247 protein-coding genes, 1 tRNA gene and 1 pseudogene (1 of these 249 running past the window's edge) are annotated in these 221348 nt (G+C 58.7%); 165 read left to right on the top strand and 84 right to left on the bottom strand.

The window, feature by feature from the left end:
• The 36 genes from flhB to preA form a co-directional block, all read left to right on the top strand.
• Nucleotides 1–780, top strand: partial view of a flagellar biosynthesis protein FlhB gene (flhB, locus tag F8B91_RS12790; RefSeq protein ID WP_196504219.1) — the 3' portion only. 303 nt of this gene lie to the left of the window's left edge; only the last 780 of its 1083 coding nucleotides appear in the window; its start codon lies off the left edge, out of view; the stop codon is at nucleotides 778–780.
• Nucleotides 781–868: 88 nt separating this feature from the next.
• A complete protein-coding gene (locus tag F8B91_RS12785; RefSeq protein WP_196504218.1) occupies nucleotides 869–1249 on the top strand; it encodes a hypothetical protein in 381 nt (126 codons plus the stop codon).
• Nucleotides 1250–1254: 5 nt separating this feature from the next.
• Nucleotides 1255–1671 carry a flagellar basal body rod protein FlgC gene (flgC, locus tag F8B91_RS12780; RefSeq protein WP_196504217.1) on the top strand — a complete coding sequence of 139 codons (417 nt, stop codon included), beginning with the start codon at nucleotides 1255–1257 and terminating at the stop codon, nucleotides 1669–1671.
• Nucleotides 1672–1674: 3 nt separating this feature from the next.
• Entirely contained in the window at nucleotides 1675–1962 is a 288-nt protein-coding gene (locus tag F8B91_RS12775) for a flagellar hook-basal body complex protein FliE (RefSeq protein ID WP_196504216.1), read from the top strand.
• A gap of 8 nt (nucleotides 1963–1970) precedes the next feature.
• Entirely contained in the window at nucleotides 1971–2759 is a 789-nt protein-coding gene (flgG, locus tag F8B91_RS12770) for a flagellar basal-body rod protein FlgG (RefSeq protein ID WP_196504215.1), read from the top strand.
• Nucleotides 2760–3221: a flagellar basal body P-ring formation chaperone FlgA gene (flgA, locus tag F8B91_RS12765; protein WP_196504214.1), complete on the top strand. Its 462-nt coding sequence runs from the start codon at nucleotides 2760–2762 to the stop codon at nucleotides 3219–3221.
• Nucleotides 3218–4321, top strand: a complete 1104-nt coding sequence (locus F8B91_RS12760; protein ID WP_196504213.1) for a flagellar basal body P-ring protein FlgI — start codon at nucleotides 3218–3220, stop codon at nucleotides 4319–4321. Before flgA ends, F8B91_RS12760 begins: the two co-directional genes overlap by 4 nt.
• Nucleotides 4318–4884: a MotE family protein gene (locus F8B91_RS12755; protein ID WP_196504212.1), complete on the top strand. Its 567-nt coding sequence runs from the start codon at nucleotides 4318–4320 to the stop codon at nucleotides 4882–4884. Before F8B91_RS12760 ends, F8B91_RS12755 begins: the two co-directional genes overlap by 4 nt.
• Nucleotides 4881–5585, top strand: coding sequence for a flagellar basal body L-ring protein FlgH (locus F8B91_RS12750; protein ID WP_196504211.1), 705 nt, complete (start codon nucleotides 4881–4883; stop codon nucleotides 5583–5585). Before F8B91_RS12755 ends, F8B91_RS12750 begins: the two co-directional genes overlap by 4 nt.
• Nucleotides 5586–5592: 7 nt before the next feature.
• Nucleotides 5593–6192, top strand: coding sequence for a flagellar basal body-associated FliL family protein (locus F8B91_RS12745; protein ID WP_196504210.1), 600 nt, complete (start codon nucleotides 5593–5595; stop codon nucleotides 6190–6192).
• Entirely contained in the window at nucleotides 6189–6938 is a 750-nt protein-coding gene (gene fliP / locus F8B91_RS12740; RefSeq protein WP_196504209.1) for a flagellar type III secretion system pore protein FliP, read from the top strand. The genes F8B91_RS12745 and fliP overlap by 4 nt, the downstream gene beginning before the upstream one ends.
• A gap of 234 nt (nucleotides 6939–7172) precedes the next feature.
• A complete protein-coding gene (locus F8B91_RS12735) occupies nucleotides 7173–8084 on the top strand; it encodes a flagellin (RefSeq protein WP_196504208.1) in 912 nt (303 codons plus the stop codon).
• A 210-nt stretch (nucleotides 8085–8294) separates the two neighbouring features.
• Nucleotides 8295–9221: a flagellin gene (locus F8B91_RS12730; protein ID WP_196504207.1), complete on the top strand. Its 927-nt coding sequence runs from the start codon at nucleotides 8295–8297 to the stop codon at nucleotides 9219–9221.
• Between the two features lie 100 nt (nucleotides 9222–9321).
• On the top strand, nucleotides 9322–10947 hold the full coding sequence (fliF, locus tag F8B91_RS12725; protein ID WP_196504206.1) for a flagellar basal-body MS-ring/collar protein FliF: 1626 nt from the start codon (nucleotides 9322–9324) through the stop codon (nucleotides 10945–10947).
• Nucleotides 10944–11507 (top strand): hypothetical protein, encoded by a 564-nt coding sequence (locus tag F8B91_RS12720; RefSeq protein ID WP_196504205.1) that lies wholly within the window; start codon nucleotides 10944–10946, stop codon nucleotides 11505–11507. The genes fliF and F8B91_RS12720 overlap by 4 nt, the downstream gene beginning before the upstream one ends.
• Nucleotides 11504–12916, top strand: a complete 1413-nt coding sequence (locus tag F8B91_RS12715) for a MotB family protein (RefSeq protein ID WP_196504204.1) — start codon at nucleotides 11504–11506, stop codon at nucleotides 12914–12916. The genes F8B91_RS12720 and F8B91_RS12715 overlap by 4 nt, the downstream gene beginning before the upstream one ends.
• Before the next feature lie 9 nt (nucleotides 12917–12925).
• A complete protein-coding gene (locus F8B91_RS12710; protein WP_196504203.1) occupies nucleotides 12926–14263 on the top strand; it encodes a hypothetical protein in 1338 nt (445 codons plus the stop codon).
• Nucleotides 14264–14463: 200 nt separating this feature from the next.
• The gene (locus tag F8B91_RS17080; protein WP_196504202.1) at nucleotides 14464–15906 is read left to right on the top strand and encodes a flagellar hook-length control protein FliK; all 1443 of its coding nucleotides are present in this window, start codon (nucleotides 14464–14466) and stop codon (nucleotides 15904–15906) included.
• Complete coding sequence (locus F8B91_RS12700) at nucleotides 15866–16426, top strand: transglycosylase SLT domain-containing protein (protein WP_196504201.1); 561 nt, start codon at nucleotides 15866–15868, stop codon at nucleotides 16424–16426. Before F8B91_RS17080 ends, F8B91_RS12700 begins: the two co-directional genes overlap by 41 nt.
• Nucleotides 16427–16590: 164 nt before the next feature.
• Nucleotides 16591–17835 carry a flagellar hook protein FlgE gene (locus F8B91_RS12695; RefSeq protein WP_348641796.1) on the top strand — a complete coding sequence of 415 codons (1245 nt, stop codon included), beginning with the start codon at nucleotides 16591–16593 and terminating at the stop codon, nucleotides 17833–17835.
• Nucleotides 17836–17851: 16 nt separating this feature from the next.
• Nucleotides 17852–19321, top strand: coding sequence for a flagellar hook-associated protein FlgK (gene flgK / locus F8B91_RS12690; RefSeq protein ID WP_196504199.1), 1470 nt, complete (start codon nucleotides 17852–17854; stop codon nucleotides 19319–19321).
• A 4-nt stretch (nucleotides 19322–19325) separates the two neighbouring features.
• Complete coding sequence (locus F8B91_RS12685; RefSeq protein WP_196504198.1) at nucleotides 19326–20366, top strand: flagellar hook-associated family protein; 1041 nt, start codon at nucleotides 19326–19328, stop codon at nucleotides 20364–20366.
• A 16-nt stretch (nucleotides 20367–20382) separates the two neighbouring features.
• Nucleotides 20383–20739, top strand: coding sequence for a flagellar biosynthesis regulator FlaF (gene flaF / locus F8B91_RS12680; RefSeq protein ID WP_196504197.1), 357 nt, complete (start codon nucleotides 20383–20385; stop codon nucleotides 20737–20739).
• Nucleotides 20736–21152 carry a flagellar biosynthesis repressor FlbT gene (locus tag F8B91_RS12675; protein ID WP_196504196.1) on the top strand — a complete coding sequence of 139 codons (417 nt, stop codon included), beginning with the start codon at nucleotides 20736–20738 and terminating at the stop codon, nucleotides 21150–21152. The genes flaF and F8B91_RS12675 overlap by 4 nt, the downstream gene beginning before the upstream one ends.
• Complete coding sequence (locus F8B91_RS12670) at nucleotides 21152–21550, top strand: flagellar hook capping FlgD N-terminal domain-containing protein (protein ID WP_196504195.1); 399 nt, start codon at nucleotides 21152–21154, stop codon at nucleotides 21548–21550. Before F8B91_RS12675 ends, F8B91_RS12670 begins: the two co-directional genes overlap by 1 nt.
• 6 nt (nucleotides 21551–21556) lie before the next feature.
• Nucleotides 21557–21823, top strand: a complete 267-nt coding sequence (locus F8B91_RS12665) for a flagellar biosynthetic protein FliQ (RefSeq protein WP_196504194.1) — start codon at nucleotides 21557–21559, stop codon at nucleotides 21821–21823.
• 11 nt (nucleotides 21824–21834) lie between these two features.
• Nucleotides 21835–23916, top strand: coding sequence for a flagellar biosynthesis protein FlhA (gene flhA / locus F8B91_RS12660; protein ID WP_196504193.1), 2082 nt, complete (start codon nucleotides 21835–21837; stop codon nucleotides 23914–23916).
• Nucleotides 23913–24671, top strand: a complete 759-nt coding sequence (locus F8B91_RS12655) for a flagellar biosynthetic protein FliR (protein WP_196504192.1) — start codon at nucleotides 23913–23915, stop codon at nucleotides 24669–24671. Before flhA ends, F8B91_RS12655 begins: the two co-directional genes overlap by 4 nt.
• Nucleotides 24671–25078: a hypothetical protein gene (locus F8B91_RS12650; RefSeq protein ID WP_196504191.1), complete on the top strand. Its 408-nt coding sequence runs from the start codon at nucleotides 24671–24673 to the stop codon at nucleotides 25076–25078. The genes F8B91_RS12655 and F8B91_RS12650 overlap by 1 nt, the downstream gene beginning before the upstream one ends.
• Nucleotides 25079–25144: 66 nt before the next feature.
• The gene (locus tag F8B91_RS12645) at nucleotides 25145–25657 is read left to right on the top strand and encodes a hypothetical protein (RefSeq protein ID WP_196504190.1); all 513 of its coding nucleotides are present in this window, start codon (nucleotides 25145–25147) and stop codon (nucleotides 25655–25657) included.
• Between the two features lie 17 nt (nucleotides 25658–25674).
• Complete coding sequence (locus F8B91_RS12640; protein ID WP_196504189.1) at nucleotides 25675–26043, top strand: hypothetical protein; 369 nt, start codon at nucleotides 25675–25677, stop codon at nucleotides 26041–26043.
• Nucleotides 26043–26513: a hypothetical protein gene (locus tag F8B91_RS12635; protein ID WP_196504188.1), complete on the top strand. Its 471-nt coding sequence runs from the start codon at nucleotides 26043–26045 to the stop codon at nucleotides 26511–26513. Before F8B91_RS12640 ends, F8B91_RS12635 begins: the two co-directional genes overlap by 1 nt.
• Nucleotides 26514–26516: 3 nt before the next feature.
• Nucleotides 26517–27221, top strand: a complete 705-nt coding sequence (locus F8B91_RS12630) for a hypothetical protein (protein ID WP_196504187.1) — start codon at nucleotides 26517–26519, stop codon at nucleotides 27219–27221.
• Between the two features lie 75 nt (nucleotides 27222–27296).
• Entirely contained in the window at nucleotides 27297–28541 is a 1245-nt protein-coding gene (locus tag F8B91_RS12625) for a M20 family metallo-hydrolase (RefSeq protein WP_196504186.1), read from the top strand.
• A gap of 96 nt (nucleotides 28542–28637) precedes the next feature.
• Complete coding sequence (locus F8B91_RS12620; RefSeq protein WP_196504185.1) at nucleotides 28638–29966, top strand: NAD(P)-dependent oxidoreductase; 1329 nt, start codon at nucleotides 28638–28640, stop codon at nucleotides 29964–29966.
• An 84-nt stretch (nucleotides 29967–30050) separates the two neighbouring features.
• Nucleotides 30051–31361 carry an NAD-dependent dihydropyrimidine dehydrogenase subunit PreA gene (gene preA / locus F8B91_RS12615; protein WP_196504184.1) on the top strand — a complete coding sequence of 437 codons (1311 nt, stop codon included), beginning with the start codon at nucleotides 30051–30053 and terminating at the stop codon, nucleotides 31359–31361.
• A gap of 14 nt (nucleotides 31362–31375) precedes the next feature.
• Here the strand turns inward: preA and F8B91_RS12610 are convergent, their stop codons facing one another.
• A complete protein-coding gene (locus tag F8B91_RS12610) occupies nucleotides 31376–31567 on the bottom strand; it encodes a DUF3329 domain-containing protein (RefSeq protein WP_196504183.1) in 192 nt (63 codons plus the stop codon).
• The gene (locus F8B91_RS12605; protein WP_196504182.1) at nucleotides 31564–31854 is read right to left on the bottom strand and encodes a Dabb family protein; all 291 of its coding nucleotides are present in this window, start codon (nucleotides 31852–31854) and stop codon (nucleotides 31564–31566) included. The genes F8B91_RS12610 and F8B91_RS12605 overlap by 4 nt, the downstream gene beginning before the upstream one ends.
• Nucleotides 31855–31947: 93 nt before the next feature.
• Between F8B91_RS12605 and F8B91_RS12600 the strand changes: the two genes are divergently transcribed.
• Complete coding sequence (locus F8B91_RS12600) at nucleotides 31948–32673, top strand: hypothetical protein (RefSeq protein WP_196504181.1); 726 nt, start codon at nucleotides 31948–31950, stop codon at nucleotides 32671–32673.
• Here the strand turns inward: F8B91_RS12600 and F8B91_RS12595 are convergent, their stop codons facing one another.
• The 3 genes from F8B91_RS12595 to F8B91_RS12585 all read right to left on the bottom strand — a co-directional run bounded on the left by F8B91_RS12595 (nucleotide 32674) and on the right by F8B91_RS12585 (nucleotide 34028).
• Nucleotides 32674–33315 carry a hypothetical protein gene (locus tag F8B91_RS12595; RefSeq protein WP_196504180.1) on the bottom strand — a complete coding sequence of 214 codons (642 nt, stop codon included), beginning with the start codon at nucleotides 33313–33315 and terminating at the stop codon, nucleotides 32674–32676.
• A gap of 10 nt (nucleotides 33316–33325) precedes the next feature.
• Complete coding sequence (locus F8B91_RS12590; RefSeq protein WP_196504179.1) at nucleotides 33326–33643, bottom strand: hypothetical protein; 318 nt, start codon at nucleotides 33641–33643, stop codon at nucleotides 33326–33328.
• A gap of 61 nt (nucleotides 33644–33704) precedes the next feature.
• Nucleotides 33705–34028, bottom strand: a complete 324-nt coding sequence (locus F8B91_RS12585; RefSeq protein ID WP_196504178.1) for a Dabb family protein — start codon at nucleotides 34026–34028, stop codon at nucleotides 33705–33707.
• Between the two features lie 562 nt (nucleotides 34029–34590).
• Between F8B91_RS12585 and F8B91_RS12580 the strand changes: the two genes are divergently transcribed.
• A complete protein-coding gene (locus F8B91_RS12580) occupies nucleotides 34591–34938 on the top strand; it encodes an endonuclease domain-containing protein (RefSeq protein WP_196504177.1) in 348 nt (115 codons plus the stop codon).
• A gap of 66 nt (nucleotides 34939–35004) precedes the next feature.
• On the opposite strand, the gene hydA is transcribed toward F8B91_RS12580, so the two are convergent.
• The gene (gene hydA, locus F8B91_RS12575; RefSeq protein WP_196504176.1) at nucleotides 35005–36450 is read right to left on the bottom strand and encodes a dihydropyrimidinase; all 1446 of its coding nucleotides are present in this window, start codon (nucleotides 36448–36450) and stop codon (nucleotides 35005–35007) included.
• Nucleotides 36451–36578: 128 nt separating this feature from the next.
• Between hydA and F8B91_RS12570 the strand changes: the two genes are divergently transcribed.
• Nucleotides 36579–36923 carry a COG4315 family predicted lipoprotein gene (locus F8B91_RS12570; RefSeq protein WP_196504175.1) on the top strand — a complete coding sequence of 115 codons (345 nt, stop codon included), beginning with the start codon at nucleotides 36579–36581 and terminating at the stop codon, nucleotides 36921–36923.
• Nucleotides 36924–36986: 63 nt separating this feature from the next.
• On the opposite strand, the gene F8B91_RS12565 is transcribed toward F8B91_RS12570, so the two are convergent.
• Genes F8B91_RS12565 through F8B91_RS12550 form a run of 4 tightly spaced genes read right to left on the bottom strand, consistent with a single transcriptional unit; the run spans nucleotide 36987 to nucleotide 40591 of the window.
• Entirely contained in the window at nucleotides 36987–37985 is a 999-nt protein-coding gene (locus tag F8B91_RS12565) for an ABC transporter substrate-binding protein (protein WP_196504174.1), read from the bottom strand.
• A 41-nt stretch (nucleotides 37986–38026) separates the two neighbouring features.
• A complete protein-coding gene (locus F8B91_RS12560) occupies nucleotides 38027–38965 on the bottom strand; it encodes an ABC transporter permease (protein ID WP_196504173.1) in 939 nt (312 codons plus the stop codon).
• Nucleotides 38962–39825, bottom strand: a complete 864-nt coding sequence (locus F8B91_RS12555) for an ABC transporter permease (RefSeq protein WP_196504172.1) — start codon at nucleotides 39823–39825, stop codon at nucleotides 38962–38964. Before F8B91_RS12555 ends, F8B91_RS12560 begins: the two co-directional genes overlap by 4 nt.
• Nucleotides 39815–40591, bottom strand: coding sequence for an ABC transporter ATP-binding protein (locus F8B91_RS12550; RefSeq protein WP_196504171.1), 777 nt, complete (start codon nucleotides 40589–40591; stop codon nucleotides 39815–39817). Before F8B91_RS12550 ends, F8B91_RS12555 begins: the two co-directional genes overlap by 11 nt.
• 70 nt (nucleotides 40592–40661) lie before the next feature.
• Between F8B91_RS12550 and F8B91_RS12545 the strand changes: the two genes are divergently transcribed.
• The 6 genes from F8B91_RS12545 to F8B91_RS12520 all read left to right on the top strand — a co-directional run bounded on the left by F8B91_RS12545 (nucleotide 40662) and on the right by F8B91_RS12520 (nucleotide 44971).
• Complete coding sequence (locus F8B91_RS12545; RefSeq protein ID WP_196504170.1) at nucleotides 40662–41282, top strand: TetR family transcriptional regulator C-terminal domain-containing protein; 621 nt, start codon at nucleotides 40662–40664, stop codon at nucleotides 41280–41282.
• Entirely contained in the window at nucleotides 41282–42118 is an 837-nt protein-coding gene (locus tag F8B91_RS12540) for a sugar phosphate isomerase/epimerase family protein (protein ID WP_196504169.1), read from the top strand. The genes F8B91_RS12545 and F8B91_RS12540 overlap by 1 nt, the downstream gene beginning before the upstream one ends.
• Nucleotides 42119–42217: 99 nt before the next feature.
• The gene (gene msrA, locus F8B91_RS12535) at nucleotides 42218–42727 is read left to right on the top strand and encodes a peptide-methionine (S)-S-oxide reductase MsrA (protein ID WP_196504168.1); all 510 of its coding nucleotides are present in this window, start codon (nucleotides 42218–42220) and stop codon (nucleotides 42725–42727) included.
• A 2-nt stretch (nucleotides 42728–42729) separates the two neighbouring features.
• On the top strand, nucleotides 42730–43464 hold the full coding sequence (locus tag F8B91_RS12530) for a cytochrome c biogenesis CcdA family protein (protein ID WP_196504167.1): 735 nt from the start codon (nucleotides 42730–42732) through the stop codon (nucleotides 43462–43464).
• A gap of 53 nt (nucleotides 43465–43517) precedes the next feature.
• Nucleotides 43518–44210 carry a haloacid dehalogenase type II gene (locus F8B91_RS12525; RefSeq protein WP_196504166.1) on the top strand — a complete coding sequence of 231 codons (693 nt, stop codon included), beginning with the start codon at nucleotides 43518–43520 and terminating at the stop codon, nucleotides 44208–44210.
• A gap of 8 nt (nucleotides 44211–44218) precedes the next feature.
• Nucleotides 44219–44971 (top strand): isocitrate lyase/PEP mutase family protein, encoded by a 753-nt coding sequence (locus F8B91_RS12520; RefSeq protein WP_196504165.1) that lies wholly within the window; start codon nucleotides 44219–44221, stop codon nucleotides 44969–44971.
• Nucleotides 44972–44974: 3 nt separating this feature from the next.
• Here the strand turns inward: F8B91_RS12520 and F8B91_RS12515 are convergent, their stop codons facing one another.
• The 3 genes from F8B91_RS12515 to hemH form a co-directional block, all read right to left on the bottom strand.
• Nucleotides 44975–45421, bottom strand: coding sequence for an NfeD family protein (locus tag F8B91_RS12515; RefSeq protein WP_196504164.1), 447 nt, complete (start codon nucleotides 45419–45421; stop codon nucleotides 44975–44977).
• 6 nt (nucleotides 45422–45427) lie between these two features.
• Entirely contained in the window at nucleotides 45428–46408 is a 981-nt protein-coding gene (locus F8B91_RS12510) for an SPFH domain-containing protein (protein WP_196504163.1), read from the bottom strand.
• Between the two features lie 64 nt (nucleotides 46409–46472).
• The gene (gene hemH, locus F8B91_RS12505) at nucleotides 46473–47498 is read right to left on the bottom strand and encodes a ferrochelatase (protein ID WP_196504162.1); all 1026 of its coding nucleotides are present in this window, start codon (nucleotides 47496–47498) and stop codon (nucleotides 46473–46475) included.
• Between the two features lie 105 nt (nucleotides 47499–47603).
• Here hemH and F8B91_RS12500 point away from each other — a divergent pair, with 105 nt between their 5' ends.
• From F8B91_RS12500 to F8B91_RS12485, 4 genes are read left to right on the top strand one after another with little or no spacing between them, the layout of a single operon-like run.
• On the top strand, nucleotides 47604–49421 hold the full coding sequence (locus F8B91_RS12500; RefSeq protein ID WP_196504161.1) for a sensor histidine kinase: 1818 nt from the start codon (nucleotides 47604–47606) through the stop codon (nucleotides 49419–49421).
• A gap of 25 nt (nucleotides 49422–49446) precedes the next feature.
• Nucleotides 49447–50367 (top strand): arginase family protein, encoded by a 921-nt coding sequence (locus F8B91_RS12495; protein ID WP_196504160.1) that lies wholly within the window; start codon nucleotides 49447–49449, stop codon nucleotides 50365–50367.
• Nucleotides 50367–51623 carry a chromate efflux transporter gene (gene chrA / locus F8B91_RS12490; RefSeq protein ID WP_196504159.1) on the top strand — a complete coding sequence of 419 codons (1257 nt, stop codon included), beginning with the start codon at nucleotides 50367–50369 and terminating at the stop codon, nucleotides 51621–51623. Before F8B91_RS12495 ends, chrA begins: the two co-directional genes overlap by 1 nt.
• A 4-nt stretch (nucleotides 51624–51627) precedes the next feature.
• Entirely contained in the window at nucleotides 51628–52413 is a 786-nt protein-coding gene (locus F8B91_RS12485; protein WP_196504158.1) for a gamma-glutamyl-gamma-aminobutyrate hydrolase family protein, read from the top strand.
• On the opposite strand, the gene F8B91_RS12480 is transcribed toward F8B91_RS12485, so the two are convergent.
• From F8B91_RS12480 to F8B91_RS12470, 3 genes are all read right to left on the bottom strand, one after another.
• Nucleotides 52410–53480, bottom strand: coding sequence for a glycosyltransferase family 4 protein (locus F8B91_RS12480; protein ID WP_196504157.1), 1071 nt, complete (start codon nucleotides 53478–53480; stop codon nucleotides 52410–52412). The genes F8B91_RS12485 and F8B91_RS12480 overlap by 4 nt on opposite strands.
• A gap of 80 nt (nucleotides 53481–53560) precedes the next feature.
• The gene (locus F8B91_RS12475) at nucleotides 53561–55141 is read right to left on the bottom strand and encodes a DHA2 family efflux MFS transporter permease subunit (protein ID WP_196504156.1); all 1581 of its coding nucleotides are present in this window, start codon (nucleotides 55139–55141) and stop codon (nucleotides 53561–53563) included.
• Nucleotides 55142–55153: 12 nt separating this feature from the next.
• On the bottom strand, nucleotides 55154–56362 hold the full coding sequence (locus F8B91_RS12470; RefSeq protein ID WP_196504155.1) for an HlyD family secretion protein: 1209 nt from the start codon (nucleotides 56360–56362) through the stop codon (nucleotides 55154–55156).
• 174 nt (nucleotides 56363–56536) lie between these two features.
• Here F8B91_RS12470 and F8B91_RS12465 point away from each other — a divergent pair, with 174 nt between their 5' ends.
• The 3 genes from F8B91_RS12465 to F8B91_RS12455 all read left to right on the top strand — a co-directional run bounded on the left by F8B91_RS12465 (nucleotide 56537) and on the right by F8B91_RS12455 (nucleotide 58969).
• On the top strand, nucleotides 56537–57163 hold the full coding sequence (locus F8B91_RS12465) for a TetR/AcrR family transcriptional regulator (RefSeq protein WP_196504154.1): 627 nt from the start codon (nucleotides 56537–56539) through the stop codon (nucleotides 57161–57163).
• Between the two features lie 64 nt (nucleotides 57164–57227).
• Complete coding sequence (locus F8B91_RS12460) at nucleotides 57228–58589, top strand: outer membrane beta-barrel protein (RefSeq protein ID WP_196504153.1); 1362 nt, start codon at nucleotides 57228–57230, stop codon at nucleotides 58587–58589.
• Nucleotides 58586–58969, top strand: a complete 384-nt coding sequence (locus tag F8B91_RS12455) for an ester cyclase (protein WP_196504152.1) — start codon at nucleotides 58586–58588, stop codon at nucleotides 58967–58969. The genes F8B91_RS12460 and F8B91_RS12455 overlap by 4 nt, the downstream gene beginning before the upstream one ends.
• Here F8B91_RS12455 and galU read toward each other — a convergent pair.
• On the bottom strand, nucleotides 58966–59949 hold the full coding sequence (galU, locus tag F8B91_RS12450; protein ID WP_196504151.1) for a UTP--glucose-1-phosphate uridylyltransferase GalU: 984 nt from the start codon (nucleotides 59947–59949) through the stop codon (nucleotides 58966–58968). The two genes, F8B91_RS12455 and galU, sit on opposite strands and share 4 nt — an antisense overlap.
• Nucleotides 59950–60075: 126 nt before the next feature.
• Here galU and galE point away from each other — a divergent pair, with 126 nt between their 5' ends.
• The 6 genes from galE to F8B91_RS12420 all read left to right on the top strand — a co-directional run bounded on the left by galE (nucleotide 60076) and on the right by F8B91_RS12420 (nucleotide 65170).
• On the top strand, nucleotides 60076–61065 hold the full coding sequence (galE, locus tag F8B91_RS12445) for a UDP-glucose 4-epimerase GalE (protein WP_196504150.1): 990 nt from the start codon (nucleotides 60076–60078) through the stop codon (nucleotides 61063–61065).
• The gene (locus F8B91_RS12440) at nucleotides 61029–61409 is read left to right on the top strand and encodes a GIY-YIG nuclease family protein (protein ID WP_348641795.1); all 381 of its coding nucleotides are present in this window, start codon (nucleotides 61029–61031) and stop codon (nucleotides 61407–61409) included. The genes galE and F8B91_RS12440 overlap by 37 nt, the downstream gene beginning before the upstream one ends.
• 153 nt (nucleotides 61410–61562) lie before the next feature.
• The gene (locus F8B91_RS12435; RefSeq protein ID WP_196504149.1) at nucleotides 61563–62195 is read left to right on the top strand and encodes a LysE family translocator; all 633 of its coding nucleotides are present in this window, start codon (nucleotides 61563–61565) and stop codon (nucleotides 62193–62195) included.
• Between the two features lie 19 nt (nucleotides 62196–62214).
• Nucleotides 62215–62832: a LysE family translocator gene (locus F8B91_RS12430; protein ID WP_196504148.1), complete on the top strand. Its 618-nt coding sequence runs from the start codon at nucleotides 62215–62217 to the stop codon at nucleotides 62830–62832.
• A 66-nt stretch (nucleotides 62833–62898) separates the two neighbouring features.
• On the top strand, nucleotides 62899–64089 hold the full coding sequence (locus tag F8B91_RS12425; protein ID WP_196504147.1) for a lytic murein transglycosylase: 1191 nt from the start codon (nucleotides 62899–62901) through the stop codon (nucleotides 64087–64089).
• Nucleotides 64090–64099: 10 nt separating this feature from the next.
• The gene (locus F8B91_RS12420; protein ID WP_196504146.1) at nucleotides 64100–65170 is read left to right on the top strand and encodes an SGNH/GDSL hydrolase family protein; all 1071 of its coding nucleotides are present in this window, start codon (nucleotides 64100–64102) and stop codon (nucleotides 65168–65170) included.
• Between the two features lie 12 nt (nucleotides 65171–65182).
• Here the strand turns inward: F8B91_RS12420 and F8B91_RS12415 are convergent, their stop codons facing one another.
• A complete protein-coding gene (locus F8B91_RS12415) occupies nucleotides 65183–65959 on the bottom strand; it encodes a 3-hydroxybutyrate dehydrogenase (RefSeq protein ID WP_196504145.1) in 777 nt (258 codons plus the stop codon).
• A 133-nt stretch (nucleotides 65960–66092) separates the two neighbouring features.
• Between F8B91_RS12415 and F8B91_RS12410 the strand changes: the two genes are divergently transcribed.
• The 8 genes from F8B91_RS12410 (at nucleotide 66093) to F8B91_RS12375 (ending at nucleotide 73102) form a co-directional block, all read left to right on the top strand.
• Nucleotides 66093–66398, top strand: a complete 306-nt coding sequence (locus F8B91_RS12410) for a hypothetical protein (protein WP_196504144.1) — start codon at nucleotides 66093–66095, stop codon at nucleotides 66396–66398.
• Between the two features lie 7 nt (nucleotides 66399–66405).
• Nucleotides 66406–67527: a Re/Si-specific NAD(P)(+) transhydrogenase subunit alpha gene (locus F8B91_RS12405; RefSeq protein ID WP_196504143.1), complete on the top strand. Its 1122-nt coding sequence runs from the start codon at nucleotides 66406–66408 to the stop codon at nucleotides 67525–67527.
• On the top strand, nucleotides 67527–67835 hold the full coding sequence (locus F8B91_RS12400) for a proton-translocating transhydrogenase family protein (RefSeq protein ID WP_196504142.1): 309 nt from the start codon (nucleotides 67527–67529) through the stop codon (nucleotides 67833–67835). The genes F8B91_RS12405 and F8B91_RS12400 overlap by 1 nt, the downstream gene beginning before the upstream one ends.
• 1 nt (nucleotide 67836) lies before the next feature.
• Nucleotides 67837–69234, top strand: coding sequence for an NAD(P)(+) transhydrogenase (Re/Si-specific) subunit beta (locus tag F8B91_RS12395; protein ID WP_196504141.1), 1398 nt, complete (start codon nucleotides 67837–67839; stop codon nucleotides 69232–69234).
• A gap of 108 nt (nucleotides 69235–69342) precedes the next feature.
• Nucleotides 69343–69696 (top strand): YciI family protein, encoded by a 354-nt coding sequence (locus F8B91_RS12390; RefSeq protein ID WP_196504140.1) that lies wholly within the window; start codon nucleotides 69343–69345, stop codon nucleotides 69694–69696.
• A 10-nt stretch (nucleotides 69697–69706) separates the two neighbouring features.
• Nucleotides 69707–70951 carry a DUF6596 domain-containing protein gene (locus tag F8B91_RS12385; RefSeq protein WP_196504139.1) on the top strand — a complete coding sequence of 415 codons (1245 nt, stop codon included), beginning with the start codon at nucleotides 69707–69709 and terminating at the stop codon, nucleotides 70949–70951.
• Nucleotides 70952–71046: 95 nt separating this feature from the next.
• Nucleotides 71047–72051, top strand: a complete 1005-nt coding sequence (locus tag F8B91_RS12380; RefSeq protein ID WP_196504138.1) for a flagellar motor protein MotA — start codon at nucleotides 71047–71049, stop codon at nucleotides 72049–72051.
• 16 nt (nucleotides 72052–72067) lie between these two features.
• Nucleotides 72068–73102: a peptidoglycan -binding protein gene (locus F8B91_RS12375; RefSeq protein WP_196504137.1), complete on the top strand. Its 1035-nt coding sequence runs from the start codon at nucleotides 72068–72070 to the stop codon at nucleotides 73100–73102.
• A 4-nt stretch (nucleotides 73103–73106) separates the two neighbouring features.
• On the opposite strand, the gene F8B91_RS12370 is transcribed toward F8B91_RS12375, so the two are convergent.
• Complete coding sequence (locus F8B91_RS12370; protein ID WP_196504136.1) at nucleotides 73107–74870, bottom strand: ABC transporter transmembrane domain-containing protein; 1764 nt, start codon at nucleotides 74868–74870, stop codon at nucleotides 73107–73109.
• Between the two features lie 133 nt (nucleotides 74871–75003).
• Between F8B91_RS12370 and rpmE the strand changes: the two genes are divergently transcribed.
• On the top strand, nucleotides 75004–75228 hold the full coding sequence (rpmE, locus tag F8B91_RS12365; RefSeq protein ID WP_196504135.1) for a 50S ribosomal protein L31: 225 nt from the start codon (nucleotides 75004–75006) through the stop codon (nucleotides 75226–75228).
• 75 nt (nucleotides 75229–75303) lie between these two features.
• Here the strand turns inward: rpmE and F8B91_RS12360 are convergent, their stop codons facing one another.
• Together F8B91_RS12360 and F8B91_RS12355 are read right to left on the bottom strand one after the other, a co-directional pair.
• Nucleotides 75304–75888, bottom strand: a complete 585-nt coding sequence (locus tag F8B91_RS12360) for a DUF1465 family protein (protein WP_246715252.1) — start codon at nucleotides 75886–75888, stop codon at nucleotides 75304–75306.
• A 217-nt stretch (nucleotides 75889–76105) separates the two neighbouring features.
• Entirely contained in the window at nucleotides 76106–76288 is a 183-nt protein-coding gene (locus tag F8B91_RS12355) for a DUF1192 family protein (RefSeq protein WP_196504134.1), read from the bottom strand.
• Nucleotides 76289–76355: 67 nt separating this feature from the next.
• On the opposite strand from F8B91_RS12355, the gene F8B91_RS12350 reads away from it, so the two are divergent.
• The 3 genes from F8B91_RS12350 (at nucleotide 76356) to F8B91_RS12340 (ending at nucleotide 78797) form a co-directional block, all read left to right on the top strand.
• Entirely contained in the window at nucleotides 76356–77336 is a 981-nt protein-coding gene (locus F8B91_RS12350; protein WP_196504133.1) for an NAD(P)H-quinone oxidoreductase, read from the top strand.
• A gap of 107 nt (nucleotides 77337–77443) precedes the next feature.
• Complete coding sequence (locus tag F8B91_RS12345) at nucleotides 77444–78193, top strand: DUF1013 domain-containing protein (protein WP_196504132.1); 750 nt, start codon at nucleotides 77444–77446, stop codon at nucleotides 78191–78193.
• A 4-nt stretch (nucleotides 78194–78197) separates the two neighbouring features.
• Nucleotides 78198–78797 (top strand): short chain dehydrogenase, encoded by a 600-nt coding sequence (locus tag F8B91_RS12340; RefSeq protein ID WP_196504131.1) that lies wholly within the window; start codon nucleotides 78198–78200, stop codon nucleotides 78795–78797.
• On the opposite strand, the gene F8B91_RS12335 is transcribed toward F8B91_RS12340, so the two are convergent.
• A complete protein-coding gene (locus F8B91_RS12335; RefSeq protein WP_246715250.1) occupies nucleotides 78798–79931 on the bottom strand; it encodes a PA0069 family radical SAM protein in 1134 nt (377 codons plus the stop codon).
• Between the two features lie 78 nt (nucleotides 79932–80009).
• Between F8B91_RS12335 and F8B91_RS12330 the strand changes: the two genes are divergently transcribed.
• Nucleotides 80010–80888 carry a DMT family transporter gene (locus F8B91_RS12330; protein WP_196504130.1) on the top strand — a complete coding sequence of 293 codons (879 nt, stop codon included), beginning with the start codon at nucleotides 80010–80012 and terminating at the stop codon, nucleotides 80886–80888.
• Nucleotides 80889–80890: 2 nt separating this feature from the next.
• Here F8B91_RS12330 and moaB read toward each other — a convergent pair whose 3' ends face one another.
• Both moaB and F8B91_RS12320 read right to left on the bottom strand, forming a co-directional pair.
• Entirely contained in the window at nucleotides 80891–81421 is a 531-nt protein-coding gene (gene moaB / locus F8B91_RS12325; protein ID WP_196504129.1) for a molybdenum cofactor biosynthesis protein B, read from the bottom strand.
• Nucleotides 81414–82199, bottom strand: a complete 786-nt coding sequence (locus tag F8B91_RS12320) for a uracil-DNA glycosylase (protein WP_196504128.1) — start codon at nucleotides 82197–82199, stop codon at nucleotides 81414–81416. Before F8B91_RS12320 ends, moaB begins: the two co-directional genes overlap by 8 nt.
• A gap of 74 nt (nucleotides 82200–82273) precedes the next feature.
• On the opposite strand from F8B91_RS12320, the gene F8B91_RS12315 reads away from it, so the two are divergent.
• The 8 genes from F8B91_RS12315 to F8B91_RS12280 all read left to right on the top strand — a co-directional run bounded on the left by F8B91_RS12315 (nucleotide 82274) and on the right by F8B91_RS12280 (nucleotide 92277).
• Nucleotides 82274–83923 carry a 4Fe-4S dicluster domain-containing protein gene (locus F8B91_RS12315; RefSeq protein ID WP_196504127.1) on the top strand — a complete coding sequence of 550 codons (1650 nt, stop codon included), beginning with the start codon at nucleotides 82274–82276 and terminating at the stop codon, nucleotides 83921–83923.
• 177 nt (nucleotides 83924–84100) lie between these two features.
• Complete coding sequence (locus F8B91_RS12310; protein WP_196504126.1) at nucleotides 84101–85549, top strand: TadE/TadG family type IV pilus assembly protein; 1449 nt, start codon at nucleotides 84101–84103, stop codon at nucleotides 85547–85549.
• 65 nt (nucleotides 85550–85614) lie between these two features.
• Nucleotides 85615–86256, top strand: a complete 642-nt coding sequence (locus F8B91_RS12305; protein ID WP_196504125.1) for a glutathione S-transferase family protein — start codon at nucleotides 85615–85617, stop codon at nucleotides 86254–86256.
• A gap of 164 nt (nucleotides 86257–86420) precedes the next feature.
• Complete coding sequence (locus tag F8B91_RS12300; RefSeq protein ID WP_196504124.1) at nucleotides 86421–87929, top strand: TadE/TadG family type IV pilus assembly protein; 1509 nt, start codon at nucleotides 86421–86423, stop codon at nucleotides 87927–87929.
• A 74-nt stretch (nucleotides 87930–88003) separates the two neighbouring features.
• On the top strand, nucleotides 88004–88408 hold the full coding sequence (locus tag F8B91_RS12295) for an ectoine synthase (protein WP_196504123.1): 405 nt from the start codon (nucleotides 88004–88006) through the stop codon (nucleotides 88406–88408).
• Complete coding sequence (locus tag F8B91_RS12290) at nucleotides 88405–89661, top strand: amidase family protein (RefSeq protein WP_196504122.1); 1257 nt, start codon at nucleotides 88405–88407, stop codon at nucleotides 89659–89661. Before F8B91_RS12295 ends, F8B91_RS12290 begins: the two co-directional genes overlap by 4 nt.
• 88 nt (nucleotides 89662–89749) lie before the next feature.
• A complete protein-coding gene (locus tag F8B91_RS12285; protein WP_196504121.1) occupies nucleotides 89750–91465 on the top strand; it encodes a tetratricopeptide repeat protein in 1716 nt (571 codons plus the stop codon).
• The gene (locus F8B91_RS12280; protein ID WP_196504120.1) at nucleotides 91465–92277 is read left to right on the top strand and encodes a 4-(cytidine 5'-diphospho)-2-C-methyl-D-erythritol kinase; all 813 of its coding nucleotides are present in this window, start codon (nucleotides 91465–91467) and stop codon (nucleotides 92275–92277) included. The genes F8B91_RS12285 and F8B91_RS12280 overlap by 1 nt, the downstream gene beginning before the upstream one ends.
• On the opposite strand, the gene F8B91_RS12275 is transcribed toward F8B91_RS12280, so the two are convergent.
• Complete coding sequence (locus tag F8B91_RS12275; RefSeq protein WP_196504119.1) at nucleotides 92269–93027, bottom strand: helix-turn-helix domain-containing protein; 759 nt, start codon at nucleotides 93025–93027, stop codon at nucleotides 92269–92271. The genes F8B91_RS12280 and F8B91_RS12275 overlap by 9 nt on opposite strands.
• Before the next feature lie 170 nt (nucleotides 93028–93197).
• Here F8B91_RS12275 and F8B91_RS12270 point away from each other — a divergent pair, with 170 nt between their 5' ends.
• Complete coding sequence (locus tag F8B91_RS12270) at nucleotides 93198–95336, top strand: marine proteobacterial sortase target protein (protein WP_246715247.1); 2139 nt, start codon at nucleotides 93198–93200, stop codon at nucleotides 95334–95336.
• 62 nt (nucleotides 95337–95398) lie between these two features.
• Nucleotides 95399–95947, top strand: a complete 549-nt coding sequence (locus F8B91_RS12265; protein ID WP_196504117.1) for a class GN sortase — start codon at nucleotides 95399–95401, stop codon at nucleotides 95945–95947.
• On the opposite strand, the gene aroC is transcribed toward F8B91_RS12265, so the two are convergent.
• The 3 genes from aroC to fabI are packed head-to-tail and all read right to left on the bottom strand — an operon-like array spanning nucleotide 95948 to nucleotide 98483.
• Nucleotides 95948–97033: a chorismate synthase gene (gene aroC / locus F8B91_RS12260; RefSeq protein WP_196504116.1), complete on the bottom strand. Its 1086-nt coding sequence runs from the start codon at nucleotides 97031–97033 to the stop codon at nucleotides 95948–95950.
• 9 nt (nucleotides 97034–97042) lie between these two features.
• Entirely contained in the window at nucleotides 97043–97645 is a 603-nt protein-coding gene (locus tag F8B91_RS12255) for a histidine phosphatase family protein (protein ID WP_196504115.1), read from the bottom strand.
• Between the two features lie 10 nt (nucleotides 97646–97655).
• Complete coding sequence (gene fabI, locus F8B91_RS12250) at nucleotides 97656–98483, bottom strand: enoyl-ACP reductase FabI (RefSeq protein ID WP_196504114.1); 828 nt, start codon at nucleotides 98481–98483, stop codon at nucleotides 97656–97658.
• Nucleotides 98484–98646: 163 nt separating this feature from the next.
• On the opposite strand from fabI, the gene F8B91_RS12245 reads away from it, so the two are divergent.
• From F8B91_RS12245 to F8B91_RS12210, 8 genes are all read left to right on the top strand, one after another.
• Nucleotides 98647–99075 (top strand): DoxX family protein, encoded by a 429-nt coding sequence (locus F8B91_RS12245; RefSeq protein ID WP_196504113.1) that lies wholly within the window; start codon nucleotides 98647–98649, stop codon nucleotides 99073–99075.
• Complete coding sequence (locus tag F8B91_RS12240) at nucleotides 99075–99398, top strand: ArsR/SmtB family transcription factor (protein WP_196504112.1); 324 nt, start codon at nucleotides 99075–99077, stop codon at nucleotides 99396–99398. Before F8B91_RS12245 ends, F8B91_RS12240 begins: the two co-directional genes overlap by 1 nt.
• Before the next feature lie 4 nt (nucleotides 99399–99402).
• Nucleotides 99403–100380, top strand: a complete 978-nt coding sequence (locus F8B91_RS12235; protein ID WP_196504111.1) for an SRPBCC family protein — start codon at nucleotides 99403–99405, stop codon at nucleotides 100378–100380.
• A 10-nt stretch (nucleotides 100381–100390) separates the two neighbouring features.
• A complete protein-coding gene (locus tag F8B91_RS12230; protein ID WP_196504110.1) occupies nucleotides 100391–101038 on the top strand; it encodes a dihydrofolate reductase family protein in 648 nt (215 codons plus the stop codon).
• Between the two features lie 67 nt (nucleotides 101039–101105).
• Complete coding sequence (locus F8B91_RS12225; protein ID WP_196504109.1) at nucleotides 101106–101633, top strand: SRPBCC family protein; 528 nt, start codon at nucleotides 101106–101108, stop codon at nucleotides 101631–101633.
• Nucleotides 101633–102265 (top strand): pyridoxamine 5'-phosphate oxidase, encoded by a 633-nt coding sequence (gene pdxH / locus F8B91_RS12220; RefSeq protein WP_196504974.1) that lies wholly within the window; start codon nucleotides 101633–101635, stop codon nucleotides 102263–102265. Before F8B91_RS12225 ends, pdxH begins: the two co-directional genes overlap by 1 nt.
• A gap of 89 nt (nucleotides 102266–102354) precedes the next feature.
• A complete protein-coding gene (locus F8B91_RS12215; RefSeq protein WP_196504108.1) occupies nucleotides 102355–102567 on the top strand; it encodes a hypothetical protein in 213 nt (70 codons plus the stop codon).
• Between the two features lie 63 nt (nucleotides 102568–102630).
• Nucleotides 102631–103773, top strand: coding sequence for a trans-sulfuration enzyme family protein (locus tag F8B91_RS12210; RefSeq protein ID WP_196504107.1), 1143 nt, complete (start codon nucleotides 102631–102633; stop codon nucleotides 103771–103773).
• On the opposite strand, the gene F8B91_RS12205 is transcribed toward F8B91_RS12210, so the two are convergent.
• Genes F8B91_RS12205 through F8B91_RS12195 form a run of 3 tightly spaced genes read right to left on the bottom strand, consistent with a single transcriptional unit; the run spans nucleotide 103770 to nucleotide 105704 of the window.
• Nucleotides 103770–104495 (bottom strand): TlyA family rRNA (cytidine-2'-O)-methyltransferase, encoded by a 726-nt coding sequence (locus tag F8B91_RS12205; protein ID WP_196504106.1) that lies wholly within the window; start codon nucleotides 104493–104495, stop codon nucleotides 103770–103772. The two genes, F8B91_RS12210 and F8B91_RS12205, sit on opposite strands and share 4 nt — an antisense overlap.
• Nucleotides 104492–104737 (bottom strand): exodeoxyribonuclease VII small subunit, encoded by a 246-nt coding sequence (locus F8B91_RS12200; protein ID WP_196504105.1) that lies wholly within the window; start codon nucleotides 104735–104737, stop codon nucleotides 104492–104494. The genes F8B91_RS12205 and F8B91_RS12200 overlap by 4 nt, the downstream gene beginning before the upstream one ends.
• On the bottom strand, nucleotides 104730–105704 hold the full coding sequence (locus F8B91_RS12195; RefSeq protein ID WP_196504104.1) for a histone deacetylase family protein: 975 nt from the start codon (nucleotides 105702–105704) through the stop codon (nucleotides 104730–104732). Before F8B91_RS12195 ends, F8B91_RS12200 begins: the two co-directional genes overlap by 8 nt.
• 47 nt (nucleotides 105705–105751) lie before the next feature.
• Here F8B91_RS12195 and F8B91_RS12190 point away from each other — a divergent pair, with 47 nt between their 5' ends.
• Genes F8B91_RS12190 through F8B91_RS12180 form a run of 3 tightly spaced genes read left to right on the top strand, consistent with a single transcriptional unit; the run spans nucleotide 105752 to nucleotide 109109 of the window.
• Nucleotides 105752–106666, top strand: a complete 915-nt coding sequence (locus tag F8B91_RS12190) for an L-threonylcarbamoyladenylate synthase (protein WP_196504103.1) — start codon at nucleotides 105752–105754, stop codon at nucleotides 106664–106666.
• Entirely contained in the window at nucleotides 106663–108066 is a 1404-nt protein-coding gene (locus F8B91_RS12185) for an FAD-binding oxidoreductase (RefSeq protein WP_196504102.1), read from the top strand. Before F8B91_RS12190 ends, F8B91_RS12185 begins: the two co-directional genes overlap by 4 nt.
• Nucleotides 108063–109109, top strand: a complete 1047-nt coding sequence (locus tag F8B91_RS12180; protein ID WP_196504101.1) for a threonine aldolase family protein — start codon at nucleotides 108063–108065, stop codon at nucleotides 109107–109109. Before F8B91_RS12185 ends, F8B91_RS12180 begins: the two co-directional genes overlap by 4 nt.
• On the opposite strand, the gene F8B91_RS12175 is transcribed toward F8B91_RS12180, so the two are convergent.
• Nucleotides 109106–109576 (bottom strand): ureidoglycolate lyase, encoded by a 471-nt coding sequence (locus tag F8B91_RS12175; protein ID WP_196504100.1) that lies wholly within the window; start codon nucleotides 109574–109576, stop codon nucleotides 109106–109108. The genes F8B91_RS12180 and F8B91_RS12175 overlap by 4 nt on opposite strands.
• Nucleotides 109573–110400 carry a bifunctional allantoicase/(S)-ureidoglycine aminohydrolase gene (locus tag F8B91_RS12170; RefSeq protein WP_196504099.1) on the bottom strand — a complete coding sequence of 276 codons (828 nt, stop codon included), beginning with the start codon at nucleotides 110398–110400 and terminating at the stop codon, nucleotides 109573–109575. The genes F8B91_RS12175 and F8B91_RS12170 overlap by 4 nt, the downstream gene beginning before the upstream one ends.
• 91 nt (nucleotides 110401–110491) lie before the next feature.
• On the opposite strand from F8B91_RS12170, the gene F8B91_RS12165 reads away from it, so the two are divergent.
• The 3 genes from F8B91_RS12165 to F8B91_RS12155 are packed head-to-tail and all read left to right on the top strand — an operon-like array spanning nucleotide 110492 to nucleotide 111698.
• Nucleotides 110492–110881 (top strand): lysozyme inhibitor LprI family protein, encoded by a 390-nt coding sequence (locus F8B91_RS12165; protein ID WP_196504098.1) that lies wholly within the window; start codon nucleotides 110492–110494, stop codon nucleotides 110879–110881.
• The gene (locus F8B91_RS12160; protein ID WP_196504097.1) at nucleotides 110878–111282 is read left to right on the top strand and encodes a lysozyme inhibitor LprI family protein; all 405 of its coding nucleotides are present in this window, start codon (nucleotides 110878–110880) and stop codon (nucleotides 111280–111282) included. Before F8B91_RS12165 ends, F8B91_RS12160 begins: the two co-directional genes overlap by 4 nt.
• Entirely contained in the window at nucleotides 111279–111698 is a 420-nt protein-coding gene (locus tag F8B91_RS12155) for a VOC family protein (RefSeq protein ID WP_196504096.1), read from the top strand. Before F8B91_RS12160 ends, F8B91_RS12155 begins: the two co-directional genes overlap by 4 nt.
• 26 nt (nucleotides 111699–111724) lie before the next feature.
• Here the strand turns inward: F8B91_RS12155 and F8B91_RS12150 are convergent, their stop codons facing one another.
• Both F8B91_RS12150 and F8B91_RS12145 read right to left on the bottom strand, forming a co-directional pair.
• Nucleotides 111725–112813: a PDZ domain-containing protein gene (locus F8B91_RS12150; RefSeq protein ID WP_196504095.1), complete on the bottom strand. Its 1089-nt coding sequence runs from the start codon at nucleotides 112811–112813 to the stop codon at nucleotides 111725–111727.
• 173 nt (nucleotides 112814–112986) lie between these two features.
• Entirely contained in the window at nucleotides 112987–113919 is a 933-nt protein-coding gene (locus F8B91_RS12145) for a LysR family transcriptional regulator (protein ID WP_196504094.1), read from the bottom strand.
• 106 nt (nucleotides 113920–114025) lie between these two features.
• Here F8B91_RS12145 and F8B91_RS12140 point away from each other — a divergent pair, with 106 nt between their 5' ends.
• Genes F8B91_RS12140 through F8B91_RS12120 form a run of 5 tightly spaced genes read left to right on the top strand, consistent with a single transcriptional unit; the run spans nucleotide 114026 to nucleotide 118262 of the window.
• A complete protein-coding gene (locus F8B91_RS12140; RefSeq protein WP_196504093.1) occupies nucleotides 114026–114964 on the top strand; it encodes a VOC family protein in 939 nt (312 codons plus the stop codon).
• 5 nt (nucleotides 114965–114969) lie between these two features.
• Nucleotides 114970–115554 (top strand): alpha/beta hydrolase, encoded by a 585-nt coding sequence (locus tag F8B91_RS12135; protein ID WP_196504973.1) that lies wholly within the window; start codon nucleotides 114970–114972, stop codon nucleotides 115552–115554.
• A gap of 38 nt (nucleotides 115555–115592) precedes the next feature.
• Nucleotides 115593–116042 carry a MarR family winged helix-turn-helix transcriptional regulator gene (locus F8B91_RS12130; RefSeq protein WP_196504092.1) on the top strand — a complete coding sequence of 150 codons (450 nt, stop codon included), beginning with the start codon at nucleotides 115593–115595 and terminating at the stop codon, nucleotides 116040–116042.
• Nucleotides 116043–117314, top strand: coding sequence for a beta-ketoacyl-ACP synthase II (gene fabF / locus F8B91_RS12125; RefSeq protein ID WP_196504091.1), 1272 nt, complete (start codon nucleotides 116043–116045; stop codon nucleotides 117312–117314).
• A 15-nt stretch (nucleotides 117315–117329) separates the two neighbouring features.
• Nucleotides 117330–118262 carry a threonine/serine dehydratase gene (locus F8B91_RS12120; protein WP_196504090.1) on the top strand — a complete coding sequence of 311 codons (933 nt, stop codon included), beginning with the start codon at nucleotides 117330–117332 and terminating at the stop codon, nucleotides 118260–118262.
• Between the two features lie 73 nt (nucleotides 118263–118335).
• Here F8B91_RS12120 and F8B91_RS12115 read toward each other — a convergent pair whose 3' ends face one another.
• A complete protein-coding gene (locus tag F8B91_RS12115; RefSeq protein ID WP_196504089.1) occupies nucleotides 118336–118545 on the bottom strand; it encodes a cold-shock protein in 210 nt (69 codons plus the stop codon).
• A gap of 390 nt (nucleotides 118546–118935) precedes the next feature.
• Between F8B91_RS12115 and F8B91_RS12110 the strand changes: the two genes are divergently transcribed.
• On the top strand, nucleotides 118936–120609 hold the full coding sequence (locus F8B91_RS12110) for a formate--tetrahydrofolate ligase (RefSeq protein WP_196504088.1): 1674 nt from the start codon (nucleotides 118936–118938) through the stop codon (nucleotides 120607–120609).
• Between the two features lie 43 nt (nucleotides 120610–120652).
• On the opposite strand, the gene F8B91_RS12105 is transcribed toward F8B91_RS12110, so the two are convergent.
• A complete protein-coding gene (locus tag F8B91_RS12105) occupies nucleotides 120653–122596 on the bottom strand; it encodes a tetratricopeptide repeat protein (protein ID WP_196504087.1) in 1944 nt (647 codons plus the stop codon).
• Between the two features lie 229 nt (nucleotides 122597–122825).
• Here F8B91_RS12105 and folD point away from each other — a divergent pair, with 229 nt between their 5' ends.
• The 3 genes and pseudogenes from folD to F8B91_RS12090 all read left to right on the top strand — a co-directional run.
• Nucleotides 122826–123704 (top strand): bifunctional methylenetetrahydrofolate dehydrogenase/methenyltetrahydrofolate cyclohydrolase FolD, encoded by an 879-nt coding sequence (gene folD, locus F8B91_RS12100; protein WP_196504086.1) that lies wholly within the window; start codon nucleotides 122826–122828, stop codon nucleotides 123702–123704.
• A gap of 583 nt (nucleotides 123705–124287) precedes the next feature.
• Complete coding sequence (locus tag F8B91_RS12095; protein WP_196504085.1) at nucleotides 124288–124707, top strand: hypothetical protein; 420 nt, start codon at nucleotides 124288–124290, stop codon at nucleotides 124705–124707.
• A 31-nt stretch (nucleotides 124708–124738) separates the two neighbouring features.
• A pseudogene (locus tag F8B91_RS12090) lies at nucleotides 124739–124927 on the top strand (bifunctional methylenetetrahydrofolate dehydrogenase/methenyltetrahydrofolate cyclohydrolase); the annotation flags it as partial.
• A 74-nt stretch (nucleotides 124928–125001) separates the two neighbouring features.
• Here the strand turns inward: F8B91_RS12090 and F8B91_RS12085 are convergent.
• Both F8B91_RS12085 and F8B91_RS12080 read right to left on the bottom strand, forming a co-directional pair.
• Nucleotides 125002–125988, bottom strand: coding sequence for a DUF4215 domain-containing protein (locus tag F8B91_RS12085; RefSeq protein WP_196504084.1), 987 nt, complete (start codon nucleotides 125986–125988; stop codon nucleotides 125002–125004).
• 253 nt (nucleotides 125989–126241) lie between these two features.
• Nucleotides 126242–127030 carry a HalD/BesD family halogenase gene (locus F8B91_RS12080; RefSeq protein ID WP_196504083.1) on the bottom strand — a complete coding sequence of 263 codons (789 nt, stop codon included), beginning with the start codon at nucleotides 127028–127030 and terminating at the stop codon, nucleotides 126242–126244.
• Nucleotides 127031–127121: 91 nt separating this feature from the next.
• On the opposite strand from F8B91_RS12080, the gene F8B91_RS12075 reads away from it, so the two are divergent.
• Nucleotides 127122–128027, top strand: coding sequence for a LysR substrate-binding domain-containing protein (locus tag F8B91_RS12075; RefSeq protein WP_196504082.1), 906 nt, complete (start codon nucleotides 127122–127124; stop codon nucleotides 128025–128027).
• A gap of 28 nt (nucleotides 128028–128055) precedes the next feature.
• Here F8B91_RS12075 and F8B91_RS12070 read toward each other — a convergent pair whose 3' ends face one another.
• On the bottom strand, nucleotides 128056–129669 hold the full coding sequence (locus F8B91_RS12070) for an FMN-binding glutamate synthase family protein (protein WP_196504081.1): 1614 nt from the start codon (nucleotides 129667–129669) through the stop codon (nucleotides 128056–128058).
• A 155-nt stretch (nucleotides 129670–129824) separates the two neighbouring features.
• Between F8B91_RS12070 and F8B91_RS12065 the strand changes: the two genes are divergently transcribed.
• Nucleotides 129825–130973 carry a fumarylacetoacetate hydrolase family protein gene (locus F8B91_RS12065; RefSeq protein WP_196504080.1) on the top strand — a complete coding sequence of 383 codons (1149 nt, stop codon included), beginning with the start codon at nucleotides 129825–129827 and terminating at the stop codon, nucleotides 130971–130973.
• On the opposite strand, the gene F8B91_RS12060 is transcribed toward F8B91_RS12065, so the two are convergent.
• Nucleotides 130970–131611, bottom strand: coding sequence for a sterol desaturase family protein (locus tag F8B91_RS12060; RefSeq protein ID WP_196504079.1), 642 nt, complete (start codon nucleotides 131609–131611; stop codon nucleotides 130970–130972). The two genes, F8B91_RS12065 and F8B91_RS12060, sit on opposite strands and share 4 nt — an antisense overlap.
• Before the next feature lie 101 nt (nucleotides 131612–131712).
• Nucleotides 131713–132495 (bottom strand): ferredoxin--NADP reductase, encoded by a 783-nt coding sequence (locus F8B91_RS12055; protein ID WP_196504078.1) that lies wholly within the window; start codon nucleotides 132493–132495, stop codon nucleotides 131713–131715.
• A 133-nt stretch (nucleotides 132496–132628) separates the two neighbouring features.
• Here F8B91_RS12055 and F8B91_RS12050 point away from each other — a divergent pair, with 133 nt between their 5' ends.
• On the top strand, nucleotides 132629–133414 hold the full coding sequence (locus F8B91_RS12050) for a lytic murein transglycosylase (protein ID WP_432432041.1): 786 nt from the start codon (nucleotides 132629–132631) through the stop codon (nucleotides 133412–133414).
• Here the strand turns inward: F8B91_RS12050 and F8B91_RS12045 are convergent.
• Nucleotides 133411–134286, bottom strand: a complete 876-nt coding sequence (locus F8B91_RS12045) for a choline/ethanolamine kinase family protein (protein WP_196504077.1) — start codon at nucleotides 134284–134286, stop codon at nucleotides 133411–133413. The genes F8B91_RS12050 and F8B91_RS12045 overlap by 4 nt on opposite strands.
• A gap of 144 nt (nucleotides 134287–134430) precedes the next feature.
• On the opposite strand from F8B91_RS12045, the gene F8B91_RS12040 reads away from it, so the two are divergent.
• The 7 genes from F8B91_RS12040 to F8B91_RS12010 are packed head-to-tail and all read left to right on the top strand — an operon-like array spanning nucleotide 134431 to nucleotide 141450.
• Nucleotides 134431–135291, top strand: coding sequence for an FAD binding domain-containing protein (locus F8B91_RS12040; protein WP_196504971.1), 861 nt, complete (start codon nucleotides 134431–134433; stop codon nucleotides 135289–135291).
• The gene (locus tag F8B91_RS12035; RefSeq protein WP_210324391.1) at nucleotides 135291–135761 is read left to right on the top strand and encodes a (2Fe-2S)-binding protein; all 471 of its coding nucleotides are present in this window, start codon (nucleotides 135291–135293) and stop codon (nucleotides 135759–135761) included. The genes F8B91_RS12040 and F8B91_RS12035 overlap by 1 nt, the downstream gene beginning before the upstream one ends.
• A gap of 3 nt (nucleotides 135762–135764) precedes the next feature.
• Nucleotides 135765–138047, top strand: coding sequence for a xanthine dehydrogenase family protein molybdopterin-binding subunit (locus F8B91_RS12030; RefSeq protein ID WP_246715243.1), 2283 nt, complete (start codon nucleotides 135765–135767; stop codon nucleotides 138045–138047).
• On the top strand, nucleotides 138044–138295 hold the full coding sequence (locus tag F8B91_RS12025) for a MoaD/ThiS family protein (RefSeq protein ID WP_196504076.1): 252 nt from the start codon (nucleotides 138044–138046) through the stop codon (nucleotides 138293–138295). The genes F8B91_RS12030 and F8B91_RS12025 overlap by 4 nt, the downstream gene beginning before the upstream one ends.
• A 57-nt stretch (nucleotides 138296–138352) precedes the next feature.
• On the top strand, nucleotides 138353–139540 hold the full coding sequence (locus F8B91_RS12020; RefSeq protein ID WP_196504075.1) for a glycine C-acetyltransferase: 1188 nt from the start codon (nucleotides 138353–138355) through the stop codon (nucleotides 139538–139540).
• Nucleotides 139537–140562, top strand: a complete 1026-nt coding sequence (gene tdh, locus F8B91_RS12015; protein WP_196504074.1) for an L-threonine 3-dehydrogenase — start codon at nucleotides 139537–139539, stop codon at nucleotides 140560–140562. Before F8B91_RS12020 ends, tdh begins: the two co-directional genes overlap by 4 nt.
• A gap of 18 nt (nucleotides 140563–140580) precedes the next feature.
• A complete protein-coding gene (locus F8B91_RS12010) occupies nucleotides 140581–141450 on the top strand; it encodes an urea carboxylase-associated family protein (RefSeq protein WP_196504073.1) in 870 nt (289 codons plus the stop codon).
• On the opposite strand, the gene F8B91_RS12005 is transcribed toward F8B91_RS12010, so the two are convergent.
• From F8B91_RS12005 to F8B91_RS11995, 3 genes are all read right to left on the bottom strand, one after another.
• Nucleotides 141447–142289, bottom strand: a complete 843-nt coding sequence (locus tag F8B91_RS12005) for a glycosyltransferase family A protein (RefSeq protein WP_196504072.1) — start codon at nucleotides 142287–142289, stop codon at nucleotides 141447–141449. The two genes, F8B91_RS12010 and F8B91_RS12005, sit on opposite strands and share 4 nt — an antisense overlap.
• The gene (locus F8B91_RS12000; RefSeq protein WP_196504071.1) at nucleotides 142286–143017 is read right to left on the bottom strand and encodes a hypothetical protein; all 732 of its coding nucleotides are present in this window, start codon (nucleotides 143015–143017) and stop codon (nucleotides 142286–142288) included. Before F8B91_RS12000 ends, F8B91_RS12005 begins: the two co-directional genes overlap by 4 nt.
• Nucleotides 143018–143226: 209 nt before the next feature.
• The gene (locus F8B91_RS11995; protein ID WP_196504070.1) at nucleotides 143227–144354 is read right to left on the bottom strand and encodes a DUF1615 family protein; all 1128 of its coding nucleotides are present in this window, start codon (nucleotides 144352–144354) and stop codon (nucleotides 143227–143229) included.
• A gap of 61 nt (nucleotides 144355–144415) precedes the next feature.
• Here F8B91_RS11995 and kynU point away from each other — a divergent pair, with 61 nt between their 5' ends.
• Nucleotides 144416–145648: a kynureninase gene (kynU, locus tag F8B91_RS11990; protein WP_196504069.1), complete on the top strand. Its 1233-nt coding sequence runs from the start codon at nucleotides 144416–144418 to the stop codon at nucleotides 145646–145648.
• Nucleotides 145645–147693: an alginate lyase family protein gene (locus tag F8B91_RS11985; protein WP_196504068.1), complete on the top strand. Its 2049-nt coding sequence runs from the start codon at nucleotides 145645–145647 to the stop codon at nucleotides 147691–147693. The genes kynU and F8B91_RS11985 overlap by 4 nt, the downstream gene beginning before the upstream one ends.
• Nucleotides 147694–147704: 11 nt before the next feature.
• On the opposite strand, the gene F8B91_RS11980 is transcribed toward F8B91_RS11985, so the two are convergent.
• From F8B91_RS11980 to F8B91_RS11955, 6 genes are read right to left on the bottom strand one after another with little or no spacing between them, the layout of a single operon-like run.
• Nucleotides 147705–147902 (bottom strand): hypothetical protein, encoded by a 198-nt coding sequence (locus F8B91_RS11980; protein WP_196504067.1) that lies wholly within the window; start codon nucleotides 147900–147902, stop codon nucleotides 147705–147707.
• Between the two features lie 58 nt (nucleotides 147903–147960).
• Nucleotides 147961–148515, bottom strand: coding sequence for an SIS domain-containing protein (locus F8B91_RS11975; protein ID WP_196504066.1), 555 nt, complete (start codon nucleotides 148513–148515; stop codon nucleotides 147961–147963).
• Nucleotides 148512–149318, bottom strand: coding sequence for a phytanoyl-CoA dioxygenase family protein (locus F8B91_RS11970; RefSeq protein ID WP_196504065.1), 807 nt, complete (start codon nucleotides 149316–149318; stop codon nucleotides 148512–148514). Before F8B91_RS11970 ends, F8B91_RS11975 begins: the two co-directional genes overlap by 4 nt.
• Nucleotides 149315–150076: a DUF2259 domain-containing protein gene (locus tag F8B91_RS11965; protein ID WP_196504064.1), complete on the bottom strand. Its 762-nt coding sequence runs from the start codon at nucleotides 150074–150076 to the stop codon at nucleotides 149315–149317. The genes F8B91_RS11970 and F8B91_RS11965 overlap by 4 nt, the downstream gene beginning before the upstream one ends.
• Nucleotides 150073–151725 (bottom strand): hydantoinase B/oxoprolinase family protein, encoded by a 1653-nt coding sequence (locus F8B91_RS11960; RefSeq protein WP_196504063.1) that lies wholly within the window; start codon nucleotides 151723–151725, stop codon nucleotides 150073–150075. The genes F8B91_RS11965 and F8B91_RS11960 overlap by 4 nt, the downstream gene beginning before the upstream one ends.
• Nucleotides 151722–153800 (bottom strand): hydantoinase/oxoprolinase family protein, encoded by a 2079-nt coding sequence (locus tag F8B91_RS11955; RefSeq protein WP_196504062.1) that lies wholly within the window; start codon nucleotides 153798–153800, stop codon nucleotides 151722–151724. The genes F8B91_RS11960 and F8B91_RS11955 overlap by 4 nt, the downstream gene beginning before the upstream one ends.
• Before the next feature lie 62 nt (nucleotides 153801–153862).
• Between F8B91_RS11955 and F8B91_RS11950 the strand changes: the two genes are divergently transcribed.
• Genes F8B91_RS11950 through cydB form a run of 3 tightly spaced genes read left to right on the top strand, consistent with a single transcriptional unit; the run spans nucleotide 153863 to nucleotide 157324 of the window.
• The gene (locus F8B91_RS11950; RefSeq protein ID WP_196504061.1) at nucleotides 153863–154888 is read left to right on the top strand and encodes a LacI family DNA-binding transcriptional regulator; all 1026 of its coding nucleotides are present in this window, start codon (nucleotides 153863–153865) and stop codon (nucleotides 154886–154888) included.
• Nucleotides 154889–154938: 50 nt separating this feature from the next.
• Nucleotides 154939–156330, top strand: a complete 1392-nt coding sequence (locus F8B91_RS11945; RefSeq protein ID WP_196504060.1) for a cytochrome ubiquinol oxidase subunit I — start codon at nucleotides 154939–154941, stop codon at nucleotides 156328–156330.
• Nucleotides 156320–157324: a cytochrome d ubiquinol oxidase subunit II gene (cydB, locus tag F8B91_RS11940; protein ID WP_196504968.1), complete on the top strand. Its 1005-nt coding sequence runs from the start codon at nucleotides 156320–156322 to the stop codon at nucleotides 157322–157324. The genes F8B91_RS11945 and cydB overlap by 11 nt, the downstream gene beginning before the upstream one ends.
• Here the strand turns inward: cydB and F8B91_RS11935 are convergent.
• From F8B91_RS11935 to F8B91_RS11920, 4 genes are all read right to left on the bottom strand, one after another.
• Nucleotides 157321–157722, bottom strand: coding sequence for a hypothetical protein (locus F8B91_RS11935; RefSeq protein ID WP_196504967.1), 402 nt, complete (start codon nucleotides 157720–157722; stop codon nucleotides 157321–157323). The two genes, cydB and F8B91_RS11935, sit on opposite strands and share 4 nt — an antisense overlap.
• A 106-nt stretch (nucleotides 157723–157828) precedes the next feature.
• Nucleotides 157829–159343 carry a M10 family metallopeptidase gene (locus F8B91_RS11930; RefSeq protein ID WP_196504059.1) on the bottom strand — a complete coding sequence of 505 codons (1515 nt, stop codon included), beginning with the start codon at nucleotides 159341–159343 and terminating at the stop codon, nucleotides 157829–157831.
• Nucleotides 159344–159862: 519 nt separating this feature from the next.
• Nucleotides 159863–161149 carry a L,D-transpeptidase family protein gene (locus tag F8B91_RS11925; RefSeq protein ID WP_196504058.1) on the bottom strand — a complete coding sequence of 429 codons (1287 nt, stop codon included), beginning with the start codon at nucleotides 161147–161149 and terminating at the stop codon, nucleotides 159863–159865.
• Nucleotides 161150–161224: 75 nt separating this feature from the next.
• Nucleotides 161225–161995 (bottom strand): hypothetical protein, encoded by a 771-nt coding sequence (locus F8B91_RS11920; protein ID WP_196504057.1) that lies wholly within the window; start codon nucleotides 161993–161995, stop codon nucleotides 161225–161227.
• A gap of 207 nt (nucleotides 161996–162202) precedes the next feature.
• Here F8B91_RS11920 and F8B91_RS11915 point away from each other — a divergent pair, with 207 nt between their 5' ends.
• Nucleotides 162203–163405, top strand: a complete 1203-nt coding sequence (locus tag F8B91_RS11915) for an MFS transporter (RefSeq protein ID WP_196504056.1) — start codon at nucleotides 162203–162205, stop codon at nucleotides 163403–163405.
• Here the strand turns inward: F8B91_RS11915 and dgcA are convergent.
• A complete protein-coding gene (gene dgcA, locus F8B91_RS11910; RefSeq protein WP_196504055.1) occupies nucleotides 163353–164333 on the bottom strand; it encodes an N-acetyl-D-Glu racemase DgcA in 981 nt (326 codons plus the stop codon). The genes F8B91_RS11915 and dgcA overlap by 53 nt on opposite strands.
• A gap of 3 nt (nucleotides 164334–164336) precedes the next feature.
• A complete protein-coding gene (locus F8B91_RS11905; RefSeq protein WP_196504054.1) occupies nucleotides 164337–168203 on the bottom strand; it encodes a hypothetical protein in 3867 nt (1288 codons plus the stop codon).
• Nucleotides 168204–168443: 240 nt separating this feature from the next.
• Between F8B91_RS11905 and F8B91_RS11900 the strand changes: the two genes are divergently transcribed.
• Nucleotides 168444–168845: an Hpt domain-containing protein gene (locus F8B91_RS11900; RefSeq protein ID WP_210324389.1), complete on the top strand. Its 402-nt coding sequence runs from the start codon at nucleotides 168444–168446 to the stop codon at nucleotides 168843–168845.
• Nucleotides 168846–168952: 107 nt separating this feature from the next.
• Nucleotides 168953–169273: a 2Fe-2S iron-sulfur cluster-binding protein gene (locus F8B91_RS11895; RefSeq protein ID WP_196504052.1), complete on the top strand. Its 321-nt coding sequence runs from the start codon at nucleotides 168953–168955 to the stop codon at nucleotides 169271–169273.
• On the opposite strand, the gene F8B91_RS11890 is transcribed toward F8B91_RS11895, so the two are convergent.
• From F8B91_RS11890 to F8B91_RS11850, 9 genes are all read right to left on the bottom strand, one after another.
• Entirely contained in the window at nucleotides 169270–169686 is a 417-nt protein-coding gene (locus tag F8B91_RS11890) for a YeeE/YedE family protein (protein ID WP_196504051.1), read from the bottom strand. The two genes, F8B91_RS11895 and F8B91_RS11890, sit on opposite strands and share 4 nt — an antisense overlap.
• A gap of 3 nt (nucleotides 169687–169689) precedes the next feature.
• Entirely contained in the window at nucleotides 169690–170121 is a 432-nt protein-coding gene (locus F8B91_RS11885) for a YeeE/YedE family protein (protein ID WP_196504050.1), read from the bottom strand.
• 15 nt (nucleotides 170122–170136) lie between these two features.
• On the bottom strand, nucleotides 170137–171324 hold the full coding sequence (locus F8B91_RS11880; RefSeq protein WP_196504049.1) for a GNAT family N-acetyltransferase: 1188 nt from the start codon (nucleotides 171322–171324) through the stop codon (nucleotides 170137–170139).
• A gap of 64 nt (nucleotides 171325–171388) precedes the next feature.
• Nucleotides 171389–172420, bottom strand: a complete 1032-nt coding sequence (locus F8B91_RS11875) for a YcjF family protein (RefSeq protein ID WP_196504048.1) — start codon at nucleotides 172418–172420, stop codon at nucleotides 171389–171391.
• Complete coding sequence (locus F8B91_RS11870) at nucleotides 172417–173850, bottom strand: YcjX family protein (protein ID WP_196504047.1); 1434 nt, start codon at nucleotides 173848–173850, stop codon at nucleotides 172417–172419. The genes F8B91_RS11875 and F8B91_RS11870 overlap by 4 nt, the downstream gene beginning before the upstream one ends.
• Nucleotides 173851–173908: 58 nt before the next feature.
• Entirely contained in the window at nucleotides 173909–174826 is a 918-nt protein-coding gene (locus F8B91_RS11865; RefSeq protein ID WP_196504046.1) for a homoserine O-succinyltransferase, read from the bottom strand.
• A gap of 4 nt (nucleotides 174827–174830) precedes the next feature.
• Entirely contained in the window at nucleotides 174831–175691 is an 861-nt protein-coding gene (locus F8B91_RS11860) for an ATPase (protein ID WP_196504045.1), read from the bottom strand.
• Nucleotides 175692–175729: 38 nt separating this feature from the next.
• Nucleotides 175730–177142 carry a surface lipoprotein assembly modifier gene (locus F8B91_RS11855; protein WP_196504044.1) on the bottom strand — a complete coding sequence of 471 codons (1413 nt, stop codon included), beginning with the start codon at nucleotides 177140–177142 and terminating at the stop codon, nucleotides 175730–175732.
• A gap of 9 nt (nucleotides 177143–177151) precedes the next feature.
• Nucleotides 177152–178522 (bottom strand): hypothetical protein, encoded by a 1371-nt coding sequence (locus F8B91_RS11850; RefSeq protein WP_196504043.1) that lies wholly within the window; start codon nucleotides 178520–178522, stop codon nucleotides 177152–177154.
• Nucleotides 178523–178608: 86 nt separating this feature from the next.
• Between F8B91_RS11850 and F8B91_RS11845 the strand changes: the two genes are divergently transcribed.
• Together F8B91_RS11845 and dksA are read left to right on the top strand one after the other, a co-directional pair.
• The gene (locus F8B91_RS11845; RefSeq protein ID WP_196504042.1) at nucleotides 178609–179880 is read left to right on the top strand and encodes an NAD(P)/FAD-dependent oxidoreductase; all 1272 of its coding nucleotides are present in this window, start codon (nucleotides 178609–178611) and stop codon (nucleotides 179878–179880) included.
• A gap of 94 nt (nucleotides 179881–179974) precedes the next feature.
• Complete coding sequence (gene dksA, locus F8B91_RS11840; protein ID WP_196504041.1) at nucleotides 179975–180391, top strand: RNA polymerase-binding protein DksA; 417 nt, start codon at nucleotides 179975–179977, stop codon at nucleotides 180389–180391.
• Between the two features lie 42 nt (nucleotides 180392–180433).
• Here the strand turns inward: dksA and ade are convergent, their stop codons facing one another.
• The 3 genes from ade to F8B91_RS11825 all read right to left on the bottom strand — a co-directional run bounded on the left by ade (nucleotide 180434) and on the right by F8B91_RS11825 (nucleotide 184205).
• A complete protein-coding gene (ade, locus tag F8B91_RS11835) occupies nucleotides 180434–182227 on the bottom strand; it encodes an adenine deaminase (protein WP_196504040.1) in 1794 nt (597 codons plus the stop codon).
• Nucleotides 182224–183018, bottom strand: coding sequence for a histidinol-phosphatase (gene hisN, locus F8B91_RS11830; protein WP_196504039.1), 795 nt, complete (start codon nucleotides 183016–183018; stop codon nucleotides 182224–182226). Before hisN ends, ade begins: the two co-directional genes overlap by 4 nt.
• A 305-nt stretch (nucleotides 183019–183323) precedes the next feature.
• Nucleotides 183324–184205, bottom strand: a complete 882-nt coding sequence (locus F8B91_RS11825; RefSeq protein ID WP_196504038.1) for an N-formylglutamate amidohydrolase — start codon at nucleotides 184203–184205, stop codon at nucleotides 183324–183326.
• A gap of 165 nt (nucleotides 184206–184370) precedes the next feature.
• Between F8B91_RS11825 and cpdR the strand changes: the two genes are divergently transcribed.
• Both cpdR and F8B91_RS11815 read left to right on the top strand, forming a co-directional pair.
• Nucleotides 184371–184730 carry a cell cycle two-component system response regulator CpdR gene (gene cpdR, locus F8B91_RS11820; RefSeq protein WP_196504037.1) on the top strand — a complete coding sequence of 120 codons (360 nt, stop codon included), beginning with the start codon at nucleotides 184371–184373 and terminating at the stop codon, nucleotides 184728–184730.
• Nucleotides 184731–184810: 80 nt separating this feature from the next.
• A tRNA-Val gene (locus F8B91_RS11815) sits at nucleotides 184811–184885 on the top strand.
• Nucleotides 184886–184924: 39 nt separating this feature from the next.
• Here F8B91_RS11815 and F8B91_RS11810 read toward each other — a convergent pair.
• The 13 genes from F8B91_RS11810 to F8B91_RS11750 all read right to left on the bottom strand — a co-directional run bounded on the left by F8B91_RS11810 (nucleotide 184925) and on the right by F8B91_RS11750 (nucleotide 192988).
• On the bottom strand, nucleotides 184925–186058 hold the full coding sequence (locus tag F8B91_RS11810) for a tyrosine-type recombinase/integrase (RefSeq protein ID WP_196504036.1): 1134 nt from the start codon (nucleotides 186056–186058) through the stop codon (nucleotides 184925–184927).
• Between the two features lie 192 nt (nucleotides 186059–186250).
• Nucleotides 186251–186583, bottom strand: coding sequence for a hypothetical protein (locus tag F8B91_RS11805; RefSeq protein WP_196504035.1), 333 nt, complete (start codon nucleotides 186581–186583; stop codon nucleotides 186251–186253).
• Nucleotides 186583–186852, bottom strand: a complete 270-nt coding sequence (locus F8B91_RS11800) for a hypothetical protein (protein ID WP_196504034.1) — start codon at nucleotides 186850–186852, stop codon at nucleotides 186583–186585. The genes F8B91_RS11805 and F8B91_RS11800 overlap by 1 nt, the downstream gene beginning before the upstream one ends.
• Complete coding sequence (locus F8B91_RS11795; RefSeq protein WP_196504033.1) at nucleotides 186849–187061, bottom strand: hypothetical protein; 213 nt, start codon at nucleotides 187059–187061, stop codon at nucleotides 186849–186851. Before F8B91_RS11795 ends, F8B91_RS11800 begins: the two co-directional genes overlap by 4 nt.
• On the bottom strand, nucleotides 187058–187990 hold the full coding sequence (locus tag F8B91_RS11790; RefSeq protein ID WP_196504032.1) for a phage Gp37/Gp68 family protein: 933 nt from the start codon (nucleotides 187988–187990) through the stop codon (nucleotides 187058–187060). Before F8B91_RS11790 ends, F8B91_RS11795 begins: the two co-directional genes overlap by 4 nt.
• On the bottom strand, nucleotides 187990–188403 hold the full coding sequence (locus F8B91_RS11785) for a hypothetical protein (protein WP_196504031.1): 414 nt from the start codon (nucleotides 188401–188403) through the stop codon (nucleotides 187990–187992). Before F8B91_RS11785 ends, F8B91_RS11790 begins: the two co-directional genes overlap by 1 nt.
• Nucleotides 188403–190274 (bottom strand): ParB/RepB/Spo0J family partition protein, encoded by a 1872-nt coding sequence (locus F8B91_RS11780; RefSeq protein WP_196504030.1) that lies wholly within the window; start codon nucleotides 190272–190274, stop codon nucleotides 188403–188405. Before F8B91_RS11780 ends, F8B91_RS11785 begins: the two co-directional genes overlap by 1 nt.
• A gap of 14 nt (nucleotides 190275–190288) precedes the next feature.
• Nucleotides 190289–190867, bottom strand: a complete 579-nt coding sequence (locus F8B91_RS11775; RefSeq protein ID WP_196504029.1) for a hypothetical protein — start codon at nucleotides 190865–190867, stop codon at nucleotides 190289–190291.
• Nucleotides 190864–191055, bottom strand: a complete 192-nt coding sequence (locus F8B91_RS11770; RefSeq protein WP_196504028.1) for a hypothetical protein — start codon at nucleotides 191053–191055, stop codon at nucleotides 190864–190866. The genes F8B91_RS11775 and F8B91_RS11770 overlap by 4 nt, the downstream gene beginning before the upstream one ends.
• Nucleotides 191052–191297 carry a hypothetical protein gene (locus F8B91_RS11765; RefSeq protein ID WP_196504027.1) on the bottom strand — a complete coding sequence of 82 codons (246 nt, stop codon included), beginning with the start codon at nucleotides 191295–191297 and terminating at the stop codon, nucleotides 191052–191054. Before F8B91_RS11765 ends, F8B91_RS11770 begins: the two co-directional genes overlap by 4 nt.
• Complete coding sequence (locus F8B91_RS11760; RefSeq protein WP_196504026.1) at nucleotides 191294–191626, bottom strand: hypothetical protein; 333 nt, start codon at nucleotides 191624–191626, stop codon at nucleotides 191294–191296. The genes F8B91_RS11765 and F8B91_RS11760 overlap by 4 nt, the downstream gene beginning before the upstream one ends.
• Before the next feature lie 73 nt (nucleotides 191627–191699).
• Nucleotides 191700–192233 (bottom strand): hypothetical protein, encoded by a 534-nt coding sequence (locus F8B91_RS11755; RefSeq protein ID WP_196504025.1) that lies wholly within the window; start codon nucleotides 192231–192233, stop codon nucleotides 191700–191702.
• Between the two features lie 5 nt (nucleotides 192234–192238).
• The gene (locus tag F8B91_RS11750) at nucleotides 192239–192988 is read right to left on the bottom strand and encodes a helix-turn-helix domain-containing protein (RefSeq protein ID WP_196504024.1); all 750 of its coding nucleotides are present in this window, start codon (nucleotides 192986–192988) and stop codon (nucleotides 192239–192241) included.
• Here F8B91_RS11750 and F8B91_RS11745 point away from each other — a divergent pair.
• Entirely contained in the window at nucleotides 192970–193227 is a 258-nt protein-coding gene (locus F8B91_RS11745; protein ID WP_210324388.1) for a hypothetical protein, read from the top strand. The genes F8B91_RS11750 and F8B91_RS11745 overlap by 19 nt on opposite strands.
• On the opposite strand, the gene F8B91_RS11740 is transcribed toward F8B91_RS11745, so the two are convergent.
• Nucleotides 193228–193422, bottom strand: coding sequence for a hypothetical protein (locus F8B91_RS11740; RefSeq protein WP_196504022.1), 195 nt, complete (start codon nucleotides 193420–193422; stop codon nucleotides 193228–193230).
• 81 nt (nucleotides 193423–193503) lie between these two features.
• Between F8B91_RS11740 and F8B91_RS11735 the strand changes: the two genes are divergently transcribed.
• From F8B91_RS11735 to F8B91_RS11550, 38 genes are all read left to right on the top strand, one after another.
• On the top strand, nucleotides 193504–194007 hold the full coding sequence (locus F8B91_RS11735) for a phage regulatory CII family protein (protein WP_196504021.1): 504 nt from the start codon (nucleotides 193504–193506) through the stop codon (nucleotides 194005–194007).
• Between the two features lie 220 nt (nucleotides 194008–194227).
• The gene (locus tag F8B91_RS11730) at nucleotides 194228–194827 is read left to right on the top strand and encodes a GcrA family cell cycle regulator (protein ID WP_196504020.1); all 600 of its coding nucleotides are present in this window, start codon (nucleotides 194228–194230) and stop codon (nucleotides 194825–194827) included.
• The gene (locus F8B91_RS11725; protein WP_196504019.1) at nucleotides 194824–195741 is read left to right on the top strand and encodes a ParB/RepB/Spo0J family partition protein; all 918 of its coding nucleotides are present in this window, start codon (nucleotides 194824–194826) and stop codon (nucleotides 195739–195741) included. Before F8B91_RS11730 ends, F8B91_RS11725 begins: the two co-directional genes overlap by 4 nt.
• Nucleotides 195738–196355, top strand: a complete 618-nt coding sequence (locus tag F8B91_RS11720) for a hypothetical protein (RefSeq protein ID WP_196504018.1) — start codon at nucleotides 195738–195740, stop codon at nucleotides 196353–196355. Before F8B91_RS11725 ends, F8B91_RS11720 begins: the two co-directional genes overlap by 4 nt.
• Nucleotides 196352–196744 (top strand): hypothetical protein, encoded by a 393-nt coding sequence (locus F8B91_RS11715; protein WP_196504017.1) that lies wholly within the window; start codon nucleotides 196352–196354, stop codon nucleotides 196742–196744. Before F8B91_RS11720 ends, F8B91_RS11715 begins: the two co-directional genes overlap by 4 nt.
• Nucleotides 196741–196941 carry a hypothetical protein gene (locus F8B91_RS11710; RefSeq protein WP_196504016.1) on the top strand — a complete coding sequence of 67 codons (201 nt, stop codon included), beginning with the start codon at nucleotides 196741–196743 and terminating at the stop codon, nucleotides 196939–196941. Before F8B91_RS11715 ends, F8B91_RS11710 begins: the two co-directional genes overlap by 4 nt.
• Entirely contained in the window at nucleotides 196941–198149 is a 1209-nt protein-coding gene (locus F8B91_RS11705) for a DUF7146 domain-containing protein (protein WP_196504015.1), read from the top strand. Before F8B91_RS11710 ends, F8B91_RS11705 begins: the two co-directional genes overlap by 1 nt.
• Nucleotides 198146–199951 (top strand): phage/plasmid primase, P4 family, encoded by a 1806-nt coding sequence (locus F8B91_RS11700; RefSeq protein ID WP_196504014.1) that lies wholly within the window; start codon nucleotides 198146–198148, stop codon nucleotides 199949–199951. Before F8B91_RS11705 ends, F8B91_RS11700 begins: the two co-directional genes overlap by 4 nt.
• A gap of 259 nt (nucleotides 199952–200210) precedes the next feature.
• Complete coding sequence (locus tag F8B91_RS11695; protein WP_196504013.1) at nucleotides 200211–200795, top strand: hypothetical protein; 585 nt, start codon at nucleotides 200211–200213, stop codon at nucleotides 200793–200795.
• A gap of 153 nt (nucleotides 200796–200948) precedes the next feature.
• Nucleotides 200949–201677, top strand: coding sequence for a hypothetical protein (locus tag F8B91_RS11690; RefSeq protein WP_196504012.1), 729 nt, complete (start codon nucleotides 200949–200951; stop codon nucleotides 201675–201677).
• A gap of 117 nt (nucleotides 201678–201794) precedes the next feature.
• Nucleotides 201795–202412 carry a hypothetical protein gene (locus F8B91_RS11685; RefSeq protein ID WP_196504011.1) on the top strand — a complete coding sequence of 206 codons (618 nt, stop codon included), beginning with the start codon at nucleotides 201795–201797 and terminating at the stop codon, nucleotides 202410–202412.
• Nucleotides 202413–202414: 2 nt separating this feature from the next.
• On the top strand, nucleotides 202415–204367 hold the full coding sequence (locus tag F8B91_RS11680; protein WP_196504010.1) for a phage terminase large subunit family protein: 1953 nt from the start codon (nucleotides 202415–202417) through the stop codon (nucleotides 204365–204367).
• 3 nt (nucleotides 204368–204370) lie between these two features.
• Nucleotides 204371–204931: a hypothetical protein gene (locus F8B91_RS11675; protein ID WP_196504009.1), complete on the top strand. Its 561-nt coding sequence runs from the start codon at nucleotides 204371–204373 to the stop codon at nucleotides 204929–204931.
• Entirely contained in the window at nucleotides 204931–206496 is a 1566-nt protein-coding gene (locus F8B91_RS11670; RefSeq protein ID WP_196504008.1) for a phage portal protein, read from the top strand. The genes F8B91_RS11675 and F8B91_RS11670 overlap by 1 nt, the downstream gene beginning before the upstream one ends.
• A gap of 9 nt (nucleotides 206497–206505) precedes the next feature.
• A complete protein-coding gene (locus F8B91_RS11665) occupies nucleotides 206506–208476 on the top strand; it encodes a phage major capsid protein (protein ID WP_196504007.1) in 1971 nt (656 codons plus the stop codon).
• Nucleotides 208477–208581: 105 nt separating this feature from the next.
• Nucleotides 208582–208797 (top strand): hypothetical protein, encoded by a 216-nt coding sequence (locus F8B91_RS11660; RefSeq protein WP_196504006.1) that lies wholly within the window; start codon nucleotides 208582–208584, stop codon nucleotides 208795–208797.
• 64 nt (nucleotides 208798–208861) lie between these two features.
• Nucleotides 208862–209056 carry a hypothetical protein gene (locus F8B91_RS11655; protein ID WP_196504005.1) on the top strand — a complete coding sequence of 65 codons (195 nt, stop codon included), beginning with the start codon at nucleotides 208862–208864 and terminating at the stop codon, nucleotides 209054–209056.
• Nucleotides 208992–209360, top strand: coding sequence for a head-tail joining protein (locus F8B91_RS11650; RefSeq protein ID WP_196504004.1), 369 nt, complete (start codon nucleotides 208992–208994; stop codon nucleotides 209358–209360). The genes F8B91_RS11655 and F8B91_RS11650 overlap by 65 nt, the downstream gene beginning before the upstream one ends.
• 4 nt (nucleotides 209361–209364) lie before the next feature.
• On the top strand, nucleotides 209365–209808 hold the full coding sequence (locus tag F8B91_RS11645; RefSeq protein WP_196504003.1) for a hypothetical protein: 444 nt from the start codon (nucleotides 209365–209367) through the stop codon (nucleotides 209806–209808).
• 20 nt (nucleotides 209809–209828) lie between these two features.
• Nucleotides 209829–210218 carry a hypothetical protein gene (locus F8B91_RS11640; protein ID WP_196504002.1) on the top strand — a complete coding sequence of 130 codons (390 nt, stop codon included), beginning with the start codon at nucleotides 209829–209831 and terminating at the stop codon, nucleotides 210216–210218.
• 13 nt (nucleotides 210219–210231) lie between these two features.
• Entirely contained in the window at nucleotides 210232–210573 is a 342-nt protein-coding gene (locus F8B91_RS11635; protein ID WP_196504001.1) for a hypothetical protein, read from the top strand.
• A 136-nt stretch (nucleotides 210574–210709) separates the two neighbouring features.
• Nucleotides 210710–212533 (top strand): phage tail tape measure protein, encoded by a 1824-nt coding sequence (locus F8B91_RS11630; protein WP_196504000.1) that lies wholly within the window; start codon nucleotides 210710–210712, stop codon nucleotides 212531–212533.
• Nucleotides 212534–212535: 2 nt separating this feature from the next.
• A complete protein-coding gene (locus F8B91_RS11625) occupies nucleotides 212536–213207 on the top strand; it encodes a hypothetical protein (RefSeq protein WP_196503999.1) in 672 nt (223 codons plus the stop codon).
• The gene (locus F8B91_RS11620; protein ID WP_196503998.1) at nucleotides 213204–213767 is read left to right on the top strand and encodes a hypothetical protein; all 564 of its coding nucleotides are present in this window, start codon (nucleotides 213204–213206) and stop codon (nucleotides 213765–213767) included. The genes F8B91_RS11625 and F8B91_RS11620 overlap by 4 nt, the downstream gene beginning before the upstream one ends.
• Nucleotides 213752–214156 (top strand): DUF6950 family protein, encoded by a 405-nt coding sequence (locus tag F8B91_RS11615; protein WP_196503997.1) that lies wholly within the window; start codon nucleotides 213752–213754, stop codon nucleotides 214154–214156. The genes F8B91_RS11620 and F8B91_RS11615 overlap by 16 nt, the downstream gene beginning before the upstream one ends.
• Nucleotides 214153–215676: a phage tail protein gene (locus F8B91_RS11610; RefSeq protein ID WP_196503996.1), complete on the top strand. Its 1524-nt coding sequence runs from the start codon at nucleotides 214153–214155 to the stop codon at nucleotides 215674–215676. Before F8B91_RS11615 ends, F8B91_RS11610 begins: the two co-directional genes overlap by 4 nt.
• Nucleotides 215677–215680: 4 nt before the next feature.
• Nucleotides 215681–216955, top strand: coding sequence for a DUF2793 domain-containing protein (locus F8B91_RS11605; RefSeq protein WP_196503995.1), 1275 nt, complete (start codon nucleotides 215681–215683; stop codon nucleotides 216953–216955).
• Nucleotides 216955–217359, top strand: a complete 405-nt coding sequence (locus tag F8B91_RS11600) for a hypothetical protein (protein ID WP_196503994.1) — start codon at nucleotides 216955–216957, stop codon at nucleotides 217357–217359. The genes F8B91_RS11605 and F8B91_RS11600 overlap by 1 nt, the downstream gene beginning before the upstream one ends.
• A 13-nt stretch (nucleotides 217360–217372) precedes the next feature.
• Nucleotides 217373–217798 (top strand): hypothetical protein, encoded by a 426-nt coding sequence (locus tag F8B91_RS11595; protein WP_196503993.1) that lies wholly within the window; start codon nucleotides 217373–217375, stop codon nucleotides 217796–217798.
• A complete protein-coding gene (locus F8B91_RS11590) occupies nucleotides 217798–218031 on the top strand; it encodes a hypothetical protein (RefSeq protein ID WP_196503992.1) in 234 nt (77 codons plus the stop codon). Before F8B91_RS11595 ends, F8B91_RS11590 begins: the two co-directional genes overlap by 1 nt.
• Nucleotides 218024–218932 carry a hypothetical protein gene (locus F8B91_RS11585; protein WP_196503991.1) on the top strand — a complete coding sequence of 303 codons (909 nt, stop codon included), beginning with the start codon at nucleotides 218024–218026 and terminating at the stop codon, nucleotides 218930–218932. Before F8B91_RS11590 ends, F8B91_RS11585 begins: the two co-directional genes overlap by 8 nt.
• Nucleotides 218933–218936: 4 nt before the next feature.
• On the top strand, nucleotides 218937–219194 hold the full coding sequence (locus tag F8B91_RS11580) for a hypothetical protein (protein WP_196503990.1): 258 nt from the start codon (nucleotides 218937–218939) through the stop codon (nucleotides 219192–219194).
• 3 nt (nucleotides 219195–219197) lie between these two features.
• Nucleotides 219198–219518 (top strand): hypothetical protein, encoded by a 321-nt coding sequence (locus tag F8B91_RS11575; RefSeq protein ID WP_196503989.1) that lies wholly within the window; start codon nucleotides 219198–219200, stop codon nucleotides 219516–219518.
• Complete coding sequence (locus F8B91_RS11570; RefSeq protein ID WP_196503988.1) at nucleotides 219515–219823, top strand: hypothetical protein; 309 nt, start codon at nucleotides 219515–219517, stop codon at nucleotides 219821–219823. Before F8B91_RS11575 ends, F8B91_RS11570 begins: the two co-directional genes overlap by 4 nt.
• Nucleotides 219820–220437, top strand: coding sequence for a glycoside hydrolase family 19 protein (locus tag F8B91_RS11565; protein WP_196503987.1), 618 nt, complete (start codon nucleotides 219820–219822; stop codon nucleotides 220435–220437). The genes F8B91_RS11570 and F8B91_RS11565 overlap by 4 nt, the downstream gene beginning before the upstream one ends.
• Entirely contained in the window at nucleotides 220418–220723 is a 306-nt protein-coding gene (locus tag F8B91_RS11560) for a hypothetical protein (protein WP_196503986.1), read from the top strand. The genes F8B91_RS11565 and F8B91_RS11560 overlap by 20 nt, the downstream gene beginning before the upstream one ends.
• Nucleotides 220723–221094 (top strand): hypothetical protein, encoded by a 372-nt coding sequence (locus F8B91_RS11555; protein ID WP_196503985.1) that lies wholly within the window; start codon nucleotides 220723–220725, stop codon nucleotides 221092–221094. Before F8B91_RS11560 ends, F8B91_RS11555 begins: the two co-directional genes overlap by 1 nt.
• A complete protein-coding gene (locus F8B91_RS11550) occupies nucleotides 221075–221317 on the top strand; it encodes a hypothetical protein (protein WP_196503984.1) in 243 nt (80 codons plus the stop codon). The genes F8B91_RS11555 and F8B91_RS11550 overlap by 20 nt, the downstream gene beginning before the upstream one ends.
• The last annotated feature ends 31 nt before the right edge of the window (nucleotides 221318–221348 follow it).

Below are 221348 nucleotides of genomic sequence, written 5' to 3'. Positions count from 1 at the left end.
ATTGCCATTGGCGGCATTATCGGGTCCATCGGGCAGAACGTGCCGAGCATTGCCGGCGATCGTTTGATGCCGAAGCTGGAGCGGATTTCTCCGGCGGCTAATTTCAAGCGCATCTTCGGCAGTCAGGGCCTGATGGAATTTGCCAAGTCGGTGGCCAAGATCACCGTCGTGTGCCTGCTGCTCTACCGCGTGTTTAAGGGCAGTTTCAATGAACTGGCGGGCAGCCTGGCGGGTGACATTGGGCACCTGCCACAGCGCATCATGGACTTCACGCTGGCGATGCTGGCGCCGGTTTGCGTGTTTGCTTTTCTGCTGGCGATTTTCGACACGGTGATCACGCGGATGCGTTGGTACCGCAACTTGCGCATGACGCGGCAGGAACTGAAGGACGAGTTCAAACAATCGGAAGGCGATCAGCAACTCAAGGAACGCATCAAGCATATCGGCCGCTCACGCGTGCGAAAGCGCATGATGGCCGAACTGCCGAAGGCCACCGTCGTCGTCGTCAACCCAACCCACTATGCGGTTGCCATGCGCTATGTGCCGTCTGAAGGCGGCGCTCCCCTGGTGCTGGCCAAGGGTGTTGACAGCCTGGCGCTGAAGATCAGGAAATATTGCGAGGACAACAATATTTCCGTCATCGAAGACAAGACACTGGCCCGCGCGCTGCACAAATCCTGCGAAGTGGGCACAATGATTCCGCCGGAATTCTACAAGGCGGTGGCCGAGATCATCCACTTCATTGAAATGAAAAAGCGCATGCCGCGCCGCGCTGCTTAACAATCTATTAACGCACACAACTTTCCGTTTGGAACAGTTTGGAGCAAGCCGCTCCTGCTAGTTTGATCGCAGTTGGTATGAGGCCGCTGTGAACATTTTTTCCGTTTTGTCGCGTCATGTGGATTGGTTGGGCCAGCGTTATCAGGTGGCGGCGAACAACGTTGCACATTCGGACAGCCCCGGCTTCCGCTCCAAAGAAATCAGCGGCTTTCAAAGCACCCTCGACAGCATGGGTGGAATGGAACTGACCCGCACTTCGGCTGCGCATATGTCGGTCTCCGGCGATGATAGCACCATGCCCACTTACGAAACCGCATTCCAGAACAACACCGACGTGTCGCATTCCGGCAATGACGTGGTGATCGAAAAGGAAATGTCCACCATTGGCGACACCTCGCGGATGCTCGCCTTTGATACGGGGATCGAGCGCATGTTCCAGCGCATGTATATGAGCAGCGTGAAGGCTTAAAAATCATGAGTGATCCGATTGCAGCCGCAGGTGCCACCGCGTTTTCCGGACTTTATGCGCAATCGCTGCGCATGAAGGTGATCGCGGAAAACATCGCCAATGCCGAATCCACTGGCCGCACGCCAGGCGCTGATCCCTACCGTCGCAAGATGGTGAGCTTCTCGGAAGTGTTCGACCAGACAAAGGACGCAGCGACGATTACTGCCGATGTGAGCGGCGTGGACCAGACACCATTCCGCACCGAACATATGCCGGGCAGCCCGGCCGCCGACAAAGACGGCAATGTGAAGATGCCCAATGTGAACATGACGGTCGAAATGACCGACATGAAGCAGGCACTTCGTTCCTATGAAGCCAATTTGCAAGTGATCAAGCAGGGCCGCGAAATGGCGGCCAGCCTGGTTGACCTGTTGAAGGGATAAGAGATGATCAATGCAATAGGCGCAATCGGCCAGATGGCCGGCACGATGGCCGCTGGCGGTGCCGCACAGAGTGGTGCTGGCATGATGAAAGATGTGGGCGATTTCGCCAAACATCTGGCGCAGACAATTCAACAAGGCGAAGCCGCAGGCGTGGCTGGTGTGAATGGCACCATGCCAGTGCAGCAGGTTGTGCAGCAGGTGCTGGAAGCCGAGCGCGCTGTGACCACTCTCGTTTCCGTCCGTGACAAGGCTGTCAGCGGGCTTCTTGAACTGACCCGTATGCAAGTGTGAGGAAGTAAATGCGCGTTCTTTCGATTGCCGCTACCGGCATGGCTGCCCAACAGACCAATGTTGAAGTCATCGCCAACAATATCGCCAATGCCAACACGACGGGCTTCAAACGCTCGCGCGCTGAATTCACTGATCTTCTCTATCAGATGGAGAAGAACAATTCGGTGCCTTCCGCTTCAGGCGACAACCTCATTCCGGAAGGTGCTGAGCTTGGTCTGGGCGTCAAGCTCTCGTCGATCCGATCGATCAATATTCAGGGCCCGATCGTCAACACCAACAACCAGCTTGATCTGGCCATCAATGGCGGCGGCTGGTTCCAGGTGCAGGGCGCTGGCGGGCAAACGCTTTATACGCGCGCTGGTACCTTGAACACCGATGCCAATGGCCAGATCGTGAATAGCGATGGGCTGGCGGTGATGCCGAACATTACCGTGCCGGCGGAAACGACGTCGATCACCATCAACAAGACGGGCGAAGTGTTTGCCCGCATTGGCAACAGCGAAACCCAGCAGAGCCTGGGGCAAATCCAATTGGCAAACTTCATCAATCCAGCAGGTCTTCATGCTTTGGGTGGCAACATGTTTGCCGTTACTGAAGCTTCAGGTCCTGCCACTGTGGGTAACCCCGGTGATCCATCTTATGGCGTGATTGAGCAGGGCTATCTTGAACAATCGAACGTGGACCCAGTGCAGGAAATCACTGACCTGATTTCCGCACAGCGCGTTTATGAATTGAACTCAAAAGTGATTTCGGCTGCTGACGACATGTCGGGCGTCATTACCAAGGGTCTTCGCTAAATGTTGCGGAAACTCGCCTATAGCAGCATGGCTGCGATCCTGGTTCTGGCGGCCGTGCCGGCTCAGGCAGAGATTTTGTCTATGCCAGTTCCGGCCCATGTTGTTCAGGCGGGGCAGGAATTGAGTGAAGGCGATTTCTACGTCAAGGACTTTGAAGTCAATGCGGTGGGCAAAGCCAACTTTGCCACCGACATGGGCCAAGTGGCCCGTATGATGACGACGAAGGTTTTGGCGCCCGGAAGGCCTATTCCGTTGAGCGTGCTTGCCACGCCTCCCGCCGTGCGCAAGGGCAAGACAACCGTCGTGCATTTTGTGACCGACGGCATCGACATCCAGGGCACGCTGATGCCGATGCAGGATGGTTCCATCGGTGAGCTGATCCCTGCGCGCAATTCCGGCAGCGGCGTCACAGTAAATGCGCTGGTGATGGCGGATGGTACCTTGAGCGTTTCAGAAAAATGAAAGCGCTGCGCTGGCTCGTCACTGTTGGCCTGGTACTCCTGGGCGGTCAGGCTTTCGCAGAAAGCCGGATCAAGGACGTGACGACCGTGCAGGGTATGCGCGACAACCAGCTGGTGGGTTATGGCTTGGTGATCGGCCTGGCCGGCACTGGCGACAGTTTGAAATCAGAACCCTTCACCGGTATTTCCATGCAGTCCATGCTGAACAAGCTGGGCGTGAAGGTGGAACCGGGCTCCGTTGGTTCAAAGAATGTGGCAGCCGTGGTGGTGACGGCAACTTTGCCACCCTTCATCGCGGAAGGCAGCCGCATTGATGTCAGCGTTTCATCGCTGGGTGATTCAACCTCACTCAATGGCGGCGTGCTGGTGATGACGCCTTTGGTGGCGGCCAATGGTGATGTGTATGCCGTGGGCCAGGGGCCCGTCGCAGCAGGTGGCTTTTCGGCCGGCGGTGCGGCCACGACGGTAACGCAGGGCGTGCCCACTACGGGCCGCATTCCCAACGGTGCGATTGTCGAGAAGGACAACACCACCGACATCAATGCGCTGAATAATTTTGCCTTGCAGCTGACCAATCCTGATTTCAGGACGGCGACGCTGATCGAGCAGGCGATCAACAATTACGCCACCAAGCGCTATGGTCAGGCCATTGCCAAGACGCATGATTTCCGTTCGGTAGACATTGTCCGTCCCGAGTCAGTGACTGCTTCGCAGATGTTCTCCGAACTTGGACAATTGACGGTAACGCCTGAAACTTCGGCGCGCATTGTGATTGACGAGAAGAACGGCACGATCGTGATGGGTGAAAGTGTTCGCCTTTCACCAGTTGCGGTTTCGCATGGCAGCATCGTGATCAAGGTGACGGAGCAGCCGATCGTTTCGCAGCCCAATCCGTTGTCGAATGGCGAGACCAAGATTGTGCCATCGACGGATGTGGCAATTGACCAGTCTGGTTCAAATCTTGCCGTGTTGCAGGGCCCCACATTGGAGCGCCTGGTGATGGGCCTCAACCGCATGGGCCTGAAGCCAACGGATATGATTGCCATCCTGCAGTCGATCAAGGCCGCCGGTGCCTTGCAGGCGGATCTGATCATCCAATGACAGTGCGCGGCACATATATTGGTGCTCTGGGCCTTTCAGCCCTTCTTGCATTTGGTGCGACATCGAATCTTCATGCCGAAGGGCACGGCGGAGAAAAGCCAAAGGCAAAGCCCGAGGCCGAGACGGAACAGCCTGTTCTTCCGACATTTGAAACGCCGCCGCAAACCCTGGCCAAGGATTATTGCGATGCTTTCGCGCGCAATGCACAGCAGGCCCGCAACGACCGCGAACGTGCAGAGCTGCAAGCGATGCAAGGTGATATTTCTTCCAAGCTGCAGGAACTGAGCGACAAGACGGCGGCACTTCAGGAATGGGTGAAGCAACGCAATGCCATTCTGGATAATGCAACGGATGCCGTTTTGAAGATCTATCAGGCAATGGATCCGGCGGCGGCGGCGAGCGAGCTTTCCAAGCTCGACCCGATGATGGCATCGGCCATCCTGCGCAAACTCAATGCCAAGAAGACCAGCGCCATCCTGGTTGAAATGGACCCCAAACACGCCGCGACACTGGTTTCCATCATGACGGCGGATTCAAAACTCTTGCAGGACGGAAAATCGTGAAGTCTGGTCAATTCGTAAGTCTGGTTTTTATTGGCCTCGCCCTTTCGGGTTGCACAGGCCTGAGCAACAAGCTGATGATGGGCGGGCCGGAACTTTCACCGGTGGGCAGCGGCCTTTCCGATAACATCCAGACCGATGCCGTAACCCAGGCGACGTCGCCGGACGTCGACCCGAAGAAGAGTTGGCAGGGCGGGCCTGCTGATTATTTCCGCGATGCGCGCGCCAGACAGGTGGGTGATCTCGTGACCATCAAAGTCGCAATGAATGACAACGCGAATTTCAACTCCACCTCGGGCGGACAGCGTAAGGCGGCCTATACAGGCTCGGCTACTGCCGACACCCCCATTCCGCTCCTGAGTGGCACGGGCTCGTTGAGCAGCTCGATGAGCGCGTCTTCCAGCGGCCAGGGCAGCGTGACGCGTTCGGAAAAGTTGAATGTTGCGGTGGCGGCAATGGTGCGTCGCGTGTTGCCCAACGGCTCGCTCTATGTCGAGGGATCTCAAGAAACACTCGTCAACTTTGAAAAGCGCGTGGTGCGCGTATCTGGGATTGTAGACCCGCGTAATATTTCAGCTGATAACACCATCGATTCCGACAAGATCGCTGAAGCGCGTATCGCTTACGGCGGCAGCGGCAGCTCCAACGACCAGCAGAAGCCGCGCTGGGGCCTGCAACTTTGGGACAAGATTACTCCGTTCTAATTGCCGGATGGCGGATTCCGAGAAAAAGGGCGGGCTGATGCAATTGGTCGTGCCCCTGCTAGTCGTGGGACTGGCAGGCGTTGGCACGGGCTTTGGTGTTTCCAAATTTATGGCCAAGCCCAAGGTAGAACCGGCCGCCACCGACGCATCGGCAACGGCCGATGCCGGCGGCCACAAAACCGAATCCAAAGAAAAACCTGCTGGCGAAAAAAAGGCCGAGGGCGACCACAAATCGGATAAGTCCGAAAGTGATGCGGTTCATTCCGCAGGTCTTTTAGTGGATCAGCAGAAGGCGATGGTTGTCGATATGAAAGACACCACCTTTGCGCCCATGGCGCCGGTGATTGCCAATCTGACATCGCCTCCCAACAGCTGGATCCGCATTGAGGGGGCGATTGCCGTCAAGCGTGGCGGCCATGACAAGCCAGAAGAAATCGTCAATCTGGTGGCACCGAAGATTCTCGATTACCTGAAAACATTGAGCATCGAACAGGTGCAGGGCGCTGACAATCTTGCCTTTTTGAACATGGATCTGAATGAGATCGTGCGGGAATCAAGCGAAGGCCAGGCGCGCGCCATTTTGGTCACGGGATTTGTAGTGGAATGAAACGCCTATTCGCTTTTGGATTTTTTCTGGCGCTTCAGGCCGGATTGGCGTTGGCCCAGACGGCACCTGCGCCCGCACCTGATGGCGGCCAGTTTGTAAGCGGTTTGGAAGGCCTGGCCTCCGGACGCATCGTACAATATATCATTCTGTTCTCGGTGCTCTCATTGGCGCCCAGCATCGTGGTGATGGTGACCAGCTTCACCCGCATCATCGTGGCATTGTCTTTCCTGCGCAGCGGCCTTGGCCTTCAGACAACGCCAGCCAACGTCGTGCTGGTGTCACTCGCGCTGTTTCTGACCAGCTTCATCATGGCGCCGACGCTTAACAAAGCGTGGACGGATGGCATCAAGCCATTGACCGACGGCAAAATCACCGAGCAGCAGGCCTTTGATAACACGGTTGGCCCGTTCAAGGATTTCATGCTGAAAAATGTGCGCGAGAAGGAGCTGGCCTTGTTCCAGGGTCTGGCCTCGCAGAATGAATTCGGCCCCGAACCGCAGGCAAGCGACCTGCGCATCCTGGTGCCGGCCTTCATGCTTTCTGAATTGCGCCGTGGCTTTGAGATCGGTTTTCTGATCGTCCTGCCGTTCCTGATCATTGACCTTGCGGTGGCCACGATCACCATGTCGATGGGCATGATGATGCTGCCGCCGACGGTTTTATCGCTTCCCTTTAAGATTTTGTTTTTCGTATTAATTGACGGTTGGACACTTCTGGCGGGTAGTTTAGTTCGTTCATTTCATTAGATAAAACGTCGAATTCGTAGTGCTTTGAGAGGCCCGGGAAACCGGGCCTTTTGCATTGAGGCCTGTTCGGAAAAAATTAAGCAAAGCCAGTAACGTGTTCTTAAAACCGCTTATGTAAGTTGATCTGCATATCAGGACGCGCCCTGTAGCGCGTTGCATTGTTGCTCTCCTGATATTCCGGCTTCGATCCGGCATGTTCCCCAAAAAAACAAACAACACTATTGGAGTATCAACATGTCGAGTATTCTCACTAACACTGCGGCCATGACCGCCCTCAAGAACCTCCAGTCCACCAATATGGCGCTGCAGGACACCCAGAACCGCATTTCAACCGGCCTCAAGGTGAACTCTGCCGCTGACAACGCCGGTTATTGGTCGATTGCCACCACAATGCGTTCGGACAAGAGCTCGTTGGACACCGTGAACAGCGCCCTGGGCGTTGGCAACTCGGCTGTCGGCACCGCCTATAACGGCGTGACCGCCGCCATCAAGACGGCGCAGGCCCTCAAGGACCAGCTGGTTTCCGCTGCCCAGTCCGGTTCGGACCGCACCAAGATCCAGGCTCAGGTCGCGCAGCTTCAGAAGCAGTTGAAGTCCACGGCTGATGCCACCAATTTCAACGGCCAGAACATCCTGTCGGTTGACTCAAGCGCTTCGAGCTACAATGCCACTGACTCGATCATGTCTTCCTACAGCCGCACCTCGGCTGGTGTGTCTATCGGCACCATCGACATCGATGTTGGCACCACCAAGCTTTATGACTCGAACGGCAACGCCGGCATCCTCGACAAGAACATCGGTTCGGGCTCGGTGTCTGTTGCCACCCTCGACATCTCGGCGCTGACCGACTCGGCTGCTGACCAGACCACCCTCACGGGCCTGATCAAGGGCGTGGACGATGCGATCACCTCGATGACCACCGCTGCTTCCAACCTCGGTGCCGTTCAGTCGCGCATCAAGGACCAGCAGACCTTCCTGACTTCGCTGTCTGACTCGCTGACCTCGGGCATCAGCTCGCTGGTTGACGCCGACATGACGACGGAATCAACGAAACTGCAGGCTCTGCAGGTTCAGCAGCAGCTCGGTACGCAGGCTCTGAGCATTGCAAACCAGAGCTCGCAAGCCATCTTGAAGCTCTTCCAGTAAGAGTTTGAGGTTCGACTAACCAGCACTTGGAAGACCCTCCGGGAAAAGCGTCCCGCCTTCGGGCGGGCGCTTAACTCTACATTAACCAAATTCGATCAAATTGGTTTCATGACGAAGTGGCGAAGGCCACCAGGCATGAGGCCTTTTCGTCATTCCGGCTCGATCCGGCATGTCCACGATTGAAGATGATCCAATGTGAGGGCATCCAGGATGACCAGTATCAATACAAATCGCGCGGCTATGACGGCACTCGCGAGCCTTAATATGACGCAGAAGCGCTTGGACAGCACCCAAGAGCATATCTCTACTGGCCTCAGGGTCAACAGCGCAACGGACAATGCGGCCTACTGGTCTATCGCCACGACCATGAAATCCGACAATTCCGCGTTGTCCACCATCAAGGATGCCCTTGGCCTCGCCTCGGCCACCATCGATGTGACTTACACCGCGCTCAATTCCGAAGTGACCACCGTCCAGAAAATCAAGGACAAGCTGGTTGCCGCCGCCGCACCGGGCGTGGACAAGGCCAAGATTCAAACCGAAATCGCTGCCCTTCAAGGCCAGCTGAAATCCACCGCCGATAGCGCCAACTTCTCTGGCGAAAACTGGCTCTCGGTTGACTCGAGCGCGCCTGGCTACAATGCCTCGAAGTCGATCCTGTCATCCTTCTCGCGCAGCACCGCAGGTGTTTCGATCCAGACCATTAGCTTTGACGGCGACACGACCAAGCTGTTTGACGCCAATGACAAGTCTGGCATCCTGGACAAGGAAGACACCACCACCAATGGTGGCGTGGCTTATTCCACCGCCACCCTCGACATTTCGGCAATGTCGACCTCTCCGAATGATACGGCTGATCTCAAGCAGATGATCTCCTATGTCGATGCGTCTTTGACGAAGCTCACGAATGCGGCCGCCAATGTGGGCGCATTGAAAACCCGTGTGGATGCTCAGAGCAACTTCGTAACCACGCTGATGGATGCCGTGACTCGCGGTGTGGGTTCGCTGGTTGACGCTGACATGAGCGAAGAATCCACCAAGCTTCAGGCCCTTCAGGTGCAGCAGCAGCTCGGTACGCAAGCACTCTCGATTGCTAACCAAAGCTCACAGGCCATCCTGAAACTCTTCCAGGGTTAAGAAGCGCTCTCGTCCGTTCTCTAGTAAAGACGCCGGCTTTCGTTTCTTGATCTGAGTGAGTTGACCGATGAAGTTTTTAAATCTGGCGCTAGCGTCCGTCATGAAGCTCGGATTGAAGCGGGGCATCCCGCTTCTGGTGGCACTGGCGGTTTTCGCCGGGTTGCTTACGGCCAGTTTCGTGCTGTTCAACAAGCCGGTGCGCCAGGTGCTTTATTCCGGATTGACGCCCGATGACGTCAACCAGATCGGCATGGTGCTTTCCGAATCAAATGTTCCCTTTGATGTGAACGAGGCCGGCACATCCGTGCTTGTCGATTACGGCAAGACGGCACAGGCCCGCATGATCCTGGCCGAAAAAGGCCTGCCGAAGAGCGACAAATCGGGCTACGCGCTCTTTGACCAGATGGGCTCATTGGGCCTCACTTCATTCATGCAGCAGATCACCCGTGTGCGTGCGCTTGAAGGCGAGCTTGTGCGCACCATCCAGCAGCTGGACGGCATCAAGACCGCGCGCGTGCATCTGGCTTTGAAGCCGGATAACACTTTCAAGACCAAGGAAGACCAGCCGACGGCTTCCGTGGTGATCCGCACCATCGGGCGCCCCGCAGAGCAAACGATCATGTCCATCCGCCAAATCGTGGCGGCGGCCATTCCCGGCATGCTGCCTGATCATGTGACGGTGATGACCACCGACGGCACGCTGCTCAACGCAGGTACGGCTGGCGGCAGCGAACAGGACAAGATGCTGGATCTGCAGAAATCCGTTTCCAGCGAAACCCAAGACCGCATTGAACGCACGCTGGCACCGGTTGCCGGCATGAGCAATGTGCGGGTGAGCGTGACCACCGAACTCAATACCGACAAGCGCCAGATCAACCAGACCAACTTTGATCCTGAATCAAAGGTCGAGCGTTCGATGCGCACGGTGAAGTCATCCGATCAATCGAGTGACAGCGGCAATGGCTCTAATATTTCAGTCGACCAGAATATTCCGCAGGAAGTGAAGCCGGGCACGGCTGGCGGCGGCGCTGACTCGAAGAAAAAAGAGAGCAAAGAAGAGACGGTCAATTACGAGCTGAACAGCGTGCAGACCGCCACGGAATCACAGGGTTTCCGGATCGAGAAACAGTCGATCGCTGTGGTGATCAACAAGCAGGCGTTGGCGAAGCTTTTGGGCGGCGCCAATGGCCAGGTTGATCAAAGCAAGCTCGACGCACAGGTCAAGGATATCGAAGACACGGTGAAGACGGCGGCCGGCTATGACGAAAAGCGCGGCGACACCATCCACGTGACGGCAGTTGATTTCGCCCCTGAAGATGCAACGCTGGAACCGCTGGCCGGGCCGAGCTTCGTGGAAATTCTCAAAGGCAATCTGGGCACCATGATCAATGCCCTGGCGCTGATCATTACTGCTGTCGTGGTTCTTATGCTGGGCGTGAAGCCGGTGTTGAAATTCCTGGCCGAGATTGGGCCTTCGTCTGCTGCGCCTCCGATGCTGGGTGGCGACATGGGTGGCATGGGCAATGCCATGGGTTCCCTGCCCATGGGTGGGAATTCGATGGGCATGCCAGCGACGGCTGATTTCGGCGCGGCCTTCGGGCTTTCAGACAATCCTTCTGCTGATGATCCTCGCGCACGCTTGAACCGTGTGGTGGGTGGCGACGTGAACCGCGCCGCCCAGGTGATGAAGCAATGGCTGGCCGACGGCGCCAATGAGGCCGCATGATCACTCTTTCAGAATGGTCGCGCCGCAGGCCGCCTCAACCTGCCTTTGACGGATTTGGTTTTGACGGCGGGTTTCAGGCCGATGAAAGCGGCGTCGAAGAATTTGACGCGCTATTGGGCGGGCTGCTTGACAACATCGAGGCCAGCGTGCGCCGTGACGTGGCAGCGGGCGTCGATGCCAGATGCGCTTCCGTAGCAGCCTCGGTGACCCAAGATATCGACGAGAAGATATCGCATTTTGCGGCCCGCATGAGTGCTGACCTGACGGGTCAGTTCAATGCAGTCCTGAAGCCCTGGATGGGCAAGCAGATTGAAACTGTAGCGATTGAGAGCTTCTGCCAAGCGGTTGCCTCCGCCCTGGGCGATGAGCTGTCGCAGGATGTTGCCGTGCAAGTGCCGAAAGCCTTGCAAGCCAGGCTGGAAGCCGCGTTCCAGCGCGAAGGGATCAAGGCGAAAGTGTCACCATCGCCGGACGCCGAGTTGTACGCCAAGGTGCGCAGCACCAGCGTGTCGACCGAAATCAGCGTGTGGCAAGCTAAATTGAATAGTGTGCTGCCATGAGCGATCATACCGACGAACACCACCACGCAGAAATTGTCATCGTAAGGCGCAAGCACGGCGATCATGACGGGCACCATGGTGGCGCCTGGAAAATCGCCTATGCCGACTTCGTGACGGCCATGATGGCCTTCTTCCTGGTGATGTGGCTGGTGAACTCGGCCAATGAAGCCACGCGTGCCAAGGTGGCGAGCTATTTTAACCCAATCAAGATGACCGACCCTTCGCCGGCAGGCAAAGGCCTGCGCGAAGTGCCGAACCCAAAACATACGGATACGAAAGCTCCGCCAGAAGTTTCGGGCAGTGCCGAAAAGCAGGGTGACGCGGTTGAAGCCAAGGACGGCGGCAAGGCGGAACAAGCGAATGTCTCGGCGCAAAAGTCCGAAGACAACATGATGCATGATCCATACAAGGCGATCGATTCGATCTCCACCGAAGGATCAGGTCAGCCGTCTGGCCGCGAAGTTGAAATCGTCAGCGAAAAGAGCGGCGATCCCTTTGATCCCAAGGCCTGGGAAGCGCTGCGTGAAGGCAAGAAGAATTCTGAAACCTCACAGGCGCCGGCTTTGGCCAATAATGGCGCGGTGATGGATCATGAGCCGACTTCGGCCACCAAGACGGCTGAAGAATTTCCGCCGCAGACCTCAAAAGTTCCAGTTGAGACCAGCAAGGACGCTCCGGTAGCCAAGACAGGTGAAAACCAGATTGGCCAGAGCGCTGCAGGCGAACAAAAGGCCGGCGACCAGAAGGTTGGCGAAAGTGCAGCGGGCGATCAAAAAGCCGGCGACCAGAAGCTGGGTGAGCAGAAGTCCGGTGAGAACCAGGTTGCAGCGACGCCCGTCGAAAAGACCCAGACGGCCGAAGTGACACCTGAACAGGTGACGCCGCCGGTTGCTCCGACCAAAGACAATCCCGCCCAAGATACGGCAGCGGCCCAGAACCAGAAAGTTGCTGATACGGCGCTGGTTGACCAGACGGCCAAGGCCATTTTGGAAGCGGCCAAGGTTGCCGGTGTGTCCGAGAGCCTGAATATTTCAGTGAAGATGACCTCAGAGGGCCTGCTCATCGTATTGAGCGACAAGGTTGGCAGTTCAATGTTTGACATCGGTTCTGCTGCACCCACCCAGCCTTTGGTCGCGGTGGTTGAATCCATCGGCAAGATCCTGAACTCACAGCCCGGCAAAGTGGTGGTGCGCGGTCACACGGATGCCCGCCAGTACCGTTCGCTGAAATTCGACAATTGGCAGCTGTCAACATCGCGCGCCCATATGGCCAGCTACATGCTGCTGAAGGGGGGATTGGATGAGGGCCGCATTCTGAAGATTGAAGGGTTTGGCGCCACCAGTCCGATCGAGAATTCGGACCCGCTGGCACCGGAAAACAGAAGAGTGGAGTTCCTTCTCCAGAGGTAGGAACAGGTTGTGAAGCTGCGTTTAAAGCCGCGTCTGCCGGGTAAGAAAACGGCAATCATCATGGGTGTTTCCGTGCTGCTGATCGGCGCGGGCGGCGGCGCTTTGCATTTTTTCGGCCCCAAGGGTGGCATTATCCATGCAGGCCTGGTGAAGGTGGGCCTTGCTGCCGAGCATGCGGCAGAAGCTTCCGAAGATGACAAGCGCGCTGCAGCCGATGCTGCAGATTGGAAGGCTGAAATATCCGAGCCTGAAGTTGCGCTCCATAGCGACATCATTCACAAAGTGCGCACATTGCAGCTTGAACTGACCGCCATGTCGCGCGGTGACCCGGAGGCCAGCACCCGGTTCAAGAAAGTCATGATCGAGATGCGCACGCTGCTGCGCGGCTCCAGTTTTGAAAAGCTTGATCCGGCGGAGATTGATGCGCTGGTTGTCTATGTGCTGTCGGGGGGAACGCCCGATCTGGTGCTGAAGGCCACCGCCGTGACGCCGATGAGCACAAGGCGCAAGGCGCTTCTTCAGGCAGCTTTGGCCTATGTGAGTGATAGCCCGAAACTGGCCGCGGAAAAGCTATCCGTGCTTGATCCGGCCGCCTTTCCTGATCCGATTGCCGCGCGCCTCAACATGATGCTGGCTCAGGTTCATAATGATGCGCCGTTTGAAGAACGGCGGGGCTATCTGGTGGAGGCAGCCAACCACGCTTTGGGCACGCTGGTGGAAGAAGCAGCCACGCGCCGCCTCGTTGCCTTGGCTTCGACCAAGCAGCAGCGGCTTGATTTTGTCTATTGGGCCAGCCGCTATGAGCGGCGCTTTCCCAAATCGCTTTATTACAGCGATTTCGCGACCGACTTGGTGAAGGGCATTGCCGGGATGGAAAAGAACAAAACGCCGGTTGCAGATGTTGATCTGGAATTGCTGGCCGCTGCCTTACCGTTGGACCGCAAGGTTGCCGTCATGGGTGATTTGCAGGCGACAGCCTTGCGCGCTGGCTATAAACGGCTGTGCAGTTTCGCCTTTGGAAAGATTGTAAAACTCGCCGCTGAAGGCTCGGAAGACATGAACCGCGCGCGGCTTTATCAGGCGGCCTGCAATGTAGGCGATGGTGAAGCGGCGCTTCAGGTTTTGACCAATTTCAAGGCAGCTTCCTTCAGCATGGAGGATGTTGAAGTGTTGCGGGCGGCCACTTCGCTGGCCGATGGCATTGCGCAGCAAATCTCCAATCCGGTGGAACCGGTTTATGGGCCGCAGCAGCCTTATGAAGATTTTGACACCGTCAAAAAGCTTAACGCAAGTGTCGCACAACAATTGGAGACTACAAGCAAGGCGTTGGAGGGACTATCACCTTGAAGACGTCTGATGTAACGAGTTCGCCTAATGTAAGTGCCAGTGGTTTTGCAAAGTCTGCGAAACACCTCAAGTTGGTTGGGAAGACTTCTGGAAATAAAAGTGACAGTTTTGCGGATCTGTCTGCCTTATTGAACCCCGAAACCGAGTCCCAAAACCCCAAAACGAATTCCGGAAAATTACAGATCAAGGCGCAAGCCCACGTGAAAGCCCATGTTGGTGCGAACGCTGGCGATGACGCTTCTGCCTCCAATGATTTTGTTGCATTGCTGAACCAGGTCGAAGCCAAGCTGGCCAGCCCGCGTGCGACAGCTGACGAAGAAGCGTCCGGCGAGGCGCAGGATGACGCTGCCGTTGACGAAGAGGCCGATGTGCCCGCTGTCAAAAGCCAGAATGGCACAACGAGCCTGTTTGCCGGGGCATATATGATGCGCGGCTGGGATGCCGATTTCCTGACTCCCGCCAAGAAAATCGCCACCGATGAAGTTGCCAATGATGTATCGAGCACGGCTCAGCCCGCTGTCGATGCGAAGCAAACAAAGGCCGCCTCGCACGCTGCGCTGGTGAAAACACCAAAGTCGCTCGAGGCTGTGGATGATGCCGCTGCTGCCCTAGCACCGGTCCAGCCGGTCAAGAATTTTGACAAGCCCGAGGTCAAGACAGCTGACGAAGCAGCCGGCACCAAGTTTAAGACAACTGAAGCGGCGGTGGCCGAAACGAAGGTTTCGCCGCGCAACCCGTCCACACCTGCAATTCACCAGGCTTCTGCTGCTCAGGCCGCCGCCGATACGTCCGGCATCAGAACTGAAACTGCTGCCAAGTTTGAAATTTCAGGCAAGGTTGGCCTTGCTGGACCCTCCAAGACTGATGGCGCCTCGACCGATTCAGACGATGATGCTCAGGTAATTGCTGGTGCACAGGCCAGTGGCCTCGTTGGCGAAATCCATGTGACGCAACGCCATGACGATGGTGGTGCCTCGAATGGCTCTTCCGGAAGGGAAAAGGAACCCCAGCACAAAGAGCAGAATGTGGCGAGCGCCAAGGTTCTGGAAACCTCAATGCAGGTTAAGGCTGAAGCGGTTGCATCTGCCAGCCATGTTGCCGCCGATTCAGCTTCGCCAGTGACGCAGATTGTTGAACGCATCTTGCAGGAATTGCCGGCACAGCGCGTGGCCGCCGATACATCGCAAGTGGCGCAGGCCTCCAAGGTTTTGACGGTGCGCCTGCATCCGGAAGGCCTGGGCAATGTGCTGGTAAAAATTTCAAATTCCGGCGGTGCCCTCAAGATCAGCCTGGCTTCGGAACAAAAGACAACGGGTGACCAGCTTGAATCGGATTCGACCCAATTGCTGCAGGCCCTGCAGCAGGTGATGCCGGCGTTCAAGTCTGACAGCCTGTCGTTCTCCACCCAGGACCAGGGACCCAAAGATAATCCGCAGACCAGCGGCAACCAGAGTTCCGCCAACCAGAGCGGTGCTGGCAGCAACGCAAATCCCGGTCAATCGAACGGGAGCGAGGGACAGAATGACAGTGGCAGGCAAGCTCCAAATGCTCAGACCTATGGCATGCCGCGCAGGCGTTCTGGCGAAACCGCGAACAGCACTGATGCTGGTGGTGGCCAGCGTTCTGGCAGCATTTATCTGTAATTCTTCTCCGGCACTGGCATCGCAGGACGGCAAGATCTGCGAGCAATATCTGCAGGCGGTTTCTGACTCAGAGCAAGTACCGCTGGGCGTGCTCTATGCCGTGGGTATGACGGAGAGCGGCAACAAGGGCAGCCTGCATCCCTATGCTCTCAATATCCAGGGCAAGAGCGTCATCACCTATTCCCAGGAAGATGCGATGCGCCAGTTCCGCTGGGCGCGCATGCAAGGCAAAAAGCTGATCGACCTGGGGTGCATGCAAGTGAATTGGCACTATCACGGGAAGAACTTCGCTTCGCCCGAAGAGATGCTGGATCCGCAGAAAAACATCATTTACGCGGCACGGTTTCTGAAAGAGCTTCGTGCTTCGGAAGGCGGATGGACGCAAGCCGTGGCGCGTTATCATGCCAGCCCGCGCATCCCCCAGGAACAGAAGCGCTATGTGTGCAGTGTGATCCGCAATCTGGTGGCTTCCGGCTTTGGTGCCTGGACTTCCGACGCGCGTTCTTACTGCGGCCGCTGATTACCAAATTGGGATTCACTAACAATCTTTTGTTGTGTCTTGTCTGACACTTCCCTGATGCAATTTTAGGAAAATCTGAGCGCTCCACTACAGCCTGCCGCAAGTTGATTATGCCAAGCTTGGGGGACAGTTAGTGGGAGCTTATGATGAGCCTATATGGAGTAATGCGTACCAGCGCTTCTGGCATGGCCGCCCAGGCGAGCCGTATTTCAGCCGTCTCAGACAATGTCGCCAATTCCAATACCGTCGGTTACAAGGAAGTGAACACGCAGTTCTCTTCGATGGTGATCGACAATGCGTTGTCTTCTTACAATTCCGGTTCCGTCGCCGTTGAAACCCGCCGCATGGTTGATGGGCAGGGTACGCTGGTGGGCACCAATTCGTCCACCGACCTTGCCATCCAGGGCAATGGGTTCTTCCTCGTGCAGGATTCGGCGGGCAACAACGTGATTACCCGTGCAGGTAATTTCGTTCCCAATTCCAACAATGAACTGGTCAACGCCGCTGGCTACAAACTGATGGGTTATCCCATTCTCAATGGCGATCCGAGCATTGTGGTGAATGGTTATACCGGCCTCGTGCCGATTACCACGAGCAGCAGCCAGCTTTCGGCGGAGCCTTCGACGACGGGTATTTTCCAAGCCAACATGCCTTATGATGCCACGGCCGTTGCAGCTGCCAATCTGCCTTCGACCAATACGGCAAGCTCAACTTATACCAACAAGTCTTCGCTGGTGGTTTATGGCAACCAGGGCCAGCAAGTCACTCTTGACCTTTATTTCAGCAAGACTGGCCCCGATACTTGGGAAGTCAGCGCCTTTGACCAGTCCACTGCGACCAATGGCGGCTTCCCTTATGGTGCTTCGGGTTCTGCCCCGCTTTCCACCAAGACGCTGACCTTCAGCTCTTCCAACGGCCAGATGACGACGACGCCGACGACGCTGTCGCTGACTGTTCCAGGCGGGCAGGCGCTGTCGCTGGATCTGACGGGTACCACCGAACTTGCCACCAACTACTCGGTGATCTCATCAGGTGTGAACGGCAACAAAGCATCAGCCCCCAAAACCGTTGAAATTGCCGATGACGGCACGGTCTATGTGGCTTTCGATAATGGCACGCGCAAAGCCGCTTATCGCATTCCGCTGGCCACCGTGGCCAGTGCCGACAACCTCAACTCGCAGTCCGGCAACGTCTTCGTGACCACGTCGGAATCGGGTGGCTTGCAGATCGGCTTTCCGGGTGATCCCGGATTCGGCAACGTGAAATCGAGCCAGCTTGAGCAATCAACGGCGGACATTGCGACGCAGTTCACCGAAATGATTGACGCGCAGCGCACATACACGGCCAATTCCAAGGTATTCCAGACAGGTGCAGACCTGATGGACGTCCTGGTCAACCTGAAGCGCTAAGGTTTGATCATTTGATATGAGCGGTTTGACTTCGGCACTTTCCAATGCACTTGCGGGGCTTCTGGTCACGTCGGGGCAGAGTGCCGTCGTCTCGCGCAACATTACGCGCGCCAGCGATCCGGATTATGCCCGTGAAACGCTGGCGCCCACCACCAACTCCGATGGCGGCGTGCAAAGTGGCGCGCTGCAGCGTGCTGCCAGCAAGCAGCTGACCGACGCGCTTTTGGCGGCCACCAGCGACAGCGCCGGACAAAGCTCGATCCTCGCCGCCTTTACTTCACTGAGCAACACTGTCGGCGATGTTGAATCAGATGGCTCCGTAGCTTGGGGCATTGACCAGCTGCAGCAGGCCTTGCAGGCTTCTGAATCAGATCCTTCCAATGTCACCATGGCCAACCAGGTGATCACCCAGGCCAAGAGCCTGGCGCAAATTCTGAACGATGCCTCAAAGAAGGTTGAAGACGTTCGCGAAACCGCTGATACCGGAATTGATACTTCGGTCAAAAATCTGAATTCGCTTCTGGCGCAATTCCAGAAGATTGATAATTCGCTGTCCAGCGGCACCATTTCCAATGACGAAAAGGCCGCCGCCCAAGATCAGCGCGACGCTTTGCTGAAGCAGATTTCCCAGGAAATTGGCATCCGGACAAACCAACGCGCTGATGGCAGCATGGCCATCTATTCCGACGGCGGTGTTACGCTTTACGACCGCGTGCCGCGCACCATAACATTCCAGCCTTCGCTGACGCTTTCTGCTTCCAGTGCCGGCAATGGCGTTTATGCCGATGGCGTGCAGATCCTCGGCGCCAATTCGCCGATGCCGACGAAGACCGGCAATATCGCGGCCTATGCCAAGGTGCGCGATGAAGTAGGCCCGACCTACCAGAACCAGCTTGATGAAATTGCCCGCGGGCTTGTCACCGCCTTTTCCGAAAAAGACCAGAGTGGTGGGGGCGGTGCGGATGCAACCGGCCTGTTCAGCTATTCGGGCTCTCCCGCAGTACCTGCTTCAGGCACACTGATTTCCGGGCTTGCTGCTTCGATCAGTGTAAATGCCGCCTTTGATTCAGGTGCCGGCGGCAACCCCAATCTGGTGCGCGATGGCGGCGCCAATGGTGCGGCCTATAAATACAACACGACCGGTGTTTCCGGTTTCCAAGCCCGCCTCAGTTCCTTGATGAGCGCGATGAGCGCACCGATGACATTTTCGTCGGCCACCAAACTTTCGTCCAGCTATTCCCTGACGGGGCTGGCCACGGCTTCGGCAGGTTGGGTGGAAGCGGGCCGCTCGGATGCCACCAAGGTTTCGACCGCGGCTGACGCCGTGATGAGCCGTGCCACCGATGCACTGTCGCGCACCACGGGTGTGAATATTGATGATGAAATGTCGCAGCTTCTGGCGCTGGAGAAATCCTACCAGGCGGCGGCCAAGATCATGACGACGGTGAATTCAATGCTGGGCCAACTCATGGATTCGGTGAGGTAGTGATATGATCGGGGGCGTTTCCACACTTTCATATTTCCTCAACATGCAGGATAACATGCGCAAGTCGCAGGTGAACTTGCAGAAGGCGCAGAACGAGCTGAGCTCGGGCCGCTATGATGACGTGAATTTGCAACTGGGTGGAAATGTCAGCCGCAATCTTTCCTGGCGGCTTGATCTTTCGCAGGTCAGCAATTTCATCGACACCAACACCCAGGCCAATGACCGCGCCAGTGCCACCCAGACCGCACTGGATGCGATCAAGAATTCGGCCAACACTTTTCTTGGCACACTGGCGGGCGCGCGCAGTGCTTCCAATGGGCAGACGCTGATCAAGTCCAGCGCGGCATCCATGCTGCAAAGTTTTCAGCAGACGGTGAACACGTCTTATGGCGGGCAATATTTGATGTCCGGCCAGAATAATAGCGAACCGCCGATGAGCACTTATGCCGGCGGCGCAGCGCAGGATTCGTTCGATTTCGCCTTCCAATCCTATTTTGGCTTTGCCAAGACCGATGCGCAGGCTGCCAACATTACCCCGACCCAGATGAAGGGCTTCCTCGACGGGCCGTTTGAGGATCTCTACAGCGGCACGGCCTGGACGACGGACTATTCGGCCGCATCCACCGACAATATCAAGACCCGGATCGACAAGTCGCAAACGGTCGATGTCTCGGCCAATGCCAATGATGCTGCCTTCAAGAACATGCTGAAAGGCATGGTGGCGGTGATGGATGCAGGCACCGGCAATCTGAATACCACGACTTTTCAATCTGTTATCGATTATGCCCTGTCCAAGACCAGCACCGCGATCCAGGGCATTGGCGAGATTGAATCCAAGATCGGCTCGGCCCAGCAGGCCATTTCCCTGGCGACCAGCAAGCATACCGCCGTCAAAACCATCCTTCAGGGGCAGATTTCCACCACTGAAGGGGTTGATCCCACCGAGGCCTCCATGCGGGTGACCACCATGATGACCCAGGTCCAGGCCAATTACGCAGTTACAGGCAAGCTTCAGCAGCTAAGTTTGTTGAACTATATCTCTTAAGGCAGCGCGTTCAGGCATGTACAAGAAACTTTATGATGAAGTTGCGGGCGAAACCTCTGCCAGAATCCGGCAGAATGAGGTCAGCGCGCTCAATCATTCGATCAAGCTGATGCGGGAGGCGGAAGCCGTCGGCATCACCAGCCGCGAATCAATCGAGGCCATGTTCTTCGTGAGCCGTCTCTGGGGCGTGTTCCTGGAAGACTTGGCGTCGAGCGAAAACCTGTTGCCGACTGATCTGAAGGCCAAAATCATTTCCATCGGCATCTGGGCGCTGAATTACTGCGAATCCGTCCGCCAGGGTGCGAAGAAGAATTTCCAGCCGTTGATCGAAGTCTCTGAAATCATCGCCAAGGGGCTTCAGGCGCGCGCATGAAAATCCACCTCAAGCGCAACGAGAAGCTCTTTTTGAACGGGGCGGTCATTCGTCTGGACCGCCGCGGCTCGATCGAGCTGTTGAACGATGCACAATTCCTGCTCGAAGCACATGTGATGCAGCAGGAAGACGCCAAGCAACCATTGCAGCAAATCTATTTCATCGTGCAGTCCATGCTGATGGACCCCACCAATGTTCCCTATGTGATGGAATTGTTCCGCGCTTTCTCGGTGCGTGTGAAGCTGAACAGCAAATCTGCCAAATACACGGAATTCATCGAAGCCATCGAAAAGCAGGTGGAAGCCCAGGATTTCTTCGGCGCGCTGAAAGTGCTGCGCCGTTCGTTCGAACTCGACGAAGATGCGCCGGGTTCCGTTTCGCTTTCCAAAGTCAGTTCATCGGAGGCCGCGTAATGACAACTGTTCCACCCGTTGGTTCATCTGGATCAAGCTCGACCAGCGCAGCTCAGGCTTCGGCAAACCTTGACTACAATTCGTTCCTCAAGCTGCTGTTGGCGCAGATGAAGAACCAGGACCCTACCGCACCGGTGGATCAGACGCAGATGCTGGCACAGCTTGCGCAGTTCAGCGCGGTTGGCCAGAGCGTGCAGCTGAACGACAAGGTTGCGCAATTGATCAGCAACCAGCAGGCCACCACGGGCGCTGCGCTGATCGGCAAGAATGTGACCGATATGGTGGGCAATATTTCCGGCACGGTGAAATCCGTGAGCATCACCACAACAGGAACCTCTGTCCTGTTGACCAATGGCTATAGCTTTGATCCCTCGACGGGCATCACGATTAACGGGTAATCCACTATGAATGAAGTTGACGCACTCGAACTGGTGCAGACCGCGCTGCGGACCGCCATTTGGATGTGCGCGCCGCTGGTGCTGCCGTCGATGGTGGTGGGCATCATCATTGCGCTGCTTCAGGCACTGACGCAGATCCAGGAATCAACGCTTACCTTTGTGCCCAAAATGATCGTGGTCTTCCTGTCGGCCATGGCCTCCGCCGCCTTTGTGGGTGCGCAGTTGCAGGCCTTGACGGAGACGACCTATGACCGCATCGCGACCGGCTTCTGAAGCGCTAAATCATGACCACGATTGAGGCCCCCCGCCTTGCGCCCCGCAAAACGGCGGATCTCTACCTTGCCTTTGGCGTGGCCGCCATTCTTGGCATTCTGTTCGTGCCAATCCCCGCCTTCCTGCTGGATGTTGCGCTTTCGCTTTCGGTCTCCGTCGCCATCCTGATCCTGATGGTGTCGCTGTGGATTGAGCGACCGCTTGATTTCTCTGCCTTCCCGCTGATCCTTCTCGTCACCACCATGTTGCGCCTGGCGCTCAACGTGGCAACCACGCGTCTGATCCTGACCCATGGTGCTGAAGGCACGCATGCCGCAGGCAATATGGTGGGTGGCTTTGCCGATCTGGTCATGGGCAGCGATTTCATCATCGGTGCGGTGGTCTTCGTCATCCTCCTCACAGTGAATTTCATCGTGATCTCGAAAGGTGCCACGCGTATCGCCGAAGTTGGTGCGCGTTTCACTTTGGATGCCATTCCCGGCAAGCAGATGGCGATTGACGCCGATCTGTCCTCCGGCCTGATTGACGAAACTGAGGCCCGCCGCCGCCGCTCTGAACTGGAACAGGAAAGCTCCTTCTACGGCTCGATGGATGGTGCCTCGAAATTCGTGCGCGGTGATGCCATTGCCGGTCTGATCATCACCTTCATCAATTCGTTCGGCGGCATCATCATCGGCATTACCCGCCACGGCCTCGATGCCGCCACGGCAGCCGACACTTATATCAAGCTCACCGTGGGTGACGGCCTTGTTACGCAAATCCCCGCGCTGATCATTTCGCTGGCAGCCGGTTTGCTCGTTTCCAAAGGCGGCAACAAGGGTACGATTGAACAGGCAATCATCAAGCAACTGGGCGGCTATCCGCGCGCCTTGATGATGGCTTCCGGCATGCTGGTGTTGATGGCGTTGATGCCGGGCCTGCCATTTCTGCCGTTCTTTATCATCGCCTGCGCCTTTGGTGGCATGGGCTATCTGGTCAATACCAACCGCAAGCAGGAAGCGACAGCCGTGGCTTCTGCCAAGAAGACGGCAGATGAGGCCAAAGTTCAGGAAGCGACGTCCAACACCAAGAAGTTGCTGCAGGTGGCGGAGATTGAGCTTTGCCTTGGCCGGCAGCTTTCGGCCACGATGCTGGTTTCGCATAGCGAGCTGGCATCGCGCGTGATGAAGATGCGCAAGAAGTTTGCGCTCGAATATGGCTTCGTGATCCCCGAGATCAAGCTGACCGGCGATCTTACGCTGTCGCCGAAACAATATGCCATCAAGGTGCATGGCACTTTGGTGGCCAATTATGAATTGCGCCCCGGCGAAGTGCTGGTGGTGACGTCAGGCAAGGGCCCGCCCGATGTGCCGGGCGATGTGGTGCGCGAGCCCGCCTTCGGGCTGGAGGCCATGTGGGTGCCTGACATGTTCTCCACCGAGCTTCAGGCCGGTGGCTTCATGCCGGTCGATACGATGTCGGTGATGCTGACTCATCTCTCAGAAGTCGTTCGTAACAATCTGGCGCTACTGTTCTCGTACCGCGACATGCGCGGTATCACTGAGAGCCTTGAGCCAGAATACAAGAAGCTGCTCGACGAAATCGTGCCGAGCTTGCTGTCCTTCTCGACGTTGCAGGCGGTGATGAAGTTGCTGCTCGGTGAGCGCGTTTCGATCCGCAACCTGCATCAGATACTCGAAGCGGTGGCAGAATTTGCACCGCATTCGCGCAAGCCGGAACTGATCGCTGAACATGTACGTATCCGCATTGCGCAGCAGATTTGCGGCGATATCAGCGAAGAAGGTGCGCTGCGCGTGCTGCGCCTTGGCAGCACATGGGATGGCGCCTTCCTGCAGGCCCTGCGCCGCGACAACAAGGGCGAAGTTATCGAGTTCGACATCGATCCGAAGCAGCTGGAAGCTTTCGTTGGCGATGCCACCAAGGCGATCAAGAAGCAGCTGGAAACCGGCATGAGCTTTGCGCTGTCGTGCTCACCTGAAGCACGCCCCTATGTCCGCATGGTGATCGACCGCGTGTTCCCCAATCTGCCAGTGCTGTCGCATATGGAAGTGGCGCGCGCGGTTAAACTGGAGATTCTGGGCTCAGTCACGTGACCCCGGTTCTGCTCAATTATTTCATCGGTTACTTTCTAGTGGTGTGTCGCATTGGCATTGCGTTTGCCTCGATGCCTGCATTGTCCGGCCCGCGCTATCCGATGATGGTGCGCATGTTACTGGCGCTTGCCGTATCGGCGGCCATTGCACCCTTCGTGGTGAAGCCCGATGGGGCCAGTCTTTCACCGGAAAACAGTGATGTGGTGTGGAAGGTACTGTCGGAAGTCGTGGTGGGCTTTGTCTTTGGCTTCTGGGGCTATTGCTACATTCACGCCGCACGCTTTGCCGGTGCCTTCATTGTCAATGCCATCGGCCTTTCCGGTATTCCCGGCACGCCGGTGGACGATCCGGAATCGGGCGGCCAGGTGACCGGCCTGATCTCGATGGGCTTCACGGCGCTGGTCTTCGCTACCGATTTGCATTTCGTCACCATCCAGGCGCTGATCGGATCCTATGATACTATTCCGCTGGGGCAGTTTCTCGACATGCAATGGGCCATGCCGCGTATGCTGCAAATTCTTTCGCGCTCATCCGTAGTGGCGTTGCAGATGGCCAGCCCGTTCATCGTATTGTCGATCGTGATCAATCTTGGCCTTGGCATTGCCAACAAGATGACGCCCCAGCTCTCGGTGTATTTCGCATTCACCGGGCTTGTAACTTTTGTCTCACTGGTGGTGCTGGCCATTGTGAGCCCGACTATCTTACTGCTGGCGGTGGATGCCTACCGCGAATTCATTACTAGTGGATTCATCTGATGGAAGAACTTCGGCGCAATCGCAGGCTCACATCCGCCCACAAACAATTGTCTACCGTGCAAGCGACTCGCATTGGTGAAATCCATACCGCCATCGCTGCCTGTGACCAAGCGCGCGAACGCGCGATGGGAAAGATTGAGATGTTCGGCAATAGCCAGCTGTTCAATCCAAGCTCCATCTCACGCGCCTTGCGCGATCTTAGCGACAAGCGGGTGAAGCTGGAGAAGGATCTCGCCGCGGCGGAACTCGAGCAGGCCAAGCTGGAAATCATTATCGAAAGATTAAGAGAAACCCAGCTGGAGCTTGAGCAAGTGGCGTTTGAAGAAGAAATGGCCGAGTCCATCGAAGAATGGACCAACCGTGACCTCGGCGATGTAGAAATTCCGCGCCGGAACGCGCGGCGCTAGGTCCTCGTAAGGTGGGCACAAGCTCACTCTCATATCCTTCCGGTAATATTGGGAGTTGGGTATCTCATGTCAGTCGATGTCATTGCGGGCGTTATGGGTGCAGTCAACCAGGATCAGGCCACGGCCCGGTTTCAGGTGGCCACCGCACAGTCCAAGGCCCTTCAGGCCAAGCAGCCCGCCTTTGCTGCACTGATGCAGAAGATGCTTCCACTCAAAACCAACCAGATCGCAGATGCCAATGATGGCGGACTGTACGGCACCGCCGACCACACGGTGCAAGCCCCGCAGGCCAAGCGCAAGGCTGATGCCATGGTGGCCCTTGAAGGCGCACTCATGACCAAGATGGTGGATTCGATGATGCCGAAGGACGAGAACAGCGTCTATGGCAACGGCATTGCTGGAGAGACCTGGCGCAGCTTCGCCGTGGACCAGATGGGCAAGACCATGGCCAAGGGCGACCTGCTGAATTTCAACCGAAAGGAAGCGAGCGCCACCCCCAGCCAGGCCGTGAACCTTTTCGGCCAGGGCTTTGGCGCACCCAATGAAATGAAGATCACGCCCTTTGCTGGCGAAAGCTGATTGAACGAGGCCCTTTGATGCAACTTGCTAATGACACTGCCGCCACCACGTCCTCGCTGGAATCCGCTATTGGAAAACTGGAATCTGTGCTGCAGGAAGAAAACACCAAGCTGGAGGCAAATGCTGCCTATGAGCATGGCCCGTTCATCATCCGCAAGAACCAGATCCTCCGTGAGCTGATGATGCTGCAGCGGGCTGAAGATCATAAATCCGCTACCGCTGCGATGAGCGACCGGTTGCGCGGCGTGCGCCAGCTGGTGACGCATAATCATGCCTTGCTGGGCGCACAGGTCAGCGCGATGAATCAGGTTACCGAAATTCTCACCAATGTTGCACTTTCGGAAAGTGCTGACGGCACCTATTCGCGCAACCAAATGGGTGACTGATGATCAAGATGTTCATGGCTGGTCTGTGGGGCGTGGCCATGGTCGGTGTGGGCGCTTTTCTCGGCGTTTCTTTCGCTTCAGATGATTCCAAGAAAGATGATGGCAAGGACAAGCCTGAATTCGAACAGGTGATGACCGAAATGACGGCGGCGCCGATCATTGTTGAGAACCACCTCGAAGGCTATCTGGTGTTTCGCATCAAGAGCCTGGTTGACAAGCACAAGCTTACCAATGCCGGCATTGACCTTACGCCCTATCTGGTCAGCTCTGCCTTTGAAGCGGCCTATCAGTTTTATGATCACGGTGTGCCTTCGATCAGGCCTTCGGACCTGCCGCAGATGTCGGACCTGATTGCCACCATTGCCAATCGCAAACTGGGTTCTGAAGCCGTGAGCAGCGTGCAGATGGACCAGTTCAATTATGTTCCGAGCGACAAGATCCGCGAGAACATCCTTGGCAAAAAAGACTAACCTTTGAACATGCAAGTCAACCCGGTTCATGCCCTGATCGGCCTCCTGCGCAACGAAGCGCAGCGCGGCATATTGGGTCGTGAGCAGAAGCTACAGCTGAATGCACTGGCTGACATTTTGCTGCAGACCAAAGATAATTCTTCACGGCTGGGCAAGCTTGAAGAAGCCATCCGCAAGGGTGAACTCGGCCCGGTCAGCCTGAAGCCGCCGGAAACCAAAACGACAGACACCAAGACCACGGAAATCAAGCGCCCCGGCTGGCCTGATTTTGAGCATGAAGCGCCGGAGATCAATCCGCGCGATTTCTCCGTACGGGTGGGGATGGCCACATCCGATGCGATTGCACAGGCGCTGCACCAGCGCCATGGGCGTTCGTGGGAGACTTATCCCTCGAATGATAATAGCGGTACTGGTGGTGTTTCGAAAGACGATCCAAAGCACGCCGACGCAAATTCGCGCGCGCATCACGACCCGCAAGCGGATATGCCACCGGGCTTTGCCTTTCCTTACAATCCCACGCCGCAGGATGTGGAGCATGCCTTGCGCACCGGTCAGGGCTGGCCTTCGGAACTGGGCGAGGAAGTACGCCTGCGCATCCTGAAGGAAAGCATGAAGCAGGACCGCGTGCAGGACGATGCGCCACAACCGTTCTGGCCCTTCGTGCTGGCGGTCATGCTGGTCGCAGCCGTGGTTCTCTGGATCATCTGATCCCACTCTGATCATTTCATTTTTGACCAGTGGGTCAAAGCCGTGCTGTAGTGGAGCCTCAATCCGAGGTGAGCCATGAGTGCGAAATCCAATCTTGTCATTAATCCACAGAGGCTTTGGGATTCGCTGATGGAAACCGCTGCCTTCGGCGGAACACCCAAGGGCGGCATCAAGCGGCTTACGGTTTCTGATGAAGACAAGCGCGTGCGCGACTGGTTCAAGGCCGAATGCGAGAAGCTGGGCTGCACTGTCGAGGTGGATGAAGTAGGCAACATGTTTGCCACCCGCCCCGGCAAGCGCGGGGATATGGCACCGATCGCCATGGGGTCGCATCTCGACACGCAGCCCACCGGCGGCAAGTTTGATGGTGTATTGGGTGTGCTGGGGGCGCTGGAAGCGATGCGCACGCTGGTCGATATGGGTTACGAGACTAACGCGCCGATCATGATAGCAAACTGGACCAATGAAGAAGGCTCGCGTTTTGCGCCGGCCATGTTGTGCTCTGGCGTCTACGCGGGCGTGTTCACACCGGATTTTGCCTGGAGCCGCGAAGACCGCCAGGGCATCAAGCTGGGCGATGAGCTGGAGCGCATCGGCTACAAGGGCAAGCACAAGGCGGGTGCTGTTAAATTCAGTTCGATGTTTGAGCTTCACATTGAGCAAGGCCCGATCCTTGAGGCTGAGAACAAGGTTGTTGGCGTAGTGACGGGCGTGCAGGGTATGCGCTGGTATGAGATCACGTTGAAGGGCCAGGAGAGCCATACGGGCGCAACACCGATGGGCCTGCGCAAGAATGCGCTGCTGGCGGCGGCGAAGATGATCGACGCCATCAACGAGATCGGCTTTGCACATCTGCCTGGTGTGGCCTCGGTGGGCCTGATCGAGAACCGGCCGAACAGCCGCAATGTCGTGCCGGGCGAAGTGTTCTTCACGATCGACCTGCGCCACCCGGATGAAGCCGAGCTGGACAAGATGGAGAAGCAATATCGCCTCGCCGTGAACAAGATCGCGGAGGAGGGGCGCGTTTCCATCGACGAGAAGCGCATCTGGAATTCGCCGGCTGTGAAGTTCGCGCCCGAGTTGATTGCCTGCGTGCGCGAGGGCGTGGCACAGGCCGGGTTCACCTCGCGGGACATGGCTTCAGGTGCCGGCCATGACGCGGCCTATATTGCGCGCGTGGCGCCGACCACGATGATCTTCGTGCCATGCCTGGGTGGCATTTCGCACAATGAAGAGGAGTCGACCACGCTGGAGGAATGTGCGGCGGGGGCGCAGGTGCTGCTGAACGCGGTGCTGGCGCATGACGCCACTTATTCCTGAGAAAAATAGTCGGGAATTCACTCCTAAATAAATTTTGACCAGTTGGACAAATCGCGTTAGCGTCTCTGCTTGACCCAGATAAGGTGGAGGGAGCGCATGTCGCAGGCACCAGATATCCAGGCGAAGCGGCTGACGGAAAGCCAGCTTCAGGCGAATTTCGCCGATCTCCATCCACCCCTTGATCATCATGAAGCGCTGGTGGAGAGCGACCGCTGCTATTTCTGTGCTGATGCGCCGTGCCAGCAGGCGTGCCCCACCTCGATCGACATTCCGATGTTCATCCGCGAGATTCAGGCCGGGCATCCGCAATCTGCTGCAAAGACGATTTTCAACCAGAACATTCTGGGCGGCATGTGCGCGCGGGTGTGCCCGACAGAAACGCTGTGCGAAGAAGTGTGCGTCAGAGAAGTGGCAGAAGGAAAACCGGTCAAGATCGGTTTGCTGCAGCGCTACGCCACCGACAGCGTGATGCATGAAAAACATCCGTTCACGCGTGCGGAATCTACTGGAAAGAAAGTGGCGGTTGTGGGCGCAGGCCCCGCAGGGCTTGCATGTGCGCATCGTGCGGCCATGCATGGGCATGACGTAACCGTGTTTGACGCCAAAAATAAGGCGGGCGGGCTGAATGAATTCGGAATCGCCGCCTACAAGACGGTTGATGACTTCGCGCAGAAGGAAGTGGCCTTTGTGCTGGGCATTGGCGGCATCAAATTCGAATATGGCAAGGCGCTGGGTTCGTCATTGCAACTGGCACAGCTTGAGAAAGATTACGACGCTGTGTTTCTTGGCCTTGGCTATGCCGGGGTGAATGCGCTGGGCATTGCCGATGAAGATGTGGACGGTGTTGAAGATGCCGTGGCTTACATTGCCGAACTGCGGCAGGCGCAGGATTTGAGCAAACTGAAAGTGGGCCGTTCCGTTGCAGTGATCGGCGGCGGCATGACGGCGGTGGATATTGCCGTGCAGTCAAAACTGCTGGGTGCTGAGGAAGTGACCATTCTCTATCGCCGCGGGCAGGACCAGATGAAGGCTTCGGATTTCGAGCAGGAGCTGGCGCAGACGCATGGGGTGATGTTGCGTGATTGGGTGATGCCGAAAAAGCTGGTGACTGAAGCTGGCAAGGTTGTCGGCCTGGAAGTGGAACGTACGGCGATCAGTGATGGCAAGCTGAAGGGCACCGGGCAAACGTACCAGATGGCGGCGGATGTGGTGTTCAAGGCCATCGGGCAGACATTTGTGGATGTGAACGGTGGTGCCATTGCGCTGGAGGGCGGCCGCATCAAGGTGGATGAGAACAAACGCACTTCAAGGCCCAAAGTCTGGGCCGGTGGGGACTGCGTGGCCGGCAATCAGGCGCTCACCGTCGCTGCCGTTGATGACGGGCGGCGCGCAGCTGAGAGCATTCATGCGGTTTTGACAGCGTAATTTGGTTTCGGGTGGGGGTGCTTGAGCGACCCCCACCCCAACCCCTCCCCACAAGGGGGAGGGGCTAAGGGAAAGGATCTTGTCGTGGCAGACCTTCGTTCGAATTTTATCGGCATTAAATCGCCCAATCCGTTCTGGCTGGCTTCGGCGCCGCCGACGGACAAGGAATATAATGTGGTGCGTGCCTTCAAGGCGGGCTGGGGCGGCGTGGTGTGGAAGACGCTGGGCGAAGAAGGCCCGCCGGTCGTGAACGTCAACGGCCCGCGCTATGGCGCCATCCATGGTGCTGATCGCAGGCTGCTTGGCCTCAACAATATCGAGCTGATCACGGATCGTCCGCTGGAAGTGAACCTGCGCGAGATCAAGAGCGTAAAGCGCGCCTGGAAAGACCGCGCGGTGGTGATCTCGCTGATGGTGCCTTGCGAGGAGACACCGTGGAAAAAGATTCTCAGCCAGATCGAAGACACTGAGGCTGATGGCATTGAGCTGAATTTCGGCTGCCCGCATGGCATGTCGGAACGTGGCATGGGTGCCGCCGTGGGGCAGGTGCCTGAATATATCGAAATGGTGGCGCGCTGGTGCAAGCAATATACGCGCATGCCCGTCATTGTGAAACTTACGCCGAACATCACTGACATCCGCAAACCCGCACGCGCGGCGCTGAAAGGTGGCGCTGATGCGGTGTCGCTGATCAACACGATCAATTCGATCACCCATGTCGATCTCGATTCATTTGCGCCGATGCCGACGATTGACGGCAAGGGCTCACATGGCGGTTATTGCGGGCCGGCGGTGAAACCGATTGCGCTTTCGATGGTTTCGGAAATCGCGCGCGACAAGGAGACACACGGCATGCCGATCTCCGCGATCGGTGGCATCACCACCTGGCGCGATGCGGCGGAATTCATCGCCATGTCCGCCGGCAATGTGCAGGTGTGCACGGCGGCGATGACTTACGGGTTCCGCATCGTGAGCGAAATGGAATCCGGCCTGTCGCGTTGGATGGATGAGAAGGGCTATACTTCGATTGAGGATTTCCGGGGCCGCGCGGTGCCCAATGTCACGGATTGGCAATATCTCAATCTCAATTACGTCACCAAGGCGAAGATCGACCAGGACGCCTGCATCAAGTGCGGGCGCTGCTATGCGGCCTGCGAGGACACGTCACATCAGGCCATCATGAAAGAGAAGGATGGTGTGCGTCACTTCGAAGTGATGAATGATGAATGCGTGGCCTGCAATCTGTGCATCGAAGTGTGCCCGGTGGAAAATTGCATCACCATGGAACGGCAGACGTCAGGCATTGATGAGCGCACCAAGAAGCCGATCAATCCGGAATATGGCAACTGGACGCAGCACCCGAACAATCCGATGCGCAAGGTGGCGGCGGAATAGTTTTCCGCTGCCTGCTATTCCTTCGGCTGTTTCGGATAGTTGATGATGAAGGCGTAGAACGAATAGACAAAGATCGCTCCCCAGACCATGGTCCATATGGGTTCGCGGGCAATGACTCCGTCATAAAATGCCCAGCCACCAGTGACCGCCAGGATGGCGATGCGCCGCCACAGCGGCCGGTAAAACGGGTTTTCGTTGATATTCATAGCGCCACGTAATCAATCTCGGTGAAGGCCGCCACTTCTGGGATCCAGCGTGTTTGCACGAAGGCCACATGGTCCGGGTGATCATTATATCCGGTGTATGCCGCCTGGTCCTTGAACTCCATCGACACGCCGAATTTGAATTCGTTTTTGGGGCTCACCTGCCGCAGCACTTCGAATTTCTCCACGCCCGGAATGGCGACGAGCTTCTTGATGGCGGTGAGGAAGCTGGCTTCCTCGGCTGAGCCTGCGGCGTGTTTCAGGCGGAAGACGGCGGTGTGGCGGATCATGGTGTTCTCACTCTGGGATCAGGCGTTCGTTTTGGCATGGATATGAGGGCCGTCGCCAGCGGAACTTTGGGCTTTCAGCTCCGTTCGGTCCATATGCCTAAGCTTAATGAAAACTGGATCGTCCAGCCGCATGGGCCACTTGTCAAAGTGGCGACCGGGCTGATGACGGTTGAGGGTTCAATCGTCATGCCGCTCGGGCAGTTCCCGCGCCGGATGACGGTGGTCGAGCTATGTGATGGCGGCAGTGCCATCTGGAGCGCGGTCCCTCTCGATGAAGCTGCAATGGGGCAGATTGAATCCCTAGGGCCGGTGCGCTTCATCATCGTGCCCAATCAAGGTCACCGGCTTGATGTTCATGCCTGGGCGAAGCGCTATCCGGACGCCAAGATCATCGCGCCACCGCGCGGTGAAGCTGTGATTCGCGAGGCCGCACCGGTGGATGCCACACGCGATATTATCAATGACCCCGCGCTGCATTTCGGGCTGGTGAATGGTATGAAGCTGGATGAGTTCACCCTCTCCGTGCGGCGCGCCGAGGGCGTGACGCTGATCCTCAATGATATCCTTGCCAATGTGCGCCACCCCAAGGGGCTGGGTGCGAATGTCATGGCGCGGCTGTTTGGCTTTGGCGTGAGCCGGCCGCGCACGTCCCGGTTTGTGCACTGGCGCTATGTGTCCGACAATAATGCCGTCGCTCAGCAATTTCATCACTGGGCGGCGATTGCGGATTTGCGCCGCATCATCGTTTCGCATGGTGATGTGATTGAAGATAATCCACGCGAAGTACTGCTGCGCGCGGCGCGTGATTTCGTCGGCTGATTATTTCTTCAGCGCTGCCATCACCTTTGCGGCCAGATCATAATCTTCTTGCTTCGGATCGGCGGTGTAAAACATCTGCTTGCCGGATTCTTCCGGGCTCAACGGATTGGTGCCGGGGATTTCGTGCTTGGTGACCATTTCCATAGTGATGCCGTCGCAGATATCCTGTGCCCAAGCGCCCTTGTCCGGCTTGCGGCCACCAGCATCCCATGCCTTGAAGTCGTCGACTGAAGGGAATGAAACGCCGTCCAACCGCTGAGGCGACAGGGTGTTGTAGAAATTATAGGTGTCGGCTTCCGGGGCGCGGCTGGTGTTGAGGTATGATGTGGACTTGCAGCTTTCCAGTGATGCTGCGGCATCCATGCTGCAGGCGCCGTCATTGTTGCGGATGTAACTGACCGTGCCGTCCTTCAGGAATTTTTCGCGGTCGAGAAAGTAGGTGGCGAAGGTGCCGTCCTTGTGATTGACGGTGGGCACCAGCGCGCAGCGGAGCTGCAGATTGGCAGGACTTTCCTTCGTCGCACTGTCGCCTGGCATCTCCAAAACGAAAACGCCATCCACCGAGTAATCTGCGGCGTGAGCAGGCAGGGTACTGGCCAAGGCGAACGCGCTTGCTGCGAACAGGTACTTCACGGCACTCACGATCTGCTGCCTATTTCACAATAACGATATGGCAGGTCCCGGGGATTCCCCAGGTGGGCCGCATACTGGTTTCATGTTCGCAGCCTGAGATCGCTTTTGCGATGGCTTCGGCTTTGCTTGACGCAGCCCATTTTGCCGAACATGAAAAATTACCCTTGCTGTCCTTGTTGCTTTGCGCAACAGCCTGCCAGTGTCCGGGTCTCTGCTTAACGTCGGCCACACGCTGCGCGCAGCTACCTGCTTTGTATTTCGCAGGCTTTGCTGTTGCAGACGAAACCGGAATCAGAAAGCTGGCAGCGACCAACGCCGCGACGAAGATATTTTTCATTGATACCCTCCAAGTGGTGATAATCTCGCGCAACGCAACCATCGGCGCAAGAGGGCCTGACTTAGTCTTTGGTCGACTCGTATTCCCAGTCCAGCACGGTAATACCGGAGAGGCCACCTTCGCTGCTGGCGACGATCAATCCGCCCAGCACTTGATGCGCGGGATGCGGCAGATAGGCATCACGCGCGGCAGCATCGGTGAAGTCCACTGTGAAGCCATGGCTGTTGCCGCGCTGCAGGCCTTCGGGGCTGGCATCGGCGCCGGCGGAGGTGGCGAGGATCCCCGGGATCACGCCCTTGAGGGCAGCGAGCTTGGTGAAGATTTCGGTGACAGTGGAGGCAGGCACATCCTTGCGCAGCTTGAACAGCACGACATGGCGGATCATGGGAGGTTTCCTTTTTATGATTGGGCGCAGTGTCACTCAGCGCATTGAAAGGTGCAAGAGGGCGCGGCTTTGCCCTTGTTCGCCGCGTGATGTGCACGGCGGGAGAGGTGGAAAGCGGGATCAGCGCAAACTGGCCCCGCTTTCCGGTCTTAGGTTTAAGCGGAGGGTAAAGCTCCGCCCAAGCTTGGGCCCGGTGCAGAATTCTGAGAGTAGAGGAAGACAGAGGGCCAAAGCCCGGGTGAGGAACGCAGCGATTTTAAATCCGGCAGCAATATTGGTTAGCCATTGAAGGCGCTTGGGTCTTAGTGCCCAAGGTCTACGGACGGAGCTCCCGGAAGCAGAAGGCGCGTCATTTCCTTCCGCCTGCAGGCGCTGCACACTGAACCACCAATATGGGAACGCTGTGCACATGGTTCCCTCCTTTCAGGTTACAGTGCGAGGAGAGCAAAAGCATATAATAGGATTAAAGTCAAGATCTATCTTTCCCTCGCCCCGCTTGCGGGGAGAGGGTTGGGGCCCATTGCCCTTGCAATGGGAGGGTGAGGGGACCTAGCCTCACGCGATGAGCCCGCCCGTCAAACTCCTCGACCGCGCAAGGTCATTGCGGCGTGAAGCGACTGCGGCTGAGAACAAGCTCTGGGATCATCTGCGGAACCGGCAATTGAACAACGCCAAGTTCGTGCGGCAGGAACCTATCGGCCCTTACATTGCAGATTTTGCCTGCAGGTCGGCTAAGCTTGTCATCGAGATTGACGGCGTCACGCATGAGACGCCGGAAGAGATTGTGCACGATTTGAAGCGAACGGCGTTTCTGCAGGAGCGCCGCTACCGGGTTATTCGATTTCGCAATGAAGATGTTTTCGGTGATCTGGCGCCAGTGCTTGAAGCCATTAGTCTTCACTTGCGGTGAGACCCCTCACCCTCCCACGCCTGCGGCGCGGGCCCCAACCCTCTCCCCGCAAGCGGGGCGAGGGAGTTAGGGAGTGACTTCGATGCGCTTCACACCCTGCGGTTTGGTTTTGCCTTTCCAGATGGCGTTGGCTTGGTGGACGGGGGCGTTGGCTGGGCGTTCCACGTATTTGCCGTCCCCGGCCTTCGCTAGCACCTTGCCGTCTTCGTAGGCGACTTTGCCGCGTGAGATGACTGTGCGGGGCAGGCCTACGCATTCATAGCCTTCAAAGACGTTGTATTCGATCTTGCTGAGTTGGGTTTTGGCGGTGATGGTTTTGGTGGCCTTGGGGTCCCAGATCACCAGGTCGGCATCAGCACCCGCACGCACGCAACCCTTGCGGGGATAGATGTTGAGGATCTTGGCGATGTTGGCAGAGGTGGCGGCGACGAATTCTTCCTTGGTCAGGCGGCCGGTGTTGACGCCAGCGTTCCACAGAACGGGCATGCGGTCCTGCAGGCCGCCGGTGCCGTTGGGGATTTGGGTGAAGTTTTTTGCACCCATGCGCTTTTGCGCGACGGTGAAAGTGGCGTGGTCAGTGGCCACCACGCTGAGCGTGCCAGACTGCAAGCCGGCCCACAGCGAGTCCTGGTGTTTCTTGTTGCGGAAGGGCGGGCTCATCACGCGGCCGGCGGCGTAGTCCCAATCCTTGTTCTGGTATTCGCTGTCATCGAGCGTGAGGAATTGAATGAGCGGCTCGCCATAGACGCGCTGGCCGGCCTGTTTGGCGCGGCGGATGGCATCATGGGTTTGCTCGCAGCTCACATGCACGATGTAAAGCGGGCAGCCGGCCATGTCGGCGATCATGATCGCGCGGTTTGCGGCTTCGCCTTCGACTTCCGGTGGGCGCGAGTATGAGTGGCCTTCCGGGCCGGTGATGCCGCGGGCCAGAAGATCAGCCTGCATGCGGGCCACCACATCGCCATTTTCAGCGTGGACCAAGGGGAGCGCGCCCAGCTCAGCGCAGCGCTTGAACGAGTTATACATCTCGTCGTCATTCACCATCAGCGCGCCCTTGTAGGCCATGAAATGCTTGAAGGTGTTGATGCCGTAAGTCTTCACCACGGTTTCCATCTCGTCATGGACCATGGGCGACCATTGGGTGATGGCCATGTGGAAGGAATAATCGGCCGCAGCTTTCTCCGCCTTGTGGCGCCAGGCCTGATAGGCCTTGAGCAGGCTTTCGCCGGGCGCGGGCAGGATGAAATCCACCACCATCGTGGTGCCGCCGCCCAGGCCGGCCTTGGTGCCGGATTCAAAATCATCGGCGGAGGTTGTGCCCATGAAGGGCATTTCCAGATGGGTGTGCGGGTCAATGCCGCCCGGCATGACGAAGCAGCCGGTTGCATCAATGATCGTGTCGCCCTTCAGGTTATGGCCGACAGCGGTGATCTTGCCGTCTTCGATCAGCACATCGGCGCGCTCCGAGTAATCTGCGTTGACGACTGTTCCGCCTTTGATGAGCGTGGACATGGTGCACCTGCCTTGTTTGACCCGTTGGTCAAATCCTATGCCAAGCAAAGCGCAAAGGGAATAGGCGGCGCTGGGCGGCGTAACATCTCTGCCGCTCCACATGGGGGCCGGGTTTCAAGGAGTTCACAATGAAGAAATTTGCAATCACCGCTCTCGCGGGGCTTTCGCTTGCCGCAACGGCAGCTTTCGCCGATGGCATGGTGACCGCCAAGAATGGCATGACGCTTTACACCTTCGACAAGGACATGGGCACGGAATCGGCCTGCTATGACCAGTGTGCCACGTTCTGGCCGCCTTACATGGCGGAAGCCAGCGACAAGGCCAGCGGCGAATGGACGATGAGCAAGCGCAAGGATGGCGCGATGCAATGGGTTTATGATGGCCACCCGGTCTATTTCTTCAAGGATGACACCGCCAAGGGCGACATGAAGGGCGACGGCATGAAGGGCGTGTGGCACGTGGTGAAGGGGTAATAAAAAGGCGGAGGGGTGATGCCCCTCCGCCTTCTTTTTCAGACCTCCTCGTGGAGGCCAGTGTTACTTCAATGCCATTGCGGCTTTGGTGACCACGTCAGTCCAGGCGCCTTCCGGCTTCTTGCTGATGACTGGATCAGAACCACCGCCGAGAAGTGTTGCCACCGTGCGGTCGGCTGCGGCCACGTCGAGCGTGCCGTCAGAACCTGCAGTGAGCTTGTTCACTTCTTCGATCATGGTGGTCTGGTGCGCTTCGGTCTGCGAGCCAGAGGCATCGTTCTTCAGCACGGCAGCCACGGCACCCTTCGGGTCCTTGGCAGCTTCAGCCCAGCCCTGCATCGAGGCCTTGACGAATTTCGCCATGGTCTCAACGAACTTCGGATCCTTCAGTTTGTCTTCCTCGACATAGAGGCCGTCTTCGAGGGTGGAGACACCCTGGTCTTCATATTTGAACACCACGAGATCCTCCGGCTTCACGCCGGCTTCGAGAACCTGGTGATATTCATTGTAGGTCATGGTCGAGATGCAGTCGGCCTGCTTCTGCAGCAGCGGGTCCACGTTGAAGCCCTGCTTGAGCACGGTCACGCCGTCAGCGCCGCCGGTGGTCGGCAGCTTCAGTTTGCCCATCCAGTTGAGGAAGGGATATTCATTGCCGAAGAACCACACGCCGATGGTCTTGCCCTTGAAATCTTCCGGCTTGGTGATGCCGGTTTCCTTGCGGCAAGTGAGCATCAGGCCCGAGGCCTTGAAGGGCTGGGCGATGTTAACCAGCTTGTTGCCCTTTTCGCGCGAAGCCAGAGCCGATGGCATCCAGTCGACGATCACGTCAGCGCCGCCGCCGGCGATGACTTGTTCAGGGGCAATGTCCGGGCCGCCTGGCTTGATCGTTACGTCAAGGCCAGCAGCTTTGTAGAAGCCCTTTTCCTGGGCGACGTAGTAACCGGCGAACTGGGCCTGGGCGACCCATTTCAGCTGGATGGTGACCTTGTCGTCAGCGCTGGCCGAAACGGCCGAGGCTGCGAGGGCGGCCAATGCCACCGCGCCAATCAAATACTTCTTCATTCGACACTCTCCTGTTGTTGTACTTCTACTATTTTGCCGGCTCACCTGCGGTAAGACGGATGCCAGAAGGTGACCTTACGCTCGAGAAGCGCGAGGCACCCATAAAACAAAGACCCGGCCAGAGCGGCCATGGTAACTTCCGCCCAGACCATATCCAGGCCCTGGCGGCCCACTTCGGTGGACATGCGAAAGCCCATGCCCACGATGGGCGTGCCAAAGAATTCCGCCACGATTGCGCCAATCAGCGCCAATGTCGAATTGATTTTGAGGGCGTTGAAAATGAAGGGCATGGCGGCGGGCAGGCGCAGCTTGATCAGGGTTGGGCCCCAGCCCGAGGCATAGGAGCGCATCAGGTCACGCTCCATGTAGGAGGTGGCGTTGAGGCCGGCCAGCGTGTTGATGAGCATGGGGAAGAAGGTCATCACCACCACCATGGCGGCTTTCGAGGGCCAATCAAAGCCGAACCACATGACGAGGATGGGGGCCACGCCGACGATGGGCAGGGCCGCGACCAGATTGCCGAGTGGCAGCAGGCCGCGGCGCAGGAAGTCGTTGCGGTCACACAGCAGCGCGGTGAGGAAGCCCGCACCGCAGCCGATCAGCCAGCCGGGGATCACTGCGCGGATAAAAGTTTGCCGGAAATCCGCTGCAAGTGTTGGCAGTGATGCGATGAGCTTGGCCCAGACTTGCGAGGGGGCGGGCAGCAGCACGATGGGAATGCTGGACGTGTGCACATAGGCTTCCCAACCCGCGATCACCGCTACGCCGAAGCTGGCAGGCACGATGAAGCGGCTGATGCGGGTGGAGGTGACGAGATCGAGAATCCAGCCGAGGCTCCATGCCGCAATCCAACTGGCGATCACGAAGAGCAGGGAGAGGAACCAGTAAGCGCCCTGGAATTGCTCAACCGCGCCGAAGCCCTGGGAGATCAGCACCAGTGCGATGAGGGCCGCGATGAAAGTGCCTGCTGCGCGAATCATGGCTTGGCCCCCATGCGCTTGAGGCTGAGCTTCTCACTCTCGCTCAAAATCCAGACCAGCGTGGCGGCGGCGAAGGCGGCGACAAAAAGCGCGGCCCAGATTTGCAGCGTGTTGCCGTAGTAGGAGCCGTTGAGAAGCCGCGCGCCAATGCCGGCCACCGCACCGGTGGGCAGTTCAGCGACGATGGCTCCCGTGAGTGCGATGGCGACTGAGACTTTCAGCGATGCAAAGAGGAAAGGCAGCGAGGCGGGCAGGCGCAGCTTCCACAGGGTTTGCGTGGCCGAAGCATTATAAGTGCGCATCAGATCCTGCTGCATCACATCAGGCGAGCGCAGGCCTTTCACCATGCCAATGGTGACGGGGAAGAAGCAGAGATAGGCCGAGATCGAAGCCTTGGTGAAAATATCGGGCAAGCCGGTTTTGCCCAGCACGACGATCAGCATTGGCGCGATGGCGAGGATGGGTATGGTTTGCGAGGCGATGATCCAGGGCATCAGGCTTTTTTCCAGCGAGCCCACATGCACGATCCCGATGGCCAGTGCGATGCCAAGCAGACCGCCCATGATGAAGCCGACCAGTGTGGAAGAAAGCGTGATCCAAAGATGGAAGATCAGCGATTTGATCGACCAGGGTTCAACGGCGAAAACGGTGTTCCAGATTTCACGGATGACCTGATGCGGCGAGGGGAGCACGGGGCGGCCTTCATTCCAGGAGAACCAGAGCCAGTTCGAAAGCCCGCCGCCGGCATTGGCGATCTTGGGTGCAGTGAGCACGTGGTTCATGGGGATGCAGGCGAGATACCAGATCACGAAGATCACGAGGCAGACTGTCAGCAAAGGCAGGCCGCGCTCAATCCTCATAGGAATGCCCCGCCTTCAGACCTTCGCGCACGCGGTGGGCGATTTTCAGGAAGTCTGGAGTTTCGCGGATGTCGAGCGTGCGGTTCTTGGGCAGGCCCACATCGATCACATCGATGATGCGCCCCGGCCGCGGGCTCATCACCACAATCTTGCTGGAGAGGAACACGGCTTCGGGGATCGAATGGGTGACGAACACAATCGTCTTTTTCGTTCGTGCCCACAGTTCGAGCAATTGCTGGTTCAGCTTGTCACGGACGATTTCATCCAGCGCGCCGAAGGGCTCATCCATCAGCAACAAATGCGGATCAAAGGCCAGTGCGCGGGCGATCGATACGCGCTGCTGCATGCCGCCTGAGAGTTGCCAGGGGAACTTCTTTTCGAAGCCTGACAGATTGACCAGATCGAGATTGCGCTTGATGCGGCCCGGCACGTCATCAAGGCCCATGATTTCGAGCGGCAGGCCGACATTCTTTTCTACCGTGCGCCAGGGCAGCAGCGCGGGGGCCTGGAACACATAACCATAGGCACGGGCGAGGCGGGCCTGTTCGGCGCTCATGCCATTGACAGTGAGCGTACCTGAGGTGGGGAATTCCAGATTGGCAATCGTGCGCAGCAAAGTGGTCTTGCCGCAGCCGGAGGGGCCAATGAGCGAAACGAATTCGCCTTGGCTCACATCCAGATTGATATTGGACAAGGCTTCAACCGCGCCATCGCCCGTTTGAAAAGTGAGTCCGAGTTGGCTGGCGGAAATGACGCTGGCTGACAAGATTCCCCGCTTACTTTTTCAAAAGGCTAACAAGTCTTGACCAGTTGATCAAGAAATAACAGGATGGCGCATGCCCAAATCCAAGGCAAAGCCGCAACAGGAAACGCGCATTCAGGCGCAAAACCGGGCAGTGATTTTGAGCGCGGCCCTTGAAGCGTTTTCGGCCTATGGCTTTCGCGGCGCCACGGTGGACCAGATCGCCGAAAAGGCCGGATTGTCCAAACCGAACCTGCTTTATTATTTCCGCCGCAAGGAAGACATTTATGTCGCGCTGTTGGAGCAAACGCTGGATGAATGGCTTGCACCGCTGCGCCTGCTCAATGCCGATGGCGAGCCGATTGCGGAATTGACGCGCTATATATCCGAGAAGCTGGATATGTCTTTCGCGGGGTCAAAAGCCTCGCGGCTGTTTGCCAATGAGATATTGCATGGTGCGCCGCATGTGGGGGCGTTTCTGAAAGGGCCTCTGCGCAAGCTGGTCGAGGAAAAGTCCACAGTGATCCGCCGTTGGATCAGCGAAGGCAGGATCAAGCCGGTTGATCCGGAGCATTTCATCTTCGCCATCTGGGCGGTGACGCAGCACTATGCCGATTTTTCATCGCAGGTGGAAAGCGTGCTGGGGGCAGAGCCGGAGAAGGCCAAGGTCAAACAATCGGTGCTAGATATTTTGCTGCGCGGCCTGAAGGCCTGATGCGGCTGGGGATTTTTGCCAAGACCTTCACGGGTGATAATCCGCTTGCGGTGATGCGGGCTGCAGCGAATGCAGGTTATTCCTGCGTGCAATATAACATGGCCTGTTCGGGTCTGGGTTCACTGCCTGAATTTGTTAGTGATGCAGCGGCACGCATGGTGGCGCAGGGATCAGTGGAGACTGGTGTGGCGGTGGCTGCGGTTTCGGCCACTTACAACATGATCCATCCTGATCTTGCGGTGCGCGAGAAAGGACGGCGGAGTTTCACCGCCATCGCGGCGCAGGCCAGGGCGATGGGGGCACCGGTGGTTACGTTGTGTACGGGCACGCGCGACCGTGATGACCCATGGCGCCATCATCCACAGAATGCGAGCAAGGAAGCCTGGGCTGATCTGATCAGGGAATTTGAAGCGATCATTCCGGTGGCGGAGGAAACTGGCGTGCTGCTCGGCATCGAGCCTGAGTTGGGCAATGTGGTGAGTGACGCGATCACTGCGCGGCGGCTGTTCGACGAGATGCGCTCCGACCGGCTGCGCATCGTGCTGGATGCGGCGAACCTATTCGAGTTGGCATCGGCGGATGAGCAGAGGCGAGTGATCGAGGAGGCCGTACATTTGCTGGGGCCGCATATTGCGATGGCTCATGCCAAGGACCGGACGGCGGATGGCGGCTTCTGTGCCCCGGGCAAGGGCGTGATTGATTTCGGGCATTATGTGCGAGCGCTGAAGGCGGCAGGGTTTGAGGGGGATGTGGTGACGCATGGGCTGGCTGGGGATGAAGCGAACGACGTCGCTCAGTTTCTCTCTCCTCTCGTCCTCCGCCTCCGGGGAGGATGAGTGGTGCCTCCCACAAGAAAATGTGATAGTTTGTGACCATCGCACCCATTTAAACCGGCCACCCAAAGCCTTATTTCAGCGTGGCAAAGGAGTTTCATCATGACAATTGAACGCGCTGTACTCGCCGGAGGGTGTTTCTGGGGGATGCAGGATTTGATCCGCAAGAAGCCGGGCGTTGTTTCGACCCGCGTGGGCTATACCGGTGGCGATGTAAAGAACGCCACTTACCGCAACCATGGCAGCCATGCCGAGGGCATCGAAATCAATTTCGATCCGGCCCAGATCAGCTACCGGCAGATTCTGGAATTCTTCTTCCAGATCCATGACCCGACGACCAAGAACCGCCAGGGCAATGATGTGGGCACCGCCTATCGGTCCGCCATCTATTTCACCAGCGATGCGCAGAAGAAGACGGCACTGGATACGATTGCCGATGTGGAAGCCTCTGGCATCTGGCCTGGCAAGGTGGTGACTGAGGTTGAACCGGTGGGTGATTTCTGGCTGGCCGAGCCTGAGCACCAGGATTACCTGGAGCGCATTCCGCACGGCTACACCTGCCACTTCGCGCGGCCGGGTTGGGTCCTTCCCAAGCGCAAGGCTGCCGAATAAATATGGCATTGGACGTGTCTTGGGGGGCGGCGGCATTCGCCGGCCTCCTTTCTTTCCTCAGCCCTTGTGTGCTGCCGCTGGTGCCGCCTTATCTGGTGTTCATCAGCGGCGTTTCGCTGGATGATCTGAAGCGCGACGATAGCGCGCGGGCGAGCAGCCGGGTGATGATCACCGCTCTGGCTTTCGTGCTGGGCTTTGCCACGGTGTTTGTGGCGCTGGGGGCGACCGCTTCCTATGTCGGCCAGATGCTGCGTGACCAGCTGCCCCTGCTGGCGCGGATCGCCGGCATATTCATCATCATCATGGGCTTGCATTTTCTGGGCGTGTTCAAGATCGCTTTTCTGTCGCGCGAGAAACGCTATCAGCAGAGCGAACGCCCGGTTGGGCTGCTCGGTGCTTATGCGGTGGGGTTGGCTTTTGCCTTTGGCTGGACGCCGTGCATCGGGCCAGTGCTGGCCGCCATTCTTTCGATTGCGGCTTCGACTGAGAGCGTGACGAAGGGAGCTGAATTGCTGTTCGTCTACTCTCTGGGGCTTGGGATTCCATTTCTGATTTCGGCGGCGGCGATCAATGGGTTCCTGCAGTTTTTCGGGCGGTTCAAATCGAAGCTGGAACTTGTGGAGAAAACCATGGGCGCGCTGCTGGTTGTGGCGGGGCTGATGTTCCTCACGGGTACAATGCAGTCCGTTTCATATTGGCTGCTGGAAACATTCCCGGTTTTGCAATCTATCGGTTGAAAACCTCCGACCACGATCTATTCGCGTGATGCCCGTGCCGCTATGTTGCCGGCATGGGGGAGACTCTTTTCAAAAAACTGGAAGGCGTGCAGGCGATCGTGTTCGATGCCTATGGCACGCTGTTCGACACCGATGGCCCGATCCGCAAGCAGGCTTCTGCTTTTGGCGACAAGCTTGATGCGGCCAATGCACTGTGGACAGCGAAGCAGAATGAATATGCCTGGGTGCGCAGTCTCACGGGCGTGCATGCCGATTACTGGACAGTGATGCGCGAGGCGCTGGATTTCACGCTGGAGTGTTTAGGCATTTCCGAGGCCGGGCTGGCTGATGAAGTGATGTCTGCCGTGTTGAAGCTGGAGCCGCATGACGGTGTGGTGGCAGCACTTGAGGCGCTGAAGGCCAAGGGCCGCAGGTTGGCGCTTCTCTCCAATGGTAGCCCCTCGATGCTGGATGCGATGTTGCGTAACGCAGGCATAGACAAGATGTTTGAACATGCGATCTCGGTGGAAGATGTGGGCATCTACAAGCCCAGCCGCCGCGCTTACCGCCTGGCCATGCAGAAATTCGGCATTCAGGATGCGCCGTCGATCTGCTTTGTCTCGTCCAGCGGGTGGGATGCGCAATCGGCTGCACAGTTCGGCTTTCAGGCGGTGCGGGTGAAGCGGGCCCCCACGCCTGCTGACAGATTACCGGGGAAGCCTGCTGTAGAGATTGAAAGCCTGGGGCAACTTCTGGAAGTTCTGTGAGGGATCAAATGTCATCAGTCCAACACCGCCGCGCTGCTTTTCGGGCTCTGCATGAAAAGGGGTGCTTCGTGCTGCCCAATCCCTGGGATGGCGGATCGGCCATTCGCTGCGCCAAGGCGGGTTTTCAGGCGATTGCCTCCACCAGCGCGGGTGCGGCCTGGGCCATCGGCAAGGATGATGGCGAGATGACGGTTGACGAAGTGCTGGATCATTTGCGCTTTCTCTCCGGCGTAACAGATTTGCCGGTGAATGCCGATTTTGAAGCGGGCTTTTCTGACACGGCTGCGGGCGTGGCCGCTAATGTGACGCGCTGCATCGACACGGGCGTGGCGGGCATTTCGATTGAAGACCGCGATGGCGATAAGTTCTTCGCGCTGGATGTGGCGGTGGAGCGGATCAAGGCGGCGCGTCAGGCGATTGATGCCTCCGGCCAGGATCTGATGCTGATCGGGCGCTGCGAAGCCTATCTGATGAAGAACATCGATATGAATGCAGTTCTGGCGCGGCTTAATGCCTATGGCGAGGCGGGTGCGGATTGCCTCTATGCGCCGGGGCTGAAGACGCTGGCGCAGATCAAGCAAAAGGCTGGCGGCGTGAACAAGCCGGTGAATGCCAATCTGACGGGCACGGGGCTTTCAGTGGCCGACATGGCATCCGTGGGCGTGCGCCGCGTAAGCGTGGGCGCGGCGATTGCCAATGCCACTTACAAGCAGCTGGATGGTTTCATCGAGAAGTTGAAGGTTGAGGGGCGGCTGCCTTAGGGCTTAAGCCGCCATCACTTTCAGTTTCATCCCATCAGTGCCGACGACTTTGACTCTTGCACCTTGGGCGAGGTCAGGGCCTTCGACGTCCCAGACGGTGCCGCCGGCGTCGATCTTGCCGCGGCCATTTATGATGGGTTCCATCAGTGGATAGGTTTGGCCGATCAGGCCATTGTGGCGCTGGTTCAAGTTGGGCTGGTCGGATTTGGTGGCCCAGCTTGCCGTGACGAAACGCCATGACACGGCGACAGCGACGCCCGCGAGAACCGCGAAGATGGCGACTTCGCCGATCCAGCCTTGCGGATAGATGATGTGGGCCAGCGCTGTCACAGCCGCCGCTGCTGCAAACCAGATCATGAAGAAGCCGGGGGCGAGCATTTCGGCGATCAGCAGCAGGCCCGCGATGATCCACCAGAAATAGGGGCCGAGGCCGGGGAAGATTTGATCCATGAGCAACTAGCCCCGCGGAACGGTCGGTGGCTTGCGGCCTGCTGACGGCAAGCTGCCTTGGCCGGTTGGGCCATCACCGAAGGCTTCCTTGGCGATTTGGGCGATGCCGCCGATGGAGCCGAGGATCGATGTTGCATCCAGCGGCAGCATCAGGATTTTCTGGTTGGGTGAGGCAGCGATGGCTTCCAGCGCTTTCACATAATTGTTGGCGACGAAATAGTTGATGGCCTGCACATTGCCCTTGGCGATGGCTTCGCTGACCATGGCGGTGGCCTTGGCTTCGGCTTCGGCCGCACGCTCGCGCGCTTCAGCGGCGCGGTAGGCGGCTTCGCGTTCACCTTCGGCCTTGAGCACGATGGCCTGCTTTTCGCCTTCTGCCTTGAGAATGGCTGAACCACGGGCACCTTCAGCTTCGAGGATGACGGCGCGCTTGTCGCGCTCGGCCTTCATCTGGCGGCCCATGCTTTCAACCAAGTCACGCGGCGGCGTAATGTCCTTGATCTCGATGCGCGTCATCTTCACGCCCCAGGTCTGGGTGGCCTGATCGACGCTGCCCAGGAGCTTGTGATTGATCTCGTCACGCTGCGACAGAAGGTGATCCAGCTCCATCGAACCCATCACGGTTCTGATCTGGGTCATCACCATGTTGAGGATGGCGTTGTCGAGATTATTGATTTCGTAGGACGCCTTGGCGGCATCCATCACCTGGAAGAAGGCCACGCCATCGACGGTGACCAGGGCGTTATCCTTGGTAATCACTTCCTGCGAGGGCACGGGCAGTACCCGCTCCATCATGTTCTGCTTGTAGCCGATGCCATCAATGAAAGGCACGATCAGGTTAAGGCCGGGCATCAGCGTCTTGGTATATTTGCCAAAGCGTTCAACGGTGTACATGTAGCCTTGCGGCACCATGCGGATGGCACGCACCAGATAGAAAACCACCACCGCCAGAATGACGAGTACGAAAACGCCTGCGCCTTGGAACATTTAGGCCTCCCTCTTTTGCCAGTAACTTAGGGGGCGGATGTGATTATTACAAGACAGACAGGGCTTAGCGCAGCCAGCCCTTAAGTTCATTGCTGGCGATTTCAGCGAGCATGGCGATCGACGCCGTGCTGTCATTCAGACACGGCACTACGGCGAAATTATCGCCGCCATTTTCGGTGAAGGTTTCCTTCAGGCCGATGGCGAGTTCTTCCAGCGTTTCCACGCAGTCGGAGGCGAAGCCAGGTGAAATCATCAGGAGATTTTTGACGCCTTCTGCCGGCAGCCCTTCCACTGTGTCCTGCGCATAGGGCTTCAGCCATTCGGCTTTGCCGAACCGCGATTGGAAAACCACCTGCAGGAAATCCTTGCTCAGCTTCAGCTTCTCTCGCACCAGGCGCGCCGTCTTCTGGCAGTGGCAATGATAGGGATCGCCCCTGTTCAGGTATTCGCGCGGCAAGCCATGGAACGCGATCAAGACACGGTCTGGCTTCCACGGCAGATCCTTCATCGCCTGTTCCAAGGACACGGCGACAGCGTCGATATAAGCTGGGTGATCATAGTAGGGAGGAACCGTGCGTATGGCAGGCTGCCAGCGCATGGACTGCAGTTCCTGGTAGGCCTTGTCGAGGGCTGTTGCGGTGGTGGCGGCCGAATATTGCGGATAGAGGGGGAACAACACGATGCGCTCGCAACCCTGTTGTTTCAGCGCACGGATTTTGTCTGCAATTGCCGGCTTGCCGTAGCGCATGGCCCAATCAACGATCAACTGATCCTTTTTGCCCAGCGCTGCAGTGAGTTTTAAGGCCTGTTCACGCGTATAGGTCTTCAGGGGAGATTCGTTCAGTTCGCGGTTCCAGATTTTTTCATAGGCGTGGCCAGATTTTTTGGGCCTGACATTCAGGATGATGCCATTGAGGATGGGCCACCAGATCAGCGGATTGATTTCAATCACGCGGCGGTCACTCAGAAATTCCTTAAGGTAAGTGCGAACCGAAAAAAAATCGGTGGCCTCGGGTGTGCCGAGGTTGATCAGCAACAAGCCTGTCTTCGGGGTGGGAATGGGCGGGTGGCCCGGCGGCAAAAAACTCATGATGACGCCCTTATGCAGGCAATGCCCGTGCAAGGTCTAGACGGGACAGGGGTGGGTGCGGCAACAAGGACATGATTGCATTTTATTGATTCGGGGCCTTGATCCATGAGTGTTTCACCGGCTGGGAACGCCCAGGAAAAGCGGCTTGGCCTGTTCGGGCGTCTGCGCCTGCTGTTTTCCGACGCTGATGCCGAGCTGGTTTCGCACCAGTTGGAGGAGACCCGCACCACCTTACCGGTGTTGGCGGGGTTTCATTTCTTCGCCACTCTGTCGGTTTACCGGCTGGCGTTTGATTTCGTTGCCACCCGGCATTTGCTGGTGTGGACCATTGCCAGCTTCGTGGCAGAGGCCGTGCTGATCATCGGTTATTTTGCGCTGGATCACATCGGCTCATCCACCGCGCGTGGCCAGCAGGTGCTGCGCTATGGGCCGTTTGCGGCGCTGGCGCTGTGCCTGGTCTGGGGCTGGGCGGCGCTGGTGTTTTCGCCGGTGAGCGATGCGCCGGTGGCGGCCTATATTGATCTTCTGGCGCTGCTGTCGATGTCGGTGGGGCTGCTCTGCACATTGCGGCTGCCGGCCACCGCTTTGCAATTCGTCCTCACGCCGGTGGCCATTCTGGTGACGCGTGCCACTCTGACGGAAACCTCGGTCAATCTCTACGGGCTTCTGGTGGCGGCGATGGCTGTATTGGCGGGCCTGAGCGTGATGCTGGCGCTGAGCTATTCCTTCAAGCGCCGTGTCATGTCGGAGAAAACCCTGCGCCATGACATGCAGGTGCTCAACATGCTGCTGGCGGATGCGGGGGCGGAGTTGCGGGACTTCATGTGGGAAACCGATGCAACCGGCCGCCTTGTATTCCATGCACCCAAATTCGCTGAGATGCTGGGGCGCAAGGGAGATGACCTTGAAGGCGTGGATTTCCTCAAGGATTTCATTTCGCAGAATGCACCTTTGATGACGTCGAAATTCCTGGTGCATGAGGATTTGCGCGAGGAGCCTTTGACCACGCGTGATGCATCGGGCCTGAAGCACTGGCGGATTTCGGCCAAGCCGCGTTTTGATGGCGCGGGCATATTCACGGGCTACCGTGGTTTTGTGCAGGATGTAACGACAGAGCAGCAGCATTTGCAGGCCAATGCGCGGGCCGAAGATGACGCGCGCAAATCTTCCGCCGCCAAGGCGCAGTTTTTGAGCCTGATGGTCCGTGAACTGCGCATGCCGGTGAATGCCATTGTGGGCTTCAGTGAAATGCTGAACTCCGCGCGCAGTGAAAGCCTGCCCGTTGTGGTGCGGCGTGATTACATGGCGACCATCCAGAACAGTGGGCGGCAGTTGCAGAGCTTCATCAATGACGTGCTGGAGGCCACACAGCTGGAGCGCGGCGTGAAGCTGGATGAGCAGGTGGATGATTTGAGCCCGATCATAAATGACGCGATCAAAACAGCAGCACCGGTAGCAAACCGGAATGGCATTTCACTGGTGGCGAAACTGTTCGAGGATGTGGAAGTGGCAGGTGATCTGGCAAGACTGAAGGCCATTGCGCTCAGCATGCTGGGCCATGCGATCAGCTTTGCGCCGCAGGGCACGGCCGTGCAGGTGGAAATGACACGGCTGGCCAATGGCGATCTTGCCCTGGCGGTGCGTGACAGGGGGCCTGCCATTGCGGCCCTGGATGCAGCCCGGCTGCTGGAGCCCTTTGCGGCGCTGGAGGCCAATGCCTCACGGCGGATGGGCGGGCTTGGTTTGGGCCTCGCCATCGCGCGGCGGGTAGCACGCCTGCATGGCGGCGAGTTGACTTTGGCCGCGCGGAAGGACGCTGACGGCAAGGACGCCGGCACAGAAGCTCTGCTGGTGCTTCCGGCGGCGCGCATCCGCTGGCATGAGATCAATGGCCAGCTCAAAGTGATGAATATTGCAGCCTGAGGGCGTGGCGCGCTAGAAAGACGCCATGGCCAAATCCGTCAAACCTTCGCCCTTTCTGGGCACCAGCTTCGCCAAATCGGCCAAGGGCGCGCAGGCTGCCGTTTTCGCCGCGCCGCATGGCACACCCTATAAGGGCATCGACAACCGGGGCACAGCGGACAGTGGCGAAGCGATCCGCACGGCACTCGGCCGTGAGGCCGGAATGCTGTCGCATTGGGATTTTGATTTCGAGGGCGTGCTGCTGCCCAATCCTGCGTTCAGTGCAGTTGATCTTGGCAATCTCGGCACCAAGCCTGCCGACGGCAAAGGCAACCGCAGCCTGATCAAGCAGACGACCACCAAGATTCTCGAGGCGGGTGCCGTGCCGATCATGATCGGTGGCGATGACTCGGTGCCTATTCCTTTCATTGAAGCCTTTTCCGGCGGGCCGCCCGTCATCGTTCTGCAGATTGATGCACATATTGACTGGTGCGATGTGCGTTTTGGAGAAAAATCCGGTTATTCTTCCACCATGCGGCGCGCGTCCGAGATGACCCATGTGTGGCGCATCGTGCAGGTGGGGGCGCGCGGCGTTGGCAGTGGCCCGGTTGATGATCTGAACGCTGCCCGTGAATGGGGCGCACATTTGTTCACCTCGCGCCATGTCTTGCAGCGCGGGCTGGATGAAATCCTGGGTCAGATCGAGCCCGGCAGCCATTGTGTGATTGCGCTGGATCTCGACGCGCTCGATTCCTCAATCATGCCGGCCGTAGGCTACCCGACGCCAGGCGGGCTTTCCTTCAATCATGTGATCGACCTTATTGCCGGGGTGGCGACGCGGGCGCGGATTGCCGGTTTTTCGATGGTGGAATTTGTACCCAAGCGCGACTTGACGGGGACGGCCGCCTTCACTGCCGGGCGCATCGCCGCCCATGTTCTGGGGCATGTGTGCCGTCAATTTAAGTGATGACATTTCCTGAAATGATGCGCCTGTGGCTGCGCATCGGCTGCTTATCCTTCGGTGGCCCGGCGGGACAGATTGCACTGATGCACCGCGAGGTGATCGAAAAGCGCGAACTGGTTTCAGAAAAGGAATTTCTCAGCGCGCTGAATTTCTGCATGTTTATTCCGGGGCCGGAGGCGCAGCAGCTGGCGATCTATCTGGGCTGGCGGAGCCACGGCATGTGGGGCGGGTTGGCGGCGGGGTTATTGTTCGTGCTGCCGGGGGCGGTGGTGATGTTTGCGCTCGCCACGCTTTATGCGTTGTTCGGCCATGTGCCTCTGGTCAATGCCCTGTTCTGGGGCATCAAGGCGGCGGTGCTGGCAATCGTGCTGGAAGCGCTGGTGCGGGTGGCGAAGCGGGCGCTGAAATCCCATGCTGACTATGTGGTGGCCGCATTGGCTTTCGTGGCGATCTTTGGATTTAATGTTCCATTTCCGCTGGTGGTCATTCTCGCGGCCGCTTCAGGCTTCCTGATGGCGGACGAGGTTCCGGGTAAGAAGGTGGCGCTGCCGGACCCACGGCCCGTCGCGCGGCAGGCGATGATCTGGACATTCGTGTGGCTGGCTCCGCTTGCGGTGTTGAACCTGGCTGCGGCGGACGGCGTGTTTGCCGGGCTCGGCAATTTCTTTGCGCGGCTGGCTGTGGTCACATTCGGTGGGGCTTATGCGATGCTTTCTTACATGGGGCAGGCGGTGGTCGATCAGCACCACTGGCTCACCGCGGGGCAAATGATTGACGGGCTGGGGCTTGCTGAGACCACGCCGGGGCCGTTGATCCTGGTAGGGCAGTTTGTGGGTTTTCTCGCTGCGGCGAAGGCGCAGGGGACAATCTGGGCCGGGTTGCTCGGTGGCCTGATCTTCCTGTGGATGAGCTTTGCACCCTGTTTCCTGTGGGTTTTCGTCGGTGCGCCCTATCTCGCTTACATTCAGTCCAATCCGCGTCTGGCCAAGGCCTTGTCACGCGTCACGGCTGCCGTGGTGGGCGTTATCTTGAATCTTTCCTTGTGGTTCGGACTGCATGTGATCTTCGGTTCAGTGGCGCGGGCCCAAGGCCCGGTGCCCATCTGGTGGCCGGATTTCAGTACAATCGATACACCTGCCTTGATCCTCACCATCCTCGCTGCACTTGCATTGCTCCATGCAAAATGGGGCATGACGCGGACCTTGGCTTTCGCTGCAACCCTAGGCATAATCTGGAAATCCGTCATTCCTCTGTTGTGAGAACATGAGCGCAAAACTTCCCTTGGTCGGCCTTCCTGCCGATACGTACGAAAAGTCCGGTTTCCTGTTTCATTCGCTGGGCGACAAATATGTCCGTGCACTGACGGATGTGTCGAAGGTTGCATCGGTGATGATTCCATCGCTGCTGGATGAAGCCGGGATCGACGCGCTGCTCGATCATTTTGACGGCGTGCTGATGACGGGGGCTGTTTCCAATGTGCATCCGCCGCATTATGGCGAAGAGGCCACTGAGGCGCATGAACCCTATGACCATGCGCGCGACACGACCACGCTGAAGCTGATCAAGGCTGTCATCGCGCGGGGCATTCCGCTGCTGTGCATCTGCCGTGGTTTTCAGGAACTCAATGTGACAATGGGCGGCACACTGGAGACTGAGTTGCAGGACAAACCCGGCCGTCTCGATCACCGTGGCCATGGTGAAGACCCTGACGAGCGCTACAAGATGGCGCACAAGATCAGCATTGAGAAGAATGGTGTTCTGTCGCGTATCCTTGGCAAGAGCGAGACCACGATCAATTCGGTGCACCGGCAGGGTGTGAAAAGCCTGGCGCCTGGCCTTCAGGTGGAAGCGACCGCACCTGATGGCATTATCGAGGCTGTGTCGGTGAAAGGCGCGCGCGGATTTAACCTCGGCATGCAGTGGCACCCCGAATACAAGGCCGCCAGCAATCCGGATTCCGTGAAGATTTTTACCGCGTTCGGCGACGCCGTGCGGGCGCATCTGCGCGAGCGCGAACAGGTTTTCTACGGCAACAAGCGCTCGGCTTAGTTCGGTTCGTAAACGGGTTTCAGAACCGCGTCGTCGCTCTGGGCCTTGCCAAACTTTTGCGCGCCGATCTGTACCAGCCAGCCGGCAAACATGTCGGCCACTCTTTCCCAGGTAAATTTCTGGGCCGCCTTCTGGACCTTGGTGCGATCAAGCTTCAAAGCAGTTTTGATGGCTTCGGCCAAATCGGCATTCATCACGCCGGTCACACCGTCTTCGATCACATCGACGGGGCTGGGTACAGGAAAGGCTGCAACCGGCGTGCCGCAGGCCATAGCTTCGATCATCACCAGACCGAATGTATCGGTGGTGCTGGGGAAGATGAAGCAATCGGCGCTGGCCATGGCGGCGGCAAGGTCTTGTTCCGCCAGATAGCCGGTGAAATAGGCCTTGGGATATTTGTTGGCGAGGTCTTGGCGGATCGGACCTTCGCCGACCACCACCTTTGAGCCCGGCACATCAAGCTTGAGGAACGCTTCGATGTTCTTCTCCGGTGTCAAACGTCCGGCATGAAGCAGAATGGGACGCGGCAGGTCAAAATAGTCGCGCGTCTTTTGCGGTTTGAAATTCTGATGATTCACGCCGCGCGTCCAGGTCTTCACATTGCGGAAGCCCTTGTCTTCCAGCAGCGTGGCGATGGTTTGGGTGGGCACCATCACGGCTTGGGCGTGTTGGTGGAAGCGGCGCAGGACGGACCAGATGAATTTGCCGGTGCCGGGAATGGGGCTGCGCATGTCGAGATATTCGGCGAAGCGGGTGTGGAAGCTGGTCGTGTAGGGCAAGCCGCGCTTCAGGCACGCCTTGCGGGCGGCCCAGCCCAGCGGGCCTTCAGTGGCGATATGGATCGCATCGGGGGCCAGCGTATCGATTTCGCGGCCAATGGTTTTGGCACTGACGAGGGCCAGCTGGATTTCAGGATAATTGGGAACGCCCCAGCTTTTGCGGCCTTCCGGCGTGATGTAGTGAACATCGTGGCCTGCCAGGCGCAACTTGGCGCCCACGGTTTGCAGGGTGCGGACCACGCCATTGACCTGTGGCGGCCAGGCGTCAGTGACAATGAGAATGCGCATAGTTGCGCTTGAGACAGGATTCGAGTGACGATTGGATGACGGGGTTTTCCTTCGCCCGCTTGCGGGAGAGGACGCCGAACTTAGTGCCCGCCGCCGGCTGAGGCGGGCGGAGGCGTGGGCTTCTTGAGCAGCGGCAGCATCAGCACGATGCCGAGAAAGAGAATTGTCAGCACGAAGAAAATATCGGCAATGGCCAGCGTGAAGGCTTGGCGGCGCACCAGCAGGGACATCTGCTTCAGCGCGGCCAGATCGGCGTTGGAGCCGAGGCGCGAGAAGGCATGCGTCATGTTGTTCAGCGTGGTTTGGGCCTGAACGGAACTCCAGCTTACGGTTTCGTGCAGGCGCTGGAGATGGAGATCGAAACGGTTGTTCATGGTGGTGTTGATCAGCGCCAGGCCCACGGCACCACCGAGATTACGCGTGAGGTTGAAAAGGCCCGATGCGCCGCGCAGCATTTGAGGGCTGAGCGTGCCCAGCGAAATATTGGTGACGGTGACCATGCACATCATCAAGGACACCCCGCGCAGGATCTGCGGGATGAGCAGTTCGTGGAAGGCCCAATCAGACGTAATGTAATGCGCCTGCCAGGTGCCGATGGCAAAGCCCACGAAACCGCCGCCAATCATGATGCGCGGATCAACCTTGGCCGAGAGACGCCCGGCGATGGGTGCTGTCAGGAACATGGCCACGCCGGTGACGAACATCGTCTCGCCGATCATCATAGATGAGTAATTCTGGATGCGGGCGAGATAGACCGGATAAAGATAGGTGAGGCCGTAGAGGCCAATGCCCATGGTGAAGGAGAACAGGCAACCGGAGGCGAAGTTGCGGTCCTTGAAGGCCGAGAAATCAACCAGCGGGTCCTTCTTGGTGAACATGCGGTAGAAGAACAGCCCGCCGGACGTAGCGCAAAGCAGCACGAGATTTCGGATGACTGCGGAATTCAGCCAGTCATCGCCGGGGCCTTCTTCCAGCACATATTCCAGCGTGCCGAGGAACACGGCGAGCAGGGCCAACCCGGTCCAATCGAAGAATTTGATCAGGCTGTAATTGGGCTTGTCGAAATCGATGAACAGATAGGCACCAATGGTGACGGCAATACCGGGGATGATATTGACGAGGAACAGCCAGTGCCAGGAGAACAGCTCGGTCAGATAACCACCAACGGTCGGCCCGATGGTCGGGGCCAGTGTTGCGATCAGGCCGATCACCGGCGAAATCACCGTACGCATGCGCGGCGGGAACACGGTGAAGGAGGTTGCGAAAACAGTCGGGATCATAGCACCCCCGAGGAAGCCCTGCAGGGCGCGCCAAACCATCATTTCATTGATGGAGCTGGAGAGTGCGCACATCAGGCTCATCACAGTGAAACTTGCGGCAGAAGCGACAAACAGCCAGCGTGTGGAGAAGATACGCGTCAGTGTGCCGGAGAGCGGGATCATCACGACTTCGGCGATGAGATAACTGGTTTGTACCCAGGTGATTTCATCAGCCGAGGCCGAGATGCCGGCCTGGATTTCTGCCAGCGAGGAGGAGACGATCTGGATGTCCAGAATCGCCATGAACATGCCGAACACCATGAAGATGAAAGCCACAATGGTGCGCACAGGAACGGCTGGTTCCTGCGCCTTGGTGATGGGCATGGTGGCGGTGGCGGACATCTACGTTACGCCTTAGTTGGAAGCAGACTGGGTATCAGTGCCCTTGTCGCGCAGGTCGACTGAAACGGCGACCGACATGCCGGGCTTCAGCTTCTTCGACAGATCTTCCGGCAGCACGATCTTTACCGGGATGCGCTGGGTGATCTTGGTGAAGTTGCCGGTGGCATTGTCTGGCGGCAGCAATGAGAATTCGGAGCCGGAGGCCGGGGCCACGCTCTGCACCTTGCCTTCGAAGGTCTCGCCCTTGAAGGCATCGACTTCGATTTCAACCTTCTGGCCGGCGTGAATGTCGCCGATCTGGGTTTCCTTGAAATTGGCGGTGATAAAGGACAGCTGCACGGGAACCAGCGCCATCAGATTGGTGCCGGGGCCGACATATTCGCCGGGTGCTACTGAGCGGTTAGCGATGATGCCATCGAAGGGCGCCTTGATCTCAGCGGAGTCCAGATCGTGCTGGGCCTTCTGCAGGCCGATATTCATGCCTTCCAGCGCGCTTTGCGCCTGGGCGGCATTAGCATCAAGCACATCGAGCTGGGCCTTGGCGGCGGTCACACCGGCTGTGGCCTGGGCAATACCGGCCTGGGCCTGGGCCACGCTGGCATTGGCGGTGTTCACCGCGCGGTTGGCATCATCCAGGGCTTGCTGGGTGCCATAGGATGACTTCTGCAGTTGTGCGGCGCGGGCCTGGCTCTGCTGAGCGTTGGTTTGGATAGCTTGCGCTGACTGTAAAGAAGCCTGCGCGGCGTTCACTTGCGCTTCGACCGAATTGATTTGTGCTTCCTGTGCGATCTTCTGCTTGCCGAATACTGCGAGAGCTGCGGTCTGCGTAGCAATGTTGGCCTTGGCGGTGGCAAGCGCCAACTTATAGTCAGTGTCGTCCAGCTTCAGGATCACGTCACCAGCCTTGACAGCGGTGTTGTTGAGAACCGGCGTTGCGGTGACGAGGCCTGCGACCTTGGTGCTGACGACTGATGTATCGGCCTTCACATAAGCATCATCGGTGGACACCTGGAAACGGCCGACGGTCCAATATTCGTGGCCGTAAAAGACAGCCGCGGCCAAAGCGGCGATGGCAATCGTGCCCATGATGATGCGGCGCACCGGCGAGGCCTTCTTGGCGGCAGGTGCAGCAGCTGGAGCGGGCGCGGCAGCAGCCGGGGGTGGCACCAAAGCGGGCTTGGGGGCTTCATTAGCAGTGGATTTCAGAGCCGGGCTCGACATGATTTTGAACTTTCCTATGGACTTAATGGCTCCGGCGCTCTCTTGTTTCTCAGCCGGGGCATGAATATTTTGAACCGAACGGTTCGTTACAGCTTGCAATTAGCATTTTCCGATGTTAGTTACAAGACCGAACCGTTCAGTCTAGTGAAATAATTTCGAGCCCGTGAGCCAAAAATGACCGAAGCCCTTGTTACCGATGAGCAATTCGACAGCGCCAAGCGCAGCCAGGTGCTGGATGGCGCCCGCCGCTGCTTCCTGGAGCAGGGTTTTGACGGCGCCAGCATGAATGACATCGTGAAGGCGGCGGGGGTCTCCAAGGGCACGGTCTATGCCTATTTCCCCTCCAAGGAGAAGCTGTTCGAGGCTTTGGTGTTCGATGACCGGCGCAGCCAGGCCGAGCGCGCCATTGTGATCGGCGATGAATCGCGCCCCATCGAAGAAGTGCTGACCGAGCTCGGCCTGCGCATGTCGAACCTGATCACCTCGGATGAATCCATCGCCTATATTCGCATGGTGCTGGCGGTGGCCGCCAAGTTCCCGGAAGTGGGCAGCGCCTTCTATGAGGCCGGGCCGGCTTACTCGATCAGCAAGATCGCACCCTATCTGCAGCGCAAGATGGATGACGGCACGCTGGAACAGGCCAATCCCATTCATGCCGCCATGCAGTTTGGCGAGCTTGTCCATTGCGGTCTGATGAAGCCCAAGCTGTTTGCCACCCCGCGTTTTGCCAGCCCGCTGAACACCGAAGAAGCGGTGGCTGCCGGGGTGAAATTGTTCCTCAAGGGACTGGCGCGGAAGTAACTGTCACCAAGCGGAATTCCCTGCGGGAAAGCAGATGTTAACCATGTTTTCGCTATGAGAAAGCATGGTCCCGTCTCGCGTTATTGCAGCCAGTTTGTTTGTTCTGCTTGCCTCGTCCGCTTCATTTGCGGCTGACATGGATATTTACGGCAATGTGCCGGCTGCCGGAGCGGATATCGCTGATGATGGTTCGGCTGCTGACGGTACGGCTGTTGTTGCGCCCCAAATGCCCGTGCTGCCGGATGAGCCGGAAAAGCCGCACCGCCACAAGAGCAAAACGCAAGACAACCCCTATGACGTGTATGGGTTCGATGATGGCGCCTTTGCGCTGAAGCCCACTTTGCAGATCGGCAGCGTGATCACCAACAATGCCGGGCTGACGCATGACAACCGGCAGAGCGATGTGGGCATCGAAATCAAGCCGTCGCTCAGCTTCACCACCAAATGGCCAGTGCATCAATGGAGCGGCAATCTCAATCTGGATTGGCAGCGCTTCTCATCCGTCACTTCGGCCAACCGCCTGACCGGCAGCGGCGATACGACCTTCAAGCTGGATATCAGGCGCGACACCTACGCGGAATTCGGCGCTGATTTTGACATGAGCGAAGCCAATGCCGGCTCCTCCGGCGTGCCTTCCACCGCCAAGGGGCCGCGGCGTGATTTCAGCTATGGTGCCAACACGGCCATCGCGCATGATTTCGGCTCCTGGGCCGGCAAGGCCACTTTGGGGATCAACCGTTCCACCTTTGGCAATGTCGATCTGACCGATGGCACGACTCAGAATAATTCCGACAGCGATTATGTTGCACCGAGCCTGAGCCTGCGCGCCACCTTTGGCCAGCCGGGTGCGCGCATCAAGCCCTATGCGCAAGTGACCACCGACATGCGCCTGCATGACCATGAAGTGGATTCCGGCGGCTTCCATCGCAACAGCCAGGGCTATGGCGCGGCTTTGGGCGTGGTGCTGGATGACGGACCGATCTGGAGTGGCGACATCGCCGCTGTCCTGCTGGGCCGCCACTACAGTGATTCATCGCTGGCCAATGCGCTGGTGCCCGGTGTTACCGCGTCACTGACCTGGAGCCCCACGGAATTGTGGACGATCGTGGCCAATGCCGGGGTCACCATCAACGATTCCAGTGCGGCCGGAATTTCCTCAAGTGCGGGCTGGACCGGGGGCCTGAACGCCACCTATGCGCTGCGCGACAATATCAATCTGCGCGCGGGTGCGTCCTTCAGTGTTTCGTCGGATGACAGCGGCGTAGGCCACGATCTGAACAGCGTCGTTTCGCTGGGTGCCGACTGGCAGCTCAATCCACATCTTGTGCTGAGTGGCACGCTGCAAAGTACATGGAACATGACGCCGACCGAGACAGCCAATTACGACGAGCAGCGCGCCTTTGTGGGCGTGACGATCCGGCCATGAGTTTAGAATCCAACTATCGCGGATACATCGCTTGCCTCAATGCACAGGATTGGGCGCGGCTGGGCGACTTTGTGCATGAGGATGCGGTGCATAATGGCGACCGTTTCGGCCTAGCGGGTTACCGCAGAATGCTGGAACGCGACTTCCGGGAAATTCCGGATCTGCGGTTCAATATCGAGCTGCTGGTTTGTGATGCGGATCACGTTTCGGCGCGACTGGTGTTTGACTGTTCGCCGAAGGGCGAATTCTTCGGCTTGCCGATCAATGGCCGCCGGGTGACGTTTCAGGAACATGTGATTTACAAGTTCCGCGACGGCAAGGTGGCGCAAGTTTGGTCGGTGATCGATACCGGTGCGATCGTGCGGCAGCTCTCGCCTTAAGCCTTCGCCTTTACCGGCCCGGTATCACTGGCATCGCCAGCCTTGATATCCTGCAGTACCTTGGCGAGTTCGCTGTTGGCGTGCCAGCTCAGGAAGCCGCCTTTCTTGGCGATGATTTCCTGCAGTGCCGCCTTGAACGGTTCCGCCACCTCTTCGTGTTCCATCGCATAGGCTACATTGGCGGCGAGGAAGCCGACTTTGTCGCCGCAGTCATAAGTGGTGCCGTGGAAGCGCAGGCCGTGGAAAGGCTGGTAATGCGATAGAGCGATCATCGCGTCGGTGATCTGGATTTCGCCGCCGGAGCCTGGCTTCACCTTTTCAATCTCGGAGAAAATTTCCGGCTGCAAAATATAGCGGCCGGAAATGATGAGGTTTGACGGCGCATCCTCGCGCTTGGGCTTTTCGACCATCGCGGAAATCGAGAAGTGATTGTCCTTCCACTGGTCATGCGCGACGACGCCGTAGCGATGCACATGTTCCCAGGGCGCTTGTTCCACGGCGATGATGTTGCCGCCGCCGCGCTGGTTATAGACATCCACCATCTGCGCCAGGCAGCCGGGGCTGGCCTTGATCAGCATATCGGGCAGCAGCACGGCGAAGGGCTCATGGCCGACGAGATGGCGGGCGCACCAGACGGCGTGGCCCAGGCCCAACGGTTCCTGCTGGCGGGTGAAACTGGTTTGTCCGGCACCGGGCAGATCGGCCTCCAGCAGGGTGAGCTGGGATGACTTGCCGCGCCTGCGAAGCGTGGATTCAAGCTCATATTGCTTGTCGAAATGGTCTTCGATCACCGCCTTGTTGCGGCCGGTGACGAAAACGAAATGCTCAACGCCGGCCCCCGCCGCCTCTTCGACCACATGCTGGATCAAGGGCTTGTCAACAACGGTGAGCATTTCCTTGGGCATGGCCTTGGTGGCCGGCAAAAAGCGCGTACCTAGGCCTGCGACAGGAAACACCGCCGTGCGGATCGGACGTATCATGGATAAAGGCCCCTCTGTTCAGACTTTGTTTACCAGCATTGCCGCGCGAGTCACTACATAGCGCAGGCGTAACGATTTCTGAAACGCCAATTGGGCCATATTGTTCCGATTGTTCAGGAGTATGACATGAGCGTTTTGGTGACGGGCGGGGCAGGTTACATCGGCAGCCACATGGTACTGGCGCTGACCGACGCGGGCGAAGACGTGGTGGTGCTGGATAACCTCTCCACCGGTTTTGCCTGGGCGATCGCACCCGGCGCCAAGCTTGTTCAGGGCGATATCGGCGATGAGGAGCTACTGGCCAAGATCATCGCCGAGCACAAGGTGGAAGCCATCGTGCATTTTGCCGGTTCGATCATTGTGCCGGAATCGGTGGCTGATCCATTGGCCTATTACAACAACAACACGGTGAAATCGCGGGCATTGCTGGCGGCCGCCGTGAAGGGTGGGGTGAAGAAGTTCATCTTCTCATCCACGGCGGCTGTCTATGGCAACCCGACCACGACGCCAGTGTTTGAAGATGCCACGCCCGCACCGATTTCGCCTTACGGTACATCGAAGCTGATGACCGAATATATGTTGAAGGATTCGCAGTTCGCTTATGACTTCAACTATGTGGCGCTGCGCTATTTCAATGTGGCGGGTGCTGACCCGAAAGGCCGCACCGGTCAATCCACCCCGCGCGCCACGCATCTGATCAAGGTGGCCTGTGAAACGGCGCTGGGCCAGCGGGCCTCGATGGATGTGTTCGGCACCGATTATCCGACGCCGGACGGCACCTGTTTGCGCGACTATATCCATGTGAGCGATCTGATTGCGGCGCATATGCAGGCGCTGAAACATCTGCGTGCCGGTGGGGCGAGCGGCATTTTCAATTGCGGCTATGGCAAGGGCTATTCTGTTCTTGAAGTGATTGAGGCGGTGGGCAAGGCCAATGGCAAGCCAGTGCCGCACAAGCTGGTGCCGCGCCGCCCGGGTGATCCCGCTGGCATCGTGGCTGGTGCGCAGAAGGTGCGCGACGTGCTGGGCTGGAAGCCGCAATATGAGAATCTCGATTTCATCGTGAAGACCGCGCTGGATTGGGAAAAGCATCTGGCAAGGCGAAACGCGAAGTAGGCAAATTCTCCATCGGCGGGCTTGACCCGTCGACCCAGTCTTTGCAGCATGCCCAGATGCCGCAGGGCCATGTCTACATTGTCACCAACAAGCGCAATGGCACGCTTTATTGCGGGGTGACCAACAATCTGGCCGCGCGCATTTTTGCCCATCGCGAGGGCAGAGGGTCAGCCTTCACCCAGAAATACGGGTTGAAAATGCTGGTCTGGTACGAAAGCTACGACATGGTGACTGACGCCATTCAGCGCGAGTCAAATATCAAGCATTGGCCCAGGCGCTGGAAGCTTGATCTGATTGAAAAGGACAATCCTGATTGGGCGGATCTCTACGAGACCTTGGCTTAAGACTGGGCGGGCGGGTCGAGCCCGCCCATGGAGAGAAATGAAGTTGGAGCTTTAGACTGGGTGGGCGGGTCGAGCCCGCCCATGGAGAGTTTGGGACAATAGGGACAAGCTTCGGCTTGTTAAGCTGTAGCCGGGCCTCTAATTTCCCACGCCATGCCCTCCACCTTGCACATCTTTGCCTTTGCCCTTGTTGCCCTCGGCATGGTGCTCACGCCTGGGCCTAACATGATGTATCTCGTCTCTCGCTCTATCGTGCAGGGGCGGGTGGCGGCTTTGATTTCGCTAGGCGGGGTGTTTGTCGGGTTTGTGTTTTATCTGCTCTGCGCGGCTTTTGGCATTACGGCCATCGTGATGGCTGTGCCTTATGCCTATGACGCGTTGCGCATCGCCGGTGCATGCTATCTTGCGTGGCTGGCCTGGGGTGCGTTAAAGCCGGGTGGGCGCTCTCCGTTTGAAGTGCGTGATTTGCCGGTGGATGGGCCGCGCAAGCTGTTCGTGATGGGGCTGCTGACCAATCTGCTCAATCCGAAAGCGGCGCTGCTCTATCTCTCCCTATTGCCGCAGTTCATTGATCCTGCATCCGGCCCGGTTCTGGGCCAAGCGCTGGTGCTGGGTGCGGTGCAGATCACCATCAGCATGATCATGAATGCGGCCATCGCCATGGCGGCGGGAACCATTGCGCTGTTCCTGCGTGAGAAGCCGCTTTTCGCGCGGCTGCAACGCTGGCTGATGGGCACGGTGCTTGCCGGGCTGGCGCTGCGCATGGCGGTTGAAAGCCAGCGTTGAGCAGCGTAGAAGCCGCGCCATGTCAGTGACCGGTCTTGCCTTCTTTGCGCTTGTCTATTTCATCTTCGTGATCACGCCGGGGCCTGGTGTGGCCGCGATGATTGCGCGCGGGCTGGGCACCGGCCTCAAGGGTGCATGGCCATACGCGCTGGGCTTCATGCTGGGCGACATGGTGTGGTTCACCGTTGCGGCCACAGGCCTTTCGGCCTTGGCACATCAGTTTGCGCTGGCTTTCATGGCAGTGAAATATCTGGGCTGCGCTTATTTGATTTATCTGGCCTGGAAGATCTGGCGCGCCCCTCCGCATGTGACCGACATTCATGAAGCGCATGTGGCCACCGCCGCCTGGCCCAGTTTCATGGGCGCGTTGACGCTGTGTCTGGGCAACCCCAAGGTCATCGTGTTCTTCGTCTCGGTGATGCCGCTGGTGGTTGATGTGACGCATGTGACCTTCTGGTCGTATCTTGCGATGCTTTCGGTGATGGCGCCCTTTGCGCCGTTTCTCACTTTCAGCATTCTCTATCTGGCCAAGCGGGCCCGCATGGTGTTCCAGTCGGCCAAAGCGCTCAAACGCATCAACCAGGGCTCCGCCGGGCTGATGGCCGGCGCTGCCGCCGTCATCGCGCTCAAGGGCTAAACCGCCCTTATTTCATCAAATTCGTATTGCCTGCTAAGGTCCTGCTCGAATCTTGAGGGGACATTGATGCGGAAATTGATCTTGGCCTTGTTGATGGGCGTTGCACTGGCGGCACCCGCCAAGGCCGACCCGAAATTTGAGGCCTTTATCCAGACTCTGTGGCCGCGCGTGCAGAAGGCGGGTTTCTCGCGCGAGCTGTTCGATGCGGCCTTCAAGGGCATCACCGATCCTGATCCCGTCGTGATCAAGCTGGCCAAGAACCAGCCGGAATTCAAATCCACCACTTCGGAATATCTCGACAAGGCGGTCACCGACATTCGCATCAATACCGGCAAGCAGATGCTGGCCGACAATGCCAAGCTGCTTTCCGCCATCCAGGCCAAATATGGCGTGGACAAGGATGTGCTGCTGGGCATCTGGGGTGTTGAATCCAATTTCGGCAAGGACATGGGCTCGATGAGCGTGATGCGCTGCCTGGCCACGCTGATCTATACCGGCAACAAGAAGAACTATGCGCAGGACCAGTTGATCCCGGCCTTCAAAATCCTGAAGAGCGGGATTCGCCCGCCCGATAATTTTACGGGCTCGTGGGCGGGTGCCATGGGCCACACCCAATTCATCCCCGCCACTTATATTTCTTCCGCTGCCGATTGGACGGGTGACGGCAAGAAGGATATCTGGAACTCCAAGGAAGACGCACTGGCCTCCACCGCCAATTACCTCAAGCTTTCCGGCTGGAAGGGCGACCGGCCCTGGGGCTGGGAAGTGAAGTTGCCCGATAAATTTGATCGCTCGCTCATCGGGCGTGGGCACTGGAAGCCGGTTTCAGAATGGGTGAAGCTTGGCATCACGCCGGCGATTGGCGCCACATTCTCGGCCCCTGCTGCACCGGCCTTTGTGATGATCCCGCAAGGCATGGACGGCCCGGTGTTTTTGGTGACGCAGAATTTCAAGGCGCTGCTGGCTTATAACTTCAGTCATGCCTATGCGCTGGCGGTGGGCCATCTGGGCGACCGGATTGGCGGCGGCCCCAAAATCCAGGCGGTATGGCCGCCACAGACAACCGACCTTACCTTTCCCGAGCGCGTTGAATTGCAGAACCGGCTGACGCGAGCCGGGTTTGACACGGGTGGTGCCGACGGCCGTTTTGGCGCGCAAACCTATGAGGCGGTACTGGGCTATCAGAAAAAGCTGGGGCTGGCGCTTGACGGTTTCCCGGCGCGCAAAGTGCTTGAGCACCTGCGCAAGGGCGGTTAGGACATAGGCCATGCGTCTTGCGTTTTTCAGTTTGTTGCTGGTGCTATGGTCGGGGCTTGCCTTTGCGCAGGATCAGGCAGCAACGCCGCCGACTGAAGCGCCGCCCGACGATACGCGCCGTGTGCTGATCATTGGTGACCAGCTGGCGGGCGGCATGGGCTCGGGCCTGGCGCGCATGGCGCAAGGGGCGGGCGAGCCGGTGCTGGTGACTAACCGCTTCAATGAAAGCTCAGGCCTCGCGCGGCCCGAAATCTATGATTGGGCGGCCGCCATCCCCAAGATGATCGAAGGCAAGAATTTCACCTCGGCCCTGGTGCTGATGGGCCTGAATGACCGGCGCGACATGCGCGATGCCAACGGTGCCATGCTGAAGTTTGGCACGCCGGAATGGGACACGTTGTACAAGACGCGCATTGACGCAGTGATCGATGCACTGGCCGGTCAGAACATTCAGGTGCTCTGGATGGGAGAGCCGCCGATGGGCGACCCGGCGCTGGATGCCGACATGCAGAACGTGACCGCGCTGATCAAGGAGCGGGTGGAGGCCAAGGGTGCTGGCTTTGTCGATCTGCGCACGCCCTTCCTCGGCCCCAATGGTGGATACGCGCAGCGCGGGCCCGATGACACGGGTGCTGACCGGCAATTGCGCGAGAGCGATGGCGTGACCTTCATGAAGGTGGGCAACAACCGACTGGGGCAGGCGGCGTTGCAGGCTTTGAAATCCGGTCCGGCTCCGCCTGCGAGCCCGGTGGTGGCAACACCTGACGTAACCGCCCCGGCTGCTCCGGCGCAGACTCCTCCCGCACAGACAGCTGCGGTGCCCACGCCTCCTGCCGCCCCGGTGGATGACCAGGGGCCGATCTTCGGCCAGGAAGGTGATGACAACGCTGTGGCCTCTACCGGCAGCAAGGACATCAACGCTGCGGTTGAAAAAGAAAAAGCCATCAAGAAGGCTGCGTCTGAAAGCATTATCGGCGTGGCCGCCGCCAAGGGCAGCAGTGCCGAGGCGCTGTTCACCAAAGGCATCGCACCGCCTCCGCCAACGGGGCGGTTTGACGATTTCACTGCGGCGACGCCGTAGGGCTCTTCTTCGCTACTCCATAAACCAGCCGTGGCTCACCACCAGCGACTGGCCGGTGAGCGCGTTGGTCGGGAAGCTGGCGAAAGTGAAGGCCACTTCGGCCACATCTTCCAGCGTGGTGAATTCACCATCCACCGTGCCACCCAGCATGACTTTCTTGACCACCTCTTCCTCAGAGATGCCCAGCGTCTTGGCCTGCTCGGGGATTTGCTTTTCGACCAGTGGGGTTTTGACAAAGCCAGGGCAGATGACATTGGTGCGCACGCCGTGGGCGGCACCTTCCTTGGCGATGACGCGGGCCAGGCCCATGATGCCATGCTTGGCGGCGACGTAGGCCGACTTCAACGGCGAGGCCAGTTTGGAATGGACCGAGCCCATGAAAATGATCTGGCCGGAATTCTGTTTGTACATGATGGGCAGCACGGCTTTTGACGTTAGGAAGGCGCCGTCCAGATGGATGGCCATGACCTTTTTCCAGTCGGCGAAGGGGAACTCCTCCAGCTTGTGCACGATCTGGATGCCGGCGTTGGACACCAGGATGTCGATGCGGCCCCAAGCTTCCGCCACTTTGGCCACGCCGGCATTCACGGCGTCTTCACTGGTCACATCCATGACCAGCGCCATGGTCTGGCCGGTGCTGGAAAGCTCTTTTGCGGTGGTTTCGGCGGCGGCCAGGTTCAGATCGGCGATGGCCACTTTGGCGCCCGCCGCCACAAAGCGCTTCGCGATGGCGCGGCCCAGGCCTGATGCCGCGCCGGTTATGATGGCCGTCTTGCCGTTCAAATCCATGGAACCCTCAAAATGCTGCAGTGCGATGAATAGCCCAAACTTCCCATTGCGACAATCAATGACAATTGCGGCTTGGACTTCATTCCGATAGATAATGTTGGAAACAACCAGCATTCGACAATTCGAGGACAACATGGCCGACCACCACTCCAATTCTTCGCAACCTGTGCTGACCGGCATGGATGCCCATCGGGCCACGTATGAAGGCTTCCTGCAATGGTCGGTGGTGGTGGCCCTGATCAGCTTCTTCACGCTGGTGGCGCTGGTGGATTTCCGCTTCGTGGCCTATCCGTTCAATCTGCTGGTGGGCTTTGGTGGCCTGATCGTGGGCATCATTGCCACGCTGATCGGCCTGCGCGCCGGTGGCAAATGGGCGCTGCCGGTGGTGGTGCTGGTGATCTATGGCGTGTTTGTCGCCATGAACGCCCATATGTCCTAAGCCATTCATGAAGATTGCGGTTCCTGCTGAATCCGTTGCCGGAGAAAGCCGCTGTGCGGCTTCGGCAGAAGCTGTCAAAGCTTATGTGAAAAAGGGCTTCGCTGTTGCCGTGCAGGCGGGGGCGGGCGCTGGCTCCAACATTTCCGATGCGGACTATCAGGCGGCCGGTGCGGTGATCGGCAAAGGGCCCGATGTGGTCACGGATGCTGACATCGTTCTTTCGGTGCGCCGGCCTTCCTCTGCTGTTCTGAAAGCGATGAAAAAGGGCGCTGTGCTCGCGGCGGGACTGGAGCCTTATGGTGACAAGGCGGGGCTGGAAGCCATCGCCAAAAGCGGTGTCACTGCTTTTGCCATGGAATTGATGCCGCGCATTTCGCGCGCGCAGAGCATGGACATTCTCTCTTCGCAAGCCAATCTGGCTGGATACAAAGCCGTGATTGATGCCTCCGCGCATTTCGGACGCGCTTTGCCGATGATGATGACCGCGGCGGGCACTGTGGCTGCTGCGAAAGTGTTCATCATGGGGGTGGGTGTGGCAGGACTGCAGGCCATCGCGACCGCGCGGCGTTTGGGTGCCATTGTCTCTGCCACCGATGTGCGCAAGGCCACCGAAGAACAGGTGAAATCGCTGGGTGCGAAATTCGTGTTTGCCGATGTGGCGGATGCAGCGACATCGGGCGGCTATGCCAAAGAACTTTCCACCGAAGACAAAGCCAAGCAAGCCAAGCTGGTGGCCGACCATGTGAAGAACCAGGACATTGTCATCACCACCGCCCTCATTCCGGGGCGGCCTGCGCCGGTGCTCATCACCAAGGAAATGGTGGAGAGCATGAAGCCTGGCTCGGTGATCGTCGATCTGGCTGTAGAACGCGGCGGCAATTGCCCGCTGTCAAAGCCCGACGAGATTGTGGTGCATAAGGGCGTGTCGATCATCGGCACGCTGAATCTCGCAGGCAGGCTGGCCGGCAATGCCACGCCACTTTTTGCCAAGAACCTTTCCAATTTCATCGAGACGATGACCGCGAAGGACGGCACGCTTGCGATTAATTTCGAGGATGATCTGGTCAAGGGCACGCTGATCGCCAAGGATGGCGCGCTGGTGCATCCGATGTTTCAGGGAGCAAAGTGATGGACCAGCTGGTTGACCCGTTTGTCTATCTGTTTTCGATCTTCGTGCTGGCGGTTTTTGTTGGATACTATGTCGTGTGGAACGTGACACCGGCTTTGCATACGCCGCTGATGAGCGTGACCAATGCGATCTCCTCGGTGATCGTGGTGGGTGCGCTTCTTGCGGTGGGCGCAGGGGCCGTGGCGTCGGGCTCCTGGCTGGCGATGATCTTTGGTTTTCTCGCGCTGATCCTGGCTTCGGTGAATATCTTCGGTGGCTTCCTGGTCACCAACCGGATGCTCGCCATGTACAAGAAGAAGGACAAGTGAGATGAGCGCCAATCTCGCGGCTCTTCTTTATCTGGTCTCCGGCGCGCTGTTCATCATGGCGTTGCGCGGACTTTCGTCGCCCGCCACATCGCGCAAGGGCAACACTTACGGCATGGTAGGCATGGGCATTGCCATCCTCACCACGCTGGCAATTGCCGCACCCACCAACCCGCTGGTGTGGATCATCATCATTGCCGGCATTGCCATTGGTGGCGGCATTGGCGCTTACATGGCGCGCAGCATTGCGATGACGGCGATGCCACAGCTGGTGGCGGCTTTTCACTCGCTTGTCGGCCTTGCTGCCGTGTTTGTGGCAGCAGCGGCGTTTTATGCGCCGACTGAATTTGGAATTGCCAGTGATGGCTTGATCCACACGCAAAGCCGGATCGAAATGGCTTTGGGCGTGGCGATTGGTGCCGTCACCTTTACCGGCTCGATCATTGCGTTTCTGAAACTTGATGGCCGCATGTCGGGTGCTCCGATCATGCTGCCGGCGCGGCATGTGATCAATGCGGTGCTGGCTCTGGCGCTGGTGTTTTTCATTTATGGTTTCTTCGACAGCCAGAGTGCCATTGATTTCTGGCTCGTCGTGCTGATCAGCCTGGCGCTGGGCTTCCTGCTGATCATTCCGATCGGCGGGGCAGACATGCCGGTTGTCGTCTCGATGCTGAATTCCTATTCCGGCTGGGCGGCAGCGGGAATCGGTTTCACGCTGCACAATACGGCGCTGATCATTACCGGCGCGCTGGTCGGTTCATCCGGTGCGATCCTGTCCTACATCATGTGCAAGGGCATGAACCGCTCTTTCATCTCGGTGATCCTCGGTGGCTTCGGCGGCGAGAGTGCCGGGCCCAAGGGCACGGCTGAGGCGAAACCCGTCAAGCAGGGCTCGGCTGAAGATGCCGGCTTCATGATGAAGAACGCATCCAGCGTGATCATCGTGCCGGGTTACGGCATGGCGGTGGCGCAGGCCCAGCACGCGCTGCGCGAAATGGCGGATCATCTGAAGGCGGCCGGTGTGACGGTGAAATATGCCATCCATCCGGTGGCGGGCCGCATGCCCGGCCACATGAATGTGTTGCTGGCCGAGGCCAATGTGCCTTACGATGAAGTCTTCGAGCTGGAAGACATCAATTCCGAATTCGCCCAGGCCGATATTGCCTTTGTGATCGGTGCCAATGACGTGACCAATCCTTCGGCCAAGGATGACCCGACCTCGCCCATCTACGGCATGCCGGTTCTGGAAGTGTGGAAGGCCAAAACCGTGATGTTCATCAAGCGCGGCATGGCTTCTGGTTACGCGGGGGTCGATAACCCCCTCTTTTGGCGCGACAACACGCTGATGCTGTTCGGCGATGCCAAGAAGATGACGGAAGAGATCAACAAGGCGCTGGGCTGATTTTACCCGCTGCCAAATAATCTTCCTCCCCCTGTCGAAATCGCCAATACTCGCCCGTCATGATGGCAGGCGGCCGTGGTGGCCTGCTGTCAGATCAGGGAGAGTTCCATGCAATATATGTTGATGATTTACGGCGACGAAAGCGGAATGGCCAACATGACGCAGAAGGATGGCGAGCAGATGAGTGCTGCCTATGCCGTCTATACCCAAGCTTTGCTGAAGGCCGGCGCGATGGTGGGCGGTGACCGTCTGCATTCCTCAGCCGATGCCTCAACGGTGCGGGTTTCCGGCGGCAAGACCAAGGTGTTGAATGGCCCCTATTCCGAAAGCAAGGAACAGCTGGGCGGCTATTACATCATTGAAGCCAAGGATCTGGATGAGGCCATTGCCTGGGCCGCCAAGTGCCCCGGCGCGCAAACCGGAACCATGGAAGTGCGGCCCGTCTGGAAAGTGACGATGTAGGGACTGATTGGTGCCCAGTGGTGAACAGCTTGCCCATGATGCTGCGCAGCGGGTGGCGCGCGCGAGTTATGGGCGGCTGGTCGCCTTTCTGGCCAAACGCACGCGCGACGTGGCGCAGGCCGAGGACGCCTTGGCCGAAGCCTTCGTCGCTGCGTTGCAGGATTGGCCGGTGACGGGCATTCCTCAAAATCCCGATGCCTGGCTGATCGCGGTGGCCAAGCGCAAGCACATTGATGGCACGCGCAAACACAAGAGCCGCGCCGATGCTGCGGATCATCTGCTTCTGCTGGCTGAGGAGCTTGAGGACATGGCCAAAAGCGCACCTGCTATTCCAGATGAACGTCTGGCGCTGATGTTTGCCTGCGCGCATCCAGCACTTGATCCCGGTATCCGTTCGCCACTCATTCTGCAGACCATTCTGGGTTTGAATGCCGAGCAGATCGCTGCCGCTTTTCTCGTGCCGCCGGCGACGATGGGCCAGAGGCTGTCGCGCGCCAAGGCTAAAATAAGAGTGGCGGGCATTCCGTTCCGTGTGCCCGAGCGCGAGGCGCTGGGCGAAAGGCTTGAGACGGTTCTGGAGGCGATCTATGCCTGTTACGCGCAAGGCTGGAACGAGGCCGATCATCTCAACAATGCTCTCACCGAAGAGGCCCTGTGGCTGGGGCGGCTGGTGGTGGAGTTGCTGCCCGGCGAACCAGAATGTTTGGGGCTGCTGGCGCTAATGCTGTTCCTGCAATCGCGGCGCAAGGCAAGGCGCTTTGATGGGGGCTTTGTGCCTTTGCTGGAGCAGGACATTACGCTGTGGGACTTGGACGATATCAATGCGGCTGAAAGCCTGCTGCGCCGGGCGGGTGCGATGGGCCAGATCGGGCGCTATCAACTGGAAGCCGCCATCCAATCGGTTCATGCAGCGCGGCGCGCATCGGGCATTACCGATTGGCAAGCTTTGTGCCTGCTGTACCAGGCGCTGTATCAGTTGACGGAATCTGCCGTGGTGAAGTTGAACTGGGCTGCGGCCATTGCCGAGAAAGACGGCGTTGCGGCAGGGCTTGCGGCCTTGCCAAATGCCACTGCCTTTCCGGAGCTTGAGCCCTATCAGCCCTATCACGCGGTGCGGGCCGATCTTTTGGCGCGCAGCGGCAAGATTGATGAAGCATTGGCGGCCTATGCCCGCGCCATGGCGCTGGAGCATGATCCTGCCATCCGTAACTTTCTGTCCAAGCAGGCTGAAAAGTTGCGCCACACGTTGAATTGACGAGGGCTACGGCCAGGGCTGACAGATAGACTCTCCCCCTTTGCCATTTAATCGTCTAAGTTCCGCCATCTGGGGCGTGCAGAGGCGGGATAGATATGGCGCAAGAAGCATTCATCGTGGAAAAACCCACCGTGCATTTGATGCATATGGTGGTTTTTACCATCATTGTGGTGGTGATTTCGGCGGTGCTTTTCCCCCACATCAAAGATGCCTTCATGGCCAACCCACTGCTCAATGGCTTGATCATCGGTGCGCTGGTACTGGGCACGCTCTACGCCTACCGGATGGTGTGGCGGTTGGTGCCGGAGGCGAATTGGCTCAATGGTTTCAAGCTGGGGCAGGGCTCCACCGAAGCGCCGCCGGTGCTGCTGGCGCCGATGGCAACCATTCTGGGCGATGCCTCTGGCCGCACAGTGTTGTCGCCGCAAACCATGCGCTCGCTGCTGGATTCGCTGGCCTCGCGCCTGGATGAAAGCCGCGATCTGTTGCGCTATCTCGTTGGCCTGCTGATTTTCCTTGGCCTGCTCGGCACGTTCTGGGGCTTGCTGGCCACGGTGACCTCGGTGGGTGATGCGATCAAGGGCCTGAATGTTTCCTCCGCCGCATCTGCCGATGTGTTTGAAGAATTGAAAAGTGGTTTGCAGAAGCCGCTGCAAGGCATGGGCCTTTCTTTCTCGTCTTCACTGTTCGGCTTGGCGGGGTCTTTGATCCTGGGCTTTCTGGACTTGAAGGCATCGCAAGCGCAGAACCGGTTCTATCATGGGCTGGAAGACTGGCTTTCGACCATCACCGGCGTGGCCACCGGCGAAGGGGCCGGCGCTTCGGTGCCCACCTTCATCCACCTCGACATGCAGAACCTGCAGCGCACGATTGACCGGCTGGGCACGCATATTGACCAGATGAAAACCAATGGTTCTGGCGTTCCCGCCGTCAATGGCAGCGGCGGCGAGAATGCCACCGATGAACTCGCCGATGCGGTGGCCAATTTGGTGCAGCAGATGCGTGAAGAACAAAAGATGGTGCGGCAATGGATTCAGGCGCAGCAAGTGCAGCAGAGCGAAATTCAGCGCCTGCTGATCCGCTCGTCGAATACCAAGTGAAGTAGAGGGTCCTCAAATGTCTCAGCGTCTGTCGCGCCGCGGGCGTGGTGAAGAGGCCCCTTACTGGCCCGGCTTTGTCGATGCCATGGCGCAGCTATTGCTGGTCATCACATTCCTGTTGTCGGTTTTCATGATCGCGCAGTTTTTGTTGGCGCGGCAGATTTCCGGGCAGGATTCAGCACTGGGGCAATTGAAGTCGCAGATTTCTGAACTCACGCAGCTGCTGGCTTTGGAGAAAGCCGGCAAGGCGGATTCTGATGCGCAGCTTTTGGCGCTGGCCGATGATCTCAATTCGCAGAAAGCAAAGACGGCTGATCTTTTGGCCAATCTCAATGCGCAGAGTGCGGCGGGTGAAGGTGCAGGCAACACGATCGCCGGGTTGCAAACAGCACTGGATGGAGAGAAGAAAATTTCGTCGGATGCATTGGCCAAGGTGGAATTGCTGAACCAGCAGATTGCGGCGCTGCGCCGCCAGCTGGCCACGATTTCTTCACTGCTCGATGATGCGGAAGCGCGCAACACCGCATCGGAAGGCCAGATCGCCGATCTGGGCAAGCGCCTCAATGTGGCGCTGGCGCAGAAGGTGGAAGAGCTTTCGAAATACCGCTCGGAATTCTTCGGGCGGCTGCGGCAGATCCTGTCGCAACGCTCTGATATTCTGGTGGTGGGTGATCGCTTCGTGTTCCAGTCGGAAGTGCTGTTTCCGAAAGGTAGCGCTGATCTGAACGAGGCGGGCAATGCCGAGATGAGCAAGCTGGCCGATGCGATCAAGCAGCTGGAAAAGGAAATCCCCGGCGACTTGAACTGGATCCTGCGTGTGGATGGCCACACTGATAATGACCCGATCGTGGTGGGTGCCAAATTTGCCTCGAACTGGGAGCTCTCGTCAGCGCGCGCCACGGCCGTGGTGAAATATCTGGTGGCGCAGGGCGTTTCGCCCAATCATCTCGCGGCTGCAGGCTTTGGCGAGTTCCAGCCAATTGCCCAGGGTGACAGTGAAGATTCCAAGACGCAGAACAGGCGCATCGAGCTGAAGCTGACGGAGAAGTAGCCGCTTAAGCGCTGAACTGCAGCTTCGCCAACCTCGCATAGAGCGGGCTTTTCTTCAGTAACTGCGCATGCGTGCCTTGGGCGATGATCTTGCCTTGATCCAGAACGATGATCTTGTCGGCATGGCGCACGGTGGCCAGGCGATGCGCGATGACCAGTGTGGTGCGGCCCTTTGAAATCGTTTCCAGCGCTTCCTGAATGAGGGCTTCGCTTTCGGCATCGAGTGCTGATGTGGCTTCATCCAGCAACAGCACCGGTGCATCACGCAAGATGGCGCGGGCGATGGCGAGGCGCTGGCGCTGGCCGCCGGACAAAGTGATGCCGCGCTCGCCCAGGATGGAATTGTATTTGAGCGGCAGCTTCTCGACGAATTCAGCCACGCGCGCGGCTTTGGCCGCTGCTTCCACTTCCGCGTCGCTGGCTTCGGGCCGGCCGAAGCGGATATTGTCGGCTATTGTGCCGGAGAAAATCGTTGCGTCCTGCGGCACGGTTGCGATGGCACCGCGCAAATCTTCGAGCGCGAATTCAGAAATGTTGATTCCGTCGAGCGTGATCTTGCCGCTGTCGGGTTCGCGGAAGCGCTGCAGCAGCGCATAGAGCGTGGTCTTGCCAGCACCCGAGGGGCCGACAACGGCGACCACTTCGCCCGGTTTTGCAGCGAAGCTGACATTGTGCAGCACGCGCGTTTTGGCGTTGGCGGCGTAGGTGAAGTCGACATGATCGAAAGCCACCTCGCCGCGCAAGGCGGGCGGCAAGGGCGTGGGCTCTGCGGGTGATGCGATTTCTGGCTTTTCGGCCATCAATTCGCCGATGCGCTCGGCGGCACCGGCAGCCTGCTGCAATTCGCTCCAGACTTCGGACAGTTGGCTGAGCGAGCTTGCGCCGAGGATGGCGTAGATCAGGAATTGCGTTAGGGTGCCGCCGCTCATCTGGCCGGTCAGCACTTGCTGCGCGCCGAACCACAACAGGCAGACGATGGCGCCGAAGCCGACAAGGATCACGCCGAAGACGAGGAAGGACCGCGCAAAAGTACGCGTGCGGGCGGCGTTAAATACCGCCTCATTCGCCTTCATGAAATTGGCGACTGTTGAGAGTTCCTGGGTGTTGGACTGGATGGCGGCAATGCCGGCCAGGCGTTCCTGCGCGAAGGCCGCACTTTCAGCCAGTGTGTCCTGGGCCAGGCGCGAAAGTCCGCGCACCTTGCGGCCATAGAAGCGCAACGGCAGCACGATGAGCGGAATGGCCAATGCCGCAAGGCCGCTCATGCCCGGTGACGTATAAATCATCATGGCCAAGGCACCGCCCAGCATGACAATGTTGCGCAGCGCGATCGAGGCGGTGGAGGAGAAGGCCGACTTGATCAGCGTTGTATCAGCGGTAAGGCGCGAGACCACATTGCCGGTTTTCTGGGTTTCGAAGAATGCGGGCGTGAGCGTCGTGAGGTGGCGGAACAGCGCATCGCGGATATCGGCCACCACGCGCTCACCCAGCCAGGTCACATAATATTGGCGCAGGGCCGAGCCCAGGGCTAGCGCGAAGACCACCAAAAACATGAAGATGAAATACTGGTTCACCAAAGCGGCGTTCTGAGCGGTGAAACCATGATCCACGATCCGGCGTGCGGCTACCGGGATGACCAGCGTGGCAACCGAGGCCACAGCCAGCGCCACCAGGGCCGCTGCGATGCGGGCCCGGTAAGCCAGCAGGAAGGGCAGAAGACGCAAAAGCGGCTGAAAATGCGGGCGGCCGGGCTCGGAAGGTGCTGTCATATCAGCGCTTATATAGGTATGGGGCAGGGGCTTATTCCAGCACTTGTGTCGCAGGGGCAATTTGGCTATAGGACCGCCATTCCGGCCGGAAGCAATTCTGGCCACATTCATTTTCAAGAAGCGAGTTTCGACCATGAAAGCCGATGTGCACCCCGACTATCACCCCATCACCGTTGTGATGACCGATGGCACGAAGTTCGTGACCCGCTCGACCTATGGCGCTGCCGGCGACACGCTCTCGCTCGACATCGACCCGAAGTCGCATCCGGCATGGACCGGCGGCCAGCAGACGCTGGTGGACCGCGGCGGCCGCGTGTCGCGCTTCAACGACAAGTTCTCGTTCCTCAACAAGAAGTAAGTCGTTTCGATTTAAAATGAAAAACCCGGCCGCGAGGCCGGGTTTTTTGTTGGAAAAATTTGAATTGGCTTGGGCTTAGCGGCCGCCCAGGCTGAAGGCGTTCTGGTTGAAGGCCTGTTCCAGCATTGAGATCTGCGCGCTTACGGGGCTGGCGACCGGGGTTGGGGTGGCGGTTTCGCGGCCCTTCAGCATGGCGTCCAAGGTGCGAATGCGTTCCAGCAGGCGCAGGGAATGTTCGACCAGCGCCAGCAGGCCTTGCGGCAGCTGTTCCGCGCCCTTGATCACGTTGCCTTCGCCGATGTCGCCCAGATTGATGCGCAGCTTTTCGCGTTGAATTTCATTGGATTTGAGTTCGCCGGCGGCCACGGCGCGCTGCAGCAGCAGCCAGGAGGCCATTTGCATCAGGCGGGTGGTGAGGCGCATGCTTTCGGTGGCATAGGCAATGGCGCCGGTGCGGTCCAAAGTGCGGGCATCAACGCGGCCGGGGCCATCGAGATAATTGGCGGTTTCCTCAACCAGGCCCATGCCTTCCTTGAAGGTTTTGTCAAACTGCTCGGAATTGGTGAAGCGCGCGAAAAAATCAATCGCTACCGCTTCAGGCTGCGTGCCGCCCATCTTGTCGTCCCCACCCACATTACTCACTAACTTCAGATCGATCATGGCTGCCCTGCGTTACACGGTCAATGAAAATTGATTCGGGTCAAGCTCAGCAAGATCGAGGCCAAAAAAAAGCCGCGTCATCCGCGGCTTTGAGTTTCTAACAGGGAGGCGTCAAACAGAGTGGAAAACCACTCGGAGAAACCCAGAAGCTCTGGGTTGAACCCTAAGGTAACGATTAATTATTAACCGATCGTTAAAATTGTAGTAAATTTGAGCATCAGGATTTGAAAAAGGCTGAGGCGGCGGCCTTGCTGGCCTGTTTCTTGGTGATTTCAGCGCGAATCCGGGCAGACTCGGAGTCCAAAGCCACAAGACGCTGTTCCAATTCGGCCACCGAAATCGCTTCCAGGTTTTCGCCGATAACCATGCCGGGCTTCTTGATCGGTTCGTCCGCGTCCATCGCAAGGCCTCATCAAATATGATGGAATGATGCTACAGAAGGGACTTGGCCTCAAGGGAATCTCGGGATGATGCAGATGGATGCGGTGGTGCTGACGGGCTTTGGCGGGCCGGAGCTTCTCACTTTGGGAAAAAAGCCAATGCCGGTGGCCAAAGAGGCACAGCTCCTCATTAAGGTTGCAGCAGCGGGGGTGAATCGGCCCGATATCCTGCAGCGCAAGGGAGGCTATCCACCGCCCGCCGGTGCGCCCGATACGCTGGGTTTGGAAGTGGCGGGCGAAGTGGTCGAGGTTGGGCCTGGATGCAAGCGTTTCAAAAAAGGCGACCATGTTTGCGCACTGATCCCCGGCGGTGGCTACGCTGCTTTTGCTGTTGCGGCAGAGGATAATTGCCTGCCCATTCCTGCGGGACTTTCGCTGGTGGAAGCGGCGGCGCTGCCGGAGACTTACTTTACCGTCTGGACCAATGTGTTTGAGCGTGGGCGATTGGCCAAGGGCGAGACGGTGCTGATCCATGGTGGCTCCTCGGGTATAGGCACCACGGCCATCCAACTGGCCAAGGCGTTTGGGGCGCGGGTGATCACGACGGTGGGGTCGGCCGAGAAGTGCCGTTACGTTGAGGGCCTCGGTGCGGATATTGCGATCAACTACAAGATCGATGATTTCGTTGAAGTGCTGAAGGCCAGGGACATCCGCTGCGATGTGATCCTCGACATGGTGGGCGGCTCCTATGTGGCGCGCAACATGGCGGTGGCGGCACTGCATGGGCGCATCGTGCAGATTGCTTTTCAGGAATCCTCGAAGGTGGAGGCCGATTTCACACCACTGATGGTGAAGCGCCTGATTTATACGGGCTCCACGCTGCGGCCGCGTACAGTGGCTGAGAAGGCTGAGATTGCGCAGGCACTTGAGAAGAAGGTTTGGACCCTGCTCTCAAGAGGCGAGTGCAAGCCGCGGATTTTCAAGACATTCCCATTGTCGGAAGCGGCCGAGGCGCACCGGCTGATGGAGAGCAACGCTCATATGGGGAAGATTGTGCTGACGTTGTAAGCGCCATTGCCAAGCCTCTTGGCGCCGCCTATATAGCCCCCATTCCAGACACTGTTATGTCAATCGCGCCTCGGAGCCCGCAACCGGTTCCGAAAAGGAGAAAAGTCATGTCCGCACCGCTGATGCCCAAGGCCACCGCCGTTTGGCTGGTCGAAAACACCTCGCTTTCGTTCAGACAGATTGCCGATCTGTGCAACCTGCATGAGCTGGAAGTGAAGGGCATTGCCGATGGCGACGTGGCCGCCGGCATCAAGGGCATGGACCCGGTGACTGCAGGCCAGCTGACCCGCGAAGAAATCGGCAAGGGCGAAGCCAATGCGAGCTACACGCTTACCCTCATTACCTCGAAGGCGAACGAGCAAGTGAAGCGTTCAACGGCGGGCCCGCGCTACACACCAGTGTCGCGCCGTGGCGACCGGCCGGATGCCATCATGTGGCTGCTGCGCCACCACCCGGAACTTCCCGATGCCGCCATCATGAAGCTCGTCGGCACCACCAAGCACACGATTGCTTTGGTGAAGGAGCGTTCGCACTGGAATATCCAGGCGATCAAGCCGGTTGATCCTGTGACACTTGGCATCTGCTCGCAGCTTGAGCTTGATCTTGCCGTACAGAAGGCCGCCGCCAAGGGTGCCAAGAAAATCACCGGCGATGAAGCCGCACCGCGCACGCTGATCCCGGCGCATGAAGTGGCAGGTACGGCGGCGCATGCGGCTGCTGAAGCCGAGCGCCAGAAGGTCGCCGACGTGGCCGCTGCCGCAGCGCCGATGAGCGATGCCGACAAGGACAAGACCTATAATGCAGATTCCGTGTTCGCCAAGCTCAAGGGCCTGAACACTCCGAAGGACGACGAGTAAAGTCATGCGCATCCTCGTTGTGGGCGGCACCGGTGCCGTGGGCAAGGCGGCTGTATCGAAGCTATCCAAGGGCCATGAGATCATCCTGGCTGGCGGCAAATCCGGTGACATTCAGGTGAATGTGATGGACGAGGCTTCGGTTTCGGCCATGTATGCCAAACTGGGCAAGCTCGACGCCGTCGTCGCCTGCACCGGGCATTCGCATTTCGGCCCGGTGGCTGAGATGGGCCCGAAGCAGTTTCTCGACGGGTTGAAGGACAAGGTGATGGGCCAGATCAATCTGGTTCTGCTGGGCATGGCGCATGTGAATGACGGCGGCTCCTTCACGCTGACCAGCGGCATTCTTTCTTACGAGCCGATCCGTCAGGGATCGAACGCTGCGGCTTGCGATGGCGCAATTGATAGCTTCGCCATCGGTGCGGCGATTGAAATGCCGCGCGGCATCCGCATCAATGCCGTCAGCCCCGGCCTGCTGGAAGCAGCGGCGCAGCGTTATGACGGCTATTTCCCGGGGCACATCCCGGTTTCGAATGACCGGGTGGGCTATGCCTATGCCAAGAGCATCGAAGGCGCGGTGACAGGGCAGGTCATTCGCTGCGAATAATCAGATCAATGACATCTGCTCGCCCTTTTGGGGTGGTTTGGTGAACAGGTCGGTCCGCAGTTTTACGCGGGCGGTGTTGAGGCCCAGGCGTTCGCTGGCCAGCTGGAACCGGCGGCCGATGGCCCAGGCATAGGGGCCCTGGCCGCCCATGCGGGTGCCGAAATTGGGGTCGTTTTCCTTGCCGCCGCGCACTGAGCGCACCAGGCTCATCACCTTGGCGGCACGGTCGGGATAATCCTTCTCAAGCCAGTCCTTGAACACTTCCTTCACTTCCAGCGGCAGGCGCAGCATGGTGTAGCCCGCTTCCTTTACGCCGGCATTGCGCGCGGCCTTGAGGATGTTTTCAATCTCACTGTCATTGAGACCAGGAATCACTGGGCCGATCATCACCACGGTGGGGATGCCAGCCTTGGAGAGTAGCTCCAGTGCCGCCATGCGCTTCATAGGGGTGGAGGCACGCGGCTCCATCGAGCGCGCCAGGGCGGGATCCAGCGTGGTCACTGAGATCGCCACTTTAACAAGACCCTTCTCAGCCATGGGCTGAAGCAAATCGAGATCACGCAATACATTGGCCGATTTGGTGACGATGCCGAAGGGATGGTTGAATTCGCGCAGCACCTCGATCACCTGCCGGGTGATGCGGTAATCACGCTCGATGGGCTGATAGGGATCGGTGTTGGCGCCCAGCGCAATCACGGCGGGCTTGTAATTGGTCGCGGTTAATTCCTCCCGGAGAAGAGCCGCCGCGTTCGGCTTGATGAAAAGCTTGCTCTCGAAATCGAGACCGGGAGACAGGCCCATATAGGCGTGGCTGGGCCGCGCGTAGCAATAAACGCAGCCATGCTCACACCCGCGGTAGGGGTTGATGGAGCGATCAAAGGAAATATCAGGCGAGGTGTTGCGCGAAATGATGGTCTTGGGCTGTTCGGTGAAAATCTCGGTCTTCAGCCGTGGCACTTCAGCCAACGACTGCCAGCCATCATCAACGAATTCCGCTGTGTTCTGGTCATAGCGCGGGGCGGGATTGCTGCGCGCGCCACGCCCACGTTCCAGCTGCGGCAGGGAGGTGAGCTTTGCGCCGCCTGTGCCAATTCCGGTGCCCGAGCCCGGGCGCATTTCCAAGATGGTAGCCATCAGAATCATATAGTCATTCTTTTGGAACAAAGCAAGAACGATATTGATTTGTGACCGGCACGCGGCCATGGAGGCGCCATGACTCCACGCAACATCATGCTTGCCCTTCTCGCACCGCTTTGCTGGGGCGTGACCTTCACTCTGGCCAAGCCGATGGTGGAACATTTCCCCCCGCTATTCATGATGCTGATGGTTTACAGCGGCATTGCCGTGGTGATGGCGTTCACGCATCGCGGCAAGTTTCTCACGCCATGGCCGAAGCTGTTACTGATCGCGGCGCTGTCGGTGACGGTTCAGGGCGCGCTGTTGTTCTACGGGATGCGCGGTGTGCCCGCGAGCACTGCCAATCTGGTTTTGCAAACGCAAGTGCCCGCCGGCGTGATCATGGGCTGGCTGATTGCCGGCGAGAAGCTTGATGTGACGCGCGCCATCGGCACGCTGATTGCGGTGGCCGGGGTGGTGATCGTGATCGGCCTGCCGGCAGAGCGCCCGCCACTGGTGCCGGTGGTGCTCATTATCATCAGCGGATTTGTATGGGCGGCGGGTCAGGTGTGCGCGCGGATGCTCTCGCAGGATTCCGGCGTGAAGACGTTGAAGGCCAATGCCTGGTTCGGCACGCCGCAATTGCTGCTGGCCACGCTGCTGCTGGAGCGTGGGCAGATTGACTCGCTGGTCACGGCCACGCCGTATCAATGGTTCCTGCTGGTGTTCTGCGGCGTGTTCGGATTCTATGTGGCCTACATGGTGTGGTTCACTTTGCTGAAAAGCGTGCGGGTGGACCAGGCGGTGCCATTCATCCTATTGATGACGCCGATCGGCCTGGTATCGGCTGTGCTGTTCTTGGGTGAGACGATCACCAATATCCAGCTTCTGGGTGGTGCCGTGCTGATGGTGGGGTTGGCGATTGTGAGTGGGGTTGGCAAGTCGCTGCTGCCTGCGCGTTGGAATACGGCCTGAAGCTATTTCCGCCGCAAACCCTCTTCGAGGCGCGGCATGATCTCGACGAAGTTGCAGGGGCCGTGGCGGTAGTCGAGCTGGTGGACGAGGATTTCATCCCAGCCGTCCTTGCAGGCGCCGGGCGAGCCGGGGAGGCAGAAAATGTATTTGCCTTTGACCACGCCAGCGGTAGCGCGGCTTTGCATGGTGGAGGTTTTGATCTTAGCAAACGAGATCATGTGGAAGACCACGCCAAAGCCTTCGATTTCTTTTTCAAACAGAGGGCGCAGGGCTTCGATGGTGACATCGCGGCCGGTGAGGCCGGTGCCGCCGGTGGTGATGATTACATCGACGGCGGCATCGGCAATGAAGGCTTCTGCGGCGGCGCGGATTTTCTCGATGTCATCCGTCACGATACAGCGGCCTGAGAGGCGGTGGCCTGCGGTGGTGATGCGGTCGGCCAAGGTCTGCCCTGACTTGTCATCGGCCAAGGTGCGCGTGTCGGAGATGGTCATCACGGCGATGCCGATGGGCATAAAAGCGCGGTCAGCCATTCAGCTTTTCCCGGAAGGTGAGCAGGTCGCGCCAGGCGTGTTTTTTCTGCAGCGGGTGCTTGAGCAATTCATCCGGATGCAGCGTTGAGAGGAAAGCCGGGCCGCCGGCATTCAGCCACTTGCCGCGCTGGCGCTGGATGGAGGGATCGCCCGCCGCCAGATATTGGCCGGGCAGGGCCGAGAAGCCAAGGATCAGGCGCGGCTGGATCAGGTCCACAGCACGGCGCACGAAAGGCAGCACGGCGGTGATTTCCGGGTCTTTCGGCGCGGCGTTTCCTGCCGGGCGCCAGGGCACGAGATTGAGCAGCGCCACGTCATCCAGTTTGAGGCCGATGGCTGTCAGCATGTTGGCGAGCAGGATGCGCGCCTTGCCGGCGAAAACCAAACCGGATTTGTCTTCCTCGCTGCGCGGGCGGTCGGAGACGATCAGGATTTCCGCACGTTCCGGCCCTTCGAAGAAGGACAGGTTCATGGCGTTTTTGCGCAGGGGATGCGTCTCGAAGAAATTCAGGGCCTGCGCGATGTCAGCCAGAGTGGCGCAGGCTTCGGGCGAGGTGGCTGCAGTGATGGCCGAAGGGGCAGCAATGGGGCGTTGCGGTGGCGGTTGCAGAACCACTGGTGCGAGGCGCGGTTTTTCGGCCTTGGCGCTGTCGGCAAAGCGGTCGACTGCCGCATCAAGCACGATCTCATCAGCACCGGAAGCGATGAGCCAGCCGAGCGCATCGGCAGCGCTGGCAAAGCCTGCATTCCTCCATGCGTCGTCTGGTCTGGTTTCCATGTCTCAATTGGCTTTTATAACACTTCTAAGCCAGTCTATAACAGGCTGAGACGTTAGAACAAGGAAGACCGGACGTGAGTGAACAGCAGCGCGATGCGATGGAATATGATGTGGTGATCGTGGGTGCTGGGCCTGCTGGCCTGGCCGCCGCCATCCGCGTCAAGCAGCTCTCGCCGGACACAACAGTTTGCGTCCTGGAAAAGGGTTCAGAAGTTGGCGCGCACATTCTGTCAGGTGCTGTGGTTGATCCGATTGCGCTCAATGAGCTGATCCCCGACTGGAAGGAAAAGGACGCACCGCTCAAGACGCAAGTGAAGGAAGACCGGTTCTATATTCTGGGCAAGGCTGGCGCGCTGCGCATCCCGAATTTCCTGATGCCGCCTTTGATGAACAATCATGGCAATTATGCCGTGTCGCTGGGCAATGTGTGCCGCTGGCTGGCCACACAGGCCGAGGGGCTTGGCGTGGAAATCTATCCGGGCTTTGCGGCTTCGGAAGTTCTGTACCGTGAGGACGGATCGGTGGCCGGCGTTGTCGCTGGCGTGATGGGCATTGCCAAGGACGGCACCCACAAGCCGGATTACCAGCCGGGCATGGAACTGCGCGGCAAGTATGTGTTCATTGCTGAGGGCGTGCGCGGCAGCCTGGCCAAGCAGATCATCAACAAGTTTGATCTGTCGAAGGACAGCGAGCCGCAGAAATTTGGCCTGGGCATGAAGGAGCTTTGGGAAGTAAAGCCGGAGAACCACAAGCAAGGCCAGGTGACCCACACGATGGGCTGGCCGCTGGGCACCAAGACCGGTGGCGGCAGCTTCATGTATCACCTCGAAGACAATCTGGTTTCGGTGGGCTTCGTCGTGCATCTGAATTACCAGAATCCGCATCTTTATCCCTTCGCGGAATTTCAGCGCTTCAAGCATCACCCGATCATTGCGCAAGTGCTGGAAGGTGGGCGGCGCGTGGCTTATGGCGCGCGTGCGATTACTGAAGGCGGATTGCAATCGGTGCCGAAGCTCACTTTCCCCGGCGGGGTGTTGATCGGCTGCTCGGCAGGTTTTGTGAATGTGCCGCGCATCAAGGGCAGCCACAACGCGATGAAGACCGGCATGATGGCGGCGGAAGCTGCGGTGGCGGCATTGCAAGCGGGCCGCGAGGCGGATGAGCTGGTGGCCTATCAGGGCGCTTACGAGAATTCATGGGTCTATCAGGACCTGAAGAAGGTCAAGAATGTAAAGCCCATGTGGTCGAAACTGGGCCTGGTGTTCGGCATGGGCCTTGGTGGCCTTGATATGTGGCTGCAGACCATTTTTGGTTTTGGCCTGGGCACCTGGAAACATGGCAAGGGCGACTATGCCACGCTGAAGCCTGCGGCTGACATGCCGAAGATTGATTATCCGAAGCCCGATGGCGTGCTGTCGTTTGACCGACTGACGGATCTGGCTTTCTCGGCCACGGCGCATGAGGAAGACGAACCCGCGCATTTGAAGCTGATCGACAAATCGGTGCCGATCGCCGTCAATCTGCCGATCTGGGATGAGCCCGCGCAGCGCTATTGCCCGGCAGGCGTTTACGAAGTGATCGCGGAGGAGGGCAAGGAGCCGCGCTTCCAGATCAACCACCAGAACTGCGTTCATTGCAAAACCTGTGACATCAAGGACCCGTCGCAGAACATTGTCTGGACCGTGCCACAGGGTGGCGAAGGGCCGAACTACCCGAATATGTAATTTCGGTTCTGTAAAATGAGCTTTAAAATCTAGCGTTTCGCCTAAGCCTCCCTTTGGAAGTTTATCCGAATGTCGTTTCCAAACACATTCCGGGAAGACTCCATCATGGGCTTGAGGTCCGCATTGTTCCATTTCGCACGCTCACTGTTGCGCTTCAAACGCAATGAGCGCGGCAACATGTCCATTATTCTCGGACTTTCGATCATCCCGCTCATCGTATGTGCTGGTGCGGCCGTGGATTATGAGCGTGCCATCAATGCCCGCACGCAACTCGCGGCCGCGCTGGATTCGGCCACGCTTTATGCCGCGTCCTATTCGGTCAGCAATCCCGGCTCGACGAGCACCAAGCTGACGCAAATTTCTCAGCCTTACATCACGCAGAATTACGAAAACACCGGCGATTCGGTGGTCAGCAATTATGTGGCTGTCGATAACGGCGCGACAGTGACGGGCTCGGCCTCGGTAAAACTTACGACTTACTTCTTGTCGGTTGTTGGCCAGACGACGATGAGCATGGATGTTTCATCAACAGTGCAAAAATCCGGGATCAACCTCGAAGTTGCGTTGGTGCTCGATAACACGAACTCGATGAACAGCGTCAATTCAAAGACAGGCAATACAGCCATCACTGACCTGAGAGCTGCAGCAGCGAAATTTGTCACCACAGTCATGCCGGCGAGCCAAGGGCAATTTTACACCAAGATTGCAGTTGTGCCCTATAATAATGGGGTGAATATGGGCACCGCTGCCCAAGCCGTGGCTGCCCGCGGTACCGTGCAGGCGGGCACCAGCACCAATCCGGGATACGCAAATTATCAATTCAGCACCAGCTCGTCGTTGAGCGCCAATTTTGTGTTCACAAACTATTCGACCAAGTGCGACAACTACCCATCCACCGCCGTCTGCAAGCGCACATTTCCGGTGACCAATTGCGTGACGGAGCGCACCGGCGCGCAAGCTTACACTGATGCGGCAATGAGCGCGGCACCGGTGGGCCGTGCCTATCAAACGAGCAGCAATGGCTGCACAGTGGTGCCGATAGTGCCATTGTCAACCGACGCCACTGCGTTGAACCTTTCGATCAATAGTATGTTGGCCTCGAATTCTACCGGAGGGCAGGTCGGTATTGGCTGGGGTTGGTATGCGCTCTCGCCGAATGTCGGTATCTGGAGCGGTTCCAGCGTGCCGTCAGGCTATGACAAGCTTACCACGTCGGATACATCCAAGCGGGTGCGCAAGGTCATGATCCTGATGACCGATGGCGAATATAACAGTGCCTATTGCAATGGAGTGATCACCGGCAATGACACGGCCAATGGGTCATCGGGCAGCCCCTATTATTACTCCGTGACAGGCAGCGGCAGCCCTATTGATCATATCAATTGTGCGCCGACCAATGGCGGCGCCTACACCCAGTCCAACGCGATGTGCTCGGCCATCAAAGCATCGGGCGTAGAGGTCTATGTGATTACCTTCCAGCTCGACAAGACCTATCCCGCGCGCGTGGCCTTGGTGAACAACTGCGCCACTGACGCGTCGCACGTGGTTGACGCTGATTCCACATCTCTGGATGCAGCCTTCAAAAGTCTGGCCAATCAGATTCTGGGCATGCGCATCGCACAATGATGCCGCGGGCAGCTTGACAGTGTGGCGGCCACCAGCCGATCCTTTGCGGCCGGAGGATTTTCACGATGACCGTCACTATTTCCGCCTTTGACCGATCGCCCGATGGTGGCAAGGGGCTGGCGCGTGATACTCGCGTGCGCTGGGCTCTGGAAGAAGTGGGCCAGGCCTATGAAGTGCGGCCCGTGACCTTCGCTGCGTTGAAAGAGCCGGCCTATCTGGCGCTGCAGCCTTTTGGGCAGATTCCCACCTATGAGGAAGGCGGCCTGGTGCTGTTCGAGTCGGGAGGGATCATCCTTCACATCGCTGAGCAGCATGAGGGCTTGCTGCCCAAGGCTGCAGATGCAAGGGCGCGGGCGATCAGCTGGATGTTCGCCGCCGTCAACAGTGTGGAACCACCGATCCTGGAATTCGCGAATGCCAGGCTTCTGGAAAGCGACAAGCCGTGGAGCAAGGAGCGCCTGCCGCTGGTCGTGGAGCGGATGCGCAAGCCCTTGCGGCAAGTGGAGGTCCGGCTGGGTGATGCGCAATGGCTTGATGGGGATTTCAGTGCTGGTGACCTGATGATGGTTTCGGTGCTGCAGCGTCTGAAGCCATCTGGCCTGCTGAATGAATTTTCTGTCTTGGCGGATTATGTGGCGCGCGCAGAAGCGCGGCCGGCCTACAAGCGGGCTTATGAAGCTCAATTGGCTTTCAACACTCGGAAATGAGTCATTGGGCTGTAATTCAATTTATAGTTGTTAAACTTCATTTTTCATTAGGGATGTGAGAGATTTTACCCATCTCGCCCATCCCATCCCCATGCGCAGTGAGGGCAGATTTATAAACATTGTCTCTAACTTGCCGCTTCGGCTTGGCTTGGGAGAGGTTTGTGATGAATCTGGTGATCAATTGCGTTTTGACGGTGATGCGCCGCTTTATCCGGCATGACCGTGGCAATATGAGCCTGATCCTGGGGCTTTGCCTGGCACCTCTGATGGTCTGTGCCGGTGTGGCAGTGGATTATGTGCGCGCGCTGAATGCCCGCACCCAGCTGATCGCAGCCCTCGACACCGCGACACTTTATGCAGCCGCTTATTCGGCTAACAATGCAAGCGCCACAGACGCCTCGCTGACCACCATTTCCAAAGCCTATGTCACGCAGAATTACGAGAATGCGGGCGATGCCCAAATCACATCCTTCAGCGTAAAGAACGGCACGACCAGCATCACCTCCACTGCGTCCATCAAGCTCACCACCTATTTCATGGCGGTGGGTGGCTATACCACGATGAATCTCAACGCTTCCAGCACAGTGCTGAAGTCCGGCATCAATCTGGAAGTGGCCTTGGTGCTCGATAACACCAATTCGATGAACAGCATCAATGCCAAAACCGGCAACTCGGCGATCACCGACCTCAAGGCGGCGGCGCAGAAATTCATCACCACGGTGATGCCCGCCACGCAGGGCACTTACTACACCAAGATCGCATTGGTGCCGTATAACAACAGCGTGAATATGGGTACGGCCGTGATGGCGGCTGCGGCGCGTGGTGCTGTGCAATCCGGCACCAGCAATAACGGCGTGGGCAAGGCTTTCCAGCAGTTCAACACCTCATCAACCTACAAAGCTAGCTATTCCAGTAGCTGCGATAACTATTCAAACAATTCCAATAACGTTTGCCAGGAAACGTTGCCCGTCACCAATTGCGTGACCGAGCGCACGGGGGCCACGGCCTATACCGATGCAAGTATGAGCGTCTATCCAGTGGGCTGGAATTATGCGGGCAGCGCCAACGGTTGCACGGTGACCCCCGTTATACCCTTGTCCACCAGTGCAACGATTTTGAATACCGCGATCACCACCATGGCCGCCAGCAATTCAACCGCAGGACAGGTAGGTTTGGCCTGGGGTTGGTATGCGCTATCACCCAATGTGGGCATCTGGTCAGGTTCCAGTATTCCCGCCGGATACGACAAGCTGACAACCACGGATCCCGCCACCAAAGTGCGCAAGGTCATGGTGATCATGACCGACGGTGAATATAATAGTGCCTACTGCAAGGGTGTGATCACCGGCTATGACACGACCAATGGCAGTTCGGGAAATCCCTATTACTGGTCGGTAGTCGGCAGTGGCGATCCGTCCCAGCATATCGGCTGCGCCCCGACAAACGGCGATTCCTACACACAATCGGCTGCTATGTGTGGCGCCGCGCAAGACGCCGGGATTGAAATCTATGTCATCACTTTCCAGCTCAACAAGTCCTATCAGAAGCGCGTGGACCTGGTGAACAACTGCGCCACCGATTCCAGCCATATTATCGATGCTGACTCGACCTCGCTGGATGCCGCCTTCTCGTCGCTGGCCAACCAGATCCTGGCGATGCGTATTTCCAGCTAGGCGAAATCCGTTGTCATCTGCCCGCTCTCCCTGCAAGCTGATGTGCAATCAGTTCAAAGGGACAGCGAGGCTGCATGATCGTCCGGACGCTTGAAGAAATCCAGGGTAGTGAACGCGATGTGAGGGGCGATGTCTGGCGCAGCCGGCGCATGTTGCTGCGCTCTGACGGAATGGGCTTTTCGCTGCATGACACGGTGATCACTGAAGGCACCGAGCAAACGCTCGAATACAAGCATCACTTCGAGGCCAATTACTGCATCGCCGGCGAGGGCGAAGTGGTGGTTGTGGCCACCGGCAAAACCTATCCGATCAAGCCCGGCACGCTTTATGCGCTGGACAAGAATGACCGCCACATATTGCGCGCGACGAAGGGTGATCTGCGCCTGGTCTGTGTGTTCTATCCGCCTTTGACCGGCACGGAAGTGCACCGGCCTGATGGGAGCTATGCCCCAGCGGAAGAATTGGACACCAAAGCTTGAGCACTGGGTTCGACGCTGATGTGCGGGCGCGTTTGGCGCTGCGTGAGACCGAAAGTGATCGTCTTGCCCATGCGGTGTTGCATTGGGATGATCAGGCCCGTGGCGCATCGTCTGGCCCACTGGCCGGGCTGGTGATGAGCATCAAGGCGAATGTTGATGTGGAAGGCTGGGTCACCAGTGCGGGCTCGCGCGTTTTGCGGGATGAGCCTGTGGCTGCACTGGATGCACCGCTGATTGCCAGCTTGCGGGCAGCAGGTGCGATCTTCCTGGCGCAGACCAATATGGTGGAATTCGCCTATGGCGCGCTAGGGCAGAATAGCAATTTCGGCACGCCCTCCACGCCGGTCTATCCCGGTGAAGCGCGTCTGACGGGTGGTTCTTCTTCTGGCGCGGGGGTGACTGTCGCTCTGGGCGTGGTGGATGCGGCAGTGGGAACCGACACGAGCGGATCGGTGCGCATTCCGGCGGCCTGGTGCGGTGTGGCTGGATTCAAACCCACGCAGGGCCGCTATAGCGATAAGGGAATCGTGCCCTTAGCGCTGAGTCTGGATACGGCGGGTTTCCTCGCGTCGTCGGTTGTGCTTTGCGACCGGCTCGACGCCGCAGCAACGGGGCGCATGGTTGAGGCGGCTTTGCCGTCTATCAAGGGATTGCGCTTTGTTGTGCCGCGCGACTTTGTCGAGGCACATACTGAGCCTGCGGTTCTGTCTGCCTTCAACGCGGCACTGGCTGCGCTGGTGGCGCAGGGTGCGGTGGTTGAAGACAAGAACATGGCCTATCTCGCTGATGCCGGGCGGCTGGCGCGCGAGGGTGGTATTGTCGCGGCGGAATCCTTTGTCTGGCATCAACACCTGCTGGCGCAGCGTGCAGCGCTCTATGATCCCCGCGTGGGACCGCGGATCGCTGCCGGTGAAAATATCCGCGCGCATGATTATATCCGCGCGCGAGAAAAGCTGGCTTTGCTGGCTGAGGCTTATGCGCGCGACATCGACGGCTATGCCGCTTTGCTGATGCCGACGATTCCCATCGAGCCGCCGCTTATTTCTGCCATTGCGGAAGATGAGCGCTATCTGGCGCTCAATCTGCAAGCGATGAAATTCACTGAATTCGCCAACCGCATCAACGTGCCCAGCATCAGCCTGCCGCTGCGAAGTCCGGGCCGTGCGATCGGGCTGATGGCCAATGGTTTGCGTGGCGATGACGTTCGTCTGTTGCAAGTGGCGCGCGCTTTGGAAGCTTGTCTGAAGTCCTAGAGCCTGTCGCCCTTTTCACTTGCCCCGGCCCAGAAAAACCGCAATTTTAGCCTCAATCCACTGCGATTTGTTTATTTCGGGATTTTCCATGCGGCTTCTGGCTCTTTCGCTTTTCTCCCTCTCGCTTTTTGCATCCGTTTCGGCCTCCGCCGGCACGCCCAACGAAGACACTTTCTCCGGCGATTACCTGGCTTCGCGCACCGCCAGCCGGTTGATGGACCTTTCTGCCACTGAGCAATTCACCAGTGCGGCGCTGAAGCAGGATCCCGGCAATGGGATTTTGCTTGAGCGCCTGTTTGTAGTGAAAGTCATGCAGGGCGACATTGCCTCGGCCGAGCCACTGGCGGCGCAGGTGGTCAAAACCAACAGCCAGCAACGCACAGCGCGGCTGGTTCTGGGCCTGAAGAATTTCAAGGCCAAGCGTTACGCCGATGCGCGCGAAAACTTCAACGAGGCGGCCTACACGCCGTTTGGCACGCTGACCTCCGTGCTGCTCAATGCCTGGAGCTATGCGGGCGAGAACCAGTTGAATGCCGCGCTGCGCGAACTCGACAAGCTGGACACGCAGGACGCTTTTGCCGGGTCCAAGGCGTTTCATGCGGCGCTGATCTGTGATCTTCTCAATTCCGGCATGCGCGCTGAGAGCTTCTATAAAAAGGCCATTGCGCTTTCGCCCAATGCGCTGCGCGTGACGCTGGCTTATGGCAATTTCCTCGAGCGCCAGGCCCGCAAGGATGATGCCTCCGCAGTGTACAAGAAATATCTTGAAGGTGGGCAAGGCAATGCCTTTGTGCAGAAGGCGCTTGATAATTTGGCCAGCGGCACCAAGCCCGGCCTGTTCGTGCCCAGCGTGTCGGCGGGTGCGGGCGAAGTGCTCTATTCGATTTCGGCCTCGCTCACCGGCGACCAGACTTCTGATGCGGCCTTGATCTATTCGCAGTTGGCACTTTCGGTTGCGGCCGACAAGCCATTCGTGCTGACCACGCTGGGTGGCATTCTGGGCGACATGAAGCTCTATGAACGCTCTAACGCGGCATTTGATCTGGTGCCCAAGGATTCACTTCTGCGCAGCAATGCCGAAACGGAAATGGCTCTCAACCTGCACCGGCTTGAGAAAAGCGATGATGCCATCACCAAGCTGAAAGCTGTAGTAGCCGCCGACCCGAAGGATGATGCTGCATGGATAACGCTGGCTGGCATTTACCGCGCCACTGACAAGCATGAACTGGCCGCCGAAGCCTATTCCCAGGCCATCACGCTGCTGCCGGAAGATGCCCCCAATCTCTGGCGCATCTATTATAACCGCGGCATCGATTACGACCGCCTGAAGCAGTATGACAAAGCCGAAGTGGATTTCCGCAAGGCGCTGAAGCTTTCCAATGATGATGCTTCAGTGCTCAATTATCTCGGTTATTCGATGATTGACCGTGGTGTGAACCTTGATGAGGCCATCGCCATGGTGAAGAAGGCGGTGAGCCTGAAACCCAATGATGGCTATATCACCGACAGTCTGGGCTGGGCTTATTATGTGCTGCGCGACTATGACCAGGCGGTGACATACTGTGAACGCGCGGTTGATCTCATTCCGTCTGATGCGATCATCGCGGACCATCTGGGCGATGTGTATTGGAAAGTGGGCCGCAAGCTGGAAGCCAAATTCCAGTGGCAGCACGCGCTCGACAATCATCCCGATGATGTGGAGATCCCACGCATTCAGGCCAAGCTGAAAGACGGCTTGCCGGACGCTGATCCTGCGAAGCCTGCCGTCAACGCAACGCCCGACACCAAGCCCACCAACGGTTGATGTCTTCCATCGTTGAATCTGCGCGCGCCAAGGTCAATCTCACGCTGCATGTGAAGGGCCGCAGGGCGGATGGCTATCATGAGCTATCATCCATCGTGGCCTTTGCCGATGTGGCGGACAAGCTGGTGCTTGAACCTGCGGCGGCGAATGCTCTGGTTGTGAGCGGGCCATTTGCAGCAGACGTGCCGAGCGGTGACGACAACATCATCTGGAAAGCCTGGGCACATCTGGGCACACTGATGGATGTGCCGTTTGTTTCGGTGCAGCTGGAAAAGAACCTGCCGGTGGCGTCCGGCATTGGTGGTGGTTCTGCCGATGCGGCGGCAATGCTGCGCGGGCTGCTCAAGCTTTCAGGACAATCGCTCGATGCGGCGCAGATTGCGGGCTTGAGTGCTATCGGTGCGGATGTGCCGGTGTGTTTTCAAGGGCAACCGTGTCTGATGCAGGGCATTGGCGATCAGCTGGAGCCGCTCAAGAAAGAACTTCCGCCGGCGATCGTGCTGGCCAATCCGCTGCTGCCTTGCGCGACGGCGGCGGTGTTCAAGGCGATGGGGATTGCGCCAGGTGCCGTGCATCGCGGCGGCCGTGGCCTGTGGCGCAATGACATGACGCAAGCAGCGCTTACAGTGCAACCCGCCATTGCCGCTGTTCTGAGTGAGTTGAAAAACACCAAGCTCACGCCCTGCCTGATGTCTGGTTCGGGGGCGACCTGCTTTGGTCTGGCGCAGAGTTTTGCGCAGGCGGAAGAAGAGGCCGAGCGGTTGCGCCAAGCTTATCCCGGCTGGTGGATCAAGGCGGCGCGGTTAGCTTAGCTGCTTGCCGAACAGCACGAAGGGCTCGTCATGGGCGCGCTTCAGCAGCTTGCGGTAACGTTCATAGACTTTCGAGCTGGCTTCGATCACGCCGAATTCGATTTCTGTACCGAATTGCTTTGCGGGGGCCAGCACTACCGGGGTTGAAATCGGCGTGAGCTGCGAGGCGCGGCCGGATTGTAGCGTGCTGAGCAAGCCATACATTTCGCCGCTGATAATCGGGCGTGTCAGCATCACCATGCGATATTGGCCCAGCTTGTTGGTGACCAGATAGATATAGCCCGACTGGTGCGGCACCGAGACGAAGCCATCCTGCTTGTATTGCGGGTCCTGCCGTTCGGATTCGTGGAAGCAGAGATGCGACAGCGCCTGATCCCATTTGATCGAAGTTGAGTAAGCGTAAATCGCTTCTGCTGTGGAAAATGAGGCGCGCAAGGTGAGATAATCACCCTCCAGCCATGACACGGCGCCATGCGAATAGGAGCCCATTTCAGGCGGCGCAATGCTGGGGCCCATCGCGGTCTGCGCATGGCGCGCTTTGCGCAGCGGCAATTTCAGCGCTTCTTCGATGCGGACCACGCTGGCCAAAGTGAAAGGCCGCTGGCCTGAGAGGGCCTTTTCCAGCGTTGAGAGGCTGATCTTGGCGAGGTCGGCCAGATGCTGCCTTGTCAGCCGTTTGCGCGCCAGTTCCTCGCGGATGGATTGGCCGATGGCCTTGCTCTCGGCTTCTGAAAGGTCGTCGTCGCTCATCAATCCCCAGCTCACGGACAAATCCGTAACAAACCGCACATTTCCACATCGGCCCTTACGGATCAATGCGGTGGCTGGGGAATCTTTCCAGATGTTCACATTGGCGGCGCATCGGCGTGCACGCCTATCACGGAGGGGAGGGTTGCAAAACTTAACCCATGGAGGAACTCATGCTTACTTCACTAAATCCGCGCCGGCCCATATGGGCGGCCGCTTTCATCTTTCTCTCTAGCTTTTTGATTTTGGCCAAGGCGGCCTTCGCCGTGGTTGGCATCAATGACATGCAGTCCGGATCGCTGCTGTTCAACACCAAGGATGCGAACAAATTTGTCGAAGCGCCCAAAGTGGCGACCGATTACACGACCACTGTTTCGGGACCCACGGCGCGCACCGTGGTGACGCAACAATTTTACAACCCGTCAGATTCATGGATCGAAGGCGTTTATGTTTTTCCGCTGCCCGACAATTCGGCGGTGGACACGCTGAAGATCGTGTCTGGCACGCGCGTCATTGTTGGCGAGGTGAAGGAAAAGGTTGAGGCCAAGCAGGAATATGAAAAGGCCAAGGCCGATGGAAAGTCGGCAGCCCTGCTGGAACAAGTGCGCCCCAATCTGTTCACCAACAGCGTGGCCAATATCGGACCGCATGAAAAAATTCTGGTGCAGATCGAATATCAGGAAACCGTGGCGCAAAGCAGCGGCACTTATTCCCTGCGACTGCCGCTGGTGGTGGCGCCGCGCTACGAGCCGGCCCCCATCGTGCAGTCGGTGGATTTCAACAACAAGGGCTTGGGCACTACCACAACCCAAGTGCCGCAGCCTCCGGTTCTTTATCCCGCCACCGATGGCGTGACGAATCCGGTTTCGATCACCGTCAATCTCAATGCCGGCTTTGATCTGGGTGATGTGAAGAGCTCCTTCCATGCCGTGGATGTGACCGACAAGGATGCGCAGTCGAAAGTCGTGAAGCTTGCGGGCATCGTGCCGGCTGACCGTGATTTTGAATTGACCTGGAAGGCCAAGGGTGATGCACCGCAGGCCGGCCTGTTCAAGCAGAATGTGAACGGTCACGACTATCTCCTTGGTTTCATTACACCTCCTGACGTTAACGGACCGGGCACCAACGTGCCGCGCGACATCACTTTTGTGATCGACAATTCCGGTTCGATGGATGGCGCTTCAATGCCGCAAGCCAAGGCAAGCCTGCTTTATGGTCTCGCCCAGCTGAAGCCGGATGACCTGTTCAACGTGATCCGCTTTGACGACACGATGACCAATGTGTTCGGCGGCAGCATTCCGGCTTCGGAAGGCAATGTGCAGAAGGCGAAGGATTTCGTTGATGCGCTCACCGCCAATGGCGGCACCGAAATGGTGGCCCCGATGAAGGACGCGCTGAATGATGCCACGCCAAGCGACAAGGGCCATCTGCGCCAGGTGGTGTTCATCACCGATGGTGAGATCAGCAACGAGCAGGAATTGTTCGACGCCATTGCCAAGGGCCGCGGCCGCAGCCGCGTGTTCATGGTGGGCATCGGTTCTGCACCCAACACCTATCTGATGACGCGCGCGGCTGAACTGGGCCGTGGCAGTTTCACCCAGATCGGCGAGCCAAACCAGCTGACGGCGCGCATGACCGAGCTGTTCGGCAAGATCGGCCATCCGGTGATCACGGACTTGAAGGCCGAGATCGCAGGTTCCAATGCCAAGATCACGCCGGAGAATCTTCCGGATGTTTATCGCGGTGAACCGGTGATGTTCTTTGCCGACGACAAGGCACTGTCTGGCACGGTTAAACTGACTGGCAAGATCGGAGACCAGCCATGGGAAGTTTCGCTCCCGGTGGACAAGGCCGCCGCAGGTGATGGCATTGCCAAGCTGTGGGCGCGCCGCAAGATCGCCGAGATCGAAGTGGCAACCACTTTGGGCCAGATGGACCAGGCCTCTGCCGACAAGGCGGTGCTGAGTGTTGCTCTGGAACATCAATTGGTGTCGAGCCAGACTTCGCTGATCGCCATCGACAAGTCGCCCAAGCGCCCGCCCGGCTATGTGCTGACGCGTGCGGATGTGCCGCTCAACCTGCCGGCCGGCTGGGTTTGGGAAAGTGTCTTCGGTCCGAAAGCTGTCGAAGATGCGCCCAAGATGCAGAAGACTGAGGCTGACCTACTGCAGCCCATCAAGGCCAAGATGAGCGAAGCCGCTGCCCCTGTGGCCCTGCCGCAGACGGCAACGGATGCACGGCTGCTCACCCTGCTCGCAATGCTGCTCGCCCTCGGCGGCGTTGTGCTCCTGCGCAAAAAGGAAACGGCATGAGCGTGACCTGCAGCGCAGTGCTCCCTCCCCGGAAACGGGGAGGGAGCTTTGATCTTCGCAAAATGCTGGGGCTGCTGCTGATCGCAGCGGCTTTGGCGCTTGGGGGTCAGGCGGGATACATCTATGCCAAGGCTGCTCTGGCGCAAGTGTTGCTGGAGCGCGCCTTTGCGCAATCGGTCATCACGGGCAAACCGGTCAAGGCGTGGAGCTGGGCTGATACCTGGCCGGTGGCAAAGCTGGAGATCAACCGCATCGGTGCTGAGGCGATTGTGCTGAAAGGCGCATCCGGTGAGGCGTTGGCGTTTGGTCCTTCGCTGCTCGATGAAACGGCCAAGCCGGGCGAGCGCGGCACGAGTGTGATCGCGGCGCATCGCGATACGCATTTTGCTTTTTTGAAGGATGTCGTTGTGGGCGATGTGATCGCCATCACCCGCAATGACGGCTTGCGCTTTGATTACCGCGTGACAGGCACGCGCATTGCGGATGCTGATGCGTCAGGCATAGATCGCCATGCGGCGGGATTCAATCTGGTGCTTTCGACGTGCTATCCGTTCGATGCGCTGACGCATGGGAAGCAGCGGTATCTGGTAGAGGCGGTGCTGGTGAAATGATTAACCCACTTGGCCGCGATGGCGCAGGAAGGCGTCGGCCAGGACGCAGGCCATCATGGCTTCGCCTACTGGTACCGCGCGGATGCCTACGCAGGGATCGTGGCGGCCTTTGGTGATGATGTCGGCGTCTTCGCCTTCCTTGGTCACGGTCTGGCGGGATTTCAGGATTGAGGATGTGGGCTTTACTGCGAAGCGCACCACCACATCCTGGCCTGAAGATATGCCCCCGAGCACGCCGCCGGCATGGTTGGCCTGGAATTCAGGCACATTGCGGCGCATGCGGATTTCGTCGGCATTTTCTTCGCCGGAAAGCGCAGCGGCGGCGAAACCGTCGCCGATCTCCACGCCCTTGACCGCATTGATGCTCATCATGGCGGCGGCCAGTTCGGCATCGAGCTTGCCATACAAAGGCGCGCCCCAGCCGGCGGGCACGCCCGACGCGGTGACTTCGATGATGGCGCCTACCGATGAACCCGCCTTGCGCACGCCATCGAGATAGGTTTCCCATTCCGCGGCGGCTTTGGCATCGGGGCAGAAGAACGGGTTTTCATTCACCGTGCCCCAGTTCCAATTCTTGCGGTCGATCTTGTGCGGGCCGATCTGCACCAGCGCGCCACGAATTTTCACCTGCGGGATGACCAGGCGGGCAATGGCACCGGCGGCCACCCGGCAAGCGGTCTCGCGCGCTGATGAACGGCCGCCGCCGCGATAATCGCGGATGCCGTATTTTTCCTGATAGGAAAAATCCGCATGGCCGGGGCGGAATTTGTCGCGGATTTCGGTATAGTCTTTCGAGCGCTGGTCAGTGTTTTCGATCAGCAGCGCAATCGGCGTGCCGGTGGTGCGCAGACCGTCGGTGCGTTCATCCTCGAAAACGCCCGACAGGATTTTCACCTGATCAGCTTCCTGGCGCTGGGTGGTGAAGCGGTTCTGGCCGGGCTTGCGCTTGTCGAGGAACCCCTGGATTTCTTCGGCCGAGATTTTCAGATTGGGCGGGCAGCCATCAACGACAGCGCCAATCGCTACGCCGTGGCTTTCGCCAAAGGTGGTGACGCGGAACAGATGGCCAAAGGTATTATGTGACATATAAACGGTCTAAACCGCCTCATGCATGCAGTCAAACCACTGGATCGCGCCGTTTTCCATTTTACAATAATGGCCCTGCAGCGTGGGCAATTCCAAAATGCGCTCAGGCGGAAGGCCGGCGATGATCCCCATCAGGCAGCGGCCGACTGCACCATGCGAGACGACGAGGGCAGGGCCGGTCAGATCGGCCAGAAAACTTTGTACCCGAGCCACGCCGTCTTCGTAGGATTCTCCACCTTCAGGCCGCCAGTAGAAGCGGCCTTCCAGATCGGCGGGATAGATGGGTGAAGCTTTGACTTCCCAGAACGGCCTTCCCTCCCATATCCCGAAGCCGAGTTCGCGCAGGCGGGCATCGGTGGTGATGGATTTGGGGTCGCGGCCCTGAGCGGTGGCGATGGCCGCCATCGTATCCTGGGCGCGGCGCTGGGGTGAGACGAAGAAGTTGTAGCCGGTCAGTTCTGGCTTGTGGGCCAGCAAAGCCTGCGCCAGTTCAGCCGCTTGTTTGCGGCCGAGTTCATTGAGATCAATGTCGATGGAGCCTTGAACGAGGCCCTGCTTGTTCCAGTCGGTCTCGCCGTGGCGGATGAAATAGATGGGAGGCAGTGTCGCCACGTTGCTGCGATTACTCGCTATGGCTGCCTGCGGGTCCCATATCCGGTGCCGAGGGATTTTTCATGCCGACGATGTGATAGCCGCTATCAACGTGAAGGATTTCGCCGGTGACGCCGCGCGACAGATCGGACAGCATATACATGCCGCTGTCGCCCACTTCATCGATGGTGACTGTGCGGCGCAGGGGGGCGTTATATTCGTTCCATTTAAGAATGTAGCGGAAGTCGCCGATGCCTGACGCAGCCAGCGTCTTGATCGGGCCAGCGGAGATTGCGTTGACGCGGATGTTTTTCTCGCCGAGATCAGCCGCCATGTAGCGCACGGAAGCTTCGAGGCCGGCCTTGGCCACGCCCATCACATTGTAATGCGGCATCCACTTTTCGGCACCGTAATAAGTGAGGGTGAGCATGGAGCCACCCTTGGTCATCATCTTCTCGGCGCGCTGGGCGACGGCGGTGAACGAATAGATCGAGATGAACATGGTGTTGGAGAAATTGCCGGGCGAGGTATCGACGTAACGGCCGGTCAGCTCATCCTTGTCGGAGAAGGCAATGGCGTGGACGACGAAATCAATTGAGTCCCAATGCTTGTTCAATTCGGCGAAGGCGGCATCGAGCGAAGCCATGTCCGACACATCGCAGGGCAGCACGATCTTGGAATTGAGTTCGGCGGCCAGCGGTTCGACGCGCTTCTTGAGGGCATCGCCCTGATAGGTGAAAGCCAGTTCAGCGCCTTGGTCGGCGCAGGCCTTGGAAATGCCCCAGGCGATTGACCGGTTGTTGGCCACGCCCATGATCAGGCCGCGTTTGCCTGCCATCAAACCTTTGGTATTGCTCATTATTTACCCCGAAAATCTGTAACGGTCAGGGTTCCGCAAAACCCGCTTCGCGTCTTGCCATGAAAAAGGAACGAAAGAAAGTGGAGGGCCGTTGACAGAGTGTTTCGGTTTCTGTACTTAACTCACAAGTTAATTAACTGAATAGATAAATAAGGAGGATGTTATGGATAAGACAATTCAAAACCAAGGCTGGAAAACCGCGGCGCTGCTGGTCGGCCGGCTGGTGATGGCCGCGATGTTCGCCATGGCCTTCACGTTCAAGTTCATCGATATCAACATGACCGCGACTTACATTGCATCAGCGGGCTTCCCGATGTCAGTGCCGCTGGCCTGGATTGCGGCCATCTTTGAACTCGCACTGTTCATCAGTTTCCTCACTGGCGCGTATTTCCGCGAGGCCTGCATTCTCGCTGCCATCTATGTCGTGTTCCTCGCCTTCTCCTTCCACGGCATGAGCACCTGGTCGAAAGATGCTGAAGGTTTGAACTTCGGCGCTTTTGTCAGCCACTTTCCCTTTGCTGCCGGCTTGCTGTTCGGCGCGGTGAGTGGCCCGGGCCGTGTTCTCACCTGGAACCGGACCTGCCTGAAGTAATGACCTCTGATCCGCTCAGCCTCAAACTCCAGGCTTTGGCCGACCCGACGCGTCGCGCCATCCTGGCGAGGCTGCGCGAGGGAGAGGCCACGGTGAACACCTTGGCTGCACCTTTTGACATGAGCCTGCCCGCCATTTCCAAGCATCTCAAAGTGCTGGAAGTGGCGGGGCTGATCACCCGCAGCCGTGCCGCCCAGCAGCGCCCCTGTAAGCTTTCACCCGAAGGCTTTGCCGAAGTGGATGCGTGGATGAGCGGGTACCGCGAAATCTGGGAACAGCGGCTTGACCGCCTCGCCACCTATTTGAGTTCAATCAAGGAGTAAAACCATGACCAGCCTTTCGAAGACCATTCTTCCTGAAGACAAGCCGCAGATCATCACCACCCGTCTCCTCTCCGCGCCGCGTGACCTGGTTTGGAAAGTGTTGACCACGCCGGAACACATCAAGCATTTCTGGGGGCCGGACGGCTTCCGCAACAGCATCAAAAGCATGGATGTGAAAGTGGACGGGCAATGGCTGTTCACCATGCATGGGCCCGATGGCAAGGATTGGCCGAACCGCATTATCTACCGCGAGATTGATCCGCCGCGTTACATGCGCTGGGACCATGACAATGGCGGCGCCAGCGAATTCGACCACAAATTCGTGGGCGAGCTGGAACTGTTCGAAGAAGAGGGCGGCAAGACCCGCATTGAACTTCGCGTCAATGAAGCCAGCATGGCAGCACGCGACAATATTTTGAGCTTCGGCGTGGCCGAGGGCGGCAAGCAGAATCTCGACCGCCTCGCAGCTTATGTTGCGCCGATGGCTGATGAGAAGAACATGTTCGTCATCGAGCGCACTTATCCCGTTGCGCAAGAGCGGCTGTTTCAGGCCTGCACGCGCGTGGAGGAAATGAAGCAGTGGTTTGCACCACCCGGCATGACGGTGATAAAGGCCGAGCAGAATTTGAAGCCCGGCGGCACCTATCATTATGGGCTGGCGATGCCGAATGGCGGCGAAATGTGGGGCAAGGTGACTTACACCGAGATCACTCCGCATTCGCGCGTGGTCTATCTGCAGAGCTTCTCTGACAGGGACGGCGGGATCACCAAACATCCCATGTCGCCGACCTGGCCGCTGGAAATGGTGACGCAGTTTGAGTTCATCCCGGAAGGACCGAATTCCACCAAGCTGAAAATCTCATGGATCTATGCCGGCATTGATGATGAGGAAGGCCAGACCTTCCGCGCTGCCCATGCCAGCATGAGCGGCGGCTGGACCGGCACGCTGGATTCCTTGCAAAAATATCTCGCTGCGAATTGAGGGGATAAAAATGTCGAGAGTACGCGTTGAGAATTTCATGGTTTCGGTGGATGGATTTGCCGCCGGGTTAAACCAGACTCTGAAAAATCCCTTTGGCGAGGGCGGCATGGAATTGCCGAAGTCTTTTCTGGCTACCAAAACGTTCAAAACCATGATTGGAAAAGATGGTGGCAGCACCGGTATTGATAATCAATTCGCCTCCACCGGCTTTGACAATATTGGCGCTTCGGTCATGGGCCGCAACATGTTCGGGCCGCAGCGCGGTGAATGGACGGATGAAAGCTGGAAAGGCTGGTGGGGGCCAAATCCGCCCTATCACACTCCGGTTTTTGTGATGACGCATTACCCAAGGCCGTCCCTCGTCATGGAGGGCGGCACGGTGTTTGAGTTTGTGTCAGATGATCTCGCTGCTGTGGTGGCAAAGGCCAAAACCGCAGCCCAGGGCAAGGATGTCAGGCTCAATGGTGGCGTTCAGACTGTTCGCAATGGTCTTCTTGCGGGCCTGGTTGATCATCTGCACTTGGCCATTTCGCCATTGGTGATGGGCAAGGGCGAAAATCTGCTGGCCGGCATTGATCTGGCCAAGCTTGGCTATTCCTGCGTTGAAACCAAAGCAGGCGAGGGCGCGCTGCATCTGGTCTATCAAAAACTGAAATAAAGGCGTCTGGACGGACGGGCTGTATGGCCTCTATGCTTGGCCGATCACATAACGGGGACAGGCCAGCATGCTCATCGCACTCATCATCATCATCGTCGTCATTGTTGCGGCGTTGCTGCTTTACGGGCTGATGCAGTCACCGTCCTTCAGCGTGGTGCGCGAGGCGGATTTCAACGCCTCGCAAGCCAAGGTGTTTGACCAGCTGAATGACTTCCGCAACTGGACCGCCTGGTCGCCGTGGGAAGGTATGGACCCCAATCTGAAACGCACGTATTCCGGCGCTGATGCGGGTGTGGGTGCGCACTATGCCTGGGTGGGCAACAAGAAGGTGGGCGAAGGTGTGATGCACATCACGCAATCAGAAAAACCCAACCGCATGCAGCTTGATCTCAATTTCATCAAGCCGTTCCAGGCTTCCAACATCACCGAGTTCACCCTGACGCCGAAGGACAAGGGCACGCATCTGAAATGGGAAATGCGTGGTACGCGCCCGTTCCTGTTTCGCGTGCTGAGCTTTGTGTTCGACATGGACAAGATCGTCGGCAAGGATTTTGAAAAGGGCTTGGCCAGTATCAAGACGATCGTGGAGAAATGATGGATCTTGAACGCTTGAAAGTGACCACGGCGCAAGCGGGCTTCACCGAGCGTGATGACCCGTTTGCGCTGTTTGCCGAATGGCTGAAGGACGCGGAGAAATCCGAGCCTAATGACGGCAATGCGATGACGCTGGCCACGGTGGATGAAGAAGGCCTGCCCAATGCGCGCATGGTTCTGCTCAAGGGCTTTGATGAACAAGGTTTCGTTTTCTACACCAATTATGAAAGCCAAAAAGGCCAGGAATTGCTGGCCACGCTGAAGGCGGCCTTGGTGTTTCATTGGAAAAGCCTGCGCCGCCAGGTGCGGGTGCGTGGGCTCGTTGAAAAGGTCACGGACGCGGAAGCTGATGCGTATTTTAATTCGCGCGCGCGCGACAGCCGCATCGGCGCCTGGGCCAGTGCGCAATCACGGCCGCTGGAAGGGCGCTTCGCACTGGAGGCATCAGTGGCCATGTACACAGCCAAATATGCCATCGGAAACGTGCCACGCCCGGCCTATTGGAGTGGCTTTCGGGTGAAGCCGCTGTCGATTGAATTCTGGCATGACCGGCCTTTTCGCCTGCATGACCGGGTGGCTTTCCGCCGCGCCGCAGTGGGCGATAGCTGGAACAAGGTGAAGCTCTATCCCTAGGGAACCAAAACGACCCTCCAGACATTGAATGTCTGTAACGCGGGCCCAGAACGGGCCTGGCGATCTCAGTTATTTGAATGGAGCTTCAGATGTTCAACTGGTTGAAGAACTGGATGCAGAAACCCGCAAAGCATGATTTTGACAAGCATGCGATGATGCGCTTTGTTTCGGAAGGTGGCCCAGACGTTGAAGAGGCCAAAAATTCCGACAAGCGCGAAGCGATCTTTATCAAAGCGCAAAAATACCACCCCAAGAAACACGCGGTGAAAAAGACTGCAACGCGAAAGCACGCCGCAGCTTAAGACTTGATCATGCGGGGCCAGTGGTGTTGAAGGATATTCCTTCACATTTCTATCTGGCCCCACATGTCGAACTCCAAACTCCGTCCTGAAACCATTGCCGCGCAGAGTGCCACCGGCATCGAGCCGCATTCCGGCGCCGTATCTCCACCCGTTTATCTAACCACGACGTATGCGCGTGATGAAAATTATCAGCCACGACTGAAAGAGAACTACCAGCGCAACGGTTCACCGAATTTGTGGGCGCTTGAAGAAACGGTGGCGCGTTTGGAGAAGGGCGCTGCTGCCTTGGCCTTCGCCTCAGGTATGGCTGCCGTGGTGGCGCTGACCGAAACCATTCCGCAAGGTGGGCATGTGGTGGCGCCCGCGGTGATGTATTACGGCGTGAGAGCCTGGCTGCAGGAACTGGACAGAAAGGGCCGCATTTCGCTCACGCTGTGTGATCCGAGCAATCTCGAAGAGCTATCCGCAGCAATTACACCGAAGACTGATCTCGTGTGGATCGAAACTCCGGTGAACCCGACTTGGGACGTGATCGACATTGCGGCCGCTGCTTCCGCCGCGCATAGAGTGGGCGCCATCCTCGCGGTGGACGCCACATCGCTGGGTGCTGTGGCCTGCAATCCGCTTACGCTGGGTGCAGATGTTATTTTCCACTCCGCCACCAAATATCTCAATGGGCACTCTGACGTTCTGGCTGGCATATTGGTCACGCGCGAAGTGAATGCGCGCTGGCAGGAAGTGCAACGCTTGCGCACGATCACCGGCTCGCCATTGCCGCCATTTGAATGCTGGCTTCTGCTGCGCGGGCTTCGCACGTTGTTTGTGCGCTACAATCAGGCCACCGGAAATGCGCTGGCCATTGCGCGGCATTTTTCCAATCATCCGAAGATCGAGCGCGTGCTGTATCCTGGCCTTGCCACGCAGAACGGCCATGCCATCGCGAAGAAGCAGATGACCGGTGGCTATGGCGGCATGATGAGCTTGCAGGTCAAATCGGATTTCAATGGCGCGCAGCGGTTTTGTACCTTGCTGAAAATCATTGCGCCAGCCACCTCGCTTGGCGGGGTGGAAAGCCTGGCCGAACATCGCAAGACGGTGGAGGGGCCGACGAGTACGTTGCCTGATAATCTCGTGCGCCTTTCGATCGGCATCGAGAATGTGAATGACCTGATCGCCGATATTGAGCAGGCGCTTTCGGGCGTTTAGCCTTTATGGGCGGCGATCAGGAATTCTCTGTTGCCGTCGCCGCCTTCCATCGGTGAAGCGGTGACGCCGAGCACGCGCCAGCCGTTGCGGCGGATGAATTCCGCCACATCGTCACAGGCCTGCTGCTGCAGATGTTCTTCGCGCACGATGCCACCCTTGCCCAGCGCGTCGCGGCCCACTTCGAATTGCGGCTTGATCAGCGCCACCAAATGAGAACCTTCCGTCGCCAGTTCAAGCGCGGGCCCCAGTGCAATGTGCAGCGGGATGAAACTCACATCGCAGACCACCAGAGACACATCATCCGGCACGTCATCACGCGTCAGGTCACGCGCATTCACGCCCTCACGCAGATCCAGCCGCTCATCCTGCAGCATCATCTGGCCGTGGCCAACTTCGATGGCGATGACCTGTGATGCGCCGCGCTCCAACAGCACTTGAGAGAAACCGCCGGTTGAAGCGCCAAGGTCCAGACAACGGCGCCCGTCCACCTCAATATTGAAATGATCAAGCGCGTGGATCAGTTTCAGCGCGGCGCGGGATACATAGTCGCGCGCCTTGTCATGCACGCGCAACTTGTCTTCTTCGGAAATGTTCTGCGAGGGCTTGCGGGCTGGGGCTTCATTGACCAGCACGGTGCCGCGCATCACAGCATCACGAGCACGGGCCCGCGAGGGATAAAGCCCGCGCACCACCAAGGCTTCATCGAGGCGGAGTTTGCTCACTCCACATCCAGCTTGGTCACGCCGGTGGGTTTGCCCTGCGGCGAGAGCGTGATCTTTTCGATACGGGCTTCTGCCTCTGCCAGTTTGGTCTGGCAATGCTTGCGCAGAGCTTCGCCGCGCTCATAGATCTTGATCGATTCTTCGAGGTCAACCTTGCCGCTTTCAAGTTTGGCCACGATGGTTTCCAGCTCGGCCAAGGCCTTTTCAAAGGTCATGCCGGTGATATCGGTGGCGTCACTCATTGTCGTCTTCCTCTTGTTCTTCCATGCCGTCCATGAAGGCGGAGCCATGCATCAGCGTTTGCAAATGCACGCCCACGCCGCCGGCGAGACCTTGCAGATCATAGCCGCCCTCCAGCACCGAAACAATTTTACCATCGCAATGCGTGTCGGCAATTTCCATCAGTTGCAAAGTGGCCCAGGCGAAATCTTCTTCCACCAGTTCGAGGCTGCCCAGCGGATCGCGCACATGCGCATCGAAACCGGCGGAGATGATCAGCAGTTCCGGCTCAAACAGGTTGAGCGCGGGCAGGATGACGCTGTTCATCGCTTCCCGAAATTCCACGCCGCCATCGCCGGCCTTTAAAGGCGCATTGAAAATATTGCCCACGCCGGTTTCGCTGCGTGAGCCGGTCCCGGGATAAAGCGGCATTTGATGGGTAGACCCGTAGAACAGATTTTCATCCGACCAGAAAATATCCTGTGTGCCATTGCCGTGATGCACATCGAAATCAATCACGGCCACGCGCTGCGCGCCGTGTTTGGCGCGCGCATGCAAGGCAGCGATGGCGGCCTGATTGAAAAAGCAAAAGCCCATAGCCCGGTTATGCTCGGCATGGTGGCCGGGCGGGCGCATGGCGACAAAGGCATTTTCGCCATCACCTTTCATCACAGCATCGACGGCAGCGCAGGCGCCGCCGACGGCGCGCAGGACGGCGGGCAAAGTGCCCGCACTCATAACGGTGTCAGAATCGAGATATTCAAAGCCCACTTCGGGTGCAGCCGCCAAGAGGCGCTGGTAATGCTCCTCGGTGTGGGCGCGGATGATCTGTTCGCCAGTGCCCAGCGGCGCTTCGCGGTGAACCAGCGGCTTGAACAGCGGCGAGGAGATCACCTGATGCACGGCGCGGATGCGGTCAATCCGCTCCGGATGGCCATCCGGCGTCTGATGGGCCAAAGACGTTGGGTGAGAATAGACAAGTGTGGGCATGGCGCTTGGCTAGCCGAATTTGGAAGCAGATGCTATAGGGCGCGGCCATGACGGATATGGAGACAGCAGCGACTATTTTGCTTGGCGGTGGCCTGGTGGCTTTCCCGACCGAGACGGTTTACGGGTTGGGGGCCGATGCCACTGATGACCGTGCCGTGGCGCGGATTTATGCGGCCAAAGGGCGGCCGCAATTCAATCCGCTGATTTCGCATGTGACCGATGTTGAGGACGCTTTTGCGTTGGCGGAATTTCCGGCGGCGGCTTTGACTTTGGCGGCGCGGTTCTGGCCGGGGCCGTTGACGCTGGTGCTGCCGCGCAAGGCGGGCTGCCCGGTCTCGTTGCTGGCTTCGGCGGGGCTGCCATCGATTGCGCTCCGCGTGCCGCAGCATCCTCTGGCGCTGGAATTGTTGCGCGCAGTAGGCCGCCCGGTGGTGGCACCTTCTGCCAATCCTTCGGGCCGCATCAGCCCAACCACTTCGCAACACGTGCGTGAGGGTTTGGGCGACAAGGTTGATTTCATTCTTGATGGTGGGCCATCTGCAGTCGGGGTCGAATCCACCGTGGTGAGCTTGCTTGATGATATGCCACGCCTGTTGCGCGCGGGCGGCCTTGCACGCGAAAAAATAGAAGATGCCCTGGGTCAAAAACTGCAAGCACCCGTGGCCGGACCCCTGCACGCGCCAGGGCAACTCGAGTCTCATTATGCGCCGCGCGCTGTCATGCGGCTCAATGCGAAAGAGTGGCGTGAGGGCGAAGCACGGTTGGGATTTGGGGCGCTTGATGCGCCGCTCAACCTGTCGCGCACGGGCGATGTGGTGGAGGCTGCAGCAAATCTTTTTGCCATGCTGCATCAATTGGATAACGCCAATTCCTCAACAATTGCCGTAGCTGCGATTCCCGAGATGGGGTTGGGGGAGGCGATCAACGATCGCTTGAAACGTGCGGCGGCACCGAGGGCATGATGGATCAAAATTTGCGTGACAGATTCATTGCCATCGTCGGTGAGAAGAACGCAATCACCGATGCCGCTGACCAGGTGCCCTACTTAAAAGAATGGCGCGATATGTGGCGCGGCACCACGCCGGTTGTGCTGCGGCCGGCGAACACTGCGGAGATTTCCGCCATTCTGAAACTGGCGCATGAAACGAATACCAGGATCGTGCCGCAATCCGGCAATACCGGACTGGTGAACGGACAGATCCCGCAGGGCGATGAAGTGCTGCTGTCGCTCAACCGGATGACGCGGGTGATCGAAGTTGATGCAGCCAATAATACGATGACAGTGGAGGCTGGCTGCATTTTGCAGAATGTGCAGAAGGCGGCGGAGGAAGTGGACCGGCTGTTCCCGCTGTCGCTGGCCTCGGAAGGTTCGGCGCGGATTGGCGGCAATCTGTCGAGCAATGCGGGCGGGTTGAACGTGTTGGCTTATGGCAACACGCGCGAGCTTTGTTTGGGGCTTGAAGTGGTGCTGGCGGATGGCCGCATCTGGGATGGTCTACGCTCGTTGCGCAAGGACAATACGGGCTATGATCTGAAGGATCTGTTCATCGGCGCTGAAGGCACGCTGGGGGTGATCACTGCTGCGGTGCTGAAACTGTTTCCGCGCCCGCGCCGTTATGACACGTGTTTCTGCGCCGTGTCCACGCCGCAGGCGGCGCTGGAGTTGCTGCATCTGGTGAAGGGCAGCAATGGGCATGTGGTGGCGTTTGAATTGCTGCCTGCAATTGGCGTGGGCTTTGCGGTTCAGCATATGCAGGCGGTCAATCCGCTCAGCACTGCTTCGCCCTGGTATGTATTGTTTGAAATTGCCGATGGATCGTCGGAGAGCGTTGAAGAGGTGCTAGACCTCTCCCTTACCAAGGGAGTGCTCACCGATGGCGCATTGGCGCAATCAGAAGCGCAACGTCAGAGCTTCTGGCATATGCGCGAGAGTCTGTCGGAGTCGCAGAAATTCGAAGGCGGCTCGATCAAGCATGATGTTTCCGTGCCGGTTTCACGCGTTCCCGATTTTCTCGAAGCGGCCATCGCAGCAGTGGCGCGTTTCATGCCGGGTGCCCGGCCTTGCCCGTTTGGGCATATGGGCGACGGCAATATTCACTTCAATGTGAGCCAGCCGGTGGGCATGGACAAGCAGGCCTTTCTTGCACAGTGGCAGGCGATGAATGAAGTGGTGTTTGCTGAAGTGCTGAAGCGCAATGGCTCAATCAGTGCCGAACATGGCATTGGGCGGCTCAAGGCGCAAGACATGCTGAAGATCAAATCGCCGGTCGAGCTCGACATGATGCGCAGCCTCAAGCAAGCCTTCGACCCCAAGAATATTCTCAATCCCGGACGCGTTCTTCCTTTAGAAAGTGAATCATGAATTTCAATTCCGACAATGTGTATGGCGTTCACCCGCAGATCATGGATGCCATTGTGGCGGCGAATGCGCGCCTCACCGATGTGTCCTATTGCCATGACGACAGCGCCAAGGAGGCTGAGGCCGCGCTTTCCAAACTGTTTGAAAAGCCGGTGCGGGCCTTCTCGGTGATGAACGGCACGGGTGCGAACAGTCTTTCACTTTCAGCTTTGTGCCCGCCATTTGGCGGCATTATCTGCCACCAAGACGCGCATATCAGCACCGATGAATGCAACTGCCCGGAGCTTTTTACCGGTGGAGCCAAGTTGCTGACGGTGCCGGGTGCCGGCAACAAGATCACGCCGGATTCGGTTTCCGCGAAGATTGCGCAATATGTGCATGGCGAGCATGGGCCGAAGCCATCGGCGCTTTCGCTGTCGCAAGCCACAGAACTGGGCCGCGTTTACACGCTGGCAGAGATCAAGGCGCTGAGTGATGTGGCCCACAAGGCGGGCCTCAAGGTACATATGGATGGCGCGCGCTTTGCCAATGCCTTGGTGTGGCTGGGCTGCACGCCGGCTGAGATGACGTGGAAGGCCGGCATTGATGTGCTGTCCTTCGGCGGCACCAAGAATGGTGCGATGATTTTGGAAAGCGTGGTGTTCTTTGATGAAGCTCTGGCAGAGGATTTTCTCTATCGCCGCAAGCGGGCCGGGCAGTTGCTCTCCAAAGGCCGTTTTCTTTCAGCACAGATGCATGCCTATCTGAAGGATGATCTGTGGCTGAAGAATGCCGGTTACGCCAATGTGCGTGCGGCGGAAGCTGCTGCTGCGCTCACTGCGGTGAGTGGCGTGCGGCTGGCCGCGCCCGTTGAAGCCAATGAAGTGTTCCCGATCATGCCGCGCCGTTTGTTCGAAGCGCTCGAAAAAGAAGGCGTGAAATTTTACGAATGGCCGCTGGACGGATTGGCAGCAGATGAATGCTGCGCGCGGCTGGTATTGTCGTTTGCCACGCCGGAGGCCGATGTGGCGAAGTTTGCCGGGTTGGTGAAGCGGCTGGGGAATTAGGGCGCCAAAAAGAGCGCCTTTTCCAGCATTACTTCTTCCAGATTGTTGCCGGGGCCCTTGCGGTCCACGATGATGAATCTTGATGGCGCAAAAACCAGCAGCGGGAAATGCCAGGTGTTACGGGCATAGTTGATGCCCTGTTTCCCCGTGGCGCGAAAGCAGCGGTATGAGTTTTCGTCCTTGGGGGCACCGCAGACCAGCACCAGCCAATCTTCATCCTGAAGCGGGTAGAACGCCTGGCTGCCCAAAGGGTGGCGTTCCATCAGGTCAATGCAGATCGGATGCGGGCGCGGCTTCACGTCGAAGAGTGAGACTTTGACGGCACCACCTTCGATCACATCAACATTGCATAGGTCATCATATCGCTCAGCAAAACCCTGGTTGATGCCGTAGTGCTTGGCACCAGCCAGTTCGATCACATCACCGAAAGCAGCGAAACCTTTGCGCGTCAGCTTTTCGATTTTCATCTGTAGCGCAGCTTCGGATGGCGGTTCACATCCTTGTAGAGCAAATAGCGGAAACGGCCGGGGCCGCCCGCGTAACAGGCTTGCGGACAGAAAGCGCGCAGCCACATGAAATCGCCGGCCTCCACTTCCACCCAGTCGCTGTTCAGCCGGTAGACCGCCTTGCCTTCCAGCACGTAAAGCCCGTGTTCCATCACATGGGTTTCCATGAACGGGATCACGCCGCCCGGTTCGAAATTGACGATGTTCACATGCATGTCGTGGCGCAAATCGGTGGGCGAGACAAAGCGCGTGGTGGACCATGCGCCTTTGGTGCCCGGCATCGAACCCGGCACCACATCATGTTCATTCAGGAAAAAAGCTTCCGGCTTGTCGATGCCTTGCACTGCTTCGTAAGCTTTGCGCACCCACATGAAGCGGATGGGGGCTTTGCTTTCATTGCTGATGGTCCAGGCCGTGCCCGCGGGGATGTAAGCGTATGAGCCGGGTTCCAATGCATGGGTCTTGCCGGCCACATTCAGCGTGCCCCTGCCTTCCATCACGAACAGCACGGCTTGCACCTCAGCGTCCGGCTCGGGGTTCTTGCTGCCGCCGCCGGGTGACACTTCCATGATATATTCGGTGAAGGTTTCGGAAAATCCGGATAGCGGGCGCGCCAGGATCCAGCAGCGGGTTTTTTCCCAGAAGGGCAATTCGCTGGTCACGATGTCCTGCATCACGCCCTTGGGGATGACGGCATAGGCTTCAGTGAAAACTGCCCGGCCGCTGAGCAGCTGGGTTTGCGGCGGCAGGCCGCCATGGGGTGCGAAATAATTTGAATCGGTCATGGAGCCTTGCGTTTCCCAAATACCCTGATTTGATTTTACGACAGGATATGGCAACCTCACCCCGCTTGGCAATTGATGGTGAGGTGGTCGCATGAAATGGATAATTGTGGCTTTGGCGCTCGGGCTTCCGCTGGCCCCGGCCTTGGCGGATGATGCGCCGGATTGTGCCAATGCGCAGAGCCAGAATGACATGACGCTGTGCGCGCAGCTTGAATATGGCAAGGCCGACAAGGCGCTGAACGCGATCTGGCCCAAGATCAAGGCGGCGGCCGAAGACAGCGACAAGGACAGCGGCAAGCATGATTATGCCGAGGCTTTGCTGGCTTCGCAGAAGGCATGGCTGGCTTACCGCGATGCGCAATGCAAATGGCTGGGCTTTGAGGGCCATGGCGGCTCGATTGAGCCGATGCTGGTGAACAATTGCCTGGCGGCGCAGACCGAGGCGCGCATCAAGGAATTGAATGATTGGGGTCTGGAATGAAAATCACGCCGGCACATTTTCTGTTGGGTCTCGCACTATTTTGGCCTGCCGGCGCGCATGCAGACGACGCTCTTAATTGTGATGAGCCTCAGACGACTGCAGACATGAACCAGTGTGCCGATATTGCCTTCGACAAAGCCGACAAAGAATTGAACGCGCTATGGCCCAAGCTGAAAGAATGGGCCGCACAAAGTGATCAGGAGAGCGGCGAGAATGATGGCTATTATGCCAAGACATTGCTGGCATCGCAGCGCGCCTGGCTGGCTTATCGTGATGCCGAATGTGTCGCGGCCGGCCTGCCCATGCATGGTGGCACCGGCGAGGGGCCCTTGATGGGCGGCTGCCGTGCCTCGCTTACTGAAGAACGTGTGAAAGACCTGAGAGGATTGTTGCCCGAATGAGCTTTGTCAAACAAATCGCCCATGCCTGCATGATGACGCATGATCTCGCCGCGTCAGAGCATTTCTATTGCGATGTGCTGGGCCTCAACAAGGCGTTTGAGTTTTCCAAGAGCGGCAAGAAGATCGGGCTTTATATCGAGGCGGGTGCCCGCACCTGGATTGAAATTTTCATTCATGCCGAAGCGCCGTTCCCTTCACTTGGCGCGATCAATCATTTCTGCCTGGAAGTGACGTCGATTGACGAGGCGATCAGCCAAATCCGCGCCAAGGGCGTTAAAATCACCGACAAGAAATATGGCGTGGATGATACCTGGCAGGCCTGGACCAAGGGCCCATCAGGCGAGCGCATCGAGCTGTTTGAATATACAGCGAAGAGCGCGCAATTCGTCGGCGGTGACCGCGTGGCGGATTGGTGAAATTCGCGGCAATTTCTAGGTTTTCATCAACGCGTCCCGTTTTGGAGTATTTGAAACGAAATGTTGTTCCGCTGGCCCAGCGGCGAAATGCGGAGAAGCGTGCTGGCTTGGCCGCGAGCCTCGTATTTCCTGATGGCCAAGCCCAGGCTCAAGGAATCGGAAGTGTTTTCGTCGGTCGTGCCGAGAATCACGTCGCCCGCCTTGATGCCCTTTTTCTCGGCTTCGCTGCCACTTGCCACTTTGATGACAACAGGTGCCGAAACGTGAGAATCAATCGAATACCTGGCGCGCAGCTGATCGGTAATGTCAGCGAATGTTATGCCCATGCTCGTAACGCTGTTGGCGAACGCATCCTCCATGGCAGATTCGGGAGAAGTCTGGCCAGTGCTGGCCGAGATTCTGTCACTGTAGATTTTTTTATAGGTTGATGCCGGCGCTGCATCTTGGCTTAGATCAGTGAGTGAGTTTTCGGAATCATCTGCCCTCGCAAACGGAGCAGGCTCGTTGGCGTTGTCTGAAATTCTGTCATTGAAGATTTTTTTAGAGTTGGATGGTGGCACGTCCGGGGTTGGGTCGTCCTCTAAGGCCATCTGATCCTCGGACGCTACCGAGCCTTCATTTTGTGATGGGACTGGTGATTTAGAGGTCAGCCCTGGCAGGTGCATCTGCTTGGCAGCCTCCTCGTCTTGCCTGAAGGCCTCTTCATCATCGTCTTCGCCTTCTTCCGATACCGCTTGGGGATATTGAGAGGAACAGGCGCCCACTGGCACCTTGTAATTGATGGCTCCTTTCGAAAGCGCTTTGCCAATCGAAAGATTGGGTGTTTCCGCTTCAACCCAAAAATTGCTTCCATTGCGGGTGTAGTATGAGGTGACATAACCACAGCCATCTTCGTGAGTTGAAATGATCTCGCAGCTTGCTCGCTCTAAGTAACGGCATTGCGTCAAGGCGCTGGTTTTGGCAGCGGCACAGCTTTCAGCCCTAGCAAAACCTCCGATAATTCCCTTGCTGGTATTGCCCACCGATAATGCAATGCAGCTTCCTGCCTCTGCCGACGAGAGGTTTAAAGTGAGAGCAATACAAATGAGGGTTAAGAGTGCGACAAAAATTTTCATTCCGTAACTCACTCATTGATCAGTTAGGTCGTCATTGCCGCAACTCACGCAAACATGGCCCAGGCTGCTCGGCAGGAGGTGATGACAGTTTCTCTCGTCTGTAATTGAGGAAAGCATGCGGCCTTTGATGTGTAAACTTCCTCCTGATCCGATTGCCGTATTTGCCCGAATTTTCAAGATTTGTGCGGAGATGTACTGAGATCAACTTGCCCCCGATCCGCCATCGCATCCTCGATAAATTGTGTGAAAACCGCGACCTTCGCAGGCAGCTTTTCAAACGGCGGATAGACGGCGCTGAGCCAGATTTCTGGGGCGGCCCAATCGCTCATGATTTCCACAAGCGTGCCGCCGTTGATGCTGTCATCCACGATGAAGCCCGGCAGCAGGGCGATGCCTTCGCCTAGGGCGGCGAGATCGGCCAGCAGGTCGCCATTGTTGCAGGAAAAGCAGAAGGCTTGCGGCGGCACGGTTTCGGTTTTCCTGGTCTTGCTCAAAACCCATGATGGCTGCTCGCCGGCGTGAGCATAGCCGAGGCAGTTGTGCGCCTTGAGATCGCCCGGCGTGTGGGGCGTGCCGCGCCTTGAGAGATAAGACGGCGCTGCCACCAACACGCGCGGCATCAGGCTCATCTTGCGCCAGATGGCGGATTGATCTTTCGGTGGGCCGGCGATGCGCAGCGCCATGTCAAATTCATCGCTCAGCAAATCTGCCAGGCTGTCATCCAGTGTGAGGGTGATATTGATCTTGTCATGCAGGATGCGGAAGCGATTGACGGCGGTGGCGAGATAGCGCTGGCCGAAAGACAAGGGCGCTGAAATGCGCAAGTGCCCGGCCAACTGGTTCTGCTCGGCGCGTACCAGTTCATCGGCATCGCGCAAATTTTTGAGCACGTCCTCCACCTTGTCGAGATAGAGGCGGCCTGCGGTGGTGAGAGCCACCTTGCGTGTGGTGCGCACCAGAAGCTGGACGCTGAGATCACGTTCCAACTCCGCCACTAACCGGGTGATGCCGGGCGGTGAGAGGTTCAGCGCGCGGGCAGCGGCGGAGAAGTTTTCGCGCCGGGCTACTTCGGCAAAGGCTTGTATACGTTCAATTTTCCCGATCATGGCTGGGTCATTATTTCAAATTTAGAAATAGATTATGCATTTTATTCCGGATTGTGGAAAGGCATTTTCGCGCCCATCTTCTGCTCAACAGAAAGCGAGGATCATCATGATCAATGCCATCAAGGGTCTGCATCACGTCACTTCATTTGCCGGGGATGCGCAAAACAACAATCACTTCTTCACAAAAACGCTTGGCCTGCGCCGGGTGAAGAAGACGGTGAATTTCGACGCGCCGGATGTCTATCATCTCTATTACGGCGACGAGCAGGGCACACCCGGCTCGGTGATGACGTATTTTCCATTCCCCAATATTGGCCGCGCCACGCCGGGCGTGGGCGAGGTCGGCCGCACGTTGTTCTCGGTGCCCAAGGGCTCGCTGGGCTACTGGGAGGAGCGTTTGACCGCACACAAGGTGGGCGGGCTTTCGAAAGATGAGAGCTTCGGCGCCAAGCAGCTGCACTTCACCGGTGTTGATGGTGACAGTTTCGCTTTGGTGGAAACCGAAGGCGACAAGCGTGCACCATGGACGCAAGGCGGTGTTGATGGCGATCATGCCATTCGTGGGTTTCATTCCACCAGCCTGCGGCTGCGCGATGAAGGTGCCACTGCCGAACTGCTGAAGTTCATGGGGTACACGGCTCAGGAAAAGCGTGGCGATGTGCATCGCTTTGTGATGGAGGGCGGCAATGGTGCCGATGTGATTGACCTGCAGACGCTGCCGGGCGCAGCGATGGCGCGTGCCGGTTCAGGCACGGTGCATCATGTGGCTTTTGCGGTGGAGAACCGCGCCAAGCAGCTCGAAGTGCGCAAGGCGCTGATGGACACCGGCTATCAGGTGACGCCGGTGATTGACCGCGATTATTTTTGGGCGATTTACTTTCGCACGCCGGGTGGCGTGCTGTTCGAAGTCTCCACCAATGAGCCGGGCTTTGCGCGCGATGAAGAGCTGGCACATCTGGGTGAAGGCTTGCGCCTGCCCAAGCAGCATGAACACTTACGCGCCATGCTGGACAAGTCGCTGCAGCCGATCATTGATGCAGCGTGAGCGCCATGACCTACACATTCAATGAGACGCCGGGTTCGCCCGGCGCTCCACTTATTTTTACGTTTCATGGCACCGGCGGCAACGAGAACCAGTTTCATGGCCTGGCGCAGGAGTTGATGCCGCAAGCCCATGTGATCAGCCCGCGCGGCGACGTTTCGGAGCAGGGCATGCTGCGTTATTTCCGCCGCAAGGCGGAAGGCGTCTATGACATGGAAGATCTGGCGCAGCGCACCAGTGCGATGGCGGATTTTGTCGCTGCGCATAAGGGCGATGCACCCCGGGTGATCGGGCTTGGCTATTCGAACGGAGCCAACATTCTGGCTTCGGTAGTGATGGCGCGGCCTCAATTATTCAGCGATGTGATCCTGATGCATCCGCTGATCCCCTGGCAGCCAGCGCCGGTTGATCTGAAGGGAACCCGTGTGCTGATTACGGCGGGGAAGCACGATCCGATCTGTCCGGCGCCGATGACGCAGACTCTGGCTGATTGGTTCAAGGCGCAAGGTGTTGAGGCAGAATTGCATTGGCACCAGGGCGGGCATGAACTCCGCAATGAAGAACTGGCGGCGGTGCAGGATTTTCTGCGCTGATTTGCAGTCCAGCATTTAATCATGTATATGCATGTTAAATGCTGGACCTCGCCTATATCCCTGAGAATTGTTTCGGCTTTCGCGCGCGCTCTACGGCGCGGGCGATTACGCGGGTGCTTGATGCGCGCATGCAGAAAGTGGGCCTGCGGATCAGCCAGTTCTCCGTGCTGGTGGCGTTGAACCAGAGCAAGGATGCCTCGGTGGCCACGCTGTCGCGGTCGCTGGATATTGAGGCCTCGGCTCTCACCCGCAATCTTGCCGTACTCAAGAAGAACAAGTGGGTTGAAAGCGACAATGCGCGCGGGCGCGGCGGGCAGAGCGTGAAGCTCACTCCGGCTGGTGCTGCGGTGCTGAAGCGCGCTGTCAAAATCTGGCACCAAACTCAAGCCGAATTCGAAGCCGCATTGGGCGCTGATGCAGATCGGGCGCGCAATATTCTGCGCAAGATCGAACGCGTGGCGCAGAGCAAATTGAAGGAGACACTCTAAATGAGCAGAACCAAAGTTGTCGTTACCGGCATGGGCATCGTTTCACCGCTGGGCGTTGGGGTGGACAAGGTGTGGGCGCGTTTGCTGGCCGGACGTTCCGGCCTGCGCCGTTTGCCGGAAGAGATCGTGCCTGATCTCGCTGCCAAGGTGGGCGGCGTGGTGCCTTCGATTGCGGAAGATGCCGAAGCCGGTTTCGATATCGACAAGGCCATCATTGTCAAAGACCAGAAGAAGATGGACCGTTTCATCGCCTTCGCCATCCAGGCGGCCAGCGAAGCCATCGCACAGGCGGGATGGAAGCCAGAAACCGAAGACCAGCGCACGCGTACTGCCACCGTGATTGCCTCCGGTATCGGTGGCTTTGTCACCATCCGCCATGCCATCGAAACAGTGAACACTTCCGGCGTGCGCCGCCTGTCGCCTTTCACCGTGCCGGCCTTTCTGGCCAACCTCGCTTCGGGCTGGGTTTCCATCCTGCATGGTTTCCGCGGGCCCATGGGTGCGCCGGTTACGGCCTGCGCCGCCAGCGTTCAGGCGATTGGCGATGCGGCGCGGATGATCCGCGCGGGTGAAGCCGACGTGGCAATCTGCGGCGGGGCAGAAGCCTGCATTGACCGCGTGTCGCTCGGCTCCTTTGCCGCCGCACGCGCGCTCTCTACTGGTTTCACCGATCATCCCGAACAGGCTTCGCGGCCGTTTGATTCCGCGCGTGATGGTTTTGTGATGGGCGAGGGTGCTGGCATATTGGTGATCGAATCCGAAGCGCATGCCAAGGCGCGCGGTGCCACGATCATTGCCGAGGTTTCGGGCTATGGCACCACCGCCGATGCCTATCATCTTACCGCCGGGCCGGAGGATGGCGAAGGCGCGCGGCGTGCAATGGAAATTGCATTGCGAGACGCGAAGCTTTCGCCCGCCGATATCGGTCATATCAATGCGCATTCCACCTCAACGCCAGTGGGCGACAAGGGCGAGCTGATGGCGATCAAGCGGTTGTTCGGCATGAGCGCTGATGTGGCGATCAGCGCCACCAAATCCGCCACGGGTCATCTGCTCGGTGCGGCGGGTGGTGTGGAAGCGATCTTCGCCATCATGTCTTTGATCAAAGGTGTGATGCCGCCGACATTGAACCTCACCAATCCAGACCCGCTGGCGGAAGGGTTGAAACTGGTCGGCCCCAAGGCTGAGAGCAAAACTTTCCAGCATGTTTTGTCCAACGGTTTCGGCTTTGGCGGTGTGAATGCGAGTGTGATATTCTCCAAGCCGGTTTGAAACGCAGGGCGCGGGATGAGTATTTCGAAAGACAAGATTGCCGAAGCTTACAAGGCCATCCGCCCGCATATCCGCCGCACGCCTATCACTTCCGTGAAGGGTGCGGATTTCGCGCTTGCCGTGCCAGAGATCATCTTCAAGCACGAATACATGCAGGTGTCGGGCTCTTTCAAGGCGCGCGGAGCTTTCACCAACATGCTCACGCGGCCCGTGCCGGCGGCTGGTGTGGTTGCGGCATCAGGTGGCAATCATGGTGCTGCGGTGGCCTATGCGGCGCGGGCTGCGGGGCACAAAGCCAGCATTTTTGTTCCTGAAGTCACTTCGCCAGCCAAGGCTGATGCCATACGGTCCTATGGTGCGGATCTGGTGATCGGTGGGGCGCGCTACGCCGATGCGCTGGCCGCCAGCCAGGCGCATGTGGCGAAAACCGGTGCCATGCCGATCCACGCTTTCGAGCAGGTGGAGACGATGATGGGGCAGGGCACAGTCGGGCTCGAGCTGGAGGAAGATGCGCCGGAGGTTGATACGTTGCTGGTTGCGGTGGGCGGCGGTGGATTGATCGGCGGCATTGCGGCCTGGTTTGAAAATCGCGTGAAGGTGGTGGCGGTGGAGCCGGAAGGATCACCCACGCTGCATATGGCGCTCGCGGCGGGCCGGCCCGTCGATGCACCCACTGACGGCATTGCATCAGATTCACTTTCACCCAAACAGGTAGGCGCTTTGATGTTCCCGGTGGCGCAGCGATACATCACACAAAGCTTGCTGGTTTCGGATGATGATATTCGCGCGGCTCAAGCGGCCTTGTGGCGGGAGATGCGCGTGGTGGCGGAACCGGGCGGAGCTTGTGCATTTGCCGCGCTGCTGTCGGGCAAATACCAGCCATCGCCGGGTGAACGCGTGGCGGTTTTGCTGTGCGGCGCCAACACCACGGCCGTGAGTTTCACTTGAAAAACAAAAGCCGCACTCTTTCCTTGGCCCGAAAGAATGCGGCGCTTAGTGATGTGCGGCTTTTGTAGACGTTTTAGATGGCTTGCAGCTGGTCGGCGGCAGATTTGCCGGTGCGCTTGTCGGCTACGATTTCGTAGCTGACTTTCTGGCCTTCATTGAGGCCGCGCAGACCAGCTTTTTCAACAGCGCTGATGTGGACGAACACGTCCGGACCACCTGCTTCAGGCTGAATGAAGCCGTAGCCTTTTTGCGTGTTGAACCACTTAACGGTGCCTTTTTGCATAGACTTTCCTTCTCAAGACAATGTTGTTCCAGTTTTTCGCAGACACGACAAACCGGGCATCGAATCTGGAAGGGAGAAGCAATGGCGCTTGTGTTTCAAGAGCAGAGCTAGAGCGCCAACCAGGGAAACTCGACCGCAGCATTATAGACAGGTTGTCGCACCCTGACAAGCCACTATTGATTAAACGGCGCTCCGGAGCATTTTGCGACATTTGGGAAGCGGGCGGGCAAATGCCCAAAAGGCGACCGGATGAGGACCCTCACCGTCCCGGTTCATCGTAACGCCTTGTCGCTCACAGATAGAGCTGAGACGGATTTTGTTGTGGCACTGAAACGCAAATGTTTATGGTGCGCGCCAACAAGATTCCCAAACCCCAGCGCCGAGGAAGCAATGACCGTTAAATCCGATATCGAAATCGCACGCGAAGCCAAGATGAAGCCGATCATGGAAATCGGCAAGAAGCTGGGCATTCCGGAGGCGGACCTGGTTCCTTACGGCCACACCAAAGCCAAGGTGACACTCAGCTATATCGACACGCTGGCCAAGAAGCCGGACGGCAAGCTGATCCTCGTCACCGCCATCAACCCAACCCCTGCCGGTGAAGGCAAGACCACCACGACCGTGGGTCTGGGTGACGGCCTCAACAAGATCGGCAAGAAGGCCATCGTCGCATTGCGCGAACCATCACTCGGCCCGTGCTTCGGCATGAAGGGTGGTGCGGCTGGCGGCGGTTATGCCCAGATCGTTCCGATGGAAGACATCAACCTGCACTTTACCGGTGACTTCCACGCCATCACCTCAGCTCACAACCTGCTGTCGGCGATGATCGACAACCACATCTATTGGGGCAATGAGCTCGGCATCGACACCCGCCGCGTGGCCTGGCGCCGTGTGATGGACATGAATGACCGTGCGCTGCGCGAAATCGTCTGCTCGCTGGGCGGCGTGGCCAACGGCTATCCACGCGAAGCTGGTTTCGACATCACGGTGGCTTCGGAAATCATGGCCATCCTGTGCCTCGCCACTTCAATTGCCGACCTTGAGCGCCGCATCGGCCAGATCGTCGTCGCCTACAAGAAGGACAAGACCCCGGTTCTCGCCAAGGATATCAAAGCCGCTGGCGCCATGGTGGTTCTGCTGAAGGACGCGCTGCAGCCGAACCTGGTTCAGACGCTGGAAAACAATCCGGCCTTTGTGCATGGCGGTCCGTTCGCCAACATCGCCCATGGCTGCAACTCGGTCATGGCCACGCAGACGGCATTGAAGCTGGCTGATTACGTCGTTACCGAAGCAGGTTTCGGCGCTGACCTTGGCGCTGAAAAGTTCTTCGACATCAAGTGCCGCAAGGCCAACCTCACCCCGGCTGCTGCCGTGATCGTCGCCACCGTGCGCGCCCTCAAGATGCATGGCGGTGTGGCCAAGGAAGATCTGAAGAAGGAAAATGTGGAAGCGCTCAAGAAGGGCTGCGCCAATCTGGGCCGTCACCTTGAGAACATGAAGAAGTTCGGTGTGCCGATTGCTGTCGCCATCAACCACTTCATCGCCGACACCGATGCCGAGATCGAAGTGATCAAGGCCTTCGCCAAGGAACACGGCGTGGAAGCCTTCAAGTGCACCCATTGGGCCGAAGGCTCCAAGGGTACGGAAGCTTTGGCCAAGCATGTGGTCACGCTGGCCGAGAAGGGCTCGCAGTTCAAGCCGATCTATGGCGAAGAGCTCTCGCTGTTCGACAAGGTGAAGACCATTGCCCGCGAAATCTACCGCGCCGATGACGTCATCGCCGACAAGAGCGTGCGCGACCAGCTCAAGACCTGGGAAGCCGCCGGTTACGGCAAGTTCCCGATCTGCATGGCCAAGACGCAATATTCATTCTCGACCGACCCGAACCTCAAGGGTGCACCCACCAACCACACGATCCCAATCCGCGAAGTGCGCCTCTCGGCGGGTGCGGAATTCATCGTGGTTGTCTGCGGTGAGATCATGACCATGCCAGGCCTGCCCAAGGTGCCATCAGCCGAAGTGATCGGCCTCGGCAAGGGCGGCCAGATCGAAGGCTTGTTCTAAGCAATTTTTCCCTCGTTCCCGGCTCAGCCGGGAGCGAGGGATTTCATTGCTTTTTGACCAATATTTTCTGGATTCCATCGACTACTTTGCATGACTGCCCACTGACGGCTGTCATCAACCGGCAGCTTGAAATTGCAACGGGTCCAGAAAGATCGGAATCGAAATAGAGCATGGCCGTTCCTGTGCCGGCGTTGCCTCCGGGCGCGAATGGCTTGATGTTGCTGATCGTGTCTGGATAAAGCTTCTGGATCCGGTCCCAGATTTCCAGGGCCCGTGCCCGGTCGGCGAAGGGGCCAAATTCGAGAGCGAAGCGGCCATCTGGCGCCAGATGCAAAGCCAGGCTTTCCAGTCTCTGCCGGGCTATTGCTGTCCAGGGGGCATCATCAGAGCCGGCGGCTAGAGATTTGATAACGGCCTCGTCTGGCATATCGCTGTTCAGCACGGCGGCAGCGTCTTCGGCCGCCTTGACGCGCGGCGTCATCGCATCCTTGACATCACCTTGCAGCCCCGCGTTCTCGAAGGTTTTGAGCGTGTCTGTCACCAGCTTTGCGAGATCTGGACCGGCGGAGGATTTCGCCTGGTCTTCCAAATTGTCGATGATGCCCAACAATTGCGGATTCTTGTCTGACGTCAGGTGATGTGAAACATAGTCCTTTGCAAATCCTGACATGGACGCGAGCTTGGCTCGGTTGATCATCAGCTCTGTGGTGGCGAGATCTATTTTATGGGCTTCGACAGAAACGGTGAAGCTGGAGAAGGTTTTGTTGACGGATGTAAGCTGCGCCAGAGTCGCTGTCTTGGCTTGAACGTCCTCCGTTTTACCATCTGCCAGAGCCGCTTTCAGTTCGCTCACGGCACGGGCGATAGCAACGGGATCGGCAAATTCATGGCCACCGCTGGAGAATTGCTCAATCTGGCTGAGCAACTGAGTGGCACCATTTGTCACGGCTTCAGGCACCGGGTTTTCCCGCAGGCCCAGCAGGCGCCGGCAATCGCCCAGAGTGAAATTCCGCCGATGCGCCTCGCGCGCGGCGTCAGAGTCAGTTCCCTTGAAGGCCAGGCGCGCATCATCAAGCCCTGCATCACAGACACCCCGTGGCGGGTAGTTTTCATAGGTATTGACGGCACGTTCGCGCCCCGCAAGCACCCGGCAATCACCCAAGGTCAGTCCGCGCCGTTTGGCTTCGGCTGCCGCATAAATTCTTTCAGTATTCCAGGAATCAAGTTTTGATGATGTTGCACTGATACAAAGTGCGAAGGAGTTTGCCGTTTTAATCCGTTCCAGCTCGCCGCTTATCTGTTCAATCATTTCCTGGTTGCGAGCGCGGAAATCGCAGTCCGGCGCTTGGCAGTGTCCCGGATCCTTGAACAGCGCCACGGCTTTTTTCAGATAATCCAGAGCCCCTTGATAATCGCCTCTGTCGTACATCTGCCGACCGATATTGCTGATCGCCCATGCCTGCTTTGGATAGGCTTTGATGGCAAGATCATAGTATTGCCGTGCCAGGGCAGCATTGCCCTGTTTGGCGTAGATCACGCCAAGCATGTTGTAATCCGAGCCCAGATCGCGACCCTTTTCCTTGCGGTTGTTTATCAACCACCCACATGCTTCTATGGCACCTTCATTGCCATCAAAGCATGTCTTGATATTGGAGACCCATTCTGAGGGGCTATTCAGAGTTTGGATAATGACACAATCATTCCGCGCACAAGCCTTGAGGGCACTTGCACGGGAATCATCCTGATGAAGGGCGTTGTTGTTATATCCGCAACGGCCACCACGCTGAGACCAAGCAAAAGATCCGTATCCGCCTTGCTTCTGCCATTTCAAATACATGGTTTTGCATTCGCCGGTGGGTGGCGAAGCCAGAGCATCGCGTGGTCCCCATAGGCTGCCAATGATAAGTCCGACAACCAAGACAATCAGTCCGGCCAAAAGGCGGCGGGCATATTGGTACCGTGCGAGGCTAAAGACCAAAGCTGACATTTTGATATCCCCCAACCGCAGTCGACCTTGATACAACCCCAAATCTGAGTCAAACGCTGGCAATTCGCCACTTTGCTGCAGTTGCGCGGTTGGGGTTCGGTGAAATTGAATGCTGCGTTGCGGCCATTGTCACCGAAATGACGGAATTGACCGAAAAAGCGGTTACTGAGGCTGGCTTCCCTGCATGGATTGGCTATGTGATGGCCAACAATTCGAACGGGGAAGCACCATGGCCAAACTCATTGACGGAAAAGCTTTTGCTGAGGGCTTGCGCAAGCGCATCGCCGGGGCGGTGAGCACGCTGAAGGCTGAGCACGGCCTCACCCCGGGCCTCGCCGTGGTGTTGGTTGGCGAAGACCCGGCGTCGAAAGTCTATGTGGCCAACAAGGCCAAGCAGACGGTCGAAGTGGGGATGAATTCGTGGGAGCACAAGCTGCCTGCCGATACATCCGAATCCGATCTCCTCGCGCTGGTGGACAAGCTGAACAAGGATTCGTCGGTGCATGGCATTCTCGTGCAGATGCCGCTGCCCAAGCAGATCGACTCAGCCAAGGTGCTGAACGCCATTGATCCGGCCAAGGATGTGGACGGGTTCCATGTGGTCAATGTGGGCCGCCTTTCCACCGGCCAGGAGGCGCTTGTCGCCTGCACGCCGACCGGCTGCGTGATGCTGGCCAAGGATGTGCTGGGTGATCTTTCCGGCATCAATGCCGTGGTGATCGGACGTTCCAACATCGTCGGCAAGCCGGTGGCGCAGCTGCTGCTGGCGGAGAATTGCACAGTGACCATTGCGCATTCGAAATCGAAGGATTTACCGTCCATCGTGCGGCAGGCCGATCTCGTCATCGCCGCCGTGGGCCGGCCCGAGATGGTGAAGGGCGACTGGATCAAGCCGGGTGCAACCGTGATTGACGTCGGCATCAACCGCATCGAACGCGACGGCAAGGCCAAGCTGGTCGGCGATTGTGATTTTGCATCCTGCGAAAAAGTGGCCGGAGCAATCACGCCCGTGCCCGGTGGTGTAGGCCCGATGACGATTGCCTGCCTGCTTTACAACACGGTGAAGGCTGCCAGCGCGATCAAAGGCATCAAAGCGCCGGCGATGTAAGCGCGAGGGGCAGTCGCATGCCCCTCCCTTTCACCCCGTCAACCCATACCGCACATGCCGTTCTCCCACTCGCATGGTGGGTGCTCCCCACCGGTGACACAGTATTTCTGGGTAATCGTGCACGTGAAGAGGCCGCCGGACCGCTTGCAGCTCGATCGGGCTGGCTCATAGCGCACATCTGAGCCATATAGCTGTTGAATTCGATTTACTACCTTCAATCCAGCAGTGTTGGCCGCCGCAAGTGTAGAGTTCTGATCTTTTCCGGCCGCGGTTTGTCTGATATAGCTGCAACCAGCAAATGCACTGCTGGCTGACAGCGTGACCGATAGCGCAACAGCCGCTGCCGATATTCCCCTTACATAGTTCATTGGATTGTGCTCCCGTCCATCGCTGCTAGCCCCCGGTGCACCACGCTGCACATTCGATCAATCGGTTTCAAGCAGAAATTGGGGTGGAACCGGAAGGCTTGCCGAAGCATGGTGCTGTTGAGGTTGGCGCAGTGCGCAGGATGCGGGTTGACTGGTCCGTGAACCTCGCGCAATCTCATCTGGCCAGGGGCTCTCCATCCAAGGGACGGCATATCGTGAAACACCTTCAATTGATTACGCGCGCTGCGGTCATTGCCGCAACGGCCTTTTGGCTCTCCGGTACGGCCATGGCTGTTTGCGGTTCTGTGTCGGCGTCCGGCACGGCTTCCAACCAGAACCAGGCACTGGCAATCGCCAATGCGCAGGGCCTCCAGGTCACCCGCAGCCTCGATGCCCAGTTTGGTGGGAACGTTAATTACAAGCCAGCGCAGTGGTCCTGCACCGTGAAGAACAACGGTGCAAGCACCACCTGCAAGATCACCCAAAGCTACTGCACCAGTGGTGGTGCCACGAATAATACGCCGTCATTCAATGTCGATCCCAATTCCTATCAATGCCGCAAATTGGACCGCAAGTGTAAGGCTGGCAATAACTCCGCCTGCGCCAAATATGAGAACACCTGTCAGAACGACTGACACGCGGTCTACGTCCCACGTCAATCACTGAGGTACCACGGTGATTGACGTGGGCAGCAACCGCATCGAGCGTGATGGCAAGGCCAAGCTGGTCGGCGATTGTGATTTTGCGTCTTGCGAGAAGGTTGCCGGTGCCACCACTCCGGTGGCCGGCGGCGTACGCCCCATGACCATCGCCTGCCTGCTATACAACACGGTGAAGGCAGGCAGTGCCCTCAAGCCCCGGCGATGTGATCTTATAAAAAGCCGATTCAATGGCGAGGCGCTGAACTGCGCCTCGCGATCTTTCGAAGATCAATTTATGATATTTTCAGTATTGCACTGGAAATCGCAGCCATCGCCACTGGTGGTATTGCCGTCATCACACTGCTCTCCGACATCCAGGACGCCGTTTCCACAGCTCTCGGTCTGGCAGTTCGAAGCGCAACCATCGCCGCCGACGGTGTTGCCGTCGTCGCATTGTTCACCAGCATCCAGCGCGCCATCGCCGCAGACGCCAGCTGGCACTGGAGCGGCAAGTGCGAGATTATGGAACACGGGCACATAGTTTTGCGGGTCGCGCGTACGATGAGTCTTGCGCAAGGAGTTCATGATGGCCGTGCCGGTGTAAATGCGGATACCAACATTGGCCTGGTTGATCTGGCTGTCACCAATGAGCGCATTGGCGAAGAGCGAGACATTTGAATCTTCAATCTTGTACTCCGCAGCAAGCGCTGCCAGCGGAACCTGATCAAGATAGTGGAAGCCCGCCGACAACATCAAATTGTCGGTGGCGTAGAAATTAAGGTCAACCTGACCAAAGAAATGCGAATTGTCCTGGTTCAGGACGATCATGCCACCCGACATCGTGGGATAATCGTACGACTCAAGGCCGCCGAGGCCCGTCAGGGTGACATCGCCCATATAGAGTTCAGCTTCCACGGCGGCGCGGTAAACATTGATGCCGTCCCAGGTGTGGGCGCTGCCATAGGCACCAAGGAGGTAAGTAGAAGGATCACGCAAGAAGAGATGTGCACCAGCGCCGCCCAGGAACTTGTTCTGGCGCATGCCCGCCGCGCCGTCGATCTGCAGCCCGAGGGTTTCACCGAGAGGCAAGGTGAAAGAACCAAGGCCAAGGAAATCGGCCTGATTGCCGTAGATGCCGCCTTCAATGCTAAATTTGCCGTTGGGCTCTGCCACCGCTGGTCCTGAAATATCTTCAGCCCAAACCGATGATGCGCCCTGAAGCGTGAGGCCAAAAAACAAGCCGGCAGAAATCGCAAGTTTGCGTGTGTTAAACATTGAAACACCCCTTCCGCATGGCCTCTTCCCCAGAGGCTCCGTCAAATCTTAAAAAAACCTTAATGAGGAATCGGTAATCCCAATAGCAACCATTGGTTGTAAACGTGAGATAGCCCCTAAATCTTCACCTAAGTCACTCAAAATGCACGGCAAGAAAAAGGCCCCGCCCAGAAACTGGGCAGGGCCTCCTCCGTTCATGGTCGCCGACTGGGGGCAGTAAAGCAAACCATGAGACCTCCCGGCCCCGGATCGTTCAGGCCGCGCGGCCGTAAAAGCCCACCTGTTCCTCTTTCGAAAACATCACTCCGGGCCGTTCAAAGTAAGAGAGAACTGCGATGTAGCGCTCATTCGGTCCGACGCATGGCGTCACCCGGTGCAGGGTGTTCACGCCGCGGAACACGTTCAATGTGCCGGCCGCCAATTTGAGAGAGCGCGTGTCATTGTCCTGGCCGCGCAGCACTTTGGCTACGCCTGCAAAATTCGGATCTTCTGCGGTGCGCAGGTCCTTGCGGTATTCGAAATCGCCACCGCTTGATGGTGCCTGCAGCAGCAGCGTGGTGGTGAATTCCGACCGGTCGAAATGCCAGTTCAGCGCTTCGCCATCGCGGTAACACATGACATTGGCGCGGGCCAATGGATCGCGCATGGGATAGAGCACGTTCTTGTTCATCACAGCGGCCAGAAACACCGCGAAATGCGGCCATTCATAGACCCACATCAAAGTGCTTTGCGGGATCTGGTCAGCGCATACCGTGTGGTTGATCGTGTCCACCATATTGAGGGCTGGGTGGCCAGCCTCGATGCCCGGCACGTCTTTCTTGAAATAAACATTGTGCCGGCGCTTGTGCACGAATGAGAGCGTTTCCATCACCGGGCGGATTTCGGTCATCGCCTTGGCCAAGGCCTCAGGCTTCATGAAGCCTTCGAGATTGAACATGCCTTCGCGATCAAGCTCTTGCTGGCAGTTTTTAACGAGGGCAGACCAAGCTGCAGTGCCTGGTTGATGCAGCGGATAACGAACGAGATCGAGGATGTCATGCATAGGGAGAGTCTCAACAGTTGGAGGCAACTTGCCATGTTTTAACTTGCTCACAACGGCGGAAATATTTAACCTGACTAAGAATTACTTAGCCATGCCCCTCACCCTTCCTCCCCTTAACGCCCTTCGGGCTTTCGAATGTGCGGCCCGCCACGGCAGCTATGTGGCAGCCGCCAAGGCGTTGCATATCAGTGCTGCTGCCGTCAGCCAGCATGTGCGCAATCTTGAAGGATTTCTGGGCAAGCAATTGTTCACCCGGCACAACAACCGCGTGGTGTTGACAGATGCGGGAGAAGAGATTTTCAAAACCGTGCATCAGGCGCTGGAACAAATCGCTGTATCGACAGCGCGGGCCATGGGCAGGCGGGTGCGCTCGCGGCTGCTGATCAGCGTATTGCCGTCGTTGGGGGAATTCTGGTTGATCCCGCGGCTTCAGGCCTTCTCTGAAATCTATCCGGATTTCCGGTTTGAACTGCGCGAGGAAAATGACCCCGTTAATTTTGCGCGTGACGACATTGACCTGCGCATGGCTTACGGCGCGAATTATTATCCCGAATTGACGGCTCACTTTCTGCTGCAGGATGAAGTGGTGCCGATGTGCGCGCCGGCCTATCTGGAACGCATCCAGTGCAAGCCTGAAGACTGGCTGCAAGCCATCCCCGATGAGGACTTCATCCACATCGATTGGGGCCCGGAATTCGGGTCGCGACCTTCATGGACTGATTGGCTCTTGCGCTTTGGCGCGGGCCGCAGTGTGCAATCTGTCGGCCATGTGGTCAGCCATTCCGGCCTGGCGCACGAATTGGCGGAGCGCGGGATTGGTGTGATCCTCGGGCAAAGGCTGACGGCCATCGAGGCGCTCAGCCAAGGGCGGCTCATCGTTCTTTCAGATCGTGGCTTGCCGCTCGGGCGCCGGCACGCCTTGGTGCATCCCAAGGCCAAAGCTGACAAACCGATGCTGCAGGAGCTTGTGCGTTTCCTGGGCGGCGGCCCGGCCTGACGCCAAGCTCAATTCATCTGTGTACTGATTAAAACGCCTCTGCCCTTGCCGTGGCCCAGGGGCGTTTCCACGGCTCGGGCACTTTTCCGTTCAGCAGGTCGCCATCGTGCACGGCCACAAACTGATTGGCCAGCGAGACGACTTTACCAGCACCGCCGCGCCGCAGGATGTGATGTGGCTTCAGATCCCTGGGAGAAGTGAGACCAGCCGCGGCCAGAAGCTCGGCCAGCGAATTGATTGTCTCGCGCTGGAAATTGGCCACGCGTGTGGCCTTGTCGCCGACCACGATGGCGCGCTGGCGCATCTTGTCTTGGGTGGCAACTCCGGTCGGGCAATGGCCGGTGTGGCAGGCTTGCGCCTGGATGCAGCCCACGGCGAACATGAAACCGCGCGCAGCGTTGCACCAATCAGCACCGAGGGCAAAGGCACGCGCCATATCGAAGCCGGTGATGATCTTGCCGGCACAACCGATCTTCACACGGTCGCGCAGACCTGCACCGACCAGTGCGGCATGCACGAAAGCCAGGCCGTCGCGCATGGGCATGCCGAGATTGTCCATGAACTCGGCAGGGGCCGCACCGGTGCCGCCTTCCTTGCCATCCACCACGATGAAATCCGGCGTGATCTTTGATTCAAGCATGGCCTTGATGATCGCAAGAAATTCCGTGCGGTGGCCGATGCAAAGCTTGAAGCCCACCGGCTTGCCGTGGGACAGCTTGCGCAACTGCTCGACGAACTGGATGAGGCCCATGGGGGTGGAGAAAGCGCTGTGGCTGGCGGGTGAGACGCAATCAACACCCTGCGCCACGCCGCGGATTTCTGCAATTTCGGCGGTCACCTTGGGGCCGGGCAGCACACCGCCATGGCCTGGCTTGGCACCCTGGCTCAGTTTGATCTCGATCATCCTGATCTGCGGATCGGCGGCGGTCTTGGCAAAATTCTCGGGCGAGAAAGAACCATCGGCATTGCGGCAGCCGAAATAGCCTGAACCGATTTCCCAGATCAGGTCGCCGCCACCTTCGCGGTGATAGGGGCTGACCGAACCTTCACCGGTATCATGCGCGAAGTTGCCCATCTTGGCGCCTTTGTTCAGCGCGCGGATGGCGTTGGCGGAAAGTGCGCCATAGCTCATGGCCGAGATGTTGAAGATCGAGGAATTGTAAGGCTGTGTGCAGGTTGGCCCGCCGATCATCACACGGAAAGGCTCATGCACCACGGGTGCGGGCATGATGGAATGCAACATCCATTCATAGCCGGCGGAATAGATGTCGGCATGGGTGCCGAAGGGGCGCTTGTCGAGCTGGCCCTTCGCACGTTGATAGACGATGGCGCGGCGCTCACGCGGAAACGGGCGGCCATCGGTATCAGCCTCGAAAAAATACTGGCGCAGCTCCGGCCGGATCATTTCCATCAGGAAGCGCATATGACCGATCAGCGGGTAGTTGCGCAGGATGGCATGGCGCGTCTGGATCATGTCATGCACGCCGACCACCACGGCCATAACCGCCAGAGCGAGCAGTGCGCCGAATTCCAGATACCAGGCCGGATTGAGAATCCAGCCTATTGCACAGAGCACGGCAAGCAGCGTCACGATGGTGAGGGTGAGATAACGTTTCTCCATCCCATAAAGCAGAAAGTTCATCCCTAAATTCCCCTGAGCCGAATCGGCTGCTGGCGCAGCATTGCAGCGCCTGCTTGCCGCAGGCTTATGACAATTCTTCACTCCAGAAAACATTTCAGCTAGAGAAATGGCTGTCTTTTCAATGTTTGTCTTCGCAGTTGCGAGAAGGAGTTCTCATGTCCCATCCTGATCTTCCGTCGTCTGGCATCCTTGCAGGCCGCGTGTGGCTGCCCAAGATCGGCCCGGCTGTGGTGAAGCTTGAAGGCGACAAGCTGGTGGATGTGACCAAGAGCTTTGCCACGATGCGCGATCTCTGCGAGGAGAAGAACCCGGCCAAGGTGTTGAAAGCTGCCAAGGGCAAGGTGATCGGGAAGGTCGCCGATGTTCTGGCCAATGCGGCCGAGAAAAAGCGCAAGAAGAACAAGCCGTGGCTTTTGTCTCCGATCGATCTGCAGGCCGTCAAGGCAGCTGGCGTGACCTTTGCCGCCTCGATGCTGGAGCGGGTAATCGAAGAGCGCACGCGCGGCGATGCTTCGGCGGCTGCAAGCGTGCGCGGCACGATCAATGATCTGGTGGGCGGAGACCTGCGCGCCATCAAGCCGGGCTCCGACAAGGCGGCGGCGTTGAAAGCCGCACTCATCAAGGCCAATGCCTGGAGCCAATATCTCGAAGTGGGTATCGGGCCCGATGCGGAGATTTTCACCAAGGCTCCCGTGCTCTCATCGGTCGCGCACAACATGGAAGTGGGCATTCACCCGAAATCATCGTGGAATAATCCCGAGCCTGAAATTGTGATGGTGGTTTCATCCACAGGAAAAATCGTCGGCGCGACTCTGGGCAATGACGTGAACCTGCGTGACTTCGAAGGCCGCTCGGCACTGCTGCTCGGCAAGGCCAAGGACAACAATGCTTCGGCATCGCTGGGGCCGTTCATCCGGTTTTTCGACAAATCCTTCTCGCTGGATGATGTGCGCAAATCCGAACTGGCGATGAAAGTTTCCGGCAAAGACGGTTTCGTGATGGAGGGCCATTCCAACATGGCCCTGATCAGCCGCGACCCGCAGGAGATCGTGGCCAATGCCATCAATGAACATCATCAATATCCGGATGGTCTGGTGGTCTATCTCGGCACGATGTTTGCGCCCACTGATGACCGTGGTGAAAAGGGCAAGGGCTTCACCCATCATGTAGGCGATGTGGTGGAAATATCGACACCGCTTCTGGGTGTTTTGCGCAACCGCGTGGTCTATACCAACAAGGCTCCGAAGTGGAATTTCGGCCTTGCTGATTTCATGCGCAACATAGCGAAGCGCAAGCTGCTCTAAGCTTCGTCGGGATCAATCTCACGCAGCGGAACGCGCCTCAGCTTGTTCTCGTAAGTTCCGAAGACATGGTCCCAAAAGCCTGTAATCACACCGAAATTTCGGTCCGAATTTCCGTGATGATGAATGGCGTGGAGGCGCTTCCAATAGCGCATGATGGCCCATTGGTTTTGCGAGTGATGCACCATTTCATGCACAGCACCGAACATCACGTAGCCCGTCAAGAAGCCAGCGAACCAACCGAGCGAAATGTAAAATCCAAAGAGGAGCCAAACCGGCACGAAGCCAAAGGCGTAGAAGAAGGCAAATGAGAAAACCGTCGGGGAAGCGATCATCGCCCGCGGTGCTTCATGATGCGCGGTGTGCTGATCGGAGAACCAGGGCAAATGATGCAGCGCGTAACGGTGCAATACATATTCTGCCAGAGTCCAGCAGGCGAGTCCGACGATAAACAGGCCCATGGCGGTGTACCAATGAAGGCCCTGCGCGCCCCAGATGATAGAGCCCAGGATGATCGGCGGAAATGCAAAATAATCGAGATGGAATGCCACCGGCGACATGCGCACGGTGAACAATGCGAGGAAAACTTCCTTAGCGAGGCTGTAACTGTCACGCAGGCGTTCGGAAGCAAGCAATGGCATTTTCACGCACCCATTTCGCCCGGCAGGCATGACAATCTTATGACGAACACAGTCTCACTACAACGCCCAAGATTGAAGGGGGTTCCTTCCAACGCCTTGAACTAGCCGACGAAGGCGCGTTCGATCACGAAGCTTCCCGGGTCGGCGAGTGAGCCTTCGACGAAGCCCCTGGCTTCCAGCAGCGCCTTCATATCCTTGATCATCGCCATCGAGCCGCACATCATCAACCGGTCTTCTTGCGGGTTGAGCGCGGCGATGCCCATCGTTGTGAACAGTCCACCATTCTCGATCAGCGTGGTGATGCGGCCCATCTGGGCGGTTTTCTCGCGCGTGGTGGAGGCAAAATGAAAGAGCTGCTTCGCGGCCTGCTCGCCCACCAGCGGATCGTTCTTGCTCACTTCAACAGTGTCAAAGCCATATTTCAGTTCGGCCGCATCGCGGCAGGTATGGGCGAGGATGACGGTTTCGAATTTTTCATATGTTTCGGGATCGCGCATCACCGAGGCGAAGGGCGCCACACCGGTGCCGGTGGAAATCATGAACAGGCGCTTGCCGGGCAACAGCGCATCATGCACCAAGGTGCCGGTGGTTTTCTGGCGCATCAAAATCGTGTCGCCGACCTTGATGTTCTGCAGATGCGAGGTGAGCGGGCCGTCCTGAACCTTGATGGAATAGAATTCCAGGCTTTCATCCCACGATGGGCTGGCCACCGAATAGGCGCGCATCAGGTTTTTGCCGTTGATGGGCAGGCCGATCATCACGAACTCGCCGGAGCGGAAACGGAAGCTTTGTGGGCGGGTAATGCGGAAACGGAACAGCCGGTCGGTATAGTGCTGGATCTCCAGCACTTTTTCCTCGAAAAGACCCTGCGAATTCAATGTCATAATCTAACTCGTTCGTTTTATAGAACGCTTGATACAGATTTCCGAACAATAATTCAAGTTCGCTGTGCATTGACCAATCTTCAGAACAAAGGCAGTTAATGCGGGAGGCGGATAATCAGGGGAGATGAGGCATATGCGGTTTTTGAAATCAATGATGGTTGCGGCAGCTCTGGTGGCGGGTGCTGTATCGGCGCAGGCGGCACAATGCGGCAATGCTGCAGGTGGCTTCGAGGCCTGGAAAGTGGCCTTTGCGCCGGAAGCCAAGGCGGCAGGCGTTGGCCCGCGCGGGCTTTCAGCATTGGCCGGCACGCATTATGCCACCAAGACGATCTATGCGGATCGCAACCAGCACAGCTTTCATCTTTCCCTCGGTGAATTCATGAGCAAGCGCGGCTCCGGTGCCATCGTGGCGCGCGGACGTGGTCTCAAGAAGGCCAATGCCGCCTTGTTTGCTTCAATCGAAGCAACTTATGGCGTGCCCGCTGGCCCGATCATTGCGATCTGGGGCATGGAGACTGGCTTTGGTGCCGTGACCGGCAACCAGAACACTATCTCGGCCGTGGCCTCTTTGGCCTATGATTGCCGCCGTCATGACTTTTTCACCGAGCAGGCAATTGCCGCTTTGAAGCTGGTGGACAAGGGTGTGCTGTCGGCCAATTCCGTGGGTGCGATGCATGGTGAAGTGGGCCAGACGCAATTCATGCCGAAGAACATCTTTGCCTATGGCACCGGTGGTTCGCTGTCCAACAAGGAAACCGCCTTGCGGTCCACCGCCAACTTCCTGCGCGGCCATGGCTGGAAGCGCGGTGCTGGCTATCAGCCGGGCCAGCCGAATTTCTCAGCTATCCAAGGCTGGAATGCGGCTTCGGTCTATCAGCAGGCGCTGGCCATTATGGGTAAGCAGATCGACGGTAACTAAAACCGGCTGCGGTGGTTGCTGAGCGCCGCTTCATAGCGGCCCAGATATTCCGCCGCGTAAGCCACGTAGTCGACGCCTGGGGCATTGAGGAACAGTTCCGAGATCATGCCCCAGGTGGCTTCACGCAAAGCCGCCCCCACTTTCATGGCTGAGAAGGCGCGTGCCAGGGCCTCATCCGGCTTCCCCTCAAAATAACGCTCCAGCATTTGCGCTTCGAGATTGTCGTCGAAGGAATTGGCGGCTGCGATGTTGGCGAGATCAAACATCGCCGTGCCGAAGGCTCCATATTCCCAGTCAATCAGCCAGATGCGCTTGCCATCGTGCATGAAGTTGGTGGGGAGCAAGTCATGATGCCCGAAGATGATGGGCAACGGCACTTGCTCGGCTTCCAACTGGTCCACCACTTTCAGCCATGACGCCACTTCACCTGCGCGCGCATGATTTTTTGCAATCAGCGTTGCGCCATAGTCGCGGATGATCTGGAACACCCAGAAGATGGCCCCCTGGCCGAGCACGCGGCGGGGCATCTCGTGATGGCAGCGCTTGATGATATCGACGCAGGGTTGCCAGTTCGCCCGCACATCCACCTCGGCATAAGTTTTAGCCTCGATGAAGCGCAGCACAGTGACGCCGGGGGCAGCGTAAACCAGTTCGGGTGAAAGGCCTGCCTCAAAGGCGGCGCGCGAGGCGATGGCTTCGCGGGCGCGTGAAACTTGATGGAAGGGATAGTCGTCGCCAAAGCGCGCAACGTAAGTGCTGCTTTGATCTTTCACCTTGAAGCCATGGTTGGACACACCACCGGACAGTGGCTCAACTTCAAGTGCGCCTTGCCAAATCGGCAGGCTGTGCAGGCGTGTCATATGGTCGCTCAAGATATTCTCCTGTCGCAATGAAAGACAGGAGAATGGGCAAAGTCAATGCGATGGCGCATCTGTCATGCGGCGCTGCAACACTCCATTTGGTTGACCGCATGATGAGCAAGTCATAGTCTGGAATCGCTCTAAAGGATTGAAATGATGCGCTATATACAGCCGGGAACAGCGAAAGAGGCGGCCACTTTGCTGGCCAAGGAAAAAGGCAAAGCTTTTGTGCTTGCCGGGGGTACGGACCTGCTGGTGAAGATGAAGGCCGGCATGCTGGAGCCGGATCTGATTGTCGATATCAAGGCGATCAAGGGCATCAAGGAAATCAAGAAATCGGCATCCAGTTTTGTGATCGGTGCTGCTGTGCCTTGCGCCGCACTCACTGAGAACAAGGATCTGGTGAAGGCCTGGCCCGGCGTGGTCGAAGGTGCAAGCCTCATTGGTTCGAAGCAGGTTCAAGGCCGCTGCACGATGGCTGGCAATCTCTGCAATGCCTCGCCCGCCGCAGACAGCGTGCCAGGCCTGATGGCTGCGGGTGCGAAAGTTGTGATCACCAGCGCCAAGGGTTCGCGCAAACTGGCGGTGGAAGATGTGCCCGCTGGCGTGGGCCGCACCAATCTGAAGAAAGGCGAATTCATCACTGCGATTGAATTACCGAAGAAGGCGGCGCGGTCGGGCGATGCCTATCTGCGTTTCATTCCGCGCACCGAAATGGATATTGCCGTTGTGTCTTGTGCGGTGAACCTGACGCTCGATGCCAAGGGTGTGATCACCTCTGCCCGCGTGGCACTGGGTGCGGTGGCAATCACTGCTATCCTGGTGAAAGATGCCGCCAAGGCGATCATCGGCACCAAGCTGGATGACGAAGCCAAGGCCAAGCTTGCTGCGGCCTGTTCCGCAGCCTGCAAACCGATTGATGACAAGCGCGGCACAGTTGAGTTCCGCACCGAAGTGGCAGGCGTGCTGGCGCGCCGCGCTGCTGAAATTGCCTTTAGCCGCGCAGGAGGAAAATAATGGGAGCTCATGTTCAAACCACCGTCAATGGTGACCCGGTCGAATTCACCTGCGCTGAAGATGAAGTGCTGCTCGATGTGCTGCGCAACCGCTTGGGGCTCACGGGCGCCAAGGAAGGCTGCGGCACGGGCGATTGCGGCGCGTGCTCGGTGATCCTCGATGGCCGTCTCGTCTGCTCATGCCTGGTGCTAGGTGCGGAGATGGATGGCAAGTCGGTTGAGACCATCGAAGGCATGGCCGATGGGGCGAAGCTGCATCCGCTGCAGCAGAACTTCATTGATGGCGCTGCCCTTCAATGCGGCATCTGCACGCCGGGCATTTTGATGGCGGCCAAGGCGCTGCTGACCAAGAACCCTGATCCATCGGAAGAAGAAATCCGGTTCGGTCTCGCCGGCAATCTCTGCCGCTGCACCGGCTATGACAAGATCGTGCGCGCCGTTCAGGCCGCTGCCAAAGAAATGAGGGCTTGAGCCATGGCTGCTGACAATATTGGTCCGATGAATCCCGACCGCGTCGAAAAGCAATTCAAGGTGATCGGCACCCGCCCGCGCCGCCCTGATGGTGTGGACAAGGTGACGGGCCGCGCCCGCTATGGTGCGGATTACAACATGCCGGGGCAACTCGTCGGCCTGGTGCTGCGTTCACCGCATGCCCATGCGCAGATCGTGAAGATCGACACGTCAAAGGCCGAGAAGCTGGCGGGTGTAAAAGCCGTCATCACCTCGAAGGATCTGCCCGATCTCACCGATGGCGATCGTGGGCTGCTCGACATTCTGGAAAACTGCATGGCGCGCCAGAAGGCTCTCTATGATGGCCATGCTGTTGCTGCCGTGGCTGCGATTGACGCCACCACCGCGCGCAAAGCGTTGAAGCTGATTGAAGTCACCTACAAGCAATTGCCGCATGTGACCGACGTGGATGAGGCGCTGGCCAAAGGTGCCCCCGTCATTCACGCGCATATTTTCACCGAAGGCCTGCCGGAGCAGCCCAGCGTTGCCAGCAACCAGAACAAATATTCCGAATATGGCCATGGCGATGTGGAAGCGGGTTTTGCTGAAGCCGATGTGGTGATCAGCCGTTCGTATAAAACCGAGCAGACGCATCAGGGTTATATCGAGCCGCATTCAGTGACTGCATCGGTCTCACCCGATGGAATGGCTGAAATGTGGGTCTGCACCCAAGGCCATTTCGTGTACCGCAACCAGTGCGCATCTTTGCTGGGCCTTGATGCCAACAAGCTGCGCGTGACCTCGTCGGAAATCGGTGGCGGCTTCGGCGGCAAGACGCATGTATGGGCTGAACCGCTCGCACTCGCTCTGTCACGCAAGGCCAACCGCCCTGTGAAGTTGACGATGACGCGTGATGAAGTGTTCCGTTGCACCGGGCCAACCTCTTCGACGTCCATCGACGTGAAGATCGGCGCCAAGAAGGACGGCACCATCACTGCGGCCTGGGCCGAGCTGCGCTATCAGGGCGGGGCGTTCCCGTCGAACTGGGCCGAATTCGGCGCGATGACCGCCTTTGCCTGCTACGATTTGAAGAATGTGAAAACGGTGGCCAAGGACGTGATCGTCAACCGCCCGAAATGCGCCGCTTACCGCGCACCTTCAGCCCCGGCTGCGGCCTTCGCGATTGAAAGCACGGTGGAGGAACTTTCTGAAAAGATCGGCATGGACCCGATTGATTTCCGTATCAAGAATGCGGCGAAGGAGGGCACACGCTCGTCTTACGGCCCAGTCTATGGCCCCATCGGCATTGGCCCCACGCTGCAGGCCGCCAAGAATCATCCGCATATGAAGGCGCCTCTGGGCAAGAACCAGGGCCGCGGCATGGCTTGCGGTTTCTGGTTCAATTTCGGCGGCCAGACCTGCATTGATCTCAATGTCACGCCCGATGGTTTTGTGACTGTGGCACAGGGCACGATTGACGTGGGCGGCTCACGTGCCGCCATCGCCATGGCTGTCGCCGAAGAACTGGGCGTGCCTTATGAGTCCGTGCGTTCCATCGTGGCTGATACGTCTTCGCTCGGTCATAATGACATGACCGATGGCAGCCGTGGCACATTCTCCAGCTCGATGGCCGCCGTGTTCGCGGCGCGCAACGCCATCACGGTGCTGCGTGAGCGCGCCGCCAAGATCTGGGAAATTCCGCTTGAAGAAGTGGAATGGAAAGACGGTGGCGCCCATGCCAAGGGCGTGCATCACGGCAACCGCGCGCCTTTGTCGCTGAAGGAAATCGCTGCACAGGCGTCGAGCACCGGCGGGCCTGTCGCCGGCCATGCCGAAATCTCGGCCGATAATGCCGGCGTGTCCTTCGCCACGCATATTGCCGATATCGAGGTTGATCCGGAAACCGGCCGCAGTCTCGTCAAGCGCTACACAGTGATTCAAGACGCTGGCAAGGCGCTGCATCCGGCTTACGTGGAAGGCCAGTATCAGGGCGGTGCCGCGCAGGGCATCGGCTGGGCGCTGAACGAGGAATATGTTTACGGAAAGGATGGCCGCCTGCAGAATGCCGGCTTCCTCGATTACCGCATTCCCGTCTGTTCGGACTTGCCCTTCATTGACACGCAGATTTTGGAAATCCCCAATCCGCATCACCCCTACGGCGTGCGCGGCGTGGGCGAAACCTCGATCGTGCCGCCGCTGGCTGCTTTGGCGATCGCGATGAGCAATGCCACCGGCGTACGCCAGACGCATCTGCCAATGTCGCCACCGCGCGTGCTGAAATCACTGAAGGCCCACAAGAAGGGGTGAGCGTCCACAAAATCCATCTCTGGGGTGCGCTCCGTCCGCTGGTAGGCGGAGCGGAGACGCTAGAGGTGCAGGCCAGCACCATCCGTGAGCTGTTCCGCAAGCTCATCGACGCGCATCCCGGTATGGAGCCGCATATTAAGCGCGGGGTGGCCGTTTCGATCAATGGCAAGATTTACCGGGACAAGTGGGAAACGGAACTGCCCGCAGGTGCGGAGATTTACCTGATGCCCCGGGTGCCGGGGGGCTGAAGAAGCGTTGAAGGATTTCACTCCCCGCCTTGGGAGGGATCAGCTACACTTTGCTGCATGACAACATTTGCCGCCTCGCTCGCTGAAGAACTGCAATCCATCAAGGACCAATCATTGTGGAAAGTGGAGCGCGAGATTGTCTCTTCGCAATCCGCGCACATCGCCGTCACCGGCAGGGATGACGTTCTCAATTTCTGCGCCAATAATTATCTGGGCCTGGCCAATCACCCGGCACTGATTGCCGCCGCCAAGGATGCGTTGGACTCACACGGCTTCGGCATGGCTTCGGTGCGGTTCATTTGCGGCACGACTGATCTGCACAAGCAACTGGAGGCGCGCATCGCCTCCTATCTCGGCATGGCAGACTCGATCCTGTTTGCCGCCTGCTTTGATGCCAATGGCGCGGTGTTTGAGCCTTTGTTCGGCGAACAGGATGCGATCATTTCCGATGCGCTGAACCATGCTTCGATCATTGACGGCATCCGCCTCTCCAAGGCCAAGCGCTTCCGCTATGCCAACAATGATATGAATGATCTTGAGGCCAAGCTGAAGGAAGCCAAGGCCGCCAATGCGCGCCGCATCGTGATCGCCACTGATGGCGTGTTCTCGATGGATGGCTTCTTCGCCGATCTCAAAACCGTGCGCGCGCTGGCTGATAAATATGATGCGCTGATTATGGTGGATGATTGCCACGCCACGGGCTTCACGGGGCCGAAGGGTGCGGGCACGCCGGCCCGCGCGGGGATCAAGGTTGATATTCTTACTGGCACTTTGGGCAAGGCTTTGGGCGGCTCGGCGGGCGGATACATCGCCGCCGCGCAGCCGATCATTGATCTGATGCGCCAAAGGGCGCGGCCCTATCTATTTTCCAATTCATTGCCGCCGCCCATCGTGGCCGCCAGCCTGAAGGCGATTGATCTCGCCGAAGAGGGCGATGATCTGCGCAAGCAATTGTTCGCCAATGCCGCGCAGTTCCGCCAGACAATGACGGCAGCGGGTTTCACGCTGCAGCCGGGCGAGCATCCGATCATTCCGGTGATGCTGGGCGAGGCCAAGCTGGCGCAGGATATGGCGCGCGAGCTTTATGCCGAGGGCGTTTATGTCACCGGCTTTTTCTATCCGGTGGTGCCGCAGGGCAAGGCGCGCATCCGCACGCAAATGTCTGCCGCGCATTCGGCCCGCGATGTTGAAACGGCCGCCAACGCCTTCATCAAGGTGGGCCGCAAGTTGAAGATGATTGCATGAGAGCTCTGGTCAAAGCCGAACGCGCTGAAGGCCTCGTCATGCGCGATGAGCCCAGGCCCGAAATGGGCGTGGATGACATTATCATCCAGGTGGCCAAGACCGGCATTTGCGGCACTGATCTGCACATCTGGAAATGGGATGAGTGGGCGCAGAAAACCATTCCGGTGCCGATGGTGGTGGGCCATGAATTTGCGGGGCGGGTTGTCGACATTGGCAGCCATGTGCGCAGCGTGAAAGTGGGTGACCGGGTTTCGGGCGAGGGCCATCTGATCGGCATGAAAAGCCGCATGGCGCGTGCGGGGCATTTCCATCTTGATCCCGAGACGAAGGGCGTAGGCGTCAACGTGCCCGGCGCCTTTGCGGAATATCTGAAAATCCCGGCCTTCAATGCGATCCATCTGCCACCGGAAGTGGATGACGAGATTGGCGCCATTCTCGACCCGCTGGGCAATGCAGTGCACACAGCCTTGTCGTTTGATCTGATCGGTGAAGATGTGCTGATCACCGGCGCTGGCCCCATCGGCATCATGGCCGCTGCCGTCTGCCGCCATGTGGGTGCGCGGCATATCGTGGTGACTGACGTGAATGACTACCGGCTGGAGCTTTGCAATCAGGTCACCGATGCCGTCACGGTCAATGTGAGCCGTGAAAATCTGCGCGATGTGATGGCCAAGCTGCACATGCATGAGGGTTTCGATATTGGGCTTGAAATGTCGGGAGCACCCCAGGCTTTCGACCAGATGGTCGATCACATGATCATGGGCGGCAAGATCGCCATGCTGGGCATTCCTGCCAAGGCCACGCCGGTGGACTGGAACCGGGTGATCTTCAAGTCACTCACCATCAAGGGCATCTATGGCCGCGAAATGTTCGAGACCTGGTACAAGATGATCGCCATGCTGCAGTCAGGCCTCGACGTGCGCAAGGTGATCACCCACCGGATGAAGGCGGCGGATTATGCGCAGGGCTTTGCGCTGATGAAGCAGGGCGCTTGCGGCAAGGTGGTTCTCGACTGGGCGTAAACGTGTCATGCTTCGCGCATGAAGCCGCAATTTCCTGAGTTCAATCCGCCCACCGATGCGCAGAAGCGCAAGGCCGTGAAGCCTGTCATCTGCTATGCAGTGGATGATCTGCCGAAGCCTGATCTCTCCTCCTACCGCGCAGCGCGCGAGGGTTGGACAAAGACAAGCGAAGTGCTGGTGCCGCCGCGCGATGCCAAATCATTTGAAGTTCCAGCGGGGCATTTCTTTCGCATTGTCTCGGTAGAAGGCCCGCAAGTCGGTGATCTCAATTTGTGGGCCAAGGGGAATCATGCGGAGCGGTTTTTCTCCGGCAAGACGCGCGCGCTGCATGGCACGCATGTTTCAACCGGCGACAGATTGTGGAGCAATCTGCCGTATCTGCGCCCCATCGCCACCATCACCGAAGACACGCTGGATTGGTACGGCTTCGATGAATTCGGCGGCAGCGTGCATGATGTGATCGGCACGCGCTGTGATCCCTATACGCACAAATTGTTGGCGGGTGGCGACTATCACCATTGCTGCCATTCCAACCTCACGCGCGCCTTCGCGTCAGCAACGGGCCGCACCCAAGCGTCGGCGGAGCCCTTCGTGCACGACGTGCTGAATGTGTTCATGTGCACCGGCTTCACGCGCGACACCGGGCAATATTTCATGAAGGCCACGCCGGCGCGGCCGGGTGACTATCTTGAATGCTTCGCGGAGATTGATCTGCTGGCTGCGCTGTCGGCCTGCCCGGGCGGTGATTGCGGTGACGAGCATTCGAGTGACAAGTCTGCCTGCCATCCGCTGCTGGTGGAAATTTACGCGCCGCCAGCTGCGCCGAAAGGCTGGACCCCGCCGCCCGTCAGCAATTATCTTGGTATCAAGGATGGGTTGTTACCCTAAAGGCTGTTTGGGAAGCCGAACTCTTTCGACTCCTCCGGCGTCAGCGCGCGGCCATGCTTGGCGGCAATCGCTGCTCCATTCGTTCCGTAATAACCCGGCGTGGAATCCGAGGTGCCTGCACCCGACATATTGTGGCCGGTGTTCAGGAGATAAATGGCAAGGGGTTGTTCAATATTATGAATGGACGTCCCACTGGCCGACAGCGCTTCGCGGACTTGATGATGGCCGGTGTTTTTCACAAGACGGAGCCATCCTCTCGGAAGCGTGCTTTGGGGTGAAAGCGAAAACACCCAGGAACTGCCGCAGAAGGAATCAAAATGCGAAATTTTGATCAACTCACTCGGACAAAGTGCCACTTTTTTTGTCGCATCGTCCATGACGAAACCGGATGACAAGGCGTAGGCGCAGGAAAAGGGAAGCGCCTTGATTGTTTCGACCAGGCGATTGCTGACGAGATCATCCGCATCGAGAAACATCAGGTGACGCGCTGAAATTCTCATGGCCTCATCGGTCAAGCGCATACGGCGCGCATATGCATCTTGTATGGCCAGCGTGTGGGTGTTTTTATAGGCGCTTGGCGGGCGGCCTGCACCATAGAGCAAGATCCGCACTTTCGGATGCCGCGCCTCGGGGAGATCAATTTCGTCTTCCGTGCAAATGATGATCCGGAAATCAGGGTCTGTTTGACCCAGTGTAGAGCGCAACGTTGCCTGAAGCTTTGAGAGGATTTGATCCCAATCCTTGGCCCGCTTGCGGGGAATGAGAGGAATCGCGATGACGAAAGTTCCTTCAGCCGAAGTCTTATTCCATTTTGCAAGGAGGCGCGAAAATAACCTCATGATGATCCATTCCGCTTTGGCATCAAGAACGGGCTGGTGTTTTGATCAAGCGCGAATTCCCTGATTTGCCTGCGCGTCATCGGGTGGCCATAGGTGGCTGGAACGGTTGACGCGTAAACTGCAAATTTCTTGAAGGGACTATCGGGCGTTCCTTCGTTCGACATGTTCACGCCCGAGTTCAGCATGTAGATCACGAGGCGTTCCCTGACCTGCAAAAAGGGGTGCGCGTTTTCGCGCATCAGATTGCTCACCAATTTATGCCTTTGTTCAACCATGGCCTCAGGCCAGGGCTGCGGCAATGCTGGATCCTGCGCAAGCGTGAATACATGCCCGCTGCCGCAAAATTCTTCAAAGCTTCCCACACCAATCCGCGCGCTGGGGCAGGGATAGATTTTCCTGGTTTGAAAATCCATCACGTGACCGCGGGTGAAAGCATAGCCAGATGCGGATGGAAGAACGTTGATCGTGTGGACGAGATGACGGCTGACCAGATCGTCAGCATCCAGAATCATCACATGAGTGCCGCCGGCGTCCTTGGCCTTTTGCGTTAAGAACTGACGTCTGTTCTGGTGATCCAGGAATGACGTGGCGTGGAGCAATTCTGTGCCGGCTTTGGGCGGTTGCGTGGCGAAATATGCGATGGTGACTTTTGGGTGCCGGGCTTCGGGAATATCAATCTGGTCTTCCGCCGCGACGATGATCTGAAAATTGGGATCAATCTGGTTCAAGGCCGAGCGCAATGTGGCACCCAGCAATTCCATGGTCCGGTTCCAATCCACCGCTCGATGTTTCGGAATGAGGGGAATTGCAAAAATGAAAAGGCCCGGCTTTGTCTTTCCAAACAACCTCCTGAACCACGCCATCCTTCGTCCCCGTCACGCGGCCTGAACGGCCCGGCCCACCTTTACGATCCGTGACATAGAGGCTGCAAGCCTGATCACAGGCGGGCGGCGGCGCATTTGGCATAGCGGCGGTCCACGCTGGTGGCGTAGGAGGCTGTCGTCATCTTGTGTGAGAGCTTTGGGCTGGCCAGGTCGATCCCGGGCAATTCCGCATAGGGTGCGGGCTGGCCCGTTTGACGCAAATAGAGGCCCTTCACCGCAATGAAAGTCTGGGTCAGTGCGAAAGCATCGTCCTTTTCCTGCAGCAGGTCGCTTCGAATCAGCTTGTCCGAAAGCCCTAGCGCATTGGTGGATGAGAGGCTGCGCAACGCGGATTCGGAACTGCTGACCGCGGCTTGCGCCGTGCCGTTCTTGTCATAGATCAGCAGGTCACCATCGCGGGCCAGTTTCTGTTTGGCCAGCGTGGCGATGATATGCTGGAAGGATGCATTGCGGCTGGAATAGCGGCCGGCATTGAAGTCTGCAAAGCGGAAGATTTTGCGGTTGTAGCCGGTCTCGTAGCCCAGCAGCTGGCGCACGCCGTAATACATGCCGCCGCGCCTTGTGTAGAGTTCGTCACGCACGGCATAGACATCGCTCAGCGTCATCGGCAGATAGCGGCGCTTCCTGGCTTCATCCAATGCGAAATGCACCGAGACCTGCATGGAGCCTACGGTGGAAATATTGTTGCGTTCCTCAATTGCTCTATTGAGCAAGCCGCTTTGAACCACGAATGACATGTTGCTGGCTGTGCCGAAATCATTGACCAGGGCGCGGTAGGTGAGATCAAGGTCCTGCTCGGTCTTGGCGATGCGAATGCGTTGCAGATAGCTGGTGCCTCCTGCGGGATGCGAGTCCAGCCAGTCCATCACATAGGTGGACAGGAACGGCACGTGGCCGAATTTCTCGCGCAGGGATTTCTCCGCCAGTCGTCCAAGGCCCGGCACTGTGGGGTTCGCAATGAAATTTGACTCCTGATCGATCACCGCGATGACCGCGCAAACATTCTCGCGGTTGGCGGGGATGGATTGGGCTTTCAGCACATCGATCAGATCGGCGGCCCAGCCGTCTGGATCAGTGACGCCGGGTCTTGCATGCTTGATCAGGATATAGGCTTCACCCGGTGTGAGGTCGGCGGCTAGGGCAGTGCCGCCCAGACCGGAAAACACCAGAAATGCCATCATCCACCGCAACATGGCTTGCAGAATAGGGCGGTTTGTGGCGAATTTACAGGAGGAGACCAAGATGAATCGTAAAGACGCTGTAGCCCTCGACCGCAAGGATGTTTTTGCAAAAAAGCGCAATGCATTCAGCATTCCAAAAGGCATGATCTATCTCGACGGAAATTCGCTGGGCGTGTTGCCCAAGGCGGCTGTGGCGCGGGTGAAGCATGCGGTGGAAGTGGAATGGGGGCGTGATCTCATCACGTCATGGAACAAGCATGGCTGGTTTCACCTGCCGCAAGTGATCGGTGACAAGATCGCCAAGCTGATCGGCGGGGTGCCCGGCAGCGTTATTGTGGCGGATACGATCTCGGTCAATCTGTTCAAGGTGCTTTCTGCTGCGGTGGCCAAAAGGCGCGGGCGCAAGGTGATCCTGTCGGACAGCGGCAATTTCCCGTCCGATCTTTATGTGGCGCAAGGCCTCACGCAATTCATGGCGGATGGGCATGTGCTCAAGGTGGTGGAGCCGGATCAGGTTCTGCAATCGATCAATGAAGATGTAGCGGTGGTGATGGTCACCGAAGTGGATTACCGCACGTCACACCGCCACGACATGAAGGCGATCACTGCCAAGGCGCATGAAAATGGTGCGCTGATGATCTGGGATCTGGCGCATAGCGCAGGCTCAGTGCCGGGGCGTCTGATGGATGTCGATGCGGATTTTGCAGTGGGCTGCACCTATAAATATCTGAATGGCGGGCCAGGTGCGCCAGCCTTTGCTTTTGTGCATCCACGCCTGCAGAAAGAAGTGATGCCTGCATTGGTGGGCTGGTGGGGTCATGCCAAGCCCTTTGCGTTTGCGCAGCAGTTTGCCGGCGCTGAAAATGTGACGCGTTTTCAAGTTGGCACGCAGCCGATGCTGAACATGGTGGCGCTGGATGCGGCCATGGATGTGTGGAAGGGCGTGTCGATGGAGAAACTGCATGCCAAGGCGATGAAGCAATGCGCGCTGTTTGCAAAATTGGCGGAGGAGCGTTGCGGGAAATTCGGCATATCCGTTCACGGCGAACAGGATTGGAGCCAGCGCGGCAGCCATGTTTGCCTTGCGCATGACGAAAGCTACGCCATCATGCAGGCACTGATCTCGCGCAAAGTCATCGGCGATTTCCGGGCGCCCAATCTGATGCGCTTTGGCTTCACACCGCTCTACGTGTCTTATGCGGATGTCTATGATGCGGTGGAGCATCTGCATCAGGTTCTCTCCAAGCGCCTCTGGGACAAGCCGAAATTCAAGGCCAAGGCCGCGGTGACATGAAGCGCGTTGCGCGAGAACCGAAGGAATTTTCGATCTACCGCATTTTGGGCAATGACCTGCCGCCCCGCCACGCCAGCCGCAGCGGGCTCGAAAACCTGCAATATATCATTGCGCATGAGGATGCGTTTCCCGAAGCGGAGAAGTGGTGGATCCTGAACCGCATTGTGGACCCTGCACTGGCTCAGGAAATGATCCGGGTGATCAAAGCGGCGGGGCACAATTACCTTGTCATTCCTTTTGTCACGCAGGCGCATTTCACAGCTTTCCTCGATGTCAGCGGCCTGCCGAGACTCAGCGCGCGCCAGGCTGCGAAATGGGGTGAATCCTTTCCGGTGCTCAGCCTCGAATGGAAGATCAGGCACAAGTCACAGGCCCTGATCAACATCAACCATGCCCGCAATCTGGCCCTGTCACATGGGCAGGCCCGTTCGAAATGGGTGCTGCCTTTTGATGGGGGCATCATGTTCGCGCGCGAGGGGTGGCGATCTTTCGTGGAAGCGACCCGTGCGGCGGGCGATGCGAAATTTGTCGCCATTGGCATGCAGCGTATTTATGAACACAACGAAATTGCCAGCCTGGTTTCGCCGCCAAAAAACCCTGACGAGCCGCAGATCGCGTTCCGATTTGATGCCGAGGACAGATTTGATGAAGCCCGGCGTTACGGCAACAAGAACAAGACCGAGCTTTTCCGACGGATTGGCGTGCCAGGCCCGTGGGACAAATGGTGGTCGCCGCCATGGGATAATGTCTGTCTTCCCCCGAGCAAGAGCAGGGGCCAATTCGTAACGGGCGGATTCACCATGCGCCTGCCCACCCACTCATCGGCCAAGGTTGAAAACAATGATTTGGGCCGTTGGAGTGCGCGCTTTGAAGGCGTGGAATTGCTATCGGCGGAGCTGGACATTGCGCAGGCCAAGAAAAATTTCGCCCGCGCGGATGTGTTCCACACCTACGCTGCGGAACTGAATTCGCATCGCACAGCGCTGGATGGGCTTTGTGCACAAGTCATGGCCTCGCCCACCGCGCGCATTCTTGACAAGGAGGCAACTGCGCCCAGTGGCAACAAGCAGGATTTTTTCTGTGCCCCGCGCTACCCGACAGGCTTTGGACGATTGGATTTGTTATCGCCGCGTTCGGTTCTAGCCTGTGTTAGCCAGATGTTGCGCCCGCCGCGGCGTGTAGTAGCACCTGAAAGTGCGGGCAGGGATGACAGGGCCGCTCTTAGTCAATTCTTGCGTGACAGCTCAGTGTTGGCGCACGGGGCCTATGTGTTGGGCAAGAAGGAATATGCGGCGCGGGCACGCGGTATTCTGGAAACCTGGATACTCGACAAGAAGACGCGAATGAATCCCAATTTGCGTTTTGCGCAACTCCGGCCTGAGCGGAAAACCCCAAATCCTTACGGGTTGGTCGCTGCCCGTGACCTCTGGCTTTTGCCTCAGACGGTGGACACGCTAATCAAACTGAAAGCGTTGCCCGCAAAGCAAGCACAGGACATTCGCCAATGGTGCCGCGATCTGCTCCAGGACGTTGAGAAGAGCGGACAACTTCCCTTCGCACTTGAAAGGCCCAACAATATTTCATTGTGGACTGCCGTGCTGGCCGTGCAGCTTTATCTTTTCACCGGCAATGTTGAATCTGCCACGCGCATTTGCCGGGGGCTTTCCGTCAAACTTGCCGAACAGATCAATGGGTCCGGCGCACAGCCGGAGGAGCTGAAGCGCCACCTGCCGCTGCATTATTCCTTGTTCAGCCTCGAAGCCTGGGCTGCGCTGGCCTGCGTTAGCGCCAGAATTGGGATCAACCTGCATGATTATAGGGGGATCAATGGGCAGAGCCTTGATGCGGCCATCCGTTATCTCGCCAAGTCACGGCGCACGTTTAAGGATTACAACCAAGACAGTGCCGGCCATGACAGGCGCATCGCGATCCTGCTGGCATTTTTTACGGGTGAGCCGCTGGCTGAAAATGCGGGTGACTTCAGCCCAGATATGGATTGGGGCCTGGCGCCCCTATGGCCGCTTTGCATGCCAAGGATGAGCTGAGGCCACTAGGATCACTTGTTCGGGTCGCGGATGCAACTGCCAGTGCGGGTGGCACTTTCACCCGCGCTGCAATCCATCGAGCAGCCGCCCGGATTGCTGGCGCAGGCGCCACGCACCATCGAGCGGCCTGCGGAGCGGAAATTATCTTCGGTGCAGCCGGCGAGAAACAGCAAGGTGGCGGCAACACAGATCAACGAAACTATTTTCATGCAATAATCTCCACTAGGATGGCGCTACTTTGCGTTTCAATCAGGCTGAATTGCGGCGCTATTCGAGATTGGTGTGATTGGCGCGCATCGCTTCGGGCTTGATGGCCATCTGCTTGATGAGTTTCAGGATCATCACTTCGAACAATACGAAAAGCGCGCCCTCAAAAAGCGAGCCCATGGGCAGCGTGGATGATTTCTTTTCACCTTGGTCATCGGCCATGGTTTGTGCCGGCAGCAGCAAAACGAAATCAGCGTAGGCCGCACCACGCCCCTTGGGCTGGGCGGTGATGAACAGGATCTTGGCGCCGGCATCCTTGGCCACACCCATCAATGCGAGTGCGGTTGAAATTTCGCCGGGGCCACAGGTGACGATGAAGAGATCGCCCTTGCCGACCGGAGGCGTGGTCATGTCGCCCTCGACGGCAACCGCAAGACCCATGTGACAGAGGCGCATCGCAAAGCCCATGATCTGCAGGCGTTCACGTCCGCCGCCGAAGACCACGATCTTCTTCGCGGCGGCGATCATGCTGCAGGCCTTGTCGACATCTGCATCATTCAGCTTGTCGAAAACAGTGCCGAGTTCGGCGAGGGCGGATTGATAAAGATTGCTCATGAGGCGCTCCAAAGGATGGGGAATTCTTCTGTGGTCATCGCGGCACCGGCGGGCAGGCGCTGTTCGAGGCCGGGGAAGGGCGGCGACGTGCGCCATTTGCGTGGCGCGTGGGTCACGTCATCGCCGATGAAACGCACAGAAAGCACGCGGCGGCGGCTTCCACTTGCCACGCCGCCCGCGCCGTGCAGCGTGAGCATATGGAAAAACACGGCATCGCCCGGCTCCAGCGCCCAGGCGAGAATCTTGAATTGGTCCGGGTTGCCATCGATGTCCGGCAGTTCTTTCAGCGTGCCTTCGGGAAACCACTTGGCTTCATTGTTCATGAAGGTGCGTGGCATGAGCCAGCCGCCTTTATGCGAGCCGGCAACGAATTTCAGGGTCGAGGCTTCTGCCACCGGATCAACCGGCAGCCACATCGAGACATTCTGGAAGCCGTCGATATTGTAGTAGGGCTGATCCTGGTGCCAGGGCGTCTTGGCCGTGGTCTTCGGCTCTTTGACCAGCAAGTGATCGTGATAGAGGCGCGTCTGCTGCGCACCCATGAGCTGCGCGGCAATGGCGGCGGCGGGGCTTTCTTCAACGAAGCGCTTATACTCATCGATGCGCCGCCAGTTGCAGAAGTCTTCGATGAAATAGCCGGGGTCTTCCGGGCGGCTGGCCACGATGGCGAGGGCCGAAGGCTCCGCCATGTTGCGGGTGATGCCTTGCTCCAGCAGTTTCATCTGCGCAGGCGAGAATGCGCCGCGCACTACAGTCGCACCGTCGGCGCGATACTGATCGATATGTTCAGCCGAAAGCTTCATGGCTTCAGTTTGAAGGGTACGGCCATGTAGCGCAGGTCCTTGCCTTCGAAGCCCAGCGAGTAGACACCCAGGATGGCGACCACCTGATCAGTTTGCGTATCGCTGAAACCATCAACCACGGCCTGAACGTCATAGCCAAAGGGGCAGCCGCGCGAATTGGGGATGGCCGCATCAGAGACAAGCTCACGCTCCGAACCGTCCTTGATGGATTTGAGCTTCAGGGTGAAACCCTTGTAGTCGTCGCCCATGTCCTCAGGGCAGGTGCTTGGCCGTGGCAATGGCTTTTCCGCCACGCTCAGCACATAGCGCACTTCCTTCAGGGTGTCGGGCACATCGGGGGTGGAGCCGAATTCGCTCGACATATACCAGGTGTCGAAAGTGATGGTCTTGCGGTCCTCGATCACTTCATAGACCGGGCTGCGCGCCAGCACACGGACGGGAGAGGTGATGGCATAGGTTTTCTCAAGCGCTGCATATTTGGCCCGCGCCTGCTGCATCACGACACCCAGCTTCTCGTCATCCTTGCCCAGCACGCGGATGGGAGAATCTTTTACCCAGGCATCCTTGGTCAGATCGACGACGAAAATTTCGTCAAAGGCATAGCCTGAGCCATCCTGCTCGCCGAATTGTTCGAAGGCGAAATAGCGGCTATCGGCGGAGAAGCCGAGGATGTTCAGTTCAGCACCATCGCCGGCAAAAGAAGGCGTGGCACTGGCAAGGCACAACGCCAAAGCAAGTCCGGCTGATTTGAGCATCATGTCACTACTCCCGCTTTCTTGTCGGCTGCGCGGTTCTCAGACGTACGTTTTGCTGGATCACCAAAGCCGCCGCCACCGGGCAGCTCAATGATCAAGGCATCGCCGCTCGGCACCAGATGCACGCCCTTGTCGGGAAGATGCGCGCCCGATGCAAGCTTGGCAATGCCGAGCGAGCCCGGCTTGCCGCCATCGCGGCCCTGAGCAGCGTTGCGGATACGGTCAAAGGTGGCAGCTGAAATGGTGAAGGGTGTGGCCTCACGGTTGCGCACTTCAAAGCGCTGCGAAAGTCCGCCGCGCCATTCGCCGTCACCGCCGGAATTGGGCAGGAACTGCTTTTCCTTGAACCAGAGCGGGCACTGGCCCTCAATGATTTCAACAGGAATGCCGCCGATGCCGGAGGGGAAGGCCATGCATGACAGGCCGTCCTTGCCTGGCCTGCCGCCAATGCCACCGAGGCCGATGGAGAGCACGGCATATTCCTGCGCGTTTTTCAGCAATGCGGGGTCCACTTTCCCATGGGCCGAGTTGAACATCAGCATCCAGATGGAGCCGGCGCTTTCAGCTTGCACCTTGCCCGGAAGTGTCTGGCATAGGCAGCCGAACACGGCATCGGCCAGCATTTGCCCGGTGACATGGCGCGAGGTGACGGGCGAGGGGCGGATCGGGTCCACCACGGTGTGCGGGTCGGTCTCAATGTCGAAGCAGGAGAGCGAGCCGATGTTGTTCGGCACATGCGGGGCCACAATCGCCTTCAGCGCGAAGACTGTATAGGCTTCCGTGTAGGTGCGCGGGCTGTTAATGCCGTAGATTGAAACAGACGAAGTGCCGCGGTAATCCACCGTCACCTTGCCATTGTTGATGATCAGCTTGGCCTTGATGACGATGGGCTTTTCATAGCCATCGAGCGGCAGCTCATAGGACCATTCGCCATTGGGCAGCGCCTTGATGGCTTCGCGCATGCCCTTTTCGGACTGAGTGAGGATGTGCTTGGCCAGCTTGTCGAGGGACGGCAGCTTGAATTCCGTCATCATCTCGACGAGGCGGCGCGCGCCCGTATCATTGGCGGAGACCAGCGAAAGCAGGTCGCCCTTCACTTCCACCGGATTGCGGGTGTTGCCGAGGATGACCTTCATCAGGTCATCATTCAGCACGCCCTGTTTGCGCAGCATCATATGCGGCACATACATGCCTTCATCGAAGGAGGAATTGCCCTTGGCCGAAAAGCCAATGCCGCCCACATCGATCACGTGGCAGGTGGAGGCGAAGAAGGCGACGAGCTTCTTGCCGAGGAACACCGGCGTCATCATCACGTAGTCGAACAGATGTCCGGTGCCGAGCCAGGGGTCATTGGTGATGTAAACATCACCCGGCTTCATGGTGGATTGTGGATACCATTTGAAGAAGTGCTTCACGGCGGTGGCCATCGTATTCACATGGCCCGGCGTGCCGGTCATCGCCTGCGCGATCATCCGGCCTTCTGGATCATAAACACCGGCGGAAAGATCACCGGCCTCACGCGTGATGGTGCCGAAGGCTGTGCGCAAAAGCGATTGCGCCTGTTCTTCCACAACCGCGATCAGGCGGTTCCACATCACCTGGGTGCGAATGGCTTCGAGGGCCTTGTTGGCGCTGGAGGGTTGCTTGCTCATTTCACCTTCTCCATCACGATCTGACCGAGGCTGTTGATCTCGGCCTTGAAGCGGCTGCCGACGATCGTGGACGTTTCATGCTCGGCAATGATCGCCGGGCCCTTGATTGCAGAACCGGGCGGCATATCGAAGCGCCAGTAAACCGGCGCGCTCATCAGCTTGCCTGCTGCAGCATCGAAAATCTGGCGAGTGCGCAGCGGCTTGGGGGCGGCCTTCTTCGGTGCCTTCTTGGCGCGTTCCACTTTCGGGATGGGCGATGATGAAGTCACCGACCAGGTGATCGCCTCGGCCTGCTGACCGGGGATCACCAGGCCATAGATCGCCTTGTAGGCGCTCTCGAACGCAGCCTTCAATTTCTTTCCATCGGCATTCGTCAGTGTACGGACGGGTAGGGAAACCTGGATCTCATGGCCTTGGCCGACATAGCGGCAATCGGCTTTGATGGTGAGCGAAGGTTTGCCTTTTTCCATGGCGGGTTTGACAACAGATTCAGCATCTTGCGCCATGGTCTTGAGAAGTTGGTTGACCTTTGCCGCATCGAAGTGATCGAGATTGACGGCAGCGCTCTTGGTGATTTCATAAGCGACGGGCGCTTGCAAAAAGCCGATGGCGGAACCCACGCCCGCGCCCAGTGGCACAATGATTTTTGACACGCCGACTTTCTCGGCCAATCTGCAAGCATGCAGCGGTGCGCCGCCACCGAAGGCGATCATCACGCAATTGGCAATGTCTTTGCCGCGCTCAATGGCATGCACGCGCGCGGCATTGGCCATGTTCTCTTCCACGATTTCGGCCACGCCTGCGGCGGGCCAGAAATCTTTCAGCCCAAGCGTGCTGCCGATCTGTTCGGCGAAGGCATTTTTGGCGCCATCAATTTCCAGTTTCACTTTGCCACCGGCAAAGAATTCCGGATCGATCTTGCCCAGCACCACATTGGCATCGGTGACCGTCGGCATCGTGCCACCACGCCCATAAGAGACGGGGCCGGGGGTAGAACCCGCGCTATCGGGGCCGACAGTGAGACGGCCCAATTTATCGACGCGCGCGATGGAGCCACCGCCGGCACCGATCTCCACCATTTCAATCACGGGAATGCGGACCGGAATACCGGAGCCCTTCATGTCCTTATAGGCACGCGCGATCTCGAAGCGGTGCGCACGTTCAGGCTCTGCATCAGACAGCAGGCAGATTTTTGCAGTCGTGCCGCCCATGTCGAAAGACAACACTTCCGGCAGATCGAGACTCTGTGCCATGCGGCTGGCCAGGATCGCGCCACCTGCAGGGCCGGATTCAACCAAACGGATCGGGAAGCGCGCAGCCGTTTCTAGCGTGGTCAAGCCACCGCCGGACATCATTAGATAGAGCGGGCATTCCATGCCCAGCTGGGCCAGGCCGTCGCGCAGGCGGAACAGGTAGCTGGCCATCAGCGGGCGCACATACGCATTGGCGACCGTGGTGGAGAAGCGCTCATATTCGCGGATTTCGGGTGCGACTTCCGATGACAGGCAGATGGTCACGTCATCCGGCAGCAATGGCTTCAGTAGCTCGGCAATGCGGCGTTCATGGCTTTCATGCGCATAGGAATGCAAAAGCCCGATGGCCACGGCCTTGCAGCCTTCTTCGCGGATGGTGGCGGCCAGCGCAGGTACGGCTGACTCGTCCAGCGGAATCAGCACATCGCCATTGGTGGCCAGGCGTTCCTTGATGCCGAGACGCAGATGGCGCGGCACCAGTGGCGAGGCGCGGTCAATCATTAAATCATAATGGTCGAAGCGCTTTTCATAACCTTGCTCGATCACATCGCGGAAGCCTTCGGTGGTGATGAAGGCCGTCTTGGCGCCCTTGCGTTCGATGAGAGCATTGGTGGCCAGCGTGGTGCCATGAATGAAGACATCCACGTCGGATGGCTTGAAGCCCGCATCGCGGATGACTTGTTGCAAGCCTTCCAGCACGGCCACTTCAGGCGCGTGGACCGTGGTGAGTATCTTGCCGCTCCAGCGCTTTTTTCCTTGCTCGAGAACAATGTCGGTGAATGTGCCGCCGATATCAGCAGCCAGTTTGAGGGGAAGTGCCATAAGATGTTGTTACCGAATGATTGGCGTTTGACAAGTCTTGATAGATTCGCTTCAAAAGAATGATGGCAAAAATAACAATTCAGGATGTGGCCCAGAAAGCGGGCGTCTCTGTGGCCACCATTGATCGTGTGCTGAACCGCAGGCCGGGAGTCAAGGCGCGCACGATTGAAAAAGTCGAAGCCGCCATCCGTGAGTTGAACTACCAGCCCGACCGCATAGCGGCCCGCCTGGCGCGCGGCCGCGAATATCGTTTCTGGTTCGTGCTGCCCAACACGGCGGGCGAGTTCATGAACCGCATTTCTGAAGAGGTTGAAGAGGCAGCTCGCCGCATGGCGGGCGAGCGCGTGGCCATCATGGTCAAGCGGGTGGACGTGTTTGACGGCCCGCTGCTGGCCAAGGTGCTGGATGGGCTGGAAGAGGGCATCGATGGCGTGGCCGTGGTGGCGCTGGATCACCCGGCGGTGCGCGAGGCGATCAATGCTTTGGTGGCCAAGGGCGTTGCCGTGGTCACGCTCGTGTCAGACGTGCCGGGTTCGAAACGCCTGCATTATGCAGGCATCGACAACTCGTCTGCCGGGCGCACCGTGGCCGGGCTGATGGGCCGCTTCCTGCATGGGCGCAAAGGCAAGGTGGGCCTGTTTGCCGGCTCGCTGGCCTTGCGCGACCATATTGAGCGTCAGTTCGGTTTCGAGCAGGTGATGGCGCATGAGTTCCCTGATCTGCTGGTGCTGCCGGTGCGGGAATCGCGCGACAACATGGAGCGGTCGGAAGAACTGGCCAAGCAGCTGCTGCGCGAGCATCCCGATCTGCTGGGCATTTATAACGTTGGTGGTGGCACGGCGGGCATCACGGCTGCATTGGAAGTGGGTGGCCGCGCCAAGCATGTGGTGTTCATCGCGCATGAAGTGACCGAAGGTTCGCGCCGCGCGCTGATCAGGGGCACCATTGATGTGATCATCAACCAGGACCCCGGACATGAAGTGCGATCCGCTGTGCGCGTGCTGATGGCCAAGGCCGATAATTCCACCGTGATCGAAGCACAGGAGCGCATCCGCATCGACATTTTCATGCGCGACAATCTGCCCTGACCTAACCGGTTTTTACGGCCTATGATGCGTTTGAAACGGGAAATCACCGCATGTGGATGGGTCTTGATGTATTGACTTTGGCGCGGGCACAATTTGCCTTCACCATTTCCTTCCATATCGTGCTGCCGGCTTTCTCCATCGGGCTCGCGAGTTATCTGGCGGTGCTGGAATTTCTCGACCTGCGCACCGGCAAGTCTGAATACCGCAAGCTTTTTGATTACTGGAAAAAGATATTCGCCGTGGTCTTCGGCATGGGCGTGGTGTCTGGCCTCGTCATGTCCTACGAATTCGGCACCAACTGGTCGGTGTTTTCCGACAAGGCCGGCCCAGTGATCGGCCCGCTGATGGGTTATGAAGTGTTTTCGGCGTTCTTTCTGGAAGCGGGCTTTCTCGGTGTCATGCTGTTTGGCCGCGAGCGGGTGGGACCGCGCCTGCATTTCTTCGCCACGCTGATGGTGGCGACCGGCACATTGGTATCGGCCACCTGGATTCTGATGGCCAATAGCTGGATGCAGACGCCGCAGGGATTCGAGATCAACGCGGCGGGACAGTTCATCCCCACCGATTGGTGGAAGGTCATGTTCACGCCCTCGTTCCCGTACCGGCTGGTGCATATGGTGCTGGCGGCCTATCTCACCACTGCGCTCGTCGTGGGTGGCGTGGGGGCATTCCATGTGCTGCGCCACAAGGGCGGCGAGCCTGCCTCGCGCCGCATGTTGTCGATGGCGATGTGGATGGCCACGCTGGTTGCACCCATCCAGATTATCGCAGGCGATCTGCACGGGCTGAACACACTGGAATACCAGCCGGCCAAAGTGGCCGCGATGGAAGGCGATTATGAAACCCGCGCCGGGCAGCCGCTCATTCTGTTCGGCATACCGGACGATGAAGCCGAAATGATGCGCTACACGATTGAGATCCCGAGGCTCGGCTCGCTGATCCTTACGCACAGCGTGGATGGCGTGGTGAAGGGCCTCAAGGATTTCCCGAAGGACAAGCGGCCCAACGCGTCCATCGTGTTCTGGTCCTTCCGCTTGATGGTGGGCATCGGCTTTGCGATTTTCGGGCTGGGCCTGTGGAGCCTCTATCTGCGCTGGCGCGGCAAGCTCTACGCCACGCCCTTGTTCCTCTGGGCGGCGGCAGTGATGACGCCTGCCGGGTTCATCGCCGTGCTGGCGGGCTGGGTGACGACTGAAGTGGGCCGCCAGCCATATACGGTCTATGGCTTCCTGCTCACCAAGGACTCGCTGTCGCCGGTGCCGGCACCGCTGGTCGGATTTTCGCTGCTGGCCTTTGTGCTCACCTATTTTGTGGTTTTCGGCGCGGGCGCGCTTTACATCGCACGGCTGTTCTTTGCCGGGCCTGAAGTGGATGTGCCCGCCCTCGATGAAGGCCCGCTGCGCAGCGCGTCGATGAGCGGCGAAGGAGGAAATCATGCTTGATTATCCGCTGATCTGGGCCTTTCTCATCGCTGTTGCGGTGATGCTCTATGTGATCCTTGATGGATTTGACCTCGGCATCGGCACGCTGTTCCTCACCGAGCGCGACGAAAAACACCGCGATGTAATGATGAACACCATTGCGCCCGTCTGGGACGGCAATGAAACCTGGCTGGTGCTGGGCGGCGGGGGTTTGCTGGCGGTGTTTCCGCTGGCCTATTCGATCATCCTGCCGGCGCTCTATCTCCCGCTGACACTGATGCTGCTGGGTCTCATTCTGCGCGGCGTGGCCTTTGAATTCCGCCCGCGCGCCACCCATAGCCTGCCGTGGTGGGATTGGGCTTTCTTTGGCGGCTCGGCGCTGGCGGCGTTCATGCAGGGCGTTTCGTTGGGCACGCTGGTGCATGGCATTCCGGTGGCCAACAGGGCTTTTGCAGGCGGGTCCTTCGATTGGTTCAATCCCTTCAGTCTGCTCACGGGGCTGGCTGTCTTAGTGGGCTATGCCACACTTGGCGCGTGCTGGCTGATCCTGAAAACCAGCGGCGACCTGCAGAAAAATGCGCGCATCAAAGCACGGGTGCTGGGCGTCGCATTGCTGGTGCTCATCGGCATCGTGTCGCTGTGGACGCCGTTCATTAATGGCGACTATTTCACCAAATGGCTGGTCTGGCCGGCGGTGCTGTACACATCGCTGGTGCCGGCTTTGGTTGTGGCCTGTGCGGGCATCTTCTGGCTCGGCCTCAACGAGAAGTCGGACTGGTTGCCCTTCGTGGCCGTGCTGGGGGTGTTTATCGCCTGTTTCATAGGGCTGGGCATCAGCTTCTATCCCTATATCGTGCCTACATCAGTGACCATCTGGGAAGCCGCAGGGCCGGATATTTCCTTGAGCTTCCTACTGGCGGGAACAGTCGTGCTGCTGCCGATCATCCTGATCTATACCGCGCATGCCTATTGGGTGTTCCGCGGCAAGACGGATGAGCACGGCGGCTATCACTAGGCCTTCTTCTTCCAGTCACCGGTGGTGTTCCACCAGCGGTGCGGATTGTCCTTGTCGTCGAGCCCCTTGGAGCGGCTGGCCAGAACCTCCTGCACGATGATCACCGGCTCCTGATAGGAGTGCACCTGAAAGATGCGTTCGACGATTTTCTCCAGCAATGGCTGGTCAGGCGGAATCTGGAAATTGAGCGTGGCGACGCCCGGCCGTTTTCGCAGGTCTGTTTCAGCACCCGCCGCCGCGCCTTCAAGCGGGCGGTAGCGTTCCAGACCCGTCGCTGTCTCAAAGGTGTTCTGGTCATACTTGCCCAGTGGCAGCGGCGTGAGTTCGCCGATGGCGGCGGCAATACGCTCCATGTCTTCGGTGGGGGCTTGCACCGAGACCAGCAGAAAGCGTTCCATGCGAACGGATTTTGTTTCAAATGGCGTCAGCACGAAGCGCTCCTGCAGAGGGATGAAATGCAGGAATAGAATATCCCTGCTGACACACTAAGTCAGCAGAGGCGACTTACACGAAAATGAAATCGCTGGCGTGCAGTTGGTTCATCGCGATGTGATCGAACACGATGGTTTCGTTGCCCATCGTCAGAACGGCGCTGTCGCCAGACATGGTGAAATGCAGCGCCGCGAAGCTGGCCGCAAAGCTCTTCGACAGCTGGACGTGATCGGTGCCGATCTTGAAGTCGGTGATTTCATCGCGGCCGCCATCGCCGGTGAGGAACTGGAACATGTCTGCGCCTGCGCCGCCGGTCAGCTTGTCATCGCCGCCACCGCCCTGCAGGAAATCGTTGCCATTGCCGCCGGACAACGTGTTTGCTGCGCCATTGCCAACCAACGTGTCGGCGCCAGTCAATGAACCCGTCACATTCTGGAAGTTCAAGAACGTATCGCCTGTCGCGTCGCCGCCGCTGGCCTTCAGCGTGGCCAGGTTGATGTTCACGCCTGCCGCACTGCTCGAGTAATCAAGCGTGTTGATGCCGCTGCCGCCGTCCATGTTGTCTGCACCTGCGCCGCCCGAGATGATGTCATTACCAGCACCGCCCAGCAGCTTATTGGCTTCGGCATTGCCGGTGATGGTGTCATTGCCGCTGCCGCCAGTGGCGTTTTCAATGGTGCAGGAATAGGCGATTGAGAGGTTGTTGGTCAGGCCCATCACATTGCTGAAGGCGCCGGAGTTCAGATTGATCTGGTCATTATGCGCATCACCGCTCAAGTCCAGCGTATCAATGCCCGAGGAGTCGAAGATGCACATGACCGGGTGGGTGTTGGTGTCAAAATTATAAATCGAGGCCGCACCGCCGGTCACATTGGAATGATAGCCATAGGTCGTGTTGCCGGTGCGGGTGGTGGTGGACACGCCATACATGTTCTGCATGGTCATCACGTCATTCAGCATCGGCGTCTGTGCGTCATAGCCGCCCCAGCTGCCCCAGGCCACTTCCTGGCTGTATTTCACATGGGTTCTGCTGTCGGTGCCGTCGCCCATGCTTGGGCCGAAATAGGACATGATCGAATAAACTGTGCTGTCTTGATAGCTTCCCGGCGCTGGCGTGCCGTTGCCGGCATTGTAGTTGCCTGCATGATCAAGGCCGAAGCCATGGCCCAATTCGTGAATGTAAGTGGCAAAGCCGTGCAGCCCCACCGTGGGGTGCACAAGGTCATTGGTCTTGCCGTAGTTCACGCCGTTGAAGAAGGTGTTGAACCAAACGGAGCCCCAGGTCGGGAAATAGGTATGAGCGTAATCGCTGCCAGTGCTGTCATTGAAATTGCCGACAGTGATATTTGCCCTGCCTGTGCCAGCGTTCACCACCGGCTTGGCGATCACATCGCTCCACAGGCTGATGGCCAGCTGGAAGGCGCTGGTTTGCTGTGCACTCAAGGCCGTGAAGCTGGTCTTCTCATATGATCCCGTCATCGAGCTCACGGATGTGGGAACGGAATAAGTTATGGTGCTGCCGGTCCAGTGATAGCCACTATCAAGCTGGTTCAGAATCTGGGTTTTAGAAAGAACGGGCAGGGCCATATGTTTTTCTTCCTTTGAGCGAGTCCTGCAGCCCTAAAGGGTAGAAATTTCAACCGGCTAAAAAAACCAGGTATAAATTTAGTGAAGACCGCCGGTTGGTCTTGACTTTAATCCTATTCTATGCTTTTGCTCTCCGCGCACTGTAACCTGAAAGGAGGGAACCATGTGCACAGCGTTCCCATATTGGTGGTTCAGTGTGCAGCGCCTGCAGGCGGAAGGAAATTACGCGCCTTCTGCTTCCGGGAGCTTCGTCAGCAGACCGCAGGCACTAAGACTTGCGCGCCTTCAATGGCTAACCAATATTGCTGCCGGATTTAAAATCGCTGCGTTCTTCAGCCGGGCTTTGGCCTACGTCTCTTTCCACACCACAGATATCTGTACCGGGCCGAAGCTTGGCGGGAATCTTACCCTCCGTACTTCACGTAACTGGGAAAGCGGGGTTCATTTGAGATGAGCCCCGCTTTTCTCATTCTCCACTTCGTGTGATGCGAGGTGAACAAGGGCGGAGTCGCGCCTCGATCAGCCCGCGACCAGCGGTTCTGGCTGGCCCAGGATGAAGCCCTTGCCATCCAGCTTGTACACATCCGGCCTGAAATTCACCCGGCCATCTTCGGTGGCCCAGGCGGTGAGATACATGAAGCGCACATCGGGCCCCCGGCTGACAGGCAGTTTCTGCGTCTGGCGGCTCTGAATGATCGGGTCCCAATTGGCTTCGTCATAGCCATATTGGCCATTCATCACCCAGGTGATCAGGTTCTTCACCTTGTCCACGCGCACGCAGCCAGAGCTTTCCCAGCGGTTATTGGTGGCAAACAGCTCGCGGTGCGGCGTGTCATGCAGATAGACCATGAACTTGTTGGGGAAGTTGATCTTCACATTGCCCAGCGAATTGATCTCGCCGGATTCCTGTCTGAAGATATAGCGATCGGGTGCTGTATTCTGCCAATCCACGCTGGCCGGATCAATTTCAGGCCCGCCCACGCCATCATAGATGTGGATGTTCATCTGGCGCAAATACGAGCGATCAGCCAGCATTTTCGGAATGATGTCCTTGGCCACGATCGAGGCCGGCGCATTCCAGGTGGGATTGAAAATGATATCGCTCACCCGGCTTTTCAGCGAAGGTGTGGGCCTGTCCAGTTTGCCGACAACCACGTTATGGCGCGAGTAAAGCTGGCCCAGTTCCACCGCTTCAAGCTGTGCGCCGGGAATGTTCACGGCGATGTAGCGTGGGCCCAGATCGCGCATGTGTTCGGCGATGCGCGGGGCATTTTCCTTCAGCGTATAGAGGCGCGCCGGAGCGGAGATGTTCAGCTCCTGCCTGGTGCGCTCGTCGATTTTGCCGGTGGGCAGGGCGCCGTGATTATATTGGAAAGCCTTGATCGCGGCGATCAAGTCAATGTTCCATGCACCTGAATCGGCACTGACGAGGCTGTCAAATTGCAGATAGCCCTCACGCACCAAGCGCTGGCGTAGCAGGCGGATGGTGGCGGGCTTGGCCGTCTTGTCATACTTGGCCGGGGCAAGAATTGGCCAGCCGCCGCCGGCCACGATATCTTCATACTGGCCGATGGCGCCCTGCAGGGCCGTGTAGGAGCCCAATGTGAGCATGGGCGCCTGGCCTTGCCCCACGAGAATTTCAGTTTTGGTGGAAAGCTTGCCCTGCATCGCGATGCGCGGTGCAATCGACGTAATCGAGCCAATGTTGGCGGGATCTTCAGCCAGCGCGCGCGTTGCAGACAATGAAAATGGCAGCGCAGCGGCAAGTTGCAACAGCTGGCGGCGGCTCATAATGGACTTCGACACGGTGTTCCCCTCGACCGGCCCAGATTGGGCGATCATGGTGAATATTCCCTTACTGCGGAGAGAAGCGCGCGGGGATTACGCCGCGCTGACGGCGCTTTCTGCGGCTTCTTCAAGCAGTGGCACATTTGCCTCTTCACCAGCGGCGCGGCGCACAACTACGATGCGGCTGTGGGCCGGCTGCTCTTCCTGGGCTTGTGCTTCGGCGGCCGGTGCCGCTTCAACTTCAGCCACGGGTTCTAGGGCGGGCACGTGTGCCACTGCCGAGAGCTTATGGATCACCAACTTGGCACCGCGGGCACCGGCCTCACGCATGGGCTCGGCAGGGGCCGTCGCAACAGCTTCCATTGCGGGTGCGGCTTCGAAGATCGCTTCATCGGGCTGGAACAGATTGGACATGGCCGGCGCCGATGCGCTTTCAGGCGCTACTATCTGGACCTGCGAATTGAATTCGCGGTCGAGATCTTGCACCAGGCTCAGAGCGCGAGCGATGCCCTGGCCTTCCGCCGGCTGGCTTGCAAATGCGGTTTTGGCCTGGGAGGCCAGACGTGCAAAAAGCTGTGCTTCGGTGGAAAGGTTGCCTGGCTTGTTTTCAATCTGGGCAATGTCGCGGCGCGCCTGGGCAATGGCTTCGCGCGCCTTTTTCACAAGATGGGCATCCTGATCGTTTTGGGCGAAATATTCGATGCGCTCTTCGAGGCGGCCAATCGCATCCATGATGCGGTTCATGTTGCCGTTGCGCAGGCGGTTTTCAAAACCTTCGAGAAACCAGCGGCCGCGTGCGGTATCTTTCACCGCCTCCAGAATGTCATCGAACGACAGCGCGGAATCCTGGACAGCATTACTCATAGACAACTCCACAAACTCAACAGACTTGCAAACGGCACAGGGGCCGGTTGCGTCCTTTATCGTGGAAAGTGGTGAATCTTTGGTTTAGTTTCTGTGACAAGGGTGATTTGCCTAGGCAATTGGCTCTGCTTTTCAATCGCTTATTCTTTTTCCTTGATGCTCCTTTCTGGCCAATCTGGGCCAATCGCCGGGGCAATTTTCGAATTCATGACCGCTCGCCACTTCGGATTGCGCTTTTCCCTTGCCTACGCCCTGATGATGACGGGCAGCGGCATCCAGCTTCCCTTCCTGCCGCTTTGGCTGCAGGCGCAAGGGTTGAGCTTGGCGCAGATCTCCGCTGTTGTGGCTGCGATGACGGCGATGCGGGTGATCGGGGCGCCGCTGTTTGCAGCAATTGCCGACATGACCGGGCGGCGCTTCCTGGTGATCCGCAGCTGTGCCATTGCCGCCGTGCTGGCCTACGGCACGCTCTCGCAGATGCAGGGCTATCCGATGATCATGGGCGTGGCGCTGGCCGCCGCGTTGTTTTTTGCACCGGTGTTTCCTTTGGTGGAGGGGTTCAGCGTTGATACGGCCTCGCGCGTCGGCCTTGATTATGGTCGCTTGCGCCTTTGGGCCAGTCTCAGCTTTCTGGCCGGCAGTTTGATTTCGGGGGCGTTGCTCACCGTGCTGTCGGCCAAGGACACGATGATGCTGATTACTGCGGCGCAGATGCTGACAGTGGTGGCCACGTTGTTGTTGCCGCCGGAGCCGCCGAAACCTGCACATCATCTGGATGTGGCTGCGATGCAATTCGGGCCGGCGCTGAGATTCCTGTTCGCCTCGCGCTTCACGGTTTTCCTGGTGGCCGCCAGCCTTTCGAACAGCAGCCATGGCATGCTCTACTCAGTGAGCAGCGTTTACTGGGACAGCCTAGGCTTCAGCAGTTTTGGCATCGGCGCGCTGTGGGCCTTCGGTATTTTCACCGAAGTGACGCTGTTCTTCCTGTCGAAACGGCTGATCACACATTTGCCGGTGCAGCATCTTCTCTGCATCGGATTGCTTGGCGCCACGGTGCGCTGGGTGGGCATGGCTTATGCCACCAACTATTACCTGATCGCTGCGCTGATGGCTTTCCATGGAATCTCATTCGCCACGGCGCATCTGTCGCTGATGCACTTCATCCGGCTCAATGTGCCGAGCAATCTGCGCAACACTGCGCAAGGGCTTTATACGGCTTTTGCGTCCGGGCTTTTGCTGTCAGGCGTCACCTGGGCTTCGGGCCCGCTCTATGCACGCTATGGTGGGGAAGCGTTCCTGTTCACTGCGGCCATCGCCTTGGTGGGATTGGTGGTGGCGCTATTCAATCTGGTCTGGCTTAGCCCCACAGAGCGGTTACAGGGGCTTGCATCACACCCTTCGCGTAGCTGATCGCAGGCTCACGGTCTTTCTTCATCCAGAGCGGGCCGTCGAGATCCACATAGTCGGCTAGTTGTGCGACGAGAAAAGCTGGAGCCATGGCGAGTGATGTGGCCAGCATGCAGCCCACCATGATCTTGAAATCCTGCGCGCGCGCGGCCTTTGCCATTTCAAGTGCGCCAGTCAATCCACCGGTCTTATCGAGCTTGATGTTGACCGCATCGTATTTGCCTTTGAGTTCGGCCAGCGAGGCCGCGTCATGCGCGCTTTCGTCGGCGCAGATGAGCGTGCTGCGTTTAATGTGTTTGAGCGCGTCATCCTTGCCTTGTGGCAAGGGTTGCTCGACCAGTTCAACATCGGCTTTCGCGCAGTGCGCCAGCATGTCTGCGAGGGTGCTTTCATCCCAGCCTTCGTTGGCATCGACGATCAGGCGCGCGCTTGGCACAGCGGCGCGGATGGCGGCGAGGCGTTCGGAGTCGCCATTACGGCCCAGCTTGAGTTTGAGTAGGGGATAGTGAGCGGCTTTCAGCGCAGCGGCGGCCATTGCTTCGGGTGTGTCTAGGCTGATGGTGAAGGCAGTGACTTGTGGTTTCAGCCCACTCAAACCGGCCAGTTTCCAGGCGGGAACCTGCTGCGTCTTGGCTTCCAAGTCCCACAGCGCGCAATCCAACGCGTTCAGGACGGCCTTGGGCAAATTTAGAGCGGGCAAAGACTCGCGGGTGATGCCTGTTTCGATCTTAGCGCTGGCAGCCTCGAGTGCCGCAAGGCATTGCGGCACGGTTTCATTGTAACGCGGGTAGGGCACGCCCTCGCCCTGGCCCTTGAAGCCATTCCGCTCCAGTTGCACCGCCACCACATCAGCGGCGGTTTTTGAACCACGCGAAATGGTGAAGGTGCCGGCAATCGGAAAGCTTTCCGCGCCGAAGGAGAGGCGAAGCAAACTCTAGCTCTGGCTTGGCAGGCGGCCCGCCGCTTCCGCCAGCATGACATAGACGCGGCCCTGTTCAGAGGCCAAGACCTCTTCCATCACGGCGTCACTGCCATCGGCATCGGAGATCGTATCGAGCAGCTTTTCAAACAGGCGGTTGTAAGCCTGAATGCGGCTGCGGAGCAGGCGCTCATCAGCGTAACGCTCCTCGAGCGACTTGATCATCTTGCGGCTGCGCACTTCGTAAAGGCGCGTGGCATAGACGCTCTTGTCGGCAGCGTAGCGGCGCTCGAGATCGCGCGGCAATTGGCCTTCGATCGATTCAACCACGTCACGTGCCGCGATGTTCAGCTTGGCGGTGAAGCCATCGACATCCTTGGCCAGTGAATTGGCCTTGCGCTCGGAAAGGCGCGGGGCTTCTCGTGCCAAGTTGGATGCACGCGAAGATGTGGCTGCCGGCGCCGAAACCATTTCAGTCTTGGCCGGGCCCGTACCAGTGCGCGAGGAGACAAAGCCGGGGCTGGAATAGTCCAGGCTCACGCTCTGCTTGCGCACAACATCAGCCAGCTGGTTCAGGGCGCTGATCTGGTCAGCAACCACGCGACGCATATTGTCGGCGTTATTGCGGGTTTCTTCCGGCAGGTCGATCACGGCGCGCTTCAATTCATCGCGGGCGCTATCGATGTCCTTCACCACCTGCTGGGCGGTGATGCGCATATCCTGCGCGGTCTGCTGGAAGTCGGCGGCGGTGGAGGCCAGCATTTCGTTCATGCTGGTCAGCGCGCGTTCTTGCTGCTCGCGCAGGGCGCGGGCGGCCTGAACCACTTGGCTCGACGAGCTGCTCTCGAGGCGCTGCAGTTCTTCCTCAAGGTGGGCGAGGGCTGCAGTGCTCTGGTCCGACACGATCTGGCTGATATGCTTGGCGCGGGTTTCCGCGGTTTCCATATTGTTATCGATGATGGTCATGTAATCCGACATGGCCTTGTCCACGGCGGTGGCGCGGCGGTTGGCATCATTCACCAGGCTGTCGAGCATGTCGCGGCGCGAGGTCAACGTCTGTTCGATTTCGCTGTTGAACTTGTCGATCGACTTTTCAACCAGCGAAGACACATCGTCCAGGCGTTCAGAAATGCGCGAGCTGGCCACTTCGAGCTTGCCGGTCAATTGTGTGGCCACGTTCTCGAGGCGTGTATCGATATCAGCTGCAGCACTTGCCAGCTGGCCTGCCAACAGGTTGTTGGTGTTGGTCACATGGTGGCCAAACTTGTCTGCGGCTTCATCCAGCTTGCCGGATGAGGTATCGGCAGAGGCAGTGAATTCATGGATGGCACGGTCAATGCGGCCCACCAGCATGCCGGTTTCCTGCTCGAAGCGGCCGGAAATCTGCAGTGTGGTTTCGCCCAAGCCTTCGGCGAAGGCGTCGCGCGCCTTGCCCAGATCCGTGAAGATCTGGCTGGAGCTTTCGTCCAGCAGATCAGCGAAGCGGCGGCCCTGGCCGTCCATCCGCTGGGAAATGTTGAGCGTGACACTCTCAAGATGGTCACGCGCGTCATCGAAGCGCTTGCCCAGCTCAGCAGCCGAGCCACTCAGACGCGCAAACATCGACTGGCTGGCGTCGTCGATCTTGTTGGTGGCGGTAATGGCCGCCCCATTGAGCGTGTCGATGGTTTCGGCCGCACGTTCGGCGAAGGATTTGGTGATCGTGTCGGAGGCGTTTTCCAACTGCTCGGTGAGCATCTTCGAGTTCTGGCTGAACAGGGCGTCCAGCTCGATGGTTGCCTGTTCCATGTGGTTGCCCAGACGGGCTTCCGTCACGGTGAGCAGGCTGCCCAGGCTGGCAGTGGATTGATCCAGCTTGGAGCTCAGCGACGAGGTCACACTGGCCATGTGGCTGGTGGTCGCGTCAGAGGTCGCGCGCAGCTTGTCGGTAATGCTGGACGACGTCACGATCAAGCGGTCATTCACGCCCGACGAGATCGCATTCAACTGGCCCAAAAGGCTGTCGGCAGTTTCAACCAGGCGGTTGTTCGAAGCATCAATGGTGATCAGGAGTTTTTCGTTCACTTCCGAAGACATGCTGCCCAACTGGCCGAGCAGAGTTTCTGCCGTTTCGGACATGCGGCCATTCGAGGCCGTGACGGTTGAAAGCAGCTTTTCGTTGATTTCGCCTGAAAGCGATCCGAGATTGTCCAGCACAGTATCTGCCGTATCGCGCAGGCGGCCATGGACCGCACCTGCAGTTTCTTCCAACTTGGAGGTCAGATCGCCGGTGGCTTCCACGAAGCTCGACATCAGGTTTGTTTGCGTGCCTTCCATCTTGTGCACGAAATCGCTGGAGACGGAGAGCAGGCGGTCAGTGACGGAGCCACCGGAGCTTTCAATCGTCTGGGCCAGCGCGATGCCGGAATCCTGCATCTGGCGACTGACGATTTCAGACGTGTCCTTCAAATGGGCCGCAATGGTGCCACTGGTGGACACCAGCAGGTCATTCACATTGTTACCGATCAGCTGCAGGTCCTTCGAAAGCTGCTGCGAAGTCTGGCCGAGGCCCATGACCACGGCACTCGCCGAACTATCAAGGCGCTCAGTGGCATCTCCAAGGGCGCGCGCATATTTGTCAGATACTTGCTGGATCGAACCCATGAAGCCGTTGCCCGAGGCACTGAGCTGCGTCACCAGATTCTGCGAATGGTTCTCGATTCCAGCCATCAACTGGCCGCCGGAATTGAGGAAACGCTCGTTAAAACGCATGGCGGAGTCTTCAAGGTCGCCAAGCAGTTTCACGGATGATTGGTCAACCGAGCCAACAACGCCGGAAATGGTCGCCGACAAATCGCTATGCGAGGATGCGAGGCGGTCCGAGCTCTGCTGCAGAAGCTGCACCAGGTTCTGTTCCATGTCGCGCACTTCGGTGCCGAATTTGCGGGTTTCGGTGCCAAGACTCGAGGCGGTGAAAGTCAGGCCCTGGATGTTTTCCTGCAATTGGCCGGCAAAGCCGCGGAAGTCGCTGACCAGCATGGTGGACATGCGTTCAAACTGCTGGGCGTGGTTGCCGATCTCGGCACCCGTCTGCGAGGCGCGCTGCGAAACGGTTTCAATGGTGTTAGCGAGTTCAGCGGTTGAACCTTTCAGACCATCTTCAAGGCGGCCAAAGGTGGAAAGGGCAAGCGTTACCACTTCATTCAGGTTGTGAGTATTGGATTCGAGGCGCTGCAGCATCGGCTGCGCGTCTGCACTCACCATGGTGGAAGTTTGCTGCAAGGCGACGCGCTGGTTTTCAAGGCCGTGCACCAGATTGCGGATGCGGTCTTCATTGGAGCCGAAGGCGCGTTCGACGGCGGCAATTTCCTTGTGGACGATTTCCTCGAGTGCCGAGGCGCGCTGCACAGCGTGTTCCACACCACCGACCAGAAGATCAACTTCCTGGCGCACGGCCTGGGCAATGGTGGACAGGCCGTCGGCGGCAAGATCCTGCGGGCGGATCAGGCGCATAGCCTGATGCATCAGCACTTCTGAGACCTGACGCAGCTGTTGGGCGCGCCAAAGGAAATAGGCAATGGTGGTCATGCCGAAGACAGGCAGCACCAGCAGGGCAATGGCTTGAAGGAACTCGGTCTGCGAAATGGTGCGGGTGCCGGTCAGGGCATCCTTGTATATCCACAGGCAACCCAAGGCCCATACCATCGAAACAAGCAGCGAAACCCAGATCACGTCATAAGACGGGCGGCGGCGCAGGCGGCCCAGCATCATGGCGGTGGCAGGATCATTTTCGTTGGCAGGGCGCGAGCGCAGCGCCGGCTGAAGGTCACCTTCGGCCCGGCTTTCAGCTTCCAAAGCCGGTGCAACAGGTTGGCGCCGATTGTCGCTTGGTTGTCTTGCCATTAGTCACGCACCCTTCAAACTGGCCTTACAACAAGGCCTTCGGATCCATAAGCCGAACCTCTAAATTTGCGGTGGTTGCGAAACACAACACACAAACGAGAGGGGCCCTCCGGCTCCGGATTCCAATATTCAACATAGCCGATTTTAGCCCCGGCATGAACCCCGAAACCCAAATCCACCCACAGCTATTGAATGTTTGGTTAACTCCATGGAGCGAATTGAATCGACTCGGAAAATCGGTTGTTTACGAATTTGGATTATGACTGTGGCTTGTTCTGGGCACAGATCCAGACGGTGGAAAACAGGAAGCGGAACAAGGCGATGGAAAATCTGGAGCAGATGAAAAAGGGCGCTGTGCTGGTTTTTGACCGGCAGGTTCTGATGCATCAAACCTCGGAAGACCAGGCGCTCGCGCAAGAAGTGCTCGGTTTGTTTTTCAAGCACCTGAACCGATTGGAATCATCTGATTGGCAAGAGCTGCAATTGCCTTTTGAAATGCACACCCTGCGTGGCGCCGCCGCGTCAGTCGGTGCTGTCCAGATCGAGGATTTGAGTGGCCATTGGCGCACGCTCGGCGAACGGCTGGAAACCCAGCTGCGCCAAGCCGCCAAGGCGTTCCGCGCCGCCGCCGAGACGTTTTAACCCAAGCCTTTTAATCCAGTGTTTCAAACCACATATGCGCTGCATTGTGGTGCTGTTGCCTTTCTGCGGGGCTTCTCTTAAAGCACTGCCGGAGAACTGGATCTTATATGGCAAAAATCACTTTCATTCAGCATGATGGCAAGGAAATCTCGGTCAACGGCGTGCCCGGCATGACGGTGATGGAAACCGCAGTCAAAAACCAGGTGCAAGGCATTGATGCCGATTGCGGCGGGGCCTGCGCCTGCGCCACCTGCCACGTTTATGTGGAGCCGGAATGGGTGGAGAAAACCGGCAGCCGCAATCCGATGGAAGCCGACATGCTGGATTTTGCTTTCGATGTGAAAGACAATTCGCGCCTGTCCTGCCAGATCAAAGTGACGGATGCGCTTGATGGTCTGCGCGTGAAGGTTCCGGAAAAGCAGTTCTAATTCTGCTGCGGCACCAGCTTGGCGAGAAGAGCACCTGCCGCCATGGCGATCACAAACACAATGCTCTGCCATTGGCCATAGACCAGTGAAGCAAGGGCAGGGCCCGGACAAAATCCGGTGATGCCCCAGCCCAGGCCAAACAGGGCTGAGCCGCCGACCAGTTTGAGATCAATGTCCTTCGCCGTTGGAAGATGGAAGCGATCTTCAAAAAGTGGACGCTTGCGCTTCAGCACGAAGCGATAGCCGATCAATGCGGTGAGCAAACCGCCGCCCATCACGAAGATCAGCGTGGGATCGAAGTTTCCGGTGAGATCAAGGAAATTCAGAATCTTGGCGGGGTTCACCATCCCGGAAACCGCAAGGCCGACACCGAAGAGCACACCAGAGATCAGAACCGAGAGACGCATCATCATGGTTCAGCCTCCCAACACATGACGGGTGATGAAGACGGTGATGATGGCTACAACCATGAAGGTGCAAGTGGCCACCAGCGAGCGCATTGAAAACCGCGCCAGGCCACAGATGCCGTGGCCTGACGTGCAGCCATGGGCCAACGCAGTTCCAAATCCCACCAGCACGCCGCCGATCACCAATGCGGGAAGGCCGACGAAGGACAGGTTCTGCGCATTGGCCGCATGGGGGCCTGCCACATATGCGCCGATTAACAGGCCCGCGATGAAAATGGCGCGCCACGCGCTGTCATCGGTGAAATTCAAGGTTAGCAATTTGCGGAAAATGCCCGAACAGCCGGCGATGCGGCCTGCACTTGCCAAAAGCAGCACGGCCGACAGTCCGATCAGAATGCCGCCGGCAAGACCGGCTCCAGGTGTGTAAAGTGTGACGTTCATTTGCAACTCGCTTGCTTAGCGGGCGACTGCACGCTTGAGGCTGACTGGAGCGTAGTTGTAAAGCCGACGCAGGGTCGGACGCAACAGGCTGATATAGAGCCTGCCGTAAACCGAACCGCGCGCGGTGAGCGGATAATAATAATCATTCACCGGCTCAGCGCTGTTGGCCCAGGATTCCTTGTAGGCATCGTTGGGTGAAAGCAGGTCAAAGGACGTCAAGCCCTCCTGGAATGTGCGGCGCTGGTTCAATTCAAAATGCAGGCGGCCGGGCGATTGATCCTTCACGGCATTGCGGCGCGCAATAATGTAGCAGTAGTGCGTTTTGCCATAGCGCAGGCCAATTTCCCAACACACGGAATTGCCGTTGACGCTGAGCTGCGTGAGATCAATCTTCACGTCGCCTTGGTCGCGGTGGCCCAGGGTCTTCAACAATTCATCATGGCGCTTCTCGGAGATCACGGCGCTGACGAGGCCGTTGCTTTCAAGCCAGTCGCGCTTTTCAGACAGTGCGAGATCCAGCACTTCGTCCCAACGAGGCCCGGGTTCCAGGGTTTCGAATTTCACTTCGCCGATTTTTTCCAACTTGCCGCGCACATGCTTGCGGTGCTTCCTCTGCTGGCGTGTCAGGCGGCCTTCATAGCTCTCGGCATCCGGATAGATTGAATAATCCATCCACGGGGCCTTTTCGTAAAGCTTGCCATCAAAGAATCTCGACATCGCATAGGGATAAAAGACACTGCTCTTGCGCACATGGCGCAAGTGCAAAAGGTCGTAATTGCCCTGACGTTTCATCATCGCAACCGCGCTGTCCAGCCACATGCTGGCATCTTCGCCGGCTTGGCATAGAACATCGCCATATTGCGCCATCGGATAGGTCAGCCAGACCAGACGTGAAATGCCGGGACGGTGGGCCTTTTGCCAAGGTGCGATGAAAACAACTTCGTCGCCGCGGTAACCTACAACAACGCTCAGCTCAACACGGCTTTCGGGACAGGCGAAAACTTCGCACCAATGCGAAACCCAATCAAAGCTCTGGAAGACCGTGGGACGCACGGCACTGGTTTGCTCCAGCGTGCGCCAGGCGGGAGCTAGGCGAGCGAGACTCTGCAACGTGGTGACGTGAATCAGCCTGCAGCCCTTGGGCAGCTTGCCCTTCGGCCAAAGCTGTTCCTGTTCATGCAAGCTCCAAAACTCCACCCCCATGCGGCTCTCCCGCTTTTGTCATAGCGGAAGCCCGTGTTTTAGGGCGCGTCGCGTTATGGAATGCTTAATTGCTTGGCGGGATGGCCTCAACCTGCGGTTCCGGCTGCGCGCCTTCAAAACCGGCCAGTTCCTTGATCAGTGAGGCCAAAGTGGCCCTTTTCGAGGCCGTGCTGGCGATCGGGCGGCACACATCGGTGGCGGCCAGGCCGATGCGAGAAGTGAGGATGCCGTTCACCGCACCTTCGCCAAAGCGTGCCGAAAGTTTGCCCAGCAGGCCCTTGCCGACAAACAGATGGATGAAATTATCGGATAGCGCCAGACCGGCGGTGACGGCCAGATGCGTTGCCACCAGCCGTGCCAATCGCAAGGTGGCGAAGAACGAAGGCCGACTGCCATAGAGTGCTGCGATCTCGCGGATCATGAACAAATTTTGCGTGCCGACGAGCAGCACATCAAGGGCGGCCGTGGGGGCAATAGTGGTGAGCAGCGTGACTTTGCGGGAACGTCTGGCGATGATGCGATGCGCCGCCTCATCCAGCGGTTCCAACAGGATGCGCTCGGCCAGACGCATCGCGGCGGGCGGGTCGATAATGTCGCCCTCATGCTCGGCCCACGATTTCAGCGGCCAGGCCATGCTGGAATGGCTGCGGTACAGGCTCTTGAGTTCTGCTGCCACATGCTTGGCTGCGGCTTCATCATTCTGGTTGATGGCGCGGGCCGAAGCGATCTGGATGTGCTCGATGCGGCGCAGGCGCATGATGCCCCAGATTTCGCGCAGCACGATCATCAGCAAGGCCAGCCCCGCCAGCGAGAACAGTGCGACTGAAACCCAGCCCAAAGTGAGGGACCAGGTGAAGAAGCTTTCGATCATCTGACTGGCGGTGAAGCTGAGCCACAGGCCGAGGATCGCCACCAGGCTGCCGATCAGCAGAGAACCCCAGCCCCAGCGGCGCTTGGCGGCATTGGCTTGCGCCATAGGCGCTTCGACCAGCGTATGTTCCTCCACCAGCGGGGTGAATTCAATGTGAGGCGCTTTCGGTTTTGCGGCTTCCTTCGGAATGGTGAACGCTTCCGGCCTTCGAATTTTCTCAGTCATGGAAAGCGGTCTCCGAGCAGGAATTCAACCGCACGGTCGAGGCGGATATGGGGGAAGGTTTCGCCGGTCAAAAGTGGCGGACGGAATTTCACGAATTGCAATGCGCCCTCGCTCAAACCCTGCAAGGCGGCTTGCGGATGCAGCGGCAGATCGCCAGGGAAAATGGCAGCTTCGGTTGCGCCATCGAAAACTTCGCTGCCAATCTTCTCGCCCTTCTCGGGCGTGCCTGCAATGCAGGGCAGTTCTTCGCCTTTGCGTGTGACCGTGGCTTCGCGCGTGGCGCGAATGGCGGAGAGCGCCAGCGCATCATAGGTGGCACCGCTGAATTCGGCCTTCTGGGCGGCCTCGCTTGCCAGCAGGCGCAGAATGGACTGTAGGCGGTCATGGCTGGTGTGATGCAGCAGGTCAGCTTTGGTGGCGGCGAACAGAACCTTGTCGATGCGCTTGCCGAAGACGTTGGAGACGATATCGTTTGAACCCAGCCGGAACGAGGCCAAGATATCGGTGAGGGCGCTGCGCAAATCGCCTACGGCGTGAACACCGGCATTGAGCGCTGACATCACATCAACAAGAACAATCTGCCGATTGAGCCTGGCGAAATGGCCGAAGTAAAACGGCTTCACCACATGCGAGACATAGGATTGGTAACGCCGCTCCATCAGCGCGCCGAGTGTGCCTGATTCAAAACTTTGATCCGGCGTCACATCGAGCGGTGCGAAGGAGAGTAGGGGCGAACCTTCCAGATCGCCCGGCATCAGAAAACGCCCCGGCGGCAGGCTGGACAGCGAGGCTTGCCGGTTGCGGCACGAGGCGAGATAGGTGGTGAAAAGCTCGGCCGCCTTCACCGCCTGCAGTTCATCCGCGCGTGCATCAGTTTGCAGTGTGGAAAGATGCGCGTGCCAGTTCTTCGCCAGCTCAAGCCGTGGGGACTTGCGGCTCAAGGCGACGACAGAGGCCGACCATTGCGCGTAGGTTTGTTGCATCAAGGGTAGGTCCAGCAGCCATTCGCCGGGATAATCCACAATATCGACATGCAGCTTGCCGGAAGAGAAGTTGCGCGCGAAGAAACTCTCGGGCGCATATTCAATCGTCAGGCGCAGTTGGCTGATCTGGCGTGTGCTTTCGGGCCAATGGCGGTTCTCGCCGGTCAATGCCTCAAGATGTTTTTCATAAGCAAAGCGCGGCAGGTCATCATTGGGCTGTGGCTCCAGATAGGCGCGCAGGATGCGGCCTTCGCTCTGGGTTTCAAAAACCGGAAGCCGTGCTTGTTTCAGCAAGGCGTGAACCAGAGCGGTGATGAAAACGGTTTTGCCGGCGCGTGAAAGCCCGGTGACCCCAAGGCGAAGGGACGGCGAGGTGAGGCCCGTGGCGAAATCAGCAAGGCCGCCAGCAGCAATACGGCTGGTGTCTATCACACTGGTCCAACTCAAAGGCGTTCTCCTCTCCAGCCGCAATAGATGGAGCGAAGTGCCCTGAAATTCAAGGATTTCAGGCTTTGCCGATGTCCTTCAGGTCGAAAGGCGTGGTCTGATAGACCTCGTTGATCCAGTTGCCAAACAGCAGATGTGCATGGGCGCGCCAGCGATTTTCTGGCAGCTTCGCCGGATCATCGCCGGGGAAATAATGCGCCGGCTTGTTGATGGCTTTCTTGGCCTCCACATCGCGGCGATATTCTTCACCCAAACTATCAGTGTCATATTCAATGTGGTTGAACATGAGCAGCTGGCGGTTCTTCGGGTCGTTGATCAGGCACAGGCCGATCTCATCGGACTCGAGCAAAATATCCAGGCCCTGCTTGGGCAAGTCAGCGTGGCGCACATCGGTCCAGCGCGAGACGGGCATGGAGAAGTCATCCGAGAAGCCGCGCAGATAGGGAGAGGCCGGATTTAGGTTGCGATGTGCGTAGATGCCGAAGGCTTTCTGCGGCAGCGGATATTTTGGCACGCCGTGGAAATGGTGGATCGCGGCCTGTGCGGCCCAGCAGATATTGAAGGTGGAATGGACGTGGGATTTCGCCCATTCGTAAATCTGCGTCAGCTCGGTCCAGTAATTCACATCTTCAAAGGGCAGCAATTCCACCGGCGCGCCGGTGATGATCAGCCCGTCGAAATACTGGTCCTTCAGATCAGCCCAAGGCTGATAGAAGGCGAGCATGTGCTCAGCCGAAGTGTTCTTCGGCGTGTGGCTGCCGGTGGTGATCAAGGTCATCTCCACCTGCAGCGGCGATGCACCGATCAACCGCGCAAACTGCGTCTCGGTCTTGATCTTGTTGGGCATCAGGTTGAGCAGGCCGATGCGCAACGGGCGGATGTCCTGCCGGTTGGCGGTGGCCTCGGTCATGACATTGACGCCCTCCTTTTCGAGGACTTTGCGGGCGGGCAGATTGTTGGGAATGCGGATGGGCATTGAACTATGCCTTGTCGATGGTGCGGACGATGAGCTTGGCGAAATCGTCTTCATTGGCCACTTTGGGCACTTCGCTCATCGGGATCGTGTAGCCGAAATTGTCAGCGATCTTGCGGTACAGGGGGATGCGGTGATGGATCAGCTGTTCAAAGCCCCAGACGGCAAAGCCATTGGGGTCCACATCGGCCTCGGCCTGCAGCCCGTTCAGCAATTTATACTCGTCCCATTTCTGGTCGAGGAAGGCTGGCTGGTAATACATCGGCTTCGGGTTTTTGCGGAAACGGTCAATCAGCATCTTGGCGTGTTCAGGTGTGCCTTCGATGTAGAGCAGCAGTGTGTTGTCAGCCAGCGCGCGCAGCACCGGGTCTTCGGCATTGTCAGGGTCCACAACTTCGCAGAGCGAGCCGCCTGAATCACAGATGAAATTCTGGTAGCCATAGACATCATTGGCGCGATCGATGAAGGCCGGCACGTCATGAAGCGCCTGGATTTCCGCCACGCGGTGCTGTCCCTGGCGCTTCTTGTATTCGGCGAAGGTAATGCCGCCCTTGGCCTCACTGCCGGGCTTGCCAAGATAGGTAGACAGCGGCGAGAGATTGTCGAAGGTGATGTTGGAGCGGATGTAAATCGAGTCCGACCGCAGCAGGTCACGCAAGAACGGATTGTGCATCGCCTCGCGTTTGAAATTGTCGGCAATGTGCTCGTCCATATATTTCGTGCCGATGCGGTAATCGACCGAATACTGGAACCAGTTTTCCTTCTGCAGCAGGGCAGCCAGCGTGGTTTTGCCCACGCCCGACATGCCCATAACCGTCACCGATTTTGAGGGAAGGGAAAGGAAGTCCTGGCCGGATTTGAAGCGCATGGCAGCCCTTTAGCCAGTTGCTACAGGGGTGACAAGGATCAGAAATCTTTCGTCAGGCGGAAATCCAGCGCGTGGCTGTCAAAGTCATAAAGCGAGATATTGCTGAAATTCCGCTGGTAAGTGTAGTTCAGCGCCGGCGCAAAGCCGAACCAGTTCCAGTCGCGCTTGGTGAGGGTGAGCGCGCCTGTGAGAAGTGTGTCTTGTCTGGTGGACAGGGTGAAAGGGTTTTCGGCATCGAAGATCGCAAAGCGGGCTGTGCCCTGGCCCTGCAGCGTAATGCCGTGCTGCATTTCCTTGTAGAAACCCGCACCTACAGTGAGGTCCTGATAGGAGTTGAAATCCAGTTGCTGGCTAACATTCTCGTAGCCCCCGATCATCGCCACGTTGGCGCTGGCGTCAAGAGCATGGGTCAACACAGCAGAGACTGTCAGAGCGGTGCCATTGGAGGTGGGGTTGTTCTGATAGGTGCGCCATTCATAAGTGGCGCTGCCGGACAATTGATCGCGCGGTGAGAAGCGGCGCAGGAAAGAGACGCGCGGACCGTAGGAATTATAGGTCAAGTTCACGCCTTCGGGGTCGATGCCTTCAGAAGCGATGGCGCCGAAACCGACAAAGCCATTGGGACCTACGCGGCGGATTTCTGCTGATTGGCTGAGGCCCAAAGTCGCGGTGCGCAGTTGCGGATAGTACGTGGTTGAGGCGCTTGCCGCCAACACCGCCTGAAAATGCGGAGACAGCATCTTGGCATAGCCCACATTGCCGCCTGCGCTGATGCCGATGCCGCTTTGCTTCTGGCTGGCCTTGGAAATCGAACCGGTGGAATCCACGCCATTGGTGCCGCCGAAACCTGGGCTGTACACAGTATCATGCGATGAGCCCTGGTTGATATTGGTGCTGGGGCTCAGCGAGACAAAGCCGGAGAAGGTCAACGGATGGCTGGCATCAATACGGTCGATGAAGGAGCGGATGCCGGCGCGCTGGTTCGGATCATCCATCTCGCCTTCCAGCAATTGCAAATGGTGCTTGGCGCTGCCCGTCTCATTCATGCGGGCCAGAACCATGGCCAGCTCAGCGCGCACCAAAGTGGCCTGTGGATCGCTGGCCAGCACGGCGCGGAACTTGGCGGCGGCAGCGGGCAATTGGCCGCGCTTTTCATAGATCGCGCCTTCAATGAACAGCGTTCGGTTCTGGGCCTTGGGGCCCTGCAACGGAAAGCGATGCAGCATTTCCTCGGCCGCATCGAGAAAGCCAGCCTGCACCAGCTTGATCAGGATATGGGTGCGCTGGTCTTCATTGGCAGCCTGGAAGACTGCAATATCATTGGGCTGAATTTGCGGGCTGGCATTTGCAGGCGTGGCAGACGCGATGAGATGCAGGCCCAGCAAAGCGGAAAGAGCGCAAATCCATTTGCGCCCCTTAAACCCATTTTGCAGTCCGGCCCTGGCCCCCAAAGCGTCTCCTTACGGTGCTGTGCCGTGGAAGATGCCGCTCATCGACAGATAGCCGCGGCGATCATCATTGATGGCCTTTTTGCCATCGCTGGGTTCGGGGTAGGTGGCGTCAACAGCGAAGGCGCCGGTCACTTCCTTGGCGCCAGCGCCGAAGAAGCCGCCATACATCGGATTGGTCGTGTCCGAGGTGATCCAGCCATCGGTGCTGTCAAGCGTGGCCGTTCCGGTGATCTGGTTGGGCTTCAACGTGTCGGTGGTGCTGGTGGTGATCGTGCCCGCCAACTTAACTGTGCTGTCCATGAAGCCTGCATGGTTCTGCCAGTTGGAATAGTTGGCAGCGCCGGTTAAGGTGTTGGGATCACAAGCGTTGACGCCGAAATAGCAATCGCCGGTGGCGCTGTTGGCGAGCGCCTGGTCCACGTCAATCGTTTCGAGAGCCTGGGATTCATTGCGGGCTTCCCAGAATTTCGGCGTGAGTGTTCCAGAGAAGGCGCCGGAACCGAAATTGGCAGTGAGTGCACTGTCACCCAATACGCGCCAGTCATTGTCGCGTGACATGGTTTTGCCATTGCTGATCGAGAGCTGGTTCGGGTCCCACTGGGTGGTGTGCGGCACGTCAACGAAGTTGGCGCTCTTCGCGGTGGCAGTGAATTTGCCGGTATAGTTCACCGTGCCGGAAGTGGGCATGCTGGCAGTAGGTGTGTAATTGCCGCCGAAAGACCAGGCCTGATGCTGCGGGTCGGTGCCGCTGGCCGTCACGTCACGGTATTGGGTGGCGTAGCTATCGTTCCATGTCCAGAGTTGTAGCTCCTCGTCATACACGTTCTTCTGATAGGCGCGGTAGAGCTTGTAATCGCCCTGCAAACCGGTGCCGCCCGTGCCGTTCACGCATTTTCCGGGGTTAGAGGTATCGACCCCGCCATCCAACTCGCAAGTGCCATATTCGCTGTAAGCCATGGTCTTGGCCACCGGCCAGGCACTGTTGGTTGAGGTGTTGGTGTTGAACTGGATCTTGGTATTGGCCGTCTGGTTGGCGGTGAGGTGGTTGAGCGGAGAATCGAGCAACCTTGACAGGCCGGGCTTTGCGCCCACGATGGATTTGACGATAGAGCCTTCCAGGATCAGCGTTGTGTCACCGGTGGTGAAATTGGTATTGTTGCCGGTGTTCTGGGTGGTGGCTGTTGTTGTGCCGGTCCCCGTTGTGGTGGTCGTGGTGGGAGTGGTCGGGTTGTTGGTGGTACTGGTGCTTCCGCAATTCACCGAAACACTTGACGTGGTGCAGCCGAGGCTTCCCGAGGTAAGGTTCTGATAGGTATCACTCACGCAGCCCGACAAGGCCGTGGCGCCAAGCACCAAACTCAATCCAAACAAAATACGCATGTTACTCTCACACAATCGGCAGGCTTCCATAGGATGCCGTGCTTGTGATAATTTTACGTTAAGCTTAACAGGATCATATTTCCGCAATGGTACAGCCTCTTAACCTTTCATCAATCTGGTATGAGGCGACTGCAAAGCGTGGCGCGCTGGATGAATTGCCGGATGGTCGCAGCTTTGATGTTTGCGTGATCGGCGGCGGGCTTGCCGGACTGACCACTGCATTGGAACTCGCGAAGACCGGGCGCTCTGTGTTGTTACTCGAGGCCCACCTCATTGGCTCGGGCGCTTCGGGCCGCAATGGCGGATTTGTGTCGAGCGGCTTCGCGCTCGGATATTCCGATCTCGTTCGCAAGCTGGGGCGCGAGGATGCGCGTGCGCTTTATGGCCTTTCCCAGCGCGGCACGGAATATATGCGAGGCACCATTGCCACCCACCAGCCCGATATCAAAATGGGTGATGGCTGGATGGTGGCACTGCGCCACAATCCGCGCGGCATGGAAGAATATGCTGAAACCATGCGCCACGAGTTGGGCGAACCGGTCAGCTTCCTGCCGCCTGAAGTGCTGCGCGAGAAGCTGGTGAGTGCGCGCTATCATGGTGCGCTGCACAATCCTTCGGCCTTTCACATTCACCCGCTGCGCTATGTGCTGTTGCTGGCCGCGTTGGCGCGCAGAGCCGGTGCGATGATCGTGGAAAATTGTGCTGCCAGCCGCATTGAAAAGCAGGGAGCCGGATTTGCCATTCACACGCCGCGTGGGACAGTCAGCGCCCAGCATGTGGTGCATTGCGTGTCGTCCCTGGGGCGCAGTCTCAACAACCCAGTGCACAAGGCGGTGCTTCCGGTGGCCACCTATATCGCGGTGACGGAGCCTCTGGTGCAGGACGCGATTCGCACCCATGCCGCTATTGCCGATACAAGGCGGGCAGGGGATTACTACCGCCTGATCGATGAAGGCCGCATTCTCTGGGGTGGGCGGATCACCACGCGGGTGTCTGAGCCTTCACGGTTGGCAGAGCGCATGAAGGGCGACATGCTTTCGGTCTATCCGCAACTGGGCAATCCGCGGATCGATTACGCTTGGGCTGGGCTGATGGGCTATGCGGTGCATAAAATGCCGATCATCGGGCGCGGCGCGGATGGCCAGTGGCATGCCACGGCTTTTGGTGGGCATGGGCTCAATACCACGGCCATGGCGGGGATTCTGCTGGCCCGCGCGATTGCTGATGGGGACGAAGAATACCGGCGGTTTAAGCCCTTTGGCCCAGCTTTCACCTTCGGTCCGCTTGGCCGGGTGGGTGTCCAGGCGAGCTACTGGTGGATGCAGGTTCGAGACAAATATGACGAATCGCGCGCCTGACTGGGAGCGGAACTCAATATAATTGCAAGTATTGTAGGTGAGATGGGTCGTCGCTATAAGCGCCCAAAATTCACCGGCTTCCTGGAGATACTTTATGTCTGACGTTCTTGAGAAAGACTATGTTCCTTCGGAGAAGGAACCGTTCATGAATGACAAGCAACTGGCTTATTTCAAGACCAAACTGCTGAACTGGAAAGACGACATCCTGCGCGAAAGCAAGGAGACGATTGGGCATCTGCAGGAGGAAAACCACATTCTCCCTGATGCGGCCGACCGCGCCTCTTCGGAAACGGACCGCTCGCTCGAATTGCGGGCCCGTGACCGCCAGCGCAAGTTGATCTCCAAAATCGATTCCGCTTTGAAACGTATCGAAGATGGTTCCTACGGCTATTGTGAAGAGACCGGCGAGCCGATCAGCCTCAAGCGCCTCGATGCCCGCCCGATCGCCACGCTTTCCATCGAAGCCCAAGAGCGCCACGAAAAACGCGAGCGGGTTTACCGTGACGAATAAAAATCCCAACCCGCTTCGGCGGGTTTTCTTTTGGGTGCACCTTTAAACGAACAGCTCCACCCGTTTAAACGTGGTCACGTCAATCAGGCCCTTGTCGCTGATGCGCAGTTCAGGGATCACCACCAGCGCCAGCAGCGTATGTTGCATATAGGCGTTGTGGAGATTGCAGCCGCATTCCTGCATGGCGGCTACCAGTTTCTCGGCCTTGGCGGCGACGATCTCGGCAGGCTCATCCGACATCAGGCCGGCGATGGGCAGTTCAACCAAAGCCAGTTCCTTGCCTTCGCTGAAGATGACCACGCCGCCGCCCACCTGGCGCAGGCGGTTGGCAGCCATTGCCATGTCCGTCTTGCTGGTGCCCACCACGATGATGTGATGGCTGTCATGGGCGACACTCGACGCCATGCCGCATGGCTTGGTGTAACCAAAGCCTGAGACGAAGGCATTGACCACACCGCCGGTGGCCGCGTGGCGTTCCACGATGGCGATCTGGCACACATCGGCCTTGGCATCCATGGCGACGAGGCCGGAATTGACCTGCAGCTCGGCCACGAATTGCCCTGTGGGTGCCTGGTTCTCGATCACCTTGATGACGCGCGCCTTCACCTGGTTGGCGCCGGATGGGGCCGTGATGTCAAAATCAGCCGCCGTCACATCGCGTTTCATGTTGACGGTGTTCTTGGCCTTGGGCGGATAGGTGAAAGCCGGGAAAGTGGCGGTGAGTTTGCCATTCTCGGCGATTACTTCGCCATGCGCCATGACCAGTTCAACGGGCAGGGTGATCAGGTCAGAAGTCAGCACCACATCGGCGCGGCGGCCCGGTGTGATCGAGCCCAATTCGCGCTCCAGCCCGAAATGGCTGGCAGTGTTGAGCGTGGCCATTTGAATCGCCGTGATGGGCTTCAACCCTTGTGCAATCGCGTGGCGCAGCACGCGGTTCATATGGCCTTCATTCACCAGCGTACCGGAATGGCAGTCATCGGTGCAGAGGATGAAATTGCGCGGGTCGATGCCTTGTTCAGTCACGGCCTTGATTTGCGTGGCCACATCGTACCAGGCCGAGCCCAAACGCAACATGGCGCGCATGCCCTGGCGCACGCGGGTAATGGCGTCGATGGCGCGCGTGCCTTCATGATCATCGGCGGGGCCGCCCGCCACATAGGCGGCAAAGGGCGGGCCGAGATCGGGCGAGGCATAGTGCCCGCCCACGGTTTTGCCGGCGCGTTGGGTGGCGGCAATTTCCGCCAGCATCTTGGCATCGCCATTGATCACGCCAGGGAAGTTCATCATTTCGCCGAGGCCGATAATGCCTGGCCATTGCATGGCTTCTGCCACATCTTCAGGCGTGATGGTAGCGCCGGGCGTTTCCAGGCCGGGGGCAGAGGGCACGCAGCTTGGCATCTGCACGAAAATATTCAGGGGCAGGCCGATGGCCTCATCATGCATCAACCGCACGCCTTCGAGGCCCAGCACATTGGCGATTTCATGCGGGTCGATGAACATCGAGGTTGTGCCATGCGGGGCCACGGCGCGGGCAAATTGGGTGACCGTGAGCATGCCGCTTTCGACATGCATATGCCCATCGCAGAATCCGGGACAGGCATAGCGGCCCGCCGCATCGATGATCTTGGTCTTGGGGCCAGTGCAGTGTTTGGCATCGGGGCCGACATAGGCGAAGCGGCCGCGGGCGATGGCGATCTGTGTATCCGGAATGATTTCGCCGGAATGGACATTCACCCATTTGGCATTGGTGATCACCGTGTCAGCGGTTTTGCGGCCTGCGGCCACAGCGACAAGATCAGCCGCGCAATCGGGCCAAGAAGGAAGTTTGCTCATGCGGCACCGTTGAGAATCTTTGAGGCTTCATCAAACAGCGCTTGGCTGGACGCTGCGAGGATATTGCCACCCTTGGATTCGTCCTTGCCATCCCAACAACCTATAATGCCACCTGCGCCACGGATGATCGGGATCAGGGCCGCGATGTCATAGATCTGCAAGCCTGCATCGAGCGCCAGATCGAGATGCCCGGCGGCGAGCAGGGAAAAGAAATAAGCATCGCCGCCATAGCGCATCAGCTGCACGGATTTGCGTAAGCGCTCAAATTCCGCAGCGTTCGTCTTGTGGAGTTCTGGCGCGGTGGTCCCTGCCAACACCTGCTGCAGCGGCTTGTTGGCAGCGCAGGTTATCTTGCTGATGGCACCATGATGATCGAGCCATGCGCCGTCCGGATTGCCGTAGAACATGTCGCCCACATAGGGCTGGTTCATCACGCCGATGATGGGCTCACCGTCGCGGTAAAGTCCGATCAGCGTAGCCCAGACGGGAAGGCCGATGACGAAGGCGCGCGTGCCGTCGATCGGGTCGAGCACCCAAGTATAAGGTGAGCTGCCGGTCTTGGTGCCGAATTCCTCGCCGATGATGCCGTGGGTTGGATAATGCTTCTCAATCAGCGCACGGATGGCGCGTTCGGCGGATTTGTCGCCCTCAGTCACTGGGTCCCAGCCGGTGCCTAATTTGTTGTCGATTCTCAAAGGCTGCCGAAAATGCGGCAGGATCGCTTCCCCGGCGGCGTGGGCGAGGTCTTTGGCGAAGGCGGTAAGTGTTTGAATTTCGGTATTTTGCTGCATGCTCGACGGTCATTGAGGCTGATTATTGTGCAATGCAGCAAGATGAAGGCGGCATTGCATGTGGCGCATATCGTTTTTAAGTTCTTGTTTGGGAAGTCATTTGTGCCTGAAACTGCTCATTCGTGAGCGTATTTGAAAGAAGCTGACGGAATTTAGCGATCATTTCACTTGAATTCTTTGTCCCAAAGGTCAAATGTTGCTTTGCGAGATGACGGGTTTCGATCCTCTCTCGTAGCCCTTCTTGGGCGTTTCCTCCCTAGACTTGGGCCTGTGCATTGCACAGGCCCCTTTTTTTGCCCGGACCGCTATTCTGCGGCCTTCAAAGCGGTTTGCTCCACCCGGAAATCATCCATCAGTTTGCTGAGTTCGCGCGCCAGGCGGTCAAAGATCGGTTTGAGGGCGATGAAATTGGGTAGCAGTTCCAGTGTGTGCTCGTTGAGATAGAGGCCGCGGTTGATCTCGATCTGCAGCGCGTGGCGGTTATGTTGCGGTGCACCGTGAACCTCGGTGATGAAGCCGCCGGCATAGGGCCTGTTACGCACCACATGCAAACCTCGGCTGGTCAGGAACTCCTCCACCAGGGTGGTGATCTCGGCGGCACAAGCCGAACCGAAGCGATCACCCAACACCACATCCACTGCGCGCGAAGTGCCGGCACTGGGGCGGGCAGCACTGGATGGCATCGAATGGCAATCGACCAGCAGCACTGTGCCGGTTGCCGTATGCACTTCATCGAGCAGCGCTTTCAGCTGGCGGTGATAGGGTTTGTAGAAATTCTCGATGCGGGCCAGCGCGTCCGCCAGCATCAGCCGGCCGCGGTAGATTTCATGGCCATCGCCCACCAGCCGGGGGATGGTGCCGAAGCCCGCCGCCACCCGTGATGAGCCGGGATTCATGTAACCGGGTAAAGTTTCAAAAAAAAGTCTCTGGTCAAGCTCATAGGGCTCGCGGTTGAGGTCCAGATAGGCCCGCGAGGCCAGTGCGCGCAGCATGGGTGCACCGGCAGCGAGGCAGCCGGAAAACAGGGCGTCGACATGGCTGTCCTCGGACTGGCGCAAATCCCTGGCGTTCAACCGAGTCTTGGAAACGAAATCATCCGGCATCACGCTGCCAGAATGCGGGCTGTCAAAGACAATGGCGGATTGCCATCTGGCCGGCGCAAGCAATTCAAACAAATGTTCAGTCATCAATGCGTGGACCCGCTTCGAAGCACCACTATGCGCGGGGGAAAGAACCTTGTCCATATGGGCGGGCTTCACCTGGTGTTTACCTGCGGCGCCTAGATTCCACCTGCTTAACTCTAGTCCGCAAGGCGTCTTGACGATTCCGGGGCGGGCGGACCAAAAGGATGCATGGTGAAAATCTTACTGGCCGAAGATGATGATGATCTGCGCCGCTTTCTGGTGAAAGCGCTGGAGAAGGCTGGCCATCGCGTCACATCCTTTGCCGAGGGTGCTTCGGCCTATGAAGAGGTCAAGCACAAGAATTTCGACCTGCTGCTCACTGATATTGTGATGCCGGAAATGGACGGAATTGAGTTGGCCAGGCGCGCCTCCGAGCTTGATCCTTCCATGAAGATCATGTTCATCACCGGCTTTGCCGCCGTGGCGCTGAACCCGGATTCGCAGGCGCCGAAAGACGCCAAGGTTCTTTCCAAACCCTTCCATCTGCGTGACCTGGTGGATGAAGTGAACCGGCTGATGGCGGCCTGAACCGCCTTTTCAGCTTCTCACTTTCCGTGCTTGCAAGTGCCGCACTTGGCCGATATACGGCCCACACCGCAAGTCCTCGTGGGCGGTTAGCTCAGCGGTAGAGCATTACCTTGACATGGTAAGGGTCACAGGTTCGATCCCTGTACCGCCCACCATTTTCCCCCAATAAAATCACACTCATCTGGTCCACGACCTTAATCTGTTCCAGTTTTTGCCCATGAAACGCCCATGAATGCGCGGGCGGCGGCCTGCTGGAAGTCGGCATCCTGGTGGCCATAGGTCGCTTCCAGCGTCTTCAGCGACATGCCGGTCAGGCCGGCCACGTCCCATGGTTCCATGCCCGCCTGCAGCGCCCAGGTGACGCAGGTGTGGCGCAGCGTGTGCGGCGTGACATCAGCGCCAAGCTTGGCCTCGATGCGCACCAGTTCCCAGGCGCGTTCCTGCTTCACCATGCGCTTGCCGTTCCAGCGGATGATGGCGGCCTGCGGGCCCCGGCCCAGATCCTGCCGGCACCAGCGCTCGCAATGCGCCAGCAGCCGGTTGGGCAAGCGCGAAGTGGGCCGCAGCTTGTTCGATTCATCCTCGGCCGAACCGCGCCGAAAGATGCGCTTGGCCGCCACGTCGATGTGCCCGCTGTCTTCGGAATCATACCAGCGCAGGCCGTTGATCGCGCCGTGGCGGGTGCCGGTATAGATCCCGATCAGGATGAAGCGCGCCACATGGCTGTAGTCATAGATGATCTCGGCCCCTTGCCCGCCGATCCGCACCCGCCGCGAAAGACGCCGGCAGGCCCACAGAAGTGCTGCCGCCTCGCTGCGGCGCAGATAGCGGATGCGGCGGCGCGATTCCTGCGGCTTCGTCACCACGGGCACCGAGATCAGGGGGCTTTCGGCGTGCCAGTAATTGATCGCCGCCTGCAGCGTGACCAGCTCGCGCCGCACGGTGGAGAGGCTGACCGCACGGCTTCGCTCGCGCGCATAGTCTTTGCAGGTCGAGGCCTTCACCTCATTCAGTTTCCGGTTGCGCCAGAACGGCAACAAGGCCTTGGCGTGGGCAGCAATCTGCGGCGCGCTGCGGGTTTCCGGCGCGTGCTGTTCGAGATAGAGGACTAGGACTTCACCAACTTCAATCTTGGCCTGGTCACGTTCCTGCGTGTTGGCAATGTGCTTGCCGGCGAGGTATTGCGCGAGCGCTGCCTCAGCTTCGCGATCGCCGCATTCTCCAAGGCCAGTTTCGTATTCTCGTCCATGGTCGAGTATGACAAGCTTGGTGGGGCGGCCGGCCCGGCGGCGGAACCAGTATCTGGCCTGTTTTGCTTTGCGCGGCATTTTTCAATCCATCCCTGCATGTCGGCCCTGGTCACCAGATAGCGGTTGCCGATCTTGGCATAGGCTAGCGCGCCCCTGCGGCAGGCGGCAAGCAAGGTTGATTTGGTGGCCCCGCCATGCGGGAAAAACTGCTGTGCCGCCGCCTGCAGTGGCATGGGCGCATCCTGTGGCAAAGGGTTGAGCGTGTTCATCTCATCCTCTTGACGGGGCGCCGCCGCTGATCAGATCGAGCAGCGCACCCAGGGGTCCTGCCGGCGTGCCGTCATCATTGCGGGTGAGGGCGTGGCGCAGGGTGTCGATCGGTGTGCCGAATTGCAGCGCCAGCGAAGCAGCCACGGCCGTGTCACGCGCGACGGCCTGGATGGCCGTGCCGTTCTTGCCTCCTTCCAGGAACATTTCGACCGGGCGCCATTGGTCCGGCTGATCGCCCTCGATCCACGAGACCTGGCCCTGAAACATGATGCCATTGTGCATGAAGCTGTGCAGCTCTGATGTGCGGCGGTTGGGGACTGAGATGCGGTCCATCACTTCACCTGGCGGATGTCGAAGCTGATTGCCTTGCCATCATATTCTTCATCGCCGAACATGACAGGCAATCTGGCCTCGCTTCCATCCGGTGCCATGGACGCCGCGGCCGGCCCCATGCCCATCGGAAGCCCACGAAAGCGAAGAGGCAACTTGCAGATCTTGCATTGGCCGGTGATCTCAAGATACCGGATGTTGGTGTCGCCAAAACTGGCCAGGTTGAGATTGTAATGCGTGTCCGTATGCGGACATTTGCTGCTTGCATTCATTTCGCGGCCCTCAAAGCTTCTGCCGGGGCCTCGGCCCACCAGCGTGGGGCTGCCTTTGGCAGGCCCAGCATCGATCGCCATTGCCCCATGTCGTCCTTCTTCATGAAACGCCAGCCGCCAGCACCCCAAGCCAGGCACACCTTGCCTACGGGCGCGGTTTGGATGTCGGTCCGAAATGTCAGCGTTACTGTGATCTGGCCAATGCTCATGCCGGAAACTCCTTGCTGGCCCAGAGGGCGTCGCTGGCGATACCGCGCTGGCCGGATCGCGCGCCGCTGTCCTGTTTGAAGAAGAACGCCGTACCGGCAGCCTTGCACTGGCGCATGATGTTTTCGGCCCAGGCGATCGGCATCGGACGGAAGCCGGGGCCGCTCTCCCCGCCGCAGATGATCCAATCCAATTTCGGGTGCGAGATACGGCAATCCTCCGTGTTTCCGCAGGACCAGCCTTCGCCGGTCAAACTGCCGAATTGTGTGTCTTCCGGGCAAATATTCTGAAAATTGATTGGCCCCAGCAGCGGCTCGGCACTCACGAAGCGCTTGGCGGCGGGCGTGGCCAGCAGATCGGGGATGCGCTCGTCGGCGCGGGTTTGGTCTTCAGCAGACACGCCCAGCCAGACGTTCCGGAGAGGCTTCCCACCGGCCAACCAGCCGCAGGCAGCACCACTGCCGGGCTTGCCATCGAGCGCGCCATAGACGCGAACAGACCAATCGCCTGCCATATATTCCCGCATCCGCTTCGATCGCTTAGTCAGCACCTGGAAGGTGTGCTGCGGGCACAGGGCCATGATGGCGAACACGCGGTCGATCGCTTCGTCGGGCACGAATTCGTGGAACAGGTCGCCCATCGAATTCACGAAAACGCGGCGGGGCTTCTTCCAGCGGAGAGGCTGATTGAATATCTTGTCTGGGGCGATCGCCAGTTTTCCAGTCCAGACCGGGCCGCCGCGCGACTGCTGTGTGGTGCCTAAATAGTGATAGATACCTGCAGCCGGCTTACCATGATCTTGCGCGATGGCATCCAGCCTATAGGCCATCCTCATCGCATAACAATTGGTGCAGCCGGGGGAGACGATCGAGCAACCCACGATCGGGTTCCACGTCGCATCAGTCCATTCAATGCCGGATTTGTCGCCCATCACGTCCTCACATAGATGCCGCCGGGCGGGCACTGCTTGGTCACCCAGCCTTGATGACGCGATGACGGGTTGAGGCATTTGCCGCCGCCCAGGGCCACCATCACGTGGCCGCCGCCCTTGCGGAAATTGAAGCGCACATCGCCATAGCGCACCTGGGCGCGGGCCACGCGGGCATAGCGAAGGAAGGCCTTTGATGAAGCACTGTGCGGGCTGCGGAAGCCATGCGCCGCCAGCCAGCGCGAAACATTGACCGCGCAGATCAGCCGTCCGCGCACAAAGCGCACGCCGATGCCGCTGATATTGCCAGCCACCGTGTGGCGGGCGTGATGCCGGTGTTTGGCCTCCGCCACAGGGGCGAGCAGGGCTGTGGCCAGCAGCCCCATACACAGGCCCTTGAGGATCCCGCGCATCATCACGCAGCCTCCAGTTCTTTTTCCGGCATGGCGGCTTCGGCGATCTTCTCGGCCCAACTGGCGCTGCCGGGGCCTTGATAGCTGGGCGTGCGCAGGGGCTGGGGCAACCAGCCCGAAGACTCCACCATCGGCAAAAGCGCCATCGCCATTTCGCCGCGCTTGCCTTTGACAAATTTTCCTTGCGGCGCAATCTCATGGGCGATGGCTTCGATCTGTGCACGGTTCAACCGGCCGATGAAATCCGCGCCGATGCCAAAGCCCTCACCGCCGATCGGCGGGTCGATCGCACTGAAGACAGAATGCGCATCGACATTGGAGAGGCTGTCGAGCTCGAAGTCATCGGCCGCGAGGAAGGCCTGCAATGTGGCGATGTCTTCGGGCTGCATCGTTTCCAACACCACCAGAATGCCGGCAGGCTGCATCGGGTGTTTTTTGCCTTTCGGGTCAAGCTGAAAATGCTTGGCCAGGAATTCCGTGCGCAGCTGCTCATACTTCTCGCCGGCAGATGTCCGCTCGCCCACCTCACGGAATGAGCTGTCCCAGCCTTCCATCGCGTCATGGGTGCGATGCGCGAGTGCCAATCGTGCCGCCATGATGGGCTTGTGCTGCACCATGGCCAGTTTGGTGGCGTGATGCGCAGCGATTGCCAGCAGCTGGTTGACGGTTTCGGAATAGGCAAGGTTCTCAATCTCAGCAGCCTCAGCTGCTGCGCCGCCTTTGCTGCTCTTCGAGGCCACCACGGCGGGCTTCTTCTTGCCCGGCTTAAGCACGCCAAACTTGGTCTCGCAATCCTGTCCCTTCACGGAAATGACTATGCCGAGCTCGGCCTTCTGGTTGGCCGTGTAGGGGCTGGCCTGCAGCGTGGCGATTTCAGTTTCGAGCGCTTGTGCCTTCTCGACCAGATCGTCGTGGTTGGACTCGTCGTTGCCATCGATCTTCTTGTCGATCGCCTTCAGTTCTTTCTCGGCAGCGGCCAGGCGCTTTTCTTCATCCTTGCCGAGCTTCCGCTTTCCGCGTGGGGGCTCGCTGGAAAAATTCCAGATGTTATCTGTGCTGTCGGCCGCAATCACGGTGACGAATGACCAGCCCTCGTCCTTGTAGGCCTTCACGTCAGCTTCCAGCTTCTCATCGACCAGTTTCTGCAGCAGCTTTTCGCTGTCGAGCCATGCGCCGTTGCTAAACAGATCCGTGGTGATCTTGCCGCCGGCCGCTTCATAGGCTGCCAGCGTGATATAGTTTACGCGCCCGTCATTGCCGCTGATGGCCTTTTCCGTCAGCGCGCGCCTGATGTTCCAGGCATTGAGGTTGCGCTGCTCGCCTTTGAAAATCTTCAACTGGCGTTCCTGCGAAGGCGTCACCGTGAAGGCCTGGGCCGTTTCCAGATTGATGTCGCCGGCACGCAGGGCTTCGAGGATCTTCGGATGCAGTGAGCCAATGGCGATGCGCTGCTTCACCAGCTTTTCTTCCTTGGCGAAAATGACAGCGATTTCCGGCACGTCGATGCCGGCCAGCTTGAGCTTGTAGAACGCTTCCGCTTCATCGGCGGGATGCAGGCCTTCGCGCGCGACATTGGCGGCCAGGGCCAGTTCCTGGGCTTCGGCCACCGTGCATTCGAACACGCGGGCGGGGAATTCGTCGATCGAGGGCACGCCGGCAGAGGACAGCTCATCCACGGCCTGCACGCGGCGCGAGCCATCGATGATCTCATACTTGTTCTTCACCTTGCGCAGCCAGATCTGGCTGATGAAGCCGTTGCGGGCGATGCGGGCCTTGAGGTCTTCGACGCCGCTTTTCTTGTGGCGCGGGTTGATCTCCGGGTTGGTCACCAGCGCTTCGCGGGTGATGAAGGCTTTGTCGTTCAGCGTTTTCATGTGCAGTCTCCTGTTCAAACGTCGTGGCGGGGGATGAGGGTGATGAGGCGGGTGAAGGCTTCGCGGAATTTCTGCTCGGCCAGGCTCCAGTTCATCGGCTTGATGGCGAAGGCGGCGGGGGCAGCCCATCCGGCGGGCACGGGGGTTGGCATCAGGTCGCGCCATTCGGTGGAGCGGGCGACCATGTCCATCCGCGCCACGCATTGTTCGCTGACGATGCCGGGCATGCGGTAGCCCAGCGCCTGGGCGATGGCGCGGTCGATGTCATGGGCGGCGCGGTCGAAGGCGGTCAGCTCGTCCACCGCGCGGGTGGGGAAGAACAGCTGCTTCACCGGCGTGGTGATGTCGCCCAGCACATATTCATGCGCGTCATGCATCAGGCCCCACAGGCAGGTGGCGGGGGCCTGGCTGGCCTCTTCGCACAGGCGCATCACGACGAGCGAGTGCTGCGCCACCGAATAGGGCACGCCCGTGGCACCGTTGAAACGGTTGGTGCGCGCCAGATGATGCGCGATGTCTTCCAACAGGATGGCACCCGGCTGCGGGTTGACCAGCGATAGGGTGCGGCCCGATGACGTGAGGCTGAAGGTCATGCCAGCAGCGCCCAGATGAGCCACGCGATCAGGCTGACGACGAGTGCCAGAAGCAGGTTGAGATAGGCGATGATCGCGGCGCCCGCCCCATCGCGGACGGGAATTTTCCAGAAAGCCACAGCCAGTGCGATCAGCGTGATGGCGAGCGGCAGCGTCCAGAGGCCGATGTGAAAATGAAAATCCATCATGCCGCCACCTTCGCGGCCGCGATGGCGCGCTTCTCCGCATCCGACATGGCGCGATGGGCCACCATGGCCCGCCCGCAATGCAGCACCATGCGGCCGGCATTCTGGCAGCGCCGCGCAAAGATTGAGGCGCAGGCGAGGAACAGGAAGCGCTGGTGCAGCACTTCGGCGCCTTCGTGATAGACGACGATGAAGGGCAGGCCGCGCCAGTCCTGGTCGCCCAGCTGCTGATAAAGCCCGTTCATGCCGGCACCGGGTTCTGGCTTGCGCCGCGCCGCGAGATCATGTGCGCATGGTCCAGCGGGTTGAGGGTGACGACGGCGTCCTGCCCCTCGACGCGCAGGTTGATCGTCTTCAGCGTGGGCAGGGCGGCCAGCACGCGGGCCTTGATCCGCACGCCGGGGCGGCCCGGCGGGTGAAACCAGACCTCATCGCCGCAGCGGTAGCCGCCCACGGCCGCACGGATGGCGGGGATGTCTGCCGGCTGGAACAGCGGCAAGGTGGATGTGCGCGGCGCAGGGCGAAAGCCAGCGTTGCGGAAACGTTCGGAAGTGAGGGACAGGGTGGCCTCCATCGGGTTGATGGGGGCTTGTTTGCCAAATGGGCAAATCTAAGTCAAGTCAGATTTGCCATATAGGCAAATTAAGTCAGCGCCACTGTTCCACTTGAACGGCTTCCATGGAGAATTTTGCCATCGACTTCTGGTAGGGAAATATCGTGTCGAGATTAAATGGCGTGCTGCGGCTTGGCGGAATATTACGCACGCTGAATGGCCACGCCTCGGAGGTATCCACGATCCCCCCGGCCTTGTCGTAGGCTGTGACGCGCATCTGCACGCCGAAAGGTTCCGTGCATTGATTGATCACTTGGCCAACAATCTTCAGAATGGGGCAGGAGCTGGCTTCGCACGCATCATAGATCGTGTACTTGACACCTGATATTTGGAACTGGTCAGGCGTGCAGGCCTGAACTTGGGTGTTGGAGGCCACGACATTGGTGCTCACGCTTGCTCCCGCCGGTTCGGTTTTTGCGATCATCGTTGAAGCAGGACCATGCGGCTTCACCTGCCATTGCGTGAACCAAAACACACCGGCCCCCACGATCCCGACACGAATCGCGATTTGCAAATATCCCAGCGCACCTCTCCGCGACTTTCGTTCGGCCTTGGTGGGTGGCAGCATCGAATCTACTCGCCTTTCAGCGAGAAGATCACCCTCGCCTTTATGCGTATAGTGTGGCCCGGACGGCCTATATCCAAGGGCATTGGGCTTTGGAATTCAGGATGTGTGGAGCGTGGCCAAGCCCATGGACGCCCCTCTGCATCGACCACGAATTCCTTTACAGTGGTTTCGATTCCGTCGGCCTCGTCACAGTCTTCAATGATGTATCGTTTGCCGGGGATAGGGTCTTCCTGCAACTCTTCAACATGGCAGCAAATCAGGATTGAACCTTCGGGATAGATCGAGTTCATCGACGGACCAAGGACACGCAATGCGAATGGCCGCAGTCCCTTATATGGCTCAGGCAAAGGAATGTCGAAAACCTCCGGATCTTCCCAAGGCTCATCTGTAGCACGCCACTTCCCAGCTTGGACTTCCCCTACCAGGGGGATGCGATGGTGACTGGTTTGCAATGGCAAAAGTTCGTGAGGTTGCACCTGCATCGAATCGGCGATGAGTTGCATGTTTTTGAGAGAAAGATTGCGCGCGCCTTTTTCCAGCCGGGACAGATAGCCCACCGACAGACCAGTGCGTTCGGCCAAAACTTCAAGCGTCAGCTTACGGCTGTCGCGAATCTCTCGAATGTTGTTTTCAGCGGACATATCAATAACTTTGCCTATTTGGCGAAGTTTTCCAGAGTCCATTTGGCAAAAATGCATTGACTTGAATTTGCCTATTTGGCAAACATCGGGCCGTAATGGATGCAGCTCAGTCATATTTTGCCAGTTCCGGCGACACTCCTTCTGGTTTGGCCAGCAAGTGCGAAGTTGCCGCTTCAACGATCACACGTGCGCTCAACGGTGATCGCCAGAACCTGAGCGTCGATCTTGCACAAAAGGTCGAAAAGGCAACCGGGGGTGCGCTGACCGCGGAGGGTTTCATGGCTTCCTGCCTGCGCGCCGTCAAAGCCAAGGCCGAAGCAAAGCCCGACACAGCTGGCGAGGCGGCGGCATGATCACGCGCCTTTCTCCCTTTTCACCACGGCCAGAAAGCGCTGCGCGAAGGTCGCCAGTTGTTTTGTCTGCAGGTCAAACGCCAGTGCCGGGCCGGTCACGGGCTCCAGGATCAGCCGCACATTTTGCTGGCCGATCAGCCGGTGGCTGCGCAGGCCGGCCAGGGGCACAGCCGCCATGTCTTCAGGCTTCGCCATGATCAAATCCCTCTTTCATCACCCGATCAAAGCCGGTGCGGCCGCGCGCGTCACGGGTTCACCTTCAGAAGGCCATCCCTCATGAAAAAGAAAATCACACCGCGTCAATTCGGTGCTGAAACCTATTTCGAAATCAAAGGCGCATGCCGTGAACTGGTGCGCGCAGCGGGTGGGGCTGTGCATTGCGCCTCAATGACCCGCACCAACCAGAACCGTCTGTCGGAAGCAATCTCACCTCAATTTATCGAGCGCTTCATGAAAGTGGATCAGGTGGCGGACCTTGAAGCCGAATGCGGCGATCCGATCGTCACGCGCCATCTGGCCGCCATGGCGGGCTATGACCTCACGCCCCGCGCCACCGCCACCACGCAGAAAGCCGTGCTGACCGAATTTGCCGAAATGGTGAGTGCGGTGGGTGCTGTGGAACAGAATTTTGCGCTGTCCTTTGCCGAAGGCAAGCTCGATGCCGGCCATGCCGCGCAGCTGGCCGAAGCGGGTGAGCGCGCGCTGAAGGAACTGCATGATCTCATCGCCACCGCCAAGGCCGCCGCATCCGGCAGCGGAAAGCTGCGGGTGGCGCAATGAGATTCACACCACACTCAACATTTGAAATTCCGGCCGCGTGCCCTGCATTGCGTTGCGCCGCCGTCATCCGTGACCGCGACGGTTCTCGCGTAGCCCTTCTTGGGGCGTTTCCTCCCTAAACTCTGACACCCCGCCGGACACCACACTGCGCCGGCGGGGCTTTTCATTTTTCGATTTTTAAAAATGCGGGCGCCCCATGCTTCAAGACCAAGACACAGCCATGCCTCTCGGATGGACCGATGACCGCGTGGCCCAGCTGAAGACTCTGTGGGCCGAAGGCAAAAGCTGCAGCGAGATCGCTGGTATTCTGGGGCAGGGCCTCACCCGCAACGCGGTGATCGGCAAGGTGCACCGGCTGAACCTGCAGGACCGGGCCGTGCATCCGCCGCATAGTGTGCGGCCGGCCGGCGAAGCTTCGCGCCCGAAAAAATCTGCCACACCGATTTCATTGGGTGGTCCTGGCCTTTCATCTCCCAAAAAACCTGATCGCGCCGTGCCCGCCGGCAGTTTTCGGGCAGCGCGGCCGCGCATGGCAAAGCCTCCCATTCCCGCCTTGGCGCCTGTGAGTCATTTTTCAGAACTCTTTGCCGATGGCTTTGAAGGCCAGCGCGGGCGCGTGGCCATCAGTGACCCGAAGAACCATCATTGCCGATTCCCGATCGACATGCCCGAAAGGCCGGTCATGTATTGCGGGCTGCAGAAGGACGACGGTTCCTCCTATTGCGCGGCGCACCGCCGGCGCTGCGATCCAGATCAACCCCGGACCATCCGTCAGGCGCTCGCCCAGGTGCATGTTCCCACGCCCGCGCGGTTCACATGATGCAGGATCTTGTCCCGATCGAACTGGAGCCGCACGAGCTTGATCCTGGCCCGCCGCCGAAGCTGGACTGGCTGCCGCTGGCCAAGCTGGCGATCGACACCGACTATCAGCGCGAGATCACCAAGCATTCGCGCCTGAATGTGAAACGCATCGCGGCGGATTTCTCCTGGTCGAAATTCTCGCCGGTTCTGGTGGCCCCGGTGAGCGGCGGGCGCTTTGCCATCATCGATGGCCAGCACCGCTGCACGGCGGCGCTCACACTTGGCTATGAAAAGGTGCCGTGCTGCATCATCAAGGCCACGCCCGAACAGGCCGCTGCCATTTTCACCGCCGTCAACGGCAATGTGACCGCGATGACCACCTTCCAGCTGTTCAAGGCCGCGCTGAAGGCCGGGGATGAATGGGCTCATGGCATTGACAAGGCGGCGCATGATGCCGGTTGCCACGTGTTGCGCTATCCCGTGCCGCTGCTGCGGCAGAAGCCGTGTAGCACCAATGCGATCATGCTGCTGCGCCAGCTGCGCGATCAGCATGGGGGGGGGCTTGTCACCCATGCCCTGCAATGCCTGGCCGCCGCCAAGGATGGCACATCGCCCGGCGTGATCAACGCCACGCGCATCAAGGCCATGGCGCATCTTCTCATCAGCCATCCCGGATGGCGCACCGGCCTTGCGGCCACGCTGCAGGAAATCGGGCGCATCGATCTCATGGGTTATGACATGGCCACGCTGGGGCTGAAGCTCGAAATGAAACTGGGCGACGGCTTGAGCAACCCTGATGACTGGGCTGCGATCAAGGCCAAGGTGGCCGACAAGCTGGAGCGCCGCCTCTCGCCGCCGATGATCGCCACGACGCTGCGCCTGAAATACGACGTGGTGAACCGCGCCATCGAAGAACTCAAGGCGGATGCATGAGCCTGCACACCAAGGCCAGCGCCTATCCGCGCATGCGCAACGAGGCCTATTACACGCCGCCTTCGGCTTCAGCGCCGATGCTGGGTTTCTGCGCCCGCAATGGCCTGCTGAGCCTGCGCAGCATCGAGCTTTGCGAGCCCGCTGCCGGGGCAGGGCACATCGCCAAGGTGCTGCGCCAGGCTGATCCGCGCGCGCTGGCCACGGATCTTCATCCCGCCAAGGTGCAGGTTTCGCCGGTGGCGCAACTCGACTTTCTAAAATCATCCGGGCCTTCCGGGCGGCATCCCTTGGGCCTGTTCACCAACCCGCCCTATGGCCAACAGTCCGAGCTGGCGCTGGCCTTCATCCGGCATGGGCTGGATCTGATCCTGGCGCGCGGCGGGTTTCTCTGCCTGCTGCTGCCGTTTGAATTCGACAGTCGCAAAAGCCGCGCCGAGCTGCTGAGCGATCATCCGCTCTATGCCTCGCGCCAGACGCTGGGCACGCGCGTGCGCTGGATCAACCTGGCGCAGAAGAAGCACAGCCCGATGGGCCACCATACCTGGCACCTGTGGGTGGAGGACACAATGATCCGCCGCCGCATCCGCCAGCATGACGCATGGGGTGTGCTGTGACGGGAATTAATCTCAATAAATATCTGGGCGAGAATCGGGCCGAAGGTTTCGAACAGTTGATCGCAGACATCGAAGCGCAGTGCGCAAAGCCAGCGTCCCAGCCCGAACTCAAATCTGCACTGCATCTGGTGAAGCTGCACACCGTGGCCAGCGTGGAAGGCGCGAATGCACATTCCGACAAGGTTGCCTTCGAAACACTGATCTATCAGGACGCCGTGGCCTGTGGTCTTGCCAGTGCGAGTTCCTCTCTCTCTCCACTTCATGAAAATGTTTTGTCGGATTCGGCGGCTTTGGCAGCGTTGCTGGAACTGCTGATCAAGGGTTTCACGCGTGGCGCTGTGGAGATGATTACAAGAAACGCCAAGGTCAAACTGGATATCGAAGGATGAGCGAGATTCATCCGCTGCTGCTGAACAAGCATTGCCTGGTCGAGGGCTGCAAGGGCATGGCCCTCTTCGGCTTCGGCCAGCTGCTGCGGGACCGGATGGTGTTTGCCTGCCGCGAACATCGCGCGCTGCTCGACCCCAAGCCCGTGCCGGCAGCGCCCATGCCAGCCTACACCCCGCCGCAGGGGAAACTGTTGTGATGCGCCAAGATCCTGCCATGGAAGATTGGGTGAATGAGGCGCGGCGGGCCGATATCTGGGCCGCGCTGTGCCACATTTCCCCAGGCCACAGCGCGAAGCTGCGCGGGCAGCGCGCCGTGGGCCCATGCCCAGCCTGTGGCGGTACAGACCGGTTTTCGGTCGATCGCAAAAAGGGGCTGTTCTTCTGCCGCCGTTCGGCCAAGGGCGGCGACGTGATCGCCATGGTGGAATATCTGACCGGGGCTGATTTCCTCGGGGCCTGCGAAACCATCAACGGCACGAAGCCCCCGAGAGGCGAGAGTGGCCGCAAGGTGGATTCAGAACTGCTGGCGCAACGTGAGCAGCTGCGCGCCCGCGAAGCGGAAACCCGCGCGCGGGAAGACAATGAATTCCGCACCCGTGAAATCGCGCGTGCGCATGCCATCTGGAAGGGTGGGGCGGCGCTGCCGGGATCGATCGCCGAATCCTATCTGCGCTTCCGCGGCGTGCAACCGGCGATCGGCGCCAAGATCCGCTCGTATGAGAAGCTGCCATACTGGCACTGCCTGTCTGGCGAATGGCGGGTGATTCATGAGGGGCCGGCGATGGTCGGCGCCATCCAAGGGCCGGATGGGCGCTTTGCCGGGTGCCATATCACCTATATCGACGGCAGCTTCACTTCGCCCTCGGGCAAGGCGCAGATCGTGCAGCCGCAGACCGGCGAGATCCTTGATGCCAAGAAAGTGCGGGGCAGCCCGAAGGGCGGGCATATCCATCTGGGCGGGCCCGAAGCCCCGCGCGAAATTTATATCGGCGAAGGCATCGAGACGGTTTATTCGGTGCGCCAGGCGCTGCGGGGCGAAGACCTGGGTGCCACGGCCTTCTGGTCCTCTATCAATCTCGGCAATATCGGCGGGCGGGCTGAGGACCGGCTGGTGCACCCCACCCGCACGCGCGTGGATAAAAACGGCCGGGTGTCGCGCGTGAAGGTGCCCGGCATTATTCCGGCATGTGAGGAGCGTCTGTTGCTGCCGCCCGTTTCCGCCGATGCGGTGGTGATCCTGGGCGACGGCGACAGCGATCCCTTCGAAACCCACAACACCATGCAGCGCGCCGCCACCCGGTGGGCCCGCGCGGGCCGCGTTGTCAAAGTGGCCTGGGCGCCGAAGGGCGAAGATTTCAATTCTGTGCTGCGCACACCGCATGAAACTATTGCAGGTGCCGCGTGAGCGACGAGAACGAGAAGCCATCGCCGGAACAGGAGATCAAGGCCGCCATCGCCGATGCCGAAGTGCTGAGCGATGGCAAAGCCGTGCCTCCCCCGCCCGAGCCAGATCTCGAAGCCGAGGATCCGGGCGAAGTCGGAACGGATGATGACATTGACTGGGACGTCCTGCGCGCATGCGCGGTTGAACCGCAGAATGATATCGGCAATGCACGCCGCTTCATCAAGCGCCACGGCCGTGATGTGCTGCACGTGCAGAACGTGGCCTATTTCGCCTGGGATGAAAAACGCTGGGCCGAGGATATCGATCTCAGGCGCATCAAGCCATTCCAGCATCGCACGTCGGAGCTCATCGGTTTTGAATCTCTGGTGATGGAATTTTTCCCCGACGAGAAGGTGAAGGTTGAATTGGCCGAAGCCGCGGTGGCGGCGTTGCGCGAGGCTGAACTGCGCCTGATGGCCCTGGATGATGATGCAGAAACCAAGGCCACCGCCAAGGAAAGCCGGCGTCGGGAAATCAAATCCGAAATCGAAGACCTGAAGGACCAGATCAGCGAAGGCCGCAAGGCCAAGGCGGCACTTTCGTCGCGCCGTGCTAAGCGTCGGGGGTTTTCCATTTCGGCCGGTAATGCCGGCAAGCTGGCCGGCATGCTGGGCGAGGCCACGTCCTATCTTTCAAAGCCGATCGCCGAGCTCGACCAGAATGCGCTGGCGCTCAACGTGGCCAATGGCACGTTGCATTTTGTGAAAGCGGACAAGGGCACGCGATATGAAGTGAAATGTACCGAGCACCGGCGCGAAAACTACATGACCAAGCTGGCCGAGGTGGACTTCGATGCCGATGCATGGTGTCCGCAATTCAATACCTTCCTCGCCACCATCCTGCCGAAGGACGAGATCCGAAATTTCGTGCAGCGCTATTTCGGCTACTGCCTCACGGCCCTGACGCGCGAACAGGTCTTCGTGCTGTTTCACGGCGAGGGCCGCAACGGCAAATCCACACTCGTCGATGTGGTGGCCAAGATTCTCAGCGACTATTCGACCACCGTGCCGATTGCCACGCTGGTCAATGACAACAAGGCCGGCAAAGGAAGTGAAGCCACGCCGGATCTGGCGCGTCTGCCGGGTGCGCGCCTGGTGCGCTCAGCCGAGCCGCGCGAAGGCATGAGCTTCGATGAAAGCCTGATCAAGGGGCTGACCTCGGGTGAACCATTGGCCGTGCGCCGTCTCAACCAGGACTTCATCGATATCTATCCGACCTTCAAGCTGGTGATCTCGGCCAACCGCAAGCCCACGATCAAGGGCAATGACGATGGCATCTGGCGGCGGGTGCTGCTGGTGCCATTTGATGTGCAGATCGACGAGGACAAGGCCGACAAGGAACTGGCCGAGAAGCTGTGGGCGGAACGCTCCGGCATCCTGAACTGGCTGATCGAAGGCTGCTGCCACTATCTCGAAATGGGCGGCCTGCATGCGCCCGACGAGGTGAAGGCGGCCACCAAGGAGTACCGCGAGGAAAGCGATGTCGTGGGCGGTTTCGTGCGCGCGGCGCTGAACGTGACCAAGGACACGGCCGATGAGATCGAGGCCGGCAGGCTCTATGCGTCCTATGTCGCCTTCTGCCAGCGCCAGGGCACCACGCCCTTTGCCGGCACGACCTTCAACCGGCGCATGCCCAAGGCGGCCTCGCAATTCGGCTTCACCAAGCTGAAGTCCTCGATCTCGGTCTATGTCGGCGTGAAATTCAACGAGGGCTTTGACCCGTCGCACCGCCATCCCCGCACCCCTGAGGAGGATTTCCGATGAAATTGGGAGGCTGGGGAGGCAAGGCGGTTGTGCCGCTCGCTTGCCTCCCAAAAGGGGCGCGGGGGAAATCAAGGGCTTGCCGCCGATTTGGGAGGCTGGGGAATGTAGGGAGCCTAGCCGCCAACCTACGCGCGCGTGATGGGCCAGCGTGCTGCGGCCTGTAGCCCGGCGCGGCCATTGGCACCCTTCTGTTTATTACACTTCAATGGCTTTTATCCTCCCTACATTCCCTAGCCTCCCAAAGGAAAGAAGAAAGAAAATGGAAACAACAGCTTGCAAAACTGGCTCAAAATTTCCGCCGCGTCTTCCTGCCTCCCTTGCCTCCCCAGCCTCCCAGAAAGCTGATCTCCGGCGTGAAATCACGCCCTGGGGCCTGCTGGTCTGGGCCTACCGTGATGAATGCGTGCGCGCCAAGAGCGGCAGCCAGGAGGGTAGCTTCGGCCATACCGATTTCGTCATGGCGCGCTATGGCGAGGGGCAGGCGCCACGCGGCACGATCAATGGCTTTCTGGAACCGCATGAGGATGCGCTGCTGATCGACAAGATCATGGCGGACTGGTTCTCCGGCATCGACCAAGGCTATGTGCACACGGCACGCCACGCCGAGAAGGGTGTGATGCCGGTGCATCCCGACAAGCTGGAACGCGCGCGGCTGGTGCCTGTGCTCAAACCCAATGGCAAGCCGCGCATGATGTATTTCAGTGGGGCTGCCATCTGCTGCGAGCTGGAAGCCACCGGCCACACGCCACAGGATATCGCGCGGCATGAGACCTATTGGGACTTGCTGATGGGATTGCTGCCGGTGCTGAAGGCCCGCGCCTTCACCCGCTGGCGTGTGGTGTAAAGGGGATGGCGGGCAGGTTTTCAACCCTTGACCGATAGCCTCTTGACGGCCTGGGGAGAATCATTGACAAAGCGATGAAGGGTGTAAACCGACTAGGCAAACCGGACGCGAAGGCGGTCCGGTTTTTTAATGTGATGCTGCGGGGTTTTGCGCGTGCTGTCTCTCTCGGTCTCTTCCAACATTGCTGAGGTGAAGCGCGGCATGCTGCGGGCCGAGCGTGAAGTTCTGCCGCTGGCCACCGCCAAGGCTTTGACCTTTGCGGCTGAGGCCGGGCAGAAGGCCATCAAGGCCAGCATGACCGAAGTGTTCGACCGGCCCACGGCCTATACGCTGAACGCGACCTATATCAAGGCTGCGACTGTCGGCAACCCGGAAGCCCATGTCTATCTCCGGCAGTTCGGCGGCAAGGGTGTTTCGGCTGATCGGTATCTGTTGCCTGAGATTGATGGTGGTGTGCGCCACCAGAAGAGTTCTGAGCGCCAGCTCGGGCCGCTGATGCGTGGCATGCGCTTTGCCATTCCGGCTGATCTGGTGCCGCGTGATGGCTATGGCAATGTGCCGGGCCGGGTGTTCACCCAGATCCTGTCGCAGTTGCGCGTATCAAGCGATGCCATGCAGAACCAGACAGCTGGATCAAAGCGCCGGGGCAAGGCCAAGGGCAGGGAGGAATACTTCATCCCACCACCGGGCTCACCCCTGCGGGCTGGCGTGTGGAAACGCATGGGCCGCAACGTGATGCCCGTGCTGATCTTCGCGGATCATGCCAACTACAAGCGCCGGCTGAACTTTTATGGCGTGGGCATGGCAGCGGCGCGTGATGCCTTCCCGGTCAAGCTTGAAGAGCAGCTGAGCCGCGAACTGGCCCGTGTCCTGCCCCGGTAGGGGGGGTGGGGCATAGGTTCTCCCCAGCCTCAACCCGTCTGCGGGTAATTCGGACCGTCATCATGCTCCAGTCTGACGGTAAAATTAGAGCCTAAAGAGCTAAAGAAGGTTTCTAAAGTGGACGCTCAAGTTGCCAGCAAAAGCGAATTTGCGGCGCTTGTTGGCGTGTCTGCTGGCCGTGTGAGCCAGTGGATTTCGGAAGGAAAGATCACGCCCGCCGAGATGGAGGGCGAAGGCCGCAGCGCCAAGATCAAGATTGCCCAGGCCAAGGAACGCCTGAAGCTGAAACTCGACCCGGCCCAGCGGCTGGGCAACGGGCTCGGCACAAATCTGACCGCGCCGCCGGCACAGCCTGGTGAAACCCAAGGCCGCGAGACGAACGCACCATCCGCACCCGTGGATGAAATGGACAAGCAGCTGAAACAGCAAAAGCTTGCCCAGGCGCAGTACCAGAACCGCAAGCTGGAAGAGGAGGAGCGCGCCCGTCGCGGCATCTATGTGCTGGCCGAGCAGGCCGGGGCCGAAACCGCCAAGGTCGCCGCGAGCATCCTGCAAATGTTCGAGGCCAGCATGACGGAAGTGGCCAGCGAGATCGCGGCAGAATTCAAACTGCCATCGCGTGACCTGGTGCATCTGATGCGCAAGCGGTTCCGCGACGTGCGCGCCAAGTTGGCGCACCAGTTGGCCGACGAGGCCGAGGCCCTGCCGCCCGTCATCGACGCGGACGAGGTCTAAGCATGGGCATCCAGCTTTCGAATGCCCGGTACGTGGCCCTTATGGCCGCCGCCCGGGTGGTCAAGCCTGCCGAGGCGGTGGATTATGCTGCCTGGGCGCCAGCGAATATCGTGTTCTCGAAACGCGAAAGCGCCTTTCCGGGGCCCTATAACCCCGACCTGTTTCCGTTCTTCACGGAAATCCTGAAGGCCTTCGGGCCAGATGATCCGTGCCGGGTGATCACGCTGCACAAATCGGCGCAGCTCGGCGGCACGGTGCTGGCCAATGTGTTCACTTTGGGCACGCAGGCGATGGATCCGTGCGACTTTCTCTATGTCCACCCGACCGACGACAATGCGGTGCGCTGGTCGAAGCTGAAGCTGAAGCCGATGCTGCGCTCCACCCCCTCGGTGGCGCGGCTCTTTCCGGAACGCTCGCGCGACGGCGGTGACTCGATCCTGTTCAAGGAACGCGCCGACGGGCAGGGCTCGATCCTGATCTCGGGCGCGAACTCGCCGGCCTCGCTCAGCCAGGTGTCGATGCCACGGCAAGTTCAGGACGACCTGGCCAAGTGGACAACCAATGAAGCGGGTGACCCGGAACAGCAGGCCGACAGCCGCAGCCGCGCCTATGACTTTGCCAAGATCTTCAAGAATTCGACACCGCTGGTGCAGCCGGGCTGCCGGATCACCCGCAGCTTCGAGGCCGGCAGCCAGGAATATTACCAGGTGCCATGCCCGCATTGCGGTCACATGCACGCCCTCGAATGGGGCAACATGTTGCAGAACCTGGACGAAGCACAGCCGGAGAGGGCCTGTTTCGCCTGCCCGTCCTGTGGCGGCATCATCGAGGAACACCACCGCCGCGACATGGTGTTGAAAGGCACATGGGTGGCGCAGAACCCGACGGCCGCGCGCCATCACCGCAGCTTCCACCTGTGGTCAGCCTATGGGCCGCTCACCACGTGGGAAGCCATCGCGCGCGAATGGCTGAAAGCCAAGGGCGACCCGGCGGCCGAGCAGACCTTCCTCAACGACACGGTGGGGCAGGCCTATGAAGCCAAGGGCGAGGCCCCGCCCTGGGAGGAATTGCGCGACCGCGCCGCCAAGAGCGAGATCGAACGGCGCATCGTGCCGGTCTGGTGCGTGGTGCTCACGCTGGGCATCGACGTGCAGAAGGACCGCGTCGAGTGGCAGCTCATCGGCTGGGGCCGCGATTTCCGGCGCCACGTGGTCGAGAAGGATATAATCACCGGGCACATCTCGGAAGAGCCGACGATGACTGGCCTGACCAACCTTCTAGCCACCGAGTGGCGCCACCAGGCGGGAACCAAACTGAAGATCGACATGGCCGCGATCGACGGCAATGCCTGGACCGAAGATGTCTGGGGCTGGGCCCGCCGGCATCCGGCTTCGCGCCTGATCATGGTGCGCGGCGTAGGTTCGGAATCAGCGCCTTTGCTGGTGCGGGTGAAGAAGGAACGCAACCGCGCCGGCAAGCTGATCAAATGGGCTGGTAGGTTCTACAATTTCGGCACGTCGGTTTTAAAGATGGCGCTGTACCGGAATGTCGCCAAGCTCGACCCGATGGAGCGCGGCTATGTGGGCTTTCCCAAGGGCCTCGAAGATGAATATTTCCGCCAGCTCACGGCCGAACACCGCCAGCCGGTGAAGCGCCGCGACGGCTTTCTCGAATACAAATGGGTGAAGGACCCCAACCAGGCCAACGAAATGCTGGACACGATGCTGCAGGCCGAGGCCGCGGCGATCCGGCTGGGCCTGCGCGACTGGCCCGACAAGGTCTGGGACCGGCTCGAAAGCGAACGCGCTACGCCGCCCAAAGATGCGCAGCTCGATCTTGAAGATTTGCCGCTGGCTCCGAAGCCCGCGGTTGAACAGCAAAAACCCGCAACGTCGCTTGCGCGCCCGAAGCCTACGCCGCGTCCTAAGCGCGGCGGCTTCGTTCAGAACTGGTGAGAGATGACCAACCCACTCGATAATCCGCCCGAAGGTGAGCCTGTTGCCCCTCTCGTGGCTGGTGACACATGGACATGGCGGCGATCCGACCTGGTGGCCGCCTATCCATTGGTGGCATATGCCTTGGCCTATGCGATGAAACGTGATGGTGATGCCGATGCAGCACCTGTGACATTTGCTGCTGCCGAAACCGGCAACACCTATCAGGTCACCGTGCCTGCCGCGACCACTGCCGATTTCACACCCGGCACCTGGGTGTGGTCGGCGTTCATGACACGCACCAGCGATAGCGCGCGCGTCCAGGTGGCGACCGGCAGCTTTACCGTGGTGGCCGACGGCACGATTTCGACGGCCGATCCGCGCAGTCATGCGCAACGCATGCTGGACGCGATTGAGGCGCTGCTCGAAAACCGCGCTACGTCGGACGTGAATTCATATTCGATTGCCGGCCGCTCGCTGACCAAGATGTCGGTGACCGAGCTTCGGCAATTGCGCAACTATTACCGCCGCGAAGTCAGCGGTGCCAATGTCAGCCGCATCAAGGTGGCGAGGTTTCTGAACTAATGGGCTTCTTTGATCGCTTCCGCCGCAAGTCTGTGGCCCCGGTGCGCATCGCGCCGACCCTTGGCAAACGCAATTATGAGGCGGCAAGGCCTTCGCGTATTGCCGGCGGGTTCACCAGCCTGGGCTATGTGCGTTCGGTCAACGAGGAAATCCGCTGGGACCTGAAGGGCCTCATCGCCCACAGCCGCAAGCAGGCGCAGAACAACGACTATCTGAAGGCTTATTTCTCGCTGGTGCGCCGCAACGTGGTGGGCCCACATGGCATTCGTTTCCAGAACATGGCGATCAACACCAATGGCGCCCCCGACAAGGCGGCCAATGACGCGATTGAAGGTGCTTTTGAAGAGTGGGGCCGCAAGGGCAATTGCACGCTCGATGGCGAGACCAGCTGGCGCGGGCTGCAAGAACTCATTGTCCCGACCGTGGCACGTGATGGGTCGGTTCTGGTGCGCGTGTTCAAGGGCCGCAGTTATGGCCCCTTTGGCTACCAGCTGCAGGTGATGGAGATCGATTTTCTCGACATCCTCACCAATGAAATGCTGCCCAACGGTGGCTCGATTCGTCTGGGCATCGAGTTCGATGCCGACGGAAGGCGGGTGGCCTATCATTTGTTCACACGCCATCCCGGCGAATATATGCCGGGCCGCGCGCTGACCCGGATCCGCGTGCCGGCCGACCAGATGCTTCTGATCATGCGGCCTGAACGTCCGGGACAGATCCTCGGGGTGCCATGGAACTATACGGCGCTGCGCCGCCTCAACATGCTGCACGGCTATGAGGAAGCGGCGATCACAGCCGCGCGCGTGGGGGCCTCGCAGATGGGCTTCTATGAGCGTCTGCCGGACGCCGATGCGGCTGGCAAGTCCGAGCTTGAGGAAGGCGAGAAATCCGAGACCGGGGCACTTGTTACCGATTTCACCCCTGGCATGATCGAAGAACTGCCGATGGGCGTGAGCTTCAAGGCGCATGACCCGAAATATCCGACGGGCGAGATGAAGCCCTTCATGCAGGTTGCGCTTCAGGGCGCGGCTGCGGGCCTCGACGTGTCCTATGTCACCTTGGCCAATGATTTGTCGGGCGCCAATTTTTCCAGTCTCCGGGCTGGCAAGGGCGAAGAGCGCGACGAATGGAAATGCCTGCAGCAGTGGATCATCGAGGAACTGCATCAAAAGGTCTTTGAGCAGTGGCTGCCATTGGCCTTCCTCTCGGGAAAACTGGGCAACCTGCCACTTTCAAAAATCGAAAAGTTCGCACAACCGCGCTGGCGGCCGCGCGGCTGGGCCTATGTCAATCCCGGCGATGAATCGACCGCCAACCAGCGCGACATGGCGTCGATGCTCAGAAGCCCGCAGGAAATCGTCGCCGAGCGCGGCGCTGAGCTCGAAGAGGTCTTCAACGAAATCAAGCAGGCCAAGGAACTCGCCAAGAGCATGGGTCTCGAATTCAACCCGATGGCGCCGGGCCATGAAACTGCAGTGCCGATGGCGCCGGGCGATGCGGCTGATGAGGCCAACGGAACCGATACAGCTGACAAGCCGAAGAAGCCGCCCAAGGGCGGGAAATAGGAGACCGATATGGATGTGAAAGACATGAAGCTGCCGGTCCTGCACCGCGCGGCAGAGCTCACCTATCGCCAGGCCGGCGAAGGCGAGAGCGAAGACACGGTCGAATTCAGCTTCTCCTCGGAAGAACCGTATGAGCGCTGGTTCGGCTTTGAGGTCCTGGGCCACAAAGACAGCGAAGTGAACATGGACTGGATGATGTCCGGCCGTGCGCCTTTGCTGGTGGACCACAAGACCGGCGTCGATGACCAGATCGGCGTGATCACGAAAGCCTGGATTGAGGGCGGCCGCGGCAAGGCCATCGCGCGGTTCGGCAAGGACAAGCGCAGCCAGAAGATCAAGGAACGTGTGAAGAGCGGCGATCTCACCAATATTTCGGTGGGCTACCGCGTCCTCGAAATGGAGCTCGTGACCCAGCGCACCGATGGGCCTGACACCTATCGCGTCACCCGCTGGCAACCCATGGAAAACTCAATCGTCACCATCCCTGCCGATCCGACGATCGGCGTGGGGCGCAAGGGCGAGAAGGCGGAACATGCGGTGAAGATTGTCACGAAATCCGCCAGCGAACCTCCTCCCAATCCCATCAACACAGGAACCAAAACCATGACCAAAGAAAACGAAAATGCTGCCTCCTGGCAGGAAAGTGCCCGCAGCGCCGGCTACAAGCCGGAAGCTGATGTGCTGGCCGCCGAGCGCTCGCGTATCGCCGAGATTGAAAAGATTGGCGCGCAGTTCAATCGCGGCAAGCTCGCCTCCGAACATGTGGCCAAGGGCACCTCTGTGGACCAGTTCCGCGGCGTCATGCTCGATGAAGTGGGTGCAGAAACCGTGGCTGAACGCAACGAGGCCCAGCACAATATCGGTCTTTCCCGCAAGGAAGCCCAGCAGTTCCGCTTCACCCGCCTGATCACGGCGCTATCGCCGTCGGCCAAGCGCGCCGAGCAGGATGCCGCGAGGTTCGAGCTCGACGCCATTGAGGCCGCCAGCAAGGGCCGCGACGGCAAGGCCTTGGCCAAGCGGGGCTATGCCATCCCGATGGAAGTGCTGCGCACCCCGCTGGTTGATGAAACCCGCACCGCGATGAATGTCGGCACGGCTGCCAATGGCGGCAATCTCGTTGCCACTAACCTGCTGTCTCAAGATTTCATTACCTTGCTGCGCAACAAGATCCTGGTGCAGCGGATGGGGGCCACCGTCCTGACCGGCCTTGAGGGCTTTGTCGCCTTGCCGCGGCAGACCGGCGGTGCCACCGGCGCGTGGCTGGCGGAATCGGGCTCGTCCTCGCCCAGCCAGCAGACGCTGGACCAGGTTTCGCTCAGCCCCAAAACCTTCGCCGCATCAACCGAGATCAGCCGCAGGCTCCTGCTGCAATCCTCGCTTGATGTGGAAAGCCTGGTGCGCGGCGATATCGCCGCCGTCATTGCTTTGGGCATCGATCTCGGCGCCTTGCACGGGTCTGGTTCGTCCAACCAGCCCACGGGTCTCGCCGGCCAGACCGGCGTCAATGTCGTGGCGCTGGGCACCAATGGTGCGGCCCCGGCCTGGGCCGACATGGTCAACATGGAAACCCAGATTGCGGTTGCCAATGCCGATGTCGCCAATATGGGCTATCTCTCCAATGCCAAGGTGCGCGGCAAGCTGAAGACCACACTGGTGGCGTCGTCTGCGGGTTCCGACTTCATCTGGGGCAAGGAGCTTGATGCCAACGGCTTCGGCCAGGTCAACGGCTACAAGGCCGGCGTGTCCAACCAGGTGAGCTCGACGCTGACCAAGGGCTCGGCCTCGGGCATCTGCTCGGGCATCTTCTTCGGCAACTGGGCAGATCTGTTGATCGGCCAGTGGTCGGGCCTCGACATGCTGGTTGACCCCTACAGCAACTCGCTGAACGGGGCGCTGCGCATTGTGGCCTTCATGGATGTGGATGTTGCCTGTCGCCATGGCCAATCCTTCTCCTACATCGCTGACGCGCTGACGACCTAAGCGGCGCAAAGCTGATCTCCTCGCAAGACGGGGCAGGGGACTTCGGACCCCTGCCATTGCATGCAATCCGCCGCAGGCGCGGACCCAACCCCTTAAGGAGCCATCATGGCCGACGAAAAACTCACCAAGATCACCATCCTCTCCGACACCATCATCAAGCGCGGCATTGTCTCGCGGGGCGACGTCATCGACATCGACGACGACAGCCGCAGCGATGCCCTCTACCTAATTGCCAATGGCCAGGCCGCCGAAGGCGAGCAGAAGCTCAAGGCTGCGCCCGCCAACAAGGCGGTGAGCGGCGCGGATCTGCAGGCAAGATAAACCGCATTCCCTCCACCCGCAGCACGGCGCCTGCGGGCGCCGTTTTCTTTGAAAGGCCTGCAAAATGAAAACCGGAATTGCCAACAGCCTGGTGGTGGCTGGGCCGCAGAACACGCTGTTCCAGCCCGGCGAAAAAGTCACGGGCGACGATGAGCAGATGCTGGCCTTCGCCGCACTCGGCCAGGTGACGCTGGATGTTGAAGCAGCACCTGCTGCCCAACCGCAGCGCGAACGCGCAAAGCCTGCCGATGCCTCTTGATCTCGACGGCGATCTTGCCGTGTTTTTCAACACGGATGAATTCGCCAAGCCGGCCACCTATCAGGCGAAGACCGGTGGAGCCGTCACCATCCAGGTGCTGTTCGACAAGGCCTGGATGAATCTGGCCGACATGGCCTCTGTAGGCGTTTCCACCGTCAACCCGATGGCGCGCGCCAAGACGGCTGACCTGCTGGACGGCGGCAGTGCCGGCGAGACGCTGGTGATCGCCAGCACCACCTATCAAATCCGTGACGTGCAGCCCGACGGGCAGGGCGTCACCACGCTTGAACTCCAGAAGGTCTGAACCCATGGCCCATGTCCGCCAGCAGCTGCGTGATGCGGTCTCGGCCGTGCTTTCAGCTGATGCCGCGCTCACGGGCAAGGTCTTCGTCAACCGGGTCGATCCGCTGAACGAGGCGCAGGATCTGCCGTGCCTTCTGGTGCTGGTCACCGATGAGGCGATTGAGGCTGAAGCCATGGCCGTGCGCCTGCTGAACCGGCGCATCACCTTCACGGTTGAAATCGTGGCCAAGCTCGATGGCAGTTTTGATGACACGCTGGAAGACCTGGCCACCGCCGCAGAAGTGGCGCTGGCTGCACCCACCTTTCCGGTCAAGCTGCTCGATCTGCGGCTCACAGCGGCCTCCAAGGGCCGCCCCAATGGCGAAGGCCAATCCAACCTGATGCTGCTGCGCCTCACCTACGAGGCGTGGGGCCAGACGCTCGAAGACGATCCCGAAACCTTCATCTGAACTGAACACAGGAGAACGAGATGACAACCTATCACGGCAAAGGCGGCGTGGTGAAGATCGGCGCCAACACGGTGGCCCAGGTGAAAAGCTGGACCTTCACCCAGTCGGCGGAAACGCAGGACACATCCGTGATGGGCGTGGATGATGAAACCCATCTGGTGGGCCGGCGCAGCGCCTCAGGCTCGATCAGCTGCCTCTACGATGAAACCGATGCCACCGGGCAGGAGGTGATGGTGGCTGGCGCTTCGGTCAGCCTCGTTCTCAACCCTGCGGGCACCACGGTCACCCGCAAGAACCGCAGCTTCACGGCCACCATCACCAAGATCGATGAGCCGGTGAATGACAATGGCGTCATCACCCGCAGCTTCGACTTCAAGGTCAACGGCGCCGCCACCCGCGGCACCAACTAACAAAGGGGATGATATGACCATTCTTGAAAATGCCATCAAGCGCTTCGGCGCTTTGAGATCGGCCGATGCGCCCGAATGGGCCGACGAAAATGGTGTCGTGCCCACCATCTACTGGAAGCCGTTGACCGGCGAGGAACAGGGCAAGCTGATGCGCATGAGCAAGGCGCAGGAAGACAATGCCGAAGAGTATGGCGCGCGCCTGTTCATCACCAAGGCCATCGACAAGGACGGCAAGCCGCTGTTCGGCGTCGAGGACATGCCCGCCCTCCTGGCCGAAGTGGATTTCACCGTGGTCAACCGCATCACGTCTGAAATGCTCAACGTGTTGAGCCCCAAGGCCGCCTCAAAAAACTAACCGACGATCCCTGGACCGGTTTTGTCTTCGGTCTGGCGGATCGCCTGGGAAAAAGTGTCGCCGAAATCCTTGATCTTTCGGCCGATGAACTCGTGGGCTGGATGGCCTGGCACGAGCAACAGAACAGGAAATAGACATGGCGACCGTCAATTCCAATGTGCAGTTTGCGATTTCTGCGCGGGACCAGGCCTCGCAGGCCTTCCACGCGGTGCGCAACAGCATGGAACGCGTCAACGATTCATATGAAGGCATGAAGCGGTTGGCGGAAACCGCCTTTGCCGGTTTTTCACTGGCCATGGTGGTGGAACAGTTCAACGCCGTGAACGAAAAGATCGCCCAGATGGGCGACGACGCCCAGAAGATCGGCATGCCGGTCGAGGCGCTGTCGAAGTTGCGTTTCGCTGCTGACATGACCAGCACGTCTTTCGATACGCTGCTGTCGGGGATGTCGCATTTCGACAAGGGCCTCAGCCAGGCAGCAGCCGGCGGCGGCGGCGACATGCAGCGTGCCCTGAAGGCGATGGGCATTTCGATCACTGATGCCAATGGCAAGGTGAAGAGCCAGATTGATATCCTGAAAGAAACATCCGATGCGTTCGCCCGCCATCGTGATGATGAGAACAAGACCGCACTCTCCGCCGCCATTTTTGGCAAGGCGGTGGGGCCTGATCTGGTGCCGTTCCTCAATATGGGGAGTCAGGCGCTGGAGCGCTATTTTGCCGAGGCCGAAAAGCTCAACGCCGTCGTTGGCGAAGATTCAGTGCAGGCGTCCGAGCGCTACAATCAAGGTATCGTGCGGATGCAGACCGCACTCTTTGGTCTCGAAAAGCAGCTGGTCATGCAAACCGCGCCTGCAATTTCTAGCGCAACAGATGCGCTTACGGAAATGCTCGTGAAGATCGAGGAGTCGCCCACTAAAATTGGCAAGATGCAAGCTGCATTCGACGGTTTGCAAAAAAGCGGCATTATGTCGTGGTACAATTACGCGATCACGCTCGGCAATCAACCAATGGCCGATGCTATTGGCAGATTCCAAAATGCGTTGGTCCATCCGCAGGCAACCGCAACGTCTGCTTATAATTGGATGAATGGAATTACGGAATCAAATAGCGAAGGAAAGGGTGACCTTCCGGCAACCGTAAAGACTGTTACACCTCCACAGGCGCCACTTAGACCTTCGTTCAGTGCTTTCAGCCCAGGCGGCGCCGCAAGGCAGCAGATCGATGAAGCGCAGAAGCTGATCGACAAGCTGCGCGTGATGAACACGGAGTTCACCCGTGGCCATCTGCAGATGGAGATCGACAACAATCTCCGCCAGGCCGGAACGAGGGCCACTGCCGCGCAGCGCCAGCAGATTACGGCGTTGACCATTGAGCATGCAAGACTGGCCGCGCAGGAACAAACCACCCTGCAAATTGCCAAGAATGCCGAGCAGGCCCGTGAAGCCATGATCGGCTCTCTTGAAAATGTGGCCGAGATGGGCCTCGATGTTTTTGACCGCATCGCCATCAAGGGCGAAAATGCGATTGATGTGGCGCGTGATTTGGAGGCGCAGCTCGCCAAGGCGGCCTTGCAAGCCATGTTTTTGGGTCAGGGCCCCCTTGCCGGTCTGTTTGGATCCAGCATCAGTGGCGGCCTTTTCGGGTCACTCTTCAGTGCGCCTGGTCTCTATGCCTCGGGCGGCGAAATTGGAGCTGGCCAGTGGGGCGTGGTGGGCGAGGGCGGCGGCATGGACCATGCCGAACTGGTCAAGGGCCCGGCCACCGTCATCCCCTTGAACAGGATGGGCGGCGGCGACAGCGGCAGTGGGCCCAACGTCACATTCAACATCAATGCGCCAGGCGCTGACCAGGCTGCCATCGCGCAGCTGCGGCGCGCCATGACCGACCTCGTCAAGAACCTGCCGAAGACCATCATCACCACCAATCAGCGCGAACGCGCGGCGTCTCCGGGATATTGATCATGGCCACCACCTATGACTGGCCCCGCGATGTGCTGTGGAATCCCGGCGCCAACCGGTTCCGGCTGGCCAATATCTCGCAAGTGTCAATGTCGCCCTATACCGGCAACCAGAAAGTGATCACGCAGCAGCAGGTCTGGCATGCCGAGCTTGACTTCAGCAACCATGAGACGGCCGACGGCATCGATATCCAGGGCTTCATTGACGGGTTGGAAGGCGGGGCGAATCCCGTGCGGCTGTTCGATCATGCGCGGATCCGGCCCCTTCTGCTGTCGTCCACGGCCAGCTTCTTTTCCGATGGCACGGGCTTCTCCGACGGCACGGGCTTTCTCGATGGCTATAACCTTACGGTCCTGACCGCAGCGGCCAAGGGGGCAAGAACGGTGGCCCTGACGGGTTTCCCGGTTTCGCAACCCGTGCTGAAGCGCGGCGACCTGTTCGAGATCAACGGCTTTCTCTACCAGGCCCGCTATGGCGTGAGCAGCAATGCCGCCGGCCAGGCGCTGGTGACCATCCAGCCCGGCCTGCGGGCAGGGGTTGCGGCGGGGGACGTGGCGATCACCGATTATCCTTCTGTCTCGATGACGCTGCTCAATGCCGGTGATGCCGTCGTTCCGCGCATCGAGAATTATACCGGCCCCTTCACGCTGAGTTTTGTGGAACCCTTGCCATGAAATCCCTTGGCTGGATGATTGACCAGCTGCTGCGTGGGCCCACGATGCGGGTGGCGCTGCTGGTGGAACTGACATTGCCGGCGGGAACCGACCGTTTGTGGAGTGGTGCTGGCAGCCTGGTCTGGAATGGCAACACGTTCAAAGGCCTGGGCCGCCTGGGCCGGGTCAGTGGCGCAGGCGAAACCGCTGAAATCCGCACCACAGAGACCACCTATGCGATGAGCGGCATCGTCGATATCGAGGGGATCAACAATTACATCAACAGCCCGATCCGGGGCGGCATTGCCAAATGCTGGTTGGCCTTCCTGAATGACGATGAGACGATCATCCCCGATCCGGTGCTGATCGACATCACGGAGCTCGACACGGCGGGCCTGACTTTCGCCGAGGACGGCACGGCCACGCTGGCGCTGCGCGGCACATCGGCCATTTTCAACTTCAAGAAGCCGCGCGGGCGCTACGTCAGCAATGAACAGCAGCAGGCCGACTATCCCGGCGATACCGGCATGGACCGCGTGCCGGGGCTGGCCAGCAGGACAGTGTCATGGACGCGCACATAGTGAACGCGGCCTGCGCGCAGGCTTTGTCTCAACCGATGCAATGGGGTGTGGATGATTGTTGCAAGTGGGTTGCTAACATCATCCAGCAGGCCACGGGCAAGGATCTGATGGAAGGCATCGCGCCTTACGGGGATCGATATGAAGCATTGCAGGTCATCCGCGAATATGGTGGGCACGGCCTGCATGACGCAGCCATCAAGATGGCAGCGCTTCACGGCTTTCCAGAATTGCGCGCGCCGTTTTCTGGTGACCTGTTCGGGCTGGTCCCACTGAAAGAAGAAGGATTTGCCATTGGCCTGTTTTTCGAAGGCAAGTGGCTGTGCCGCAATGAAACCGGCGTGACCGTGCTGCCGCCTGATCATTGCCTTGTGGCCTGGAGATTCATGTGAGCCTGTTTCGCAACCGCTTCATCAGCACCACGATGCTGGCCTGCGATCCGATCAGCCTTACGGCGTCGGGGGCGGTGATCTCCAGCCTGCTGTCCACCACCATCATCGGCTCGGTGACGGTGGGGCAGGTGGCACTGACGCTGGCGTTGTCCGGCGCATCCTATTTGCTGCAACAATCGGCCGCTGCGGCCGCGGGTGCTGGCGTCGATCAGGGCGTCAAGCAGACGGTGCAGAATGCGATCTATGACGAACGCCTGATCTATGGCCGCGTCATGGTGGGTGGCCGCATGCTGCTCTACGAATGCAAGCCGCCCTATCTCTATGTGCTGCTGGAAATCGCCAGCCATGAGATCGACGCCATCGAGCAAATCCAGATCAATGGCCAAGTGGTCACCTTCGACGGCAGCGGTGCGGCCAACAGCAGCAACTTTGTGAGCGCCTCCACGCCTTACGTCTATATGAGTGCCCGTCTCGGCGCGCCGGGGCAGGTGATTGATCCGCTTCTCGATGCCGATTTCCCCGAACTGGCTTCCACCTGGCGCCAGCAGGGCCATGCCTGCGTGGCCTTCAAATGCTACTATGGGTCATCGGCGGATGATCACAACAAGTTCTGGGGCTCAGGCGGCTTCCCGCAATTCCTGATGCTGGTGCGCGGCATGAAATGTTTTGATCCGCGCGATGCCACGCAATCATCTGCCGATCCCACGACATGGAAATGGACCAACAACGCTTCGCTTTGCACGGCGCATTTCCTGAATTCCGATGACGGCCAGAAGGTGGATTGGTCAGAGATCAACCTTGAACGTCTCGCCGCTGCGGCCAACCAGGACGACAACGGTATCAGCCTCGCCTCAGGCGGGGTGGAGAAACGCTACACGGTCAACGGCACGGTCAATCCGAATGCTTCGCCGGGCGAAGTGCTGCAGAACCTGCTGACCGCCAATCTGGGCGACCTCGTCTGGTCGAACGGCGTCTATAGCCCCTATTCCGGCGTGGCCCGCGATGCTGTCTGGACGCTGAATGATGATAGTGCGCGCGGCACCATGGATGTGAGGGTGACGCAATCGCGCGCTTCGCTGCTCAACCTGGTGCGTACCGTGTTCGTGGCGTCCGACCGTGACTACCAGACCGTCAATGGCCCGGTGATCGAGGATATCACCTACGCCGCCGCAGATGGCGAGTCCCATGAACTGACCCTGACCCTGCCATTCACATCATCCGCCACCATGGCCCAGCGCATCGCCAAGGCCACGATGGAGAAATCCCGTGCGGGCCGCCAGATCACCCGCCGCGAAAGCATTGACGCGTTGCGTCTGGAAGCCACCGACGTGGTGAATTTCGAGATGGGCCTTCTGCCCGCCTTGGGCTGCACGGCGCGCGTCAACCGCCTGCTGCTCGACATGGAAAAGTTTGAGTTTGAAATTGACGCCGAAGAATACGATTCCGCGGCCTTCGACTGGTCGATTGCCGACGAACAGCCCTTCACCATTTCTCCTGCAACCCTCAGCGGCGTGAACTGATCCAATGGCCTTTACCGATTATGTTTCAGCGCTGCTCACCCCGGCGTCGCGCAGCATTGCAGCCCTCATCACTGCGCTGGAAAAGCGCGGCATCTATGTGGTGGCCGATGGCGAGAACCCGACGGGCCTGACGCCCGGCAATGTGCTCTATCTGGCCTTCACCGGCCGCATCTTCCGTTATGACGCCACCGACAGCCTGACTGCGCATGACGGCACCACCTGCATCGTCACGGCCGATGGCAAGCGCTTCAAGGCCGACAACTACGGCGGATCGCAGAAGCGGTTTTGGAACACCAAATCCAAGACGCTCACCGCCCCTCCCGGTTCGCCCGCTTTGGGTGATCATTATGTCGTGGCCACCGGCGGCACAGGAGCCTGGGCGGGCAAGGATAAATATGTGGCGGTTTATACCGCGCGCGGCTGGGTGTTCCTCGCTCCCAACCCCTATGACATCATCGTCAATGATGCCGACAGCACGACCTATTATTACACCACGGGCGGGGCATGGTCTTCGGGCTTCCCCTTCACCACGGTGGCCGACAATTCGGTCTCGCCCATCAAGCTGAAATATCTGCGCTTCGGCCTCAAGATCATCAACCAGACCACCAATGCCACGCCGGGTTCACCCGCCGATGGCAATGCCTATGTGGTGGGGCCGACGCCCACCGGTGCATTCGGCACCATCGGCGCGCGCAACATCGCCATCTATGAGGGCAGCGCCTGGGTGGGTTATGCGGCCTATGACGGGGCAACCGTCTTTGATGGTAATCTGGGCGTGCAGATTACCTATCGTTCCGCCACCAGCGTGTGGACATCGGCCAGCAGTTATTCACAACTGAACATCGGATCATTGACCGCAGCGGATACAACCGTCACCCGCTCTGGCCTCTATACCTACAGCGCGACTACCGCACCCACCTCGGCGGCCAGCGTGGCGATGACCGGGGCCAGCATTGCCCATGCGGCCAAGAAGGCCAGCGCAAAGCTGGAAATCACTGTGGCGATGGGCGACATCAGCCGGGCCTCCACCACCGCCCTGAATTACACGCTGGGCCTTTTCGTCGATGGCGCCGCGAGTGCCACCGATTGGGTGAGCCTGGGCAATCTCCCTCTCGCCAATCCAGGGCCGGGAACCCTGAACCAGACATTCTATGTCGATGCACCCGCCGACACCGCCTCGCACACCTACAGCCTGCGTATTGCTTTTGATACGGCGGGTGCGGGCAGCAACACCGTCACCTATGGCCGGGTGCGCATGACCGTCAAGGAGCTTTCGTAATGGGCAGACATCCGATTGAAACGGTCTTTGTCGATGGCGCGGATGTCAACAAGACAGCGGTGCGCGATTTCGAGCGGCGCGTGATCTATGATTTCGGCGCCGCTGCGGCCGTGCAGGGGGCGAACCTTGCCAACACGCCAACCATCGCCATCAATGCCATCATCTTCCGCTATGACGCGGCCGATTTCACCACCGCAGATGATGGCGTGAATGTGATCGTGGACCTGTCCGGCCGCCGCTTCAAGAAAGTGGCGCTGGACAGCGTGTCGGTCATCCCGGCCAACACCTTTGTAGGCAACCCCACAGGCTCATTCGCAGCACCCACCTCGATGTCGCCCGCCACCGCATTGGCGATGCTTGGCCTCAACGGGCTCATCGCAGCCCGCCATCTGATCATGAACTAGGAGAACGCGCAACATGGCCGCCAATAAGCAACCGATCTTTTCGGAACTTCCCTCGATCCAGTGGGCCTCTGCCGCCATCACGGCGGCCAACACCGCGATGGACGGCACCGGCACGGTGAGCACCGTCGCCACCGGCAACAATTCCGGCAATGCGGCGGGCAACTTCATCCAGAAGCTCATTGCCCGCGCGCTGGGCACCAATGTGCAAACCGTGCTGCGCGTCTTCGTCAACAATGGCAGCAGCAATGCCACGCCTGCCAACAATACGCTGATCGCGGAAATCACGCTTCCCGCCACCACGGCTTCTAACAGCCAGGCCCAGCCAGCCTATGAGCTGCCGCTCAACCTGGCTTTGCCAGCAGGCTACAAGCTCAACGTGGTTCTCGGAACCGCTGTGGCCGCAGGCGTGCAGGTCACCGCGATCGGAGGGCAATATTGATGAAGCCCACCTATCTCAAAGTGAAGGTGCAATATTTCGCCCCTGAACAGGATGCACTGCAGGAAATCGTGAATGGCGTCGTCACCCGCTATGTCACAGCGGCTGGCAAAGTGATTGAAGAAACCTTTGCGACCTGCCGCGTGGCCGATGATGAGCCGATCCCGACGCCCGACTGGGCACCCGATGTGCCAGAGCCTGAAACCGAACAGGTCGAGGAAAATCCGGATGCTTGATCTCTCCCATCTGCCCAACACCATGAACGGCGCTGACGTGCAGCTTTTCCAGGCCACAGGCGGCGACTGGCAAACTTGGACCAAGCCGCGCGGCAAGAGCATGTTTTCGTTTTACCTGTTCGGCCCCGGTTCCGGCGGCGGCGGCGGTTGCTCTGGTGCATCTGGCACGGCGCGCGGCGGTGGTGCAGGCGGCGGTGCGGGCGGCTTTGGCCGGTTCATCGGCGTGCCTGCGCTTTTTGTGCCAGACAGGCTGCTTGTCAAAGTGCCCATGGGCGGGCTTGGTGGTGCGGCTGATGCGGCGGGCGCTGCACCCACTGAGGTTTGCCGCATCGCCTATTTCCCGTCTACGCAGAATAACGATCAGTTTATGGTGACAGGCACAGTGCCGGGTGGCGGTGGCGCGGGAACGTCCGGCGCTGGCGGCGCTGCGGGCTCGGCCTCCACTGCGCCCGGCTTTGGTTTTTTGGGCGCTTTGTGCGCCAGCGGTGTTTCGAGCGGTGGTGTGGGTGGTGTGGGTGGCGCACAGACAGGCGCTGTGGGCGCCAACACGGCGATTGGTTCTGGCGGCTCCAATTACAATCTCTCGCCGGGCGGCGGTGGCGCTGGCGTCGGGGTGAGTGACACGGGCTTTGCTGGCGGTGCTGTTTCCGTCAATAGCGCAGCTTGGTTAACCGCGCTAACCGGAGGCCTTGCAAATGGCGGTGACGGGCAGCATGGCCCCTTCCTCTGGGCACCGTTGGCATCTTTTGGCGGTTCTGGTGGCGGTTCCAACGGTACGGGTGTCGGCGGGCGCGGCGGCAATGGCAATATCGGATGTGGTGGCGGTGGTGGTGCAGGCGGGGTGACTGGTGGGCGCGGCGGTGATGGCGGCGGTGGCCTGATCATCATCGTGGCGTGGTGACGCCATGAGCCTCAAATGCCCGCTTGGACGCTATTACATCTGCCACATCGCCGTGGCGCTGATCATCGCCGTGTGCCTTTGGCCGCTGTTCGGCCTTGATGCCGGGCTTTGCGCTGGCGCTGCCTTCTATTGCGGGCGCGAGTTCACGCAGTGGCAAAGTGGACTGCCGTTTGACTGGAAGGGGCTGCTTGCGCCTTTGCTGATCTGCCTTGCCATTGAAGCCGCGCGGCTGGCTTTCATCCATCATTTTTGGAGCGCCTGACCAATGGCCATTCGCTTTGAGCCCGAAATCACCACCGGCAACATTCTCTCAATAGGTACGGTCATCGTTATGATGACGCTGGCCTACGCAACATTGAACAGCAAGGTTGATCTGCAAAGCGAGCGGATCAGCAATTTGGAAACCCGCGTTGGAACTGTCGAGTCCACAATCAGGGATGCCCAGAAAGCAAACGCTGATCGCCGCGAGATTCTGGCCTCCACCCTAAGCGGCATAAACACGCGCCTCGAAACACTTACCAAGTCTGTTGACGATCTGAACGCAAGCGTGCGCCGTCTTTCATCGCATCAAGGATCATCCCCATGAAACCCATTCACTGGCTTCTGCCAGCCCTTGTGCTTGCGTTCTGTGACCCGGCGAAGGCAGCGATGACACAGACGCCATCCTTCATGGCCTGCGCGCCCGAAACCGAAATGGCGGGCCTGTTGAAGGGCCTTGGCGTCAACCCTGTGGCGGGCGGAACGTCTGGCACGGATGACGAAAACATTGGGGAAGTCTGGGTCAACCCGCGCACCCGGCAATGGCTGGTTCTCAAGCGTGAGCCACAAGCGGAACGAGCCTGCATTCTTATCATAGGCGAACAGATGACGGCTGCGGGGCCGAAATCGTGAAGCTCACCCGCGCCGCCTTGCAAAAGATCGTACCGAACGGCAACGGCATCATCCTGCAACAGATGGAAGACAAGCTGCAAGGCTGGGGCCCCACTTTCGGGCTCAACTCCGATGACGAAATCCTGCAATTCCTTGCCCAGCTTTTCCACGAAAGCGTGGGCCTTACGCGGTTTCTCGAAAACCTGAATTATTCATCGCCCGCCCGCCTCATTGCGGTATGGCCGAAACGCTTCCCCAATTTGGCCAGCGCCAAGCCCTATGCGGGCAATCCGCAGGCCCTTGCCAACAAGGTCTATGCAAGCCGCATGGGCAATGGCGACGAGGCCAGCGGCGATGGCTGGCGGTACCGGGGCAGGGGGGGATTGCAGGCCACGGGCCGCGCCATGTACCAGAATATTTCCGCCATCCTGAGCCATGATTTCGTGGCCAATCCCGACGACATGGTTGATCCAAAATGGATCCTGCCCTCGGCGCTGGCGGTCGCCAAAATTCTCAAGCTGGGTTCCATCCATGACTTCATACAAGACACCAAAGCCCTCAATGGTGGCACCACCGGCCTTGCCGAACGCCAAGCCTATTACAAGCGGCTCCAGAATGCCTTCGCGGGCACGTAAGAGCCATATCGATGGGCTGATTTCCGGCGACCAGTGGCGCAAGCGCCGCCTTGTGGGCGGCGTCGTCATGGTATGGCTGATGGGCAATGTGCAGTTCATCATCCTCAAGGGTTCTGACACGGTTCTGAATCAGCAAGTGGTGATCGCCATGATCGGTGCCATCGTGGCCTGCTTTGGCAGCTATGTGTTTGGCGCGACATGGGACGACAGCAGCAAGCGAAATTTTGTCGCCAATGTTGAAGCCGATCCGCCGCCTTTCAACCCCGCTGATGTGGAGAACAACTGATGCTTTCTCTCATCCTGGCATTCATCAACCGCCTTCCTGCCTTCATCGTGGCCCCGGCTGCGATTGCCGCCACGCTGTTTGCCGTAACTGGCTGGAACAAGGTGTGGCATGATCCTGCCGTGCGCCGGGAAGCCCTGATTGGCTATGTGGCGGAAGTCCAGTTTAAAGCCTCCGAAGCCAAGGCCGCCGAAATGCAGCGCCAGATCAATGCAGGCAATGAGGCCGTTACCAATCTCACGGCACGGCTGGCTAATAGCACTGCCCGCGAAGCCGCCGCAAACGACAAACTCGAACAGGAAATTGCAGATCATGAAAAGCTTGGTGCCCGTTGCGCTTTGTCTGGCGCTGACGTTGAGTGGTTGCGCCGCTGACAAGCTGGACAAGGCAGGCGCGGCGCTGGGCCGATTGCAGGCCCGTGTGGCGCTTCCCGTCTATCCGGGTGAGTGCCGCAAGCATGAACCGCACGCCGCGCTCGTAGCGGGCTCTGAGGCCCTTTCGGTGTTGAAGCGGGAACGTGCCGCCCTTGATCGCCAGAACCGCCGCACAGACGATTGCGCGGGCTTCTATGACGGCTTGAAATCCAAGCTCAACTGAATCCGCCCAACAGGGCTGATCGGCGACCGCG

Source organism: Aestuariivirga litoralis (assembly GCF_015714715.1).
Lineage (GTDB): Bacteria > Pseudomonadota > Alphaproteobacteria > Rhizobiales > Aestuariivirgaceae > Aestuariivirga > Aestuariivirga litoralis_A.
The sequence above is the reverse complement of the archived record's forward strand: the minus strand, read 5'-3'. Positions and strand labels throughout refer to the sequence as shown.

Bases quoted from the DNA above. Each gene is read 5' to 3' on its own strand.
- flgC (WP_196504217.1), top strand. From the start codon at position 1,255: ATGAGTGATCCGATTGCAGCCGCAGGTGCCACCGCGTTTTCCGGACTT.
- F8B91_RS12775 (WP_196504216.1), top strand. From the start codon at position 1,675: ATGATCAATGCAATAGGCGCAATCGGCCAGATGGCCGGCACGATGGCC.
- flgG (WP_196504215.1), top strand. From the start codon at position 1,971: ATGCGCGTTCTTTCGATTGCCGCTACCGGCATGGCTGCCCAACAGACC.
- flgA (WP_196504214.1), top strand. From the start codon at position 2,760: ATGTTGCGGAAACTCGCCTATAGCAGCATGGCTGCGATCCTGGTTCTG.
- F8B91_RS12760 (WP_196504213.1), top strand. From the start codon at position 3,218: ATGAAAGCGCTGCGCTGGCTCGTCACTGTTGGCCTGGTACTCCTGGGC.
- F8B91_RS12755 (WP_196504212.1), top strand. From the start codon at position 4,318: ATGACAGTGCGCGGCACATATATTGGTGCTCTGGGCCTTTCAGCCCTT.
- F8B91_RS12745 (WP_196504210.1), top strand. From the start codon at position 5,593: ATGGCGGATTCCGAGAAAAAGGGCGGGCTGATGCAATTGGTCGTGCCC.
- fliP (WP_196504209.1), top strand. From the start codon at position 6,189: ATGAAACGCCTATTCGCTTTTGGATTTTTTCTGGCGCTTCAGGCCGGA.
- F8B91_RS12735 (WP_196504208.1), top strand. From the start codon at position 7,173: ATGTCGAGTATTCTCACTAACACTGCGGCCATGACCGCCCTCAAGAAC.
- F8B91_RS12730 (WP_196504207.1), top strand. From the start codon at position 8,295: ATGACCAGTATCAATACAAATCGCGCGGCTATGACGGCACTCGCGAGC.
- fliF (WP_196504206.1), top strand. From the start codon at position 9,322: ATGAAGCTCGGATTGAAGCGGGGCATCCCGCTTCTGGTGGCACTGGCG.
- F8B91_RS12720 (WP_196504205.1), top strand. From the start codon at position 10,944: ATGATCACTCTTTCAGAATGGTCGCGCCGCAGGCCGCCTCAACCTGCC.
- F8B91_RS12715 (WP_196504204.1), top strand. From the start codon at position 11,504: ATGAGCGATCATACCGACGAACACCACCACGCAGAAATTGTCATCGTA.
- F8B91_RS12700 (WP_196504201.1), top strand. From the start codon at position 15,866: ATGCTGGTGGTGGCCAGCGTTCTGGCAGCATTTATCTGTAATTCTTCT.
- F8B91_RS12695 (WP_348641796.1), top strand. From the start codon at position 16,591: ATGCGTACCAGCGCTTCTGGCATGGCCGCCCAGGCGAGCCGTATTTCA.
- flgK (WP_196504199.1), top strand. From the start codon at position 17,852: ATGAGCGGTTTGACTTCGGCACTTTCCAATGCACTTGCGGGGCTTCTG.
- F8B91_RS12685 (WP_196504198.1), top strand. From the start codon at position 19,326: ATGATCGGGGGCGTTTCCACACTTTCATATTTCCTCAACATGCAGGAT.
- flaF (WP_196504197.1), top strand. From the start codon at position 20,383: ATGTACAAGAAACTTTATGATGAAGTTGCGGGCGAAACCTCTGCCAGA.
- F8B91_RS12675 (WP_196504196.1), top strand. From the start codon at position 20,736: ATGAAAATCCACCTCAAGCGCAACGAGAAGCTCTTTTTGAACGGGGCG.
- F8B91_RS12670 (WP_196504195.1), top strand. From the start codon at position 21,152: ATGACAACTGTTCCACCCGTTGGTTCATCTGGATCAAGCTCGACCAGC.
- F8B91_RS12665 (WP_196504194.1), top strand. From the start codon at position 21,557: ATGAATGAAGTTGACGCACTCGAACTGGTGCAGACCGCGCTGCGGACC.
- flhA (WP_196504193.1), top strand. From the start codon at position 21,835: ATGACCACGATTGAGGCCCCCCGCCTTGCGCCCCGCAAAACGGCGGAT.
- F8B91_RS12650 (WP_196504191.1), top strand. From the start codon at position 24,671: ATGGAAGAACTTCGGCGCAATCGCAGGCTCACATCCGCCCACAAACAA.
- F8B91_RS12645 (WP_196504190.1), top strand. From the start codon at position 25,145: ATGTCAGTCGATGTCATTGCGGGCGTTATGGGTGCAGTCAACCAGGAT.
- F8B91_RS12640 (WP_196504189.1), top strand. From the start codon at position 25,675: ATGCAACTTGCTAATGACACTGCCGCCACCACGTCCTCGCTGGAATCC.
- F8B91_RS12635 (WP_196504188.1), top strand. From the start codon at position 26,043: ATGATCAAGATGTTCATGGCTGGTCTGTGGGGCGTGGCCATGGTCGGT.
- F8B91_RS12625 (WP_196504186.1), top strand. From the start codon at position 27,297: ATGAGTGCGAAATCCAATCTTGTCATTAATCCACAGAGGCTTTGGGAT.
- F8B91_RS12620 (WP_196504185.1), top strand. From the start codon at position 28,638: ATGTCGCAGGCACCAGATATCCAGGCGAAGCGGCTGACGGAAAGCCAG.
- F8B91_RS12610 (WP_196504183.1), bottom strand. From the start codon at position 31,567: ATGAATATCAACGAAAACCCGTTTTACCGGCCGCTGTGGCGGCGCATC.
- F8B91_RS12605 (WP_196504182.1), bottom strand. From the start codon at position 31,854: ATGATCCGCCACACCGCCGTCTTCCGCCTGAAACACGCCGCAGGCTCA.
- F8B91_RS12600 (WP_196504181.1), top strand. From the start codon at position 31,948: ATGCCTAAGCTTAATGAAAACTGGATCGTCCAGCCGCATGGGCCACTT.
- F8B91_RS12590 (WP_196504179.1), bottom strand. From the start codon at position 33,643: ATGAAAAATATCTTCGTCGCGGCGTTGGTCGCTGCCAGCTTTCTGATT.
- F8B91_RS12585 (WP_196504178.1), bottom strand. From the start codon at position 34,028: ATGATCCGCCATGTCGTGCTGTTCAAGCTGCGCAAGGATGTGCCTGCC.
- F8B91_RS12580 (WP_196504177.1), top strand. From the start codon at position 34,591: ATGAGCCCGCCCGTCAAACTCCTCGACCGCGCAAGGTCATTGCGGCGT.
- hydA (WP_196504176.1), bottom strand. From the start codon at position 36,450: ATGTCCACGCTCATCAAAGGCGGAACAGTCGTCAACGCAGATTACTCG.
- F8B91_RS12570 (WP_196504175.1), top strand. From the start codon at position 36,579: ATGAAGAAATTTGCAATCACCGCTCTCGCGGGGCTTTCGCTTGCCGCA.
- F8B91_RS12565 (WP_196504174.1), bottom strand. From the start codon at position 37,985: ATGAAGAAGTATTTGATTGGCGCGGTGGCATTGGCCGCCCTCGCAGCC.
- F8B91_RS12560 (WP_196504173.1), bottom strand. From the start codon at position 38,965: ATGATTCGCGCAGCAGGCACTTTCATCGCGGCCCTCATCGCACTGGTG.
- F8B91_RS12555 (WP_196504172.1), bottom strand. From the start codon at position 39,825: ATGAGGATTGAGCGCGGCCTGCCTTTGCTGACAGTCTGCCTCGTGATC.
- F8B91_RS12545 (WP_196504170.1), top strand. From the start codon at position 40,662: ATGCCCAAATCCAAGGCAAAGCCGCAACAGGAAACGCGCATTCAGGCG.
- F8B91_RS12540 (WP_196504169.1), top strand. From the start codon at position 41,282: ATGCGGCTGGGGATTTTTGCCAAGACCTTCACGGGTGATAATCCGCTT.
- msrA (WP_196504168.1), top strand. From the start codon at position 42,218: ATGACAATTGAACGCGCTGTACTCGCCGGAGGGTGTTTCTGGGGGATG.
- F8B91_RS12530 (WP_196504167.1), top strand. From the start codon at position 42,730: ATGGCATTGGACGTGTCTTGGGGGGCGGCGGCATTCGCCGGCCTCCTT.
- F8B91_RS12525 (WP_196504166.1), top strand. From the start codon at position 43,518: ATGGGGGAGACTCTTTTCAAAAAACTGGAAGGCGTGCAGGCGATCGTG.
- F8B91_RS12520 (WP_196504165.1), top strand. From the start codon at position 44,219: ATGTCATCAGTCCAACACCGCCGCGCTGCTTTTCGGGCTCTGCATGAA.
- F8B91_RS12515 (WP_196504164.1), bottom strand. From the start codon at position 45,421: ATGGATCAAATCTTCCCCGGCCTCGGCCCCTATTTCTGGTGGATCATC.
- F8B91_RS12510 (WP_196504163.1), bottom strand. From the start codon at position 46,408: ATGTTCCAAGGCGCAGGCGTTTTCGTACTCGTCATTCTGGCGGTGGTG.
- hemH (WP_196504162.1), bottom strand. From the start codon at position 47,498: ATGAGTTTTTTGCCGCCGGGCCACCCGCCCATTCCCACCCCGAAGACA.
- F8B91_RS12500 (WP_196504161.1), top strand. From the start codon at position 47,604: ATGAGTGTTTCACCGGCTGGGAACGCCCAGGAAAAGCGGCTTGGCCTG.
- F8B91_RS12495 (WP_196504160.1), top strand. From the start codon at position 49,447: ATGGCCAAATCCGTCAAACCTTCGCCCTTTCTGGGCACCAGCTTCGCC.
- chrA (WP_196504159.1), top strand. From the start codon at position 50,367: ATGACATTTCCTGAAATGATGCGCCTGTGGCTGCGCATCGGCTGCTTA.
- F8B91_RS12485 (WP_196504158.1), top strand. From the start codon at position 51,628: ATGAGCGCAAAACTTCCCTTGGTCGGCCTTCCTGCCGATACGTACGAA.
- F8B91_RS12480 (WP_196504157.1), bottom strand. From the start codon at position 53,480: ATGCGCATTCTCATTGTCACTGACGCCTGGCCGCCACAGGTCAATGGC.
- F8B91_RS12475 (WP_196504156.1), bottom strand. From the start codon at position 55,141: ATGTCCGCCACCGCCACCATGCCCATCACCAAGGCGCAGGAACCAGCC.
- F8B91_RS12470 (WP_196504155.1), bottom strand. From the start codon at position 56,362: ATGTCGAGCCCGGCTCTGAAATCCACTGCTAATGAAGCCCCCAAGCCC.
- F8B91_RS12465 (WP_196504154.1), top strand. From the start codon at position 56,537: ATGACCGAAGCCCTTGTTACCGATGAGCAATTCGACAGCGCCAAGCGC.
- F8B91_RS12460 (WP_196504153.1), top strand. From the start codon at position 57,228: ATGGTCCCGTCTCGCGTTATTGCAGCCAGTTTGTTTGTTCTGCTTGCC.
- F8B91_RS12455 (WP_196504152.1), top strand. From the start codon at position 58,586: ATGAGTTTAGAATCCAACTATCGCGGATACATCGCTTGCCTCAATGCA.
- galU (WP_196504151.1), bottom strand. From the start codon at position 59,949: ATGATACGTCCGATCCGCACGGCGGTGTTTCCTGTCGCAGGCCTAGGT.
- galE (WP_196504150.1), top strand. From the start codon at position 60,076: ATGAGCGTTTTGGTGACGGGCGGGGCAGGTTACATCGGCAGCCACATG.
- F8B91_RS12435 (WP_196504149.1), top strand. From the start codon at position 61,563: ATGCCCTCCACCTTGCACATCTTTGCCTTTGCCCTTGTTGCCCTCGGC.
- F8B91_RS12430 (WP_196504148.1), top strand. From the start codon at position 62,215: ATGTCAGTGACCGGTCTTGCCTTCTTTGCGCTTGTCTATTTCATCTTC.
- F8B91_RS12425 (WP_196504147.1), top strand. From the start codon at position 62,899: ATGCGGAAATTGATCTTGGCCTTGTTGATGGGCGTTGCACTGGCGGCA.
- F8B91_RS12420 (WP_196504146.1), top strand. From the start codon at position 64,100: ATGCGTCTTGCGTTTTTCAGTTTGTTGCTGGTGCTATGGTCGGGGCTT.
- F8B91_RS12415 (WP_196504145.1), bottom strand. From the start codon at position 65,959: ATGGATTTGAACGGCAAGACGGCCATCATAACCGGCGCGGCATCAGGC.
- F8B91_RS12410 (WP_196504144.1), top strand. From the start codon at position 66,093: ATGGCCGACCACCACTCCAATTCTTCGCAACCTGTGCTGACCGGCATG.
- F8B91_RS12405 (WP_196504143.1), top strand. From the start codon at position 66,406: ATGAAGATTGCGGTTCCTGCTGAATCCGTTGCCGGAGAAAGCCGCTGT.
- F8B91_RS12400 (WP_196504142.1), top strand. From the start codon at position 67,527: ATGGACCAGCTGGTTGACCCGTTTGTCTATCTGTTTTCGATCTTCGTG.
- F8B91_RS12395 (WP_196504141.1), top strand. From the start codon at position 67,837: ATGAGCGCCAATCTCGCGGCTCTTCTTTATCTGGTCTCCGGCGCGCTG.
- F8B91_RS12390 (WP_196504140.1), top strand. From the start codon at position 69,343: ATGCAATATATGTTGATGATTTACGGCGACGAAAGCGGAATGGCCAAC.
- F8B91_RS12380 (WP_196504138.1), top strand. From the start codon at position 71,047: ATGGCGCAAGAAGCATTCATCGTGGAAAAACCCACCGTGCATTTGATG.
- F8B91_RS12375 (WP_196504137.1), top strand. From the start codon at position 72,068: ATGTCTCAGCGTCTGTCGCGCCGCGGGCGTGGTGAAGAGGCCCCTTAC.
- F8B91_RS12370 (WP_196504136.1), bottom strand. From the start codon at position 74,870: ATGACAGCACCTTCCGAGCCCGGCCGCCCGCATTTTCAGCCGCTTTTG.
- rpmE (WP_196504135.1), top strand. From the start codon at position 75,004: ATGAAAGCCGATGTGCACCCCGACTATCACCCCATCACCGTTGTGATG.
- F8B91_RS12360 (WP_246715252.1), bottom strand. From the start codon at position 75,888: ATGATCGATCTGAAGTTAGTGAGTAATGTGGGTGGGGACGACAAGATG.
- F8B91_RS12355 (WP_196504134.1), bottom strand. From the start codon at position 76,288: ATGGACGCGGACGAACCGATCAAGAAGCCCGGCATGGTTATCGGCGAA.
- F8B91_RS12350 (WP_196504133.1), top strand. From the start codon at position 76,356: ATGATGCAGATGGATGCGGTGGTGCTGACGGGCTTTGGCGGGCCGGAG.
- F8B91_RS12345 (WP_196504132.1), top strand. From the start codon at position 77,444: ATGTCCGCACCGCTGATGCCCAAGGCCACCGCCGTTTGGCTGGTCGAA.
- F8B91_RS12340 (WP_196504131.1), top strand. From the start codon at position 78,198: ATGCGCATCCTCGTTGTGGGCGGCACCGGTGCCGTGGGCAAGGCGGCT.
- F8B91_RS12335 (WP_246715250.1), bottom strand. From the start codon at position 79,931: ATGGCTACCATCTTGGAAATGCGCCCGGGCTCGGGCACCGGAATTGGC.
- F8B91_RS12330 (WP_196504130.1), top strand. From the start codon at position 80,010: ATGACTCCACGCAACATCATGCTTGCCCTTCTCGCACCGCTTTGCTGG.
- moaB (WP_196504129.1), bottom strand. From the start codon at position 81,421: ATGGCTGACCGCGCTTTTATGCCCATCGGCATCGCCGTGATGACCATC.
- F8B91_RS12320 (WP_196504128.1), bottom strand. From the start codon at position 82,199: ATGGAAACCAGACCAGACGACGCATGGAGGAATGCAGGCTTTGCCAGC.
- F8B91_RS12310 (WP_196504126.1), top strand. From the start codon at position 84,101: ATGTCCATTATTCTCGGACTTTCGATCATCCCGCTCATCGTATGTGCT.
- F8B91_RS12305 (WP_196504125.1), top strand. From the start codon at position 85,615: ATGACCGTCACTATTTCCGCCTTTGACCGATCGCCCGATGGTGGCAAG.
- F8B91_RS12300 (WP_196504124.1), top strand. From the start codon at position 86,421: ATGAATCTGGTGATCAATTGCGTTTTGACGGTGATGCGCCGCTTTATC.
- F8B91_RS12295 (WP_196504123.1), top strand. From the start codon at position 88,004: ATGATCGTCCGGACGCTTGAAGAAATCCAGGGTAGTGAACGCGATGTG.
- F8B91_RS12285 (WP_196504121.1), top strand. From the start codon at position 89,750: ATGCGGCTTCTGGCTCTTTCGCTTTTCTCCCTCTCGCTTTTTGCATCC.
- F8B91_RS12280 (WP_196504120.1), top strand. From the start codon at position 91,465: ATGTCTTCCATCGTTGAATCTGCGCGCGCCAAGGTCAATCTCACGCTG.
- F8B91_RS12275 (WP_196504119.1), bottom strand. From the start codon at position 93,027: ATGAGCGACGACGACCTTTCAGAAGCCGAGAGCAAGGCCATCGGCCAA.
- F8B91_RS12270 (WP_246715247.1), top strand. From the start codon at position 93,198: ATGCTTACTTCACTAAATCCGCGCCGGCCCATATGGGCGGCCGCTTTC.
- F8B91_RS12265 (WP_196504117.1), top strand. From the start codon at position 95,399: ATGCTGGGGCTGCTGCTGATCGCAGCGGCTTTGGCGCTTGGGGGTCAG.
- aroC (WP_196504116.1), bottom strand. From the start codon at position 97,033: ATGTCACATAATACCTTTGGCCATCTGTTCCGCGTCACCACCTTTGGC.
- fabI (WP_196504114.1), bottom strand. From the start codon at position 98,483: ATGAGCAATACCAAAGGTTTGATGGCAGGCAAACGCGGCCTGATCATG.
- F8B91_RS12245 (WP_196504113.1), top strand. From the start codon at position 98,647: ATGGATAAGACAATTCAAAACCAAGGCTGGAAAACCGCGGCGCTGCTG.
- F8B91_RS12240 (WP_196504112.1), top strand. From the start codon at position 99,075: ATGACCTCTGATCCGCTCAGCCTCAAACTCCAGGCTTTGGCCGACCCG.
- F8B91_RS12235 (WP_196504111.1), top strand. From the start codon at position 99,403: ATGACCAGCCTTTCGAAGACCATTCTTCCTGAAGACAAGCCGCAGATC.
- F8B91_RS12230 (WP_196504110.1), top strand. From the start codon at position 100,391: ATGTCGAGAGTACGCGTTGAGAATTTCATGGTTTCGGTGGATGGATTT.
- F8B91_RS12225 (WP_196504109.1), top strand. From the start codon at position 101,106: ATGCTCATCGCACTCATCATCATCATCGTCGTCATTGTTGCGGCGTTG.
- pdxH (WP_196504974.1), top strand. From the start codon at position 101,633: ATGGATCTTGAACGCTTGAAAGTGACCACGGCGCAAGCGGGCTTCACC.
- F8B91_RS12215 (WP_196504108.1), top strand. From the start codon at position 102,355: ATGTTCAACTGGTTGAAGAACTGGATGCAGAAACCCGCAAAGCATGAT.
- F8B91_RS12210 (WP_196504107.1), top strand. From the start codon at position 102,631: ATGTCGAACTCCAAACTCCGTCCTGAAACCATTGCCGCGCAGAGTGCC.
- F8B91_RS12200 (WP_196504105.1), bottom strand. From the start codon at position 104,737: ATGAGTGACGCCACCGATATCACCGGCATGACCTTTGAAAAGGCCTTG.
- F8B91_RS12195 (WP_196504104.1), bottom strand. From the start codon at position 105,704: ATGCCCACACTTGTCTATTCTCACCCAACGTCTTTGGCCCATCAGACG.
- F8B91_RS12190 (WP_196504103.1), top strand. From the start codon at position 105,752: ATGACGGATATGGAGACAGCAGCGACTATTTTGCTTGGCGGTGGCCTG.
- F8B91_RS12185 (WP_196504102.1), top strand. From the start codon at position 106,663: ATGATGGATCAAAATTTGCGTGACAGATTCATTGCCATCGTCGGTGAG.
- F8B91_RS12180 (WP_196504101.1), top strand. From the start codon at position 108,063: ATGAATTTCAATTCCGACAATGTGTATGGCGTTCACCCGCAGATCATG.
- F8B91_RS12175 (WP_196504100.1), bottom strand. From the start codon at position 109,576: ATGAAAATCGAAAAGCTGACGCGCAAAGGTTTCGCTGCTTTCGGTGAT.
- F8B91_RS12170 (WP_196504099.1), bottom strand. From the start codon at position 110,400: ATGACCGATTCAAATTATTTCGCACCCCATGGCGGCCTGCCGCCGCAA.
- F8B91_RS12165 (WP_196504098.1), top strand. From the start codon at position 110,492: ATGAAATGGATAATTGTGGCTTTGGCGCTCGGGCTTCCGCTGGCCCCG.
- F8B91_RS12160 (WP_196504097.1), top strand. From the start codon at position 110,878: ATGAAAATCACGCCGGCACATTTTCTGTTGGGTCTCGCACTATTTTGG.
- F8B91_RS12155 (WP_196504096.1), top strand. From the start codon at position 111,279: ATGAGCTTTGTCAAACAAATCGCCCATGCCTGCATGATGACGCATGAT.
- F8B91_RS12150 (WP_196504095.1), bottom strand. From the start codon at position 112,813: ATGAAAATTTTTGTCGCACTCTTAACCCTCATTTGTATTGCTCTCACT.
- F8B91_RS12145 (WP_196504094.1), bottom strand. From the start codon at position 113,919: ATGATCGGGAAAATTGAACGTATACAAGCCTTTGCCGAAGTAGCCCGG.
- F8B91_RS12140 (WP_196504093.1), top strand. From the start codon at position 114,026: ATGATCAATGCCATCAAGGGTCTGCATCACGTCACTTCATTTGCCGGG.
- F8B91_RS12135 (WP_196504973.1), top strand. From the start codon at position 114,970: ATGACCTACACATTCAATGAGACGCCGGGTTCGCCCGGCGCTCCACTT.
- F8B91_RS12130 (WP_196504092.1), top strand. From the start codon at position 115,593: ATGCTGGACCTCGCCTATATCCCTGAGAATTGTTTCGGCTTTCGCGCG.
- fabF (WP_196504091.1), top strand. From the start codon at position 116,043: ATGAGCAGAACCAAAGTTGTCGTTACCGGCATGGGCATCGTTTCACCG.
- F8B91_RS12120 (WP_196504090.1), top strand. From the start codon at position 117,330: ATGAGTATTTCGAAAGACAAGATTGCCGAAGCTTACAAGGCCATCCGC.
- F8B91_RS12115 (WP_196504089.1), bottom strand. From the start codon at position 118,545: ATGCAAAAAGGCACCGTTAAGTGGTTCAACACGCAAAAAGGCTACGGC.
- F8B91_RS12110 (WP_196504088.1), top strand. From the start codon at position 118,936: ATGACCGTTAAATCCGATATCGAAATCGCACGCGAAGCCAAGATGAAG.
- F8B91_RS12105 (WP_196504087.1), bottom strand. From the start codon at position 122,596: ATGTCAGCTTTGGTCTTTAGCCTCGCACGGTACCAATATGCCCGCCGC.
- folD (WP_196504086.1), top strand. From the start codon at position 122,826: ATGGCCAAACTCATTGACGGAAAAGCTTTTGCTGAGGGCTTGCGCAAG.
- F8B91_RS12085 (WP_196504084.1), bottom strand. From the start codon at position 125,988: ATGTTTAACACACGCAAACTTGCGATTTCTGCCGGCTTGTTTTTTGGC.
- F8B91_RS12080 (WP_196504083.1), bottom strand. From the start codon at position 127,030: ATGCATGACATCCTCGATCTCGTTCGTTATCCGCTGCATCAACCAGGC.
- F8B91_RS12075 (WP_196504082.1), top strand. From the start codon at position 127,122: ATGCCCCTCACCCTTCCTCCCCTTAACGCCCTTCGGGCTTTCGAATGT.
- F8B91_RS12070 (WP_196504081.1), bottom strand. From the start codon at position 129,669: ATGAACTTTCTGCTTTATGGGATGGAGAAACGTTATCTCACCCTCACC.
- F8B91_RS12065 (WP_196504080.1), top strand. From the start codon at position 129,825: ATGTCCCATCCTGATCTTCCGTCGTCTGGCATCCTTGCAGGCCGCGTG.
- F8B91_RS12060 (WP_196504079.1), bottom strand. From the start codon at position 131,611: ATGCCATTGCTTGCTTCCGAACGCCTGCGTGACAGTTACAGCCTCGCT.
- F8B91_RS12055 (WP_196504078.1), bottom strand. From the start codon at position 132,495: ATGACATTGAATTCGCAGGGTCTTTTCGAGGAAAAAGTGCTGGAGATC.
- F8B91_RS12050 (WP_432432041.1), top strand. From the start codon at position 132,629: ATGCGGTTTTTGAAATCAATGATGGTTGCGGCAGCTCTGGTGGCGGGT.
- F8B91_RS12040 (WP_196504971.1), top strand. From the start codon at position 134,431: ATGCGCTATATACAGCCGGGAACAGCGAAAGAGGCGGCCACTTTGCTG.
- F8B91_RS12035 (WP_210324391.1), top strand. From the start codon at position 135,291: ATGGGAGCTCATGTTCAAACCACCGTCAATGGTGACCCGGTCGAATTC.
- F8B91_RS12030 (WP_246715243.1), top strand. From the start codon at position 135,765: ATGGCTGCTGACAATATTGGTCCGATGAATCCCGACCGCGTCGAAAAG.
- F8B91_RS12020 (WP_196504075.1), top strand. From the start codon at position 138,353: ATGACAACATTTGCCGCCTCGCTCGCTGAAGAACTGCAATCCATCAAG.
- tdh (WP_196504074.1), top strand. From the start codon at position 139,537: ATGAGAGCTCTGGTCAAAGCCGAACGCGCTGAAGGCCTCGTCATGCGC.
- F8B91_RS12010 (WP_196504073.1), top strand. From the start codon at position 140,581: ATGAAGCCGCAATTTCCTGAGTTCAATCCGCCCACCGATGCGCAGAAG.
- F8B91_RS12005 (WP_196504072.1), bottom strand. From the start codon at position 142,289: ATGAGGTTATTTTCGCGCCTCCTTGCAAAATGGAATAAGACTTCGGCT.
- F8B91_RS11995 (WP_196504070.1), bottom strand. From the start codon at position 144,354: ATGATGGCATTTCTGGTGTTTTCCGGTCTGGGCGGCACTGCCCTAGCC.
- kynU (WP_196504069.1), top strand. From the start codon at position 144,416: ATGAATCGTAAAGACGCTGTAGCCCTCGACCGCAAGGATGTTTTTGCA.
- F8B91_RS11985 (WP_196504068.1), top strand. From the start codon at position 145,645: ATGAAGCGCGTTGCGCGAGAACCGAAGGAATTTTCGATCTACCGCATT.
- F8B91_RS11980 (WP_196504067.1), bottom strand. From the start codon at position 147,902: ATGAAAATAGTTTCGTTGATCTGTGTTGCCGCCACCTTGCTGTTTCTC.
- F8B91_RS11975 (WP_196504066.1), bottom strand. From the start codon at position 148,515: ATGAGCAATCTTTATCAATCCGCCCTCGCCGAACTCGGCACTGTTTTC.
- F8B91_RS11970 (WP_196504065.1), bottom strand. From the start codon at position 149,318: ATGAAGCTTTCGGCTGAACATATCGATCAGTATCGCGCCGACGGTGCG.
- F8B91_RS11965 (WP_196504064.1), bottom strand. From the start codon at position 150,076: ATGATGCTCAAATCAGCCGGACTTGCTTTGGCGTTGTGCCTTGCCAGT.
- F8B91_RS11960 (WP_196504063.1), bottom strand. From the start codon at position 151,725: ATGAGCAAGCAACCCTCCAGCGCCAACAAGGCCCTCGAAGCCATTCGC.
- F8B91_RS11955 (WP_196504062.1), bottom strand. From the start codon at position 153,800: ATGGCACTTCCCCTCAAACTGGCTGCTGATATCGGCGGCACATTCACC.
- F8B91_RS11950 (WP_196504061.1), top strand. From the start codon at position 153,863: ATGGCAAAAATAACAATTCAGGATGTGGCCCAGAAAGCGGGCGTCTCT.
- F8B91_RS11945 (WP_196504060.1), top strand. From the start codon at position 154,939: ATGTGGATGGGTCTTGATGTATTGACTTTGGCGCGGGCACAATTTGCC.
- F8B91_RS11935 (WP_196504967.1), bottom strand. From the start codon at position 157,722: ATGGAACGCTTTCTGCTGGTCTCGGTGCAAGCCCCCACCGAAGACATG.
- F8B91_RS11930 (WP_196504059.1), bottom strand. From the start codon at position 159,343: ATGGCCCTGCCCGTTCTTTCTAAAACCCAGATTCTGAACCAGCTTGAT.
- F8B91_RS11920 (WP_196504057.1), bottom strand. From the start codon at position 161,995: ATGAGTAATGCTGTCCAGGATTCCGCGCTGTCGTTCGATGACATTCTG.
- F8B91_RS11915 (WP_196504056.1), top strand. From the start codon at position 162,203: ATGACCGCTCGCCACTTCGGATTGCGCTTTTCCCTTGCCTACGCCCTG.
- F8B91_RS11905 (WP_196504054.1), bottom strand. From the start codon at position 168,203: ATGGCAAGACAACCAAGCGACAATCGGCGCCAACCTGTTGCACCGGCT.
- F8B91_RS11895 (WP_196504052.1), top strand. From the start codon at position 168,953: ATGGCAAAAATCACTTTCATTCAGCATGATGGCAAGGAAATCTCGGTC.
- F8B91_RS11890 (WP_196504051.1), bottom strand. From the start codon at position 169,686: ATGATGATGCGTCTCTCGGTTCTGATCTCTGGTGTGCTCTTCGGTGTC.
- F8B91_RS11885 (WP_196504050.1), bottom strand. From the start codon at position 170,121: ATGAACGTCACACTTTACACACCTGGAGCCGGTCTTGCCGGCGGCATT.
- F8B91_RS11880 (WP_196504049.1), bottom strand. From the start codon at position 171,324: ATGGGGGTGGAGTTTTGGAGCTTGCATGAACAGGAACAGCTTTGGCCG.
- F8B91_RS11875 (WP_196504048.1), bottom strand. From the start codon at position 172,420: ATGACTGAGAAAATTCGAAGGCCGGAAGCGTTCACCATTCCGAAGGAA.
- F8B91_RS11865 (WP_196504046.1), bottom strand. From the start codon at position 174,826: ATGCCCATCCGCATTCCCAACAATCTGCCCGCCCGCAAAGTCCTCGAA.
- F8B91_RS11860 (WP_196504045.1), bottom strand. From the start codon at position 175,691: ATGCGCTTCAAATCCGGCCAGGACTTCCTTTCCCTTCCCTCAAAATCG.
- F8B91_RS11850 (WP_196504043.1), bottom strand. From the start codon at position 178,522: ATGCGTATTTTGTTTGGATTGAGTTTGGTGCTTGGCGCCACGGCCTTG.
- F8B91_RS11845 (WP_196504042.1), top strand. From the start codon at position 178,609: ATGGTACAGCCTCTTAACCTTTCATCAATCTGGTATGAGGCGACTGCA.
- dksA (WP_196504041.1), top strand. From the start codon at position 179,975: ATGTCTGACGTTCTTGAGAAAGACTATGTTCCTTCGGAGAAGGAACCG.
- ade (WP_196504040.1), bottom strand. From the start codon at position 182,227: ATGAGCAAACTTCCTTCTTGGCCCGATTGCGCGGCTGATCTTGTCGCT.
- hisN (WP_196504039.1), bottom strand. From the start codon at position 183,018: ATGCAGCAAAATACCGAAATTCAAACACTTACCGCCTTCGCCAAAGAC.
- F8B91_RS11825 (WP_196504038.1), bottom strand. From the start codon at position 184,205: ATGACTGAACATTTGTTTGAATTGCTTGCGCCGGCCAGATGGCAATCC.
- cpdR (WP_196504037.1), top strand. From the start codon at position 184,371: ATGGTGAAAATCTTACTGGCCGAAGATGATGATGATCTGCGCCGCTTT.
- F8B91_RS11810 (WP_196504036.1), bottom strand. From the start codon at position 186,058: ATGCCGCGCAAAGCAAAACAGGCCAGATACTGGTTCCGCCGCCGGGCC.
- F8B91_RS11805 (WP_196504035.1), bottom strand. From the start codon at position 186,583: ATGGACCGCATCTCAGTCCCCAACCGCCGCACATCAGAGCTGCACAGC.
- F8B91_RS11800 (WP_196504034.1), bottom strand. From the start codon at position 186,852: ATGAATGCAAGCAGCAAATGTCCGCATACGGACACGCATTACAATCTC.
- F8B91_RS11795 (WP_196504033.1), bottom strand. From the start codon at position 187,061: ATGAGCATTGGCCAGATCACAGTAACGCTGACATTTCGGACCGACATC.
- F8B91_RS11790 (WP_196504032.1), bottom strand. From the start codon at position 187,990: ATGGGCGACAAATCCGGCATTGAATGGACTGATGCGACGTGGAACCCG.
- F8B91_RS11785 (WP_196504031.1), bottom strand. From the start codon at position 188,403: ATGATGCGCGGGATCCTCAAGGGCCTGTGTATGGGGCTGCTGGCCACA.
- F8B91_RS11780 (WP_196504030.1), bottom strand. From the start codon at position 190,274: ATGAAAACGCTGAACGACAAAGCCTTCATCACCCGCGAAGCGCTGGTG.
- F8B91_RS11775 (WP_196504029.1), bottom strand. From the start codon at position 190,867: ATGACCTTCAGCCTCACGTCATCGGGCCGCACCCTATCGCTGGTCAAC.
- F8B91_RS11770 (WP_196504028.1), bottom strand. From the start codon at position 191,055: ATGATGGATTTTCATTTTCACATCGGCCTCTGGACGCTGCCGCTCGCC.
- F8B91_RS11765 (WP_196504027.1), bottom strand. From the start codon at position 191,297: ATGAACGGGCTTTATCAGCAGCTGGGCGACCAGGACTGGCGCGGCCTG.
- F8B91_RS11760 (WP_196504026.1), bottom strand. From the start codon at position 191,626: ATGGAGGCCACCCTGTCCCTCACTTCCGAACGTTTCCGCAACGCTGGC.
- F8B91_RS11755 (WP_196504025.1), bottom strand. From the start codon at position 192,233: ATGCTGCCACCCACCAAGGCCGAACGAAAGTCGCGGAGAGGTGCGCTG.
- F8B91_RS11745 (WP_210324388.1), top strand. From the start codon at position 192,970: ATGGATGCAGCTCAGTCATATTTTGCCAGTTCCGGCGACACTCCTTCT.
- F8B91_RS11750 (WP_196504024.1), bottom strand. From the start codon at position 192,988: ATGACTGAGCTGCATCCATTACGGCCCGATGTTTGCCAAATAGGCAAA.
- F8B91_RS11740 (WP_196504022.1), bottom strand. From the start codon at position 193,422: ATGGCGAAGCCTGAAGACATGGCGGCTGTGCCCCTGGCCGGCCTGCGC.
- F8B91_RS11735 (WP_196504021.1), top strand. From the start codon at position 193,504: ATGAAAAAGAAAATCACACCGCGTCAATTCGGTGCTGAAACCTATTTC.
- F8B91_RS11730 (WP_196504020.1), top strand. From the start codon at position 194,228: ATGCCTCTCGGATGGACCGATGACCGCGTGGCCCAGCTGAAGACTCTG.
- F8B91_RS11725 (WP_196504019.1), top strand. From the start codon at position 194,824: ATGATGCAGGATCTTGTCCCGATCGAACTGGAGCCGCACGAGCTTGAT.
- F8B91_RS11720 (WP_196504018.1), top strand. From the start codon at position 195,738: ATGAGCCTGCACACCAAGGCCAGCGCCTATCCGCGCATGCGCAACGAG.
- F8B91_RS11710 (WP_196504016.1), top strand. From the start codon at position 196,741: ATGAGCGAGATTCATCCGCTGCTGCTGAACAAGCATTGCCTGGTCGAG.
- F8B91_RS11705 (WP_196504015.1), top strand. From the start codon at position 196,941: ATGCGCCAAGATCCTGCCATGGAAGATTGGGTGAATGAGGCGCGGCGG.
- F8B91_RS11695 (WP_196504013.1), top strand. From the start codon at position 200,211: ATGGAAACAACAGCTTGCAAAACTGGCTCAAAATTTCCGCCGCGTCTT.
- F8B91_RS11680 (WP_196504010.1), top strand. From the start codon at position 202,415: ATGGGCATCCAGCTTTCGAATGCCCGGTACGTGGCCCTTATGGCCGCC.
- F8B91_RS11675 (WP_196504009.1), top strand. From the start codon at position 204,371: ATGACCAACCCACTCGATAATCCGCCCGAAGGTGAGCCTGTTGCCCCT.
- F8B91_RS11670 (WP_196504008.1), top strand. From the start codon at position 204,931: ATGGGCTTCTTTGATCGCTTCCGCCGCAAGTCTGTGGCCCCGGTGCGC.
- F8B91_RS11665 (WP_196504007.1), top strand. From the start codon at position 206,506: ATGGATGTGAAAGACATGAAGCTGCCGGTCCTGCACCGCGCGGCAGAG.
- F8B91_RS11660 (WP_196504006.1), top strand. From the start codon at position 208,582: ATGGCCGACGAAAAACTCACCAAGATCACCATCCTCTCCGACACCATC.
- F8B91_RS11655 (WP_196504005.1), top strand. From the start codon at position 208,862: ATGAAAACCGGAATTGCCAACAGCCTGGTGGTGGCTGGGCCGCAGAAC.
- F8B91_RS11650 (WP_196504004.1), top strand. From the start codon at position 208,992: ATGTTGAAGCAGCACCTGCTGCCCAACCGCAGCGCGAACGCGCAAAGC.
- F8B91_RS11645 (WP_196504003.1), top strand. From the start codon at position 209,365: ATGGCCCATGTCCGCCAGCAGCTGCGTGATGCGGTCTCGGCCGTGCTT.
- F8B91_RS11640 (WP_196504002.1), top strand. From the start codon at position 209,829: ATGACAACCTATCACGGCAAAGGCGGCGTGGTGAAGATCGGCGCCAAC.
- F8B91_RS11635 (WP_196504001.1), top strand. From the start codon at position 210,232: ATGACCATTCTTGAAAATGCCATCAAGCGCTTCGGCGCTTTGAGATCG.
- F8B91_RS11630 (WP_196504000.1), top strand. From the start codon at position 210,710: ATGGCGACCGTCAATTCCAATGTGCAGTTTGCGATTTCTGCGCGGGAC.
- F8B91_RS11625 (WP_196503999.1), top strand. From the start codon at position 212,536: ATGGCCACCACCTATGACTGGCCCCGCGATGTGCTGTGGAATCCCGGC.
- F8B91_RS11620 (WP_196503998.1), top strand. From the start codon at position 213,204: ATGAAATCCCTTGGCTGGATGATTGACCAGCTGCTGCGTGGGCCCACG.
- F8B91_RS11615 (WP_196503997.1), top strand. From the start codon at position 213,752: ATGGACGCGCACATAGTGAACGCGGCCTGCGCGCAGGCTTTGTCTCAA.
- F8B91_RS11605 (WP_196503995.1), top strand. From the start codon at position 215,681: ATGGCCTTTACCGATTATGTTTCAGCGCTGCTCACCCCGGCGTCGCGC.
- F8B91_RS11600 (WP_196503994.1), top strand. From the start codon at position 216,955: ATGGGCAGACATCCGATTGAAACGGTCTTTGTCGATGGCGCGGATGTC.
- F8B91_RS11595 (WP_196503993.1), top strand. From the start codon at position 217,373: ATGGCCGCCAATAAGCAACCGATCTTTTCGGAACTTCCCTCGATCCAG.
- F8B91_RS11590 (WP_196503992.1), top strand. From the start codon at position 217,798: ATGAAGCCCACCTATCTCAAAGTGAAGGTGCAATATTTCGCCCCTGAA.
- F8B91_RS11585 (WP_196503991.1), top strand. From the start codon at position 218,024: ATGCTTGATCTCTCCCATCTGCCCAACACCATGAACGGCGCTGACGTG.
- F8B91_RS11580 (WP_196503990.1), top strand. From the start codon at position 218,937: ATGAGCCTCAAATGCCCGCTTGGACGCTATTACATCTGCCACATCGCC.
- F8B91_RS11575 (WP_196503989.1), top strand. From the start codon at position 219,198: ATGGCCATTCGCTTTGAGCCCGAAATCACCACCGGCAACATTCTCTCA.
- F8B91_RS11570 (WP_196503988.1), top strand. From the start codon at position 219,515: ATGAAACCCATTCACTGGCTTCTGCCAGCCCTTGTGCTTGCGTTCTGT.
- F8B91_RS11560 (WP_196503986.1), top strand. From the start codon at position 220,418: ATGCCTTCGCGGGCACGTAAGAGCCATATCGATGGGCTGATTTCCGGC.
- F8B91_RS11555 (WP_196503985.1), top strand. From the start codon at position 220,723: ATGCTTTCTCTCATCCTGGCATTCATCAACCGCCTTCCTGCCTTCATC.